At 39.1% G+C, this 230,686-nt stretch carries 204 protein-coding genes, 18 tRNA genes, 3 rRNA genes, 2 other RNA genes and 3 riboswitches (2 of these 230 only partly in view); of the genes, 38 read left to right on the plus strand and 189 right to left on the minus strand.

Features of this window, described 5'->3' with window-relative positions; translation table 11 throughout:
- Together mnmA and CUU59_RS05195 are read left to right on the plus strand one after the other, a co-directional pair.
- A protein-coding gene (gene mnmA, locus CUU59_RS05190) for a tRNA 2-thiouridine(34) synthase MnmA (protein ID WP_099950942.1) crosses the window boundary here: on the plus strand, positions 1 to 145 show its final stretch. It extends 941 nt beyond the left edge of the window; only the last 145 of its 1,086 coding nucleotides appear in the window; the start codon falls outside the window, past its left edge; it ends in the stop codon at positions 143 to 145.
- Between the two features lie 124 nt (positions 146 to 269).
- The gene (locus CUU59_RS05195; RefSeq protein WP_099950943.1) at positions 270 to 638 is read left to right on the plus strand and encodes a hypothetical protein; all 369 of its coding nucleotides are present in this window, start codon (positions 270 to 272) and stop codon (positions 636 to 638) included.
- Positions 639 to 826: 188 nt separating this feature from the next.
- Here CUU59_RS05195 and CUU59_RS05200 read toward each other — a convergent pair whose 3' ends face one another.
- A complete protein-coding gene (locus tag CUU59_RS05200; RefSeq protein ID WP_099950944.1) occupies positions 827 to 1,147 on the minus strand; it encodes a heavy metal-binding domain-containing protein in 321 nt (106 codons plus the stop codon).
- A gap of 146 nt (positions 1,148 to 1,293) precedes the next feature.
- On the opposite strand from CUU59_RS05200, the gene CUU59_RS05205 reads away from it, so the two are divergent.
- Together CUU59_RS05205 and CUU59_RS05210 are read left to right on the plus strand one after the other, a co-directional pair.
- Complete coding sequence (locus CUU59_RS05205; protein WP_099950945.1) at positions 1,294 to 1,629, plus strand: hypothetical protein; 336 nt, start codon at positions 1,294 to 1,296, stop codon at positions 1,627 to 1,629.
- Between the two features lie 11 nt (positions 1,630 to 1,640).
- Positions 1,641 to 2,819, plus strand: coding sequence for a cation:proton antiporter (locus CUU59_RS05210; RefSeq protein WP_099950946.1), 1,179 nt, complete (start codon positions 1,641 to 1,643; stop codon positions 2,817 to 2,819).
- A 115-nt stretch (positions 2,820 to 2,934) separates the two neighbouring features.
- Here the strand turns inward: CUU59_RS05210 and CUU59_RS05215 are convergent, their stop codons facing one another.
- The 12 genes from CUU59_RS05215 to CUU59_RS05260 form a co-directional block, all read right to left on the minus strand.
- Positions 2,935 to 3,378 (minus strand): GNAT family N-acetyltransferase, encoded by a 444-nt coding sequence (locus tag CUU59_RS05215; RefSeq protein ID WP_099950947.1) that lies wholly within the window; start codon positions 3,376 to 3,378, stop codon positions 2,935 to 2,937.
- Between the two features lie 54 nt (positions 3,379 to 3,432).
- Positions 3,433 to 4,734 (minus strand): DUF2254 domain-containing protein, encoded by a 1,302-nt coding sequence (locus CUU59_RS05220; RefSeq protein ID WP_099950948.1) that lies wholly within the window; start codon positions 4,732 to 4,734, stop codon positions 3,433 to 3,435.
- Between the two features lie 147 nt (positions 4,735 to 4,881).
- Positions 4,882 to 6,117, minus strand: a complete 1,236-nt coding sequence (locus CUU59_RS05225) for a YkvI family membrane protein (protein ID WP_099950949.1) — start codon at positions 6,115 to 6,117, stop codon at positions 4,882 to 4,884.
- 95 nt (positions 6,118 to 6,212) lie between these two features.
- On the minus strand, positions 6,213 to 6,347 hold the full coding sequence (locus CUU59_RS08365) for a hypothetical protein (protein ID WP_146036079.1): 135 nt from the start codon (positions 6,345 to 6,347) through the stop codon (positions 6,213 to 6,215).
- Complete coding sequence (locus CUU59_RS08165) at positions 6,283 to 6,429, minus strand: hypothetical protein (protein WP_169922863.1); 147 nt, start codon at positions 6,427 to 6,429, stop codon at positions 6,283 to 6,285. Before CUU59_RS08165 ends, CUU59_RS08365 begins: the two co-directional genes overlap by 65 nt.
- A gap of 107 nt (positions 6,430 to 6,536) precedes the next feature.
- Positions 6,537 to 7,382: a nucleotidyl transferase AbiEii/AbiGii toxin family protein gene (locus tag CUU59_RS05230; protein ID WP_099950950.1), complete on the minus strand. Its 846-nt coding sequence runs from the start codon at positions 7,380 to 7,382 to the stop codon at positions 6,537 to 6,539.
- Positions 7,379 to 7,966: a type IV toxin-antitoxin system AbiEi family antitoxin domain-containing protein gene (locus tag CUU59_RS05235; RefSeq protein ID WP_099950951.1), complete on the minus strand. Its 588-nt coding sequence runs from the start codon at positions 7,964 to 7,966 to the stop codon at positions 7,379 to 7,381. The genes CUU59_RS05230 and CUU59_RS05235 overlap by 4 nt, the downstream gene beginning before the upstream one ends.
- A 145-nt stretch (positions 7,967 to 8,111) precedes the next feature.
- Positions 8,112 to 9,422, minus strand: coding sequence for a group II intron reverse transcriptase/maturase (gene ltrA, locus CUU59_RS05240; RefSeq protein WP_245870561.1), 1,311 nt, complete (start codon positions 9,420 to 9,422; stop codon positions 8,112 to 8,114).
- Between the two features lie 637 nt (positions 9,423 to 10,059).
- Positions 10,060 to 12,237: an AAA family ATPase gene (locus tag CUU59_RS05245; RefSeq protein WP_099950953.1), complete on the minus strand. Its 2,178-nt coding sequence runs from the start codon at positions 12,235 to 12,237 to the stop codon at positions 10,060 to 10,062.
- A 17-nt stretch (positions 12,238 to 12,254) separates the two neighbouring features.
- Positions 12,255 to 12,506 (minus strand): hypothetical protein, encoded by a 252-nt coding sequence (locus CUU59_RS05250; RefSeq protein ID WP_099950954.1) that lies wholly within the window; start codon positions 12,504 to 12,506, stop codon positions 12,255 to 12,257.
- A gap of 105 nt (positions 12,507 to 12,611) precedes the next feature.
- A complete protein-coding gene (locus tag CUU59_RS05255; protein ID WP_099950955.1) occupies positions 12,612 to 16,973 on the minus strand; it encodes an Eco57I restriction-modification methylase domain-containing protein in 4,362 nt (1,453 codons plus the stop codon).
- A 2-nt stretch (positions 16,974 to 16,975) separates the two neighbouring features.
- Complete coding sequence (locus CUU59_RS05260; RefSeq protein ID WP_099950956.1) at positions 16,976 to 17,683, minus strand: methylase; 708 nt, start codon at positions 17,681 to 17,683, stop codon at positions 16,976 to 16,978.
- 163 nt (positions 17,684 to 17,846) lie between these two features.
- Between CUU59_RS05260 and CUU59_RS05265 the strand changes: the two genes are divergently transcribed.
- The 3 genes from CUU59_RS05265 to CUU59_RS05275 are packed head-to-tail and all read left to right on the plus strand — an operon-like array spanning position 17,847 to position 20,178.
- Complete coding sequence (locus CUU59_RS05265; RefSeq protein WP_099950957.1) at positions 17,847 to 18,506, plus strand: uracil-DNA glycosylase; 660 nt, start codon at positions 17,847 to 17,849, stop codon at positions 18,504 to 18,506.
- A 3-nt stretch (positions 18,507 to 18,509) separates the two neighbouring features.
- Complete coding sequence (locus tag CUU59_RS05270) at positions 18,510 to 19,280, plus strand: alpha/beta hydrolase family protein (RefSeq protein ID WP_099950958.1); 771 nt, start codon at positions 18,510 to 18,512, stop codon at positions 19,278 to 19,280.
- Complete coding sequence (locus tag CUU59_RS05275) at positions 19,270 to 20,178, plus strand: YitT family protein (RefSeq protein WP_169922866.1); 909 nt, start codon at positions 19,270 to 19,272, stop codon at positions 20,176 to 20,178. The genes CUU59_RS05270 and CUU59_RS05275 overlap by 11 nt, the downstream gene beginning before the upstream one ends.
- A gap of 282 nt (positions 20,179 to 20,460) precedes the next feature.
- Here the strand turns inward: CUU59_RS05275 and arsS are convergent, their stop codons facing one another.
- The 11 genes from arsS to CUU59_RS05330 form a co-directional block, all read right to left on the minus strand.
- Complete coding sequence (gene arsS, locus CUU59_RS05280; RefSeq protein WP_099950960.1) at positions 20,461 to 21,420, minus strand: arsenosugar biosynthesis radical SAM (seleno)protein ArsS; 960 nt, start codon at positions 21,418 to 21,420, stop codon at positions 20,461 to 20,463.
- Entirely contained in the window at positions 21,420 to 21,758 is a 339-nt protein-coding gene (locus CUU59_RS05285) for an arsenosugar biosynthesis-associated peroxidase-like protein (RefSeq protein WP_099950961.1), read from the minus strand. Before CUU59_RS05285 ends, arsS begins: the two co-directional genes overlap by 1 nt.
- 48 nt (positions 21,759 to 21,806) lie before the next feature.
- Positions 21,807 to 22,244 (minus strand): C-GCAxxG-C-C family protein, encoded by a 438-nt coding sequence (locus tag CUU59_RS05290; protein ID WP_099950962.1) that lies wholly within the window; start codon positions 22,242 to 22,244, stop codon positions 21,807 to 21,809.
- Positions 22,245 to 22,269: 25 nt separating this feature from the next.
- Positions 22,270 to 23,226, minus strand: coding sequence for a heterodisulfide reductase-related iron-sulfur binding cluster (locus CUU59_RS05295; protein WP_099950963.1), 957 nt, complete (start codon positions 23,224 to 23,226; stop codon positions 22,270 to 22,272).
- Positions 23,213 to 23,887, minus strand: coding sequence for a TIGR04283 family arsenosugar biosynthesis glycosyltransferase (locus CUU59_RS05300; RefSeq protein ID WP_245870562.1), 675 nt, complete (start codon positions 23,885 to 23,887; stop codon positions 23,213 to 23,215). Before CUU59_RS05300 ends, CUU59_RS05295 begins: the two co-directional genes overlap by 14 nt.
- The gene (locus CUU59_RS05305) at positions 23,850 to 24,554 is read right to left on the minus strand and encodes a TVP38/TMEM64 family protein (RefSeq protein ID WP_099950964.1); all 705 of its coding nucleotides are present in this window, start codon (positions 24,552 to 24,554) and stop codon (positions 23,850 to 23,852) included. The genes CUU59_RS05300 and CUU59_RS05305 overlap by 38 nt, the downstream gene beginning before the upstream one ends.
- Positions 24,508 to 25,251, minus strand: a complete 744-nt coding sequence (locus CUU59_RS05310; protein WP_099950965.1) for a TVP38/TMEM64 family protein — start codon at positions 25,249 to 25,251, stop codon at positions 24,508 to 24,510. The genes CUU59_RS05305 and CUU59_RS05310 overlap by 47 nt, the downstream gene beginning before the upstream one ends.
- Positions 25,252 to 25,260: 9 nt before the next feature.
- A complete protein-coding gene (locus tag CUU59_RS05315) occupies positions 25,261 to 26,709 on the minus strand; it encodes a TIGR04282 family arsenosugar biosynthesis glycosyltransferase (protein WP_099950966.1) in 1,449 nt (482 codons plus the stop codon).
- 85 nt (positions 26,710 to 26,794) lie between these two features.
- Entirely contained in the window at positions 26,795 to 27,511 is a 717-nt protein-coding gene (locus CUU59_RS05320) for a rhodanese-like domain-containing protein (RefSeq protein ID WP_075574646.1), read from the minus strand.
- Between the two features lie 444 nt (positions 27,512 to 27,955).
- Positions 27,956 to 28,225, minus strand: an RNA gene (gene ffs, locus CUU59_RS05325) — signal recognition particle sRNA large type.
- Positions 28,226 to 28,315, minus strand: a tRNA-Ser gene (locus CUU59_RS05330).
- A gap of 216 nt (positions 28,316 to 28,531) precedes the next feature.
- Between CUU59_RS05330 and CUU59_RS05335 the strand changes: the two genes are divergently transcribed.
- Positions 28,532 to 30,016: an ATP-binding cassette domain-containing protein gene (locus CUU59_RS05335; protein ID WP_099950967.1), complete on the plus strand. Its 1,485-nt coding sequence runs from the start codon at positions 28,532 to 28,534 to the stop codon at positions 30,014 to 30,016.
- Positions 30,017 to 30,069: 53 nt separating this feature from the next.
- Here the strand turns inward: CUU59_RS05335 and CUU59_RS05340 are convergent, their stop codons facing one another.
- From CUU59_RS05340 to CUU59_RS05390, 11 genes are all read right to left on the minus strand, one after another.
- The gene (locus CUU59_RS05340; protein WP_099950968.1) at positions 30,070 to 30,549 is read right to left on the minus strand and encodes a hypothetical protein; all 480 of its coding nucleotides are present in this window, start codon (positions 30,547 to 30,549) and stop codon (positions 30,070 to 30,072) included.
- A gap of 61 nt (positions 30,550 to 30,610) precedes the next feature.
- Complete coding sequence (locus CUU59_RS05345; RefSeq protein WP_099950969.1) at positions 30,611 to 31,297, minus strand: CPBP family intramembrane glutamic endopeptidase; 687 nt, start codon at positions 31,295 to 31,297, stop codon at positions 30,611 to 30,613.
- Between the two features lie 58 nt (positions 31,298 to 31,355).
- Positions 31,356 to 32,546 carry an amidohydrolase gene (locus CUU59_RS05350; protein ID WP_099950970.1) on the minus strand — a complete coding sequence of 397 codons (1,191 nt, stop codon included), beginning with the start codon at positions 32,544 to 32,546 and terminating at the stop codon, positions 31,356 to 31,358.
- Positions 32,547 to 32,646: 100 nt separating this feature from the next.
- On the minus strand, positions 32,647 to 33,648 hold the full coding sequence (locus CUU59_RS05355; RefSeq protein WP_099950971.1) for a uroporphyrinogen decarboxylase family protein: 1,002 nt from the start codon (positions 33,646 to 33,648) through the stop codon (positions 32,647 to 32,649).
- Complete coding sequence (locus tag CUU59_RS05360) at positions 33,638 to 34,267, minus strand: cobalamin B12-binding domain-containing protein (RefSeq protein WP_099950972.1); 630 nt, start codon at positions 34,265 to 34,267, stop codon at positions 33,638 to 33,640. Before CUU59_RS05360 ends, CUU59_RS05355 begins: the two co-directional genes overlap by 11 nt.
- Positions 34,260 to 34,856: a hypothetical protein gene (locus tag CUU59_RS05365; RefSeq protein ID WP_099950973.1), complete on the minus strand. Its 597-nt coding sequence runs from the start codon at positions 34,854 to 34,856 to the stop codon at positions 34,260 to 34,262. Before CUU59_RS05365 ends, CUU59_RS05360 begins: the two co-directional genes overlap by 8 nt.
- Positions 34,857 to 34,939: 83 nt before the next feature.
- Entirely contained in the window at positions 34,940 to 35,974 is a 1,035-nt protein-coding gene (gene mreB / locus CUU59_RS05370; RefSeq protein WP_099950974.1) for a rod shape-determining protein, read from the minus strand.
- Between the two features lies 1 nt (position 35,975).
- The gene (gene murA / locus CUU59_RS05375) at positions 35,976 to 37,229 is read right to left on the minus strand and encodes a UDP-N-acetylglucosamine 1-carboxyvinyltransferase (RefSeq protein ID WP_099950975.1); all 1,254 of its coding nucleotides are present in this window, start codon (positions 37,227 to 37,229) and stop codon (positions 35,976 to 35,978) included.
- A gap of 127 nt (positions 37,230 to 37,356) precedes the next feature.
- Positions 37,357 to 38,781, minus strand: a complete 1,425-nt coding sequence (locus CUU59_RS05380) for an aspartate ammonia-lyase (protein WP_099950976.1) — start codon at positions 38,779 to 38,781, stop codon at positions 37,357 to 37,359.
- A gap of 125 nt (positions 38,782 to 38,906) precedes the next feature.
- On the minus strand, positions 38,907 to 39,425 hold the full coding sequence (locus CUU59_RS05385) for a copper amine oxidase N-terminal domain-containing protein (RefSeq protein ID WP_169922867.1): 519 nt from the start codon (positions 39,423 to 39,425) through the stop codon (positions 38,907 to 38,909).
- Between the two features lie 124 nt (positions 39,426 to 39,549).
- Positions 39,550 to 40,935, minus strand: coding sequence for an alanine/glycine:cation symporter family protein (locus tag CUU59_RS05390; RefSeq protein ID WP_099950978.1), 1,386 nt, complete (start codon positions 40,933 to 40,935; stop codon positions 39,550 to 39,552).
- A 352-nt stretch (positions 40,936 to 41,287) separates the two neighbouring features.
- On the opposite strand from CUU59_RS05390, the gene CUU59_RS05395 reads away from it, so the two are divergent.
- Positions 41,288 to 42,607, plus strand: a complete 1,320-nt coding sequence (locus CUU59_RS05395; RefSeq protein WP_099950979.1) for a C1 family peptidase — start codon at positions 41,288 to 41,290, stop codon at positions 42,605 to 42,607.
- 9 nt (positions 42,608 to 42,616) lie between these two features.
- Entirely contained in the window at positions 42,617 to 43,951 is a 1,335-nt protein-coding gene (locus CUU59_RS05400) for a C1 family peptidase (protein WP_099950980.1), read from the plus strand.
- 127 nt (positions 43,952 to 44,078) lie between these two features.
- Here the strand turns inward: CUU59_RS05400 and CUU59_RS05405 are convergent, their stop codons facing one another.
- The 10 genes from CUU59_RS05405 to CUU59_RS05450 form a co-directional block, all read right to left on the minus strand.
- Complete coding sequence (locus tag CUU59_RS05405) at positions 44,079 to 45,062, minus strand: hypothetical protein (protein ID WP_099950981.1); 984 nt, start codon at positions 45,060 to 45,062, stop codon at positions 44,079 to 44,081.
- A gap of 234 nt (positions 45,063 to 45,296) precedes the next feature.
- The gene (locus CUU59_RS05410) at positions 45,297 to 45,956 is read right to left on the minus strand and encodes a hypothetical protein (RefSeq protein WP_146036075.1); all 660 of its coding nucleotides are present in this window, start codon (positions 45,954 to 45,956) and stop codon (positions 45,297 to 45,299) included.
- Between the two features lie 37 nt (positions 45,957 to 45,993).
- Positions 45,994 to 47,790 (minus strand): sulfatase-like hydrolase/transferase, encoded by a 1,797-nt coding sequence (locus tag CUU59_RS05415; RefSeq protein WP_099950983.1) that lies wholly within the window; start codon positions 47,788 to 47,790, stop codon positions 45,994 to 45,996.
- A 305-nt stretch (positions 47,791 to 48,095) separates the two neighbouring features.
- The gene (gene pta / locus CUU59_RS05420; protein WP_099950984.1) at positions 48,096 to 49,034 is read right to left on the minus strand and encodes a phosphate acetyltransferase; all 939 of its coding nucleotides are present in this window, start codon (positions 49,032 to 49,034) and stop codon (positions 48,096 to 48,098) included.
- A 2-nt stretch (positions 49,035 to 49,036) separates the two neighbouring features.
- Positions 49,037 to 50,368, minus strand: coding sequence for an aminotransferase class I/II-fold pyridoxal phosphate-dependent enzyme (locus tag CUU59_RS05425; protein WP_099950985.1), 1,332 nt, complete (start codon positions 50,366 to 50,368; stop codon positions 49,037 to 49,039).
- A complete protein-coding gene (locus tag CUU59_RS05430) occupies positions 50,368 to 51,051 on the minus strand; it encodes a hypothetical protein (protein ID WP_099950986.1) in 684 nt (227 codons plus the stop codon). Before CUU59_RS05430 ends, CUU59_RS05425 begins: the two co-directional genes overlap by 1 nt.
- Positions 51,041 to 51,820 (minus strand): 4-(cytidine 5'-diphospho)-2-C-methyl-D-erythritol kinase, encoded by a 780-nt coding sequence (locus tag CUU59_RS05435; protein ID WP_099950987.1) that lies wholly within the window; start codon positions 51,818 to 51,820, stop codon positions 51,041 to 51,043. Before CUU59_RS05435 ends, CUU59_RS05430 begins: the two co-directional genes overlap by 11 nt.
- A 119-nt stretch (positions 51,821 to 51,939) precedes the next feature.
- Entirely contained in the window at positions 51,940 to 52,176 is a 237-nt protein-coding gene (locus CUU59_RS05440; protein WP_075574625.1) for a Veg family protein, read from the minus strand.
- Positions 52,177 to 52,398: 222 nt separating this feature from the next.
- Positions 52,399 to 52,905 carry a zinc ribbon domain-containing protein gene (locus CUU59_RS05445; RefSeq protein ID WP_099950988.1) on the minus strand — a complete coding sequence of 169 codons (507 nt, stop codon included), beginning with the start codon at positions 52,903 to 52,905 and terminating at the stop codon, positions 52,399 to 52,401.
- A gap of 8 nt (positions 52,906 to 52,913) precedes the next feature.
- Positions 52,914 to 54,170, minus strand: a complete 1,257-nt coding sequence (locus CUU59_RS05450) for a S1C family serine protease (RefSeq protein WP_099950989.1) — start codon at positions 54,168 to 54,170, stop codon at positions 52,914 to 52,916.
- A 278-nt stretch (positions 54,171 to 54,448) separates the two neighbouring features.
- On the opposite strand from CUU59_RS05450, the gene CUU59_RS05455 reads away from it, so the two are divergent.
- From CUU59_RS05455 to CUU59_RS05495, 9 genes are all read left to right on the plus strand, one after another.
- Positions 54,449 to 54,832 (plus strand): Fur family transcriptional regulator, encoded by a 384-nt coding sequence (locus CUU59_RS05455; RefSeq protein ID WP_169922868.1) that lies wholly within the window; start codon positions 54,449 to 54,451, stop codon positions 54,830 to 54,832.
- The gene (locus tag CUU59_RS05460) at positions 54,832 to 55,917 is read left to right on the plus strand and encodes a metal ABC transporter substrate-binding protein (protein WP_099950991.1); all 1,086 of its coding nucleotides are present in this window, start codon (positions 54,832 to 54,834) and stop codon (positions 55,915 to 55,917) included. Before CUU59_RS05455 ends, CUU59_RS05460 begins: the two co-directional genes overlap by 1 nt.
- Positions 55,917 to 56,600: a metal ABC transporter ATP-binding protein gene (locus CUU59_RS05465; RefSeq protein ID WP_099950992.1), complete on the plus strand. Its 684-nt coding sequence runs from the start codon at positions 55,917 to 55,919 to the stop codon at positions 56,598 to 56,600. The genes CUU59_RS05460 and CUU59_RS05465 overlap by 1 nt, the downstream gene beginning before the upstream one ends.
- Complete coding sequence (locus CUU59_RS05470; protein WP_342747449.1) at positions 56,587 to 57,399, plus strand: metal ABC transporter permease; 813 nt, start codon at positions 56,587 to 56,589, stop codon at positions 57,397 to 57,399. The genes CUU59_RS05465 and CUU59_RS05470 overlap by 14 nt, the downstream gene beginning before the upstream one ends.
- A gap of 84 nt (positions 57,400 to 57,483) precedes the next feature.
- On the plus strand, positions 57,484 to 57,894 hold the full coding sequence (locus tag CUU59_RS05475; RefSeq protein WP_075574620.1) for a hypothetical protein: 411 nt from the start codon (positions 57,484 to 57,486) through the stop codon (positions 57,892 to 57,894).
- 4 nt (positions 57,895 to 57,898) lie between these two features.
- Complete coding sequence (locus tag CUU59_RS05480; protein ID WP_075574619.1) at positions 57,899 to 58,186, plus strand: hypothetical protein; 288 nt, start codon at positions 57,899 to 57,901, stop codon at positions 58,184 to 58,186.
- Positions 58,187 to 58,284: 98 nt separating this feature from the next.
- Entirely contained in the window at positions 58,285 to 59,541 is a 1,257-nt protein-coding gene (locus tag CUU59_RS05485; RefSeq protein WP_169922869.1) for a peptidoglycan DD-metalloendopeptidase family protein, read from the plus strand.
- Positions 59,538 to 60,302 (plus strand): tRNA 2-thiocytidine biosynthesis TtcA family protein, encoded by a 765-nt coding sequence (locus tag CUU59_RS05490; protein WP_099950994.1) that lies wholly within the window; start codon positions 59,538 to 59,540, stop codon positions 60,300 to 60,302. The genes CUU59_RS05485 and CUU59_RS05490 overlap by 4 nt, the downstream gene beginning before the upstream one ends.
- A gap of 36 nt (positions 60,303 to 60,338) precedes the next feature.
- Positions 60,339 to 61,688: an MBOAT family O-acyltransferase gene (locus CUU59_RS05495; RefSeq protein WP_099950995.1), complete on the plus strand. Its 1,350-nt coding sequence runs from the start codon at positions 60,339 to 60,341 to the stop codon at positions 61,686 to 61,688.
- A 75-nt stretch (positions 61,689 to 61,763) separates the two neighbouring features.
- Here CUU59_RS05495 and CUU59_RS05500 read toward each other — a convergent pair whose 3' ends face one another.
- The 3 genes from CUU59_RS05500 to hpf all read right to left on the minus strand — a co-directional run bounded on the left by CUU59_RS05500 (position 61,764) and on the right by hpf (position 64,174).
- Positions 61,764 to 62,894, minus strand: a complete 1,131-nt coding sequence (locus tag CUU59_RS05500) for an aldo/keto reductase (protein ID WP_099950996.1) — start codon at positions 62,892 to 62,894, stop codon at positions 61,764 to 61,766.
- Between the two features lie 91 nt (positions 62,895 to 62,985).
- Positions 62,986 to 63,603, minus strand: a complete 618-nt coding sequence (locus CUU59_RS05505) for an HAD family hydrolase (RefSeq protein WP_099950997.1) — start codon at positions 63,601 to 63,603, stop codon at positions 62,986 to 62,988.
- A 40-nt stretch (positions 63,604 to 63,643) separates the two neighbouring features.
- A complete protein-coding gene (gene hpf, locus CUU59_RS05510; RefSeq protein ID WP_099950998.1) occupies positions 63,644 to 64,174 on the minus strand; it encodes a ribosome hibernation-promoting factor, HPF/YfiA family in 531 nt (176 codons plus the stop codon).
- Between the two features lie 128 nt (positions 64,175 to 64,302).
- Between hpf and CUU59_RS05515 the strand changes: the two genes are divergently transcribed.
- The 4 genes from CUU59_RS05515 (at position 64,303) to CUU59_RS05530 (ending at position 70,829) form a co-directional block, all read left to right on the plus strand.
- Positions 64,303 to 65,133 carry an exodeoxyribonuclease III gene (locus CUU59_RS05515; protein ID WP_099950999.1) on the plus strand — a complete coding sequence of 277 codons (831 nt, stop codon included), beginning with the start codon at positions 64,303 to 64,305 and terminating at the stop codon, positions 65,131 to 65,133.
- A 15-nt stretch (positions 65,134 to 65,148) separates the two neighbouring features.
- Positions 65,149 to 67,107: a S9 family peptidase gene (locus CUU59_RS05520; RefSeq protein WP_099951000.1), complete on the plus strand. Its 1,959-nt coding sequence runs from the start codon at positions 65,149 to 65,151 to the stop codon at positions 67,105 to 67,107.
- A 295-nt stretch (positions 67,108 to 67,402) separates the two neighbouring features.
- On the plus strand, positions 67,403 to 69,121 hold the full coding sequence (locus CUU59_RS05525; RefSeq protein WP_099951001.1) for an ABC transporter ATP-binding protein: 1,719 nt from the start codon (positions 67,403 to 67,405) through the stop codon (positions 69,119 to 69,121).
- Complete coding sequence (locus CUU59_RS05530; RefSeq protein ID WP_099951002.1) at positions 69,114 to 70,829, plus strand: ATP-binding cassette domain-containing protein; 1,716 nt, start codon at positions 69,114 to 69,116, stop codon at positions 70,827 to 70,829. The genes CUU59_RS05525 and CUU59_RS05530 overlap by 8 nt, the downstream gene beginning before the upstream one ends.
- 80 nt (positions 70,830 to 70,909) lie before the next feature.
- Here CUU59_RS05530 and CUU59_RS05535 read toward each other — a convergent pair whose 3' ends face one another.
- From CUU59_RS05535 to CUU59_RS05685, 31 genes are all read right to left on the minus strand, one after another.
- Complete coding sequence (locus CUU59_RS05535) at positions 70,910 to 71,434, minus strand: hypothetical protein (RefSeq protein WP_099951003.1); 525 nt, start codon at positions 71,432 to 71,434, stop codon at positions 70,910 to 70,912.
- Positions 71,431 to 71,958, minus strand: a complete 528-nt coding sequence (locus tag CUU59_RS05540; protein WP_169922870.1) for an ECF transporter S component — start codon at positions 71,956 to 71,958, stop codon at positions 71,431 to 71,433. Before CUU59_RS05540 ends, CUU59_RS05535 begins: the two co-directional genes overlap by 4 nt.
- Positions 71,959 to 72,083: 125 nt before the next feature.
- Positions 72,084 to 73,301, minus strand: a complete 1,218-nt coding sequence (locus tag CUU59_RS05545) for an MFS transporter (protein WP_099951005.1) — start codon at positions 73,299 to 73,301, stop codon at positions 72,084 to 72,086.
- Between the two features lie 40 nt (positions 73,302 to 73,341).
- A complete protein-coding gene (locus tag CUU59_RS05550) occupies positions 73,342 to 74,514 on the minus strand; it encodes a homoserine dehydrogenase (RefSeq protein ID WP_099951006.1) in 1,173 nt (390 codons plus the stop codon).
- 63 nt (positions 74,515 to 74,577) lie between these two features.
- On the minus strand, positions 74,578 to 75,207 hold the full coding sequence (locus CUU59_RS05555; RefSeq protein WP_099951007.1) for a phosphatase PAP2 family protein: 630 nt from the start codon (positions 75,205 to 75,207) through the stop codon (positions 74,578 to 74,580).
- A gap of 5 nt (positions 75,208 to 75,212) precedes the next feature.
- The gene (locus tag CUU59_RS05560; protein ID WP_169922871.1) at positions 75,213 to 75,962 is read right to left on the minus strand and encodes an HAD family hydrolase; all 750 of its coding nucleotides are present in this window, start codon (positions 75,960 to 75,962) and stop codon (positions 75,213 to 75,215) included.
- A gap of 287 nt (positions 75,963 to 76,249) precedes the next feature.
- Entirely contained in the window at positions 76,250 to 76,441 is a 192-nt protein-coding gene (locus CUU59_RS05565) for a helix-turn-helix domain-containing protein (protein WP_099951009.1), read from the minus strand.
- A gap of 296 nt (positions 76,442 to 76,737) precedes the next feature.
- Positions 76,738 to 77,071: RNase P RNA component class A (gene rnpB, locus CUU59_RS05570), an RNA gene on the minus strand.
- Positions 77,072 to 77,104: 33 nt separating this feature from the next.
- Entirely contained in the window at positions 77,105 to 77,866 is a 762-nt protein-coding gene (locus CUU59_RS05575; protein ID WP_099951010.1) for a Nif3-like dinuclear metal center hexameric protein, read from the minus strand.
- Positions 77,856 to 78,515: a tRNA (adenine(22)-N(1))-methyltransferase gene (locus CUU59_RS05580; RefSeq protein ID WP_099951011.1), complete on the minus strand. Its 660-nt coding sequence runs from the start codon at positions 78,513 to 78,515 to the stop codon at positions 77,856 to 77,858. Before CUU59_RS05580 ends, CUU59_RS05575 begins: the two co-directional genes overlap by 11 nt.
- Complete coding sequence (gene rpoD, locus CUU59_RS05585) at positions 78,515 to 79,630, minus strand: RNA polymerase sigma factor RpoD (protein ID WP_281254435.1); 1,116 nt, start codon at positions 79,628 to 79,630, stop codon at positions 78,515 to 78,517. The genes CUU59_RS05580 and rpoD overlap by 1 nt, the downstream gene beginning before the upstream one ends.
- A gap of 4 nt (positions 79,631 to 79,634) precedes the next feature.
- Positions 79,635 to 81,359, minus strand: coding sequence for a DNA primase (gene dnaG / locus CUU59_RS05590; protein ID WP_099951013.1), 1,725 nt, complete (start codon positions 81,357 to 81,359; stop codon positions 79,635 to 79,637).
- A gap of 3 nt (positions 81,360 to 81,362) precedes the next feature.
- Complete coding sequence (locus CUU59_RS05595) at positions 81,363 to 82,373, minus strand: deoxyguanosinetriphosphate triphosphohydrolase (RefSeq protein ID WP_099951209.1); 1,011 nt, start codon at positions 82,371 to 82,373, stop codon at positions 81,363 to 81,365.
- Positions 82,366 to 83,184: a pyruvate, water dikinase regulatory protein gene (locus CUU59_RS05600; protein ID WP_099951014.1), complete on the minus strand. Its 819-nt coding sequence runs from the start codon at positions 83,182 to 83,184 to the stop codon at positions 82,366 to 82,368. The genes CUU59_RS05595 and CUU59_RS05600 overlap by 8 nt, the downstream gene beginning before the upstream one ends.
- On the minus strand, positions 83,185 to 84,966 hold the full coding sequence (locus tag CUU59_RS05605) for a glycine--tRNA ligase subunit beta (RefSeq protein ID WP_099951015.1): 1,782 nt from the start codon (positions 84,964 to 84,966) through the stop codon (positions 83,185 to 83,187).
- Entirely contained in the window at positions 84,966 to 85,763 is a 798-nt protein-coding gene (locus CUU59_RS05610; RefSeq protein ID WP_099951016.1) for a hypothetical protein, read from the minus strand. Before CUU59_RS05610 ends, CUU59_RS05605 begins: the two co-directional genes overlap by 1 nt.
- Positions 85,756 to 86,454, minus strand: a complete 699-nt coding sequence (recO, locus tag CUU59_RS05615) for a DNA repair protein RecO (RefSeq protein ID WP_075574594.1) — start codon at positions 86,452 to 86,454, stop codon at positions 85,756 to 85,758. The genes CUU59_RS05610 and recO overlap by 8 nt, the downstream gene beginning before the upstream one ends.
- Positions 86,455 to 87,324, minus strand: a complete 870-nt coding sequence (gene era / locus CUU59_RS05620; protein WP_099951017.1) for a GTPase Era — start codon at positions 87,322 to 87,324, stop codon at positions 86,455 to 86,457.
- The gene (gene cdd, locus CUU59_RS05625; protein ID WP_245870563.1) at positions 87,321 to 87,722 is read right to left on the minus strand and encodes a cytidine deaminase; all 402 of its coding nucleotides are present in this window, start codon (positions 87,720 to 87,722) and stop codon (positions 87,321 to 87,323) included. The genes era and cdd overlap by 4 nt, the downstream gene beginning before the upstream one ends.
- 2 nt (positions 87,723 to 87,724) lie before the next feature.
- Complete coding sequence (locus CUU59_RS05630) at positions 87,725 to 88,429, minus strand: diacylglycerol kinase (RefSeq protein WP_099951018.1); 705 nt, start codon at positions 88,427 to 88,429, stop codon at positions 87,725 to 87,727.
- Positions 88,419 to 88,871: an rRNA maturation RNase YbeY gene (ybeY, locus tag CUU59_RS05635; protein ID WP_245870564.1), complete on the minus strand. Its 453-nt coding sequence runs from the start codon at positions 88,869 to 88,871 to the stop codon at positions 88,419 to 88,421. Before ybeY ends, CUU59_RS05630 begins: the two co-directional genes overlap by 11 nt.
- Positions 88,855 to 89,871 (minus strand): PhoH family protein, encoded by a 1,017-nt coding sequence (locus tag CUU59_RS05640; RefSeq protein ID WP_099951019.1) that lies wholly within the window; start codon positions 89,869 to 89,871, stop codon positions 88,855 to 88,857. The genes ybeY and CUU59_RS05640 overlap by 17 nt, the downstream gene beginning before the upstream one ends.
- 10 nt (positions 89,872 to 89,881) lie before the next feature.
- Positions 89,882 to 90,466: a hypothetical protein gene (locus CUU59_RS05645; protein ID WP_099951020.1), complete on the minus strand. Its 585-nt coding sequence runs from the start codon at positions 90,464 to 90,466 to the stop codon at positions 89,882 to 89,884.
- A gap of 8 nt (positions 90,467 to 90,474) precedes the next feature.
- Entirely contained in the window at positions 90,475 to 91,467 is a 993-nt protein-coding gene (gene floA / locus CUU59_RS05650) for a flotillin-like protein FloA (RefSeq protein ID WP_099951021.1), read from the minus strand.
- Positions 91,464 to 92,141, minus strand: coding sequence for an NfeD family protein (locus CUU59_RS05655; RefSeq protein WP_169922872.1), 678 nt, complete (start codon positions 92,139 to 92,141; stop codon positions 91,464 to 91,466). Before CUU59_RS05655 ends, floA begins: the two co-directional genes overlap by 4 nt.
- A 380-nt stretch (positions 92,142 to 92,521) precedes the next feature.
- Complete coding sequence (locus CUU59_RS05660; protein WP_099951023.1) at positions 92,522 to 92,899, minus strand: IS3 family transposase; 378 nt, start codon at positions 92,897 to 92,899, stop codon at positions 92,522 to 92,524.
- A 157-nt stretch (positions 92,900 to 93,056) separates the two neighbouring features.
- Positions 93,057 to 93,509, minus strand: a complete 453-nt coding sequence (locus CUU59_RS05665) for a GatB/YqeY domain-containing protein (protein ID WP_099951024.1) — start codon at positions 93,507 to 93,509, stop codon at positions 93,057 to 93,059.
- Between the two features lie 2 nt (positions 93,510 to 93,511).
- Positions 93,512 to 93,694 carry a 30S ribosomal protein S21 gene (gene rpsU, locus CUU59_RS05670; protein WP_075574584.1) on the minus strand — a complete coding sequence of 61 codons (183 nt, stop codon included), beginning with the start codon at positions 93,692 to 93,694 and terminating at the stop codon, positions 93,512 to 93,514.
- Between the two features lie 368 nt (positions 93,695 to 94,062).
- A complete protein-coding gene (locus CUU59_RS05675) occupies positions 94,063 to 96,300 on the minus strand; it encodes an S-layer homology domain-containing protein (protein WP_169922873.1) in 2,238 nt (745 codons plus the stop codon).
- Positions 96,301 to 96,456: 156 nt separating this feature from the next.
- The gene (locus tag CUU59_RS05680; RefSeq protein ID WP_099951026.1) at positions 96,457 to 96,984 is read right to left on the minus strand and encodes a DUF948 domain-containing protein; all 528 of its coding nucleotides are present in this window, start codon (positions 96,982 to 96,984) and stop codon (positions 96,457 to 96,459) included.
- 11 nt (positions 96,985 to 96,995) lie between these two features.
- A complete protein-coding gene (locus CUU59_RS05685) occupies positions 96,996 to 97,409 on the minus strand; it encodes a YtxH domain-containing protein (protein ID WP_099951027.1) in 414 nt (137 codons plus the stop codon).
- A gap of 187 nt (positions 97,410 to 97,596) precedes the next feature.
- Here CUU59_RS05685 and CUU59_RS05690 point away from each other — a divergent pair, with 187 nt between their 5' ends.
- Entirely contained in the window at positions 97,597 to 99,348 is a 1,752-nt protein-coding gene (locus CUU59_RS05690) for an ABC transporter ATP-binding protein (RefSeq protein ID WP_099951028.1), read from the plus strand.
- Entirely contained in the window at positions 99,341 to 101,329 is a 1,989-nt protein-coding gene (locus CUU59_RS05695) for an ABC transporter ATP-binding protein (RefSeq protein ID WP_099951029.1), read from the plus strand. Before CUU59_RS05690 ends, CUU59_RS05695 begins: the two co-directional genes overlap by 8 nt.
- Positions 101,330 to 102,051: 722 nt before the next feature.
- Here CUU59_RS05695 and CUU59_RS05700 read toward each other — a convergent pair.
- The 33 genes from CUU59_RS05700 to CUU59_RS05860 all read right to left on the minus strand — a co-directional run bounded on the left by CUU59_RS05700 (position 102,052) and on the right by CUU59_RS05860 (position 129,193).
- Positions 102,052 to 103,668, minus strand: a complete 1,617-nt coding sequence (locus CUU59_RS05700) for an ABC transporter ATP-binding protein (protein ID WP_099951030.1) — start codon at positions 103,666 to 103,668, stop codon at positions 102,052 to 102,054.
- A 277-nt stretch (positions 103,669 to 103,945) separates the two neighbouring features.
- Positions 103,946 to 104,377: a hypothetical protein gene (locus CUU59_RS05705; RefSeq protein WP_099951031.1), complete on the minus strand. Its 432-nt coding sequence runs from the start codon at positions 104,375 to 104,377 to the stop codon at positions 103,946 to 103,948.
- Positions 104,362 to 104,715 carry a hypothetical protein gene (locus tag CUU59_RS05710; protein ID WP_099951032.1) on the minus strand — a complete coding sequence of 118 codons (354 nt, stop codon included), beginning with the start codon at positions 104,713 to 104,715 and terminating at the stop codon, positions 104,362 to 104,364. The genes CUU59_RS05705 and CUU59_RS05710 overlap by 16 nt, the downstream gene beginning before the upstream one ends.
- 73 nt (positions 104,716 to 104,788) lie before the next feature.
- The gene (locus CUU59_RS05715; RefSeq protein WP_099951033.1) at positions 104,789 to 105,244 is read right to left on the minus strand and encodes a 23S rRNA (pseudouridine(1915)-N(3))-methyltransferase RlmH; all 456 of its coding nucleotides are present in this window, start codon (positions 105,242 to 105,244) and stop codon (positions 104,789 to 104,791) included.
- Positions 105,241 to 106,008 carry an MBL fold metallo-hydrolase gene (locus tag CUU59_RS05720; RefSeq protein WP_075574574.1) on the minus strand — a complete coding sequence of 256 codons (768 nt, stop codon included), beginning with the start codon at positions 106,006 to 106,008 and terminating at the stop codon, positions 105,241 to 105,243. The genes CUU59_RS05715 and CUU59_RS05720 overlap by 4 nt, the downstream gene beginning before the upstream one ends.
- A gap of 13 nt (positions 106,009 to 106,021) precedes the next feature.
- On the minus strand, positions 106,022 to 106,837 hold the full coding sequence (locus CUU59_RS05725; RefSeq protein WP_099951034.1) for a two-component system regulatory protein YycI: 816 nt from the start codon (positions 106,835 to 106,837) through the stop codon (positions 106,022 to 106,024).
- A 2-nt stretch (positions 106,838 to 106,839) separates the two neighbouring features.
- On the minus strand, positions 106,840 to 107,943 hold the full coding sequence (locus CUU59_RS05730) for a hypothetical protein (RefSeq protein WP_099951035.1): 1,104 nt from the start codon (positions 107,941 to 107,943) through the stop codon (positions 106,840 to 106,842).
- A complete protein-coding gene (locus CUU59_RS05735; RefSeq protein ID WP_099951036.1) occupies positions 107,930 to 109,723 on the minus strand; it encodes an ATP-binding protein in 1,794 nt (597 codons plus the stop codon). The genes CUU59_RS05730 and CUU59_RS05735 overlap by 14 nt, the downstream gene beginning before the upstream one ends.
- A gap of 1 nt (position 109,724) precedes the next feature.
- On the minus strand, positions 109,725 to 110,414 hold the full coding sequence (locus tag CUU59_RS05740; RefSeq protein ID WP_075574570.1) for a response regulator: 690 nt from the start codon (positions 110,412 to 110,414) through the stop codon (positions 109,725 to 109,727).
- Positions 110,415 to 110,474: 60 nt separating this feature from the next.
- Positions 110,475 to 110,551, minus strand: a tRNA-Arg gene (locus CUU59_RS05745).
- A 20-nt stretch (positions 110,552 to 110,571) separates the two neighbouring features.
- A tRNA-Arg gene (locus CUU59_RS05750) sits at positions 110,572 to 110,648 on the minus strand.
- Positions 110,649 to 110,918: 270 nt separating this feature from the next.
- On the minus strand, positions 110,919 to 111,725 hold the full coding sequence (locus CUU59_RS05755; protein WP_099951037.1) for an SDR family NAD(P)-dependent oxidoreductase: 807 nt from the start codon (positions 111,723 to 111,725) through the stop codon (positions 110,919 to 110,921).
- A 78-nt stretch (positions 111,726 to 111,803) separates the two neighbouring features.
- Positions 111,804 to 112,430 carry a transporter associated domain-containing protein gene (locus CUU59_RS05760; RefSeq protein ID WP_099951038.1) on the minus strand — a complete coding sequence of 209 codons (627 nt, stop codon included), beginning with the start codon at positions 112,428 to 112,430 and terminating at the stop codon, positions 111,804 to 111,806.
- 48 nt (positions 112,431 to 112,478) lie between these two features.
- Entirely contained in the window at positions 112,479 to 113,204 is a 726-nt protein-coding gene (locus CUU59_RS05765) for an adenosylcobinamide-GDP ribazoletransferase (RefSeq protein ID WP_099951039.1), read from the minus strand.
- Positions 113,201 to 113,737 carry a bifunctional adenosylcobinamide kinase/adenosylcobinamide-phosphate guanylyltransferase gene (gene cobU, locus CUU59_RS05770; protein ID WP_099951040.1) on the minus strand — a complete coding sequence of 179 codons (537 nt, stop codon included), beginning with the start codon at positions 113,735 to 113,737 and terminating at the stop codon, positions 113,201 to 113,203. The genes CUU59_RS05765 and cobU overlap by 4 nt, the downstream gene beginning before the upstream one ends.
- Positions 113,734 to 114,810, minus strand: a complete 1,077-nt coding sequence (cobT, locus tag CUU59_RS05775; protein WP_169922874.1) for a nicotinate-nucleotide--dimethylbenzimidazole phosphoribosyltransferase — start codon at positions 114,808 to 114,810, stop codon at positions 113,734 to 113,736. The genes cobU and cobT overlap by 4 nt, the downstream gene beginning before the upstream one ends.
- Positions 114,807 to 115,541 carry a precorrin-6A reductase gene (gene cobK, locus CUU59_RS05780; RefSeq protein ID WP_099951042.1) on the minus strand — a complete coding sequence of 245 codons (735 nt, stop codon included), beginning with the start codon at positions 115,539 to 115,541 and terminating at the stop codon, positions 114,807 to 114,809. The genes cobT and cobK overlap by 4 nt, the downstream gene beginning before the upstream one ends.
- A complete protein-coding gene (cobJ, locus tag CUU59_RS05785) occupies positions 115,538 to 116,269 on the minus strand; it encodes a precorrin-3B C(17)-methyltransferase (RefSeq protein ID WP_099951043.1) in 732 nt (243 codons plus the stop codon). Before cobJ ends, cobK begins: the two co-directional genes overlap by 4 nt.
- Positions 116,270 to 116,277: 8 nt before the next feature.
- Positions 116,278 to 117,249: a cobalt-precorrin 5A hydrolase gene (locus CUU59_RS05790; protein ID WP_099951044.1), complete on the minus strand. Its 972-nt coding sequence runs from the start codon at positions 117,247 to 117,249 to the stop codon at positions 116,278 to 116,280.
- The gene (cobM, locus tag CUU59_RS05795) at positions 117,236 to 117,988 is read right to left on the minus strand and encodes a precorrin-4 C(11)-methyltransferase (protein WP_099951045.1); all 753 of its coding nucleotides are present in this window, start codon (positions 117,986 to 117,988) and stop codon (positions 117,236 to 117,238) included. The genes CUU59_RS05790 and cobM overlap by 14 nt, the downstream gene beginning before the upstream one ends.
- Positions 117,985 to 118,527, minus strand: coding sequence for a precorrin-6Y C5,15-methyltransferase (decarboxylating) subunit CbiT (gene cbiT / locus CUU59_RS05800; RefSeq protein WP_099951046.1), 543 nt, complete (start codon positions 118,525 to 118,527; stop codon positions 117,985 to 117,987). The genes cobM and cbiT overlap by 4 nt, the downstream gene beginning before the upstream one ends.
- The gene (gene cbiE, locus CUU59_RS05805; protein WP_169922875.1) at positions 118,515 to 119,096 is read right to left on the minus strand and encodes a precorrin-6y C5,15-methyltransferase (decarboxylating) subunit CbiE; all 582 of its coding nucleotides are present in this window, start codon (positions 119,094 to 119,096) and stop codon (positions 118,515 to 118,517) included. Before cbiE ends, cbiT begins: the two co-directional genes overlap by 13 nt.
- A complete protein-coding gene (gene cbiD, locus CUU59_RS05810; RefSeq protein WP_099951048.1) occupies positions 119,089 to 120,141 on the minus strand; it encodes a cobalt-precorrin-5B (C(1))-methyltransferase CbiD in 1,053 nt (350 codons plus the stop codon). Before cbiD ends, cbiE begins: the two co-directional genes overlap by 8 nt.
- Positions 120,141 to 120,779 carry a precorrin-8X methylmutase gene (locus tag CUU59_RS05815; protein WP_099951049.1) on the minus strand — a complete coding sequence of 213 codons (639 nt, stop codon included), beginning with the start codon at positions 120,777 to 120,779 and terminating at the stop codon, positions 120,141 to 120,143. The genes cbiD and CUU59_RS05815 overlap by 1 nt, the downstream gene beginning before the upstream one ends.
- Before the next feature lie 33 nt (positions 120,780 to 120,812).
- Entirely contained in the window at positions 120,813 to 122,102 is a 1,290-nt protein-coding gene (locus CUU59_RS05820; protein WP_099951050.1) for a cobyrinic acid a,c-diamide synthase CobB, read from the minus strand.
- Positions 122,095 to 123,138: a pyridoxal phosphate-dependent aminotransferase gene (locus tag CUU59_RS05825; protein WP_099951051.1), complete on the minus strand. Its 1,044-nt coding sequence runs from the start codon at positions 123,136 to 123,138 to the stop codon at positions 122,095 to 122,097. Before CUU59_RS05825 ends, CUU59_RS05820 begins: the two co-directional genes overlap by 8 nt.
- Entirely contained in the window at positions 123,128 to 123,793 is a 666-nt protein-coding gene (locus CUU59_RS05830; protein ID WP_169922876.1) for a precorrin-2 C(20)-methyltransferase, read from the minus strand. Before CUU59_RS05830 ends, CUU59_RS05825 begins: the two co-directional genes overlap by 11 nt.
- Complete coding sequence (locus tag CUU59_RS05835; protein ID WP_099951053.1) at positions 123,790 to 124,515, minus strand: sirohydrochlorin cobaltochelatase; 726 nt, start codon at positions 124,513 to 124,515, stop codon at positions 123,790 to 123,792. Before CUU59_RS05835 ends, CUU59_RS05830 begins: the two co-directional genes overlap by 4 nt.
- A gap of 3 nt (positions 124,516 to 124,518) precedes the next feature.
- Positions 124,519 to 125,445, minus strand: a complete 927-nt coding sequence (gene cbiB / locus CUU59_RS05840) for an adenosylcobinamide-phosphate synthase CbiB (protein WP_099951054.1) — start codon at positions 125,443 to 125,445, stop codon at positions 124,519 to 124,521.
- Positions 125,442 to 126,284, minus strand: coding sequence for a cobyric acid synthase (locus tag CUU59_RS05845; protein ID WP_099951055.1), 843 nt, complete (start codon positions 126,282 to 126,284; stop codon positions 125,442 to 125,444). Before CUU59_RS05845 ends, cbiB begins: the two co-directional genes overlap by 4 nt.
- Positions 126,284 to 127,435 carry an ABC transporter substrate-binding protein gene (locus tag CUU59_RS05850; protein WP_099951056.1) on the minus strand — a complete coding sequence of 384 codons (1,152 nt, stop codon included), beginning with the start codon at positions 127,433 to 127,435 and terminating at the stop codon, positions 126,284 to 126,286. The genes CUU59_RS05845 and CUU59_RS05850 overlap by 1 nt, the downstream gene beginning before the upstream one ends.
- Positions 127,432 to 128,208, minus strand: a complete 777-nt coding sequence (locus tag CUU59_RS05855; protein ID WP_099951057.1) for an ABC transporter ATP-binding protein — start codon at positions 128,206 to 128,208, stop codon at positions 127,432 to 127,434. Before CUU59_RS05855 ends, CUU59_RS05850 begins: the two co-directional genes overlap by 4 nt.
- Before the next feature lies 1 nt (position 128,209).
- Positions 128,210 to 129,193 carry a FecCD family ABC transporter permease gene (locus CUU59_RS05860; protein ID WP_099951058.1) on the minus strand — a complete coding sequence of 328 codons (984 nt, stop codon included), beginning with the start codon at positions 129,191 to 129,193 and terminating at the stop codon, positions 128,210 to 128,212.
- Positions 129,194 to 129,281: 88 nt separating this feature from the next.
- Positions 129,282 to 129,393: riboswitch (cobalamin riboswitch) on the minus strand.
- 103 nt (positions 129,394 to 129,496) lie between these two features.
- Here CUU59_RS05860 and CUU59_RS05865 point away from each other — a divergent pair.
- On the plus strand, positions 129,497 to 129,976 hold the full coding sequence (locus tag CUU59_RS05865) for a hypothetical protein (RefSeq protein ID WP_099951059.1): 480 nt from the start codon (positions 129,497 to 129,499) through the stop codon (positions 129,974 to 129,976).
- A gap of 38 nt (positions 129,977 to 130,014) precedes the next feature.
- Here the strand turns inward: CUU59_RS05865 and CUU59_RS05870 are convergent, their stop codons facing one another.
- The gene (locus CUU59_RS05870) at positions 130,015 to 130,497 is read right to left on the minus strand and encodes a GNAT family N-acetyltransferase (RefSeq protein ID WP_169922877.1); all 483 of its coding nucleotides are present in this window, start codon (positions 130,495 to 130,497) and stop codon (positions 130,015 to 130,017) included.
- 88 nt (positions 130,498 to 130,585) lie between these two features.
- On the opposite strand from CUU59_RS05870, the gene CUU59_RS05875 reads away from it, so the two are divergent.
- Positions 130,586 to 131,332, plus strand: coding sequence for a formate/nitrite transporter family protein (locus tag CUU59_RS05875; protein ID WP_099951061.1), 747 nt, complete (start codon positions 130,586 to 130,588; stop codon positions 131,330 to 131,332).
- A gap of 655 nt (positions 131,333 to 131,987) precedes the next feature.
- On the opposite strand, the gene CUU59_RS05880 is transcribed toward CUU59_RS05875, so the two are convergent.
- From CUU59_RS05880 to CUU59_RS05890, 3 genes are all read right to left on the minus strand, one after another.
- On the minus strand, positions 131,988 to 132,383 hold the full coding sequence (locus tag CUU59_RS05880; RefSeq protein ID WP_099951062.1) for a hypothetical protein: 396 nt from the start codon (positions 132,381 to 132,383) through the stop codon (positions 131,988 to 131,990).
- A gap of 366 nt (positions 132,384 to 132,749) precedes the next feature.
- Entirely contained in the window at positions 132,750 to 133,376 is a 627-nt protein-coding gene (locus tag CUU59_RS05885) for a DUF1847 domain-containing protein (RefSeq protein WP_099951063.1), read from the minus strand.
- A gap of 9 nt (positions 133,377 to 133,385) precedes the next feature.
- Positions 133,386 to 135,035, minus strand: coding sequence for a hypothetical protein (locus CUU59_RS05890; RefSeq protein ID WP_245870565.1), 1,650 nt, complete (start codon positions 135,033 to 135,035; stop codon positions 133,386 to 133,388).
- Positions 135,036 to 136,371: 1,336 nt separating this feature from the next.
- Between CUU59_RS05890 and CUU59_RS05895 the strand changes: the two genes are divergently transcribed.
- From CUU59_RS05895 to CUU59_RS05910, 4 genes are read left to right on the plus strand one after another with little or no spacing between them, the layout of a single operon-like run.
- On the plus strand, positions 136,372 to 136,596 hold the full coding sequence (locus CUU59_RS05895) for a FeoA family protein (protein WP_245870566.1): 225 nt from the start codon (positions 136,372 to 136,374) through the stop codon (positions 136,594 to 136,596).
- 25 nt (positions 136,597 to 136,621) lie between these two features.
- Entirely contained in the window at positions 136,622 to 136,870 is a 249-nt protein-coding gene (locus CUU59_RS05900; protein ID WP_099951064.1) for a FeoA family protein, read from the plus strand.
- Positions 136,860 to 138,977, plus strand: coding sequence for a ferrous iron transport protein B (feoB, locus tag CUU59_RS05905; RefSeq protein WP_099951065.1), 2,118 nt, complete (start codon positions 136,860 to 136,862; stop codon positions 138,975 to 138,977). The genes CUU59_RS05900 and feoB overlap by 11 nt, the downstream gene beginning before the upstream one ends.
- A gap of 9 nt (positions 138,978 to 138,986) precedes the next feature.
- Complete coding sequence (locus CUU59_RS05910; RefSeq protein ID WP_099951066.1) at positions 138,987 to 139,142, plus strand: FeoB-associated Cys-rich membrane protein; 156 nt, start codon at positions 138,987 to 138,989, stop codon at positions 139,140 to 139,142.
- A 184-nt stretch (positions 139,143 to 139,326) separates the two neighbouring features.
- Here the strand turns inward: CUU59_RS05910 and CUU59_RS05915 are convergent, their stop codons facing one another.
- The 50 genes from CUU59_RS05915 to CUU59_RS08370 form a co-directional block, all read right to left on the minus strand.
- Complete coding sequence (locus CUU59_RS05915) at positions 139,327 to 141,039, minus strand: ATP-binding cassette domain-containing protein (RefSeq protein ID WP_099951067.1); 1,713 nt, start codon at positions 141,037 to 141,039, stop codon at positions 139,327 to 139,329.
- Positions 141,036 to 142,706, minus strand: a complete 1,671-nt coding sequence (locus CUU59_RS05920; protein WP_099951068.1) for an ATP-binding cassette domain-containing protein — start codon at positions 142,704 to 142,706, stop codon at positions 141,036 to 141,038. Before CUU59_RS05920 ends, CUU59_RS05915 begins: the two co-directional genes overlap by 4 nt.
- A 407-nt stretch (positions 142,707 to 143,113) precedes the next feature.
- Complete coding sequence (locus tag CUU59_RS05925; protein ID WP_099951069.1) at positions 143,114 to 143,671, minus strand: GNAT family N-acetyltransferase; 558 nt, start codon at positions 143,669 to 143,671, stop codon at positions 143,114 to 143,116.
- 141 nt (positions 143,672 to 143,812) lie between these two features.
- Positions 143,813 to 143,888: transfer RNA gene (locus CUU59_RS05930), tRNA-Ile, on the minus strand.
- Between the two features lie 10 nt (positions 143,889 to 143,898).
- Positions 143,899 to 143,974: transfer RNA gene (locus CUU59_RS05935), tRNA-Trp, on the minus strand.
- Between the two features lie 656 nt (positions 143,975 to 144,630).
- Positions 144,631 to 144,706, minus strand: a tRNA-Phe gene (locus CUU59_RS05940).
- Between the two features lie 29 nt (positions 144,707 to 144,735).
- A tRNA-Ser gene (locus CUU59_RS05945) sits at positions 144,736 to 144,830 on the minus strand.
- Positions 144,831 to 145,031: 201 nt separating this feature from the next.
- Positions 145,032 to 145,120, minus strand: a tRNA-Ser gene (locus CUU59_RS05950).
- A gap of 5 nt (positions 145,121 to 145,125) precedes the next feature.
- Positions 145,126 to 145,202: transfer RNA gene (locus CUU59_RS05955), tRNA-Gln, on the minus strand.
- 4 nt (positions 145,203 to 145,206) lie between these two features.
- Positions 145,207 to 145,292 (minus strand) — tRNA-Tyr (locus tag CUU59_RS05960).
- Positions 145,293 to 145,330: 38 nt separating this feature from the next.
- Positions 145,331 to 145,406: transfer RNA gene (locus tag CUU59_RS05965), tRNA-Thr, on the minus strand.
- A 14-nt stretch (positions 145,407 to 145,420) separates the two neighbouring features.
- Positions 145,421 to 145,497 (minus strand) — tRNA-Asp (locus CUU59_RS05970).
- A 68-nt stretch (positions 145,498 to 145,565) separates the two neighbouring features.
- Positions 145,566 to 145,641, minus strand: a tRNA-Val gene (locus CUU59_RS05975).
- 29 nt (positions 145,642 to 145,670) lie between these two features.
- Positions 145,671 to 145,745: transfer RNA gene (locus CUU59_RS05980), tRNA-Glu, on the minus strand.
- A gap of 31 nt (positions 145,746 to 145,776) precedes the next feature.
- A tRNA-Met gene (locus tag CUU59_RS05985) sits at positions 145,777 to 145,853 on the minus strand.
- Positions 145,854 to 145,895: 42 nt separating this feature from the next.
- Positions 145,896 to 145,983, minus strand: a tRNA-Leu gene (locus tag CUU59_RS05990).
- Between the two features lie 5 nt (positions 145,984 to 145,988).
- A tRNA-Asn gene (locus CUU59_RS05995) sits at positions 145,989 to 146,063 on the minus strand.
- A gap of 68 nt (positions 146,064 to 146,131) precedes the next feature.
- Positions 146,132 to 146,248, minus strand: a 5S ribosomal RNA gene (rrf, locus tag CUU59_RS06000).
- 38 nt (positions 146,249 to 146,286) lie between these two features.
- A 23S ribosomal RNA gene (locus CUU59_RS06005) occupies positions 146,287 to 149,164 on the minus strand.
- 221 nt (positions 149,165 to 149,385) lie between these two features.
- Positions 149,386 to 149,462: transfer RNA gene (locus CUU59_RS06010), tRNA-Ile, on the minus strand.
- Between the two features lie 167 nt (positions 149,463 to 149,629).
- A 16S ribosomal RNA gene (locus CUU59_RS06015) occupies positions 149,630 to 151,172 on the minus strand.
- Together the 16S, 23S and 5S rRNA genes with 13 tRNA genes alongside form the textbook arrangement of a ribosomal RNA operon.
- Before the next feature lie 332 nt (positions 151,173 to 151,504).
- Positions 151,505 to 152,239 (minus strand): hypothetical protein, encoded by a 735-nt coding sequence (locus tag CUU59_RS06020; RefSeq protein WP_099951070.1) that lies wholly within the window; start codon positions 152,237 to 152,239, stop codon positions 151,505 to 151,507.
- Entirely contained in the window at positions 152,239 to 153,930 is a 1,692-nt protein-coding gene (gene argS / locus CUU59_RS06025; RefSeq protein ID WP_099951071.1) for an arginine--tRNA ligase, read from the minus strand. Before argS ends, CUU59_RS06020 begins: the two co-directional genes overlap by 1 nt.
- Before the next feature lie 9 nt (positions 153,931 to 153,939).
- Positions 153,940 to 156,282, minus strand: coding sequence for an endonuclease MutS2 (locus CUU59_RS06030; protein ID WP_099951072.1), 2,343 nt, complete (start codon positions 156,280 to 156,282; stop codon positions 153,940 to 153,942).
- Positions 156,282 to 158,498 (minus strand): U32 family peptidase, encoded by a 2,217-nt coding sequence (locus tag CUU59_RS06035; protein WP_099951073.1) that lies wholly within the window; start codon positions 158,496 to 158,498, stop codon positions 156,282 to 156,284. Before CUU59_RS06035 ends, CUU59_RS06030 begins: the two co-directional genes overlap by 1 nt.
- Entirely contained in the window at positions 158,485 to 158,907 is a 423-nt protein-coding gene (locus CUU59_RS06040; protein ID WP_099951074.1) for a cell division protein ZapA, read from the minus strand. Before CUU59_RS06040 ends, CUU59_RS06035 begins: the two co-directional genes overlap by 14 nt.
- The gene (gene pheT / locus CUU59_RS06045; protein ID WP_099951075.1) at positions 158,907 to 161,267 is read right to left on the minus strand and encodes a phenylalanine--tRNA ligase subunit beta; all 2,361 of its coding nucleotides are present in this window, start codon (positions 161,265 to 161,267) and stop codon (positions 158,907 to 158,909) included. The genes CUU59_RS06040 and pheT overlap by 1 nt, the downstream gene beginning before the upstream one ends.
- Before the next feature lie 9 nt (positions 161,268 to 161,276).
- Positions 161,277 to 162,299 (minus strand): phenylalanine--tRNA ligase subunit alpha, encoded by a 1,023-nt coding sequence (gene pheS, locus CUU59_RS06050; RefSeq protein ID WP_099951076.1) that lies wholly within the window; start codon positions 162,297 to 162,299, stop codon positions 161,277 to 161,279.
- Positions 162,300 to 163,031, minus strand: coding sequence for a TrmH family RNA methyltransferase (locus CUU59_RS06055; RefSeq protein ID WP_099951077.1), 732 nt, complete (start codon positions 163,029 to 163,031; stop codon positions 162,300 to 162,302).
- A 205-nt stretch (positions 163,032 to 163,236) separates the two neighbouring features.
- A complete protein-coding gene (locus CUU59_RS06060) occupies positions 163,237 to 164,862 on the minus strand; it encodes an ATP-binding cassette domain-containing protein (RefSeq protein WP_099951078.1) in 1,626 nt (541 codons plus the stop codon).
- A gap of 93 nt (positions 164,863 to 164,955) precedes the next feature.
- Positions 164,956 to 165,399: an SsrA-binding protein SmpB gene (gene smpB / locus CUU59_RS06065; protein ID WP_099951079.1), complete on the minus strand. Its 444-nt coding sequence runs from the start codon at positions 165,397 to 165,399 to the stop codon at positions 164,956 to 164,958.
- Positions 165,368 to 167,458 carry a ribonuclease R gene (rnr, locus tag CUU59_RS06070; protein WP_099951080.1) on the minus strand — a complete coding sequence of 697 codons (2,091 nt, stop codon included), beginning with the start codon at positions 167,456 to 167,458 and terminating at the stop codon, positions 165,368 to 165,370. The genes smpB and rnr overlap by 32 nt, the downstream gene beginning before the upstream one ends.
- 46 nt (positions 167,459 to 167,504) lie before the next feature.
- Positions 167,505 to 168,647, minus strand: a complete 1,143-nt coding sequence (locus CUU59_RS06075; protein ID WP_099951081.1) for a D-alanine--D-alanine ligase — start codon at positions 168,645 to 168,647, stop codon at positions 167,505 to 167,507.
- A 9-nt stretch (positions 168,648 to 168,656) separates the two neighbouring features.
- Positions 168,657 to 170,177 carry a UDP-N-acetylmuramoyl-tripeptide--D-alanyl-D-alanine ligase gene (locus CUU59_RS06080; RefSeq protein ID WP_099951082.1) on the minus strand — a complete coding sequence of 507 codons (1,521 nt, stop codon included), beginning with the start codon at positions 170,175 to 170,177 and terminating at the stop codon, positions 168,657 to 168,659.
- A complete protein-coding gene (locus CUU59_RS06085; RefSeq protein ID WP_099951083.1) occupies positions 170,178 to 170,930 on the minus strand; it encodes an alpha/beta fold hydrolase in 753 nt (250 codons plus the stop codon).
- A 61-nt stretch (positions 170,931 to 170,991) separates the two neighbouring features.
- Positions 170,992 to 173,007, minus strand: coding sequence for a sodium-translocating pyrophosphatase (locus CUU59_RS06090; RefSeq protein ID WP_099951084.1), 2,016 nt, complete (start codon positions 173,005 to 173,007; stop codon positions 170,992 to 170,994).
- Positions 173,008 to 173,036: 29 nt separating this feature from the next.
- Positions 173,037 to 173,261 (minus strand): preprotein translocase subunit SecG, encoded by a 225-nt coding sequence (gene secG, locus CUU59_RS06095; protein ID WP_075574803.1) that lies wholly within the window; start codon positions 173,259 to 173,261, stop codon positions 173,037 to 173,039.
- A gap of 117 nt (positions 173,262 to 173,378) precedes the next feature.
- Positions 173,379 to 174,050: a zinc ribbon domain-containing protein gene (locus tag CUU59_RS06100; protein WP_099951085.1), complete on the minus strand. Its 672-nt coding sequence runs from the start codon at positions 174,048 to 174,050 to the stop codon at positions 173,379 to 173,381.
- 104 nt (positions 174,051 to 174,154) lie between these two features.
- A complete protein-coding gene (rpoC, locus tag CUU59_RS06105) occupies positions 174,155 to 177,760 on the minus strand; it encodes a DNA-directed RNA polymerase subunit beta' (protein WP_099951086.1) in 3,606 nt (1,201 codons plus the stop codon).
- An 11-nt stretch (positions 177,761 to 177,771) separates the two neighbouring features.
- A complete protein-coding gene (gene rpoB / locus CUU59_RS06110) occupies positions 177,772 to 181,461 on the minus strand; it encodes a DNA-directed RNA polymerase subunit beta (protein WP_099951087.1) in 3,690 nt (1,229 codons plus the stop codon).
- Between the two features lie 192 nt (positions 181,462 to 181,653).
- Positions 181,654 to 182,787 carry a hypothetical protein gene (locus CUU59_RS06115; protein WP_099951088.1) on the minus strand — a complete coding sequence of 378 codons (1,134 nt, stop codon included), beginning with the start codon at positions 182,785 to 182,787 and terminating at the stop codon, positions 181,654 to 181,656.
- Positions 182,784 to 183,722 carry a [citrate (pro-3S)-lyase] ligase gene (locus tag CUU59_RS06120; RefSeq protein WP_099951089.1) on the minus strand — a complete coding sequence of 313 codons (939 nt, stop codon included), beginning with the start codon at positions 183,720 to 183,722 and terminating at the stop codon, positions 182,784 to 182,786. Before CUU59_RS06120 ends, CUU59_RS06115 begins: the two co-directional genes overlap by 4 nt.
- A 20-nt stretch (positions 183,723 to 183,742) precedes the next feature.
- Positions 183,743 to 184,570, minus strand: a complete 828-nt coding sequence (locus tag CUU59_RS06125; RefSeq protein WP_099951090.1) for a DegV family protein — start codon at positions 184,568 to 184,570, stop codon at positions 183,743 to 183,745.
- Between the two features lies 1 nt (position 184,571).
- Positions 184,572 to 187,202, minus strand: a complete 2,631-nt coding sequence (gene glmM / locus CUU59_RS06130) for a phosphoglucosamine mutase (protein WP_099951091.1) — start codon at positions 187,200 to 187,202, stop codon at positions 184,572 to 184,574.
- A 70-nt stretch (positions 187,203 to 187,272) separates the two neighbouring features.
- Positions 187,273 to 187,911, minus strand: coding sequence for an ECF transporter S component (locus CUU59_RS06135; RefSeq protein ID WP_169922878.1), 639 nt, complete (start codon positions 187,909 to 187,911; stop codon positions 187,273 to 187,275).
- A 58-nt stretch (positions 187,912 to 187,969) separates the two neighbouring features.
- Positions 187,970 to 188,089, minus strand: a riboswitch (FMN riboswitch).
- An 85-nt stretch (positions 188,090 to 188,174) separates the two neighbouring features.
- Positions 188,175 to 189,554 (minus strand): CdaR family protein, encoded by a 1,380-nt coding sequence (locus CUU59_RS06140; RefSeq protein ID WP_099951092.1) that lies wholly within the window; start codon positions 189,552 to 189,554, stop codon positions 188,175 to 188,177.
- On the minus strand, positions 189,493 to 190,395 hold the full coding sequence (cdaA, locus tag CUU59_RS06145) for a diadenylate cyclase CdaA (RefSeq protein WP_099951093.1): 903 nt from the start codon (positions 190,393 to 190,395) through the stop codon (positions 189,493 to 189,495). Before cdaA ends, CUU59_RS06140 begins: the two co-directional genes overlap by 62 nt.
- A gap of 9 nt (positions 190,396 to 190,404) precedes the next feature.
- Entirely contained in the window at positions 190,405 to 192,198 is a 1,794-nt protein-coding gene (gene pepF / locus CUU59_RS06150; RefSeq protein ID WP_099951094.1) for an oligoendopeptidase F, read from the minus strand.
- An 8-nt stretch (positions 192,199 to 192,206) separates the two neighbouring features.
- The gene (gene nth, locus CUU59_RS06155; protein ID WP_099951095.1) at positions 192,207 to 192,863 is read right to left on the minus strand and encodes an endonuclease III; all 657 of its coding nucleotides are present in this window, start codon (positions 192,861 to 192,863) and stop codon (positions 192,207 to 192,209) included.
- Positions 192,860 to 193,141, minus strand: coding sequence for a DUF503 domain-containing protein (locus CUU59_RS08370; RefSeq protein ID WP_099951096.1), 282 nt, complete (start codon positions 193,139 to 193,141; stop codon positions 192,860 to 192,862). The genes nth and CUU59_RS08370 overlap by 4 nt, the downstream gene beginning before the upstream one ends.
- 378 nt (positions 193,142 to 193,519) lie before the next feature.
- On the opposite strand from CUU59_RS08370, the gene thyX reads away from it, so the two are divergent.
- Complete coding sequence (gene thyX, locus CUU59_RS06165) at positions 193,520 to 194,224, plus strand: FAD-dependent thymidylate synthase (RefSeq protein ID WP_099951097.1); 705 nt, start codon at positions 193,520 to 193,522, stop codon at positions 194,222 to 194,224.
- A gap of 790 nt (positions 194,225 to 195,014) precedes the next feature.
- On the opposite strand, the gene srtB is transcribed toward thyX, so the two are convergent.
- The 6 genes from srtB to CUU59_RS06200 all read right to left on the minus strand — a co-directional run bounded on the left by srtB (position 195,015) and on the right by CUU59_RS06200 (position 209,487).
- A complete protein-coding gene (srtB, locus tag CUU59_RS06170; RefSeq protein WP_099951098.1) occupies positions 195,015 to 195,806 on the minus strand; it encodes a class B sortase in 792 nt (263 codons plus the stop codon).
- A 12-nt stretch (positions 195,807 to 195,818) separates the two neighbouring features.
- Positions 195,819 to 203,036 carry a hypothetical protein gene (locus CUU59_RS06175; protein WP_099951099.1) on the minus strand — a complete coding sequence of 2,406 codons (7,218 nt, stop codon included), beginning with the start codon at positions 203,034 to 203,036 and terminating at the stop codon, positions 195,819 to 195,821.
- A 565-nt stretch (positions 203,037 to 203,601) separates the two neighbouring features.
- A complete protein-coding gene (locus CUU59_RS06180) occupies positions 203,602 to 205,686 on the minus strand; it encodes a Cna B-type domain-containing protein (RefSeq protein WP_425432819.1) in 2,085 nt (694 codons plus the stop codon).
- A gap of 1,152 nt (positions 205,687 to 206,838) precedes the next feature.
- Complete coding sequence (locus tag CUU59_RS06190) at positions 206,839 to 207,642, minus strand: MetQ/NlpA family ABC transporter substrate-binding protein (protein ID WP_099951102.1); 804 nt, start codon at positions 207,640 to 207,642, stop codon at positions 206,839 to 206,841.
- Positions 207,643 to 207,848: 206 nt separating this feature from the next.
- Positions 207,849 to 208,487: a methionine ABC transporter permease gene (locus CUU59_RS06195; protein WP_099951103.1), complete on the minus strand. Its 639-nt coding sequence runs from the start codon at positions 208,485 to 208,487 to the stop codon at positions 207,849 to 207,851.
- Positions 208,480 to 209,487 carry a methionine ABC transporter ATP-binding protein gene (locus CUU59_RS06200; protein ID WP_099951215.1) on the minus strand — a complete coding sequence of 336 codons (1,008 nt, stop codon included), beginning with the start codon at positions 209,485 to 209,487 and terminating at the stop codon, positions 208,480 to 208,482. Before CUU59_RS06200 ends, CUU59_RS06195 begins: the two co-directional genes overlap by 8 nt.
- A gap of 65 nt (positions 209,488 to 209,552) precedes the next feature.
- Positions 209,553 to 209,645, minus strand: a riboswitch (SAM riboswitch).
- Positions 209,646 to 209,932: 287 nt separating this feature from the next.
- Between CUU59_RS06200 and CUU59_RS06205 the strand changes: the two genes are divergently transcribed.
- Positions 209,933 to 211,273 carry an MATE family efflux transporter gene (locus CUU59_RS06205; RefSeq protein ID WP_099951104.1) on the plus strand — a complete coding sequence of 447 codons (1,341 nt, stop codon included), beginning with the start codon at positions 209,933 to 209,935 and terminating at the stop codon, positions 211,271 to 211,273.
- Positions 211,274 to 211,377: 104 nt separating this feature from the next.
- On the opposite strand, the gene CUU59_RS06210 is transcribed toward CUU59_RS06205, so the two are convergent.
- Genes CUU59_RS06210 through CUU59_RS06220 form a run of 3 tightly spaced genes read right to left on the minus strand, consistent with a single transcriptional unit; the run spans position 211,378 to position 213,909 of the window.
- Complete coding sequence (locus CUU59_RS06210; RefSeq protein ID WP_099951105.1) at positions 211,378 to 211,824, minus strand: MarR family winged helix-turn-helix transcriptional regulator; 447 nt, start codon at positions 211,822 to 211,824, stop codon at positions 211,378 to 211,380.
- 8 nt (positions 211,825 to 211,832) lie between these two features.
- Complete coding sequence (locus CUU59_RS06215) at positions 211,833 to 212,714, minus strand: diacylglycerol/lipid kinase family protein (protein WP_169922879.1); 882 nt, start codon at positions 212,712 to 212,714, stop codon at positions 211,833 to 211,835.
- Positions 212,704 to 213,909 (minus strand): hypothetical protein, encoded by a 1,206-nt coding sequence (locus CUU59_RS06220; RefSeq protein WP_099951107.1) that lies wholly within the window; start codon positions 213,907 to 213,909, stop codon positions 212,704 to 212,706. The genes CUU59_RS06215 and CUU59_RS06220 overlap by 11 nt, the downstream gene beginning before the upstream one ends.
- Before the next feature lie 110 nt (positions 213,910 to 214,019).
- On the opposite strand from CUU59_RS06220, the gene CUU59_RS08170 reads away from it, so the two are divergent.
- Positions 214,020 to 214,160 (plus strand): hypothetical protein, encoded by a 141-nt coding sequence (locus tag CUU59_RS08170; protein WP_169922880.1) that lies wholly within the window; start codon positions 214,020 to 214,022, stop codon positions 214,158 to 214,160.
- A 40-nt stretch (positions 214,161 to 214,200) separates the two neighbouring features.
- Here CUU59_RS08170 and CUU59_RS06225 read toward each other — a convergent pair whose 3' ends face one another.
- The 3 genes from CUU59_RS06225 to CUU59_RS06235 form a co-directional block, all read right to left on the minus strand.
- The gene (locus CUU59_RS06225; protein ID WP_099951108.1) at positions 214,201 to 214,494 is read right to left on the minus strand and encodes a type II toxin-antitoxin system RelE/ParE family toxin; all 294 of its coding nucleotides are present in this window, start codon (positions 214,492 to 214,494) and stop codon (positions 214,201 to 214,203) included.
- A complete protein-coding gene (locus tag CUU59_RS06230; protein WP_099951109.1) occupies positions 214,487 to 214,825 on the minus strand; it encodes an AbrB/MazE/SpoVT family DNA-binding domain-containing protein in 339 nt (112 codons plus the stop codon). The genes CUU59_RS06225 and CUU59_RS06230 overlap by 8 nt, the downstream gene beginning before the upstream one ends.
- 70 nt (positions 214,826 to 214,895) lie before the next feature.
- Positions 214,896 to 215,486 (minus strand): ribonuclease H1 domain-containing protein, encoded by a 591-nt coding sequence (locus tag CUU59_RS06235; RefSeq protein ID WP_099951110.1) that lies wholly within the window; start codon positions 215,484 to 215,486, stop codon positions 214,896 to 214,898.
- 87 nt (positions 215,487 to 215,573) lie between these two features.
- Between CUU59_RS06235 and mscL the strand changes: the two genes are divergently transcribed.
- Both mscL and CUU59_RS06245 read left to right on the plus strand, forming a co-directional pair.
- Positions 215,574 to 216,008, plus strand: a complete 435-nt coding sequence (gene mscL, locus CUU59_RS06240) for a large conductance mechanosensitive channel protein MscL (RefSeq protein ID WP_099951111.1) — start codon at positions 215,574 to 215,576, stop codon at positions 216,006 to 216,008.
- A gap of 92 nt (positions 216,009 to 216,100) precedes the next feature.
- Complete coding sequence (locus tag CUU59_RS06245; protein ID WP_099951112.1) at positions 216,101 to 216,511, plus strand: flavodoxin; 411 nt, start codon at positions 216,101 to 216,103, stop codon at positions 216,509 to 216,511.
- A gap of 272 nt (positions 216,512 to 216,783) precedes the next feature.
- Here the strand turns inward: CUU59_RS06245 and CUU59_RS06250 are convergent, their stop codons facing one another.
- Positions 216,784 to 218,823 carry an S-layer homology domain-containing protein gene (locus tag CUU59_RS06250; RefSeq protein ID WP_099951113.1) on the minus strand — a complete coding sequence of 680 codons (2,040 nt, stop codon included), beginning with the start codon at positions 218,821 to 218,823 and terminating at the stop codon, positions 216,784 to 216,786.
- Positions 218,824 to 219,037: 214 nt separating this feature from the next.
- Between CUU59_RS06250 and CUU59_RS06255 the strand changes: the two genes are divergently transcribed.
- Positions 219,038 to 219,655: an S-layer homology domain-containing protein gene (locus CUU59_RS06255; protein WP_099951114.1), complete on the plus strand. Its 618-nt coding sequence runs from the start codon at positions 219,038 to 219,040 to the stop codon at positions 219,653 to 219,655.
- A gap of 541 nt (positions 219,656 to 220,196) precedes the next feature.
- On the opposite strand, the gene CUU59_RS06260 is transcribed toward CUU59_RS06255, so the two are convergent.
- Together CUU59_RS06260 and CUU59_RS06265 are read right to left on the minus strand one after the other, a co-directional pair.
- On the minus strand, positions 220,197 to 221,303 hold the full coding sequence (locus CUU59_RS06260; RefSeq protein ID WP_099951115.1) for an ATP-NAD kinase family protein: 1,107 nt from the start codon (positions 221,301 to 221,303) through the stop codon (positions 220,197 to 220,199).
- A gap of 1 nt (position 221,304) precedes the next feature.
- Positions 221,305 to 222,552, minus strand: a complete 1,248-nt coding sequence (locus tag CUU59_RS06265) for a dihydroorotase (protein WP_169922881.1) — start codon at positions 222,550 to 222,552, stop codon at positions 221,305 to 221,307.
- 78 nt (positions 222,553 to 222,630) lie between these two features.
- Here CUU59_RS06265 and CUU59_RS06270 point away from each other — a divergent pair, with 78 nt between their 5' ends.
- Entirely contained in the window at positions 222,631 to 223,998 is a 1,368-nt protein-coding gene (locus CUU59_RS06270) for an aminopeptidase (protein WP_099951117.1), read from the plus strand.
- A gap of 154 nt (positions 223,999 to 224,152) precedes the next feature.
- On the opposite strand, the gene CUU59_RS06275 is transcribed toward CUU59_RS06270, so the two are convergent.
- From CUU59_RS06275 to CUU59_RS06310, 8 genes are all read right to left on the minus strand, one after another.
- On the minus strand, positions 224,153 to 224,995 hold the full coding sequence (locus tag CUU59_RS06275) for a metallophosphoesterase (RefSeq protein WP_099951118.1): 843 nt from the start codon (positions 224,993 to 224,995) through the stop codon (positions 224,153 to 224,155).
- Between the two features lie 36 nt (positions 224,996 to 225,031).
- Positions 225,032 to 226,162, minus strand: a complete 1,131-nt coding sequence (locus tag CUU59_RS06280) for a class I SAM-dependent RNA methyltransferase (RefSeq protein ID WP_099951119.1) — start codon at positions 226,160 to 226,162, stop codon at positions 225,032 to 225,034.
- Entirely contained in the window at positions 226,162 to 226,554 is a 393-nt protein-coding gene (locus tag CUU59_RS06285) for a GrdX family protein (protein WP_099951120.1), read from the minus strand. Before CUU59_RS06285 ends, CUU59_RS06280 begins: the two co-directional genes overlap by 1 nt.
- Before the next feature lie 9 nt (positions 226,555 to 226,563).
- A complete protein-coding gene (gene whiA, locus CUU59_RS06290; protein ID WP_099951121.1) occupies positions 226,564 to 227,394 on the minus strand; it encodes a DNA-binding protein WhiA in 831 nt (276 codons plus the stop codon).
- Entirely contained in the window at positions 227,387 to 227,794 is a 408-nt protein-coding gene (locus tag CUU59_RS06295; protein ID WP_075574770.1) for an NUDIX hydrolase, read from the minus strand. The genes whiA and CUU59_RS06295 overlap by 8 nt, the downstream gene beginning before the upstream one ends.
- An 8-nt stretch (positions 227,795 to 227,802) precedes the next feature.
- Entirely contained in the window at positions 227,803 to 228,951 is a 1,149-nt protein-coding gene (locus CUU59_RS06300) for a CD0519/CD1768 family membrane protein (protein WP_099951122.1), read from the minus strand.
- Positions 228,952 to 229,231: 280 nt separating this feature from the next.
- Positions 229,232 to 230,590 carry a DNA repair protein RadA gene (locus CUU59_RS06305; RefSeq protein WP_099951123.1) on the minus strand — a complete coding sequence of 453 codons (1,359 nt, stop codon included), beginning with the start codon at positions 230,588 to 230,590 and terminating at the stop codon, positions 229,232 to 229,234.
- A protein-coding gene (locus tag CUU59_RS06310; RefSeq protein ID WP_099951124.1) for an ATP-dependent Clp protease ATP-binding subunit crosses the window boundary here: on the minus strand, positions 230,562 to 230,686 show its final stretch. Its footprint extends 2,272 nt past the window's final position; the window shows 125 of its 2,397 coding nt (coding positions 2,273–2,397); the start codon falls outside the window, past its right edge — the gene reads right to left on this strand; the stop codon is at positions 230,562 to 230,564. Before CUU59_RS06310 ends, CUU59_RS06305 begins: the two co-directional genes overlap by 29 nt.

Consider the following 230,686-nt stretch of genomic DNA (forward strand, 5'->3'; position numbering starts at 1 on the left):
GGACGACAATAAAGTTGAAATCACTTACGACCATGTAAAGAGCGTGACCCCCGGCCAACAAGCCGTCCTCTACGAGGGAGATATATGTATAGGCAGCGCCGTCATCGACGAAGTCTACAGGGACGATTTGAGATTGCAATTATAAAAATTTATTAATCTCTTGCAAATTTGCAGGAGATTTTTTATTTGCAAGACTTTTGGGTATATTTAAAATGTAAGACAAGAGGCTAAAGAAATTAAAAATCTTTCACAAAACAAAGGAGAAAAAAATGACCGATAAAGATTTAAAAAAATTAGACCAAGAAAAAGACACAAAAGAAATTGAAAAATCGAAAAAAATTAAAGCAGATGACTTAAAAGAACATGAACTAAATAAAAGCGAAGCTTTAACTACCCCAGAAGGTGCTTCTTCATTTATCGATAACGAAGTAAATGCAAATGCTGCAAACGTAAATGTTAACCAACCAAATGTTGTGACAGGCGAAGAAGCAGAAAAGCTAGAAAAAGAAATGAAGGAAGGCAAAAAAGATGCAAAAGACCACTTAGCAGATGCTCACGACAAAGCCTTTAGAGAAATCGACAAGGCTCAAGCAGATGCTGAGCTAGCAAAGAAAATAGCAGAAAAAAATAATATCTAAAAAAATTAAGTGGCCCAGAGCCACTTTTTTTGTGCAATTATTTGTCATATAAAGGAAAAATTCTTGTTGTCCAAGAAAACAAAATTTCTGTAGAAAAATTCGGTCCACATAAAGTGGACCCTACACGCTTCGCTGGATTTTTATATGCACAAAAAAGACGAGCAAACGCTCGCCTCATCATTTAAATTTTATCTTAGTCTTACTGCTGTTCCAGAAACTGTGACCATTAGCATGGACCCGTTTTGTCCCAAGACTTCATAGTCCATCTTGCAGCCGACGACTGCGTCTGCTCCCATCCTCCTGGCTCTTTCTTCAATTTCTTCTAAGGCTTCCTCTCTGGCCCGCATGAGTTCGTTTTCATAGCCCGAGCTGCGGCCACCAAAAAAGTCTCTTAAGCCTGCACCGAAGTCCTTTAAAAAGTTGACCCCAGTTACGACTTCGCCAAATACAATTCCCATGTATTCAGATATTTCTCTGCCTTCTATACTTTGTGTTGTTGTAATAATCATAATTGTCACCTCTTAATTCATATATACCACAATTTCGCAAATTTTAATTTTACAAAAATATAAGCTGGTCAAAACAATTTCCCATGGTCAAAAACTTGCAAAAATCAAACAATAGGAGTATATTATTATCCAGGAGGAAATGAACAGTGAAAGCATTATTTATAGTTATTAATCACGAAGATCACTTTAACGAACTTTTAAAAGAATTTGCCTCGGCAGGTATAACTGGAGGAACTATTCTGGAAAGCGAAGGACTTGCAGCCTCTCAAGCTGAACAAGCACCTGAACTTGGCATGAATTATTTCAGACTCTTTTTAAACCAAGGCAGGCCTTACAACAAGACCATCTTTTTGATTGCAGAAGGCGAACAACTTGAAAAAGCCAAAAACTGCGTCAGAAAAGTCGTTGGCAGCCTAGGCAAGGAAAATGTCGGCATCATGTTTACCGTGGATGTAGACTCCTTTGAAGGCTTGACTAAGTAGGTGTGAAATAAATGGAACCAATACTTTATTTATCAATCCTGCTCCTATCAGGATTAATTGTAGCGCGTCTATTAGGCAAATTAAAATTCCCAGATGTAACTGGTTACTTAATCGCAGGCATACTTATAGGCCCGTCTGTTATTGGACTCATTCCAGCTGATGGGGTCAAGCAAATGGAAATCGTTAGCCAAGTCGCCCTTAGCTTTATTGCATTTTCAGTCGGCAGCGAAATGAATCTAAGGCAGATCAAAAAAATCGGATCTAAAATTATCCTGGTAACTTTTTGTGAAGCCCTTGGCGGCATGCTGGTAGTAACACTGGCCATGCGCTTAATCTTTAAAATGGATGTGCCCTTTGCCATCACCCTTGGCAGTATCGCTTCAGCAACAGCGCCTGCAGCAACCCTAATGGTCATCAGACAGTACCAAGCCAGAGGTGATTTGGTAGATGTTTTGATCCCGGTTGTAGCCCTAGACGACGCAGTTTGCATTATGGCCTTTGGCGTTGCATCATCAATCGCAACAGCCATGCTATCTGGCAGTGCTCTTAGCATGAACACCATGCTCTTAAAACCGCTCAGTGAAATTGCATTAGCAATTATAATCGGCATTGCAGGAGGCCTTGTCTATATACTACTCAGCAAAAAAGTTAGAAACAACGAAGAAAATCTAACCTTTACACTCGCCATGATCTTTGGTGTAACAGCAGCGGCCTTTGCCCTAAACCTATCGTCGCTTTTAACTCTGCTCACAATGGGTATTGTGATTGCAAATTTCGGCAGGGTCAACAGAAAATATTTGGAACTTATAAACACAGTTACCCCACCAATCTTTGTCGCCTTTTTCGTTTTGAGCGGGGCCGATCTTAATCTGGCCGACCTCAAGACAGTTGGCGTCCTCGGAATCGCCTATGTAATTGCAAGGCTTGTCGGTAAGATTTCAGGTGCATATTTTTCCACCAAGGCCACAGGCTTCCCAGACCACGTATCCAAATACCTTGGACTCACACTTGCTCCACAAGCTGGTGTTGCAATCGGTCTTAGCCTGATCGCCTCGCAAATAATTCCAGATCCACACGGTGCACAAATCCGGACTGTGGTTCTAGGTGCCACAATTATTTACGAGCTCACAGGACCACTCGTTGCAAAATACGCCCTCAAAAAATCCGGCTGCATTGCAAGTGACAAATAAAATTTGTTTTGTAATAAAATTTGCAAAAGCACTTGAAATATCAATTGCAAAAGCATTTTAAAAATAAACTATACAAGAAAAGCGTGAGAAAAATTCTCACGCTTATTTTTTGCCGTCAATTAAATTTATAAATATAGTCTTCCTCGCCAATTTTTTCAAAGCCCACAAGAGTAAAAACCCTCTGGCTCTGCTTGTTAAAAGGATAAATGCTGGCCTTTACCTCTGCCATTCCCTTGTCCTTGGCCAGGCCCAAAATATTTTTAATAACCCGCCTGCCAATGCCCTTGTTCTGGTTTTCCTTTGAGATTACAATTGCAATCTCCCCGTCATCTTTCAAGGACACATCGCCCACCAAAGCCGACCTGAATTCTATATAATAGACGTCCCCGTGGCTGGACAAATAATCATACATACGATTTAGCCGGTCAAGGTCATAGACAAAATCAATATCGTCAACCTGCTTGCAGACGTCCTTATCCTGGTACCATTTAATGGCCAGATCATTATTCTTATAATATGGAATCAGCCTAATATCCTCATCCACAATACGAATCTCCATAGACCCTCCTTAAAAGTAAAAGGCTTCACAAAACTGAAGCCTTACAAAAATAAATCAATCCAAATTATCAGTTAGCTGGTAAAAATTATCCTTCAAAGATTTCAAGTGATTTTTATCCATATCGCTCGCCATGGAAGCCATAAAAATTTCATAGGCTTCGTCGTAAAACTTCTTGACCTCTTGGGCTGAGTTTTGACTTGAGTGCATAAAAATCAGGTCTAGACCATTTAAAATATTTCTGGCAACACTGGGGTCCTCCTTGCCATAATGAATGAGCTGGTAAAAATTAAAGTAAAGCTCATCATGAACGGTAAATTCCTTGTAGATAATCTTGGACGAATCATCCAAGACCTTGACCTTGTAATTGGACTTGTGGGAAAAAAGAACCGACAGGAGCATAGAAATTTTTCTAATACATATAATAGCAGTGTTGGGATCATTGATGCCAGGACTAATAGCCCTCAGAGCAATTTCAACAAGGTTTTTAACCTCGTGCCTGTAATCGTCGGTGTCATTTGGCGACTCACTGTAGATAAAGCAAGATGAAATCTTCTCTGCAATATCGTCCGCCTTGTCGTACTCGGCCTCCCTGATATCAATATTTAAATTGGCCACATTCATACCACGAACCAGATAATCCCCCACCTTGTAGTTGATCATCAGCGACAGCTGACCGTCCTTTAAAATCTTGGCAAGCTTGTCATCATCAATTGCATACAAGTAGCCAGAGTCCTTGGCGTAAATCCTGGTAATGTCCTGGTTATATTCCTCCAGAGAAAAATCTGTTGAAACAGTCTCATCCAAAGACGCATCATCCTTAACACACTTTAAAGCCCGGTCATAAATATCCTCTATAACATCCCTGGCCTTGATCGATTTTAAAACCGTCTTTACAAACAAAATAAAATAAATCATCGAAGCCATGGCGTACAAAATTCCAATACTGCCCGATATAACCTTGACCTTATCCGGCACATTTTGAATCATCAAGAGAGAAAAAATCGAATAGAAAAATCCTCCAATGAAAATCCCAAAGAGGCTGAGCACATAGGGCTTGTCGATGAACTTTTGCATGGCCCTGGGCGTAAAAGAATTGGCATATTGATTTAAAATACTCAATATCGTCGTCAAAGTAAAGGTCGTAACCGTCAAAAATACACCAGCCAAAGTCGTCAGAAAAGTAGTCGACACGTCCTTGGATAGCATGAGCTGGTCGGGCACAAACTGTCTAAATTCAAAACCCCGGTAGTCAATAAAATACGACACAATCAAAAGTAAAATCGATATAAAAGTGAAGCTAGTAATATTTAGCATATTCCTATTCTTTGCAATCTTCATCTTAATCTTTGTAAACATAACAAATCCCTCTTTAAAAATATTTCTATAAAGTAATTATACCTCAAAAAATAATAATTGGCAAAAATTCACCCCTGTCCTGAAATCTTCAAAAAATAAAGCCCCTTAACTTTTAAGGGGCGATAAATTTACATATAATTTTTTAAATCAAACTTCCTCATCCATTTCTTCTTCGATTTTCTCTGCAATCTCTTCTTTGATTTTTTCATTATCTATAATGGATGATTCAGCTAATCTTTCTAGTCTCTCCTTGTCTTTTTTGTTAAAGACTAGGTCGTCATCTAACTTTTTCCTGGTCAGCTTGCTCATCTTTTCTCTTTTTCTGTGCTCAAATTTAATTTCTTCCTTTTCTTTTAGCCAGGCCACAACCAGTATTATTACCAAGGTCAAGCCAATAAAACCAAGTATAGGATAGAGGATCGACATGAGCTTTTTAAAGCCAAGAAAAGATAGGCCAAAGCCTGCAAAGGTAAAGATAATCAAATTTCCTTTAAATCTTCTCTCATTTGATGACAGCCTTTTGGCAGCCGAATAAAATAGAGAAATGGCCGTGTTAAAAATCATACCAAATATTATTACAGACATAATTAGTCCCAAGATTGGGCTTATGTCTTTTAAAATTATTTGCATGGGGATATCTGAATCCTTTACCCTTTCAAGGGCAATAAAGGTCGTCAGACCTATTAGCCCAGTTAATAGAGCTACCAAAAATCCCCCGATCAATCCAGTATTCCCAGCCTCTGATGAGTCGGTGTTCCTGCCACCTAGGACAAAGGCCATGGATATGCAAGACATCATGCACATACCAAAATAATTTAAACTGGATAAAACTACATTTGGCAGGGCCGGTCTTAAAGTTTTGCCCAGGGCATCAAGAGCAACAAAATCCGGGCTCTCAACCGCAATAGTATAGGCCGCACCTATCAAGGTAAAAATTAATACAAGAGGCGTAAAGGCGCCTATAACCTTGGTGACTTTATCAAAGTCAAGCATGCCAACCCCTATAATTAAAATCGTACAAATTAAAGAACCCATCCAAGTGGCCAGACCAAATTGCTGGTTCAAAATTGATCCCGCCCCGGCTATCATTACAAAGCCCATCAAAAAACAATTTAAAATCAGGGCAAAGTCCATAAATTTCGTTAAATATTTTTGGGAAAGTTCTTCCAAAACATCAATATGACTCTCCGCTATAAAATGGCTGCCCATCTGCAAAATAATTCCACCAAGTAAAATATGCAAAAGGCCAACCCCGGCCAGGCCGATTAGGCCCTTAATCCCAAAGGGCGCAAAATACTGAATAGCCTCCTGCCCACTTGCAAGGCCCGCTCCTGTAAGCACGCCAACATAGGCAAGGACTATATTAAATTTCTTTTTCTTCATTAAATCTCCTTCATTCATTTAATTTTTATTTGTGTTTTCAGTTTCTAGCACAAAGTAAATATTATAACGATTTTAAAAACATTTTTCAAATTTTTCTAAAAATTCACATCCGGCTTGCATTTGTTTTTGATGCATGTACTGATATTTATAAATTGATCCAGACTCCTAAAGACCTGGAAAATCGCAGACCGAATGGCAAAGTCCTCGTGACTTTGTGGCAGGTCCATCATATGAAAGCTGCTCAACCACAATAATCGATAAAATTGCAGCAAAAGCCGTCTTAACAGTCCTAATTAAAAGCGATTTACTCATCAAGCCCTCCTTTAACTAAAACAATTATACCTAAAACCCCAAGTATATACAAGCAAAAGCAAATAAAAAGTCCCTCACAATGAGGGACTAAAATTCAGATTTTAAATTTACTCATCTTTATTAATTATTTTATAAATATCATACACAGCATCAACAGCATCGTTAAAACTCAAATTCCCAATGTATTCATTCTCTCTGATATATACATCCCACAAGTTTAATAGATAAGTATCTTCTCTGATTTCTCCTATAATTTCTTCAGAATCTTTCAGAATATCTATACTTTCTCTCTTAACTGCCGTCCTTTCGATTGCAGCTTTCAAAGCATCTGTGTCAATCTCATCTTTTTTTAGATTGTATAAAGTATATATGTCATAGAAATCTCTCATTCTCGTGTTAGATATATTTCTTTTAATTATGCTCTCATATTTTTCTGCTAAAATCGTCTCCAATGGATACGCAAGCACTTTTATTTTTCCTTCATTAAAGATACACGGATAATGGTAATCTATTTCTCTTGGCGTAATAACGTCTCCAGTTGTTATATCTAATTTAATTGGATTTCTTGTTTTTCCAACCTTCGCTATTAATGACACCCTAAAATTTTCATAATCATCATCTTCTCTAATATATTCAAGATTACAAATTTCAAAATCTATTCCATCTCCAACTTCAATATCGATAATTTTCTCAATAATTTCCCTTATCTTATCTTCCTTAAGCGGTATGCCTTTAACTGTTGCATCCAAATCCATAGTAGTCCTATTCTCTACACCTATTAAAGACGAAATCAAAAAACCACCCTTAATAACAAAATTTGCCTGGTAATCTGATCTCGATAAACGATCCAAAAATCTTTCGAAAAAATACATTTGAAGAACTTCTTGAGAACTTAATTTTTTATTTTTTGATAAATATCTTATTTTCCCCTTGATGCTCTCAATATTAATCATGACAATACCTCCATATATTTTCTTACATCTTCTTCGATTCCAAAGACTCTACTGTATTTTATTAGCTGCCTCAGATCTTTTTTGTCAGATTTAAAATACCGAGTAATTCCATCTATGAAAATTTGCTTATCAATCTTTTCCCGATCAACAATCAAGTCACATATAGTTCTTTCTAAATTATAAACCTGAACTTTATTTTCCAGAGGAGTATTAATTTCTGTTAATCCAAGCTCATGAATATCTTTTTTTATATAATGAACTTGAATATTATCATTACGTTTTTTTATGTGACTTGCGTTATAGCCTTGGGGAACTGAAATATGAAAAACATTTGGAGTTCTATCAGATAAGTCGTGAAGGTATAGGGCAGTTTGATAAGAAAAAATAATTCTCTTGCTCTTGGAAGCAATCATTACAAAATCATCTACAAGTTCATCTTTAACTTGATAAAGCCCTGGCCTTAGCCTTTTTAACTTGCCAGAATTTGTCAATACCTGCAAATTATACCTGCTATATCCAAGATCTTCAGCTTCTTTATTTGTTATCGTAGAATTTTCTTTTATATATTGATTTAACAAATCCATAATCAAACCTCCTTTCACTTTCGCTTTAATTATACAATTTTAAAGCGAATTTGTAAAGCCTTTTATGAATTAACAATCGAATAGGGGCTAAAATCTAGCCCCTTTCACACCACCGTACGTGCCGTTCGGCATACGGCGGTTCAATTTAATTTACACATGACCTGCTTGTATAGTAATCGTATGGGTCGACTAAACCTGTTTTGGTTAGTCTTTCCTTTGTAATTGCTCTTACTAAGTAGGTTTTTGTTGCTACAAAATAATACCTATCTCCGCAATAGGCTGTTAGTCTTGCTATGTCTTTTCCTACTCCCATCTTCATTAATGCCCATTGTCTTTTCTTTGGTACTTTCCACATTTTCCAACATATTATTCTGAGTCTGGTCCTCAGTTGTTCGCTAAATCTTTTTAGTTTATTTTTCATATCTGCAATCCTAAAGTAATTTATCCATCCTCTTGTTACTTCATTTATCTTTTTGATTCTGTATTCTAGAGATACTGACCATTTTCTTGTGGTTAGAGTCTTTATTTTGTCTTTGAATCGGCTAAATGATGTTTCGTGGACTCGTGCTTTCCATTTATTTGCTTTGTTGTCTTTCCAGTAGCCAAATCCTAGATATTTTATTTTACTTGGTTTTGTTATCTTACTTTTTTCTGCGTTTACTTTTAAGCCAAGTTTCTTTTCTATGAATCTTGTTACTGAGTGCATTACTCTTGTTGCGGCTGCTTTACTCCCTACAAATATTAAGCAGTCGTCTGCGTATCTAGTAAATCTAAGTCTTCTTGCCTCTAATTCTTTGTCTAATTTATCCAGCATGATGTTGCTTAGTAGGGGTGATAGGTTTCCGCCTTGGGGAGTGCCTATTTCACTTTTTTCGTATACGCCTTTGTTCATTATTCCCGCTTTTAAATATTTTCTGATTAGTGATTCTGTGTCAGGTGCTTGGATGTGTTCATGAACTATGCTCATTAATTTATCTTGTGGGACTTTGTCAAAGAATTTTTCCAGGTCTATGTCCACCACCCATTCAAATCCATCGTTTAGGTATTCCAGGCTTTTTGTTATTGCCATTTGGCAGTTTCTTCCTGGTCTAAATCCATAACTTGTTTCTGAAAATTTTTGGTCTATTATTGGTGTTAAGACTTGTACGATTGCTTGTTGGATTATTCTGTCCATTACTGTCGGTATTCCGAGTTTTCTTTTTCCTCCGTTTGGTTTTGGTATTTCTACTCGAAGTACTGGCTGTGGTTTGTAGCGTCTTTCGATGATTTCTTGTCTTATCCGTGCCCAGTTGTCTTTGATGTATTCATCTATTTCTTCTACACTTATGCCATCTATTCCTGATGCTCCTTTGTTGGAGATAACTTTTAATTTAGCTTGGTGCATGTTTTTCGGGTTTAGGATTTGATTTATTAATTTATCTTCCATGTGTGTGCACTTGCTCCTTTCCGCTTGCATAACTTATTTCTTAAGTGTGAGATTTCGCTTTCATTTACGTTTCTTCTACTTTCTCTGTCAGATTTGTTATGCAACATACATTTTACTCGTGCTGTTAAATTGTTTAGTCCTTCGGTGTTTCCACCTACTATGACTTCTGCTGACTTCTCATAGTTCGTTGTTACTACTGTTTCGTCTACAAGACCTCACGGGATAAGTCCTAATACTTTCATCGTTTACTTGCAGAATTTACGCCTTGGGTTTACGGTTACCTTTTGAGTCTTTGCTATCTATGGCTAGCTTGCCCACCTGTTACGCCTTGTATTCTGTTCCTGTTCGTCAAGCCACGATTTCGCTATTGCTTCTTCTCTCCTAGATGTCACCATCTAAAACTTGCAAGTCGCTATTAGATTCGTCGGTAACTACGCTCTGTAGGGATTTTCACCCCAGCATTAGGACATGCCCGTCATACAATAAAAAGCCCCTCGCAATGAGGGACTAAAAATCATATTTTAAATTTTTAAGTAAATTATTCTTCAACTTTAAAAATAATTGTGTAAGCTAATAGAACAAAAAACATTCTTCCACTTACGCTTTAATATTTCGTTTTTAAAGCGTAAGTGGAAAATAAAAACTCTATTCGTTAAAAGGTTATATCCTAAGTTTCTTTTAAAATATCTTGAATATTAATATTACAATGATCATGAAAATGCTTCGAACTATTATTATTTTCAAAGCATTCATAGAGGACTTTAATAATTGTATTTTTATCTACTCCAGCCACATCAGCATCTAGGTCTTCTATTTCATGAGAATTTACATCAAATAATTTTTTAGCTCCCGCTACATCCTTATAAAAACTTGTCTTTGTTATAGAATTAAAATTAATAAATGTATCAACTATTCTCCTAGCTATATTACATAATAGACCAGCTCTACCCTTATCGGAATTATATACAAATTCAAGATCTTGCCATAAAGCTGCATAATTAGATTTAAAGTCCTCACTTTCATTACTTATATTAATAATATTTGTTTTTATACCATTTGAAATAAACCTTATAAACTGATAATTTTTATACCTGGCTTTTCCAAGATATCCAGTTAAGTTCAAATAAAAATGGTGGTTATGAGTCATGATAATCAAATGTTCTATGTTATCATCTTTAGCTGAAGAATTTATTAGTTTTATTAATTCTTCTATCATAATATATTGCATATTGTTATCATTTGAACTCATTGGATCATCAAAAACAATAACTTTATTAGTAGTCCGTCTTTGCTCATTAACTTCCTCTAGCTTCTTTAAAAAATATAAAAATGCAATTATATTTTTCTCTCCCTTTGATAATTGCTTAACATCTCGAATTTCATTTGTATATTTACTTTGTATCTTATAGTACCCCACTTGATCTTGTTCATAATGCACAAGCTTAAAATTAACATATACTCCTAGAAGCTTATTTATTTCTGACGCTAATTTTTCTTCGTTCTTACTTTGTAGCTTTAATTCCAGTTTCTTATCTTCAAGTGATTCTATTCTCAACTTTATTTTATTAACTTCTTCTTCTTTATTTTCAAAGTGTTGTTTTGAAGTGTTATAAACTGACTCTAACTCATATGAATTTTCTAATTTTTCTAAATATTTATATTTTAATAGGCTCTCTTTAATCTCATGATATCTTAATTGATCCTTAGCATCCATTTTTCTTTGGCCCAAATCACTTTCATTATTTCTTTTAGATAATGTATTATACTTAGATTCTACTACACTAAAACTATTAGGTGGCAAAATATTCAGCTTATTTACCTTTTCAAATAACTGTTTTTGCTTATTAGAAATCGCTTCTATTAAAGTATCAAAAAATTTAATATTCGCTGACTTTGTATCATTAAAAATTAATTCTAACTCTCTGAATTCATTATGAAGTACTTCGTAAAAATTATTTATACTTAGATAAAGATTTTCAACTTCTTCTTTTGTTGACTTTAATGAATCTAACTCATTTTGCAATTGTTTCTCAAAATTCTTTATATCTTCACCTGAAAAATACTTATCTAATTGTTCGAAGCAATCGTCTGAAATAATATTTCCGCAAAAACTACATCTATCTCCTTTTTTATGAATTTGCAATCCTCGTTTAGCAAACTCTCTCTTTTCTATATTATTATCTAGCCTATCTAATTTAAAAGTCTCATCAACAGTCTTATATAATAAATCATTTACTTCCATTAATTTTTCATGCGGATCTACTTTCGGAAAATATATTAATGGTGCAACTTTTTCTTCAGAAACTATAAGTTTTTTTAGATGCTCTATTTCTTGATCTGTTAAGGTATTAGCTTTCTCTATTTCTTTCTTAAAATCATTTTTATTGTAATTTGTTTTTGAAATTTTAGGCTCTATATTCTTGATTCTAGAGGCTTCGCGAGAGTAGAAATTTTCAATTTCACTATTACAATTATCCAATTGCTCCTTATCATTAATCATCTTATAATATAGATTCCCATCATGATTATTATTCTCATCAATTAATCTCTCTACTTCTGATTTTTCTAACTCAAGTTTGTTTATCTGATTATCGATATCATTAAGTTTTTTATCAATTTCTACATTCTGCTCCCCTAAAACAACTGCGTTCAATTCTTCATTACCATTAACAACACTATCGAATCCTTGAAAAACTCTAACATCAAAATTCGTCAAAGAGTCATCTATATAATTTGTGAATGTACTTTTACCTGTTCCATTATTACCAAAAATAAAACAGGTCTTCTTATTAATCTCGATACTACTTTCATCAAAAACATCTACTCCACTTAAATCTATTCTCATACATACTTCTCCAATATTTATACTTCATAACCATTACTATCTTCTGCCACCATAATTATTCTTTCCATATTATCTAAATATATAGAATTTCGATCTAATTTATTTCCATTTATCAAGTTATAGTATTTGTTATTTCTTATATTATCCATATAGTAATAATCAATCTTATCAATGATGCTTGCAAAGTCCAATGCTTCTGTGTATACTTCTTTATTTTTATCCAAGACTTCTGGAGTTAAAGAATAAAATTTACCTGTATGTTCGTTCAAGTTTTTAGCTCCTTCCTATAATATAAATAGTAACTTTAGTAATTTATGTAAAGTGCCCATTAAATCCAAAAGCGGAAGTAAGAGGTCACCTTTGTTTTTGCAATTTTATTCCATTGGGGCAACTTTTTCTTCTATAAAATCAATCTCTTCTTGAGATAAGCCATATTTTTTATAAAGTTGCTGATCAATTTCTGGTATAGATTTAGTCCAGTTGATATCTGAATTTTCTGTGAAATCTTGGAGTGGAACTTTTGACCAAGTTTCAGGTGTTTTATTATTTTGTGTTATCTTTCGAATTCCTAGCATTGTTCTTGCAAATTTTGATTTTATATACTTAAGCAATGCTTTAGCCTGATATTTGTCAGCAAAGCTTCCCAAGCTTATAAATGTTTGTGTATGCCCGATTAGGGGTTCCCCGATTAGGGGTTCCCCGATTAGGGGTGTGCTTAAAACCTCACCAATTGCCCCAGAACCGTTCGCAGCAGGCAAAATGACTTTAAAGGTCTCGAGGTTACCATTGTCCTGTATATACCTTCTATTTATAAATTTATACACTCTTTGATTATTTTGTCTTCCTAGTACACAGATGTCTCCATCCTTTTTTGTATCACGAAATACTTCTGGAAATCTATCAAACGATGAGGATACTAGCCGCCTTTCCCTGTTGTTGCCAACTCTATCTTCATATTCTGGATAATCTGAAAGCAATACATCTAAATTAAATTTTAGCTGTACATACATAATTTGTCCAAATACATCCAATTCAGATGTTTCTGAAACTTTTTCTAATATAGAATCTAATTCTTTAAATGATGTAAACTCGCCTATTGGCCCTAGAATTTTATTTCTATCCCTTAATGTTATTGCTAAACCACCTTTTATATCAGCTCCAGGAAAAATTTGTTCGGAATTTTTCTCGTAGAATTTTACACATAAATGCTCGTCTTCCAACATTTTTTTATTCCATTCTTTATTAGTTGATCCTATGTTAAACAAAAATCTTGCAGGAGTAATATAAGTCACTGTATCTGCTAGGCTAAAAGCTGCATCATAAAAATAGTGATAAATAGCATCGTCTCTATTTCTATCTGAGTTATTTTCTTGATAAGGCGGATTTCCAATTATTATATCAAATTTCATTCCTTCTCCCCATAACTTTTCTATTTCTTCTTTGGCCTTTCCTTGCTTTGCAGCTGGAACAAGGTCACAAAGTTTTATATTCTTGTCATCTATATCTTTAAAGTCACTCATAATATAATTTTTGCTTATATTATAAATGGTCCTTGTTGGTGCAAGAGCATAGACTTGATTTTCTATAATCCATTTTAATCTTTCTTTTTGATCTGGTATTTCTGTTTCCAATCCTTTGTTTAGTCTCTTGATAATCTCAACTACAAACATTCCACTCTTTGAATATATGTCTGCAAATTTTAGATTTTTGTCAGAGAAAACATTAGGATATTCTTTTTCCAATATGTCCAACATAAATTCTACAACCCACCTAGGGGTAAACTTTTGATTGGTTTTTTGTGATGGGATAAAGTCAAAGATATCTTCTTTTTGCTCTTCCTTATAATAATCTGAAAGCCTATCTCTAGTATCATAAAATTCTTGGATACTTGAATTAAAGACTGGCTCGTTAAAGAACCCAGGAATCCTTTCTTCCTTGCCCCTTACTTTTTCTGTAAAACCATCACGTAGAGTCTTAAAATCATCTACTGTTATACCTGTTACATCCAAGAAATCATCAGGATCAACAATTCGATCGTAATTTTGGAGAGTAACGTCTCGATTGCCATACGACATTAAGAAAGACGGTATGGTCCTTGAGAATCCTCTCAATTTTTCCCTTACTTCATCTTCACTAGACTTTTTAATCTTTTCTTTGGCCTTTATTTCAGTTTTTATTACATGTTCTTCAGTGCTACCTTTAATAACTTCAGCGACCTTTTCATAAAGATTATTTTCAATTTCTTTCTTTTTAGCTTGATGGTCTTCAATTTCTTTCTTTAACTCTTCTATTACTTTCTCATCTTTAGTGTTACCAAGTTCTTTTTCTTTGTTCTCTATTTGTTTGTTCTCTATTTCAATATCATAACTTGCAGATTCATATTCTTTTTTCAAGTTTCCTTTTATGGTATCTTTTAAGTCTTTTTTATTTTTGTTTAGGTCTCTATCTGTAAAATTGTATGTTTTCTGGGTCTCGGAGAAATCCATTTTATTATCCACATACTCATCAACAAGCTTAGAAGTATCTTCAATGAATTTATCTGGCTTATCCTCTTTTCTAATAGAGTCTACTTGATCTTGAGCGTCTTTATAGATTTTTGGCCCAAAGAGACTATTGGTTTGGTTAATAACAATTGCTGAATCCGGAATAATATCCCCGTTTTCATCAAGATTTATATTATCTGGAATTTTTGTTTCTGTCTTTTTTCTATTTTCTTCAAAAGGTTTTTTTAGTTTATTAATAATATCTTCCAAAGCTTTTGGCACTCTAAATATAGCAGATATATTTTCAAACAAGAAGTTACTCATAAATCCACTTCTAACAACTTCTGTTGCCTTAAGAGCTGATGGAATTTTAAGAACTTCCTCAGCATTCAGTTCATACATTCTGCCGTTTTTATCTTCAGCTACAACTGGGAAGAAGTTTATTAGCTCTTTTATATTTTCTTTGCGATCATTTCTAGTTTCAGCTTTATCTGATCTTAAATTGTTTGCAAACTCATCAAATTGTATTAATGTGCGTTCAGGTGCAAAGTCGAAAACATATGCGTTTTCCTTTATATATAATTTACCATTATCTTCGTCTGTAAATGAATATGGATTTTGTGCACGAAAGGCTGCTTGAAAATATAGGGCGGGAGATTGAATATTTGATAAAATCATCACTCCTGTCCATTCTGGTACGGTCACACCTGTTGTTAGTTGGCCAACAGATAAAGTGATCGTCTTTTCATTTTCTTTAATTGCCCGGCGAACTTTGTCTAGAGATTTTTTAGCCTCATTGTTATCTACAATTTCTTCTGTACCATCATCTTTTAAAACTTCACCGTCTCCAGCCGCCAGAACTACTTTGTAATCTTTGAAGAATTCATCTTCTCTAAGGAGTTTTTCTAGAGCCTTGGCCGAGTCAACTCTATTTAATAGCCAAAGTGTATGGTTAAGTTTATGCCTGTACTCAGATGGTGCAAAAGGATACTTGCCTTGGCAAATGTTTTTTAAAAACAGTTTTACGCTACTCTCGTATACAAAAGTCCCATTTTCTTTAGTAGAAAAAAACTCATTTAAATCAAAGGTATAATCCAAGTTTTTATCATCTATATCTACTCCCTCTTCGAGATATTGTTCCATAATCCTACTCATTTGATAAGTAAATAGGTGAAGAGTTGGTAAATTTTCATATGGATTTGTATCTAATTCAGCAGGCCACTCTTTTTTTGCTCTCTGTTCATCAGCATATGACCAGTTATATATTTGTTCTTCATTAAACTTATTGGATGCTAGAGCCTTGAATGGGGTTCCCGAAAGATGCAATGTAAATTTTCTTTGAATTTTCTCAAGGAGTTTATCAGTTTTAAAAGTATCTACTCCTTCATGGGATTCGTCAATAACAACTAAGTCAAATTCTTGCTTAGTTATCCAATCGTTCTTAGCATAATCTCCTCCAGCCCAGTCTGATCCTTTTAGGTCTTGGAGAGAATAAAATGATATAAAGCCATCTACAGAGCCTAAATTCTCTTTAGCCACTGTGATGTATTCTTCACGGCTAATCGGGCCTTTTTTGGTAATAGAGTCAGACTCCGATATAAATAAGTATTTGGGGTCCTGCCACCTAATAAATTTTATAAAATCATCGTACCAGGAATTTGCAATAGCAGGCCTGTTAGTGATTATAAGTACCGAGGTTAGTTCAAGCCTTCTTATCATATCATAAGTAGTTAGTGTTTTTCCAAACCGTGGTTTTGCATTCCAAAGAAATTTCTTACTTAAAAGAGGATTTGTAAGTGTTCTCTTATAGTATTCAATAGTTTTACAAACCGCGTCCTCTTGTTCTTTTCTTAATGTGTAAGCAGAGGTGGATTCTATTTTCTGCACACTTGAATAGTCCATATTAATGAACTTGTCTGTAAGTATTTCTGCTTGTTCAGGATGGTCACCAAAATAAAACCATTCATTAGCACTGGTTCCAAAATCTTCTCTTTTTATGTCATTTTTTTCAAAGAACTGGTGAAGATCGTAGTCTGTAAAATATTCGCCATTAGAATGTTTAGCGACACGATCAAAATAAATTTTTGGAATCAATCCTGCTTGACTTAATTGCTCATTTATTCTTGTGGCAACATCACGGGTAGTTTGTCCAACTTTTACATACTTAATTCTATCAGGTATTACTGGTAAGGTATATCCATAGACTTTTCGCTCTGTCTCTATTATTGGATTAATTTCAATAATATTTGCCATGTCTAACTCCTTTCTATTTCTTCCTTCCAAAGTTTATCTATAGCTACTGGAACATATATTTCCTCTATTTCTTTTTTATCATCTTGAAAAAAACTTATTTGATCATACACAATTCTACTTTTTGATTTTCCACTCGATACATTTGCCTGTTCTCTTATTTCATCCAAAGTATATTCTGTTCTTTGTATGATATTGTAACCTTTTTTATTTTTGTTAACTACCTGCCATTCAGAAAAGATAAGGTCATTGCCATAGGGATCTTTTTCTGTAAGAAAATTTCCTAATAAGTTATTAGCACTTATAATAGTAATTGCAGATTTTTTTATATTTTCATTTATATTCACTTTTAGTTTTTGAGCATACTTTCTATAATATTCCATATATGTTTCAGTAATATTTGCAACACATTTCTGTGAGTTGTCTTTTAATAGTTCAACTCCATATAAGGTTGTCAATGCCATAATGGATTCATTTTCATAAGTAATCAAATCATCTGGGCTTTTTTTGAATAAATAATCAAGACGCATTTTTAAAAGTTCGACTAAAAATATTCCCTCGCCAGCCGATGGCTCAAGAACTGTTTTTGTAAAATCCGTCTTAGCCTCTTTGATTCCAGGCAAGGCAAGCATTTTATGTACTATAAATTTAGGGGTAAAAACTTCCCCATGATTTTTTACTCTTTCTCGACTTTTAATTAATTTTTCTTCCACAATGACTCCTCAAAAACAAACTAAGTGTGCTTCCTTTTATTACATTATAACATAAGTAGCAAAAAAATCCCACAATATTATATACATAAAAATATTATATTAAATTTCTCCCCTCACCCTTCCCCTCCTTGATAAGGGGCGGGGCTTGTGGTATTATTGGTTTATGGAATTATTTACGAATGATTGGGGGGAGGTTCTCTCTCCCATTATTAATAGCGAGTATTTTGTGGACTTGATGGAGAAGCTTGACGAAGAACGAAAATCATACGATATTTTTCCTGGGGAGGAGGATATTTTTCGGGCCTTTAATCTGACTGCTTACAAGGATGTACGTGTGGTTATTGTGGGTCAAGATCCTTATCACACGCCGGGGGTTGCAGATGGTTTGGCTTTTTCGACTAGGGCCGACAAGTTGCCGCCTTCCTTAAGAAATATTTTTAAGGAATTGGAATCTGATCTGGGGATTAAAAATACATCAGGTGATTTGTCATCCTGGGCTCAGCAGGGAGTCCTCCTTTTAAACAGGACTTTTTCTGTTCGGTCGGGTCAGCCTTTGAGCCATGATTTTTTAAATTGGAAGGTCTTTACTGATTATGTTTTTCAGAAGTTAAACGACCATCCTTCCCCTCTGGTTTTTGTTTTATGGGGCAAGGAGGCCCAGGCTTTGGAGAAAAATATCGACGATCGTCACGCTATTATAAAATCTGCCCATCCGTCTCCGCTTTCAGCCTATCGCGGTTTTTTTGGATCGGGTGTTTTTTCAAAAATAAATGAGGCTTTGATAAATTTTGGCTACCAGCCGATTGATTTTAAAACGAGGTGAATTATGAGTTTTAATGGTTATTTGGAAATGGACATCAACATTAATGGGATTGATGTTACAGAGATTACGCCCATGAGCTACAAGCCTCTTGGGGCAATTATTTATTATCACGGCTACACTTCTTCAAGGGCCCGGTCCATGTTTAGGTGCCAGATTTTGGCAAGCATGGGCTATGATGTTTTTGTGGTCGAACAGTTGGGCCACGGGTCCAGGAAGAGCGAATTTAATATTAATGCTGTGTCAGATGCGGAGGCTTTGCCAAAGGTTTTGATAAATACAATTACCGAGAGCCCCAGCATTGTAAATTATGTGGCTGAAAAGAAGGGCTACAATCCAAACGATATTATTTTTGCTGGCCACTCTATGGGGGCCATGGCGGCTGCAGGTGCCTTTGTGAAAAATCCTGTGGGCAAACTCATTTGCTACAACGGCGTCCTCGATTACCTGGCCTTTGCGGACTGGATTGCAAGGGAAGAAAATATTAGCGAAGAGGTTTACAAGCCAATCAAAAATGAGCTCCGCTATTACAGTCCGGCGGAAAATTTATCCCGCCTGGAAAATCGTCCTATCATCTTGGTAGACGGTGCACTCGACGAAATCGTGCCACCCAAGTTTAATATTGAAACGGCCTCAGCATTAAAGCCTTTTTATAAAAAGAAAAGCCTCTTTAAACACATTGTACTGGACGATGCCAAGCACCAAATGACGGTTAAGGCCATGGAATTTACAGAGATGTTTTTAGAGTCAGATGGAGTTAAAGATTATGGAAAATAAGGTAAAAATTTACTGCCCAAATCCAAAAATGCTGGAGCTTTTTGGATCTAGGTACGAGATTAAGTCCAAGCTTATGGCCATTATCATCGGCAACTTGATTTTTGCCTTTGGGGTCAACGCTTTTTATACACCTCATATGTTTTTGAGCGGGGGCATCGGCGGTATTTCCATTATGATTCAGTACCTGACCGATATTTCCGCAGGTATTACTGTCTTTGTTTTGAACCTGCCACTCTTTTTGTTCGGTTTGAGGACTCTTAGCAAAAAGTTTTTGGTCTACACTTTTATAAGTACAATCGTCCAATCTTTTACCATGATTATCTTTAGAGGCGTGTCCCAATATGTATCCTTTACTGATCCGCTTTTGTCGGCGATCGTAGGGGGCGTGGTCAACGGGACTGCCATGGGGATTTTGTTTAAAAACGGTTGTTGCCAAGGCGGTTTTGACATAGTGGCTGCCGTTATGAAAAAGAAATACAATATGCAAATCGGCTCTGCCCTATTATTGCTAAATGCCGTCGTAATTGGCACAGGCGCTTATCTATTCGGCATTCAGCCAGCAGCCTACACCATTATTGCCATGTACGTTTCCTACACAATGCTCGACAAGATTCAAACGGGCAAGGGCGACCTCAAGGCCGTCAATGTTATAACTGCTAAGCCAAACGAAATTGCAAATGCCATCAACCAGCAAATGAGTCGGGGCGTTACATTTTTGAAGGCCGAGGGCGGTTGGTCCAAGCAGGACACCAAGGTCATTTACCTGGTTATCTCCAATCGTGAGATCACAATCCTCAAGGACATTGTAAACAAAATTGACGAAGGCGCCTTCATAGGCATCAGCGAACTCACAGAAGTCCGCGGCCGCGGCTTTAGGATGGACAGCCTGGACGCTTAAATAAAAAAATTAACTTGCACAAGAGTGCAAGTTTTTTATTGGAATGATTGTATATTTTTTGTTGAAAGTTTTTTTATTTGCAAAATTTTGTAGTGTCCGATTGCAGCCACGCCCAAGAAGGAAAAATCCAGCGAAGCGTGTAGGGTCCACTTTATGTGAACCGAATTTTTCCTGATTGAGGACAAGAGTTTCAAGGAGAATTTCGGACAAAAAATTTTGCTAAAAAGAATTTATTGCAAGCAAAAAGCACCCGGTTTCCTCCGAGTGCTTAAATCTACATATTTATTCTAAGGCGCCGCCGCAGGAGCTTCCAGATCCGGCTGTACATCCGTAGCAGTGGTTGGCTGTGGCAATTTTTCTTTTCCCTAAGCCCATTTCCAGTGCTTGGTCAAGGGTCTTTGGCTCATCAACCATTTGTAGGTCAGTGGCCAAATTAAAATCGCAGTCATAAAGTGTCCCGTCGTCGTTAACGCTTATCATATCCCTACACATGACATCGTTAATGGTTGCCGGGTTAAAGGCTGCCAAAAGTTTATCCATGTAGCGTTCCAGGTTGCCTGATCTTTCCAGCCAATTGTAAAATCTGCCGGATGGATTGTTGGTGATGGTAAAAAGTTGGTTGAATTTAATGCCATATTCATCCAGCTTGTCCCTGTAAATATTTTCCAGTTCCACTTGGTCGCCAGGCAAAATTGCCCCGTTTGGATTATATACAAGATCCAAAATCAAATCGTCTTCAATCCCATAGCCCATCTTGGTTAATTTTTGCAAGACTTGAATTGATTCATCGTAAACGCCCATGCCGCGTTGGCGGTCGGTCTTGTCCTTTTCATAAAAAGGAAGGGAGGCGACGATTTCAACCTTGTGGTCTTTCATAAATTCCAAGTAACCCTCGTATTCTGGTTCAAGGTGAATGGTCAGGTTGGTCCTGGTCATAATTTTTTTGGCGTATGGAGCTAGGTTTTCGATTAAATATTTATATTGGCTGGACATTTCTGGAGCCCCGCCAGTGATGTCTAGGATTTGAAATCCTTCTTTTTTAAATAATTCAATTACCTTGTCCGCAGTTTCCCTGTTCATATCTTCTGTCCGCGAAGGGCTTGACTCAACGTGACAATGCTTGCAAGCCAGGTTGCAAGTCTTGGTAATGTTTACTTGCATGGTTGCCAGCTTGTCTTTGGACCAGAGGATGCCGTCTTCTAAATGGCTTTCAAAATCTGGAATATTTAATTTCTTTTCCATTAGAATTCCAACTCGTCAATTAATTTTTTCATTTGTGTGCCATGGGCCAATACTGCACCGCCTGTAATTGCAGTTGCAACATGGACTGCTTCCATGAGCTCCTTGTTGTCGCAGCCTGATTGGAGGCTGGCTTCTGTGTAAGCTTCAATGCAGTATGGGCAGTGAACAGCGTGGGCCACAGCAATGGCGATCAGATTTTTTTCTCTGGTTGTAAGAGCGCCTTCTGCAAAAACGTCTGCATAGTAGGCCATAAATTTATTCCAAAGTTCTTTGTCTAATTCTCCAAGTTCTCCCTTACCAAAAGCTTGTAGGTCTTTTCTTTCATAGTATTCACTCATAATATTCCTCCCTAAAATTTTATTTTTATTTTTAATCCCTTGCGAATTTTATCCGCAAATTTCTTCCACCAGTTCAATAGCTGTAAATATTGCCTGAGGACAAACTCTTTCGATGGTCCCATCTTCAAAGGCCTTGGATAGGTTATCGCCTTCATTTACATTAGTAGCTAATAAATCCTTGCACATATTTGATCCCATTTTTTCTTTAAAGGCTGTCACAAACTTATGTGAAGCTTTGATGAGTTCAACCTTTCCCTCATCGTCCATGGCTCCCTTAATAAGGCCGATTACCATGAGTCCTCCGCTTAAAGCCCCACAGGTCTCCCCTGTGTAGTGGCCAAGCTCAAAGGGCTGAGCAATTTTTTTGGCTGTTTCTAGACCTAAATCAATGGCTTTTTTATTTGCAAAGTGCATGAGTACAACTTGTGAGCAATTGTAGCCTTCGCCCATCCAGGCTAGGATTTGCTCTCTTTCATTATCTTTCATGTGTTTCTCCTTATCAATTTATAATTTACATCTTATGATTTCTAAATTTTATTTTCAAAACATTTTTCCCGTAAGACTGGCTTGGTCTTTCGTCAACTCCCAAGACTTCGGTCAAAAAGTTTCTTACATTATTTATGCCGCTTGCCTCGAAAACCCCAGCACAAGTTGAGCAGTAAGTGTAAATATTGTCTGCGTCAATATCCTTAATGTCTTGGTGCCAGTCGGTCTTGATTTGACCTTCGGTCTTGGATGCGCCGCCGCCCATGCCGCAGCAATTTATTTTTTTGTAAGTCCTTGTCTTGACATTTGGAGCAAATTTTTTAATGTGTTCAAAGATAGGCGAATCAAAACGCTCTGAGCAAGGGAAAAATACATGAGCCTCTTCCTCTATGGTCTTACCCTCTCCGATTTCCAATAAATATTCGTATGGGTCAATGATTTCTATGTCATCGTAGCGATTTTTCAAAAAGTGATAGCAGTTGGGGCAGCAGCAAATGAGTCGCTTGACGCCCTTGTCCCTAAAGACCTTATCTATATATTTCATCTTGGGGTCGCCACCCATTTCTGCTACTGGCTTCTTGCAGCAGTCAACGGAAAAATCCACTCCATGCTCAGCGCAGATTTCGATCATGCGTTCAGATGTCTTGGGCAAAAATCCTGGATAATTGCAGCCCAAAAATAAAAGTGTCTCCGATGGCTTTTTGCTATTGTTTCTCAGCTTGTAATTGTTTTTCATAAATTCCACAGAGCCCAGGCCCTTTGGATTCTTTTGCCTGAGTTCGAGGGCGATTTGCCTACCCGACAAATCTTTGGGGCAGACTTCCTTGCACCTGTCACACATAAAACATGAATAGCGGAGGTCTTCGCGGTCGCAAAAGTCCAGCAGATTCATAGAGTATTTTTCTAAAAATTTACAGTTTTTTGTGCAAGCCCCACACTTGATACAGTCTTGTCTAGTTCTTTCGATTTCACTTACCGTCATAGCTTTCGTACTCCTTATGTATATCAAATATATCCCTGCCGTGCCTGTACTTCCATTGGAGCTTTTGCATTTTAAAATAGGTCCTAAAGGCTCCCTTTTCAAAGCGTCTGGCCGATGTAATTATAGGCAGGTCAATGAGTTCAATCTTCTTGCCCATTTTATTTATATCCACAGACAATTGATAGTCTTCCATCAGCGGAATTTCCTTGTAACCCCCTATGGATTCAAAGAGGTCCCTCCTTATAAAAATTCCCTGGTCACCAAAGGCAAGTTTTTGTAGCCTTAGCCTAAAGGCAGTTGTAAAATATGAATTTAATCTGAGAGCAAAAGTGTCCTTGTCAAATTTTAGCCTAAAGCACCCAATCTCGTAACCCGATTCCTCAATGGCGAGGACTGACTTTGGATGCAAAATCGAATCCACGTGGACAAACCACAGGTATTCGGTCTTGGCATACTTGGCCGCAGCGTTCATCTGGAAGGCCCGATACTTGGCCTCTTGAATTTTTGGATAAGTAATTAGCTCATAGGTTTTATCCGTGCTAAAGCCATCGGAGAAGATGACATCAAAGTCACCCTCCAATTTCCTTAGCTGATTTTCAATTTTTGCTATATTTCCTTCCTCATTATAAGTCGGAAGAATTATCGTCACTTTTTTTGACAACTAAATCACCAAAATACTTTCTTGTAAAAAATATTGGCACAATAACTATTAGAGCAAGGAGGACTGCAGCAATTATAAATGAAGCAGAACCCGGCTCCAACATCTTATCGCCAAAGTTTAAAAATATTAACGTGCCCGGAATAATCCCAATAACCGACGAGAGCATGTGAACCCAGAACTTGACATTTGTAATCCCCGCCAGATAATTTGAAAGGCTAAAGGATACAATGGGCATGATCCTCATTACAGTTAAAACTACAAAGAGGGATTTTTGATCTTCGGTCAAAAGTTTTTCCCTGAGTTTGCCGCTGACTCTGTTTAAAATAATTTTTTCTACAAAGTCCTTGGCTACATACCTGGATAAAAAATAAACCACAATTACATTTAGCATGGCTCCAAGCATGGTGAGGAGGCTGCCCTTGCCAATCCCGTACATTACTCCGCCTGCAAAGGCGATGACAGGAACCGGAAACATAAATATGGGCAGGACCACCCAGCATAGCACGTAAATTACCTCGCCCCAAACACCGTAGCTTTGAACAAAGTCGCGGATGTGCTCAAACTTTGCATACCTGGCCAAATAAATTGACCCGGCCACGATGATTATAGCGATTAATATTTTAATTATTTCCTGGATCTTTTGTTTCTTCGTCTTTGTATTTTTCATCGTACATCTTCTTAGCCATCGTTACAATAGCTGAACCGCCAAATAAGATTAAGAGGCCAATAAACATCTTTTGTGCGCCGCCTGTTAGTTGAGCACCTCCGTATGAATAGATAACTGTAGCTGGTAATTGGCCAATACCTGTTGCCCAGAAAAAGCTCCAGAAACTCATAGATGTAAGTCCTGCAACATATGAAACTGGGTCAAAAGGAACAAATGGTAAAAGTCTGGCAATGATAATGGTATTTGTGCCATATCTTTCAAAAAATTGTTCAATCTTTGCTATACCTGATTTTGCATTTAATTTCTCAACAACGTCACGGCCTAAAACGCGAGCAATGTAGAAGCAGAGACCTGCTGCAACCATGGATGAGGTCCATGAAAGGATGGCTCCCCTCCACCAGCCCCAGATAACTGCGTTTGATAGGGTTATAACAAAGGCTGGGACAGGTGCGATAATTGCTTGCAGGATCATCAATAAAAATGAAACTGCAACTGCATATCCGCCGAAACCTCTGATGTATTCAACCACTTTATGAATGTCAGTTGTAAATACTGTTGAAACTGCTGTGTTAATCTTTGTGTTTACACTTGGTACAAAGAAATATACCAAGAGGCAGATACCAATAACGGCTAAAAGAATTATCCGTCTGGTGTTGGCCTTTTTTTGTTCTTGTGGAGTTAAATCGTGTTTTGTCATAATTCACCTCTAATAAAATCTTTCCCTTAACATTTTTAAGAAATCTAAGCTTAAAAATTTATCTATCTTATTCTCTGTATCTTCATTTTTTATGGCCCGGTCGCTGGAGTACTCCCGCTTAGCCATGGAGCACCAGGTAACCCCCCTTAGGGTGTTGAAGGTCATAAATTGTTTTAATAATACGCGGTTTACTGGTCGGTACTTTTCGTATTCACTTAAAAAGTTTTCGATTTCTGCGTCCGACAAAATTTTATCGGTCTTCCAATTGGTCGTAGTCGGTACCAAAAAGTGGGCCAAGTCCTGTTCGCAGTCGCCAATAATGGGCTTCTCCCAATCTATAATATAAGAATTATTATTGATAATAAAATTGCGATTGTTAAGTTCTGTATTTATTATAGACGGTCGATCCATTTGGGCATCCAAGTCATAAGAGCCTGCAATTTCCATAAGCTGGTCGATAAACTTTTCGACTTCCCTGTCCCGGTCCTCCCAAGATTTGTAGTGGGAGTACATGGACAAGCATTCCTCGTACATCATCTTGAAGGGCTTATCTGCGCGAATGAGTTTTGAATGGCTGGCGTCCATATTGTGAACGGTTGACAAAAGTCTGGCAGCTGTCGCCATGTCTTTGTCGTAATCGAGGGGCCGGCCTGTCAAATATTCCATGGTCAAAAAGCCATAGGGAATATATTCGCCAACTTTTTTGCACTCATAGGCCTTGGGCGTTACACCTGATTTTTCTAGCTCTTTTAAGGCTCCATACTCATAGGCAATTTGGTCTTTGCCAAGTCCCATTTGACTGGCAAAGTTAATGCGAAAAACCCTATCGCCAACCTTGTAGTTGACATTATATTCGCCCCTGCCGATCAGGTCAATATCAAAAATTCCCGTCTCTGCTCGGACCAGGTCGTCAAACTCATCTATGTCCAAGATTTCTTTTAAGACCTTGACCTTAAATCCTTTTTCTTCTGCCAGGTCAAGTGTATCTGTGAGTACGTGGGGCGTAGAATATTCTATGCCAGTAAAAATATCGCATTCCCTATTCATTCCCACCAGTCCGTAGCCGCCGTCAGCTACGGGAGCAATGACTATATCATAATCGTCAAGAGCCTCATAAGCAGACTTAATCAAGGCATCATCTATGCCAACCAAGTCCGAGCCAATTAAAATCACCTTGTCATTTGACTTGAGCTCATTATAAATGGCCTCCTTCATCCGCCTGCCCAAGCTGCCTTTGACCTGGGGCTTATGGGGAACTTTTGTAAGGTCGACATTTAAAAAATCCAATTTTTCATAAGCTCCAGTAAAATAAATCGTGCAGGGAAAGTGGTTTATGGATACAAAGGTATCTTTTATTAGCTTTCGGCAAATTGCCAAAACTTTTTCGTCATCTATAAATTCCCTTAAACGTGATTTACAAAAACCAGGCTCAGGTGCTTTTGTGAAAAATATAATCATATGCTCTTCCTTAAAAAAACAAGGGAGATTCACCTACACTTGTTTTTAAATTGTAGAAAATCTCCCTTTCATATTTTTATTTAAATTATTTTACTAGTTCGTATTCGTATTCCTTAGTTCCGTCGATAGCGTTTGTAACGTCATATCCTTCTTCAGCAAGCTTGTGAGCTCCGCCAAATGATCTGTTTCCTGAATAGCAGTATGTTAGAACTGGCTTATCCTTTGGAATTTGATCTAGGATATTTAAAACGTCATCAGCTGTTGTGTTGATAGCGCCTGCAATGTGGCCTTCGTTGAAGTCTTTTTCTTCTCTGAAGTCAAGAATTGTAACGTCGCCCTTAATAAGTTCAGCAAATTCTGGTCCAAGAACTGATTTAGCCTTGGTCATAGTTGTGTATGCGAAGTCTTTTACGCCTTCAGCATTTAAAACCTTTGTAAAGCCATTGTCTTGAAGAATTTTTTGAGCTTCTCCACTCTTCTTACCTGTGTTGCAAACTGTGATAACATTCTTATCTTTGAAAGATTCGATTTCTGAAAGTCTGCTTTCAAGTGTATCAAGTGGAATGTTGATAGCGTGTTTTACGTGTCCTTCGTTATATTGTTCAGGACCTCTAACGTCGATTACAAGGTAGTTTTCTTTTTCCTTGTTGTCTTCTTCAATCTTGTCTAAGTCTGCACCTGAGATTGTACCATCAGCGCTTGCTGTTGAATCAGTCTTTGCTGGTGCATCATTTGATTTACATCCAGCAAAAGCTAATAATAAAGCAAGGATGCAAACTAAAAAAATATTTTGTTTTTTCATAATTTCCTCCTAAATGAAAATATCTAGTGGCAATAGCCACTTTCGATATTATAGCAGATAATGATAAAAATATCCAATAAATTCCATCTATAAGAAAAGCCGACCTATAGATGAAACTTATAATGCAAAGTGCTAAATTTTTTCCAAAATGAAAGGCCTTACATATATATTTGCAAATTACATTTTAAAAATACAATACTCTGCCCTCAAAAGTTTAAAGACCTGGAGAAACTTAAATAAAATTTGCAAATGCAAATAAAAAATAAATTAAAATCAAGAAATTTTTTCCAAAATGAAAGGCCTTTGATATCCTAAGGTAAATTGCATTTTATAAAAATAATTCTCTGCCCTTTGAAGATTGAAGGCCTGAAGATTTTAAATAAAAATTGAGAAGCGAAAATAAAAAAATGCAATAAAAAAAGAGCTTTCGCTCTTAAATATGTAAGGTGCGGACTTAGAATCGAACATTTGCAACCGTGCCCACCATGGCACTTGGCTCCTCACGGATGGCTATATGTCACACGAAAGAAACGCGTATCGCTGCTTCGTTCCCGACCTGACGAGGTTCGGCGCACTTTACGTTGCATATAGGTCCAATGTATCAACACCAAGATGCCACAATAGCATCCGACCACAAAAAGCCCTCAAAAAAGTCAGACTCTGCTACAGCGGATTGCAGATTACAAGGAACCGCTAGCCCCCCGTCTTGCACCATGGCGGAGAGAGAGGGATTCGAACCCTCGATACGTTTAAGCGTATACTCGCTTTCCAGGCGGGCGCCTTCAACCGCTCGGCCATCTCTCCATGAGCTATTATTATAAATGATTTTTAATAATTTGTCAAATAGAATTTGTATTTGTAAAAGGTCTTTTAGAGTGCTATAATAAAGTTATCATTTACAGAAAGGAAGTGTCAAGATGACAATTATGGCTTAAGAGCCTTCAAATGAGGGCACAGATCAAAACAGACGCGGAATTTGTGTCCAACAAATCCGCCTTATAAAAATAATAAGGAGGAAATATGTTACAAGTTAATAATTTATCTATAAGAAACCTAAGGGACTTAAAAGTCTTGGTAAAAGACTTGTCCTTTGTGGTAAACCCTGGCGACAAAATCGCCATTATCGGCGAAGAAGGAGCCGGCAAGTCTTCGATTTTAAAATGCATTTTAAAGGACCCCGCCATACAAGATTACTTGGAAGTGGAAGGATCAATTAAAAATTCTTTTGCGACTGGATACTTGCCACAAAATCTGGACGCCTATTATGATTTATCTGTTAGCGAATATTTGGGCGAAATCAACCACTCCATTATTTATGGAATTTTGGATGACCTTGGTCTTGATTATGATTTTATAAGTCGCGATACACAAATTAAAAAGCTATCTGGCGGTGAGAAAATCAAACTGGCTTTGGTGAAAATCCTAATGGCTGAACCTGATCTATTGCTTTTAGACGAGCCGTCCAATGACTTGGATCTGGCAACCGTCTATTGGCTGGAGGATTTTATAAGGCATTCGGACTTAGCGATTTTATTTATCTCCCACGACACGGAACTTTTAAAGGCTACAGCTGAAGGCATTATCCATCTGGGAAAAACTTCGACCTTTGTCCCCATAGCCTACGAAGACTTTATAGACAGGAAAAATCGCAAGTACGCATCAGACCTTATGATCGCCAACAAACAAAGAGCCGATTATAAAAAGCGGATGGAGAGGCTCCAGCAAATCTACCAAAGAGTTGACCACGAGCAAAAGGTCATCAGCCGGGCTGACCCAGCTGGCGGCAGATTACTGGCCAAGAAGATGCACGCAGTCAAGTCTACCAGGAGGCGTTTTGAAAGGGAAGCGGAAAATTTTTTAGAAATTCCAGAAGCTGAGGACAAGATTTTAATTAAGTTTTCCAATTACCAGCCCCTGCCAGCAGCCAAACCCATAATAAATCTGGTAGACTATGAGCTAAAAATCGGCGAAAATATTTTGTCGAAAAATATTAATTTAGATTTTTACGGCCAAGATAAGATTGGCATAGTTGGTAAAAACGGGGTTGGCAAGACTACACTCTTTCGAAAGCTGACCGAAGAATTAAAAAATCGGAATGATATAAAGCTTGGCGCCATGCCCCAGGACTACAGGGAAATTTTGGATTACAATCAGACCGCCTACGAATTTTTATCAGTGGACGGGACCAAGGACGAGCGGACGAAGATTATGACCTACCTATCCAGCGTGAAATTTTCCAAGGAAGAAATCAATCGCAAGATGGGCGATTTAAGTCCAGGACAAAGGGCAAAAATAATTTTGACCAAACTGGATTTGGACGGTGCAAATGTCTTGCTCTTAGACGAGCCAACGCGAAATTTTTCGCCCCTCTCGATCGACGAGCTCAACTCCGTCTTCGCAGACTTCAAAGGAGCAATATTTGCAATCTCCCACGACAGGTCCTTCCTGACCCAAGCCTGCGACAAAATCTACGAGTTAAATCCCAACGGCCTTAAAGAAATATAATATAAAAATAGCGAGAGCAGAACTCTCGCTTTTTGTGTGGGATAAACAGATTCTTAATCCCTTTCATAAATCCTATCCAGACAATTTATATCTGTATTAATTATATACACTACTTTTAAATCTTTAGAAATATAATACTTATAAGGTCTAAATGGATTTCTTACAAATAAATCTTTTATAAATAGGTCATCTATATTATCGTTGTTATTTATTATAAATAGTTCAGTCATGCTTTTAATTGCTTCTAAATCTATATTCTTATCAATACTTTCAGTTTTTCTATGAAAACTAAAGCTGTCATCATTTATAAGATTCCATACATACACTGCTTGACACTTGTTGCACTTCCAAAAATAATAATTACTTAATTCATAATCGCTATAATATGTTATATCCAAGAGTTTTGGATTTTCTAATTTTAGGTATTTGCTATTATATTCATTTAATATATCTTTGGTAAAAACATCATATACAACACTTCCGTCATGATCAACGATTATACTCTTACATATACTACAAACCATCCCGCCCATTTATATCTCCTTTTTTCTATTTAAAAACATAAAAGACTCTATATCTTATATTTTTTTATATCTATAGCACTTTGAAAAATATTGATGCCCAGACAGAAATCATGGCATTGTAAACCCCGTGAGCAAATATTAATGACAAAGTTGTAATTCCTGAAATTTTTAATCTAATCAAACAAAATATAAGTCCCAGTATGCTTGTTGCAATTACTTGAATCAAATTTCCAGAAAAAATATGAAAAAAGCCAAAAAGTATTGAGGATAAAATAATTGCTGGCCATTCTCCACTAAAAATATTCCTTATCTTGCCATAGATAAGCCCTCGAAAAACAAATTCTTCGACCGCTCCTACAGCAAATATACAATAGAGAAACTCATACATAAACTGCCAAAAATATTTATAGCGGCGACCATTATCCACATATTTCCCCAAACCCATTAAATGTGGAAGCAAGGTTAAAGCAAAAGACATAATAAGCCCTGCAAATATTCCTAAAAGCACCTGTTTGCTTATAAAAGTTTTCGTAAATCCATATGCAGAGAGTTTGTCATCTGTCCGAGCCATGATAAGTATGGGTACCAAAGCGATAATCCAATAGGAGGCTATTACTCCAAGCATCCTATATATTAGAGGCCATTTCAAAACTATATTTTGATTTAGATATAAAACAATATATACTCCTGTCATTGCACCCCAGTAAATTAATATCAAATCTATTATATTTTTTCTAGTAACTAAATTTCTATCCATAAAAATTCATCACTCCTTAAAAAAACTAATAATGTATCCCTTTTAATATTTCAAAATCTTAATTAATTTCTACCTCTTCCAGCATTTCTTTGGCCACAATCTTTAAAGACTCAAAATAAAATTCTAAATTGCTATCGTCGAAGTCAAATTTGTCGGAGTGGTGGGGGCCGGCGAGTTTGGCTCCCAGTAGCAAATGCAGAGCCTTGTGGCCATTTGATTTAGCGTAATTTAAATACCTGGTAACGTCTTCGCTGGCACCAAAATCAGGAAGCTTGGTCGTCCTTATATTGTTTTCTTCTAAGGCATTTGAAATCTTATCAACCAAATCAAAATCTTCTTCATGATAGCTTTCGGACCTGCCTTTAAAAATTATTTCATAGGACCCCTCTCTGGCCTGGCTGATTCCAGCTGCTATTTTTTCAATATTAACCAGCATTTCATCCACCAGATAGCTTTCGACTGCCCGTGAGTCAATGCCTAGTTTGCAAGTTTTCATTACAATATTATCGGCCTGGCCTCCGTGGACCTGGCCAATATTTAAAACCTTGCGGCCGCGGCTGTCGTTTATAAGTTCTGCCGCCATCTGTGCAAAGGCTGCCGCCATTGTAAAAGCAGACGCTCCGTCTTGTGGACTGTTGCAGGCGTGGGCTGGGCGACCATGAAAAATTAAATCGAGTTTTTGGGCAGCCACAAAATTTGTACTGCCAACTCCGATTGTCCCTTGGGGCTGACCCAGGCCAATATGAAAGCCAAGTGCACAAGTGGTCTCTGCCATTATAAAATCCAAATCCATCTTAACTGATCCCAAAACGCCTTCCTCTGCTGGTTGGAAAAGAATCTTTGCAGAGATATTGTTGTCAGCAAAATATTCTGCCATGGCAAGCCCCAGCGTTATATGACCATCGTGGCCGCAGGCGTGCATATTTTTCTCCGCTCTAAAACCCTCCTTGGCCGGCAGGTGGTCGTCATCTTCTGATTCACTAACAGGGAGTCCATCTATGTCCACCCGCATGAAGATATATGGGCCCTTGCCAATTACTGCCATGGCACCAGTCATTCCATTTTGTAAGTCTTTGGATAAAAGGTCTTTATCATCTGTAAAGCCCTGGTCCTTGTAGAGATTTCGCCCGTAAAAAATCTTGCAGTCGAATGTTTTTAATATATTTATAATTTCTTTTGTCGTTCTCACTTCTTCAAAGTCAATTTCTGGAAAAGTGTGAAAGAACCTACGAGTTTGTATTAAATCCATATTATCACCTTGCCTTCATTATAGCAGAAAAGTTTAAAAACTTATAGGCAGAAATTTTTCAAATAAAAAATGCAGGCGGATCTCTCCAACCTGCATGTAATTAAAATTTTGTCATGTATGATTTTGTTATTTCAATGGCCCTCTTGATATTTTCATCTGGTGCATCATTTGGCGCATTGCAACCAAAAGCGACCATGTAGTTTGGATAGGCTTCCAGGTCTTCAAGGAGCTTATAAGTCACCCTCTCCACATCTTCAATCTTTCCACGGCCAATTATATCAATGGGATCAATGTTACCAACCAAGACCATGTCGTCTGGGAAAATTTTTACAGCTGATTTTAGATCCATAATTTGGTCCAGGCTAATAGCATCTGGGCCCGACTCAATCATAATGGGCAAAAATTTTCTGGTGTCTCCGCAAATGTGGAGCTGCTTCCAACAGTCGACGGATTCATAGACCGATTTTAATCGCGGCAAAACGAGCTCGCGGAAGTTCTCTGGACTCAAGGTAACTGACGCCGGCTCAGCAATTGACATGTATTTTACACCAGCCTCTACAACGGCCTTGGCGTAAGTGCAAACGCATTGGCAAGTAAAATCCAAGAGCTCAACCACAAAGTCTTTGTTTTTTATTAGCTCTCTCAAAAGATGGGTTGCACCTGCCAGTTGAACTGCCAATGTAAAGGGCCCAAAAATCGATACATAAAGGGGCTTGTCAATCCCAGTCGCAATTAGATTTTGTGATTTTAAATTTGTCGGCATCCGCCCATCTTTTTTGGGGTCGGGAACTTTTAGGGCCCGAACATCTTCGATTGTTAAAACCTTGTGCTCAAGTGGGCTTGGAAAATCGTAATCGGGTTTTAAGAGCTTGACGCCCAGGGTCTCGCTAATAATATTTCCATCGCTTAAGGGATAGACAAAGTCGCCTGGAAATTCTTGGTCCAAAATTTTTGCCATTTCAAATTGGACTTCAGGGTTTTCGTAGACCTCGTAGACTTTTTTATTTACAAATTTTAATCCGTTGGTTCCCAGGTCTGTCAAAAAAAATCGCCTGGGCTCCGATGTGATGTATTCCATAAGTGTCATATTTCTAAAGTCCATTGGTCAGCCTCCTAACGAGTTCTACAGCCTCAACAGCATTTTTGGAGTAACCGTCTGCACCAATTTCATCGGCAAAGCTTTGGCTGATGGGTCCACCTCCGATTATTATGAGCGGGGTCTTGCCCTGATTTAATTTTACCACCTTTTCCATATTGTGCATTGTGGTGGTCATCATTGTCGATAAGCCAATGAAATCTGCCCCAACCTCCTCAGCTTTTTTGACAAAGTCTTCGGCCTTTACATTGAGGCCCAAATCGTAAACATCAAAATTGGCAGCTTGAAACATAATCTTTACGATGTTTTTGCCAATTTCGTGTAGGTCACCTTCCACAACGCCAATTACAATTTTGGGTCCGTCTTTTTTCATTTCGTGGTTAAACTTTTTTTGCAAGTATTTAACGCCCTTGTTCAAAGTATCAGCGCAAACTATAACCTCTGATACATAATATTTTTCGTCTTCAAAAAGCTTGGTAACAGCAAGCATGCCTCCGGATAAGCCTTCGTTGTAAATCTCTTCATCGCTAACGCCATTTGCCAGGGCCTGGTCGATCAGGTCTATAATGTTATCCTCATCCATGTCCACCACGGCGTTTTTGATATTCTCTAAATATTTATTCATCCATTGCTCCTCTCATATCGCATTTAAAATCGCAGGCGTCACAAGGAGATCCCTCTTTCTCCATGTCATCTGCTTCCGCATCTTTTAGCTTGGCCCTAAGGGCAACTGACTTTACGGGATAGAGCTGATGATAATCGTTTATCTTTATGTAGCCCGTATCCATCATCTGGTGGATGTCAGCTTGCAAATCAATCCCATAGTCCTTGCCGCCAGGATAAAAATACTTATATGGGGTCTTCTGATATTTGGCCTTTACTTCTTTTACTATAAAAGACCTGATCACATCCAGGCAAATTACCCCGATCTTATCCACAATCATGGCGTTCATGGCCTGGCCGTCCTCAACCAGGAGATCTATCCGCTCTTCAAACTTAGGACCAACAGAATAAATCATATTGATCTCATCGCCAACGATCTTGTAATTATAAAATACATCCAGAAGATCTGGTACATTTTCCATTTCTTGATCAATTTTTTTCTGGATAACTTTTGGAGCCGGCCTATCGGTAAAGCCCAAAAACCTCTCGACAACCCTCTTTTTACTGTTAACTTTTTTAATTAATTCAGCTTGGTAAATAAATTCCCTCATAAAATAATAATAACAAAGCTTAAGCTTTTATTCCAATAAAAAAAATCTATAAGGTGAGCCCACCTTATAGATAAATTTTATAACTATTTCTTGTATCTGCCAACTTGTGACTTGGTAGCGTTGGACTTGTCCAAAATTTCCATCCATTCCAAGCTCTTGCCCGTACCGATAGCAACGCATTCAACTGCATTTTCGGCCACACGAGTTTGGATGCCTGTCCTTTCTTCGATAATATTTGGCAGTCCGCGAAGTAGGGCTCCGCCCCCTGTCATAATAATACCTTGGTTAGAAATATCCGCTGCCAATTCTGGTGGTGTCCTTTCAAGGACATAGTGAACTGCTTCTAGGATTTCTTGGACAGGTTCTTTAAGGGCTTCAAGCATATCGTTTGAAGATACAACCACGTTCATTGGCAGGCCTGAAACCATATTTCTGCCCTTGATTTCCAAGAATTCTTCTTCCTCAAGTGGATAAGCGCAACCGATCTTTACTTTGAGTTCTTCGGCTGTGCGTTCACCAATCATCATATTGTGTTTTTTCTTTACAAATCTGGTGATGGCCTCGTCAAAATTATCGCCAGCAACTTTTATACTCCTGGAGACAACGATGCCGCCCAAAGAAATTACAGCTACGTCAGTTGTGCCGCCGCCGATATCTACGACCATATTGCCTGTTGGAGCGGTGATGTCTAAGCCCGCACCGATAGCTGCTGCAACTGGTTCTTCAATTAAGTAGGTCTTAACAGCGCCTGCTTCATTGGCCGCTTCAATAACAGCTCTCTTTTCAACTTCTGTACAACCAGATGGGACACAGACGATTAGTCTTGGCTTGAGCAAGGTCCTTCCCAAAGATTTTCCAATAAAATATTTGAGCATGCGCTCGGTTACATTGTAGTCGGAAATTACGCCTTCCTTCAAAGGACGGATCGCTACAATATTGCCTGGGGTCCTGCCCAGCATCTTCCTGGCTTCTTCGCCAACTGCTAAAAATTTATTTGTATATTGGTCAATTGCAACAACCGATGGTTCTTGCAAGACTATGCCTTTTCCCTTTACATAGACCAAGACACTAGCTGTACCCAAGTCTATACCCACATCATTTCTAAGAAAAAACGCCATCTTATCCCTCTCTCCTTATATCTGCGCCAATGCCTTTAAACTTTTCTACCAAGTGTTCATAGCCCCTATCAATATGATAAATATCGGAAATTTCTGTCTCGCCATCAACGGTCAGGCCCGCTATAATAAGTGCTGCCCCACATCTGAGGTCAGTGGCCTTTACCTTGGCTGGACGGAGCTTCTTGACACCTTGGACGATGGCATTTTTGCCATCAATGCGAATATTCGCTCCCATACGGTTTAGCTCGTCAACGTGCATAAACCTATTTTCAAAAACTGTTTCTATAATAACACTCGTGCCTTCTGATATTGCAGCCAGTGCCATAAACTGAGCCTGCATGTCTGTTGGCATACCAGGATATGGCAAAGTCTTTATATCAAAGGCAGATATTTTTTTATCTGCTATAACATTTATGGAATCTCCATTTTCATGGATGATAACTCCAGCTTCTCTGAGCTTTGCAATTACAGGACGCATGTGGCTGGTAATTACATTTTCTACAACGATATTGCCACCTGCAGCTGCTGCCGCAATCATAAAGGTTCCCGCTTCAATCCTGTCGGGAATAATTTGGTGCCTACACCCATGGAGTTTGTCAACACCCTTAATCTTTACAATGGATGTGCCCGCCCCTCTGACATCAGCCCCCATTTTATTTAAAAAGTTTGCCAAGTCTACAATTTCAGGTTCGCAAGCAGCGTTATCTATAATGGTTTCGCCTTCTGCTAAAGTCGCCGCCATCATTATATTTTGTGTGGCGCCAACGCTTGGGAAGTCCAGATAAACTTCAGTCCCAACCAGCTTTTCGCATTCGGCTGTAACCATGCCGTGTTCGGTTACCACATCTGCTCCCAGGGCTTTGAAGCCCTTTAAATGAAGATCGATTGGTCTGGTTCCGATTGCACAACCACCTGGAAGTGCATTTGCGGTGTGACCCATCCTTGAAAGAAGAGGTCCCATGACACAAAAACTCGCCCTCATCTTGCTCATAAGCTCAGGGCCAGTAGTTGTATTTGTAATATTTCTTGCATCAAATTTATAGGTATGCTCATCAAGCCTGTCTATAACTAGACCAAGGCCTCTTAGCACCTCTGATAAAATCTCAACGTCTTTTAAGTTTGGCATGTCTTCTAAGATGACTTCGCCATCACATAAAATTGTGGCACACATGATAGGAAGGGCTGCATTTTTTGCTCCGCTCACCCTAACTTGGCCACTCAAAGGGCCTGTGCCTTTTACAATATATTTTTCCAAAATCTTCACCTTTCTACTCACTAATTTTACCATAGAAGAAATAAAAATACAAGAATGCAAGGTGTCTTGGCCAAAGAATTATTACCACAAAAAAATTGCCCCCAGAGGAGGCAATTAAATTTATAAATTAATTTTTCTTTTCATCCAGCAAGTGCTTGCCAGCAATGCCTGGTTTTGTAAGTTCCATAGCATCTAAAATTTCATCTAGATTTTCATTTGTCATAATCTTATCTCTTAGGATAATTTCACGAACTGGAACACCGGTCTTCAGTGATTCCTTAGCGATAGCTGCAGATGGTTTGTAGCCGATGTGTGGTACAAGGGCTGTGATCATACCGACTGATCTGCCAAGAAGTTCTTCGATACGGTCTTCGTTAGCTGTAATTCCGTCTACGCAATTTACTCTTAGAGTATTCATAGCACCTGTGAGGGCTTCGATTGATTCGTAGAGGGATTTAAATAAAACTGGTTCAAAGGCATTTAATTCAAATTGACCAGCCTCTACACACATGGAAACGGTTGTGTCATTACCTGCAACCAAATATGCAGCTTGGCTAACAACTTCTGGAATAACAGGATTTACTTTGCCTGGCATAATGGATGAACCATTTTGCTTTGGTGGTAAATTAATTTCTCCAATACCTGTGCGTGGTCCCGAGCTCATAAGTCTTAAATCGTTTGAAATCTTTGATAGACTTAGGCCCAAAGTTTTAAGAGCACTTGATAAGGCTGAGAGCACGTCTAAGTTTTGTGTACCATCAACCAAGTCTTCAGCTTGGTGAAGTTCGTAGCCTGTGATCTTTGATAGGTTTGGAACGATTCTTTCTAGGTAATCTGTGTCAACATTAATTCCTGTGCCGATTGCAGAAGCGCCCATATTTACAGTTTTAATTGCTTCGATAGCATCTGAAATTCTAACGACATCGCGTTTTAAGGCATCCCTGTAGGCTGCAAATTCTTGGCCCAATCTAATTGGAACTGCGTCTTGAAGTTGGGTCCTGCCCATCTTTACAATGTGATCAAATTCTTTGGCCTTGTGGTCAAAACTTTCAATTAAAAGTCCAAGTTCATTAATCATGCTATCAGCAAGAGCAATTGCCCCTAGCTTACCAGCTGTTGGGTAAACGTCGTTGGTTGATTGGCCCATATTTACATGGTCGTTTGGATGTACGAACTCATACTTGCCTGGCTCATTGCCAAATTCACGTTCAGCAAGGTTTGCGATGACTTCATTTGCATTCATGTTGGCAGTTGTACCTGCACCACCTTGAACAGGGTCAACAATAAACTCTTCGTCAAATTTTCCTTCTATAACTTGGTCAGAAGCCTTTACAATTGCATCCTTAACCTTTTCTTCCATAACGCCTGCTTCAAAGTTTGAGATAGCACAAGCCTTTTTAACTTGGCCAAGAGCCTTGATCATTGCTGGGTGCAAAGATGAATGTGTAATTCTAAAGTTTTCATAACCTCTTAATGTTTGAACGCCGTACAGAGCATCAGCTGGAACTTGCTTTTCTCCAACTGAGTCAGATTCTAAACGAAATTTTTCCATGGATACCTCCTAAAATATTATAAATTAACTATAGCACAAGTCAGGTTTAAATTCAAATGATAATTAGAAAACCCTTTATCAAATAAAAATCCGCAGGCCTCTAAGCTGCGGATAAAAATTAATTTTTATTTTTTTAGGATTAGACTAATGGTCTTTGCTTCTTCGTCCCACAGAATTTCTTTATTTTTAGATAATTCTAGGAGGTCTCTAATATTTGAAATAGATACATAAGTTCTGCCGTCCCTTACTTCAAAGTTAGGCTCAGTATCTATCTTTTGCTTGTTAACTCTAAGGATTTTGCTATCTACATAAAATTCAATTATATTGTCATTGTCAGAAAGTATAATGGTCCTTGTCTTTGCATTCCACTGAACATCATAGCCAATAACTTTGGCGATATATCTGATTGGGAGCATTAATTCTTCACCTTTCATGTAGGCTGCAGCATCCATCATGTCATTTACTTCATTGTTTTTATAATCCCTTTCTCCAATTGTAAAAACCCCTATAATAGGTTTTCCTACAAATTCTTTCTTATCTTCATTTTTTTCTGCTGACTTATCGCCCTCAGCGTAAACTGTAAAAGCTGGTAAAACTAAAAGAGCTGCCAGCAGGATTGCTAGAACTTTTCTTAAATTTTTCATCATAGCCTCCTTTAAAAGATATATTTTAAAAAGATTTTCTATCTTTTCATAACATTTATACCCAATTTTATATATAGAAAATCGGACCCTTATACATGGTCCGATTTAAGAAAATTATGAAAAATTATTTTTTATCTAACAAATCAAATTCTTTTTTGGATTTGACAACTACATTTGAGAGTATCAAAACTGCAATTACGTTTGGCAGAACCATTAGGGCGTTAAAGAAGTCCGATAAATCCCAAACTGTAGCCACTGGAATTAAGGTCCCTACAAATACTGCAAGGCCAACCAAAATTCTAAATGGTGTCAGAGCTTTTTTTCCGAACAGATACATAATGTTGGATTCACCAAAATAATACCAGCCAATAATGGTTGTAAAGGCGAAGAACAAGAGCGAAACTGCTAAAAATATTTCTCCTGCCCTTCCATAAGCTATAGTAAAACCGAGTTGTGTAACTGCTGGCCCGTGGATAGATCCATCGGCTGCTGCAGCCATGTGGGCTTCTGGTAGCAAGATTATAAGAGCTGTCATGGTGCAAATAATAAGTGTATCTACAACAACTCCAGCTATAGCTACTAAACCTTGATTGCCTGGGTGAGGTACGTCTGCAACTGCGTGAGCGTGTGGGGTTGAACCCATACCTGCCTCATTGGAAAATAATCCACGAGCAATACCCAGTCTCATGGCCTGCTTCATGGTTGCACCAATCATACCGCCAGCCACCGCATTAACTCCAAAGGCTCCGTCAAAAATTTGCTTAAAAGTGTTGCCAAGATTTGCCCTAAACTTAAAGATAATTGCAAAACCTGCAATAATAAATACTAGGGCCATAATAGGTACGACAGTTTCTGCAACTTTTGAAATTCTTTCGATGCCGCCGGCCACAATCAAAAGTACAAGTACTCCAAGTACGGCACCCACCACGACAGGTGGAATGTTAAAGGCGGTTTCCAGTGAAGTTGAAATTGAATTGGACTGAACCATATTGCCTGCTAGTGGCAGGGCCAAAATTATAAACACTGAGAACAAAGTCGCCAAGACCTTACCAAGTTTTTTATTTTTGATTCCCTTGGACATATAATATGAAGGTCCACCGTAAATGGACCCATTTTTTTCTTCCCTGTAGATTTGAGCGAGTACCGCTTCTGCAAAAATCGTACCCATGCCTAGAATTCCCGACATCCACATCCAAAATACTGCTCCTGGTCCGCCTGCCATAATTGCTGTAGCAACACCGGCTACGTTACCGGTTCCAACTTGGGCGGCTATTGCAGTTGCAAGTGCTGCAAAGGATGTAACTTCACCTGCTTCATCAGGTTTTTTCTTGTCAGCCTTCTTGGTAAAAACTCCTCCAAAAGCTTCTTTCATTGCTCTTCCAAATTTTACTATCTGTGGAAAGCCAAGTCTAATTGTAAAATATAGACCTGTTCCCAGCAGGGCGTAGACTAAAATATTGTCCCATAGAAAATTTGAAATAGCTTTTACAATACTAAAAATATTGTTCATTGTATCCTCTCCTTTTTTAAAAATCTCCTTCTATATCTTTATCATAACACAGCGACAAACATAAAACAAGAAAATTTATAAAAAAATTATAAAATTTTATGAAATATTTTTATGATTTTAATTAGCTTTGTTAATCTTTTGTATTTTATAAGTTCAGCCCTTTATGTTTCTCTATAGAAAGAAAATTTATTTTTGTCTTTATGACTTGTGTTTTTGTGCTTAAAAGAAATTTTATTTTTCATTTGTATTTCGAATGTCGAAACACTTGTATTATAAAATTCATAGTGCTATAATTAACTTGTTGATGAAATTTATCAATTAATTTATCAATTATACTAAAAAGGAGGAACTTATGGAAAAAGAAATTACCAAATCCAGGATCAAAAAATTTCAAGAATCTTACGACGAAAATTTTAGCCTGGCCGCACAAAATATGGTAGCTACTGTTGGAATAATGGATGCGTCCGTGGACAGTCAATTGCTCCAAAAAAATCCGAATGTATTCTCAAAAGAGCTTAAGATCGGTAAAATGACAAACCAAAGGCAATCCGGCCGCTGCTGGATGTACGCAGGTTTAAATACAATTAGGGTGGAAATGATGAAGGAATTAAAGCTTGCTGACATTCAATTTTCACACAAGTACTTGTACTTTTATGACAAACTTGAAAGGGCCAACCAATTCTTAGAAGATGTCATCAGACTCAAAGACAAGGATTTAGATGACAGACTAAATCAAGCCGTCCTTCAATGGGCAGCAAGCGATGGAGCTTGGTGGACAACATTTTCAAGGCTGATAAATAAGTACGGGATCGTACCTGAATACGTTTATCCTGATACAAAAAATGTCGAATGCACCAACTTTATTATAAATAACCTTGACAAGCGTCTAAAAATTGCTGCCAAAGATATTAGAAATGCATATAAAGATGGCAAGGAAGAAAAAATCGATCAGATTAAAGACGAGGCCCTAAAAGACGTCTACAAAATCACAGCCATTTCCCTTGGCCTACCACCAAAGAGATTTGACCTCATTTTAAAGGACAAGGACGGAGAATTAATCGAACGCAGAAATATTTCTCCAAAGGAATTTTTCAACGAATTCGTAGCCCAAGACATCAACAAATACGTTGAACTTGGCAACTACCCTGGCAAAAATAAAGAAGAAAACGTTCTTTATGAACGCGACTTCATCCAACAAAGACTTGGGGGCAGCCTCCAATATGTAAACGTTTCTACAGATAGGATGAAGGAAATCATCATTGCTATGATCGATGCTGACGAGCCAGTTTGGTTTGCTTGCGACGTTGGCAAGGACTCCCTAATCTCACGCGATGGACTTGGCACAGGCCACATGGTCTACAATTTATTAAATAGAGATGCTCTCTTTGGTATAGATACCGAATGCACCAAGGTCGAAAGACTTGAAACCATAGAATCATACGGCACTCACGCCATGGTAATCGTCGGCTACGATAAATCAGCTGATGGCCTTAAGTTTAAAGTTGAAAACTCATGGGGCACAAAGGCTGGCATAGGCGGCTATTTGATTATGGATGAAGCATGGTTTGACAATTTCGCTTATGAAATAATTCCTAAGAAAGAATTTTTAAATGAAGAAGAACTAAAGGCCTTTACAAAAGACCCAGTCAAACTGATGCCTTGGGAATCGTAGGAGGTTTATATGAAACAATTAAGCATAGATAAAATAAATGAATATGAAGCAGAGTTTTTAAAAGACAAGTCCAATCTTGTCCGCATGAACGCCGGCTCATACAATCCACTAAACAAAGTTGTAGTGGACATAAACAGACTAAAAGACGAGCCCTTTAACTTTAACAACGACATCAAAAATGGAGAAATCACCAACCAAAAGGCTAGCGGCCGCTGCTGGATGTTTGCTTCCATGAATGTTATGAGAAATATCGTTATGAAGAAGTTGAATCTAGAAAATTTTGAATTTTCACAGTCCTACACCTTATTCTGCGACAAACTCGAAAGGGCCAACTACTATTTGGAAGCCATGACCCAAAAAGCCAAGGACCCAATCGACGATAGAGAAGTCCAATACCTCATGGGTGAAGTCCTAGGTGACGGCGGCCAATGGGATATGTTTGTAAACCTGGTTAAAAAGTACGGACTCGTTCCAAAATACGCTTATCCAGAAAGCACAAGCTCATCCAATACAAGAGAGCTCAACAAATACCTGGTAAAGGTCCTTCACAAATACACAGTTGATATAAGAAAAGCTGTGGGCGAAGGCAAGAGTAAAAAAGAAATCTCTGCCATTAAAGAAGAAGCCCTCCAAGGCGTTTACAATGTCTTGACTGCAACACTCGGCAGATTGCCAGAAAAATTTGACTTCATAGCTTACGATAAAGACAACAAGCTAATCGAAGACAAAAATCTCAACCCACAAAAATTCTTTGAAAAATATGTGGAAATGGAAATCGACGATTATGTATCCCTCATCAACGCTCCAACTGAAGACAAACCATTTGGCAAGACCTACACCATAAAATACCTGGGCAATGTCATCGAAGGCAAGGAAGTAAAGCACTTGAACCTAGCCATCGAAGATTTAAAGGCAGCAGTCCTCGCCCAATTAAAAGATGGCATGCCAGTTTGGTTTGGTTGCGACGTTGGCAAAGATTCATTTAGCGAAGACGGCAGAGCCATGCTCGACACAAAGATTTCCAACTATGACGAACTCTTTGGTATAGACTTACAACTATCAAAGGCCGACGCCCTTGACTACTATCAATCACAAATGACCCACGCCATGACCTTCACAGGTGTTGAAGTCAAAGACGGCAAGTCATTAAGATTTAAAGTTGAAAACTCATGGGGAGATAAATTTGGCTACAAGGGCCACTACACCATGACAGATGACTGGTTTGACAAATACGTCTACCAAGCAGTCGTCAACAAAAAATACCTGTCAAAGGACATGCAAAAAGCCTATGACAAAGATCCAGTAGTCCTAAAACCATGGGACCCAATGGGATCACTCGCATAAAAACAAAACATTTTTCAGTTTTCCTTTCTTGCCAGAGTCCAGATTTGGACTCTGGTTTTTTGTACATAAAATTTCCCCATAAAAAAACAGGCCCCAAGGGACCTGCCTTAAAAGTCAAAATTAAAAACTATTTTCCGTCTTTATTTTCTACTTTATTGTCGTCTTTGTCATCGTCGATTTTGTCTTCGATTTTATCTTTGATTTCTTCAATCTTATCTTCAGCTTTTTCTACAGCTTCTTCAGCTTTTTCTTTTACTTCTTCAGCTTTTTCTTCTACTTTCTCTTTGATTTCTTCAATTTTTTCAGATAATTCTGAAAATTCAATTGCAAATTTGTCATTAACTAATTCAGCTTCAAACTTTGCTGTCTTTTCAGCTGTTGTGATTGTTCCATCGTATTCGTAAACAACCTTGTCATCATCTTTTTCTTGTTTGATTTTGTTAACAGTGATGTTTTTAATTTCGCCTAGTTCTTTTGCTGCAGCTTCTGCTTCAATAGCTTTTACTAGAGCTTCTTTAGCTTTTTCATTAAGTTCAACACCTGTTTCGTTAACGAATGGTTCTAGAACTTCTTCTTTCTTTTCTTCAGCATTTTCTTCTTCAGCTTTTTCATCTTTTTCTTCTACCTTTGATGAAAGTTCGATAGCCCTTGTTTCTTCGTTGAAATGAACGCCAAAGCCGATTAATTCGCCAAGTTCTCTTAGTTGTAGGTAGTTGTTTTGGTTGATAACAGCTGTTTTTACCATTTTTTCTTCACCATTGAAAACGAAAGCTTGTTCGCCCATAAGAGCTTCAACTTTACCTTCTGGGAATTCAACTAGGTCTGAGTCTAGCTTTTCGTAGGCTTCGCCTGTTGTGATAACAACTTTGTGGTCTTCATATCCTACGTTAAACTTTGCATCTGTTGCTGTTAAGATTGCTGCAACGTCACGTAGTTTTACATAGTTTCTTTGGTTGATTAAGTATGCACCTAGGTCAACTTTTCCACCGTCTAGGTATACTTCTTGGAAGGTTTTTTCGCCTTCAGCTTTTACTGGTTCTGCTTCTGCTGCAAAAGCAAAACTGCTAGCAAGTAGTACAAATACTAATGCTAATGAAATAAATCTTTTCATAATTCCTCCTAAAATTTTTCTTGCATGAAATCATGCTTTATATAGTTTAGCACAATCTAAATATTTTATCAAGATAAGCCTTGTGCCATACTAGCTTCGATAATCCATGTTGTTTTAACAACATGGATTAATTATTTTTTAAGCATGAATAAAATTAAAAATAACTCATACACCAAAGGTGCAAACAATATCCCAAAGAAAAAAGCCTATCCAAGATAGGCTCTTTGTTGTGGGTTATTTGTTTTTAACAACTTCATGAATATTTGCTATGAAATTATAACCATCTTTATAGTCCATAATAGACATGGTCGTATAAGTTTTATTTGCATATCTATATACTATTGTATACTTTACCCCATCAACAGATTGTTCAATATATCTTACTTTCTTTACAACATTTTTTGGATCTACCTTAACTTCCTTATATCTTTTTTGGCCACTAGCAAGTAATTCGGCTGTTCTCCCTTCTTCTAATGTCATTGCTTTACTTATAATGCTCTCGAATTTTTTAACATCGTTATTAATGTATGGTTCATATAGGTCATCAATTAGCTTAAAGTGTGCACTATCCTTTTCATTAAGGCTTTCAAAAGATTTATCAGTGAGTCTTTTTATTGCAGTGTTTCTAATTCCTGCATTAGTACCTCTAATATTATATTCAATTCTAACTAAGGAGTTGTTGCCATAGTCATATTCTCTGGAAATTTCAATGCGGTTTCCAAAATTAATGGCCATTCCCCTAGCCTTAAAATCCTTTTTGAAAATGTCGGCACCAATTTTTGAAGCAAAGCCTTCAAGTTGGTTTATATCATTTTGTATAACTTTATCATCAAGTCTGTTATTTAAGAGTGTAAATAATGCATCAGAAGCAAGTTTGTATTCAGAATTATTCATTCCATTATAAAAATATATCAAGGAGGACAAATATATTTTACTTGTCCTCCTTGTACATAAAGTGTGTATTGGTATAGTAGTCAACTGAAAGTAGTTTGTGCATGGTTGACTTTATTGGATCAGTTGCGGTTGGGATTAGATCAGAGCCTTTTTTTGTATAAGATGTATTAAATACACTTATATCAGGAAATTCATTCCTTTTAATTTGCATGGTCTTGGTCCCCTCAAGTCCCATCTGGTCAAAGGCATAACCCATAAGATATTGGGGAGACAATGTTGGTCCCTCGCCTACAAATTCATTTCCAGTCACTTCCTTGGCCTTGTCGTTGGCCCAAATAACATATGGGGTCCTGTATCTATTTACATAACCCCGCCAGGTCTTTGGATCTACGTCTACTCCCATGGCCTCAAAACCGACGTCGTCTTGGCCCAGGAATGGATTGTGGTCGCCAAAGGCAATTACCATTACGGGCTCGTCATCGTCTTTTAGCTTGTCTAGCAAGTCCCTAAAGGCTTCTGAAGAACTTTTAATTCCGTCAAAGTAAACATTGGTTTCCTTTAAGGCCTTTTCATCTACAGAAAAATCTGGCTTTATATATGCAGGCACATTGTAGTCTACGTGATAAGGTCCATGGTTTTGCATGGTGATCGTCATATTAAAATAGGGTTTGCCAGTTTTTTTATTGTCCCTATAGTCTTTTAGGACATACTTGAAAAGCTCTTTATCTGGCATATAATAATTTTTCCCCCAGACTTCATCAAAGTAATTCTCATCATAGAGAAAGCTATCAAATCCCAGATATCTGTTGGCGTTTTTGCGGTTGTAAAAAACGCCCAAATGTGGATGCATGGACACAGTGTTGTAGCCTTGAGATTTAAGATACCAAGCATATGAATTTACCTTGCGATTGTATCTTGGCTGATCGTAGACACCCGTTAAAAAAGTTCTCTCGGTATTTATAGTGCCGCCGCCAAAGACGTGGACGATGAGGCTGCCGCTAATGCTGGCGTCCTTTATTTCATCATAGGCTTCGTAAGGATATTTATTAAAGTCCACACCAAGCTTGGAAAAATCGTTGTAGGACTCAAACATAATGGCAATAATGTTCACCTTTTTATCAGCAGGAATGTCGGCATCTTCATACTTTTCCCAGGCCGTTTTTGCAAAGTCCTCGTCATATCCATCTGGTTTGCTAATGCTAATAGCGTTATATGAATGCATAAAAGAATAGACCATGCCCCTGGCCTTCTCATTTTCTACATCAACCCATGGACTAAAGCCTTCGACCTTGGTCTGGGCATAAATTGTATTGTCCGTAGTAACTTTAAAGACAAAAAAGGCAAAGGCAAGCGAAAGTGCCAAGCCAGTCCACCTCATCCAGCCCCTCACTTTGAAATTGCGGGCTAGCAGATAACAAATCGAAATAAATAAGATTAAACCGGATGCAAACCAGATCCAATTCGGCCACTGGATTGCAAAATCGTGGTCAACCATATTCATAGCCTCATATATGAGAGTCATGTCCAGCATATTAAAAGTCTCTTCCCTATAGAAAATCTTGGAAGCGTTGGTTACACCCATCAAGATAATGACAGTTGATCCAATAAAAAATGCCAGCCAAAAGCGCCCAGTCAAAAAATATAGCAGGTATAAAAAAGCCAAGATTGGCAAGAAATTATATTTAAAAATAGCCTTGTTGTTAATGAATTTTATAAATAATTCTCGGTCCATGTCCGGCTCTACAAACAAAAAGCTTATCAGAGTAAGGGCAAAGGCCAAGATTGTAAGTAGAAATAAATCTAAAATTAAATTTTTAAACTTATCCTTTTGCATTACTATTGCCTCCTCAATTATCCATAATTATACTCTTTAAAGCTAGCCTTGTCAAACGCAAATGGCTAAATACTCAAATATACAAGCTTTGTCCGTCAACTTTTTTCTCCAAAGATTTTTTGAATTTTAACCCGCATTTATAAAAATTTTCTCATGATTTTTAATAAGAAAAATCCTACAAGCAGTCATTTTTTTCACTCTTGAATAATAAATTTGATCTTAAAGATCAAAAAAATTAAAAAATCAAAAGGCTTTTTGCCCACAAAAAAAGTTGTGGCTTTTAACCACAACTTTAAAATTTCTTTTTATAAGGCTTGAGCAGCTGTTAGGTAAACTAGGTTTACAATATCTGTTACGCTGCAACCTCTTGATAGGTCGTTTACAGGTGATTTTAATCCTTGGAGGATTGGGCCTAAGGCTTCGTAACCGCCCATGCGTTGGGCAATCTTGTAACCGATATTACCAGCTTCAAGTGATGGGAAGATAAATACATTGGCCTTTCCTGCAACTTCTGAACCAGGAGCTTTTTTCTTACCAACTGATTCTACAAAAGCTGCGTCGAATTGCATTTCCCCATCCACTACTATGTCTTCGCCTGATTCTTTTATCAGCTCTAGAGCTTTTTCAACTCTTTCAGTCTCTTCGCTCTTGGCACTGCCCTTGGTTGAGAATGAAAGGAGGGCTACTTTTGGATCGCTAATGCCAAAAGTCTTTGCAGTCTTATTTGAAAGAATAGCATTTTCTGCAATGTCTTCAGCAGTTGGAGCGATATTAATAGCGCAGTCTGAGAAAATATATCTTTCATTACCCTTCATCATTACAAAAACGCCTGAAGTTTTTTTGTAAGGTTCTTTCATCTTGATAATTTGAAGTGCTGGGCGAACGGTGTTTCCTGTTGAGTGGTTGGCACCACTTACTAATCCGTCAGCCTCTTTCATGTAGACCATCATTGTGCCAAAATAGTTGGCGTCTTCATGAACGAGTTTTTTAGCGCCTTCTTCGTCGATCTTGCCCTTTCTGCGTTCAACAAAAGCTTCGACCATCTTGGTGGTGTCAACTTGGTCGGTCTTGATGACTTCCAATCCTTCGATATCTTCATTTTTGGTAAGTACGATTGGACGAACGATGCCTTCCTTGGTCAAAATTTTTGCCGCTTCAACAACTCTTTCGTCTTCACCTTCTGGGAGAACAATTGAAATGTCCTTGCCCTTTAAAGTTTCCTTTACTTCTTGAATTAAATCCATCCTTAACTCCTTTCATCAATTACATAAATCTTCTTGCCTATATATTTTAAAAGTCCATCCTCTACCTGCTCTCCCGGCACGAGTACCGGTATGCCTGGAGGATATGGAGCAATAAAATCTGCGCTAATCCTGCCCACAGCCTGGTCTGAGCCAACTTCCACTCGCTTGCAAGCGTAGGCCTCATAGGGCTCCATAATTTTTTTAGGGATATTAAAAAAATTCTCCTTAACATTAAATTCCCCGCCTGCATTTTTTGCAAGATCTTTAATTGCATCCAAGGCTTTGGCGTAATCCGCTTCCTCATTCATCAAAGTCACGAGTAATAAAACATTTACCCCGTCATTCATCTCAGCCTCTATATTATAGTCCTCGTAAAGCTTTTTGTGAAGGCTTTCTCCATCCATGCCTCTAACATTAAAGACAATTTTTAAGGGATCGCGATTTTCGTAAGCTAAAACTCTGACATTATCTATTTGATTAAGGTCGTCTGTCAATTTTTTTGCCCAGGCGATATTATCTGCCAGTCTCTTTCGACCTTGGGACTGCATAAAAGCAGCCGCTCCTTCACATGAGGCGATAATAGGATATGAGGGACTGGTGGTTTGAAAAGTCCTGATGGCCCTAAAAAGGTCATCGACATCAACTCTGTCGCTCGCCACATGGACATAAGCGCTTTGGTTGAGTCCTGTTAGCATCTTGTGGGCTGACTGGATAATTATATCTGCCCCTGCATCTATTGCCGACATGGGCAGGTCGCTAGAAAAACGTAAGTGACCACCGTGGGCCTCGTCAACTATGAGCGTGCACTCGTAATCCTTAGATATCTCCACGATTTTTTCTATATCTACCGGAAAGCCAAAATAATTTGGGTGTGTTACCACGATTGCCTTAGGTCTTATTTTTTTAACTTGGTCTTCAAAAGCTTGAGCAGAAATATTTTTATCAAAGCCTTCTGAAAAACAAGTCTCTATATAATGAACCTTGAGCCTATTTATAATGGCAGCCCTAATAACCGATATGTGGCAATTCCTTGCTATAAGTATATCGTCACCAGGCTTGGTCGCATAAAAAGTTGATGCAATTATCCCGCCCGAAGACCCGTTTACAGTGTAAAAACTCGCCTTGGTCCCGAAGATATTTGCACATCGCATCTGACTTCTCTTGATTACATTTTGAGGATCATTTAAATTGTCCGTACCAAAGGATTCCGTAAAATCAAAAGAAGGATCCAGGTCAATCACCTGGTCCAACCTATGCTTGTGGCCCGGCATCAAAAATTTAACCGACTCCCTCTTTATATTTGCCCTTAAAGACTCGTATAATTCTCTTTTCATTAGTACTTATCCAATTCATTTTTGCTGGATAATTCTCTGTAAAAAGAATAATTAATCAGCATAAAGATAAGACTTGCAAAAACTAATATGGTGTACTCATCCTTGGCCCTAACCTTAAATACGTAGACATACAATATTTGAACTATTTGCATGAGGGCCAAATATAAACCGAAGCGTTGGAAGATCCCACTCCTCTTGTAATAGCCGTCCAGGGTCAAGACAAAGCTTACATAAAAACCCAAGACAAGGGATGGGATTGTCCGTATTTGTGGTAGAAGACGGCCAGGATTTTCCTTGAAGTATTCATTTTGTGGCAAGACTGCCAAAACAATTGAAATCAAAGCCAGTATCCAAATAAAATTTTGCTGGCGTTGGTATCTCTTCTTTTTAAATCTAACTATATAAAGATAATATGAAAAAACTGATAGGAGGGTAAAAAATAAGGCAAAGAGCAATCTGCTAACACCCAAAACCCTGGGCACAGATGCGGAATTTACTTCAAAATAAGCATAGGCCCTCACTATATAGGCCTGGCCAATCATAATTATGCCAAAAATACAGTAGATTCCAAGGAGCTTGTAAAAATTGCTCCACGAACTTTTTTTGAAAATATAATTAGCCATATATCCCATTGTGGATAAGAAAATTATGGCAAAAATTGTCTTCATAATATTAATAATCATAAGCGTCTCCCGTTGGAACAAGTAGGCTACCGATTTGTTTATAGCTGGCTTCAATTTTATCTGAAATCTCCCTTAAGGCTTCGACCTCGTCGATTAGATAAAAAGCCCCGCCTGCTCCTGTCATTTTAAAATTGCCAAATTGCAAAATATATTCATAAAAATTTTTCAAATCTTGGTTGTCCCTCAAAACTGGGGCCAATAGGTCATTATAAGAATTCGAATTAAAATCATCCGGCCTCATCAGCTGGTAAACATTTTTGGAATAGCTGGGCACATTAAAAACCACCAGGGCATCTCTTTTAATCCCTGCGATTTTTTTAAGTACATCTCCCCGTTCGCTGGCAACTTGCAAACCGCCGTCAATAAAAAAGCTAACGTCCATGCCTATTTGCCTGCAAATATCAAAAATATCTGCCCTGGACATGGGAAGGTCAAAGAGTTTTTTTGCAGCCATAATAAAAGATGCAGCGTCAGATGAACCCCCACCCATACCGCTTGCTATAGGTAAGTTTTTGATAAGCTCAATCTCCATGGGAGGCAGCCTATAGGAATCTCTGAGGAGGCTGAGGGCTTTTAAAACTAAATTGTCCCTTGATAGGTTCTTGATATTGCAAGTAAAGCTATCGCAGCAAGAGGATTCCTTGATACACAAAGTATCCCCAAAATCCAGCTGGCTCATCACAGATTTTATATTGTGGTAGCCGTCTGGTCTTTTTGAAAGGACCTTTAAATTTAAATTAATTTTTCCCTTGGCTAAAAACTCATTCATATAATCACCTGTTTCCTATATTATAACAAATGATATATGATTTTACAATTAAAATATATAATATCCAATAAAAAAGATCCCGTCATAAAACAGGATCTTTAGATTCAAATTAATCTATCTTAACCTACAAGTGGTGTTATAACAACTCGGTCGCACAAGACATCCGAATAGGAAAAGGAAACCGTCCCCGTAACATCGAGATTATAGTTTACCTCCACAGTAAAAACTCCTGGATATGTATTTGTAACCACACCCTCTGTTTCTAAAGTTTTATTTCTGCCTAGGTCGGATTTGATCATGACAGGCTTGCCAACCAATCCTTTTAAGTTGCCCTTAATGATTTCAACTTTGCTCATAACACCCTCGCTTTCTTAAATTGTATAAATGTATTTGCTCGTGTACATTTATTCTAGCATATTTCTACGATAAAGTCAACTTTTCCTATGACTTTCAACACTTCAAATCCTGTTGTCCAATATATTTTTTATTTTTTTATAGAAGTTTTTTATAAAAAATTATTAAATAACATTTTTATGACAATAAAAATCCCAGGTCAGTAAAAAACCTGGGAATAAATTTTAGTTTATTTTTGCTCCGCAAGATCCACAGAATTTTGCACCTTCAGCATTTTTTGCTCCGCAATTTGGGCAGAAAGTTACAGGACCGTTTTGAGCTGCTTGGCCAGCTGGGTCATTAACATTTTGGTTAACTTCTTCTTGAGCTGGTACAAAAGACTCCAATCTCTTTGAAAGAATGTCGATTTCTTGTGCGTATCTCTTTACAATGTCGTCTTTCTTTTCGGCTATGTCCTTGAGCTCGCCTTCGCTTGCTTTAACAAGATCATAGCTTTCCTTGCAAGCGTCTGCCAAGCCGTTTTCCTTTAGGTGTTCGTAATTGTTAAATACGTATTCACCAATCTTTTTAAATTCTTCCGCGTTTTTGCCTAGAATCCTATTTTCTTCTTCTACAAGAGCTTGAATCAAAGCTTCTCTCTTGCTTTCGCTTTCAGCAATCATCTTTCTGATTTCTTGAACTTCCTTTGGCTCTTTTGAAAAATTAATGCCTAGATCATTTAAAAAATTCATACTACCTCCTAATACCCTAATTCAATTTCAATTAGCTTTTCCATGTTGTTTTGATTTACCTTAACCTTTAGCACATCACCCTCTTTGTGTTTAAAGAGGCTTGTCCTAATTTGAGAAGCATTGGTTATCTCTTCTCCATCGATGTCAATTATAATATCACCTCTAGTAAGTCCTGACTTTTCAGCTAGGCTTCCTTCTTCGATTTCAAGAATAATTGCACCGTTCTTGATATTATCTTCTATACCCATTCTGGCCTTAAAATATTGATAGTCTACAACTCTAACCCCAAGTACCAATGGGCTCTTGTCTCCACGAGAAATAATTGCGTCTACAATTTCCTTGGCAGTGTTGATTGGAATTGCAAAACCAAGTCCTTCTGTGGCTGTACCACCAATCTTGATGGTGTTGATACCAATTACTTGGCCCTTTTTATTTAAGAGCGGCCCACCTGAGTTGCCGTTGTTGATGGCAGCATCAGTTTGAATAAGACCCGATATAATCTTGCCGTCTTGGGTTTCAATGGTCCTGTCTACCCCTGAAACATAGCCAGCTGTAACCGACCTATTGAAATCAAGTCCCAATGGATTTCCAATTGCAATTGCTTGCTCACCAATATTTACCTTGTCCGAATCGCCCAGCTCAGCTGCTGGCAAATTGCTTTCATTAACTTTGATAACGGCCAAATCCATATAAGGATCGTTCCACAAAAGCTTTGCATCCACAGTCTTGTCATCTTCGAGCATAACTTGAATCCTAGATGTGTTGCCGTCGCTAACCACGTGTGAGTTGGTAAGTATATAGCCGTTTGAATTTATAATTACGCCACTGCCAACACCTTGGACTTCTCTCTCGCCAAAAAATGTATTCACCTTACCAGTTGTCGTGATGCCCACAACGGACGGTAGAGCTTTTTTGGCAACAGCTTCAACCGTGCCCATCTCATCGGTGGTATTTATCGAAACATTTTGAGTCTCCACAGTTTTTTGAATGGGATTATTCTCATAAAACAAAGATGCACCTGCATAGCCGCCTCCCAAACCAAGAAGAAGAGATAAAAGGCCAGATAAAATTACCCTGCCAACTTTCTTTTTCTTCTTAGGCTTAGCCTCTACATATACATAGGGCTCGTCATCATCCGTCGTATAATTGTATCCACCGTAGTCATCCCTGCCGAGATTTCTATTGTTTAACCTATATTCATAACGCTCATCGCGTTCGCGCCTGCGAGCTTCCCTCCAGGCGTCAAAATCTTGTTTATCATCCATAATAACACCTCTTTCTAAAATAAAGATGATTATTAGTATTAAAATTTTTTAAAATCAAAAAATTTTAAAGATTAATCTTAATATTAATATAGACTTCTCCATATATTTACCCTGATAAAATGAAATATAAACAAGGGCAAAAGCTGTTTGATATTATTTATTGAACTTTCACAATGAATTTTATTTTATTTTTTGTTTTTCTATTGACAAAAGTTTTTTTCTTGCCTATAATTAAGAAAGTTGATATTGATTATCAATTTAAGATTTGGAGGTTAAAAATGGCAAATGGTTATAGAACTGAACAAAAACAATTGATAGACGAAATTTTATCCACCGACAAGGATTTTTCCTGCGATGAAATCGTGGACTATTTAAGGTCCAAGGGAACGCCCGTTAGCGTACCCACTGTTTATAGACGGCTGGCAAAATTAAAGGAAGCCGGCAAGGTCAACAGCTTTTATGTTGACGGCAAGCTAAGATACAGGAGGACAAAAGCTGATACTGGCTTTGCGATTTTAAAATGCAATTCATGCGGCAAGAGCTTTAAGCTGGACTGCGATGACCTCCATGACTTTTCCGACCACCTCATGAGCCACCACAACTTTTTGGTCGATACCAATTCAATTATACTTTATGGATTATGTAAGGAGTGCATGAAATAATGAACAAGCTTAAAAAAATATTTGTATTAATAATAGTAAGTGCATTGGTCTTTACAGCTTGTGCAAAGCCGCAAGAGCAAACAAAAAGCAATAATAATTTAAAAGAAGAAAAGAAAGAAGAAGTTAAAAACGAAGAACAATCATCAGATTTCTCTATCGTAACAACTCTTTTCCCAACTTATTCCTTTGCCAAGGCTATAGCACCTCAAGCAAATGTTTCCCTCTTGCTCCCACCAGGGGCAGACTCACACGCCTTTGAGCCAAGCCCAGACGATATTTTGTCCTTGCAAAAGGCAGACGTGGTTGTCTACACATCAGAATATATGGAAGAGTGGTTTGACAGAACTGCCAAGGCAATCGACCTCGATATTGACAGGGTTGTCAAGGCAGCAGAAGGAATCGGCCTGATGAAGGGTGATGATCACGACCACGATCACGATCATGACCATGACCACGATGAAGATGAAGACCACGACCATGACGATGACCACGATGAAGACCATGATCACGATGACCATGACGAGCACGATGATCATGACCACGAAGGCCACCACCATCTTTATGATCCACACATCTGGACCAGCCCAGTTCTCGCAAAAAAAATGGCAGAAAATATTTACAATAAAATTATCGAAATCGATCCTGCCAACAAAGACGACTACAAAGCAAATTACGACAAGCTAATCGCTGACCTAGACGATCTTGACAAAGAATTTAAAGACATCAAAGCAAGCGCAAAGAGGGACACAATTTTCTTTGGCAGCCGCTTTGCCCTTTCCTACTTTGCCCACCAATACGACTTTGACGTTGAATCCGTTTACGACAACTGCGCTGCAAATGCTGAGCCAAATCCACGCGAGATGGCAGAAGTCATAAATGAAATGAAAGAAGAAAAAGCACCAGTTATTTTTTATGAAGAATTGGTTAACCCAAAACTTGCAAATCAAATTGCAGATGAAGTTGGAGCCAAGGCCATGCTCTTCCACTCTTGCCACAACTTATCCAAAGAAGACTTTGAATCCGGCAAGACCTATGTGGGCATTATGAAGGCCAATGCTGAGGCTCTTAGAGAGGCCCTTAACTAATGCTTGCTGTTAAAAATTTAACAATTAAATATAAAAACAATGTAATCTTAGATAATGTAAGCTTTAATATTAAAAAAGGCGACTACCTGGCAATTGTCGGTGAAAACGGGTCGGGCAAGTCGACTTTGGTCAAGGCCATGCTGGGCCTCAAGGACTACACGGGCACAATCGATTTGTCGGCCTTTAAAAGCGTGGGCTACCTGCCCCAAGTCGATGAATCTTTGGAAAATTTTCCCGCAACGGTCTATGAAATCGTTTCCTTAGGATTGGTAAATCAAATTCGTTTTTTCTTTAAGAAATCCGACCGGCAAAAGATAGATGAAACTTTAAAAAGATTGGATATTTACGATATAAAAGACGCCTATTTCGGTGCCCTATCTGGTGGCCAAAGGCAAAGAGTCCTTTTGGCCCGGGCCCTGGTATCCGGTTCTGATATTTTATTTTTGGACGAGCCTACAACTGGCCTGGACCCAATTGCAACCGAAGAGCTCTACAATATTATCGACCGCCTAAACGAAGAAGGCGTGACAATTGTAATGGTCACCCACGATATAAACACCTGCATCAAATGCGCCAAGTCTGTACTTCATTTAAATCGGGGAATTTTATTTTACGGGTCCAAAGACGAATATCTTTCTACGGATCTTTACAAACTTATAAGCGGGGTCCATGACCATGATTAATACTTTCATCGAAATGCTGCGCCACGGTTTTATCCAAAGGGCCCTTATAGTTGGACTTATCACAGGAATTATCTCTGCCATTATGGGAGTGAGTTTGGTTTTAAAAAACTTTTCCATGATTGGTGACGGCCTTAGCCACGTAGGCTTTGGCGCCTTCGCCCTCGCGGTTGTATTGGGCTTTACTCCCCTCTACTTCGCCCTGCCCATTGTAATTATCGCTGCCTTCTTGATGCTGGGCCTTAGCAAAAAGTCCTCCATCAATTCTGACGCCATGATTGCCCTCTTGTCCAGTTCATCTCTGGCCCTGGGCGTGGTTGCGACCAGTTTATCAAAGGGCATGACAATTGACATTTACCAATTTATGTTTGGGTCTATCCTAACCATTGGCAAAACCGATTTGTATGCAACTTTAATTATAAGTACTATCGTCTTTATAATTTATATTTTAAATTACAACAAGATCTTTGCCATCACCTTTGATGAAAATTTTTCCAAGGCCATCGGCGTAAACGTTGACGCCTACAGGATGATGCTTGCCATCATCACAGCCCTGGTAATTGTAATTGGCATGAGGGTAATGGGAGCCATGTTAATCTCATCGCTCTTACTATTTCCCGCCCTATCAAGTCTCAGGCTCTTTAGATCTTTTAAGACCTGCCTGATAGCGGCCTGCATTATATCTGCCATCTCAATTGTCCTCGGCATATCCATATCCTTTATGGCCTCACTGCCAACTGGATCTGTAATTGTCCTGGTCAATCTGGCGATATTTATACTTGCAAGTTTTATAAAAAAGTAAATAAATAGTATTTTATTTGACATCTTTTGTTTAATATGCTATAATTAAATTGGGCATATGCATATATAAGAAGGATGGTAAAAAATGGTTAAAACTTTAAAAAAAGTTCTGTTTCTATCACTAGTTATGATATTGCTGATATCTAATATAGCTTTTGCCACCCAAAATAGGGATGAAATCGCAAAAATGTATAAAGATTCTTATAAAAAAATCAGCAAGGACCATGACTTAAAGATTTATAAGGATAAAGATGGAACATGGTATGATACCTTAGTTGTTATGACTACCATACCACAATCAAAATTTGAAGGTGGACTAAACCACGGAAAGACATATGACATGGACAACGGAGAGGCAAAGGGTGTACTTACATTAATTGCAACTGACGTTGTAAAAGCTGATGGAATAAACCTGACTCTTTATTATTATAAAGGTAGACTATATAAATATAAAGGAACAGGCAAAACCCCATCTATGACTTTAAAACAGAGGTGATGAAATGAAAAAACTATTATCTATTTCATTAGTAGTAATTTTTCTACTAACAATTGTAGCCCCAGTAACTGCTGAATCTTACAAACCACAATGGAAAGGTCCAGCAGATGGAAGAGAAGCCAAATTTTTTACAAAAGTTGTTGTACAATCAATTGATATACCAGTGCAGCCAACATACTTTCACAGAGAAGGCAGGTTTTCTGGATATCTTGAGTATTCACACATGGATGATTATAGTGAATACAAAGGAGAAATGGTTCTAGTCTACTGGGGATATTTATTCGCTGATTAGCTCTAATTAAATGCATGTGTCCCCTAAAAGCCGCGAGTTCGCTCGTGGCTTTTCTTGTTTTTTGCCCGTCTTTTTAGTATAATTAGGGGATGATGAATATGAAAAAAGAAAATTTTAATAAAAAATATTTAATAGGAATTTTGTTTGGCCTTTTGCTTTTGACTTCAATAGTAACTGGCCTTTATGAAAAACAAGTTCAAAGCCTGGCCCTTAATTTAAATGGCGAGGACCTAGGCCTAGTTAAAAATGAAAAGATAATTGAAGACGCAATTGATCGGGCCAACAAGGCCGTTCAAATAGACAAGGCAAATGTCTATTACAAACCGAATTTTTCCGCCACAAAAAGTTATGGGGCTTACAAAAATCTCTTGAGCGAAAAAGATTTGGCAGATCTCATTATGGAAAAAGCCGATCTTTATACCAACGCTTGGATAGTGACCATTGACGGAGAATCCGTGGCCGCCCTCTATGACAGGGACGAGCTTTTGGATACCATTAGCTCCTTCAAGCAATCTTTTATCGGCGAGAGCAAACGGATAATCAAATCCATCGACTTTATGAGTAATGTAAGTATTAGTTTTGGCGAAATTGACACAAGTCTTTTGATGGACCAAAACAAGTTTTACGAATTTTTATTAGACAGCATTTCTGGAACAAAAGTTTCCCATTACAAGGCCGATAATCTAACCCCCTACAAGGACTACGAAGACTTATATGTAAAACGCGACCCAAAGTCCTTTGACGTCTTTATAAAGGACCAGGTTGAGGAAAAGATCAGCCTGCCTGCATCTACAATTTTTATTTACGATGAGACCTTAAACATGGGCGAAACTTTCGTTGAACGCGAGGGCGAGGACGGTGTTCTACTTAGAAAATCTGAGAACGAATATATTAACAATAATATTATTAAATCCAATGTCCTAAATGAAAAGCTCATTTCCTACCCAACATCTACAATCGTCCACGTAGGAGACAGGGCCCTGACCTTGAAACCTGAATTTCAAATGCCAACTTACGGCGTAATTACAAGCGGTTACGGTCCGCGCTTCGATGGCTTCCACCGCGGAATTGACATCGCCGGCCCCTTTGGTTCAGACATCAAGTCAGCCGCTCCTGGCAAAGTAACCTTTGCTGGCTACATGGGCTCTTATGGCTACGTGGTCTTTGTCGAGCACGCCAACGGCTACGAGACTCGTTATGCCCACATGCTGCGGATAAATGCCTACAAGGGACAATCTGTAAATACAGGAGATGTACTTGGCGAGATGGGTTCATCTGGTAATTCCACAGGCGCCCACTTGCATTTTGAAATATTAAAAGATGGAGATCTTTTAGATCCGGAGACACAATTATGAAGACACAAGTTGAAATTAGAAGAAGCCTTATAAAAAAATATCGGAAGGAGCTTTACAGGCCCTTTATCGAGGCTATCAAAAAATATAATTTAATAGAATCGGGCGACAAGATCATGTCCTGCGTAAGTGGGGGCAAGGATTCAATCCTCCTTTCACTTCTCCTTCAAGAGCTCTTTGACCACGGCATACAAAACTTTGAGCTCAGGCATGTCATGATGAATCCTGGCTTTACCGATGAATATGTTTCAGGCATTAGGGAAATTTATAATCACCTGGGCATTGAGCTTGAAATTTTTAAGACGGATATCTTTGAAGTGACAGAAAAGATTGCCAACGAAAATCCCTGCTTTATGTGTGCCCGCATGCGCAGAGGAGCCCTCTACAGCCACGCTCAGGAAATCGGCTTTAACAAGATCGCCCTGGGCCATCACATGGATGACGTGGTTGAGACAACCCTTATGAATATGATCATGCAGGGGTCTTTTAGGAATATGCTTCCGATTTTGGATTCGGACAATTTCCCCGGCATCAAACTCATCCGTCCGCTTTACTTAGTAAAGGAATATGATATAATTAGATTTAGAGACTACGCAGAGTTAAAAACTTTGGATTGCGCTTGCATGCTTACAAAAAAGAATGCTCTTTCCACCAGAGACAGGATCAAGACCCTGCTTGGTCAAATTGAAAAAGATTTTCCAGGTGCCAAGAAAAATATTCAAAACTCAATTGAAAATGTTTCTCTGGACACCATTATAAAATAAGGCAAGAAAAGCTTACTACTATAAGGAGTTGACGACTTGGTTTTTACATCGACAGTATTTTTATTTTACTTTTTGCCCCTGGCACTTTTATATCACCTACTGCCCAAGAATTTAAGAATAAGAAATTTTTATCTATTGATCCTTAGCCTCTTGTTTTACGCTTACGGCGAAGGGAAAAATATTATTTTGATGCTTATAGCAATTGCCACGTCCCACTTGGCGGCTATAATTATCCACAAGTATCCCAAATACAAAAAGCCAGCTCTGGTCGGCTCTCTTATAATTATGCTGGGCCAGCTTATGATTTTTAAATACCTGGGATTTTTTACCGGCATTTTAAATCGCTTTGCAGATACCCCTGTAATTCAAATCGCCTTGCCAATTGGCATTAGCTTTTTTACCTTTCAGGCCATCTCTTATGTAGTTGACGTTTACCGGGGCCACCATCCGGCCAGAAATGTTTTCGACGCGGCCCTCTATGTAAGTCTCTTTCCACAGTTGGTCGCAGGTCCCATCGTCCGCTATGACACAATTGAAAAGGAACTGCAAAATCGAACTGTGACCTTGGATTCATTTACCGAGGGCCTGGACAGGTTTTTATTAGGCTTTTCAATGAAAATGCTTCTGTCCAATCAATTCGGCAAAATTGCTGACGCGGCCTTTACCCTTAACACTTACAATTCACTTTATTTTATGATGGCCCTACTTGGCGCTGTCGCTTATACACTTCATATATATTACGACTTTGCAGCCTACTCCCACATGGCCATCGGCCTGGGGAAAATGTTCGGCTTTAATTTCTTGGAAAACTTCAACTATCCATATATATCCAAGTCCATCAAGGAATTTTGGTCCCGCTGGCACATATCTCTGTCCACTTACTTTAGGGACTACGTTTACATTCCACTTGGTGGCAGCAGGTGCTCGACCGGTCGCAATATCTTTAACCTGCTCTTTGTCTGGTTCTTAACCGGACTCTGGCACGGAGCTGGCTTCAACTTTATAGCTTGGGGTATGTACTATGCGGTTCTATTATTGATCGAACGCTATGTATTTAAAAATAAATTTCAGTCCCATATCATTACCATGATTCTGGTTATAATCGGCTGGATATTCTTTAGGGCCGACGGCCTAAGAGCAGCCCTGGCCTATTTGAAATCCTTTACCGTTTTTCAAATGCCCTTTGCAGGCAGGACATGGGTCTACTACATCTTAAATTTCAAATTGGAATGGATCTTCGGCCTCTTGTTTATCTCTCCATATATTGGCAAAAAGATTTCTAAGCGGCCAGTCTTGAAGCGAGTCCTTCTAATCCTCCTCTTTATGCTTTCAATTGTAAGGCTGATGACGGACGGCTTCAACCCCTTTATATATTTCAGATTCTAAAAAAACAAACCCTCGATGGATTTTTTCTCCACGAGGGTTTTTTATTATAAAATCTTATTTATTTCTTAAAAAAATTTATTTTTCCAAAAATTCTTGAGCCTGTCTTAATCCTTCGATGATTTCCAGATTTTGTGGGCATTCACCTTCGCACTTGCCGCATTCTATGCAGGCGTCTGGTGCTACCTTGCCTTCTTCGATGTACTTTTTGTATGCTTCTTTTGATTTGTCCACTTCGTCATAAAGGAAAGCGTTATTCCACATGGAGAAAATCCTTGGGATATTTATCTCAACTGTGCAAGGCATGCAGTATTCGCAGGCCGTACAACCGATTTGCTCCCTGGATTTAAAAATATCCCTGGCTTTTTTATAAAAAGCCTTGTCTGCTTCTGTGATTGATGATGAATCAACAGTTGCTGCCATTTCAATATTTTCATCTATTTGCTTGATGTCATTCATGCCAGATAAAACTGTCATTACATTGTCCAAGGACAAAGGGAATTTCAAAGCCTGTTGAGAAGGGCTGAGGGGTTTAAACTCATCATTTAAATCCAGCACTTCCTTAGGCGGATTTGATAGGCGGCCACCCTTGAGTGGTTCCATAATAACAACTGGAATGCCCAGGCTGGTTGCCAGCTCATAACCCTTGAGTCCTGCTTGGTAATCGGTGTCCAAATAATTTAATTGAATTTGACAGAAGTCCCAATCGTAAGATTTTACCATTTCTTCAAAGGCTGGGAATTCGTCGTGGAAGGAAAAGCCCATGTGCTTAACCTTGCCTTCTTTTTTGATTTTGTCCATAAAATCAAAGACGCCCAAGTCCTTGACCTTTCTAAAGGTCTTGATATCTAGTGAGTGCAAGAGGTAAAAGTCAATTACATCTGTGCGCAGATTTGCCATTTGCTCATTCATAAATTTTTCAAAGTCTTCATATGTTTCAACCTTCCAGCATGGGAGCTTGGTTACCAAGTGTAGTTTGTCCCTGAGCCCGTGTTCTTGAACAAATTTCCCCACAAAGGCCTCACTGGTGCCACCGTGGTAAACGTAGGCTGTGTCTATGTAATTAACTCCATTTTCAATTGCATGCAAGAGTTGCTTGGTCGCTTCCTCTTCATTTATCTTTGCATTGTCTCCATCTATAATGGGAAAACGCATGCAGCCGTAACCTAAGCGGCTAACCTTGTCCTCCCCAATATTAAAATATTTCATAAAGTCTCCTCCTCAGAATAATTATAACGAAATTCGAATTAAATTGCAAACAAAAAGACTAAAAATTAAAAAATTTTAGTCTTTCAAATTATTATTCTTTTTTTCTGTGTCCCTCAATATTTATAAACCCCTGGTGACTTGCCTGATCATTGACTACAAACTTGGACTTGCAGGGCGAGCACATCCACTTGTCGTTTTTAACCGAATCCGTATAGGCCTTGGAGTTTTCATAGTCAACCTCAATATTTTCTCTGGCGAATAATTCATTCAGTCGAACTAACTTTTCTTCCTTGGCATTGTTAACGCCCAAAACTTTTTTCTCATCATGATGAGTAGCTATACAGTAATCAAAGCCCAGATCTCTTGCGATAATTTTTACATATCTTTCCAGCGAAGCCGAACATAGAATCATAGTGTAGCCGTCTTCATGAATTTCGTCGATCAGGTTTTGAAATCCATAGATCTCCAAGTGCCAGGTCACATATTTTTCTAAGTCTTCATCGGAAAATTTATTTACCAGCCAGGCTGCGAAGGATTTAAATCTCTCGATTTTAAAACCCAGCAGAAAATTTAGAGATGCCAAAAATAATCGCCAGTAAATTGCAGGTTTCGATGCAATCTTGTGGGCTTTTGCGTATTCAATTAGGGACATAATCGAGTCGCCCTGGGCCAGGGTCTTGTCGAAGTCGTATATTTTTACCTTTGTCATCTAAAATAAAACCCCGATTGCTCGGGGTCCCTTTCTTTAATTATTGTTCGCTGATGATGCCGTAGTTGCCGTCGCCGCGTTTATATAATACGCTGACCTTACCAGTTTCGGCATCCAAGAAGAGATAGAAATCGTGAACAACGAGTTCCATTTGAAGGATTGCTTCTTCCCTGGACATTGGGATTAGCTCGAAGCTCTTTTCACGGACGATCTTGCCTTCTTCATGGGTTTCTTCCTTTAGAGGTTCAATGGTTTCAAATCTAATTGAGTCATTGTTTTTATATCTCTTTTGGAGTTTGGTCTTGTGTTTTCTAACTTGTCTTTCAAGTTGAGCCAAAGCCTTGTCCATGCAGTTTTGCATGTCGTCTGATTTTTGTTCGGACCTTAGGACTGCCCCATCAGGCAAGTAAACTGTGACCTCTAGGATCTTATCAGACTTTTGTTCCTTAAAAACAACGTCCGCCTTTATATCTTCTGCGAAGAATTTATCTAGTTTGCTGAGCTTCTTTTCAGCAAGTTCTTTTAAATCGTTAGTAACTTCCATGTTTTTTCCAATGTAATTAAGTTTCATAATAATTCTCCCTTCGTCTTTTGATATATTCTATTTACCCGAAATTCTATCGCTTTACTCATCAAAAATATTTTGAATTTACTACCTATAATGTTATAATAAAGATAAGAAAATTTTTAGGAGGTATTATGAAAAAATTTGTTTCATGGAATATAGATTCACTTAATGCGGCTCTCACGAGCGATTCCAATAGGGCGCAAATGTCCAGAGAGGTTTTAAAATCCATCATCGCCTATGATCCGGACTTTATTTCATTGCAAGAGACCAAGCTCCCTGCAACTGGTCCGACCAAAAAACATTTGGAAATTATGGAAGACCTCTTCCCTGATTACGACCACGTGTGGACATCGTCCAGAGATGGCGCCAGAAAATCTTACGCTGGCACAATGATTTTATACAAAAAAGATTACAAGCCAGTCGTAACTGTCCCCCACATCTGTGCACCAGACCCCATGGACTTGGAAGGCAGGATGCTGACACTTGAGTTTGACGATTTTTTCTTTACAACCGTTTACACGCCAAACGCTGGCGACGGATTAAATAGACTTAGTGAGAGACAGGACTGGGACAAGTGCTATGCCAATTATCTGTCAAACCTTGACCACAACAAGCCGGTAATAGCAACTGGCGACTTCAACGTTGCCCACAAGGAGATCGACCTTAAAAATCCTGAGTCCAACCACATGTCAGCAGGTTTTACCGACGAAGAGAGAGAAGGATTTACAAATATTTTAAACAAGGGCTTCACAGATACCTTTAGGCACGTCCACGGAGATGTCGAAGGCGTTTACACTTGGTGGGCCCAAAGGGTCAAGACCAGCAAGATCAATAACTCTGGCTGGAGAATCGACTACTTCCTGGTAAGTGATAGGATCAAAGACAAGGTTTCCAAATCTGAGATGATGGATTCTGGTGACCGCCAAGACCACACGCCAATTATTTTAGAAATAAATATTTAATTTTAAGGAGGCAATATGGAAAAAATTCAAATCAATGATTTTTTTAACTACAAATTTTTGTCAAATCTGACAAAGGTAAATGATGAACTATATTTTAATATAGCCCAAGTTTCAACTGACGGGAAAAAATACCAAACATCAATCGCTAAGTTAGACGGCAAGGATGCCAAGCTTATGGCGACTAATTCTGGGGCCGGCTTTATAACAGACGGAAAATGCCTTTATTTTACAGACAGTCGTACTGACGAAGAAAAAGAAAAGTCCAAGGACGGCGGCCCACACACATCCATCTACAAGCTGGATCCTACAGGCGGCGAAGCCATCAAGTTTTTGGAGTTTGATTATAACTTTTCACTCAAAAAAATCACAAGCGACTATCTCATTATGAGTGAAGCTTATAATCCAATCTTTGATGGCTATGAAGAGGCAAATGAAGAGGACCGCAAGAAAATCCTCGATAACAAAAAAGAAGAGGACGACTACCATGTCTTTGATGAAATTCCATTTTGGTCCAACGGCGGTGGAGTTACAAATAAAAATCGCACCCGCCTAGCCATCTATGACCTAAAAACAGAAAAATTAAATATAATATCTGACGAGCTTACAAACTGCTACTATTCCGATTATAAGGACGGAAAAATCTTGGCTGTCACAGAGAGACATAAAGACAAAGAGCCTCTGACAAATGAAATTAATATCTACGACATAAAGCAAAATTCCTGGACCACAATTAGTCCACGTGAAGATTATTCCTACGCCTTCGCCAAGTTCATGGGCGATAAGATTATATGCGGGGGAACTGATATGAAAAAGCACGGGGTCAACGAAAACCCTATCGTATTTTTGATTGACGGTTCGGGCAAAATTATCAAGGAATCCTTCCCCGACCTGTCCTTCTGGGATAGCGTTGGCTCTGATGTCCGCTATGGCGGCGGCAAGACTATGCTTGCAGACGGGGAAAATTTATTCTTCACAACGACTTATCATTACAATGGACCATTATTTAAAATGGACATGGATTTAAATCTAGAAAAAATTACAGACTTTGAAGGATCTATCGACTGCATAGAAATTATTAATGGAAAAATTTACGCAGTCGCCCTCAAGGACCAAAACTTACAAGAAATTTATGAAGTTAATAAGGACCTCAAAGCCCTTTCAAAAGTAAATACAGACCTGGACAATAAATATGTAGCCAAGCCAGAAAAAATTACTTGGGCTGCAAACGGCTACGACTACACAGGCTTTGTACTCTTGCCTCAAGGCTTTGACGAAAAGAAAAAATATCCTGCCATCCTTGACATCCACGGTGGACCAAAGACCGTTTACGGGCCAGTTTTTTATCATGAGATGCAATACTGGACCAATCTGGGCTATGTAGTTTTCTTCACCAACCCACGCGGATCAGACGGCTACGGCAATGACTTTATGGATATCTTTGGCAGCTACGGCGACGTTGACTACAAGGACATCATGGACTTTACCGACAGGGTCCTCGATAAATACAAAAATATCTACAAGGATAATGTCTTTGTAACTGGCGGATCCTACGGAGGCTTTATGACCAACTGGATCGTTGGCCACACCGACCGCTTCAAGGCAGCCGCCACCCAGCGTTCAATTTCAAATTGGGTTTCCATGTGGGGAACAACAGACATCGGATATTATTTTGCATCCGACCAAACTCGGGCAGACATTTGGGATTCACACGACAAAATGTGGGACCAATCGCCCCTTAAATACGCAGACAAGGTCACAACACCGACCCTCTTCATCCACTCAGACGAAGACTATCGGTGCTATCATGTAGAAGGCCTGCAATTCTACACCGCCCTTAAATACCACGGAGTAGACGCAAGATTTGTATGGTTCAAGGGAGAAAACCACGAACTCTCCAGGTCCGGTAAACCCCACCACAGGGTCAGAAGACTCAAAGAAATCACCGAATGGTTTGAAAAATACAAGGACAAATAAAATTTGAAAGCAAAAAGCTTTTTAAGATGATTTTTAAAAGGCAAATTAATTTGTAATTCAAAATGCTTTTTAAGATGATTTTTAAAAGCAAATTAATTTATGAACCAAAAGGCTTTTTAAGATGATTTTTAAAAGACAAATTGCTTTAAAAAACAAAAAGCTTTTCAAAAACAAAAATATGCCCTTAGACTAATTCAAAGTCTAAGGGCTTTTGCTTTACTTTTTTACTTATTTGTAGTAAAGTTAAAATATATTATATTATTATGATTAAGTTCGATAATAAGGAGGGTGAGAAATGAAAGCTATAATTAATACTTATAAAATTGTCAAAGACAATGCCAAAAATATTTCTCTACTTATCTTGGTCCAAGCACTCTTGTCCGCCCTTGCCAGTCCCCTGATTATCTACTATACAAAAAATGTGGTGGATTCAATCGCTGGATTTGCGAGCGGCCAAGGCGATCTCAAGCCAATTGTTATCCTCATGGTCCTCTTCGCCTGGAGAGAGCTGGCCAAGTTTATTAGAAATATTTTGGATATCAAACTTGAGCAAAGGCTAGAGGAAAATTTGACGACCAAAGTTATGAAAAAACTAAACAATATTAGCATGGAAGACTTAGAAAATCCGGACTTGCAAGACAAATTAAACAAGATCAAGTCCCGACCTCACATGGATATTATTGAGCTCTTTAACTCGTCCATTGCAATTGTTTCAATCATCGTTCAAGTAATCGGTATAGCCCTTGTGTTTTTTTCTATCTCGGTTTATCTGGGAATTACTTACCTGGTCTTTGCCAGCCTAGATTCCTTTATGACTTTCAAGGCTGTGAGCAAAATGGATGCCATGTTTGAAAATACTTCCCACAATGAGCGGGAGATGGACAATATCCTAAGGATTTTAAAAGACAAGGACGCCCTATACGAGATCAAAGTTTTTCAAATGAAAAATTTGTTTTTATCAAAGTACAAAAAATATTCGGATGCAGTTTTTGATGAGCGTTTAAAGACGACCATCAGCAGCCAAAAATTCCTTTTATATTCCTCAGCTATTACTATCATCTGGTTTATCCTTGCCATTGCCTTTGTAATTTTAAAACTCTTGGCCCATACCATTAGCATAGGTTCTGTGACAGCTGTTATTACATCTGCAGCAAACTCCATAGATATAGCTGAAGAGCTGGTCTATGAGGCTAGCACCATTGCAAACAGCGGATACATGGCAAATACCCTTGCCCTTATACTCATCTCTAGGGAAAAAAAAGAGACTAACCAAGATATATCTGGTTCAAATATCGACTTTGTCAATGTTTCCTTTTCCTATCCAGGTTCAAGCGATTTGGTTTTTGACAATCTAAACCTTTCCATAAACAAGGATAAAATCACAGCCATAGTTGGAGATAACGGAGCTGGAAAGACGACCTTGGTAAAATTGGCAGCTGGCTTGTACAGGCCAGAATCAGGAAAAGTTCTCCTTGCAGGTGCAGATCCAAATCTCCTCAGCTACCAGGACTTATCTAAAGAAATGGCCATAGTCTTTCAAGACTTCCAAAATTTTCAGCTAACTATAAATGACAATATAAATTTGGGCAAGGACTATGAAATAAACAATGCCTTAGAGTTAATGGGCCTAGACAAGTATGATGGCGAAATTAATATAGGAAAACTAGAAGAAGACGGCGTCTACTTATCTGGCGGAGAAAATCAAAAACTTGCAATTTGCAGGGCCCTGGCAAAAAATTCAGATTTTCTAATCTTTGATGAGCCAACCGCCTCCATGGATCCGCTAATAGAAGCTAGGATGTACGAGGACATTATAAAAATCCTGAAAGACCGCGGTGCAATTATCATTACCCACCGCCTGGTATTGTCACGTCTTGCAGATGAAATTATCGTCCTCGACAAGGGCAGAGTTATAGAGAGAGGAAATCACGAGACCCTAATGCAAGCCAAGAGCAAGTATTACCGTATGTATCAAGAACAGGCCTCGTGGTATAAGGAGGATAGCCATGCTTAAAATATTAAAAAAAGTTTTTAAAATATGTCCCCTGGCCCTGACCTATGTTATTTTAAATCATATTATAAATGGATTTTTGATAGCTGGCAATTTGTATGTGACCATGAACATTATCGAGTCGGCCTTTGATTTTATCAACAATGAAGCTGGTATTCAGCCGATTATAACTTACAGCCTTTATTTTTTAGGCCTCATATTAATAAGCAGGATTTTGGAATATTTTTATGCCATAACAATGAACGGCTATCTGTATGAAAAAACTGGCAAAGAACTTAAATACGAAATGGGTCAAAAACTGATAAATCTGGATTTATTAAAGTTTGAGGACAGGGATTTTTTAACCAATATTCAGAGGGCCCACAAGGCTTTGGACGATGAGATTATTAGCACCTGTGCCCACACATTTGCAAGAATTTTGGGCCATGTCTTCTCCATTGTCCTTATAATTATCAGCCTGGGATCCTATTCAACTAAGCTTATATATCTGGCTGTTTTAACCACGGTCCCCTATCTAATAACCCGCCTTATCCGTGGCAAGGCTTTTTACGATTTAAAATCTATCCAAGCCTTTGACCAAAGAAAACTAGAATATTTTTACTCTCTATTTACAGATACAAAAACCAATCGGGAAATAAAAATAAACGACAGTGCAGACTTTTTCTTAAATAAATATAGAAATGTTTTTCATAGTATGTCAGCAGACTATTATAAAGAAAAAACTAAGGACGCCCGTCAGCTCCTCTTCTGCGATATATTAAATGTAATCTCCTACTCCCTGGCCCTCTTTATAACAGTAAATCTCGCTCGCAAGGGGCAAATTCAAATAGGAATGATGGGAGCGGCATTAATTGCTTACAAAGAAATGCAGGATGCAAGCAAGTATATTATTAGCTCCCTTGGAAATCTGCCAAGCAAGCTGGCCTTTGCCAATGACTATATGAGTTTCATCAGCCAAGACCTGGACGACAAAGATTATTGTCTGGCCTTTGATGGGATAAGCTTAGAGGATGTTAGCTTTTCTTATCCGCATTCAGAAAACGGAATTAAAAATCTTGATATTAAAATCAACAAGGGCGAATCGCTGGCAGTTGTCGGAGAAAATGGGTCTGGTAAAACCACCTTTAGCAAGGTGTTAACAGGCATTTATACATCAAGCGGAAATATTTATGCGGGCCATAACAAATATGGGGAAGATGCCCTTAGCCTTGACGATTTTTCTATCGTCCCACAGACTAGGACTGTCAGCAACCTCACTGTGGGCGAACACGTTGGCGCCAGCCAAGATTACGATCCGGCCAGAGTCAAAGACTGCCTAACCTATGTGGGCCTCACGAAACTCGCCAATGACCAAATGCTAACCACCAGGCTGGGCAAAGATTTTGCTGGCATAGAATTATCTGGTGGCGAGCGCGAAAGATTGGATATCGCAAGGAGCCTTTACAAAAATGCCGACCTGATAATCTTGGACGAACCAACTTCCGCCTTGGATCCAATGGAAGAAAGTCGAATTTTAAAACAGTTCCTCCAAGTTTCTAAAAATAAAACTTCAATAATCATCAGCCACAGGATTGGCATCTGTAGGTTTGTAGACAGGGTTGCAGTCTTTAAAGACGGCAGACTTATAGGACTCGACAACCACGATTCCCTAATGGAGACCTGCCCATATTACAAAGATATGTACCTGGCTCAAAGCAAATTTTATAATTAATTCTATACAATTATATATTTATACGCAAAAATCCTCCGCTGCTCGTGATATACACCCACAAAGCACGGAGGATTTATTTTTTAAATATATTTTTTTATGGCTGCCTCTATGTCTGCAGAATTCCTGATTATTGTCGCAGATTTGTGGGGCTTATATTTTTTCAAATATTTTCTCTCGTCCACAAACCAGCGGGATTCAAAATTTTTGTAGGCTTCAGGGCCCACCCGCCTCCTCACTCTTTTTTTGCAAAGATTTTTGTCGGCCTTTAAATAAAGGGACAAGTCCCTATATGAATCAAGGAGTTTGGTCGAAGAATATGACCCTTCCAGCAAAGTGATTTTTGCCGGTGGCGCGTACTTGATAGAATATTTTTGCTTTTTGCAATCAAAGGCTGGATAATAAAAGTCGTCTTCCTTTAAGGCCTTTGGCAGGATATTTTTAATAAAAAAAGGGGCGTTAAAGTTGCCCGCCAGCGGATGTTTCTTTTCGTTTGCAGGATAAAAGAAATCGTCCGCATGGAGAACTCTAAGGCCGTCAATTTTTAGGCCCTCAGACAAATGGCTTTTGCCAGAGCCCGAGGGTCCATCTAAAGTAACAAAAATCAATCGAAATCCCTTACATACTTTCTCAATAGTAAAATTACAATTGGAACTAAAATTATATGAAGGATAATGGCTGGTAAACCCTTAACAAACATTGATGTTACCCATGCACTAACTGAATACGGCTTGCTTATTGTAAGCATAAAAACATATTGGGCAAAACCGTAAACAATCCTACCTGCTACCATAGCCAAGGCTGTTGAAACAAAGGTGCCAATAGCATCTTTGGTTAGCATTTTTTGGAATAGACCTGAAAACAAACCGTATGAACCACATTCAACCATCATAACAAAGGCGTATGGGAATTGTGGCATGCTTGTGATAAGACTTGAAGTGAGAACTGTGAGTACTCCTACCAAAAGTCCATGGATTGGTCCCATAAGAGCTCCAGCAATTAAGGCTGGGATATGGATTGGTGAAAACATCCTTGACATATTTTCTCCAAGTTGGTGGAAAACCATTGGGAGAATAAGTCCAAGAGCGATAAAAAGTCCAATAAGAACAATGTCTTTTGTTTTAATTTTCATAAAAACCTCCTCTGACATAAGTCATTTTTTTATATATAAATCAGGGCGCGCCCTAAATTATATACTTTGTGTTAAATAATTTTATTTAAAAATATCACCAATCAACTCTATAATACTAAATATTACTATGATCTAATAAATATATAATAAAGCCCAAACACAATCAAAGCGATTGCAAAGGTATACTGGGTTGTTATAACCCCAAGTTCTTTTAATATCCATGCCCCAACAAAGTTTCCTATTGGTATTATGGATGACAATATACTCTCATTTATTGTAGCAACCCGGCCCAAGGTATCCTCAGATACACGCGATTGAACCAAGCTTATAAAGATTATATTCATATAGCTAATAAATATGCCGTTTAAAAATATTCCAATATAGCTGGCGTAGATAAATCTCTCCGCTAATGTCGGTATTAAGAGCCATGATATCCCCGCCATCATAAGGCAAAATGATACCATTTTCTTCATGGATATTTTTTCAATATTTTTTATTTGGCTAAGGCTTGCTCCTAATATTGATCCAATTGCACTAAAGGTCAGGAGTATTCCATAGCCTGTAGCTTCATCGCTGATCAATTCTGTCGAAAATCTGGGTAGGCCTACCATTGCTATTGCGTAAAAGAAATTTACAAATATCAATGGGACAATGAGTTTTAAAAGCTCTCCCTGATTTTTTAATTCAACAAATCCTTCTTTTAAATCCTCAAGATATTCTGAAATTGTTCCCTCTTCTTCGTAATCTTCACATTCCTCAAAATTAAAATTTTGATCGTAAGTAATTAGCGAATACAATTTGACTGCTACAAAGAATACGACCAGTGTGATAATTAAGTTAATCGGTATCAAGAGTTTTGCAATTAAAATTGTGGCTATTGCATTAAATAATATATCAAAAACTTTTTCCGATACATGGAACAAGCCATTTACTTTTACCAATGGTACGTCCTTGGCAACCATGGGTATCATCTTCATTTGCAAGGGATATAATATCGTGCTTGCAAGCGTTGTGATCGACATGCTTATTACCATTATTATAGCCCAAAATTTATTGGCTTCTATTCCAATTGTAAAGCTTAAAACAGTTAATACCATTACGTTTATTATTTGTACCAGAGAACAATTTACTAGCAATTTTTTGCTGTTTGAGTTGTCTATTAGTGGTCCAAACAAGAAGGATAAAACATCCGCTCCTGATTCAACTGCAAATATCAATCCCAATAAAAATGGGGATTGGAATCGCTCGTTAAAAAACCACATTATAATCATATATTGCAGGGAGTCAGCAATATTTGTGCTTATTCTCCCCCATAAAAGTGCTTTTGTGTCTCTGTTATACATAATTATCTGTTCCTATTTCAGTCTTACGGCCAAAGTCTACCTAGATTACATCCAGATCATCATATATTGCGAAAAAGAATCTTTCGTCTGTTTGTTCTATCTTCCACAACAATTCCAAACAGGTATCCAAGCCGATTGTCCTGGTTGTTAGAATAAAAGAATCTGCTGTTTCGTAAATGGAATGCACGTATGGGAGCAGGATTCTTTCGATCTTGTAACTGGTTTGATCGAAGGAAAAATAAAATTTATAGGAAACTATGGTTTCATCCACTGTTGCGTCGCCAACTTCAAAATGTGGCGATTGTTTTTTATTTAAAACCCTATACAGATCAAGGACTATGCCGTTTGCAGCGGAAAATTTGCCCGCACCCTCGCCTATGATTTGAATGTTGCCAACCACGTCTCCGGTAAAGCCTAAGAGGTTGTTGTTGCCGCCAACATTAGATCTTATCCTTTCATTTTTGTAAAGAACAGGGGCGACGATAGCCGCTATACGATTGTTGTCTATGCAAGCATAGGACATTAGTTTTGGTGTTAGCTTGTGCCTTTCAAAAAATCCAAAATCCAGATTTCTAATATTCTGTATGCCGTAAGTCGGTATGTCGTCTGGATTTAGTTTGATGTTAAAGGCCAGCATGGACGAAATGGCCAGTTTGTTTCTGGAGTCCACGCCCGATATATCGTCGAAATAATCTGGCTCCTGGTATCTGAGCATCCTGGATTTTAATAGGGCCTCTTCAAAATCTATTCCATCTTTTTTCATCAGGTCCAAGATAAAGTTTGTCGTCCCATTCATGCAACCAAAAACTTCGTCGATCTTATTTATTTGCTTGTACTCGTTCATCATATCAATCCAAGGAATGCCGGCGCCGACCGTGGATTCAAACAAAAATATTACTCCATTTTCCTCAGCCAGATCCAAAAGTTCTTTTAAATACCTGCTCACTAGCTCCTTATTTGAAGTGACCACATTTTTTCCAGCCTTCATGGCCGCTGTCACATATTCATAAGACGCCTGGTCGTCGCTCATTGTATCGACAATTGTCTCGATAGATTCATCCGATAAAATCTCATCAAAATTCCTGGTAAAGAGCCCACCAGTCCGGTCGTGTTTTACCAGGATTTTTTTTATTTCAAAATTGTCAGTATGGTTTTGAAGGACTGCGTAAACACCAGAACCAATATTCCCATAGCCGAGCAAAGCAATTTTCATAGTCCACCTCTGCAAATAATTATACCATTTATTATAACTTTAGTAAAGAAAAACAAGGGCCTTTTAGCTTTTTGCCTGGGTCCTATTTTTAAATTTATAAATACAAATATAAAGAGCTAGAGCGCTCGCTGCACCCAGGCTAAGGCCGCCCAAGATGTCCGATAAGAAGTGCACACCCACCATAATCCGGCTCATGGCCATGGCAAACATAAAAAGGCCTAAGAGGAATTTTAAAATGCGTTTGGTCCTGGCGTCTATTTTAGAATTTTCTACTACGAGCATTAGAGCCACAGAAATCGCCGCGGCCGCATTTGAGTGGCCACTGGGAAAACTAAAGCCAGACTCATCTATGAGCTTGTAGGCTGGCCTCTCCATCCTAATTAAATTTTTAAAAAGGAAATTTACCAAGGCACCGACACCTAAAGACAGGCCAACAAGGCCCCCTTTCCAAAACTTTTTGCAGGCAAAAAATATAAGGGCAATGGCAATTCCAATCCCAGTCGCCATAAGTGGATTAAATAGTGATGTAAAGGCCTTTACGATTTTAAAAGCTTCGGGACTTTTTAACAAAAAAGCCTGGCCAAAATCGTGGTCCAAGTCAGCCGTTAAATCAAAGACAACTAGGATTGACATTAGAGAAAAAAATATTAAAAGGCCAACTAGGACTTTTGTATAAGCTTTGTAGTTTTTCATGAATCTTATTCCTTGGAAAACAAAACTGGCTTAACTATGTCTAAAATTTCCTCAGCGGTCGTCGCCCTAGTTACATCGTAATTAACCTTTTGCTTGGAGAAGAAAATTGGATTTAAACCCACAGCAAGCGAACCAAAATAATCCGATTGGATATTGTCGCCCACCATAAAGGAATTTTCCACGTCGCATCCAGTTTCTTCTATAATTTTTTTATAAAATCTAGGGTCAGGCTTGCCGACCTCGTACTCGCCTGAAACAAATATATTATCAAAGTATTTTTCAGCCCCGCATGCTTTTATTTTTTTCCTTTGAGCAGCCTTGGTCCCGTTGGTAATAATTCCGGTCTTGGCATATTGCCTGATATAAGACACCGCCTCCAAAATTCCAGGCTTGGTCTCAGTGTACATGTCGCCGCCCTTATGAAAGGCTTCTTCAAAAGCCGCGCGGTCAAAGTCCACTCCCAAGTGATCAGCAAAGTCCCTGTAGACGCTGTCCTTAAAGCCTTGCAGGTCGCCGTAGTCGTAAGTGTCACCGTCCTCAAAATAAAAATCAATAGGATCAATGCCCACGGATTCGTTCACCACAAAATCCATGTGCCTTAGCATATTTTTCCTCAAAATCGTCCTCAGTTCTTTTTTAAAATTCACTTCAGACATTTGAATGCCAATAGCCCGTCTAACATTTCTAAATATATTATCATTAGTCTTGATAGTTTCAATTAAAGTCTCATCAAGGTCAAAAAATACGTAAATCATAAATTTCCTCCTTAAAAAATATTCTATCATAAAGCGATATCATATACAAGAAAAGATTTGAGAAAAAATTTGGTGGGGTGTTCCCAAAAAGTTGGACAAATAATTTGTTCATCTAAAAGAATGCTTTCTACTTGCTAACTAAATTTTTGAATGCGATTGTCAAGGGTTGCGAAGCAACTTGCATAGCCCTTGACATAAAGCTTATTCAAAAATTTATCATATAGCAAGAAAGCTTCTTTATGCTCTTTCTTTTTCTTCGTAATACTTGGCCCTTTTTTCATTTGGACTTAGGGTAAAGTTAAGGTGTTTCTTTTGTTTGAGTCCATAAAGGCATCTGGTCCGTATTCGTTGTATGTTTGGATCCAACCTTGAAGGGTTGTTTTGGGTATGTTGTTAATTTTTACAAATTTTCTAAGTGATAGTTTTGAGTTTAGATATTCTTCTACTTTTTTCTTTTTGTAGTCTTTGGTGTAGTCCATGTTCTCCTCCTTTTGTGTCCAATTTTCGGGGAACAGGACAGTCCACATAAAGTGGACCCTACACGCTTCGCGTATTTTTTAGTTTTATTATATTTAATTTTTCAATTCTCTCTACCTATATACATATATTTCGTAGGAAAATTCGATGAGAAAGGCGATGTACAGAAATTTTGCGAATGAGGTGGGCTTAGTACCCTCCGCAGTGAGCAAACATTTCGAAACAAGCCTTTATCGCGAATTTAACACGAAATTAACCGCAAATTTTTTCCTAAAGCAAAAAAGGACCCTACGGGTCCTCTCCTGGTAAATCTATAAGCCGTGTTCTGTATTAGACAGTTATCTGTCTTGGATATTAGTTACCTAATACCTCTAGCAACCTACCATTCTCGACTTGCCACGAGCAGCGGCAATTTTGTGTCGCTTCAGTTTTGCTCCGGATGGGGTTTGCATAGCCGATTAGTCGCCTAATCGCTGGTGAGCTCTTACCTCGCCTTTCCACCCTTACCGCATAAGCGGCGGTATCTCTCTGTTGCACTTTCCTTAGTGTCGCCACCACCGGGGGTTACCCGGCACCCTTGCTCTGTGGAGCACGGACTTTCCTCTATAAATAGCAACTGTCTGATTTACATTTTTTATTATAGCATTTTTATCTTTATTTTTCAATTAGCGAAAGGTTTTGTAAGTCTTGTGGATATTGGAAAAATCTTTTAAATACTCAGCCATTATATCCACAAAATGCATTTCGCTTTGGTCGTGGCCCAGGTCGATTAAATTTAGGTCTAATCTTTTTGCCAGCTGGGCGTCGTGGTATTTGACATCTCCAGTTATATAAAGATCAGCTCCCTTGGCTGCGGCAGCTCCAATATATGAAGCGCCTGATCCTCCCATATAGGCAATGTGATTTATGGGTTTATCATTTGCCTGATAAATCCTAGTGATATCAGCCAGCTTGTATTTGGCTAGGGCGACTTTGATTACATCTTCAATTTCTTCCATGCTTTGATTATCGGTCTCCATCATTACGCCAAAGTTCTGGTCTTCATCATTGACAAAATCGTAGTCAACGCTCTTTGCCATCTTTAAAAGCGGAGTTGCCTTCATGCCATCTTTGCTGGCGTCAAAAGGCGTATGGCAGGCGTAAATGGTGAGATCATTTTTAATAGCCAGGTCAATAATCTCGTAGGGAAAATCTCCCTTGACCAAGGACTTTATCCCAGAAAATATAAAGGGATGGTGGGCAAGTATTAAATTCGCCCCCAAGTCTATAGCCTCTTTGACATTGGCCACTTCTGCGTCCATGCAGATATAAATGCCCTTGAGGTCTGCGTCTAAATCGCCCACTTGAACTCCGCTGTTGTCCCAAGATGATTGGGTGAACAATGGAAATTTCTCTTCGATTTTATTAATGGCATCTTTAATTTTCAAAACGCTCCAACTCCTTTATCTCATTTTCTTTTTCTATAATAGCAGCGTTGTCCTTGCCGCTCTTGGTTTTTATTTCATTTATAATATTTTTTCTTTTTCTTATCTCATGATTTATATAATCTTTAAAAAGGGGATGGGCCTGCAACAATTTTGTGTAAGTATAATCTTCTTCGGCCTGGTCCTCTGTGTCCAGTAATTCAAAGACCATTACAAAATAATAGTGCTTTTTCTCCTTGACAATTAAATCTTGTGTCCGGGTAAAGCCCAGGTCGTAAAAAGTTTTTCTAACCTTTTCTGGCTCGGTCATGGGTTGAATTATAAATTTCTTTAGAGATTTGGTTTTCTCCTCGTCCGCGCAGACGATCTTTGCAATCAAATCTCCGCCCATACCTGCAATTACAAGGGCGTCTGCCTCTGCCTTTTCAATTGGCTTTAGGCCATCGCCCACCCTGCCCTCGTAGTCATAGGGCTTGTCTGCAAATAAAAGATTGGATTTTTCCAAGCAGTCGGCAGAAATATCCGTCGCTATTAATTTTTTTATCTTGCCTTTTTTAAAAAGTTCGAGGCCCACATAGCCGTGGTCGCAACCGACATCGGCTAGGCATTCCTCGAACTCAATCAGGTCAACTATCTGTTCTAGTCTATCCATTATTCTAAAAAGTCTTTCAATTTTTCGCTGCGTTTTGGATGGCGGAGCTTGCGCAGGGCCTTGGCTTCGATTTGTCTGATACGCTCTCTGGTAACATCAAAGACCTTGCCAACTTCTTCCAGCGTTCTCACCTTGCCATCATCCAGGCCAAAGCGTAAACGAATAACCTTTTGCTCACGCTCAGTTAAAAGTGAGAGCGTAGAGAAAAGTTCCTCGCGAAGCATGGTGTTGGTTGCAGATTCCTGTGGACTTGGGATGTCTTCATCAGGAATAAAATCGCCTAAGTGCGAGTCTTCTTCTTCGCCAATTGGAGTTTCAAGGCTGACAGGTTCTTGGGCAATTTTTTGAATTTCCCTGACCCTTTCAACATCTATATTCATTTCCTTGGCGACTTCCTCTGGGGTTGGTTCGCGGCCCAATTCTTGGACCAGTGACCTCTCAACTCTGAGGAGCCTATTGATGGTTTCAACCATGTGGACAGGGATTCTGATGGTCCTGGCTTGGTCGGCAATGGCACGAGTGATGGCCTGCCTAATCCACCAGGTCGCATAAGTTGAAAATTTAAAGCCCTTTTGGTATTCAAACTTTTCAACAGCCCTCATGAGGCCTAGATTGCCCTCTTGAATCAAATCCAAAAACGGCATGCCACGATTGATATATCTTTTGGCTATACTTACAACCAAGCGGAGATTGGCCTCTGCCAATTCAGCCTTGGCCGATTCGTCACCATCTTCAATACGCTTGGCAAGTTCAATTTCCTCGTCCATGGTGAGGAGGTCAACCTTGCCAATTTCCTTTAAGTACATCCTAACAGGGTCGTCAACCTTGGCTCCCTTTTGAACTTCGGATTCCTTGATTGCTTTTTTGCTATGGGCTTTTTTATCATCGGCCTTTTCCTTTGGAACTATGCCGACCGAATAAGACTCTTCGTCTGTTATTTCAATCTTGAGAGCTGCCATCTGATTGTAAATTTTTTCAATCTGCCAGACTTCCAGCTCAAAAGACGAGAGGTTTTCGTTGATGTCATTGTAGGTGACATGGCCCGTCTTTGTTCCAGCCTCAAACAAAAATAGCAGAGATTCCATTAAAGATTTTTGTTTTTGTATATTTTGCACTATATCATTTCCTTTCATGCATCTTATCAAGCTCTTCCAAAAGCTTCATCGCATCATCTATATTAGCCGCCGAATCGATCTCGTCTACCAACTTACCGGTACATTTGTACTCGCTGGCAGCCTTGACCTGGCGGTAAATATCACTTAACATTTTTTCAGTTTCCTTGGCAGTTAAATCCAACTTTTGCAGCCAGAATAATTGCTTTGTATTTATCCTGCCCTCTTGGTCCAGAATATTTTTAAGTTCATCAATATCAATTACATCTTCAGTCTCATAGATTTTTAAAATCAAATCGTAAAGGTATTTGACATTGTTCTCTGCAAGCATATCGCCTAGGCCCATATTGTCAAGATAAAGGGCGTTGGCCTTTTCAGTTACCATTACATTTATCAAAAGACGCGGCCACTTGTTCTCAGCCCGTGGAATTGTAAAATCGCTTTCGCTGTCCTCCTCGACCTTGGTGAGGGATGTAAATTCTTCCCTGATGGCGTCCATGCTTATATCGTAAGTCTTGGACAGGTGTTTTATATAAACGTCTCTTGAGATCGGATCGGGAACTTTTTTTATAAAATCCAAAACCGATCGCACAAAAGATATAAAGTCATCATGCCTATCCAGGTCCTTGCCCTCCAGACTATAGTCGATTACAAATTCAAAAGGCGACTTGGCAGCTAACAAAAGCGCTTTAAAACCGTCAACCCCGTAAGTATTTACATAGTCGTCTGGGTCCAGGCCGCCTGGTATAGAAATTATTTTTGGACTTACTCCTTGGTTTTGCAAAATTTCTATGTCCCGTAGGGTTGCAGATTTCCCAGCCCTGTCTCCGTCTAGGCACAGGTAAACTTCATTGCCAAAGCGCTTCAAGAGTTGGGCCTGTCTTTCAGTAAAGGCCGTACCAAGTGCTGCTACTACGTAATTAATACCCATTTGGTGGAGTTTTACTACATCGATATTGCCTTCGACCAACATAATCTTGTCGCGTTTTGTATTTTGCTGAACCAGATTTAAACCAAAAAGCATGTTGCCCTTGGTAAATTCCAGGCTATCTCTGGAGTTGTAGTATTTGGGTTCACCTTCACCAATAATCCGACCGCTAAAACCGCAGACACGTTTTTTTAAATCTATAATCGGAAAAACCAAGCGTGACCTAAAGAGATCATAGGTGTTTCCAGTTTTTTCGCTCTTGCCAATTAAATTTGCCTTCAAAAGCTCGTCTTCCCTGTAGCCCTTGGCAATGAGATAATCTTTGAGTGCCGACCATGAGTCGGGTGCGTAGCCCAAGCCAAAACGTTTAGCTGTGGCTGGCGTAATATTTCTATTTTTCAAATAGGCCATGGCCACTGGAGATTTAAAGAGCTGGTCTAAGTAAAAGTAAGCCGCCTCCCTGTGGATTTCGTAATACTTATCATCGGTCTTATGGCTTGGCGCCGCTGATGATTCTTCCAAAGGAATACGCGCTCGGTCTGCCAAAACTCTAATGGCTTCATTGAAGTCCAAATTTTCATACTTCATCAAAAATCCAATCACATCACCCGATTCTCCGCAGCCAAAGCACTTAAAAATTCCCAGTGATGGAGTGACCGTAAAGGACGGGGTCTTTTCTCCATGAAATGGGCAGAGGCCGACATAGGATTGGCCGCGTTTCTTGAGTGAAACATAAGAGCCAATAAAGTCGACAATATCGTTTGCATCTTTAATTTTTGCGATTGTATCTTCTGAAATATACATTTTTTAAACCCTTCTAAAACTTGTTGGTAAAAATAATTCCTTAAACTTCTCAATGGCAAATTGGTCTGTCATTCCTGCCACGTAGTCTGTGACAATTCTATCTATATCTTCGTCTTTATCATAAATTTTCAAATGGTCGCCCATGTCTTCTGGATGGGACTTGTAATGCTTATAGAGAGCTTCCAGGAGATTAAATATTTTTTCTCCTTGGACTGATGATCTCTCGTCTTGGTAAACGTTTTTAAACATAAAAGCTCGAAGGCTAAGCATGGCCTCTAATGTTGGGTCGGACATCAAAATATCGTCCTTGCCGTAGGAATTTTTTATAATATCCTTGACCAGGTAATCGATCCTGTCGCTGGGATTGTTGCCCAAAACCTCAGAAATTTCCTTAGGTATGTCTTCGTTTTTTAAAAATCCAGCTCGAATTGAGTCGTCTATATCGTGGTTGATATAGGCAATCCTATCTGCAAATTTAATTATCTTGCCCTCCAAAGTCGCCGCTTTGCCATCGCCCGAATGGTTCTTGATGCCGTCACGGACTTCCTTGGTAAGATTTAGCCCACGAAAATTTTTGTGAGGCTCGATAAATTCAACCACGCGAAGTGAATGCAAATTGTGTTTGAATTCATACTTGCTAATGGTGTTTAATGCATTTTCTCCGCTGTGGCCAAAGGGCGTGTGGCCCAAATCGTGGCCCAAAGCAATGGCCTCTGTCAGGTCCTCGTTTAGTCCAAGGGCCCTGGCAATAGTCCGGCCGATTTGTGCAACCTCAAGGGTGTGAGTAAGCCTGGTCCTAAAATGGTCACCAGCTGGAGCAATATAGACTTGCGTCTTGTGTTTTAATCTCCTAAAAGATTTTGAATGCAAAATCCTATCCCTGTCCCTTTGAAAATCTGTCCTAATGGAACACTTTTCCTCTTCCCTGTCCCGGCTTGCAGAATCTGAGAAACAGGCGTAGGGCGAGAGAATTTTGTGTTCGTTTGCCTCTAGGGTCTGTCTAATATTAGTCACGAATACCAAACCTCGCTTCCATGGTTTCAAGAATAATTTCGGCTGTCTCTTCTATGGCCTTGTTGGACACGTCAATAACTGTGCAGCCCAGCTCATCCATAACTTTTTTGGAATATTCAATTTCTTTTTCAATTCTGTCGGTCTCTGAGTACATGGAGTTTGCTGGAAGTCCAAGGGCAAGTAGCCTCTCGGCCCTGATTTTCATCATGGATTCCACATTTGTCTCCAAGCCAAAGACTCGTCTCTTATCTTTTTCGTAAAGCTCGCGAGCAAGGGGAACTTCAGGAACCAGGGGCACGTTTGCCACATAATAACCCTTGTTGGCCAAGTACATGCTAAGGGGTGTCTTACTGGTCCGGCTGATGCCGACCAAACAAATATCCGCCTTTAACACACCTCTTGGGTCCTTGCCGTCGTCATATTTAACTGCAAACTCAACTGCATTTACTGTTTGGAAATATTTTTCATCCATTCTCCTCAAAATTCCAGATTCCCTTATCGGGTTGTCGTGGAGGATATTAGAAATTGCAGTCAGAGGTTTTTTCATTATATCGATGGTCGGTATGCCAAGTTTCTTGGCCTGGTTCTCGATAAAATCCTGGTGGTCGGTCATAACCGTACTGTAAATTATAACCGAAGGGATGTCCCTAGCCTCGTCAATTGCCTCTAGGATTTGGTCCTTGGATAAAATATATGGGTATCTCTTGATTTCGTAATTGCAATTGGGAAATTGGGCCAGACAAGCGCGAGCAAGTTTGGTTCCCGTTTCTCCAACCGAGTCGCTTAGGACAAAAACTGTAATATCATACATCTATATCCACCTCCCTTCTAAATTATCTGCAAGGACCAGACTGGATTTACTGATTTCAGCCTCCTTATAAGAGTCCTTTAGCTTGTAAAATCTATCCTTGTATTCGTAAAGATGGTTAAAAAATTCCAGAGCATCATTGGACTTGTCACCTGCGTATTTTATTAAATCTGAAAAATCTGATTCAGATTCTGTAAAGTCGCCCTCTACTGGATCACTTGCTCCACCAATCATCTTCTTGTAAGCAATGAGGTCTTTTAAAAATTTCAGCTGGTCTTCGTCCTCAATGTTGGACAGGTCTTTTAAATCCATAAATAATTTATTGATGGGCTTGTCCTCTGTTATTAAAATATCCTCGTAGAAAATATTATTAATATTATTTTTGTAAAGGGTGTATTTAAATTGCCCTTTAAAAATTTCAAAGAGAGATTTAAAAACCTTGTCAAAGTCAAAAGCGCCCACAGAATTTTCTGCAAAAGCGTAAAGGCTGCTCTCAATCAAGTCCCTCAGGCTAAGCTCTGGCTTGATGCTTATCATTAGCTTCAAAATCTCATAGGCTTCTTTGAAGGCCCAGGAAGATTTTATATTGAGCTCACCCAAAATTTCCAGGCCTGCCAAGTCGTGCATCCTGTCGGCTATGGCCAAAACCGCACCGCCAATGGTCTCCGGCTCCCGACCAGTAAAATCTGGCAGGTATTGCTCTTTGATTGCATTTGCTGCAGAGGAATTATCCCTGTTTGCCTCAAAAATTTCCCCGCCCACTATGCCGCGGAGATTTTCGTAACATTTAACAGTTTGGGTCGCCAAGTCTGCCTTCATAAATTTGCTGGCCAGTCTTATGTTTTCCTCCATCTCATCAGCCAGCGACAGCTCGTCAACCAGGGAGCCAATAATGGACTCCAGGCGTTTGGTCTTGTCACTCATTGAGCCCAGGCTCTCTATATCTGAAATCCAAGATAGTTTCGGCAAATAAGCATCCAAAGTTTCCTCTGTATCTTTTTTAAAGAGCCTAGAAATGTTTTTGAGCTCTTCATTTATCATTTCACTTAAGCTGTTTTTGACTGGTCCAGGATCTGTACCCTCACGGTAAACTATGAGATAGAAATTTGAAATGGCCCCGTCCAAATAATACATGGCAAAAATTACATTGTGCTTGTGAAGGACACTTTCGATAATTGGCTCAGGCAGTTCCAAATAGGCCGCATCAAATTCGACTTCAGCAATGGATAGCTTGGAGTCAATCACAGATAAGGCTTCCACCCGTTCGTCCTCGTGCATGAGCTTTTTGCCGTTGGCCATGGCCCGTTTTTTAAGGGCTGTGGACATTTTTTCGTAGCCTTCTTTTTTGTCAGTGTAAAGGTAGGCCTTCATCTTTTCAAAATAATCTTCAGCAGAATCAATATTAATATAGTCTCTAAAATTTATCAGGTTTTGGTCTGAAGATTTTTTGCCGCCGATTTCTATGTCAAGCTTTTGATCGCCAAAAAAGGCGACTATATTTAAAATTGGCCTATAAAAAGCCTGGTATTCATTGAAGGTGTCAATGTCGCTTTGCCTAATGGCCTCAAAGACCTGGCCCAAATTTTCATTTAAAAATTCCGCCGAAGTATCCAAACTTGCTGTAACTACGACCCGATTTTTAAAAACCCTGACGTGGAGGGCGTTTTGTTTAATTTTTTCACTGAGGAGCCAGATGCGAAATTTTTCTAAAATTTCATACTCAACCAAGTCCACAGACTCAGTTCGAATGGGCTCCATGCTAACGTCTAAAACAAATTTCTCCATTAATTTCCCCTGTAATTTTCAATCAAACTTCCAATTATATCCTTGTAGTTGGAATTTATGCTTTCAATGTTTTCCTTGTACTTGTCTGAAAAAGTTCCCGTCTTAATCCGGATATATTCGTTCTGAATAATGGCCTTTAGAAGGGTGTTGTAAGCCAAGATGTACCTGGCCTTTTCCTTGTGCATCTCAATATCCAAAAAATATCTTTCTATTATCAAATAAAGATTTTCCAAGGTCCCGTCGTCTTCCATATAGTTTTCGTACTCGGCGTGCAGGGAATTTTCATAGTGCTTTTCTTCATTAGTTTCTCCCAAAATTTCCCTGATGGCGTCAATATTATACTCAGCTATCTGATTAATATTCAGAGTTTGCTCGCCCTTGATGGCCTTGGAATAATTAATAGTGGCAACTTCCTTGCAGTTGACAATAAGTATGGTGGAAACAATCAGGGAGTTTGAAAACCTGGCCTGATATTCCCTGGTCTCATAGGAAATATAATATTTTTCATCATCCAAACCCAATTCATTTAGGCTTGCAATCAGGTCCTTGACATTTAAATCTCCTTCCTTGGCATAAATTTTTAGTTTATGGGAAAAATATTTTCCGTTTGTATTGGAATTGTTGTAAAGGTCAGCGTAAGTCCCTTCGGTTGCAATGACATGGCTATCGCCAAAAGCGTACTCAAAAATCTCCTCAGCCGACAAAATATCGCTAGGAATAATTTCTGGCACGGAAATGTATTTAATTTGCCCGTAAGCTTTGTAGTAGTCAACAATTTTTGAAATGATATTATTCATAATACCTCCAATTTTTAAGTAATTCATAAGAATTAATTTTATTTAAATCCAAATTCAAGAGGGCATAAAAAACTGCCTTGTCCAAGAGGTCATAAGCCGTGTCTTTTATGTCTGCAAAACGCGAATTCATGGCCCTTACCACCATGTCTCTGTCTAGGCTCGTGACTGGTAAAATCATCCCCGACGAATCCATTTCATCCAGGCTGACAATACCGCTTTGGCTCAAGTAAAGAGAGCCCTCGCCCATATTTATATAGGGCTTGTAACCAAGTAGGCTCAGGTATTTAAAAATCCAAGCCGCCGTTAGATAATATGCGTTTTCCTCTGTCAGATTTTCCAAATAGGTTTTAGTTAGGGGATAAATGTTAGTCACTTGATATTCATTTTCCAGAGACTTTAAAAGGATTTCAGCCACTATATGGCCGGCAAAAAACACTTTATGGTCCCTGGCCATGGCCTCCATGCGGACAGTGGATTCAATCTCATCCAAATAATAAATAGTCCGACCCTCTCTTAAAACAAAATTGGTAATGCTCATCGTCTCAAGAGCCGGTGGGTCCACCCAGTTTTTGTTCCTGTAAATCCTTTGGCAGTTTATGGAAATCTTGCCCAGGTCGTCTGTAAGGACTGTCGCAATAGCGGATGATTCCTTGTATTTTATTAGCCTCAGAACAATTCCTTCAACCTTCATCTAAAACCATCTCGAGACAAGTCTGTCTTCCTTTCGCCAATTTTTTCTAGTCTTTATATCGATTTTAATTTTAACATTTTTGCCGCAAAAGTGAGTCATATCCTTTTCGGCATCTTTAATAATTTTATTAATCATAAACCCGTTTTTGCCAATTACAATGGCCTTGTGGCTGTCCCTTTCTATATACATAATGAAGCGGACTCGTATTTTGTCTTCGGTCTCTTCGTAATCGTCAATATCGATATAAATCCCGTGGGGAATTTCCTCGTCCAAGTGGATTAGGCATTTTTCCCTCAAAATCTCCCGCATAATATCGCGGACAGGTAGGTCTGTAATAAATTCGTCGTCGAAATATTTTGGGCCTTCGTCTAAAGTCTCATAAACATAATCCAAGAGCTCGTCAAAGCCATCTCCCCTCAAGGCAGAAATAAAAATCACCCGGTCAAAAATCCCCATATCTTGGTATTTTTCATCCAAGAGAACTTTTTCTTCTGGGGAAAGTTCATCAGACTTGTTTACTAAAAGCGCCTTGGGAGTTTTGTCCTCAGCCGCCAATTCAAAGACATCTGAATCCAAGCGACCAGTCTCCAAGGAGTTGTCGACCACATAAAGATTTATATCCCCATCTTTTAAATTGGCCAGGATTTCTTCGTTCATAACCCGATTTAATTTATTCTTTGGCCTTTGATAGCCGGGGTTGTCAAAAAACACCACCTGCATCCTCTCATCAGTGTAGATGAATTTCATGGGAACCCTGGTCGTCTGTGGCTTATTTGTAACGATTGCCAGTTTCTCGCCAATTAATCTATTTAAAATCGAACTCTTGCCAACATTGGGTCGGCCGATTAAATTTGCAAATCCGCTTTTCATTCTTCCTCCAATCTGAAGCCGTGTGGCAACAAATATTTTATCTTGTAAACTTCAACTTGACTCTCTGATTTCACGACAAAAACAGTGGCCTCAGGGCTGAGTTCGTAGATAACTTGCCTGCAAACTCCACAGGGAAAAGTAAAATCGTAGTCTCCGCAAACGGCAATCTTGGAAAATTTCCTTACACCCCTTGCCATGGCCCCGTAAATCGCATTTCTCTCAGCGCAGATGCTGGGAGCCAAAGTCATAGTCTCTATATTTGTGCCGGTGTAAATTTCTCCGTCGTCAGCCAAAATCGCTGCCCCAACTTTAAACTTAGTAATGGGCACATAGGCGTTTGATTTTACGTTCAAGCAAGCCTTTATTAATTTTTTATCAATTTCGCTAAAATTATACATAATCACCCAAAAATTAAAAATATAAAAATTCCAATAATAATTCCAAGCATGGCCCCGTAGATGGTGTCCATAGGCTTATGAATCTTGCCCTCAATCCTGGATTCAGCTACCAGCATAGCTAGGATAAAACCAAGGGTTATCACAAGAGCGCTGTTGGCATTAAATAAAATAATAGTTGCCATCAAAAAAGAAATCGCCGAGTGTCCAGAGACAACTCCCCCTTGGAAGTAGCTGCCGCGTTCCTTGGAGTACCTGGACTTGAGAGCAATAATAAGTAAAACTGTAAGTCCGACAGCAATTACAGTTAGGTGGACGGGATTTTGGTGGATGCCGCCCAAAAATCTTCGGCCGGCTGGGACCAGCTTGTCGTAAAAAATCAAATAACCTACAATGCATGCATAAAAAGCACTGAGTAAAACAGCTCCTGCTGCCACATCCTTGACCACCTTTACGATTGGATTAAAATCTTTGACCGTTGCATCGACCAGGTATTCGATGGACGTGTTTATCATCTCTGCAAAGAGTACAAAGACGATGGCCGTTATGAGCTGGACAAATTCCTGCTTGTTTAAATTAAACATGAGGCCGGCTAGCATGACAAGACCAGCGACCAGAAAATGAAATTTCATGTTGCGCTCGGTCTTAAAAACCTGCACCAGGCCGTTTGCTGCATTATTAAAAGATTTTAAAAACTTACTATCCTTCAAGGTCCTTCATAATCTCCTTTTCCATCTTTCGCATCAGCTGTTTATCGCGTTTTTCCATATGATCATAGCCCAGCAAATGCAAGACGCTGTGGACAGTCAAATAGCTAAGCTCCCTCAGATAAGAATTGCCGTAGGCCTTGGCCTGTCTTGTGAGTCGTTTCTTGCAAACCACAATATCGCCCAGCATTTGGTCATCAATGGGAAAGCTCAGCACATCGGTCACCCGGTCAATATTTCTAAAGTCGCGGTTAAGGCGTTTAATCTCAGATGGGTCGACCATGGTAAAGCTAAGCTCTGTGTTTTTTATATGGTGGACAGCCAAAGTTTTTTCTATGGCCAATTTAATGGCCGCGATTTCCTCTTTTGTCATTATAAATCTTGTGAAATTTAAAATCAAAGAAAAATTCTCAAAGTCAAAGGCCTTTTCATTTGTCGCTTGCATTTTTATCCTCGTTTTCTTTAGCCTTGCGTTTTTCTATTCTATCTTCAATGGCACGAACTTTTTTATCGTCGTTTTCGTAGGCCTCGATTACTCGTCTAACCAGAGGGTGTCTGACTATGTCGACCTTTTGCAATTCGACCATGCCAATGCCCCTTGTGTTTTTTAAAATATTTATGGCGTGCATGAGGCCAGACTTTTTGCCCCGTGGCAGGTCAGTCTGAGTCAAGTCGCCAGTTATAACCATCTTGGACGAATAGCCCAGACGAGTTAAAAACATTTTCATTTGCTCAGGCGTGGTGTTTTGCGCCTCGTCCAGAACTATGAAGCTCCTGTCCAAGGTCCGTCCACGCATGTATGCCAGGGGAGCGATTTCAATAATCCCCTTTTCAATGTATTTAGTATATTTTTCTGCACCCAAAATTTCGAAGAGGGCGTCATAGATTGGTCGCAAATATGGATCGACCTTTTCTTGGAGGTCGCCCGGCAAAAATCCAAGGCTCTCGCCAGCTTCAACAGCAGGACGAGTGAGTATTATCCGCTCAAATTGCTTGTTGCGCAGAGAATGTGCAGCCAAGGCAACGGCCAGATAAGTCTTGCCCGTTCCTGCAGGCCCGGTCCCAAAGACAATATCGTTTTCCATAATGGAATCAATATAGAGTTTTTGCCCCAAAGTTTTTGGATAAAGGGACTTGCCGTCGGCAGTATAGGCGATTTGTTTGGCATGCAAGTCCAAAACCTCGGCCTCCCTGTGGTCCCTGGCCAAATTAATTATATAATCAATTTCATTTATGCTGACTTCTTTTTTGGAAGCCTCGATAAACTTGGCCATGGTCTTAAGCACTCTGGCTGCCAGGTCCTCGTTTTCTCCGCTGACCTCAATAGAATTGTCTACAATCTTTATCTTGGTTCCCAATCTTTCCATCAGGTGGTTTATGTTTTTATCCAAATCACCGACCACCATATTTAAAATATCTACATCCGAAATTTCGCTTTTAATCATCTAACCTCCGCTATCTCATGGATACTGGTTTGTTTAATATCTCGCTAAAAATAATACCCTTTACCAGGTCATCATTTGTAATATTCTCTAGATCCAAACCCTTTTCTCCAGGTACAATGGCCTTGGGATCAGGATTTTTCTTGTGAGTCTTTTTTCTTCTTGATTTTTTGTTCTCTTCTATCAGGCAGACATCAGCTGCATCATTTTGATTAAGGCTTATCCCCTCTAGGCTCCTGCCTTCCATGCTGCTTCTGCCTTCCATGCTGTTGCCTGCACCACGCATCTTGATATTTTTATCAGAGCTGACCTTAGGCTTGTCTTTGTCTTTTGACTTCTTAATCTCCTTGATTTTTTCTTTTTTTAAGCCAGATACATCATCAATCTTCTCAAAGCCTTCTTTGCTATAAGCAGAGTCAACCTCTTTGACAAAGTCATCCAATTTTTTGGACAGGTCTGCAAAAATTCCGCCCGACCCCCGTGGATTTTTCTTGGGGGCGTAGGGTCTCTCCTTTTCATTTGGCCTAGGACCTGCAAGTTCGCTGAACCTGGAGATTATAGACGAAATCAAAAGGAAAATCAACAACATCCTAAACATAAGACCACCTATTTATCTTGGTTCTTGCCAATAGAATTTCTCATATCTGTATCCGCTTTTACATTTTGCAATTTATAATAATCAACTACTCCAAGATTACCGTTCTTCAAAGCTTCAGCCATAGCAAGTGGGACTTGAGCTTCATTTTCAATAACAAGAGCACGTTTTTCTTGAACAGCAGCCTTCATTTCTTGTTCCTTGGCCACAGCCATAGCACGTCTTTCTTCGGCTTTGGCTTGGGCGATTCTCATGTCGGCTTCAGCTTGGTCAGTCATGAGGTGAGCACCAATGTTTCTGCCAACGTCAACGTCAGCTATATCGATGGACAAAATTTCATAGGCTGTGCCTGAATCCAAACCCTTTTCCAAAACGGTTTGTGAAATGCTGTCTGGATTTTCCAAAACAGCTTCGTGGGTCATGCTGGAACCAACAGTAGTAACAATACCTTCACCAACACGGGCGATGATGGTCTCTTCACCAGCACCACCGACTAATCTTTCGATATTGGCGCGAACTGTAACTCTGGCCTTAACTATAACTTCGATACCGTTTTTACTTACGGCAGAAATATTTGGAGTTTCAATAACCTTTGGGTTAACACTAACTCTAACAGCTTCCAGCACATCACGGCCTGCCAGATCAATGGCAGCAGCTCTTTCAAATTCCAAATCAATATTTGCCCTTTGAGCAGCGATTAATGCGTCAACAAGTGTGTCAACATTACCACCAGCAAGATAGTGAGCTTCAAGCTCGTCAATCTTAATATCAATCCCAGCCTTGGTAGCCTTGATCAAAGGATTAATAATCTTGCCAGGTCTAACCCTTCTAAGCTTCATACCGATTAATGAACCAATGCTAACCTTAACATTTGAGAAAAATGCTGTGATCCATAGGCCAACTGGAACCATAGAGAAGAATATTACTAAAAATATTACAATCAGTCCTATGATAATAGGAGTTCCAAAACCAGCGCCTAAAGCCAACAAGTTAATTAAATTCATAATGTCTTCCTCCTTACAATAATCTTGTTATTACTTTCTCCTACAACTACAACCTCAGTTTGAGCTGGAATAAAATCCGCCTCTGAGTAGAGGTCGTAAACTTTATCTTCAATCACACCCTTGCCAGTAGGCCTTAGGGCAGAAGTGGTAATTCCTTCCTTTCCGACCAAGGATTCCCGGTCAGGAGTGGCCTTGGATTCTATATCGTCCTTAAGTACAAACTTTTGAAGCGACTTCACCCTGTAACCCTTTTTAGTAAAAATATAAATAGTTATTATGGAGAGCAAAATCAAGAGGCCAACAGTAAATATAGCCAGCTCAATCGAGCCAAGCATATTGGAAAGGCCCAAGGCAATTAGTCCCGCTCCCACAAAACCAAAAACCTGAACGCCCGGGACCATGATTTCCATGGCCAGCATCAAGACGCCCATCAGGCTTACAAAGAGCCAGACAATTTCAAAATCTGAGTGCACATAGCACAAATAAAAACAGCCAATAAAACTTGCAAAAGACAAGGTATAAAATAATTTTTTATACACAAACATACCAATGACAAAGGCTAAACTTGCGAAGATAAATAAAAATAAAGCAAGCTTGAGCTCGTTCATCATCTGGCTATGGTCAGTTGCAAAATTTGCTTGGCCTAAAATAAAATTAAAAAGTAAATTTTTCATAATCCACCCCATTTATCTTATACCCAAAAGGCGTCTAACATAACAAGATTGCGGACAAATTCGATTGATCAATCATTCATTAGCCATTGTATAGCATGGAGTCAATTTATTAGTGAGTCAATTATTAAAAATATCTCACGCATACAAGATGCGATCGATATTTTTCGGGCCACATTCTCCTCAGATTGTTGTACCCAATTAGGAAAAACTCGGTCCACATAAAGTGGACCCTACACGCTTCGCTGGATTTTTCCTTCGTAAACAACAAACTCAAGTGAGTCAATGCATACCAATCGGTCAATTTTTATACGAGGCGGTGGCTACCATAAAGTGAACTGCCCCTTGTCAAGTAGACACAACAATTAATTAAAAACACATATTTAAACTGCATACTCTCTGTACTCCAACGGAGCCATGCAGTTTAATCTTTTCTGGAACCTCTCGTTGTTGTAAAACTCAATGTAATTCATAATTCTTTCTTTTAATTCTTCTAAAGAATTAAACTCTTTACCATAAAACATCTCTGCCTTTAATGTACCAAAAAACCCTTCCATTGTAAATTCTTTTGAAAAACTTCCGTTTGAAGTTCTTGACTTTAGAGCCTCTTCTCCTTTTTCCTTGTACTTTACATACCATGAGGCGACAGTTGTATCTCCTGCATTTATTTCCTTGGCTATTTCTATGAATGATTTGTTTCCTTTTTCGTATTCTTTACATGCTTGTATTTTTGTTTCTAAGTCAAATTTAATTTTCCCCATTTTTTCTCCTTTTTATGTGTTTTTAATTAATTAGACTGTCTACTTTGCATGTATCATACCAAAAGGTAGCCGCTACAATTTTCCGCCTCGTTTTTTAATTGACCTCTTGGGCAGGGTTGCAAAAAATCCCTCCACAAAAAAAGCTCCAAGCTTTTTATTAATTCTTGGAACTTAATTTTTCTTTTATTATTTCCGACATTCTCTTAGGGGTCGCGCGAGAGCCGATTTGTTCTTTAGCACTTGCCATAACCTTGCCCATATCCTTGATGGATTCGGCCTTGGTTTCAGCTATTATCTTTTCGATAATTTCTGCCAGCTCGTCGTCAGACAATTGCTTAGGAAGATATTTTTCCAAGATTGCAATCTCAGCCTTGGTATCTTCGATTAGGTCATCGCGGTTGGAATCTTTAAGAGATTCAAGCGTGTCGGAACGCTCTTTCAATTCTTTTTGAATCATTTGCATAATGAGATCATCATTAGCATCTTCTCGATTATCAACTTCATATTGCTTAATGCGAGACCTGAGCATGGTGATTGTGTTTTTTCTTAGATTATCTTTTTCTTTCATGGAAGTCTTGAGATCTTCCATCAATATATCTTTAAGTGACATTATTAAAATCCTCTACGTTTTTTCTTCTTAGCAGCTATAGCCTTGTTTTTTCTTTTAACGCTAGGTTTTTCGTAGTGTTCTCTTTTTCTAATTTCTCCCAATACACCTGCACGTGCACATTGTCTTTTAAAACGTTTTAAGGCACTGTCTAGAGATTCGTTTTCTCCTACTCTGATTTCTGACATACTCTTCCCCCCTCTCATCGGTTGCTTCACCATGTCTTGTACATTATACAACTACGGCTCAAAAAAATCAAGCCACAGGAAATCTGAAGGGGAAAAGGGGAAAAATAAATTTATTTTATGGGTTTTAATGAATAATTTATTATCAAAAATCAAAAATTATATAGCCTCAATCCTTATATTAATTGTGAAATTTATCAGAAGGAAAGTAGGGTCCATCTTTATGTGGACCGCCACAGCCACGATTCCCTTTAGGGTGAGTGGTTGTGGGAAAAATCGCCTCAATTTTTATTATTTTCATCCAACAAAAAAGAGCCCCGGCTATCTGCCGGGGCTCTTGTGATTTAAAATTTATTTGCTAATCAAGAGGATTAGTTTAAAGGATTGACAGCAACTCCACCTGCTGAGTATTGAGGCATAGCCCAAATACCGTTAGGTTGCATGTGAGTTAACCAAACTCTGTTTCCGTTTAATTTTACCTTGTAGGAAATTGAGTTTGTAGCTGTAATAATATCAAAGTAATAATCCATACCGCGTGTTACGTCGTTGAATTTATTCATTTGATTTGCATACTTGATAATATAATCTTGGTCTGGACCATAGCCTAGAGCACCGTTAAAGATGTGAACTGTTTCAGCTCTGGTGATTGGAGCGTTTGGTACAAAACCATTCTTGGTATCGAGCCAGCCGTTTACATAAGCTGTTTGGATATAACCTTGAGCCCAGTAGTGGCTTGTTAGACCAAATACATTACCTGGAGTTGTTTGATAGTTTTTAAGTCTAGCTGCTGTAACAACAAGTTCAGCCTTTGTAACCAATCTGTTTGGTTCAAAGTTGCCTGCAGGAGTACCTTCCATAATGCCGTATGATGTTACTAAATCAACAGCTCCCTTGTACCATCTGTAGTCTTCAACATCCTTGTATTGTTTTGGATTGTAAACTGTTGTCTTGCCAGATTGTCTTAGAAGATTTGCAACGATTTGTGCAACTTGAGCCCTGGTTAATTGTTCGTTAGGACCAAAGTTTCCGTTAGAAGTACCTTGCATATAAGCACTTCTAATATAAATTGTATTATCTACTAAATCTGCAGCGTTAATAGCAGCTTCCAAATTGTTGTAAGCTGTTGAATATGATGATCTGCCTCTAAGAGCACGGTAGCCATCATCAATAGCTGCTTGTAAATTGTTTACGATTTGCTTGTCAACATTGCCCTTGACTTCGCCTCTAACTTTTTCAGCCTTTGAAATAAGATCTCTCATATTTTTAACTTGGCTTGATGTTAGACCATTGTATCCATAGTAATCATAACCATAGTAATAGTCACTTGAGTATGATGGATAAGCAAGTCCTGAGTAGTTGATATAGATTGATGAATTTGTAGGATATTCTCTAGCAATAGCTCTGATAGCATCGATCAATCTTTCAAGTCTTGCACGATAGTTTGATCCGTAGTAATCATAGTAGCCATTATAGTATCCATCGTATGTCCAACCATAGTATGGATCCCAGTAGCCATAGCCATCTCTATATTTTAATCTTTCAGATTCGTATGGGTATCTACCAAAAGTTCTGTAGTAATCGCTGTATGAATAAACTTTTCCATTTCTTTCATAAAGGTCTTCATAGTAACCATCATAGTAGTCACCATAGTAACCATATCTTCTGTAGTTTTCCATATCATATGTGCCATAGCGACTTACATATTCATCAAAAGTATACCAATTGCCATTTCTGTAGTAAACTCTGTCACCATAGTAATAACCATCGTTGTATCTGCCATCATAATATCCCCAGTACTTATTGTTATACATATCAGCTACATCGCTGTAAGCTGAATTAAATTCTGTTCTTGCAGCATAGCTTGCGTTTGCAATTTGTGTTGGGTAAGAATTTTTGAAAGCCTTGGCCTTATCCATTGTGTATTCCAATGAAGCTGGTCTGTAATAACCATAATTGCGATATCTTGGTGTAGATGGATAGCCAACATAAGTCCATTGAGCAAATAAAGCGCTTACTACATCTTCTACTTTTGTGCTAGAAGAAAGTAGACTTCCACTGCTGCTATATGAAAAACCATTTAATCTATAGCCATCCCTTGAAAGATCAACATCAGCCAAAGTTGATCCATTTAATAGAGTCTTACTTGTAGTTGATGAATCGCTTGTGCTGTAGTTTAAATAAATTGTGAGTGTAGTGGTTTTATTTTCCGGCTTTGGTTCAGGTTTTGGTTCTGGTTTAACTTCTTCCTTTGTGCCCGTCTTAATTTTCGCCCTAAAAGTGCTTGTAGCATTAATAAGATTAAATGTTTCAGAATTTAATTCATCCGCAGTCTTACCTTCAGCATCTTTTACAGCTTCTGCATCTGAAATTTCATCTGTCAAAGCCTTCATTTCAGCTGATGTTACAAATTTAATTCCTTTTTCAACTTCAGCTTCAGTCTTATCATCTATTACTTTTGCCTCATCTTTAGCCTTTTTTGCGTCATTAATTGCAAATTCTAAATTTTCTTTTGCTTTTTCTTCTTCTGTAGGCTCTTCAGCATATATTCCTGCTGGTAGTAGAGCTAAGACCATTAGAAGTGCAATAGCAATACATAAAAATTTTTTCATATTATCCTCCTTTTGTTTATAAAAACTTGGGTCTTTCCCAAGCATTATAAATATTTCTTACCTATATTATACACTAATATATAAATATTTCAATTAAAAACACACGCCTTTTGAATAAATTTAACACAATTGTAACATTATCCAGGCGTGTGTGTATTAATTGAAGAATCTTCTAATAGATGTTAGAAAGTCTGCTATTTTATTTAATCCGCTTTCTTTAGTTTTTAGAAATCCTAATTTTGTGTTGGCTCCCAAGAGTTTCAAATTGTCAATTGCATGATCAACTGAGTCTACTGTCTTGTTGCCCAGATTTGCAATGCCGTTTACAACTCCAACTACTCCTGTTGTTACAGAGTCCACAGCTTGTTCAGCTGAGTTTGTAATACCAACAGCCTTATCGGATACACTTGATACATTTGCTAAAATCTTTTTTATTTCTGGTTCGGAATCTTCCAATAGATTTGCAACGCTTATCGTGATGTCATCAACATTCGCAATTACTTGTGGCAATTGGTTTAGACTATCGTCTATGTTTCTCTTGTTGTCTTCCGCAATTTTGTTGACCTGTGAAAGGGTCTTTGACAGCTTTACAAACATAATGCCTAGGGCTACAAGTGCAAAGGCACCTGCCAAAATTAAAATCCAAAGGAGTACGTCCGTTACCATTACAGCTCCTAAAATCATTGTATCACTCCTTACTTAGTATTTTTCTTTTCTTCTTGGACTTTTTCCTTTGCTTTTTCTGTTTTTTCTTTAGCATCTGCTACTTTTTCATCAGCCTTATCTACTACATCTTCAGCAGCGTCTAGGGCCTTGCTAGCTACTTCGTCCATTTTTTCCTTGGCGCCTTCAGCTAATTTTGCTTTTTCTTCGTTAATCTTTGTAACAGTTTTGTTGTAACCGTCTTTTACTTTTTCTTTTTGTTCGCCATAGAATTCTTTGATGTCTTCTCTGGTTTCTTCACCTGATTTTGGTGCAAACAAAACACCAGCAGCTCCTCCGATTGCTAGACCTGTTGTTAAACCAAGTACAACCTTTCCTGCGTTTTCCAATAATTTCTTTCTTCTATCTTCTCTAACTTTTGCTTCAATCATGTCAATTATTTTCATAATTTTCCTCCTTGTGTTTTGAAATATTTTCGGCAGTTTCCCTGTCGTTATTTCTTATTTACCCCATTAAAATTTAATTTAAACAAGTAAAATTATCAAGCGTATTGATAAAAAAATATTTATTTCGATATTCGAACTTGATTTTTTCTTACATTTATATTATTATTACTTGAGAGGAGGAAGAGAAATGAAATTTTTAAAATCGGTTTCACGATATATGAAACCTTATTGGAATAAATATATTATCGGTATTTTGTGGCTGATAGTTATAGATACAACCGTTATTTATGTGCCACAAATTATGAGAAATTTCGCCAACGATTATCAAAACGGTATGCTCACCAAAGATAGGCTAGTAACTTACGCCCTATTAACTTTGGGTGCAGCAGTATTAATGTCAATCGGCAGATATTTTTGGAGGGTTTGCCTCTTTGGTTCAGCCAGGCGGATTGAATACGATATTCGAAAAGAGCTTTTTGAGCACTGGCTGGGTATGGACAGGGACTTTTACAATCACAACAAGGTTGGAGACCTCATGGCCTATGCCACCAACGATATAAATGCAATTCGCAACTTTACAGGCCAAGGCATTATGATGAGCGTGGACTCTTCATTTATGCTGATTTTTACTCTTGTAATGATGATTAGGACTTCTGGCCTCAAGTTAACTCTACTTACTTTAATTCCTGTGCCTTTTTCTGCTGCCCTAATTATTTCTTACGGAGGAATGTTTTTTAAAATTTTTAAGGACAGGCAGGTCGCCTATGCAAAATTATCCGACACAACCACTGAAGCTTTTTCGGGCATCCAAGTTATCAAGGCCTTTGTCGAAGAGGACCACGCCAACGATAGATTTGAAGAAGCCAATCAAAATTATTACAAAAAGAATGTCACTGTTATAAAAAAGACAACCTTTTTATTTCCTCTGATGGTTTTGATGTCGGGCCTTAGCTACATGCTGGTAATTTATCTGGGCGCACGTTATGTTATAAACGGGACTATCAGTCTGGGTGACTTTATCGCCCACTATTCATACGTTGGCATTATCATGTGGCCAGCCAGGAGCTTGGGCATGATTATAAATATGATCCAACAAGGCAGCGTTGGTATGGAAAGAATTAAATCTATGCTCAAGGTCGAGCCCAAAATCAAAGAACCTGAAAATCCAATCGCCCTTCCAATGAATAAGGCCAGCGTGGAATTTAAAAATGTTTCCTTTAAATATCCAACGTCTAACAGATATGCTCTAAGAAATGTTTCCTTTAAACTGGAAGACGGCAAGTCACTTGCTCTTGTAGGCAAAACTGGTTCATCCAAGTCGACAATTTTAAAATTAATTTTTAGAGAATACTTGCCTGATGAGGGGGAAATTTTAATCGACGGCGTAAATGTGGCAGACTTGGATTTAAATATGCTGACAGAAAAAGCCGGCTATGTACCCCAAGATAACTTCCTCTTTAGCGAATCCATAGCTGAAAATATCGCCTTCGCCTTTGACGAAGAGATTGATCAAAAATATATAGAAGACGCAGCCAAGATGAGTGGAGTCTACAATGACATCACTAGCTTTAAAAAAGGCTTCGATACCATCTTGGGTGAAAGGGGCGTCACCTTATCAGGCGGCCAAAAGCAAAGGGTTTCCATTGCTCGGGCCCTGATTAAAAATCCAAAACTCTTGGTCCTTGACGACAGCTTGTCAGCTGTTGATACGGATACAGAAAAAGTAATTCTAGAACAAATTGCAAAATTGCAATCGACCATGATTATTGTGGCCCACAGAATTTCTACAATCAAAAACGCTGACGAGATTTTATTCTTAGAAGACGGGGCTATCAAAGAGCGCGGTAACCACGACCAGTTGGTTGAGCTGGACGGCGAATACAACGAGATGTATCAAAACCAACTCTTGGAAAGCGAAATGGAGGCATGGGATGAGTAAAACAGAAAATAAAAATAAAAAATCCTTGATGAAGCACCTCTTGAGCTTTGCAAGGCCATATGTAAAACCACTTATCTTGGCCCTTATCTTGGTAGCATTTTCAACAGTCCTCGAACTAATAAATCCATATTTGGTCAAAGTCGCCATCGACGATTATATCTCAGGCGATATTGTATCAATGGTTGAGGTTGAAAAGGCAAACGAAGATACAATTCCAATTAACGGGAAAAATTATCTACGCGTCCACCCCAAAGAAAAATCCGCTTACAGCGAGGACACGGTTTATTATACAATAGAGACCAAGGGCCAAGAACACACGCTTCTTAAAAACGGTGAGGCCTATGAGGACATTAACCACGACGATTATCTAGACATCAGAAAGAGGGACAACGAAGCAATTATAAAAATCACTCTATTATTTATCCTGGTAATCCTCTTTAACTTTATCTTTACCTGGTGGTTTAACTTCCTCTTAGGGCAAACTGGATCCAAGATTATTTACGATATTAGAAAGCAAGTCTTTGACCATATCATTCGTCAATCTTCAGCTTTCTTCAACAAAAAACCAGTCGGCAGCTTGCTTACAAGAGTTACTTCCGATACGCAAAACCTATCTGAATTTTATTCCAACGTAATGGTAAGCTTTGTCGCAGACCTTGGTATCGTAATCGGCATTATGATCCTTATGCTGAGGCTCAATTACAAGCTGGCCCTCATGTGCTTCTTGCTCTTGCCAGTTATTGTGGCCATTTCAATTTTCTTTAGAAACATTCAGTTCAAGGTCTTCCAAGTCGCCAGAGCTAAACTCTCACGAATTAATTCGACTCTTAACGAATACCTAAGCGGTATGTCTGTTATTAGCATCTTTGGCAAGGAAGAAAAAATGGCCAGAAAGTTTGACGACCAAAACTCCGGCTACCTAAATACGGTCCTAAAAAACGTTCGAAACCACGCCCTCTTTAGGCCAGCAATCGAAATCATTCGGTCACTGGGCGAGGCATTTTTGATCTACTACGGAGGCGGCCAAGTTATCCAAGACAATATCGAGTTTGGTACCCTCTTCCTCTTTATAACTTATCTAAAAAGGTTTTTCATGCCAATTATGGACATGGCAGAAAAATATAATATCCTGCAAATGGCCATGGCCTCTGTTGAAAAGATTGTAGATATCTTGGACACAGACACAGGCATCAAGGCCCTGCCTGAATACGAAAAAAATAATATTCCTGCAGACCTGGGCGACATTGAATTTAGAAATGTAAACTTCTCTTATATACCAGGCGAGCAAGTCTTAAACGACATTTCCTTCAAGATTAAAAAAGGCGAATCAGTCGCCTTCGTTGGAGCAACAGGCGCTGGCAAGTCTTCGATTTTATCACTACTTGCAAGATTTTGGGATATAGATTCGGGCTCAATTACAATTGATGGCGTGGACATCAGGACCATGGACCCAGCAGTTTTGAGAAAGCGTTTGGGCTTCGTCCTCCAAGATGTATTTTTATTCTCGGGCGATATCAAATACAATATCACCCTAGGCAAGGACTACTCCATGGACGAAATCAAAGACGCAGCCAAGCGCGTGCGTGCGGACGACTTTATCCAAAAACTCTCAAACACTTACGACACACGGGTCGAAGAACGTGGATCTACACTATCAACTGGTGAACGCCAACTCCTCAGCTTTGCGCGGACCATCCTCAGAGATCCGGAAATCCTAATCCTCGACGAGGCAACCGCCAGCATCGATACGGAAACAGAGCTCCTCATCCAAGAGGGTCTCCAAGAGCTCATGAAAAATAGGACCACGATTGCAATCGCCCACAGACTATCAACCGTATCCGACATGGATAGGATCATAGTAATGAACAAGGGCCGCATAGTCGAAGTCGGCAACCACCATGAACTCATGGAAAAGCACGGCTACTACTACAGGCTCTACCAATTGCAATTAGACCAAGCCCAAGAAAAAGCCAAAGCTTAAGATTAATTAAAAAACCGTTGTACTTTTAACAGTAAAGCGGTTTTATTTTTTTAAAATGAATTACTTTTTGTCTCCCATAAAAAATTGACCTCTGCTAAGAGTTGTGGAAATAAAACCACAAATTTTTATTGTTCACTTTAGTGGGTTGAGCAAGCGAACGTGGGTCAAATAAAAACCCTTTTACTTTTAATAAATTAAATGGATTTTATTTTTTAAGATAAATAACTCTATTTTTATAAACAATTCTATTCTTTATAAATAAGTGTATTTTTATAAACAAGCTAAATTCAAAAAATAAAAAAGTAAAAGATAAACAAAAGCATTCTACTCGGCAATTGATAAAAGTTATCACTCTCCCATTAGATGTATCTGTTTTTAAAATTTGTCTTTTTAAGTATGAATATTAATAGTATGTTATGAATAAAATTGAGAATTAAATTTATAAAGAAATTTAGAAATAAGTTAGCAAAGAGATAATAGTATATTTTCAAGAATAGCAATTTTTTGTTTATAAAAAGCAAATCAAATGCGGAAATCGCAAAAAAGAGTTACAAAATCAGATGTATGTTTGACGGCGACAAAATAGTCGACGCATTTGGAGAAATATTTCCTCCAACTGAAATCTCGCAAAATAAATAGAGTTGATCTAAAATATTGAATTTAAAAAAGCTGCCCCTTTGGACAGCTTTATTTTTTTGTATTTAGTTGTGTGAAGCACAAGGTTAAAACTTTTCCAAATCGATTATCTTGTTCGTTATTGAAAGCGGGCTTTTTCTGTGCGTTATGATAATTACAATCTTTCCTTCGTCGCCAAGCTTTTTTATGTTTTGCACAATTTTATCCTCAGTTTCATTGTCAAGAGCCGACGTAAACTCGTCAAGTATGATTAAGTCCTTGTCGCTGTAAAGAGCGCGTGCAAGTGCGATTCTTTGTTTTTCTCCACCACTTAAATTTGCTCCCTTCGTTGCAAGCTCGTGGTTGAGCTTCTCGTCTTTTTTCTCTACAAGATTTGAAAGTTCGCTCTCCCTCAAAACATTTTCGTCGACAACTTCATTGTCAAATTGAATATTTCGAAGAATTGTATCTCTGAAAATAAATGGCTCCTGCTCAACAAGCGAAAGATTGTCATAGTAGCTCGAACGATTGATTTTTCTGAGCTCAGTGTCATTTACAATGACCTCTCCGCTATATGTGTCCCAAATTTTTAAGATAATGTCTATAATCGTCGACTTGCCGGAGCCCGACGGTCCAATGATGCCGACGATGTCTCCCTTTTCAAATTTGAAGTTCACGTTTTTAAGAACCGGCTTTTGGGAATCATACGAAAAAGAAACGTCTTTGAACTCGATCGAATCTATACTCTGAATCTTCTCTCCACTCTCTTCTTCCATATCGTCCTCAAGAAAACTCAAAACTCTGTCGCTCATCCCGAGACTGACGTTTATACCCGTGTACCAATCCGAAAGATTTGTCATAGGCTCGTACAAAAAGTCGAGATATGAATAAAAAGCAAAGAGATAGCCAAGTGTAAGTTGTCCCTTTATAATTAAAATCGCACCCGAAATAAGCACTACTATCGGAAGGAGCGCCTTTGTAAATCCGCCCACGCCGTAACTTACTGCGGTGTATTTTTTTATATCCTTTGCCGAATCCGTGTATTCATTTATTGTGTTTTTAAAATTGTCGAGGAAAAATTTTTCCTTGCCATTGATTTTTATCTGCAAAACTCCGTTCAAATATTCCTGTACGGTTTCGGAAACTCTTGTAAAAAGTCGTCTCTCTTTGTTCGATGCCGTTCTTATTTTTTTGTCTATTCTATGGAATGTGAACGTGTATATAGGAACAATCAAAAGAGGTAAAATCGTGAGAATCGGACTCATATAAAACATCAAAACCACGACAATTCCAATTCTCAGCACGTTTAAAATGAGCATGGGAAAACCGATTGAAATGTCGTACGAAAGAATTGACGTGTCGTGCAGAATTCTGTTGGTAAAATCCTCGTCATTCTCTTTGAAAAATTTTACATTCTTTTTGAGCGCAGCTTGGAGCATAATCGTTCTGAAATAGTTCAAATACTCCGTGCTGTACATATGCCATATGTAGTTTTGCATCGAGTTTAAAGTCGCATCTAAAAGTCCGATTATGATTAAAAGTGCTCCGAATTTTAAAATTTCGGCAATAGGCGCACTCACAGTTACCATATTGACAAGCTTTCCGATGAAAAATGGCATTATAGAGCCGATTAGTATCGAAGCTGCGCAAAGTACTACCAGCCAAAATCGCCTTTTTCTAAAGGGTCCTATGTAGCCCAAAAGCTTTCTATATTTTTTAACCATCTTGTCCTCCTTGTATATAAATATTATAGCACATATCGCTCTCGTTTTCTCACATTTCTAACAAAAACCCCTTTTACTCCTAATAAATTAAAAGAATTTTATTTTTTAAGATAAATAATTCTATTTTAAACTTACACAACTAAGGACTTGAACCCAACAATAATAAAAAGAGAAAATAAAAATAGATTGTATATTTTTGCTCATGTTGTGCTTCCCAACACATATTACACAGACAAAAAAAGATGGATATGATCCATCTTTTAATTTTACATATTCTTTATTCAAAGGCGAAGGGGATTTTTACTTCCACGCCCCGGTATCTTATCTTGAGGGTCTTTACCAAAGTGATTTCATCTGCCCTATTGTCGATGGCTGTTACCAATGAGTTCATCAGGCTTCTTAAGTATCTTCTGTTCGCTTCGTTGTGTTTAAAATCCTTATCAAAAGTTGCCTTGTCTCTTAAGTTTTCTGAAAACAAGTTTTCGTCTTTAAATTCTGGACACTTGAGGTCTCCATTATGGGAAGTCGAATTGGCCAAGGCATTGGCGTCTGCCCTTATTATTCTTAGCTCATCTTCTGAGATCTGGTAGTCAAACTCTTCTGCTACTAGTTCTTGAATCATATTTCTCTCTTTGATGGTCCTAAAAAGTCCAAGCAAAAATATGACTAGGACTATATAAATTAAAGTTTTTACTAGTGGTTTGGCCATATGAACATCCCATCTAAGGCAATTATAGCCTCTCTATCCCCGAGTTCTGTCCGCAAAAAGTTATGATATTTTGTAGGATTTTCAGAGTGTTTCTGTCTATAAGGTGTAATTGGATTTGTCGCCATATTAAAATCGGTCAGCGATTTTGGATTGACAAAATTTTTCAGCTGAATTCCGTGCATGTCCGCATAGACTTGGCTTTTTTCATTTTTATCCACCAAGAGCTCTACTTCTAAAAACCTTCTAGACTTGAAGAATACTGTGAAGTTTAAAGCCAAGAGGATAATAATTATTGGTAGGAAAAAAGCATCTACTCTTGTAAATTTTTTATTTTCCATAAGTCCCTCCCAAATATTTCCTGCCTATAGCTTATCATATATGATCGTACTTTTTCAAGAATATGTGCTAAAGCTACTTGTCGTACTTGGCCCCCCGCATGGTTTTTTCTGCCCGATAAATGGCTTCTACTAGGACCAGGCTGGCCATGTGGTGGAGCATTGTCATCTTGCTTAGGGAAATCTTTTTGTATGACTTTATCATATCGTGGTCAAAGCCGTAAGAGCCTCCTATAATAAAGGTGAGCGTCTGTCCGATATTTTCGTTTTTTTCTATAAGATCCGTAAATTCATCTGTCGTAAACATTTTACCGTCTGCGTCCAGAATATAAATTTCCCCCTTGGTTCGACTTAATGCGGCCTCGGTTTCCTTGGTCAGTTTTTCTGGCAGATTGCTCTCGTCGGATTTTAAGCTGACTTCCTTGAGCTCAATCAAGTCTATTTTTTGGTAGACTGAAGATCTTTTTATTAAATCATTTATAATTACTCGATATTCTTTGGGGATTTTTCCCGTGGCAATTATCTGTATCATAATTCTATCAGCTCTCCTATAGCATCCCTATGGGAAATGCAAATTGGCAGGTCGATGCCCGCATCTGTCAACATGTTTTTAACCGTCATCAGGGCCAAGACTTCGTTGTTGTTGTCGTGTGACAAGTGACAAAGGACGATTTGCTTGGTCTTTTTGTCTATATTTTTTATTAAAAATTCTGCGCAGGCTACATTTGATAAATGGCCCTCGGTACTTGCAATCCTTCTCTTCAAATGCAGTGGATAAGGCCCATACTCCAACATATTTAAATCATGGTTGGCTTCTATAAAAAACAAGGTCGACCCCTTGGTGGCTTCCATCGCCTCCTCGCTTACAAAACCCGTATCCGTTATAATGGAAATTTTTTTGTTGCCGTAAATTGCAAAACCAATCGGGTCGATGGCATCGTGGCTGGTGGCGAAGGGTTTTATAAATAAATCCTTAATGGTAAATTCGCCTTCAATAAATCTTCTATTGTGCTTGCCAATGTCCTTGATAGTCGTGGCTGCCGCCCCGTGGGTCTTGGCCGTGGCGTAGATGGGTATGTCGTGCCGCCTGCTGATTACGCCAGCTCCGCAGATGTGGTCGGCGTGTTCGTGGGTTATTAAAATAGCGTCAATATCGTCGATATTAACGCCTATCATAGCCAAGCGACTGGCGGTCTGCTTGCCATTAAGGCCGCAGTCGACTAAAATTTTTGTATCCTTGTATTCAATATATTGCACGTTACCAGTGGACCCACTTTGTAATGAACAAAATTTCATAAGATCTCCTATTCTATTCTATAATTATGATTCGCCCATTGTCCAAACTTACACGGAGGGCAAGTTTGGCATCGCCGCTTAAAACCTTGTCTGGGTTGTTGATATAAGGGATTTCGCTGGGGTCAAATGAATAGCAGTATTCAACGCCCGTCACCGTTCGTCCAGCCACACCCGTCATGTCAATTAGTTTTAAGAGCTTTCTCTTGGGATATTTAATTTCTAAATTATTTTTTACGCTGTCAACTCTAGCAAAGGACCGCCTGTCCATGCTGACGACCCCATTTTCATTTAAAACCAAATTTATATAAGCAAATTCCAAAATGAGATTGGTCTTGGGATCGACTTGTTCAAATTCCAAGTTAAATCTATCATACTTGTTGTCGGAATTGGTCAGGCGCAGATTTTCTTCGCCGAATTTTTCTTTTAAAAAAGCCTTGCCGGCTTCCTCGGCTTCCTCAACAGTTTTTATCAGCTTGCCCTCTGGCTTTGGCGTATTTGTATAGCGGATATTTTTCCCCTGCATAAGATCGACCCTCATGTCCCCTTGGCTAAAAGTTTTCAGCTCTTCTGTCCCACTAATAGTCGGCTTGTCGAAAAAAATCTCCTTGATTTCATCGTCTGTGTAGACCTTGTAAACCAAACTCTTGCCTTCAAAAGTAGCTGGCTTTGGCACTTCTGCATCCAAATAAATGTCGTGGCTCTTTAAAATTTCAGCCAAGTCAAAGTCTTCATAGGCTGAGTGCTGGCGCTTGTACAGCATAGCCCCAAGAAAAATATTTAAAACAATAAATACATATATCAGTTGTGTTTTAGCTCTTGCCCAGTCCATATCTACCTCGTACTCATTGTGGATAAGATGGCCCTGGTCTTGTCAGACTCGGCCTCTGTGTAAATCAAAAAGGGATCGCTGTTGTCCTTGAAGGCATTCCTATAGTCACTCGCATCTGCCCCCACGAAAAGTGAATCCGCTTTCTTCAAATACTTTGAGCTGTAATAAAAGCTCGTGACCTTGCCGCCAGAAATATTAACTGTAATCGGCAGACTATTTGAAACGAAAAAAGGCAGGCTGGAGTTGGCCAGATAAATCAGGGTGTTGTCCTCTGATTCATAAAGGCTTAGAATCCTGTAGTTTGAAAAATTTGCTGGAACTTTTTTTATAAAAGCCCTCAGCACTTTTAAGGTCTCGTGCAAGTTGGGTTTGATATCCACTTGTGGGTCGACGGACAAATAATGTATGTCCCCGTTTTCAAAAATTCTTAAGGATTCATCGTTACTTGCGTACAAATATGAATCGTCTTCACGAATCTCTGCAACTTCTTTCTTTAAAAAGCCGTTTGCAATTTGCTGCCTATCGTCTGCAATATATGAGTCTACTGGATTTACAATATCAGCGTAGGAATCTAGGCCCACGATTTTTGTAGGCATAAATCTCTCGTCGACCTCTACATATTTTTCGTCATTGGTTATAGGCATGGCCAAGCTGTATTTGGATGCAAATTCAAAGACGCCCTTGTCCGTTTGCAAGAGAATTTTTCCTTCATTTGATATAAAGGCCCTGTCAAAATTTTCAAAGTCAAGCTTGGGGAGTTTTTCTTTAAAGCAAGCAAAGAGCATGCCCACAGGCACGTCAAAGGCAGAAATAATTAAAAAGCCCTGGTCTTTTAAATCAGTCGAGACCAATTCATCGCCAATCCTTGTCGGATTTGCTCCGACCAAAGACGAAACGATAAGGGAGTTTATCTCCTTGTTTGGAATTTCCGTGAGAAGTTCGCGGTTTGGATTTACCATGTACATGCGTTTATAACAAATGATTTCCGTTTCGTCCACGTCGATGGTCTCAAGGGTCAACTCTGGTTTGTCGAAAATCAATTTGTAAGACAAAAACAAGGAGAGGATGACCAAGAAAACTAAAAATAAAGTCTTATGCCTCTCCATCCTTATCCTCCCTTGCAAAAGAAATCGTAAAGATAGAGCCCTTGGCAACTTCACTTTCCAAGCTGATATCGCCCTTCATGGCGTCGACCATTTCCTTGGCTATAGCAAGGCCGAGGCCTGTGCCGCCCATGGCCCGCGACCTGGATTTTTCGACCCGGTAAAATCTTTCAAAAATTCTGGCCTGGTCTTTTTTGGCAATACCCATGCCGTTGTCCTTGACAGAAATATAATTCTTTCTACCGTCAGTCCAAGTTCCTACATTTATAATTCCACCCGATGGAGTGTACTTAACTGCATTTGAAATTAAATTTATAACCACTTGCAGCAAATCTTCTTCGTTGGCATAGGAATAAAGGCCCTCAGAAAAATCAGTGTAAAGGGCTTGGTTTTTATCAGCAATTGACATCTTCATCCGCTCTGCCGCAGACTTGGCAATGTCTGTTAGATTAACCAGCTTGAGCTCTTTTTCCTCTGAAGAATATTCCAGAGTTGTCAGAGTTAATAAATCCGAAACAATATGAGCCATCCGGTCTGATTCTTGGTCGATGACCTCCAAGAAATTCATCTTGGTCTCCTCGTCGACGGGATATTTCATGAGGGTTTCCGCATAAGATTTGATAGATGTGATTGGCGTTTTTAATTCGTGGCTAACATTGGCCACAAATTCCCTTCTCATTTCTTCCAGCTTACGCTCCTTGGTCATATCTTGGTAGACAACAATAACGCCGCCAACATTTAAGTTACGGTCTTCAAAAGGCGCATAAATAAATCTATAACTCTTGTTGTGGAGTTTAATGTCGCCTTCGCCTTCCAGGGAAAATGGATTTGCAAAGTTAATTGAGCTAAGGCCCATATCAGCGAGTCTGAGATCCAAATTTTTAGGTTCTACATCCAGCGGCTGGTCAAAAAGTTCGCGGGCCCGGTCGTTTAAGTGAATTATTTTTCTGTTGGAGTCAATAGCCACAACCCCTTCGATCATTTGGTTAAAGATGGTATCCAACTTGGCCCTTTCAATCTCCGTCCGCTCAATATTGCGTTTGAGTTCGGCCGCCAAATAGTTAAACATATCTGCGAAACGACCCATCTCGTCGTTTGATTTTACCTTTATACGCTCGTCAAAATTGCCCTCACTCATGCTCTTGGCAACCTCTGTCGCCTTTACAATGGGGCTGGTAATTCCGTTTGAAATAATAAAGGAAAGTACAATTGTGATCCCTAAGGCAATTAAACCTGAGTCAAGCATAATCCTGTTAGCCCGGGTGATGGTGTTTGAAATATTTGAAAGGTCCATAACAGAATAGACCAGGCCCTTGACGTTTGAGCTTTCGTTTACAATAGGAATGACCAAGTGGGCCTCCCTGTGGGTATCCGTTTCTATAACATCAAAAACCTTCTCACCCAAATAACCCCTCTTTATTAAAGCGGGGTTAAGTTTCTCAATAGTATATACATTTGTGCCCTGCAGGTCGATTGCATCTGCAGTTTTTGACGCAAGGATATTTTCAAAATCCTCGCTGCCTATGATGTAAATATCTTCATCATTTTGAAAACCCCGATCGCTAAGGACGGTTTGCAACCACCTTTGATTGGGATCTAATATGTCATCTTGAAAGGAAAATCCAGTAGTAATTAAAGAATTAATTTGATTTGTGACGTTGTCCTTCTTCTCTTCTATCAAAGAAGCTTCCAGCCTGCCGGTGATTGACGAGGCAACCACCAAAAGCACAGCCAAAACCAAGAGAAAATAAACGGCAACAAACCTCCACTTGATCGATTTCATCCTAGCCTCCGAAGTAGTAGCCGGCCCCTCTTTTTGTAATTATATACTTGTAGGAACCTTCATCTGCTTCGTCTTCAATTTTTTGACGGAGACGCCTAATAGTAACGTCAACTGTCCTGATGTCACCATAGTATTCGTAGCCCCAAACATCTTGCAAAAGTTGCTCGCGGGTGAAAACTTGGTTGGGACTTTCAGATAAATATTTTAAGAGCTCGTACTCACGCATGGTGAGATTTACTGGCTGGCCATTTTTTCTGACCTCATACTTGCCAGTGTCGATTACAAGTTCGCCAAAGACGCGCTCGTCATCCATAACCTCTTCGGTCACAGAAAGCCTACGCAAATTGGCCTTGACCCTAGCAATAAGCTCTCTCATTGAATAAGGTTTTACAATGTAGTCATCAGCTCCAAGCTCCAGGCCCAGAACCTTGTCCACTTCCTCTTCCTTAGCTGTAAGCATAATAATAGGGAAGAAATATTTTTTTCTAAGTTCCTTTAGAACTTCAAAACCGTCGATACCTGGCATCATAACATCCAAGAGCATTAGATCGCAAGCTTTCTTATCCACTTCCTTGAGGGCTTCATAGCCATCTGCAAGTGCGACTACCTCATAGCCCTCTTTTTCTAAATTGAATTTCACTATATCGGTAATAACTTTCTCGTCGTCAACGCAGTAAATTAAATTAGCCATTGATCCTCCTTTGTAAAATCTGTTTACGTCTTCAAATAGCTTATAAGTAAAAATATCTATTGGCGCGAATGAGAGGGATCGAACCCCCAACCTTTCCCGTCGGAGGGGAACGCTCTATCCAATTGAGCTACATTCGCTTGCCAGGCTAATAAAAATATGGCGTGCTTGAGAGGAATCGAACCCCCGACCTACGCCTTAGGAGGGCGCCGCTCTATCCAACTGAGCTACAAGCACATACATATCTACAGGATATTATACCATTTACCCTGCAAAAAATCAAATACAGAAAAAAGTTTTAGACCACGCCTTTTGAAAAAATAAAAAAATTTGTGTTATTTTATATATATAAAAGATATATGTAAATATTAGTTTCAGCGCAAAAAGAGAGACTTAAATCAATAAGTCTGCTAAATATTTTACATAGAGCCTATTAAGTCCAAGGGCTTAGCTGAATACAAAGAAGAAGGAGCAGACAATTTGTCTGCTCCTTTCGTATGCATATTGTTATTGATACATAGACTTTAGTGCTAGTGAAAGTCCTCCATCAACAAGTAGGTCAGTACCTGTTATGAAGCTTGCATCGTCACTTGCTAGGAACTTCACTGCATTTGCAATGTCTTCTGGCTTGCCAGTTCTTTGTGCTGGAGTATTTTCTACCATCTTCTCCATGATTTCAGCGTTTTCCTCTTGTGCTTGCTTAGCCATCTCTGTCATTATGATGCCTGGGGATACTGTTACGATACGAAGTCCTTTTTTACCAAACTTCATTGCGTTTGCTTTAACCATCTCAATAACGCCAAGCTTTGCAAAGTTATATGCGGTGTCGCTGTTACTATCAACAATGCCAGATAGTTTTTCTATAGCGCCTTCTTTATCAGGTTCTACTAGCTCGTTGATGTAGGTATCGCTTACTGGAACAATGTGACCCATCATGGAAGCGATTTGAATTAAAACGCCACCTTTGTGCATGTACTCACAAGCTGCATCTGTGACGAATTTTGCTCCCTTTAAATCGACGTTTAATACGGCATCTACGCTTGCGCCCACTCCTGAGACACCTGCTGAGTTTACTACAGTCTTAAGTTCGCCTTTTGATGCTGCAAACTTGAATAGCTCCCTAACACTGTCTTTGTCAGATACGTCGCATGTCTTGTAGCTGTACTCGGCTTTACCGTCCTTGTTTAAGACATCACATGCCTTTTTAAGCTTATCCTCAGTTCTTCCTGTTATAATAACAAGACCATCTTCAAAAACTTTGGCACTCTTATAGCCTATACCGCTACCGCCGCCAGTAATTACATGAACTTTCATAAATTATCATCTCCTTTTGAATGTATATACCCAATTTATGATCAATACATGCCCCTGGCTAGGACCTATTATCTCCTATTATTTATTTTCTTTTTCAATTTTTACTCTTTCGATTAGGCCGGCTCGCATTTCTACAATAGTTATATCATAGCCTTGGAATTCAAAGTGTTCGCCTTCTTTAATTTCCTTGTCAGTCCTCTTGCTGAGCTCATAGATTAAACCGCCAAGTGTATTTTGCTTGGTGTCCAAGTCGATGCCATAGAGTTCTTTGAGGTCAAAGAAATTTATGCCAGCGGAAATTGTTCCGTCCTTGTCAGATTTTTTGTAAGACTTAACCGTAAAGAATTTCAAAACTACAAAGACCAAGACAATCGAAAGAGTTCCCAATAGGATTTCCGTCATATTGTCAGCATAAACCAACATCTTTCGAGCGATAACGTAGAGCACAAGGGTCAGGATGGATTCGTTTTGGTGGTTTATAATCATGGCTACCAATTCCAATCCGACTACCAACATAAGAGTATGCTTGATAAATTCTGAAAATATTGCGTATGAATATGCACTGTCCGTGGACTTTACATAAAGGACTATATACCTGAGGACATCTGGTATCCCGCCGATAACAGCCACCAGTACTATAAGGCTGATGACGATTTCCACAGCGTGGGCTGCCTTTCTGGTAAATGAATTTATATCTGGCTTCATAATTCCCTCCAATGTCTGTTCTTGAATTTATTATAACATAAAACTCCTTTAAATTATACAAAGGGTCATAAAAATTATTTCAAAAACTTCAACTATCGTCCCATAGACATCGCCAGTTAGGCCGCCAAGTTTTTTATAAATCGGTATTAGCAAAATAGAAATGATCCCTGTCGTATAAAGAACTCGGATGGCTATCCAAGAATTAAAATAAAAGGCAAGGGCAAGGGTCAACAAAAATCCAAGAGTAGCCGGCCACTTCTTCGTGCAAGAATGAAAGTAGGCGGCGAGGCCCGTGTCCTTGGCTGTCTTTATATAGGTCAAAAAAATTCCTGCCAGAGCCCGGGCAAAAACTGGGGCCAAATAAATGCCCCAAGGATTTGGTCCGATTAGATTTGCGATTGCGTAGTACTTAAAGGCCAAAGCCAATACGATGGCCATTACACCAAAGGCGCCTATGTGGGAATCGTCCATGATCTTTAAGGTCTCTTCTCGATTTTTCCGCGCAGAAAATCCATCGACTGTGTCGGACAGGCCGTCAAAGTGCATGCCTCCAGTTATAAGTATCCAGGCCAGTAAAATCATGAGGCCGACATTTATATTTGTCTGGGCAAAAATCCTTGCCACTAGGTAAAGGACTCCGCCAATGGCCCCGCCAACAATTGGAAAAAACAAAAGCGAAAATTTAATATTTTTCTCGTCCCATTCTATATTTATGGGTAAGTAAAATCTGGATAAAAATTGAAAGGCAACCATAATCCCCTGGAGAAATTTCATTTGAGTCTCACCTCATAACCCATTACGATTAGATAGGCCCGGTCGCAAATCTCCGCTACCCGGCGGTTGACTCGGCCGACTATGTCCCGGTAGGAACGGGCGACCTTGTTTTCAGGCACAATGGCCGATCCCACTTCGTTGGTGACCAGGACCAGGTTTTTATTTTTTTCTCGAATTTCGTAAATCAAATTTGCAATTTCCAAATAGGCCTTGTCTTCGATTTTTTTAATCAAATCTGCCGTCAAGTCCTCCTCGTCCTTGGACAAGTCGTACATGATATTGCTAATTAAAATGGTCATGCAATCCAAAAGATAATTGGCCTCAGTCCCCATAGCCTGGTGGAGGTCGGTGTAGCCCTCATAGGTCCGCCAGTTTTGATTACGGCTTTCCTTGTGGAGCTTGACCCGGTTTTCCATTTCATCATCGGCCACTATTGATGTGGCAATATAGCAAACATCATCTGTATTGGCGTAAAGGCTTTCGGCAAAATCGCTTTTGCCCGACCGCGCGCCCCCTGTTACAATCGTAATCATTGGTCCTCCCTTATATCGTAAAGCACGTCGTCAATGTAAACGTCGTCCCACCTGCCCATATTTTCCAGGGCGTAAATGCCAGAGTCAATCATCTTTATCATGAGTGGACAGCCTGTGCCCTCTCCCAGACGCATGCCCATCATAAGTGGCGGATTGACTCCCAGAAAATCCGTTAAGATTTTCATTTGCCTTTCGGCGGACATGTGGGATGGAATGAGATAATCTTTTACATTTTCATTTAATTTGACGGCTGCGGCTGCGGCAACAGCGGAAATAAATCCGTCGATTATAATTGGTTTTTGTTCGTAAGCTGCCTTTAAAAACACGCCCACAAGTCCACCAATGTCGTAACCGCCAACCGTCCTAAGTATTTCAAAAACATCTTTATTATATAAGTCGTATTTTTCAATTGCCTGATCAATGACCTTTATTTTTTTCCTGTAGCCCTCTTCGTCCAAGCCACCGCCCAGGCCCACAGTCATATTTGCTGGCAGGTCAAAAAGTGCGGCCATTACTGCAGAAGAAGTTGTGGTGTTGCCTATGCCCAGCTCTCCAGTCCCGTAAATATCTGCAGGATACTTGTCGACCATTTCAAAACCACTTGTCATCGCTTGAAATAATTCCTCCATGGTCATGGCAGGTTCAATTGCAAAGTTTTTAGTCTCAGGATTTATTCGCCTCTTCTCAACCACGACTTCGGATAATTTTTTAATTTCGTTTTCTTTTCTAGTTCCCAAGTCTACTACAATGAGTTGCATGTTGGCGTCCCTGCAAAGAGAGGCACAACCGGTCTTCCCCCTCATCATGGACATGACGAGTTGAGATGTTAAATCGCTGTAGCCAGACGAAATTCCTTCATCGATGACCCCGTTGTCGCTAGCCATGCAAATAAGTACGCGTTTTTTGATGGATGGGATGGCTCTTCCTTGAATGTTTGCTATTTTTATTGTGGTCTTTTCTAATTCTCCCAAACTCCCTAGCGGATGGGCAATTGAATCCCATTCTTTATTTGCCAAACCTGATTTTTCAAGTGGCCTAATGCCCTCAATTATTTTTTTTACTTTGTCTTTCACGATGTTCCTCCAATTTTTTTTGCGACTTCCTCTAGGCTATAGCCGTCTTCTATATTTCTCTTAATCACTATGGGGAGTGCCCCAAAGTCCAGAGCCGCCTGAATTTTTTCGTCGATCCCAGACCCGTCTCCACTGTCCTTGGTGACCAGGTAATCGGCCCCCACCATATCCAGCATGGCCATATTCATATCATAAGTAAAGGGTCCGACCATGGCGATGATGTCGTTGATTTTTACTCCCATATCTGTCAAAGCTTTCACAGAGCTAACAGTCGGCAAAATCCTAAAGACAAAGCGATTGTTTCCTTGTATGGCAAAAAATTCGTCCGCCCTCTTGGACCCAGTTGTAAATAAAAAATTTCCTTTTAATTTTTTTATAATCTCAAAGGCGTCCTCGTAGGACTTTGCGTATATAATCCGCTCGTCCTCGACCCTTCTGCCAGCTCGGACAAATCTCAAAAGGGGGATGCCCAAAGACTCGCTCATCATGGCTAGGGACTCGGAAATTCTCGTCGCAAAGGGATGGGTCAGGTCGACAATTAAACTTATGTCGTGAGCTTTGACAAAATCTGGAATTGTTTCACGCAAAACCGGGCCCACCAAAACTCTGGCGTCCTCCGGCAAAAATTCCCTGCCCTCATCCGTGGCAACAGTTATTAAAATGTCCTCGTAAGTCCCCAAGAGGTCTAAGAGCTCTCGCGTTTCGTGGGTTCCCCCTGCTATCCAAATCATAAGTTCCTGTAACCCCTTGGCGTAATCATCTTACCATTTGCAACAAAGGTTTCTGAGTTGCCGACGATTACGATTGTCTTCATATCCACGCTTTCGTAGTCGATGTCATCCAAAGTCGTAATCGTTGTTTCAGTTCCCAGTCTACCAGAATCTTTGACAATGCCAACTGGCGTTGATCCCTTTTGATATTTTTTTATCAAATCAAAGGCGTTTTTCAAATGGTCCTTCCTGGTCTTTGAACGCGGATTGTAAAGGGCGATTACAAAATCACCTTGGGCAGCCAGGTCCACCCTCTTCATAATTAAATCGTAGGGGGTCAGCAAATCTGATAGAGAAATTGTCGCAATGTCGTGCATGATTGGTGCACCCAAATCTGCGGCTGCAGAAAATTGTGCGCTAACACCTGGCACAACAACTACTTCAACGTCTGCCTTTCTCTCTTCGACCAGCTCAAAAATCGGTCCAGCCATGCCGTAGAGTCCTGCATCGCCAGTTGAAATAATAGAAACATTTTTGCCTTCAAGAGCCAAGTCAATGGCCTGATTGCAGCGTTCGATTTCACCTGTCATTCCAGTTGAAAAAGTTTCCCTGTCGCCAATCAAGTCTTCGATGTATTCCAAATATGGTTTGTAGCCAACTAGGGCCTGGGAATCTTCAATTGCGTGGACAGCCTCTGGCGTCATCCGCTCACGGCCGCCTGGGCCAATGCCTATTACATATAATTTCATCTTTCACCTCAAATATATTTTCTCGCCAGCGAAACGGTAACCCCGTTTTCACTGTACTTATCTAGAATCAATTCGTCTGCGCCAAGCATTGCTGCCCTGGACGAAACAGCGTCAACCCCTGTGGTCTGGGCCACAAAGTCACTGGTCTTAAAGTCGCCTTGGACTTTTAAAAGGGTCTCTGCATCATAAGTTATAAATTTTCTGTTAAAAAAATTCGCCAGCTCTCTTATGCCAGTCTCATCTTTTTTTAAATCGATAGACCTAAACTCTGCAATGGACTTCATTGAAATTTTAGAAATATCAAAAGCATTTTTAATGGCCATGTAAATTTCCTCAAAAGTCTTTCCACGTTTACAGCCAAGGCCCACGTAAATATCCAGAGGCCTGAGATAGGTGACTGGCAGGTCGGTCTCTATAAAATAATCGCCAACGACCAGAGCCGCCTGGGCTTTTTCCATATCTCTCGTAATAAACTCGTAGGGATATTTCAAAGACGTATTGGTCGAATAAAAAATATCCTTGCCCTCGACAACCCGACCCATAACAGCGGCAATTGTCGACAAGTCTTCTATAATCAAATTATTTTCCTTGGCAAAGATATCTATGGCCGGAACATTTAATACATCGGATGCCGTCGTGATGACGGGAGTCGCCCCAATGCGGTCGGCAATTCTCTTGGCGACTTCATTTGCCCCGCCCAAGTGGCCCGACAATAATGAAATTACAAAATTTCCTCCCTCGTCAATGACGATCACAGCCGGGTCCAGGTCCTTGGACTTAATATAAGGGGCAATGTAGCGAACTGCAATTCCAGTCGCAGAAATAAAGACAATATTTTGATAGTCCCTCATGATTTGCGCCATCATGGGCTTTATTTTTTTGTCTTTGTTGTAAAAATAATCTCCAGCCAAGCGAATTTTGTTGGCCAGGTTTTTTCCACCCTCTGTAAAAAATATGACGGCTAAATTATTTTTTGCCATCTCTGTATCCAGTTGTAAATGACGGGTCGTAGAGCTTGGAGTATTCGAAATCAGTGTCGAGGAAATCTCCAACTAGAATTTGCGCCTGACGATTTATGTCCGCGTCCTTAACTTTTTCTGCAATGTCAGCCAGGGTCCCCTTGACGATTTTTTCATCCGGCCAAGAAGCCCTGTACACTACTGCAATCGGCGTGTCCTTGTCGTAGGCGGTCAATAACTCGTCGACGACCTCTGAAATTTTTTGGACCGATAAAAATATGGCCATAGATGCCCTGTGAGAGGCAAGTTTTTTTAACTCTTCCTTTTCAGGCACAGGTGTGCGACCGGAAATCCTAGTTAAAATAATCGTTTGACTTACGCCTGGCAGGGTCATTTCTTTTTTGACCGCAGCATTTGCCGCCACAAAAGATGAAACGCCAGGGACCACTTCATAGGAAATATTTTCCCTGTCCAGCTCTCTCATCTGCTCGCCAATGGCCCCGTAGATGCTTGGGTCTCCTGTGTGCAGACGGACAACGACTTTGCCTGCCTTGTGGGCGGCCAGCATTACTTCCATGACTTCGCCCAGATGCATGGTGGCTGAATCGTAAAACTCGCATGTCTCTTTGCAAAATTTCAAATGGTCTGGCGTAACCAAACTGCCAGCGTAGATGACCACGTCGGCCCTTTCAAGTAAGTCCCGGCCCCTGATTGTAATCAAATCAACAGCGCCCGGGCCTGCTCCTACAAAATAAATCATTTTACACCTCTTAATATAAAAATGGGGTTGTTGCCCCTCATCATTCCAATTTTATCGACCTTAGAAGATTGGATTAAATTAATCTCCACGTCTTTAAACAAGTCCTTCATGGCCGCTTGGGCTTGGCCAACATTTTTTAAAAGAATAAAGCTCATGGCCAAAACTCCGCCCGGCCTTAGTCTGTCGTGAGAAATTTTTATTAATTCCTCCAGCTTGCCACGGGACCCGCCAATAAAAATCCTATCGAAATCTTGATGAGGAATTCCCTCAGGCGCCATGGCTTGGATGACGTCTACCTTCACGCCAAATTTTTCTGCATTTTCTTTTATGAGGCGTACGCCCTCGTCCACGCACTCAATAGCAGTGGCCTTGGCACCCCGCATGGCCGCCTCAATGGTGACCGACCCCGTACCTGCGCCTATGTCCAAAAAGTCCTGGCCCTCCTCGATATCAAGGGCGTCCATAATGAAGACGCGGACCTCGCGTTTAGTCATGGGGACTTCGCCCCTTATAAATAATTCGTCATCTATTGCTCGCATAAAACCACCACACATACTGCCAGAGGACTTGGCTCTTGGCCAGTCTCCCCTAGGTCAAATTCTTCTATCAACTCGTCATCATAGGACAGATTATAGCCTGCGAAAACTCTTCCCCTCTTGCCCAATTTAAATAATTCTTGGGAAATTCTGTTTGGAGTCATGACCTTGTCAGTCAAAAAAATCGTGTCCCGATTTATATTTTTTAAATCAAAATCGCGTCCGTGAAGGCTGACCAAATCCATGTCATGCCAGGATTTTTTAATGGCCGCCGCCATGCACTGGATGGATGAAATACCCGGATAAATTTTCCCCAGGACTCCCATTTTTTTTATATATTCACTAATCCCGTAAAACATTGGGTCGCCAGATGCCAGTACAAGAGCATTGGCCTCCTTGTAAGCGTCGACTTCTTTTAGAGTTTTAATTTCTATTATATCGGGCCTAATGTCACTTAGGCTTTCCTTGACCCGCTTAAAGGCCAAAACTTTTTCATAAGTCTTGATGGCCTCCAAGACCTGACCGGTAATTAAATTTATATTACCAGGTCCAACTCCTGCCACATCAATCATCGACAAGGCCTCCTTCCATAGAATATATATAGACCCGGACATTTAAGTCTGGATCCTTTAAATATCTTTTAATCCGCGCCTCGGCCCCCCTTTGCATGTCGATAATGGCTTCCTTGTAGCCCGATTCAACGCAAAGGTTCATGGCCTCCTCGGCTGTGTTTAAAGATAAAACTTTCATAATAAAATCTCTGGGAGCTCCCAGCAAAAATAAATAAAAGGCAAAGGCCTCCATGCGGGTGTCACAATTTTTGCTGTGGGTGTTAAAAATTCCCAGGGACAACTTGGAAAACTTTCCAATATGGCCAAGTAGAGTAATATTTCTAAAGCCAGCCTCGTAGGCATATTTCAAAGCGTCGCCAATATAATTGGACATCTGCACATGAGGAAGGTCCAACTTGTAGGCCTCCCGCATCTTCTCCCCGTAATTGCCGGGTACCAGGAGAATATTGTCAGTCCCATGTTCTTCCTTGACCACATTTACTTCCAGCTCAATGGTCTTTAACAAGGCATCTTCGCTCATGGGATGTACGATTCCAGTTGAACCGATAATGGAAATCCCTCCCACAATGCCCAGATTGGAATTGTAAGTCCTCTTGCCGACCGTTTCTCCGTCTGGAACGAAAATAATAATTTCATAATTATCATCTGATACAGATTGAACAGCTTGCAAAATCATTTTTTTCGGAACGGGATTGATGGCCTTTTCGCCAATTTCTCCGTACAAGCCTTTTTTTGTAATGGTCCCAATGCCCACTCCGCCGTCAATGGTCGTAGGGTTTTGAGTTTTGCGGATTTTTGCGTAGATTAAAATCTTGTCCGTCACATCTGGATCGTCGCCCGAATCTTTTCTGATGGCAGCGACCGCCCATTCGCCATCCATGTGGAGGTCCAAGACGTTCAGGTCCACGTCAATTCCCGCCGGCGTTAAAATATTTATTTTTTCTCGATTTTCGCCTTCCAGCAAAAGGGCTCCTGCATAGGCCGCACCAGCTGCGCAAGTCCCAGTAGTATAGCCCAAGCGAAGGCCGTTTTCATAAAGTTCCATTACTTGGTCGCGTAAATATCTTGGCGGTTGTTCTCGTAAAGGATGGCGTTAATAATCGAAGCCGCAACATTTGAACCGCCCTTGGTTCCCACGGTTGTAATTTGTGGAACGTCAACAGTCCTCAGCTCTTCTTTGGATTCAGCCGCCCCGACAAAACCAACTGGGACGCCGATTACAAATAGCGGATCGCACTTGCCCTCTCTGATGAGCTCGATCAAACGGAAGAGGGCTGTGGGCGCATTGCCAATGGCAAACATGCGGATGCCCCTTGCAACTGCCTCTTCAATGGCAATGAGGCTCCGGGTTGTGCCCTGTTCTTTGGCCTTGGCGGCTATGTCCTTGTCGCTAACCAAGGTTATTATGTCGCAAGACGCTGCAGCCAGAGCCGGCTTGTTGACCCCAGCGATTATCATATTGGTATCAGAATAAATGGTCCCGCCATTTTTGATGGCCTCCAGGGCTTTAGCTGAAAAATTATTTTTAAAAGAAATTATATGCCTGTAGTCCACATCGCCTGTCGTGTGAATCATCCGCCTGGCAATCTGTAGGTCCAGGCCTTCGAAGTCGACATCCTTCAAGGATTCGTCAATTATATCCATCGATTTATTTTCAATTTCCATTGGTTTTTGTATATACATATAGTCTCCTTTTATTTTTATTATTTATTTTTATTATTTATCTTTGGCAAAATCAATCAGTCTGTCCATCCAAGTCAGCGGATGGAAGTGGGCGAAAAATCCGTAAGCGTTTTTATATTTGTAGCCGTCCTCCCAAATTTTATCAGTTCCTGGCTTGGAAATTTCAAAAATAGTCTTCTCATCGCTCTCAAAAATTCCCCGGTGAAATTCCCTGGCCCTTAAAATCTCGCCTGCCTTAGCAAAGCCCAAATCTTCTTTTGCTTTGAGTTCGCAGTAGCCAAAATTTTGTAGACGGTCGGTCATCTGAGCAGACCCTTTAAAAATTCCCGCCATATTGTGGCCCTGGGATTTTTCCGCCAAGTACATGAGGCCGCCACCGTAGGCAATCAGCTTGCCGCCTGCTTCCACATAAGATTTTATGGACTCCTTCATGTCAATATTCATCTCTAAGTCGGCGATAAAATCTTCTGGGTAGCCGCCACCAATCAAAATCAAATCAGCTTCTGGCAATTTTTTATCCTTGAGAGGTGAAAAGGGAATGAAGTTTTCTCTTCCCTCAAAATTATAAAAAAATGGAAAGGCCTGGTCGTGGGCGTAGGCGATTTTTATGTCCTTTAAATCATTGACATAATTTTTATTATCATCGTCAACTTTTATTTCCTGGCACTGGGCAATCCTATAGAGCTCGTCCATGTCCAAGTGGTGGGCGACAAGTTCGCTTGCCACCTCCAGAAGGTCCATAAAATTTCTCTGCTCATGAGGCAAAAGTAAGCCTTGGTTTTTGGATTTTATATTTAGCCTATCGTCATAAGGCAGGTAGCCCAGGACTGAAATGCCAATATATTTTTCCACCTGGGTCTTCAAGAGCTCGTACATTTTTTGCGAGGTCTTGTTAAAGATTATCCCCTTGATTTGCCCGCCAGAAAAATCCATCATGCCCTTAATCTTAGGTATGGCCGTGAAGGATTCACCCTTGGGTTCATAGACGATGACGACCGGCGTCTGAGTACGCTTTGAAAGATCGTAGCAGGAATACTCATAAGTATTTTGCAGGCCGTCAAAATATCCCATGACTCCTTCGATAATTTTAAAACCATCCTTGGCCAGGGCCCTATTTATATTTTTTTCATCCATCAAAAACAAGTCTAGATTTTCCGCTGGCCGACTAGCCGCCTGTGACAAATAGTCTGCGTCAATGTAGTCAGGCCCCACCTTGTAGCCGCGGACTTTTTCCTCCCTGCCAATGGCCCGCAAAAGAGCCAGGGATATAAAGGTCTTGCCCGTGTTTGAAGATGGGGCTGCAATCATAAGTCTCCTATCCATTTATAATCTCCTTAAAAGCTTGAATGAGTTTTGCGTTTTTTTCATGGTCTTTAACGGCAACCCGGATAAAATTGCCCTCTAAGTTTCTATATGAAGAACACTTGCGAACCAAGATCTTCCTATTTAAAAATTCTTGGAAGACATCTTCTTCCTCGCGGTCGCCCAAATTTATTAGTAAAAAGTCTGCAGATGACTCATAGGTCTTTAAGCTTAATTTCTCAAGCTCGTCTATTAAAAATTCCCTCTCCTTTTTTATATAGGCCTTGGATTTTTCCCTGAAGTCTTGGTCCATGAAAATCTTTCCCATATTTTCCAAGAGGGCTCCCACCGACCAAGATGGGACGAGGCTTCTAAGTCTTTTGATATTTTTCTTTGAGGAAAATGCCATGCCAAGTCTGAGTCCAGGCAGGGAATAAAATTTTGTCGCCGCCTTTATCAAATAAATATCGTCCCCAATATAATCCATGGCCCTATAGTCCAGGTCTGCAAAATCGTCAAAGGCCTGGTCCAGCATGAGATGGGCAGGAGATCCTTTAATTATTGAAATTAATTTTTCAAATTCATTTTTTCTTAAAGCCCGGCCGTTGGGGTTATTGGGATTTGTAAGAATAATAAGATCACCCTTTTTAAAGGCAAACTTTTCTAAATTTTCAAAGTCAAGAGTAAAATCGCTTTTTAAGTCCACTCTTAAAAATTCTTTGCCGTAGACCCTTGCACGAATTTCGTATTCAGAAAAAGACGGATCAAAGACGATTGTCCGCTCGTGTTCAAAGATAATCCGGTCAATAAGCTCAATGGCCCCGTTGCCCAGAGCGATTTTATTTTGGTCCACACCAAAGGCCTTGGAGATATCGGCCATCAAAGACCTGTATTCTATGTCCGGATAGCGCTCGATGGATTTTAAATGATCCTCGATAATATCGTAGACATAGGCCGGCGGACCAAGTGGATTTATATTGGAAGAAAAATCCAGAATGTCCCCGTCCTTGGCATATTTAAAAATATTTGCCCCGTGGATCATGGTCTTATCTGTCATTTTTTTCTCTTCTTCCGATTATTAGTGACAAATAATTCTCCTCTGCCAAGATTTCCTGGTCAGTCTCTGCGACTCTTTCGTTGGCAGCGGAAATATTGGAAATATATTTATAATCAAAGCCATGGGCCTTTAATTTTTTTATAATCTCTTCCTTAGAAGGGTTTTTAAAGGTCTTTAAAATCGCGACCGCATCAGCCGCTGATAAAATATTTTCATTTACATCTTCGCAGAGGACAAAGGCTTCGCCCTTTTTAACCAGTGGCACAGACAGCCTGTTGGCCGCAGCCAAAAAGCTGGGCACGCCTGGGACAAATTCGATTTCCATGTCCCTGGCATAATTAATTGTATTTACCAAAGTCGAATAAACAGTTGCATCGCCAATTGTTACAAAAGCGCCCGATTTGCCATCTGGAATTTCCTTTTGGATAATTTCAAAAGCCTTTTTATAATGGTCTTCAGTCACAAAGCCCATGGGAAAATCCAAGTAGACGATGCGTTTGCCATCTATAAAATCTCTGACCGTGTCCAGGGCCATGTTCTTGCCCTTGTTGTCGGGAGCAAAAATCACATGGGCCTCTTTGAGGGCCTCCACAGCCCAAAGGGTCAGATATTTTTTATCTCCTGGTCCGGTCCCAATTGCATAAAGTTTTTTCAATTCATAATCTCCTTTAGATTTGCATAATACATATCGCGGACGAATTCCTCTTCGCCTAGGCCAATGAGCTGGGCGTCAACTTTTATACCCTCTCTTTCAAGTATTGACTTCCATGAATCTTCGTCGTCTCCTGCCATATCGTTTTTGGCGTGGTCACCTGCCACCAGCATGAGCGGACGGAGAATGACTTCTGTTATGCCAGCTTCTTTTACCCTTGGCAAAATATCTTCGATAGACCTTGAGCCTTCAACTGTGCCTACAAAAACCTTATCGTAGCCCAGCTTTTTAAAGGCCTCTTCAACTTCGCCGTAAACCCAGTCGACTTGGTGTTCAGTTCCGTGGCCCATAAAAATTATGGCCTTGTCCTTGGGTAAATTAATATTTTTTGCAAAAAATTCTATGTCTTCCTTGGTCTCTAAAAGTGGCTTGGCAACTTTGCCAAGGCCGATCCTCTCAATTTTTTCGTATTCAAAACCCCTTAGGATGTGGAGGGGCAAAATATATATTTCATCGCAAGTCTCTTGGAGCTTGGCGATAACTTCCTTTTCATTAAAAACAAATTCTCCGCGTTTTTCTAAAATCCTCTTGATAATTCGGCTGGTAAAGGCCAATTCAGTTTGTCCGTCAAAATTTTCCTTTAAGTGGTCGTAAATTGGTCTAATGTTTTTTTCATAAGTGTCCTTGTGGCTGGTGCCAAAAGCTATTACAGCGAGTCCTTTCATCTCTTACCTCCAAATAATTAATAAAACCATGATAATCACAAAAATTATCTCACTAGTGATGGCCGCCCTGTTGGCCCTTGTAATGTCATTGCGGTTAATGGGCCTGCGGTCATTGCCTATATAGGGCTTGTTGTCCATGTGGCCAAAATATTGGCTGGGTCCTCCCAGGCGCACGCCCAGCATACCAGCCATGGCTGCCTCAGGATATCCTGCATTTGGCGACTTGTGCTTGCCGTGGTCTCTAATCATAATTTCATAGGAACCCCTGGCGTCGTAGCCCAAGAGATAAGCCGCACCTACAAAGAGCAGGCCGGTAATTCTGGCTGGGATATAGTTAACCCAGTCGTCAAAAATTGCGGCCGCCTTGCCCAGGTATTCGTATTTTTCATTCCTATAACCAATGGTCGAGTCCATGGTGTTTACAAATTTGTAGGCCATACCGCCCACGGGTCCAAAAAACAATATATAAAAAAGTGGTGCGATTATTCCGTCGCTGGTATTTTCGGCAACGGTTTCCACTGTGGCTCTGACGATTTTTTCTTCAGATAGATTTGCAGTGTCCCTGCCCACGATCATGGACAGCTGGTATCTGGCTTCTTCAAGGGATTTAAAGAGGGCAAGCCTAACTGCATTGGCGCATTTTATAAGTTCTCTGCCGGCTATAGCCGAATAAATTAAATACAGAGAAAAAAGTTTGGCACCTGTGTCATTAAGTAAGGAAAAAATTCCAATTAAGACCAAGATTGTCGCTAGCAAATTAAAAACGAGCATACAAAGTCCGGCCCAGAATAATCCTCTGTCCCCGCTTACATGTGCTCGTACAAATTTCTCTTCCCTCCTAATAGTTCGCCCCATAATCCTGATGGGATGGTAGTAATAGTTGGGATCACCTATTAAAAAATCCAATAAAACTGCAAAAACTAAAATCATTTTAAACCACTAATCCTCTTAATAAATTCCATATCCATATTTTCTTGCAAAAGCTTTTCAAGTTTGTCCAGTTCTAAATTGAGTTCGTCATCACTTTGGTCCTCGTGGTTGGCGTGCTTGTCGTAATCAATCAGGCTATCCTCATCCACCAGTTCAAAGTGCTCATAGGGAATGAGACCTATAACGGGAATGCCCGTCAGGTCTTCGATTTTTTCTATGCCAGACTCCAAGAGAGTCGGATCTCCCCTAAATTTATTTATAACCAGGCCCTTGATCCTTGCTCTTTCTTCTTTCTCAAGGAGCATAACCGTTCCATAAAGGGATGCGAAAACTCCGCCCCTGTCGATGTCGGCCACCAAAATTACTGGCGCGTCAACCATTTCAGCCAGGCCCATGTTCACTATGTCGTTGTCCCGCAAATTAATTTCCGCCGGACTGCCCGCCCCTTCAATTACTATTATATCATTTTCTCCTTCAATTTGCTCGAAAACTTCCATAATATGGTCGCGAAGTTTGGGCTTGAAATCAAAATATTCCCGGGCCTGCATGGCCTTGTACTTTTCCCCGTCGATTACAACCATGGACCCAGTGTTGGACTGGGGCATGAGTAGGACAGGATTCATCCTAACGTCGGGCTTTAATCCTGCAGAAAAAGCTTGCAAGGCTTGGGCAGTTGAAATTAGCCTACCGTCTTCAAGCGTGTGGGCCTTTGATGACATATTTTGTGATTTAAAGGGATAGGACTTATATCCACATTTTTTAAAATATCGGACCAGACCAGTCACCAGCAAGCTCTTGCCTGCTGATGAGGTCGTCCCCATTACCATTAACTTAGCCATTATTTGTAAAGATAATCAAAAATCATTTGATAGGCATCAACGTATTTTGAATTTGGCTTGTTGTGGAAAAGTCCACGTGGCAAATAATAAACGTGATTGTTAGAAACAGCGTCAATTTTAGCCCAAGCATCGGTTGATGACAAATATTTTTCTACTGATTCTTTGGCGTAGTCTTCTGAATACATGCATTGGATGAAAATATATTCTGGATCCATCATTACAATGTCTTCAATGCTGATGTCAACCCTTGGGCTAGCACCCTTTTCAACTTCGCCGCCCAATTGGTTTTGACAACCCAAATCCTGGAGAATTGTGCCCAAGTCAGATTGGGTGTAGTTGCCCTTAACACCCTTGGCAACTGGCATGATTGAAAGGACATGAGGCTTGTGGTCTCTAATTGGAACCTCTTCAATAATTTTTGACACGCCTTCGATGGTCTTTAGGGCCACATTGTCAAATGCCTCTTGATTGTCGTTAAGTGAAGTGTAAATATAAGCCCACTTTGCGTAGTCGCGAACGCCGTTAAAGGAAATGCCAATTACGTCGATGCCAGCAGCCTTGGCTGGACCTTCGATGGTCTTGTAGGCGTCAGAAGTGATGGCGCAGATAATTAAATCAGGTTTTTCTGCAATAATTTTTTCCACATCCCAGTTTTTGCCGCTTGGTGATGTTACGATGACATTTTTGCCCTCGGTAATATCCTTGCCGCGTTGGAATTTATAAACTTCAACTGCGTTGTCGCCGCCAATAATTAAATCGATTTTACCGCCCAATTCGTCATACATGGATGCGTATGAAGAATAAAATACTGCAACTTTTTGCTGACGCTTTTTAACTGTTACTGATTCCCTGCCGGTATCATCTGTAAAAGTCATGGTGTCTGCATCTTCTTGGATTTTTTCTAGTTCTGCAATGGCATCCTTGGCCAGTGTTGATTTTTTGTAAGTCTCAGCAATTTTTTCTAATTCTGAGATAGCGTGGGCCTTGAAACCAGCTTCTGTATTTGTATTTGTTTCTGCACTCTCAGTCGCATCTGTCTTTTCACTAGTCTCTGAAGCCTTCTTATCTTCTCCTGCCTTTTCGTCCTTTGGACTTGTGCAGCCTACCGCCAAAAGTCCTGCCATTAACAAAATAAGTAATTTCTTTTTCATAATTTCCTCCTGCCGGGAACCATAATCATCTGCCCATCGTGGTGGATAATTTCGGCATCAAGGGCAAAAATATCCCGGATATTTTCGCTTGTGATGACCTCTTCCCGTCTTCCTTCAAATAAAATTTTTTTGTCTTTCAAGGCAAAGAGATAATCTGAATACCTAATTGCCAAGTTTATATCGTGAAGGACAAGCAAGATGGTCGTACCGTATTCTTCCTTCATCCTCTCGATCAAATCCATAAGCTCAATCTGGTAGCTTATATCCAAGTAAGTCGTGGGCTCGTCCAAGACCAATATCTCGGCCTGAGTTGCCATGGTCATGGCTATCCACGCCCGCTGGCGTTCGCCTCCCGACAAAGTCCTAAGGGCCCTATGTTCTAAGACACTAAGGCCAGTAAATTTCAAAACCTCATCAATAATTTCCTCGTCTTTTGCAGATAAGCCCCCCAGCATTGACCTGTAGGGAAACCTACCATTGGCCACCAGGGTTCGCACGGTCGCATCTGTCGGCGACTTGTGGATCTGCGGCAAAAAGGCAATCTTTTTTGCTAGTTCTTTGGTGTCATAATCGTAAATGGACTTGTCCTTGTAAATAACTTGACCATAAGCCGGCGGATTTTTCCTGGAAATCAACCTGAGTAGTGACGACTTGCCAGACCCGTTGGGCCCGATAATGGTCGAAATTTTTCCCTTGGGCACGTCCATGGACAAATTTTCTATAATGGTCTTGGTCCCGTAATTAATTTTTATATCTTTAAAGCCAAAATACATCTTAATACCCCTTTCTATACCTTTCTCTTAAGAGATAGAGGAAGAATGGTGCGCCCAAAAATGCCACGATAACGCTAACTGCAATCTCGCCTATTGGCAAAATTATCCGGCCGACCGCGTCTGATAGAATTACAAAGGAATATCCCAAGAGCATTGAGGCCAGGGATAGTTTACGATAGTCATTGCCCACAAAAATCCTGGCAATATGCGGTACAATTAAGCCGACAAAGGAAATTAAACCCGCAATTGCAATGGCCGCCCCAGATAATAAAGATGAAACGATTATAATTAAAAATCTAAAGCGCTCTGTCTTTAAGCCAAGTGAGCTGGAAAGCTCATCGCCTAACATCAAAACATTCATGTTATTTGACATCATAAGGGCAATTATAATACTTATAATTATATAAGGCGTAGCAAAGAAAACCTCTCCCCAGCCCAAGCCGTTTAAAGATCCAATGGTAAAGCCAAGTGTAGATGCAAGTCTTTCTGGAAACATGGACCTTAGCATATTGTTAAAGGCCGTAAACATGGCGCCCACCGCCACACCCGAAAGGACTAAGCGATTTGGATTTATCCCGTCGCTGTAGGCCAAGCGGTAAATAAAAATCGTGGTCAAAAGTGCGCCGACAATGGTCCCCACCGGCAAAAGATATGCGTAGGCAGGAAAGGCCATTAAAGTCAAGTGGCCCACAAAGCTTGCCCCATTGGTAACGCCGATTACAGATGGCGATGCTAAATTGTTTCTCATGACCCCCTGCAAGAGAGCGCCCGAAAGTGCCAAGGCCATGCCGACTAATCCACCACCAATAACCCTTGGCAATCTAATTTTAAAAATTATCAAGTGCTCCATGGTCTCGTCGTGGACAAAGAGGCCCTTTAAAACTTGGCCAAAAGAATATTTCATTGAGCCCAGGGACAAACCGATTACGGTCGATGCCAGGGCGATTAATATAAAAATAAAAATGTATGAGTCTTTTTTCTTCAAGGCTCCTCCTAAAAATTCCAATAAAAAAACATGCTCTTACAGCATGCCAAAAGAACGCATAATCCCTAACCCAGATTATGCACTCATAGGGTATCCTGACTCTTTCTTCATCCTTTAGGCCGCCTTCCCACGATTGCGCAGTGGCCTTGGCCCTCGTCCAAAATACAGTAGAGGTAGCTGTAAGGTTTTTCCTTTTCCCCACAACTATTTTACCATTAACGGCCCTACTTTTCAAGATAAAAGACGCCTTGCCATGAATAATAATAATAATAATAATGGGTATAAGACAAGTGAGGTGATTAGATGAAAAGGAAAAACATAATAATAATTTTAACCTTAGTCGTCCTTGCAATGACCTTATCTGCATGCGCGACCAAAGAAGAAGCCCTGATAGAAAACTTTATCAAGGACTACTACGCCTACATAGGCCGGGTAAAATCCGATGAATGCCATGAATTGGCAGCCAAAGAATTGGCCTACGGGGACGAATCGGTCCTCAAAAAATACTTGGACGAAAAAACTGTAAAAATTTTAGTCGCAGATGTTGACTACCTAAATCCAGTTTATGAAAAACTAGGTGCAGGCCTCGCCACAGTCAAAATGGAGGAGATCAAAAAAGACGAGGCTGGTGATTACAGAGTAAAATACCACCTGCACTTCTCCGACAACCATGAGTTAAAGGAGAGCCACGAATTAAGATTGGCCGTTGACGGCGACAAAATAATTATTAAATCAGGGTCCATGGGACCAACCAAAGAGCTCATGGAAAATTTAATCAAATAAAAAACAGACGCAAGGAAATTTATTTTTCCCTGCGTCTTTTATATTATAAGTTCATAATAACATTCGTAAGCATTTGAAGACATAAGCTTAAAACCCAAACGCATCAAAAGTTTTCTGGACCTGACATTATTAGTATAAGACCGGGCGCAAAAATTTTTGGCCCCGTACTCATCAATCATGTAATCCATAATGGCGACCAGGGCCTCGGTCATGAGCCCCTGGCCCCAGCAGTCCTGGCTCATGGCATAGCCTATGGAAATAAAATCCTTCTTGTACTTGTCCCAGTCAAAATCAATGCAGCCAATGGCATGGCCGTCGTACTCCATACAGTAGACGGTCTTAAACTCGTGAAACATTTTTAGAAATTGCCTGGAATCATCCAGACTTTTGTGGTGGTTCCAGCCAGCCATCTCGCCAACCCCTGGCACAGAGGCAAAGGCGTAGAGGTCCTCCAGATCATCCGGCCTCCAGTCCCTCAAGACCAGCCTTTCAGTTTTTATTTCCTTAAGCTTAATGCACACGTCCGCCTCCTCAAATGTGGAAATTTTTCCTCTTTTCGTGTATAATTATAACATAATTGTTTAAACATTAACAATACAAGGAGGAACAATGGATAATTTATTTTTAAGCTCACCCGAAGTTACAGAGCGTTCAAGACAAATCGGGATAAAAAAAGCCAACAACAAGGCTAGAACAACCAGGTCACTCGCCTTTATGGCAGGCATGTTTATAGCCCTGGGTGGAATTACAAATACAGTTGCAAACATAGTCCTGTCCCCTGGCATTGGCCCATTCCTAGGAGCCTTTATGTTCGCCCTGGGACTCATGCTAGTCCTAGTTGCAGGCGCAGAACTCTTTACCGGAAATATTCTCCTCTACGGAGCCTATCTATCAAAAGACATCAGCTTAAAGCAAATGGCCACCAACTGGGGCAGAGTCTACCTGTGGAACTTTATCGGTGCTTTATGCTTTTCAGCTGTAACTCATCTTACAAAATTAAACCCAGCTATTATCGAATCCATTACAGCCACCTCAGCTGGCAAATTGGAACTAACTGTTATTCAGTGCCTAGCAGGAGGATTTTTATGTAACATCCTCGTCTGCCTAGGAGTTTGGGTATCATTCTCAGCCAACGACGGTGCCTCAAAATTTATACTAATGGCCATGCCAATCATCGCCTTTATACTGTTAAAATACGAACATAGCGTGGCAAATATGTTCTACTTCTCATTCACAGCCATTGAATCAGGCATCGATTTTGTAGGAGTCCTTAAGAATATGATCCCAGTTACAATTGGAAACATTTTGGGCGGGATGTTTATTGCCAGCATCTACCACCACGCTTATAAGAAGTAAAATATTTACAGTTAAAATCGCGGCTTTTCGCAGTGTTCGAAATTTTTCTCATTCCGACGTACACCCAAGTACGCCTCATTCGAAAAATTTCTCAAGCTACGAAAATCCATCGATTTTTCCTTGTAAATATAGGTTAAGAGGTTGTTATTTTTACAATCTCTTTTTTATTTATTAAATTATAGGTCTACTGCATCTCATTCGCAAAATTTCTGCACTTCGCGAAATATTCCCGTTTTTCCTCGCATATTTATACAAAAGAGTTTTATATAGGTATTTATATTGACCGATTGACTTGCAGGTCTCGTGTCAGAGATTCCCAAGAGTCCAAAAATTTTCATGTAGGGGCGACTTTATGTGGCCCAAAAATTTTTGGACTCTTGGTGAATCTTACGGCCCTCATCAAATTATCCTAGCAAATTTAAAGATAAGAATTTTGTATGAGTATTCATATGAATGTTGCACTTGATTTGACAAATTATCCCACAAAAAAGCAGCCGCCAACGACTGCTTTATCCCATAACATATTTATACACTTATATAATACCACAAGTTCCGCGGACATTAAAGGACATCTTTTTTATCCAATAAAGTACCCCTGTCTTGAATTCATATCAAAACAGGGGTATTTTATACAGATTCTTGCTTTATTTTGTGCTTACTTTGTCAAATCAATAAATTGATTTTGGCTGGGCACCTTAGGTGCTAGTGGATTATCATGCACAACAATAACCCCTCTGTCTCCTTCAACTTTTACTTCAAATGATCTATTGGTATCCATGATATAATATACCCATCCATAATAAGTTGCAATTACTTCAGAACCTTTTTCAACAGTACTTTTCAAGTGAAGTCTCCCATTCCACTCCCTACTAATATAGTCATAGTATGTTGGTATTTCAATGCCTGCAGGATAGGAAACAACAAGACTATCAATAAACTTCCTGCTAGCAGGTGTGGGTCCTTTTACCTCTTCTCTATTTGCCATAATTGCTGGTACCAATAATGTTGACAACATTAATACCGCCAATAAAATCGATAGTGTTTTTTTCATAAAAAGTACCTCCTAAATAAATTTGAATACATTTCTCAATTTCTTAATTAGTGAGTCCTGTTTCCGTACTTAAATGGTATCATACAAGCGTACGCTTTGTCAAATATATGCACTAAAGTCAGTTTATAATCTTTAAATTTCTTTCATTTCGTTTCTTTTTATGTCTGTTTGCATGTGCTTTTACATTTCTTGCATTTAGGAATTGGATTTTTTGCCTATAAATGCTTTCTCCTTATATTTATACCAATAAACGTTGATTTTATGCAGTTTTTAGTATTAAAAGAGCTAGGTGTAATTATTTTTAAACCTAGCTTTTTCAACAATCTGAGAGATTGCCCTCTGCAATCTCTTCTTTCATTCTTTATTCTAAAATCTGTTTTTGAAATATTTATCTGCCTGATAGAGGGCGCCGACTGGGTTGTGGGCGAGGACCCGGTCTTTGGCGACGAGGGTTGTGACCAGGGCGTCTGAATACTTGGTAAAGAGCGAATCGTGGCCCACACACAGGCCGACTATAACATTGAAGTCAGTCTTTTTGTCGTTGAAATATTCCGCCTGGCCTATTGGATTGCACATGACTTCCTCAGTGCCTGGGCGAATTTTTTCCTCGTCCTTGATATCCAAAAATTCCTTAGGCACTCCTCCAGACTTGCACATCATGGAGTGAACCTCAAAGCCATTTTTGCGGAGGATGTCTGCAAAGACCCTGGCCTCGTACTTGAGGCCAATGCAAAAGGCGATTCCGATTTTCTTAAAATCATTTTTTCTGCAAAAGCGCATTATCTCCTCGACTCTGGTGTCTTTTAGATAGCCTTCCTTTTCCGTTTGGCAAGCGGCCCTGGCAATCTTGTAATTCTCTTCGGTCTTATAAAGTTTTTTAATCTCATCCATCCTCTCTTCGTCAACAGTTGGGCAGCCTTTTGGGAAGACTCCTTCCTTGGAATAACATTTTTTAGATGGACACAAATCACAAATTAATTTATCTTCACTCATAAAATCCTCCTAATCTTCGATGGCAGAAATGTTGAACTGACTGCCATCGCCAATGGCCTCTCCTTCAATCGCGATTTTGTCACCGGCCTTTAAAAATGGCAGGCGGTTGGACTTGGCAATTCCAGCAATGTAAATCGTATCCTCGCCCTTGGCCTTGATGAAGTAATTGGTGTTGCCTTCAACGGTAACTGGCACAATTTCTTCTATTATAATATTTCGCTTTTCAGTCTCTGCTGGCTCTTGGTCACTCGTCACATAGGATTCGTTAAAGGCCTTGAGGGCTTCCTTGACCGTTTGGCCAGTGCGAACTGTTTGGTAATTTTGCGCATCTATAAAGGCAAAGGTCTTGATGAGCCCTGCGTTATCCTTAAGCGATAGGAAATAAGTTGGACGATTGTAAAGGTTGATGAGGATTGGGAAAGTCGCTGTGTAGCCCTTTTCTTGGACAGCGCCCTCCGCAGAATCCATGGCCGAGTGTTCGTCAGCCGATGAAAGCGGATAGAATTTGGCTTCCTTGGTCCTCATATTGATAAGGGCAAAGCCAATATTAGACTCGTCTTGCAAAACGGAAGTAATCCCCGTGTACATATAAATATCGTTGTCAATTGACAGGTAATTGTAACCGTCGGTCGGCTGGGTAACGCCCTTTTGCCCAATGAATTGGTTAATAAATCCGCGTTTCATCCTCCCGTTCCAATTGAGCTGCCTCATAACTAAATTTGCAGAGTAAACCCTGTCCACCCAATCGGGCACTTGGCCAACTTCATAGCGGTTGGCCTCACCAGTTACAGCGTCCACAACTATGACCGAATTGGAATCAAAAGCCCCAATGAGGCCTACAGTCGGCTTCAAGGTCGAAGCCACCCAATAAGGATGATTGTTGTCGTCAACTTCAAAATTTATTTCATCAATAATCGCAGTCGGATACTTAAACCTTATTAGCCGCCTAATATTTCTTTGGAACTTGTCCGAAAAAGAATACTTAATTGGCTCAGGCAATTTCACCATCATAACATCTTGATCGGCCATGTCAACGGCAATATAATAAGGAATACCCGATGATTTATTTTGCAGCCACTTAATAAATCCCGAATAAACCAAAGGCGTATTTCTCATAGGCTTGCCATTAACAGTAACCTGCGAATAAGCAGGATCTATGCTATACTGGGAAACCAAGTCCCCCATCTCGCCCATCTTTCTAGACCCAAGTTTAACAGCCGTGTCCCTATCGACCACTGGGATTTTTTCGAAGTCAACTTCAGCCACGTCATCCTTAAAAACGCCCTCTTGGAGCTCAAGCACCTTTGAATAAGACTTGGCGTGGAAAATCGGTGCCGACACAATTACCATAATGAAATATAGGGCCCAGATGCCGAGCAGAAATTTAAAAGTAAACTTCCCCGTCCTAAAGGACCTCCTAAAGCCCCGCCTGCAGTAAATATTTATAAAAGTAGTAGTCACCGGGGCAATAATAGTTAGGGCTATATAAAACTCGCTGGCAAAAATATTTATAGGCGGCAAAACAAAATAATAATACAAAAAAGCAAAGACCAGGCTGCAGATGATAGCCTTGGCCCAACCAGACTTGGGAGCCTTGACCGGCTCAGCCCCCTCCTTGTACTTATGTATTAAATCTTTCAAATTAACATTAATCTTCATATCATACCTCCAAATAACTCTTACCCATTAATAACAATAATTAAAGTTTCCCATTATATAAGCAAAAAATTTTACAAAACAAAAACCCTTTATATTAATGCGATTAATATTTTTCTAGTACTCAAACATAAGACTCATTTCACCCTGAAATAAAAATAGCTCCTAATCTCGTTAATCCTCCTATAAATCTAAACCAGATAAATTAACCCATCGAATTTAATCACAAAAAACATCCAGTCAGGCAATTGATAATTCCTTTCAATGAATGTGCGGGTGCTCGATCTAAATTTATATAGCCCGTTTTAAAAAAGTAATTCTACTATAATAAAGACTCAAGCGAATCACATATTAATTTAATAATCTTCATTATATTAATTTAAATTACATTAATTTTTTATAAAGATCACAAAATGAAAGAGGCATCTAAAAAGGCAATTGATAATTCTTTTCAACGAACGCGTGGATACTCCATCTTGAGTCATAACCTTCATTTTCATAATAAAATTATCCATTCGCTCACTTTGAAAATACAAAAGTCTTTTAATAAATAAAATATCACAGATTTTAAACTAAGAGAAAAACTTTAAACATAATGCATCTCTTTTAAATATAAATTTCTTAAATTAAGGCATTCAATATGATAAAAACATCCAGACAGGCAATTGATAATTCCTTTCAATGAACTTGTGTAAACTCATCTTTAAAAAATTCTTAATATTAATAAAATGAAAATATCTATGCTGAGAGTTACAGAGATTCTATATAAATTATTGTCGATCAAAAAATATCGCTTAGTTTCCATCAGCTTTTAACTTTTTCCACTCAAGAAAAAGATGTTGACTTGTTTTCAATTGCTTCCGTCTTTTTTTATCTTAAATCAAAAAGTTAGCACACTCTAAATACGCAAAGTTTTTTCAATTAAAAATCATCCAGCCCCTAATTTTCAAAAATAAATTTTTTTAAAATTTGCGATTGTGTCAAGCTTTATCTTAAATTTAAAAATACATTTTAAAATTAAAAATACAAGCCCAGTCATTTTGAAAATATAATATTTTTTCAAAATCAAAATGCCAGCCCTTGGATTTTAAAATTAAAAAAGCTCTTTATAATTAAAGATTTAAGGGCTCAGGATTCTAAAATGAAAATTGCTCTTAAGCCTTTATAATTCGTAGTCTATCCATTATTTTTTTCTCGTTTTTAATCGATTGAAATTTCAAAAGTAAAAAATAATTGATAATTTTTTTCAAATTTTCGCTAAAAGTTGTTGATATCTAACTTTTTTTGTTGTATAATAAGCAGTACGGTATTGAGAATTATTTTTAATGAGGAGGCTTAATTGATAAACTTATTACTTGCGCCCCGGGGCGAGTCTTTAAATATTGTTAAGATTAACTACAAGAAGATTGGCAACGAAAAAGAAATTCGCCACCTTACAAATCTAGGTTTTGTGACGGGTGCCAAAATTGATGTACTTACTGAGGCGTCTGGAAATCTTATCGTCAAGATTAAGGATTCCAAGATGGCCATTGATGAAAAAATTGCTCGAAATATTTTCGTTTAAATATGTTTAAATATAAGGAGGAAATATGAAAACACTTAGACAAGCAGAGGTCGGCAAGTCCTACAGGGTTTTAAAGATCCATGGGGCCGGGCCTGTCAGAAAGCGGATAATGGACATGGGTTTAACCAAAAATTCTGAACTTTTTGTCAGAAAAGTTGCCCCACTGGGCGATCCCATTCAAATTAACTTGAGAAATTACGAGCTAAGTCTGAGAAAAGACGAGGCGGAGATAATTGAAGTTGAAGAAATCCAAGGAGGCGCACATGTCAATTAATATCGCCCTAGCTGGCAATCCAAACAGTGGTAAGACCACTTTGTTTAATGCCCTAACCGGCAGTCACCAATACGTCGGCAACTGGCCAGGCGTTACTGTTGAGAAAAAAACTGGTAAATACAGAAAAGACACAGAGGTCAACTTTACTGACTTGCCTGGTATTTACTCCCTGTCCCCCTACACTATGGAGGAGGTTGTATCCAGGGACTTTTTGGTAAATGGAAAGCCTGACGCTATTATAAATGTAGTGGACGCTTCAAATATCGAAAGAAATTTGTATTTATCTACCCAACTCTTTGAACTTGGAATTCCCCTGGTCATCGCCCTCAACATGATGGACGTGGTTAGGAAAAACAAGGACAAGATTGATATTAAAAAAATTGAATCCGAACTCAACTGTAGGGTTGTTGAAATTTCCGCCCTCAAGAACGAAAATCTGGATAAGCTGATTGCTGTTGCCAAGGAAGAAGCAGGCAAAAGCCAACACCAAGTCAATAAAAAGATTTTCTCTTCCGATTTGGAAGCCTATATTAGTCGCTTGGAAAAAGAAATTCCTAGCCTAGAAAAATCTGCTTACCAAAGATGGATGGCAGTTAAGGTCTTTGAAAACGACGAAAAAATTATAGAAGAATTAGGTCTGAGCCCAGACGAAATAAAAACTGCAGATGCAATCAGAGCTGAGGCAGAAAAGTTTTTCGACGACGATGCTGAAGGCATTGTAACTGACGAAAGATACAATTATGTAACTGCCCTAACTGAAAAAGCGGTAAAAAAAGGTCGTTCAGGCCTGTCCACATCTGACAAGGTCGACAAGGTCATCACCAACAGGTGGCTATCTATTCCGATTTTTGTCCTCATTATGATGGGCGTTTATTATGTAGCTATTTCAATTGTAGGCGGAGAAGTAACCGACTGGACTAACGATGTTTTCTTTGGCGAATACATTGGCGGATTTTTAGATAATATTCTTACCAAGCTCGGCACTTCTGAAATCGTCCACTCGCTTGTTATGGACGGTATCTTTGCCGGTGTATCAGCAGTACTTGGGTTTTTACCAGTTATTGCAACCCTGTTTTTATTTATAGCTATTCTTGAAGACATCGGCTACATGGCAAGAATTGCCTTTATCTTGGACAGGGTTTTTAGAAAATTCGGCCTATCAGGCAAGTCCTTTATCCCAATTTTAGTTGGTACTGGTTGCTCAGTTCCAGGAATTATTGCCACTAGGACCATTGAAAACGACAACGACAGACGTATGACTATCACCGTTGCATCCATGATGCCTTGCGGAGCCAAGACAGATATTATTGCAATGTTTGCAGCTATCTGGGGCGGCGCATGGTGGTTTGGACCTATCTGGTATTTTGCAGGAATTTTAGCAGTAATTGTTACAGGTTTAATTCTAAAGAAAACCAAGATCTTCCACGGAGACCCAGCCCCCTTTATTATGGAGCTACCTGAATACCACTTGCCAAGTCCTTCCAACGTTTTGCGCTCAACCTGGGAAAGGGTCAAAGCCTTTATAGTAAAAGCTGGTACCATTATCCTACTATCAGCTATCTTTATCTGGCTAACTACAAATATCACAGTTAACTTTGAATTCGTTCCATTTGGAGAAGGCGACGTCGACTCAATCTTGGCATTTATCGGTAAGAAAATCGAATGGATCTTTAAGCCACTTGGCTTTGGCGACTGGATAGCCGCTGTTGCTTCTGTAATGGGACTTGTGGCCAAGGAAATGGTTGTATCAACCTTTGGTGTCCTGGCAAAATTGGGCGAAGTTGATCCAGACTCAGCCAGCCTATCAAAATTTGTTGCTGGTTACTTCACAACTGCAAGCATGCTCTCATACATGCTCTTCAACCAATTCACCATCCCTTGCTTCGCAGCAGTTGGTGCCCTCAAGCAAGAAATGAACAGCAAAAAATGGACCTGGTTCGCCGTATCCTATATCCTGCTCTTCTCCTACACAATATCCTTTATGGTCTACCAATTCGGCAGAGTTTTGATAGACGGAGCACCAGCCAATATCGGCACAGCCATCGCTGGAGTCGTGCTCGCTATCTACCTCTACCTGATCTTTAGACCATCAAAATACAAAAACTAGGAGGAAGACATGGGAGATTTAATAGTATTAGGAGCAGTTGCCATAATTGCAGGCCTTGCAATATGGAAGATAATCAAAAATAAAAAAGCCCACAAAACTCCTTGTGGGTGTGGGTCTTGTCCCATGCATGATCAGTGCGAAAAGAGCAAAAAAGGAAAATGTTAATTTCATAGTATTTAAAAGGGACTTGTGCTAATGGTAAGCATAAGTCCCTTGTTTTTTGCCTTATTTAGTTTTGAAATACTTATATAAAAAACTTCCTTAGTTATAATTTGTCAAGCAAATATTCTTGCAAGGACTTGCTAAGATAAAATCAATTCAAAAAAATTCTTAATTACTCCTCGCATTTTTATTCAGCAAACATTTCAACCTGCGACCCGTAGATCTCGGCAAAATCGCCATTGCTTTTAATTAGACTTTCAAAATCTCCGTCTTCAACGATTTCCCCATCCCGCATAACTATAATCCTATCCACATATTTGATTGCCCCCAGCCTGTGGGTGACTATAACTTCTGTCTTATCCTGGGAGTTTTCGTAGAAAAAATCATAAATTTCTTTTTCATTTAAGGGGTCAATAGCCGATGTGGGTTCGTCCAAGGTTATTAGGTCAGCAGGCTTGTTAAATCCACGTAAGATCGCCACTCTCTGCCACTGGCCGCCGGACATTTCTCGGCCGCCGAAATCTCTGGTCATCTGGCCATCCATGGATAGATTGTCATCTTTTAAAAATTCTTTCACCTGGTCCTCGCTATATATAATCTCTGTATCAAAGGCTATGTTCTCCCTTAAAGTCATGGCATAGGAAGCGAAGAACTGATTGACTTGGCTAGTCCAATCATACATATCTTTTTCTCTGATATCCCTAGTAGACCTTCCACCATAGGTCACCTGGCCCTCAGTAGGCAGGAGTTCACCTGTCAAAAGGCGGACCAAGGTTGTCTTGCCCGACCCATTTATACCGACAATGGCAATTTTTTCGCCAGGCTTTATTCTAAGATTAATATTTTTTAAAGCATAGTCCTTGGCATTGGGATATTTAAAGGACATATTTTTAAATTCGATATCTCCATCTGGCTTTTCTAAACTTCCAAGCCTCTCACCCATATTCATAAATTCAAAATAGGGTTGGACCATGGCGTCAAACTGCCTGCCATAATTTACCAGGGATAAAATAGCCAGGACTTGACCTTTTAAGTTATTAAAAGCCGCCAATGATCCACCAAAGCCTGCAAAAGTAATTTTCCTAATGGCCAGCAAATAAGCATTTATAGCCAGAGCCGAGGCATCGGCATATAGATTTAATGGAAATAGCCCTAAGGACATTTTAAATATACCTGCCTCCTCATCCTTGACCATATCCTTATAGGCCTGACCTTGGTCTCGGTATTTATCCAAGAAAAATTCATCGGCATAGTTGGTCCTGGACTCAATAAATTGTGGGTTGCCACTTATAGCCTCCTGGTCAAGTTTTTTTATACGAGAAATTTCTAGCTTTCTATCCCGATTTTTTACCTTAAGCTTGGTCTCGTAGACCTGGGAAATTACAGTTGGCACAAGGGCAATCACAAGCCCGATGCCTATATAAACATTTATAGAGGTCAAGATAAATACAAGAGACAGGCCAGATAAACATGTGAAAATAAGCTCCATGGTGGTTTGTGCCAGGCGGAATAGGTTGGTTCCAGCAAAAATCGCCCTGTGGGCCCTCATGTCAGACATGGGATTTAAAAGATTTTCACTGGAAATCCTGGCGACTTTTTCATGAATTAAAATCTTTAATTTTCTCTCCAACCTTGGCATGCTGACAAAGGTTGAGTAAAAGCGCATATAAAAAATATTGTGCCAGCTGCCTATAAATAAGGCAAGGGCAAAGATTAATATGCGTTTAATATCGACCGCTTGACCGTTTATAATATTTGGAAAGACCTTAAAAAGCTCCATCATGGAATAAGTGTATAGAATGGGTCCCGTAAATTTTATTAGCAAGGAGATTACCATCATAAAAAAGTCATAGGGCGAAGCTTTTAAAATTATTTTAATAGATTTGCCTGCGTTTTTCATAAGTACATCTCCTTTTGAGTATTGTATAAATCTCTATAATAAGGCGTTTGCATCAAATCCTCATGGCTGCCCTTGGCGTAAATTTTACCATCCTTCAAGACTATAATATCATCCATAAGCTTGGTCGCCCCCAGCCTGTGAGATATAAGGAGGGAGATTTTTCCATGCAAAATTTCCAGGTACTTGCCATACATTTTCGCTTCAGAAATTGGATCCAAAAGAGCATTTGGCTCATCCAATATATAGAGGCTGGTGTCCTTGTTTAGAGCCCTCATAATGCCTAGCCTCTGCCACTGGCCTCCAGACATGCTGACGGCGTCTTTTGAAATTGCAGACAAGTCCGTGTCCTTGCCCTTTGGCAAAGAAGAAATTATTTCGTCTATGCCCAAAGCTTTCGCCAAGCCCTCATCGTATTTTAGCCCTCCCTTGAAGTCTAAGTTTTCTTTAAGACTGGCCGGATAATGGTGAGAGCTTTGAAAGACAAGGGCCATGGCATCTTTTAAATCGGATTTTTTGTAAGCAGAAATATCCAGATTATTAATTAAAATCTGACCAGAAGTGACCTCATATAAGCCCATCATAAGCTTGGTTATAGTTGACTTACCAGACCCATTTTCGCCTACAAGTCCATAGGATCCCTGGTCCATCTTAAAGGAAAGGCCTGACAAAATCTCTTTGTCTGAATGAGGATAGGTGAAGTGGACGTCCTTAAATTCTATGGACTTTATAATGTCCAAAGGCTTGTACCCAGTCTTTTCTTCTGATAAGTCAAAAAATTTCTTGTAATTATTTTCTACAAGGGCCGCTGACTTATGGTTAAAAAAATTTAAGACCAAATCGCTTACAGTGAGTTTAACCTCAATCAGCTGATAAAAAAGCGATGTGAATAATCCTAAGCTAAAGCCAGATACATCTGGTTTAGCAAAAGTCAATATATACAAGATAATTAGACCAATAAAGCCCAAATCATAGGCCATATCGCGTATAAAGCGGCCCCTGCCCAGAGCCTTGTTAGTTTTGGATGCTGAGGAAAATTCATCAGAAAATTTATGGTTGAAAAACTCGCTAGTGGCAAAAACTTTTCTCTCGCTTAAATACTTGCTGTTGATAAGGACATTGGAAAAATAATTCGCCCTCCTCATATTAGACCTATAAGAAATCCAGATATCCCCAGCTTTTTTAAGGCTAAAGGCTTCAATGCTTATTAAAAGGCCAACTAGGGATAAAAGCAGGATAGCAAAAAGTTTATTATAGGCAAATAAAATAAATAGGGTTCCAAGTATAATTATTAGATTTTTTATCATCAAAGCCTGACTGTCTATCAGCTTTTCCTTGTAATTTGACTCCGACAAACACCCTTCATATAAATTTCTATTGTCTGGATTTTCCAAATCGGCTATAGAAATTTTTGTCCATTTATCTATCAAGTCCTCTTCGTTTTTTACCTGGAGGAGGCTATAATTTACCTTTGACTTGGCTCTATCAATCATCATTAAAATCCGCCTAAGGGCGATTACAATTATAAAGGGAATAAAATATTTAAAAAATGCGCCTTGGCCAATGCCAACATTGATCAAATCCCTGCGAAAACCAATCATCAAAATCGACGATAGACCTAGCAAGACATAAATTATGTATTTGTAAAGCCTAAATCTTTTCTCCTTCATAAATCCCCCTGTTTTTTAATTGTGTTTTAATTTAAATCTCTTTGTATTTGTTTATCAAATATTTTCTGTTTTTGCTTTTCAATAATTTTCTTTTTTGCTTATAGATGATTTTACTGGCAAGCTTCAAAGCTAATTTCCAATAAAATAAAGCCTGCTTCTAATTTTATACTTAATAATTTTAACAATATCAAATTAAATTATATAAAAAATATCATATACACTTATAATAGCATATAATAATGCTTTAGTCAAAAAAAGGACTGCCTACCGGCAATCCTTAAATAGATATATTCTCAAAATAAATTTTTGTTTTAATAATTCAATTAAATTATTTGTAGAAAAATTTTACAATTGTAATTTAATAAATAAACTCACATAGAAAACTGCGACTTTTATAAGTAAACAAATTACTCTCTTGACCTCAGCCATTCTTCCTTGGAAATTTTATTTACAATTAAATGTTCGATTTTTCCAGTTGCGGTTTTTTTGTCAATTTCCCCAACTTTTTTAAAGCCAAGTTTTTCTTGCAGGCGTTTGGATTGAAGGTTATGATCAAAGTAGCCTGCATAGATGTTATCAACCAGGTCATTTTCAAATACAAAGTCAAATAAAATTTTGGCAGCTTCTGGCATTAACCCTTGGCCCCAATAATCCTTGGATAAAACGCAGCCCATATTTGCATTTCTCTTGCCCTTATCGGATTCAATCGGATTAGCTTCATCCCTTAGATCAATTGAGCCAATAACTTTGTTATTCTCTTTATAAACAATGGCCAAGCAAGTGCCTGCCTTTATAAACATTTGTAAAACTGCCTTGGTCTGATCAATTGTCTCGTGATGTGGCCAGCCAGCCATCTCGCCAACTCCTTCAACCCTAGCGTATGCAAAAAAATCTTCTGCATCATCCATAGTCCATGGCCTTAAAATTAATCTCTCAGATTCAAAATTTTTATTTGCAAATTTCATAAAAGCATCCTCCTTATCAAAATTAAATCGCTCTTAATAATCAAAAATTATTCTTAAAAATCAAATTAATTATCATAATCAAATTACTTTTCAAAATCAAATTACTTATTAAAAAAACACCTCACTAGGTGTTTTAATAAATGGTGGGCCTTCGGGGATTTGAACCCAGGACCGACCGGTTATGAGCCGGGCGCTCTAACCGCTGAGCTAAAGGCCCCAATATATTATGGCAGGGGTAGCAGGACTCGAACCCACGACATTCGGTTTTGGAGACCGACGTTCTACCAACTGAACTATACCCCTACATGTTTAAAAAAATATTTATTTGTTTTTATATTTAATTTCTTGGCTTTTATATTCTAGTATTAGCCGAATGTTTTTAGAATCATGTAGCGTCCACTTTATCGTGGACATCTCGCCCACGCAGGCTCGATGCCAAGTGGCGAGGTAAGTTTTCTGATCATAATCTATTCAAAAAGTTTTTTCACTAAATTTGTGAGGGAAATTTGATGAGATTCGAAGCAGATAAATTTTTCACCGACGCAGGTGTGCTCAGTGTACATCGAGGAGAGGAATAAATTTAAGCTGCGTGAATGTCGCAAATTTAACCACAAATTTACGGGGTTTTCACACATACCTCACTTCGTTCGGCGTTCAAACCCGAGCTGCGCGTTGCTTGCTCCAAACCATGACAAACGCGATCGCTTCACTGCAAATACGGATCTAGTTATATATGATTTTACTTCACCCATTTTTATAAGCTTCTAAAGGATTATCTATACCTTACCAGAGCCTATCCTCTCAAGACTTCGTCTTTCGAGGCAGCCCTCTCGCTCCTCCCTCACATTGTTCGGCGCTCTAGGGCGAGCTGCGCGTTGCTTGCTCCAAACCACGACACTACGTGTCGCTTCCCAGCAAATACGAATCTAGTTATATATAAAAATTTTGATAAAAATAAATGGTGCCCAGAGCCGGAATCGAACCAGCGACACGTAGATTTTCAGTCTACTGCTCTACCGACTGAGCTATCTGGGCAAGTGTTAAATTATATATTAAATTGTAAATGGCGGAGAAGGAGGGATTCGAACCCTCGCGCCGCTAAAATCACGACCTATACCCTTAGCAGGGGCACCTCTTCAACCGACTTGAGTACTTCTCCAAGGTTTAAATTATTTTGTGAATCTTGCGACACAATTGTCTGAAATGAATTATATAAAATACACAATTCTTAAAGGATAAATAACTAATAAAATCGATGGATAAGGCGAAGTTGAGATAATCGCCGAATGAGTCGTAGTCGACCTACGTCGCAGTGAGACGATTATTGAAACAAGCCTTAGGCGCGATTTTAACGTTAATTTGGCGGAGAGGGTGGGATTCGAACCCACGCGGGCTTACACCCAAACGGTTTTCAAGACCGCCCCGTTATGACCGCTTCGGTACCTCTCCAAAATTGGCTGGGGTAGCAGGACTCGAACCTACGAAATGCCAGAGTCAAAGTCTGGTGCCTTACCGACTTGGCTATACCCCAATATTGGTGGAGGAGAGTGGATTTGAACCACTGAAAGCTAAGCTAACGGATTTACAGTCCGTCCCCTTTGGCCAACTTGGGTACTCCTCCTAAAATAAGAGCTCTACCGATGATAGAGCTATTTAAAATGGAGCTGATGAGAGGACTTGAACCCCCAACCTACTGATTACAAGTCAGTTGCTCTACCGATTGAGCTACATCAGCATATATGATTAAATTGGCGACCCGGAACGGACTCGAACCGTCGACCTCCAGCGTGACAGGCTGGCATTCTAACCAACTGAACTACCGGGCCTTTGGTCAAAATCTACATCTACTTTATGATATCATTATTTAATCTTTTTGTCAAGTTTGAATCAACTATGGTGGGCGGTATAGGGCTCGAACCTATGACCCCCTGCTTGTAAGGCAGRTGCTCTCCCAACTGAGCTAACCGCCCATAGTATAGTATTTATTTTATAAATAAATTGGTGACCCTACCGGGATTCGAACCCGGGATACCGCCGTGAAAGGGCGATGTCTTAACCGCTTGACCATAGGGCCTCAAAATCCTTTCGGGATAAGATTAAAAAATTGGTAGCGGCGAAGAGATTTGAACTCCTGACACTTCGGGTATGAACCGAATGCTCTAGCCAACTGAGCTACGCCGCCATAATGGATGATCTCACAAGGCTTATTATAGAAGATAAGCATTGGTGCCGAGGACCGGAATCGAACCGGTACGGTGTTAACCACCGCAGGATTTTAAGTCCTGTGCGTCTGCCTGTTCCGCCACCCCGGCATTATTGGCGCTTGTGGTAGGGCTCGAACCTACAGCCTACCGGTTAACAGCCGGTTGCTCTACCGTTGAGCTACACAAGCTGGGTGAAATACTTATCTTTAGAATACATTAAAGAGGGGCATTCAAATGTCCCTCTTTAATTTCTTCTGTGCGGCTTTGACCTATTCTCCCGTGACGCTGCCGTCAGAGTACCTTCGGCGCTGTGAGGCTTAACTTCTGTGTTCGGCATGGGAACAGGTGGGGCCCTCACGCTAGTAAAACCGCGCTCCTATAAAACTATACCATAGCTACTYTAACCTTTATTTGGTCAAGTCTTCGGCWCATTAGTACAACTTAGCTTAAAGTATTACTACTCTTACACCAATTGCCTATCAAACTCGTTTTCTTCAAGTTGCCTTATTCTTTACGATGGGAAATCTTATCTTAAGGGGGGCTTCGTGCTTAGATGCCTTCAGCTCTTATCCTGTCCAAACTTAGCTTCCGAGCTATGCCACTGGCGTGACAACTCGTGCACCATTGGTTTGTCCATCCCGGTCCTCTCGTACTAAGGACAGCTCCTTTCAAATTTCCTACGCCCACGACGGATAGGGACCGAACTGTCTCACGACGTTCTGAACCCAGCTCGCGTGCCTCTTTAATGGGCGAACAGCCCAACCCTTGGGACCTACTTCAGCCCCAGGATGAGACGAGCCGACATCGAGGTGCCAAACACCCCCGTCGATGTGAACTCTTGGGGGGTATAAGCCTGTTATCCCCAGGGTAGCTTTTATCCGTTGAGCGATGGCCCTTCCACTCGGTACCACCGGATCACTAAGTCCTAGTTTCCTATCTGCTCGACCTGTATGTCTCGCAGTTAAGCTCCCTTATGCCTTTGCACTCTTTGCACGATTTCCGTCCGTGCTGAGGGAACCTTTGAGCGCCTCCGTTACTGTTTAGGAGGCGACCGCCCCAGTCAAACTGCCCAACTGACAGTGTCCCTGAACCGGATTACGGTTCTAGGTTAGAATTCCAGTAAAACAAGAGTGGTATCCCACCGGTGACTCCACAAAGACTGACGCCCTTGTTTCTTAGTCTCCCACTTATCCTGTACATGTTTTACCGAAATCCAATGCCAGCCTACAGTAAAGCTCCATGGGGTCTTTCCGTCCTGTCGCGGGTAATGCGCATCTTCACGCATACTACAATTTCACCGGATCCTTTGTTGAGACAGTGCCCAAATCGTTACACCTTTCGTGCGGGTCGGAACTTACCCGACGAGGAATTTCGCTACCTTAGGACCGTTATAGTTACGGCCGCCGTTTACTGGGGCTTAAGTTCTAGCCTTCGCTTGCGCTAAGCCTTTCCCTTAACCTTCCAGCACCGGGCAGGTGTCAGCTCCTATACTTCGAATTGCTTCTTAGCAGAAACTTGTGTTTTTGGTAAACAGTCGCTTGGGCCTATTCACTGCGGCCAATAGTTAGCCTATTGGCTCCCCTTCTCCCGAAGTTACGGGGTCATTTTGCCGAGTTCCTTAACAAAGGTTCTTCCGCTCATCTTAGGATTCTCTCCTCTCCTACCTGTGTCGGTTTGCGGTACGGGTATCTTTAGTCTCGATAGTGGGTTTTCTTGGCAGTGTGAATTAGTCTTCTTCTCTACTTGTTTTTCGATCCCCATCATACCTTACTTTAAATAAGAATGCGGATTTGCCTACATTCTCTGGCTTGGTATTTGGCCGCACTTTTCCTTGCCGTGCGGTTAAGTTAATCCTCCTGCGTCACCACTTCTCTAATAGCGACTATTGATAGTACTGGAATCTCAACCAGTTGTCCATCGACTACGCTTTTCAGCCTGATCTTAGGTCCCGACTTACCCTGGGGGGACGAGCCTTGCCCAGGAATCCTTAGGTTTTCGATGGGTGAGATTCTCACTCACCTCTCGCTACTCATGCCAGCATTCTCTCTTGTATGCAGTCCACAGTTCCTTACGATACTGCTTCTGCCCRCATACAATGCTCCTCTACCACTTGATTTAATCAAGTCCACGACTTCGGTGTTAGATTTAGCCCCGGAAATCTTTGGCGCAAAATCACTTGACCAGTGAGCTATTACGCACTCTTTAAATGTATGGCTGCTTCTAAGCCAACATCCTGGTTGTCTAAGTAACTTCACATCCTTTGCCACTTAATCTACACTTTGGGACCTTAGTCGGTGGTCTGGGCTCTTTCCCTTTTGACATGGGAGCTTATCCCTCCATGTCTGACTCCTTGAGTTGTTTTCTTGGCATTCGGAGTTTGATAGGTGTTGGTAACATATACATGCCCCGCGACCATTCAGTGCTCTACCTCCATTAAACTTTCTCAAAGGCTAGCCCTAAAGCTATTTCGAGGAGAACCAGCTATCTCCGAGTTCGTTTGGCTTTTCACCCCTATCCACACGTCATCCGATAAGTTTTAAACCTTACCCGGTTCGAGCCTCCATATCGTTTTACCGATACTTCACTCTGCACATGGATAGATCACCCGGTTTCGGGTCTATTATATATAACTTTCCGCCCTATTAAGACTCGGTTTCCCTCCGACTACGGCACTTAATGCCTTAATCTCGCTATATACAATAACTCGCTGGCCCGTTCTACAAAAAGTACACGATCGCACTCTTAACGTGCTTTCGCTGCTTGTAAACATAGGGTTTCAGATTCTATTTCACTCCCCTTCCGGGGTTCTTTTCACCTTTCCCTCACGGTACTTGTCCTCTATCGGTCACCTAGTAGTATTTAGCCTTAGGAGGTGGGCCTCCCATATTCACACAAGATTTCTCGTGTCTCATGCTACTTGTTAAGCGAGTTTGCTTCCATTCGATTTCGTCTACGGGATTTTTACCCTCTTTGATTCTCTTTCCAGTCGATTCGACTATCTCTTTTCTTGCGCCCTCGCAGGCTGGTCCTCGTTCGCTCGCCGCTACTTAAGGAATCGTTGTTACTTTCTTTTCCTCCGGGTACTTAGATGTTTCAGTTCTCCGGGTTCCCTTCTCACTAGCTATGTATTCACTAGTGGATAGTTTAGGTTTGCTAAACTGGGTTTCCCCATTCGGATATCTACGGGTCGTAGCTTATTTGCAGCTCTCCGTAGCTTTTCGCAGCTTATCACGTCCTTCTTCGGCTCTAGGTGCCAAGGCATCCGCCCTACGCTCTTAGTAACTTGACCTAAATTTATTTCGTCCTTTGTTTAATTCGTTGAAATTGTCTATTAAAAATTTGTTCGCAACTAAAATTGCTTCTTGGATTTCTAATGTCTGTTATTTCGTCTATGGTATTTAGTTTTAAAGGTTCTAATCTGGCTCACATTGAGGTCTTACCTCCAACCAATATCGGTTTGTGAGCATAACTATTATAACTTATTTGTACGTTTTTGTCAAATATATTTAATGGTGGACCTGGGTGGACTCGAACCACCGACCTCACGCTTATCAGGCGTGCGCTCTAACCAGCTGAGCTACAGGTCCATATTATAGGAAAACTATTTTAAATAGCAAATTTATTATTTAGTAGCCTCGCATTTATGCTTCTTACTTTAGTCATAATGAATAAGATTGTAAGATATTCATAAAGAAGCTTTTTGGTTATTAAATTAAGACCTAAATGTATAAGTGAAAAGAAGTATACTCCTTAGAAAGGAGGTGATCCAGCCGCACCTTCCGATACGGCTACCTTGTTACGACTTCACCCCAGTCATTGACCCTACCTTCGACGACTCCTCCCTTAAAGGTTAGGCCATCGGCTTCGGGTATTGCCAACTTCCATGGTGTGACGGGCGGTGTGTACAAGACCCGGGAACGCATTCACCGTAGCATTCTGATCTACGATTACTAGCAACTCCGACTTCATGTACTCGAGTTGCAGAGTACAATCCGAACTGGGATCGGCTTTTTGAGATTCGCTTGATGTCACCATTTCGCTGCTCTTTGTACCGACCATTGTAGCACGTGTGTAGCCCAGGACATAAAGGGCATGATGATTTGACGTCATCCCCACCTTCCTCCGATTTATCATCGGCAGTCCATATAGAGTCCTCAGCATGATCTGTTAGTAACTATATGCAAGGGTTGCGCTCGTTGCGGGACTTAACCCAACATCTCACGACACGAGCTGACGACAACCATGCACCACCTGTATATATGTTAAGAGCAAGCTCTTACTGGTTTCATATCTCTATGTCCCCTCATATATATGTCAAGCCCTGGTAAGGTTCTTCGCGTAGCCACGAATTAAACCACATGCTCCGCTGCTTGTGCGGGTCCCCGTCAATTCCTTTGAGTTTCATGCTTGCGCACGTACTCCCCAGGCGGAGTGCTTAATGTGTTAACGTCGGCACCGAGGTTTGACCCCCGACACCTAGCACTCATCGTTTACGGCGTGGACTACCAGGGTATCTAATCCTGTTTGCTCCCCACGCTTTCGTACCTCAGCGTCAGTATAAGTCCAGTAAGTCGCCTTCGCCACCGGTATTCCTCCTGATATCTACGCATTCCACCGCTACACCAGGAATTCCACTTACCTCTCCTTAACTCAAGTTAGCCAGTTTTGGATGCACGTTTGTAGTTGAGCTACAAGATTTCACATCCAACTTGGTAAACCGCCTGCGTACCCTTTACGCCCAATAATTCCGGACAACGCTCGCCCCATACGTATTACCGCGGCTGCTGGCACGTATTTAGCCGGGGCTTTCTCCTATGGTACAGTCCTTTTCTTCCCATAGAACAGAGCTTTACGAAACGAATTCCTTCATCGCTCACGCGGCGTCGCTGCATCAGAGTTCCCTCCATTGTGCAATATTCCCCACTGCTGCCTCCCGTAGGAGTTTGGACCGTGTCTCAGTTCCAATGTGACCGTTCACCCTCTCAGGCCGGTTACCCATCGTTGCCTTGGTGGGCCGTTACCTCACCAACTAGCTAATGGGACGCGAGCCCATCTCTTACCGCCGTAGCTTTAACATTCTTAAGATGCCTTATGAATGTGTCATATGGTATTAATCACGGTTTCCCGAGGCTATCCCTTTGTAAGAGGTAGGTTGCTCACGCGTTACTCACCCGTCTGCCACTAATCCGAAGTGAAATTTGAACCGAAGTTCGCGTTTCTCTTCTTCATCGTTCGACTTGCATGTGTTAAGCACGCCGCCAGCGTTCGTCCTGAGCCAGGATCAAACTCTCAAGTAAAGTCTTGAGCTTTTAATCTGGCTCTAAATTATTTACAGTTTTATTAAGTGTTCTGTTTCACTTTGTTTAGAATTTACGGGTTGTAAATTCATGACTTCTTTTCACTTATATTCCTTTGTTTAGGTTCTTGTCGGTGCTCTCTTGAGCTGACTTGTATAGTATACCATCGTTTTTTGTCTTTGTCAAGGGTTTTTTACAATTTATTTTATTTTATTTTTATTCCCTGCATCTCCCTTGCTTCCTTGCCTCTAGCGTTTTTGTATTATTCTTTTGATAAATTATTTTAAAAATATTTTTATTTTTTATAAAAAAAGATGCCTCTTAAGCACCTTTTAATTTTCATATTCCATCATGAACTTTCTCTTTCGTTTTGTCGACCTGCTAAGCAGTAGATAGGTCTTACCTCTTAAGAGCATAAAGACTGGCATCAGTATTGAGGTCAGTACTCTCGCCCACATAGGGATAGTTAAGAATCCATTTAGATATCCGCCGCTTAACGTCTTCAATAATAAATACGGCACGGATATAAGTGTCCACGGTATGAAGTTATCTTTTATAAAGTTAAGAGCCCTTTTTATTGCTGCAAGCCCTCCAATGTCATCTACATACACTGCCTCAAACCATGATCCTAGTATCATTTCTTCTATTATAAATAATAAAGTCACCGAAAGAATCCTGGATTTAGTTAGGTCTAATTTTGATACCCCATATATTATATAATAAGAAGCAAATTGATAAATAAGTTCTATTATATATATTACGAAGAAGGTGTTCATAATATTTATAAAGTAGTGTTCCAAATAGTATTTGAAGTCCCTGTTTGGAATTCTATTTGCAACCACCATATTATTCATTATCTTGGCTAGTACTGATAAGAGTAAGATTTGAATAAAGTAATTGATTATATAACCTAGGTTTGCTATTAATCCACTTGCAAAAAATACAGAAGCAAGCGAGCTTAAAAAACTTACTAATCCACACAAAAGAATAAAGGTTAGACCATTATTCTTTAAAGCCTGGGCCGTATCCTTGATAGTTTTTGAAAATACGTATTTTAAATCCCGCATTACATCTTCTCCGGTGTTTCCATGCCAAGCAAACTTACTCCAGATTTAATGGCAGTTTTTGCCATGAGTGAAATTCCCAATCTGTGCTTGGTTAGCCCTTCATCATCGGTGTTAATTTGATTGTTGTAATAGTAGCGATTGTATTCTTTGACAATTTCCATTATTTGTCTGGAAACTAAATATGGCTCGAACTTTCCAAAGGCATCCATAATTACATTTGGCAATTTATAAATTTCTTTCATCAAAACGACTTCATCGTCATTTAGATATTCACTCTTAATATCATCAAAAGAAGCCTTGGATCCAGATTTTTCTATTACACTATTTGCTCTGGCGTAAGTGTATTGAACATAGGGTCCAGTCTCACCGTCGAATGATAAAGTCCTATCCCAATCGAAGACATAGTCTTTAATCCTTTGGTTGTAAAGCTCTTGGAATTTAATTGCGCCAATGCCAACTTGTCTGGCCACATCTTCTTTATTTTCAAGTTCAGGATTTCTTTCGTTTATAATTTCTAAAGTCTTTTCTTCAGCCTTATCAATAACATCCTTCAAATATAAGACCTTGCCTTTTCTTGTTGAAAGAGCTCCGTCTTTAACACTGACCATACCAAATGAAACGTGTTCGCAGTCCTTGGCCCATTCATAACCCATTAAACCCAGCATTTTAAAGAGCTGTTTAAAGTGTAGGTTTTGTTCAGTCGCAACCACGTAGAGGTTTTTGTAGAATTCATAATTTCTGTACCTGTATTCAGCAGTAGCTATGTCCCTGGTCGCATAAGTTGTCGTTCCATTTGACTTGGTGATGATGAGCGGTGTTGTGCCGTCGTCGAATTCTACAATTTCACAGCCGTCTGATTCGGTCAAGAGATTTTTGCTCCTGAGTTCTTCCACAACTTCTGGCAGGAAGTCCTGATAAAAGGCTTCGCCATTATAGGAATCAAATTCAATTCCCAGTCTGTCGTAAACTGCGTTAAATTCTTCCAGACTCAAGTCTCTCATCCACTTCCAAAGGCTGACCGCCTCTGGATCTTTTTCTTCCAACTTTTTAAACCATTCGTGAGCAACTTCTCTCTTTTCAGGATTCTCTTCGATTTCTTTATTCATCCTTACATATAATTTTAAGAATTCATCAATAGGATTCTTTTCAATTTTATCCTTGTCGCCCCATTCCTTGTAGGCAGCGATAAGCATGCCAAATTGAGTTCCGTAATCGCCCAAGTGGTTTACTCCCACTGGATCAAAACCAATTCTCTTTGCAATCCTGTAAATGGCATTTCCAATTAGCGTACTCCTAATGTGACCAATGTGAAATGGCTTGGCAATGTTAGGAGATGAATAATCGATAACTACATGTCTGCCTTGGCCAAAGTCACTTTTGCCGTATTCTTCGCCATCAGCCTTAAAGCTTTCAACCAAAGAATCCTTGAGCTGGTCTTTGCTAATAAAAAAGTTTAGATAAGGTCCAACAGCTTGAACTTTTTCAAAATCTGGTTCAAAGTCGATTGAAGTTTTGATTTCTTCGGCTATGGCTTGGGGGGCTTTTCTCATAGTCTTTGCAAGGGCAAAACAAGGAAGAGCCAAATCTCCCATGGTCCTATCTTGCGGAACTTCTATAATTTTATCAAGCTCTTCTACACTTAAATTAATTTTATCTTTTAACTTATCTATCAATATCTTTTTAAAATCCATATTTCCTCCCTATTTTAAAGTGACTACTGTCACGCCTGTATCGCCTTCTCCAACTTCTCCCAACCTGTATGATTTAACGTGTGGATGATTTTTGAGTAGCTCATGGGTTGCCTTTCTGAGAGCTCCCGTTCCCTTGCCGTGAACGATAGTCGCCTCCTTGAGTCCACTCATAACGCAATCGTCTAAATACTTATCAACCCTGTCGTAGAGTTCTTCAGTGTCGACTCCGCGCAAGTCTATCTCTGTCTTAATGTCCATGGCCTTGGTATTTCTAAAGGAAGATTTTTTTCTTTCCTTCTGTGGCTTGGCATCCATGAGATAAATATCCTTTAAGTTTGAATTTACCTTTAAGATTCCAACCTGAACGATCAAGTCTCCATTTTCGTTTGGCAGGTCCACAATCTGACCGACCTTATCTATGGAAATAATCTTGACTGTACTTCCAATTTTAACATCTTCAGCGCTGACATTTGACTTTGGCAGGCGTTTTTTATTATCGCTCTGCAACTTGTCAATATTTTTTCTAATATGAGTCCGAGTTTCTTGGATTTCTCTGGCGCTATTGTTATCAATGCTATGGACAAGCTTGTTGGCGTCTTTGATTATCTCTTCGTAATCTCTCTTGGCCTTTTGATATATTTCCCTGGCCTCTTCATTGGCCTTGTCAAGTTCTTTTCTGGCTTTTTCTTTTAACTTTTCAATTTCTTCTTTATTTTTTCTTTCTCGGTCTTCAAATTCTTTTAGCTTGCTTTCGTATTCAGCTTTTTGAGTTTCAGCGTAGACTTTGTTTTTTTCTATTTCCGCCAAAACATTCTCAAATTCTAGATTGTTTTCGCTAATATATTCTTCAGCCTTTATGATATATTCATCCGCTAATCCAAGTTTCTTTGAAATCTCAAAGGCATTGGACCGACCAGGGAGGCCAATATTTAACCTGTAAGTCGGCTTCAAACTTCCAACATCAAATTCCATACTTCCATTTACAACCCCGTCTGTGCTTAAGGCATAGAGTTTGAGCTCAGCGTAGTGGGTTGTGGCGAGGACTTTTACATCCTTTTCCCTTAGCGAATCTATGATGCTCATAGCCAGGGCTGCCCCTTCGGTTGGGTCTGTACCAGCACCCAGCTCATCAAATAAATACAGAGAATTTTCTTCCTTGGAAGATAAAATATTTACAATATTCACCATATGAGATGAGAAAGTCGATAAACTTTGCTCAATGGATTGCTCATCGCCAATATCAGTATAAATGTTTTTATAAATCGGTATCTTGGACCCTTCCAAAGCCGGTATAAAGCAACCGCTTTGGGCCAGGAGAGAAATGATTCCAACCGTTTTTAACACAACAGTCTTACCACCTGTGTTCGGTCCAGTGATAACCAAAACCTTTAAGTCTGAATCCATCTCTATGTCAGTTTTGACTACAAGTTCTGGATCTATTAACGGGTGAAACATTTGTCTGATATCCACGGATCCATCGTCTGTAAAAATCGGTTTTGTGTGCCCGTGTTCTATTGCGTACTGGGCCTTGGCATGGAGGATATCGAGTTCAGTCATTAGTTCAAAATTATAGGTGAGCTCGTCCTTGGCCCTGCCAATTCGATTTGAAAAATCTTTAAGTATTCTGTTTATTTCTTCATCAATTTGAATTTCGATTTCACGAATTTCATTATTTATATTTACAATGCTTTGAGGTTCAATAAAATAAGTGCCACCGCTGGAGCTAACATCGTGGGTAATACCAGAAATCATCCCCTTGTACTCGCGTTTAACAGGAACAACGTACCTACCTTCACGGACAGTTATCAGGGCGTCTTGCAAATACTTTTCATTGGCCTTTGAATTTACAAAAGACTTGAGCTTTTCGTTAGCCTCTTCAGTTTTTTGAATCTTCTTCCTGTTGAGAGACCTCAAAAGCGGACTGGCATTATTGGAAAGATTTTCTCTATCAACAATGGCCTTGTCCAGGTCTTTTAAAAGATTTTGGTCAATGGTAATTAGCTTTATTAGCTCTCCGGCCTTGTTAGCTTCGATACTAATATTTTTTAGGTCGCTGGCCAATTTCAAAGCGTGGAGGATATCATACAGAGATGAAATTCCCAGGATTCCACCAATGCTTGCCCGTTTGACGTAATCCGTGTAATCAACCAGGCCACCGAAATATAAGTTTCCGACCTGGCCAATTAATTTCATCGTGTCATCAAGCTTATCCAAAGCAAGCTTAATCTCCAGCTGGCTATCAAAGGGCTGGGCAGTTTTTATGCAGGTCTTGCCGTATTCGCTACCAGCAAAGTCTGAAATGATATTCATAATCTTATCGAATTCTAATGTCTTTAAAGATTTGCCTTCCATTAAACTCCCCTTCTGTAATGTCCCCTTGTGTATTCAAAGCTTATATCTTTATTGTCAAAGAGATATGATTTTACCTGGTCAAGATTTTCATCAACCTCAATCATAATCATATCCGCATTTATGTTTTCTATTCTTTCCCCCATAAAGAGTGGTTTGGAATTGTATATCCTATAAACTTCTCCATGCTTTTTCACTGGAAAAATCTCATTTTTTATATCCATAATCTCGACCCTTTTATTTTGATCAAGTTCAGTTTTTATGTCTGGATGGACCGCCTTGTTTGTCATGGACACAGTCCTGGTATAATATTTCAAAATAAATTTCGAATCGGTTTTTGTCTTCAGCTTTTCGATTTCCTTCAAACTTATTTCCCTGGACGGAATTATATTTGTTATCCCTTTTGACCTTAAATAATTAATGGCATAGGAATTAGTAATGTTTAATCCATCGCCAGCCAGAATATCAATTTCATCAGCCAAGTCAATTAGCCCATAGTTATTAATTTCAAGAGCGTCGACCAAGCCGTTTTTTATAAAGTCCCTAACTTGATCAATATAATCCTTGGTCGCCACAGACGGTGTGATTAAGATTGTCTTGTAAGACTTATCCTTGTAAAATTTAAAAACTTTCTCATCCATGGATTCAGTGGCCACATATTCAAAATCTTTATCCAAATCAACCTTACCTTTAACTATAGCGCATAGGATCGGTTTGGATTTTTTATTATTAATTACTTTATTTGCCTCAAAGTCTTTAGCTTTTTTAATAGGCTGAATTTCAATTAATTTTTCTATAGCCGACCGCCTGAGGTCATTTAAAACTGACTTAGGCACAAAAGCATCAGCCGCCAGGTTTATATTAACCGCCGGTGTTTCCAAAAATGTATCCCCAACTCTTGAAAGTTGGTCTATAATTATATCTTTATCAAGCGGCTTCCTGGCCTCTTGCAAAATATAATCGCTAGTGTATTCTATATATTTAAAATTTGAATTTGCAATTATTTTTAAGGACTCGCCAACATTTCCAGAAACCGTAAACTCCAAGGGTAATCTCCTTGGCTCGTTTACTCTTGCTAAGCCATCGTATAATCTAGCTGAATAATTCCTGTAAACCTTGGCTCCCTCTTGGCTCTTTTCATCCAATTTAATCTGCTGGCCAGATTTATAAATCTTATCGACTTTTATCCCAGTTGATTTTCCATTTTCATCTGGAAATGTTAAGCCATCGCCTGGATTTAAATCTTCATCTAAGCTGATGTAAAAATCCTTACCTTTTTTTATAATTTTACCAACCAGGCTGCCTATATGCTTGGGAGAATTTTTATTGATTAAATCATCCTTGTCCCCAGCAAACAAAAAGCCCTTGGTAAAGCCTCGGCTAAAGGCATCAGTCACATTCATTTCCTGGTCGTGAGAAATATTTTCGCCGTCCAAGATATCCCTGTAAAATTTCGTAATAGTATAGACGTACTCCTTGGACTTCATCCTGCCCTCAATTTTAAAGGAGTCAGCTATACCGACTAGCTTAGGCAAATCAAAAGAAGAATTCAGATCCTTCATGGACAGATAAAAACCTTCCTTATTAGTTGGTCTTCCATCCACAAGTAGCCTGTATCTTTTCCTGCAGGGCTGGGCACAGTCGCCCCTGTTGGCTGACCTGGTCCCTATGGCCGATGAAAAATAACAATCGCCAGAGTAGCAAACGCAAAGAGCCCCGTGGATAAAAACTTCTAAGTCAACACTTAAATCTTCCTTAATGTCCCTTATCTCATCAGTGGATAACTCCCTAGCGACAACAACTCTTTCAAAACCCAAATCCTTTAAGTTTTTTACAGCGTAATAATTATCGGCAGTCATCTGTGTAGACGCGTGCATTTCCAAGTCTGGATAAGCCTCTTTTAACAGGCTAAAAAGACCCAGGTCCTGTATAATAATGGCATCTGGCCCCTTGGAGATTATCTGGTCGATAGTCTCCATCAAATCCTCCAGCTCACCATCGTACATAATGGTGTTTATTGCCAAGAAAATCTTTTTATCCATCATATGGGCGTATTTTATTACATAATCTAGCTCATCTAGGCTTAAATTTTTTGCAAGTTTTCTGGCACTATAGGATTTAAGGCCAGTATAAACTGCGTCGGCCCCAGCATTAAAAGCAGCTATGACCTCGTCAAAGCCACCACCTGGAGCCAGCAGTTCTCCCTTATTTTTTGTCAATATTTTTCTCCGCCTTGTTTTGGTAATCTTTTTCCAATTGCATTTTCAGTTTAATAATTTCGTTGTCTCTCTTTCTGACCAAATTTTCTAGCTCTTCATTTTTGCCTTCTAGGTTTTTAATTTGGTCTTCGAGCTTTTTAATCTCCAAGTCAGAATTGTCCTTGGTCCCTTGAATTTCCTCAAGCTTGGCATTGACAGAATTTAGTTTATCCTGGATGCTAGCTATATCGTCGGCAACATTCAAGAGGCAAAGGGCACATGCATCTGCATAGTCCAGCCTTGGGTTTTTGATAACCAATTCCTTAATCTTGGAGTTTACATATTGAGTCAAACGGTCTATATACCTGTCCTCATACTCACTAGTGACATTGTATTTTCTACCGTAAATGTCAATTTGTGTGCGTTTCATTATCTTAATTTACCTCCAAATTTTTCGCTTACATCGCTGATTAGTTCGTCAGTGATTTCTTTTATTTCCTCTTCTGACAGAGTGTGATCTTTGGAACCAATGACAGCTTGGATAGTCAAACTTCTAACCTTATCACCCAGCTTATCATCCTTGTATTCATCATAGTATAGGATGTCCTTCAAATAGTCAAAGCCCTTGGAAATAATTTGTTCTTTAATTTCGCCAAAGGAAACCTTGTCTTCAAGTTCAAATGAAAACTCACGTCTGACAACTGGGAATTTACCAGGAGCTACATACTTGTTAACCTCTACAATCTTTTCAATAATCTTATCCAAATAAAGATCTGCTATATAGGTCTTCTTTAGGCCGAAATTTTCCAAAACATCTGGATGAATTTCCCCAAAGATTCCAATAACTTCGCCGTCCAATTCTAACTTAGCTGCCCTGCCTGGGTGGAAGGTCTTGGAGTCAAGTCTAGAAATCTTGTAGTCTTCTACTTTCAAGAATTTCAAAATTGCTCTTAAAGTTTCGGACAAATCATAGAAGTCCCCATAATGTGAGTGCATAATAGTAAGGTTTGTGCTTTGCTTATAATCTTCTCCGTCCTTAGCAAAGACTGGAGAAATTTCAAAACATCTTAGCTCGCCATTAAATCTGCGCGAGTTTTTGGATGCGATTTCCATAAAGTGTGGAATAGCACTTGGGCGCATAATAGAAAATTCTTCTCCAAGTGGATTGATAACCTTAACCATGTCATCTTCAACTGCCATGCCGCAATCTTCTAATAATTTCTTGCCGACAAATGAATAGGTCAGAGTTTCCATATATCCATAACCTTGCATAAATCGACGGATTTTGTTGGTCCAAGTCTTCATCTTGGATTCATAGCCAACAGTTAAGTCTGACTTTATTGGTTGGTCTTCGATATTTCCATAGCCGTAAAGCCTGCCGACTTCTTCAATCAAGTCAGCTTCTATTGATAGGTCATCCCTAAAGGATGGAACGCTTGAAATGATCTTGCCATTTTTTTCTTCAGATGGAATTTCAAGAGCATTTAATTTTTCTAGCATATAAGCCGTAGACAAGTCTGTGCCCAAAAGTTTATTTAACCTTTCAGGTCTTAGTTCAATTGTCTTTGGTTCGTATTCTTCAATTTTATATTCCTCATAAGCCGCGCTTAAATCGTACAAGCTTTGAGCTAAATAGAGGGCCCTCTTGATAGCCTGCCTTGGCATAGTCTTATCAAGTGGCTTAGAGAACCTGCTTGCAGCTTCTGATGAAAGGCCCAGTCTCTTTGATGTCTTTCTAATTTGTGCCTTGTCAAAATGAGCTCCTTCAAAGACTACGCGCTTGGTGGTCTCATCAATTTCTGAATTGGCAGCCCCCATTACTCCTCCTAGAGCAATTATTTCACCGTTAGCTTTTATTAAAATATCGCCTTCTTCAACCTCGCGCTTGCTATCGTCGAGTAGGAGAACTTCTTCCTTGGCCTTGGCTGTAGTGACTTCAATGTCAGCCCTGCCGTCTTTGGAAATCTTGTCAAAGTCAAAAGCGTGTAATGGTACGCCTGTTTCTAGCATTACATAATTTGTAATGTCTACAATGTTGTTCACTGGGCGAACGCCTGATTCCATAAGTCTGGTCTTGATCCACAAGGGGCTTGGCTTAATTTGAACTCCGTCGACCATACCGCAAATATAAGTTGCGACCTTATCTGTATCCACTTTTACATCTAAGACTTTCTCATCAATTTTATCTGGATTTTCAAGAATCTTAATTGGCTCTCTCTTGATTCCAAAAGTTGCTTGAGCTTCAATGGCCATTGAAAATACGCTTAGGCAGTCAGCCCTATTAGGTGTGATTTCCAGTTCCAATGAATCGTCTTTTAAGGCTAAAACTTCAAATATATCCTTGCCAAGCTCTGTATCCCCTGGCATAATTAAAAGTCCGTCCAAGCTTTCCTTTGGAATTACGTCCTTGGTAAAGCCAAGCTCTTGGAAGCTTACAAACATTCCGTTGGAAACAATTCCGCGGAAGTCGTGTGGACCAATTTCTGTTCCATCAGCTAAGACTGCTCCAGGAGTGGCAACTCCAACTACGTCTCCAACCTTCATATTGGTAGCTGCAGTTACAATTACGTCCTTCCTGTCGCCAAAATCTACATCGCAAACTGTAAGTTTATCAGCGTTTTCGTGCTTTCTCATGTCTGTTATCTTGGCAGTCACCACGCCCTTTACATGGCTGGATAGGCTGATGATTGATTCAACATGAGTACCTGAGTCGCTTAGTTTTGATGCGATTTCAATTGTTGGCTCATCTATATTTACATATTCCTTTAACCAGTTTAATGATAATAACATTTCTACCCCCTAAAATTGATCCAAAAATCTCTTGTCGTTGTCAAAGAGGAGTCTTAGATTATTTATATCGTGCTTAACCATAACAAGTCTATCCAAGCCCATGCCAAAGGCAAAACCCGTATAGACTTCAGGATCAATGCCACAGTTTCTCAAAACATTTGGGTGGACCATACCGCAGCCCAAAAGTTCCATGGACCAACCTGTGCCGTTGCATTTTTCACAGCCCTTGCCTCCGCAATTTGTGCAAGTTACGTCAACTTCGAAGCTTGGCTCTGTAAATGGAAAATAGTGGGGCCTAAATCTGGTGTCCAGTTCTTGGCCAAAGAGTTCAATGAGAACAGTTTTTATTGTGCTCTTAAGATTTGCAATTGAAATATCTTTGTCAACTACCAGGCCTTCAATTTGGTGGAACATTGGTGAGTGGGTATCGTCCACTTCGTCATTCCTAAAGGTCCTGCCTGCTGAAATCATCTTTAGCGGAGCACCATATTCTTTCATAGCCCTAATTTGAACCGGTGATGTGTGACTCCTTAAAACATGGTCCTTATCCATATAAAAGGTATCGCTCATATCACGGCTTGGGTGATCAAGAGGAGAATTGAGGAGGTCAAAGTTATTTTCTACAGTTTCAATTTCTGGACCGTCCAAAACCTTAAAGCCCATTGAGAGGAATAAATCTTCCAGCTGCCTCTTGGTTTCAGCTAATGGATGAAGATGGCCAATGTCCTTTTGCTTTTTAGGAATTGTAACGTCCAAGTATTCTTTTTCAATAGTAGCTTGTTTTTCTGCTTCCTTTAGCTCGGCCATCTTTTCTTCGATGGATTCTTCCAGATAGTCTCTGATTTCATTTGCAACCTTGCCCATCTTTGGACGCTCTTCTTTGGATAGCTTGCCCATTTCCTTTAAAATATCGGTTAGCTTCCCCTTCTTGCCAAGGTATTCCACCTTGGTGTCAATTATACTTTGAATTGAATCAGCAGAATCAAGTCTTCCTTTTACCTCTTCTCTTAAATTCATTAACTTGTCTAACATTTATACCTCCGTAAATATATACATCAAAATTCCAGCAGCCACGCCCAGATTCAAACTCTCGGCATCGCCCCTCATTGGTATTGTAAATTTATCATCGCACATTGCAACCAGCTCATCGCTAAGGCCTTTGGACTCATTGCCAAAGGCGACTATGGTCTTGCCAGTAATAATCTTTTTGCTCTTGCCATGAGGCAGGGTCCCCACAATCTTGTAGCCATCTGTCTTTAGTGACATCAAACCTTCCTGGTCCATGGACCTTAAGTTTACTCTGAAAATTGACCCCATAGAACTCCTTACGACCTTGTCATTATAAAAATCAACCGACTGGTGACTAGTGATTACGTCCTTGATGCCAAAGGCATCTGCAGTCCTAATAATAGTCCCCAGATTACCCGGATCAGAAATATCCTCCAGGTAAATAATTAAATCCGACAAAGGCTCTTTTGAAAATCGCTTTTTAACCAAGGCTATGGACTCTCGTCCACTCACAGTTTGCGAAAGCTTTTTTATTATTTCTTCCGACACGACCATGCCCCTTATATTAAAATTTTCAAGCAAGTCCTCCGCGTAAGCCTCGCTAACCAAGACCTCCTCTATATCAGCCCCGGTCCTCAAAGCCTCCTCCAGCATGGTAAAACCCTCCACCATAAAGTGGTCGGACTTCCTTGCATAAGAAGCGTTTGAAAGCTTGCGAATTTCCTTTACTATTTTATTGTTCAAAGAACTTATCATAAGCCCCCCAATCAACCATTATAAATATACTTATATAGGCTATATTATACTACTAACGGCCAATAAATTCAATCATTGACTTGATTTTCAAGGATAATTAACTTTTAAAAATAAAAATGAAATTTAAAAATACAATGATTTTGAAAATCAAGATAAATTTAATTTTAAACAATAAAATTTTTATCAAATAAAAATGAGAGGCATACTACCTCTCACTTACATAGACTGTTTTATTTTTAATTTCAACCACATGGCTGCAGTAATCCATGATGTCCTTGTTGTGGCTTATAATAAATATTATCTTGTCGTCAACATTTTTCAAGACTTCTGTCAAAATTTCTGTCTCAGTTGCCTTGTCCAAAGATGATGTTGGCTCGTCAAGGATTACAATCTTGGCATCTTCTGTAAAATATCTGGATAAGGCAATTCTTTGCTTATCCCCGCCAGACAAGTTTGCTCCATTTTCTACGATCATCTCATCTAAATTTTTGAACTTTGATAAAAACGGCATAGACTCATAAATTTTTCTTGCAAGTGGCTTTCTACCAAAGTTTAAATTGTTATAAATAGTATCCGTAATAATCGGAGTATTTTGTGAATAATAAGACACGGCCTTTAAATATTCCGAGTTTTTTATATCCTCGATAGGAATGTCATTAACATAAATCCCCTCAGCCTCTCTGAACTTGGCTATTAATTTTACTAGCGTGCTCTTGCCTGTTCCGCTTTCACCCATAATGCCCACAATATCGCCTTTATTAAATTCCATCTTGATATCTTTAAGCAAATTTTTCCCCATTACATCAACTGATTTAATGTCAAAGGAAATCTTGTCCAAATGCTCAGGCATATCTTGGCTGCCATCATGGTCTTCAAAATTAATCAAGGTCATTAAAAACTCATCCGCTGCCCTGACTTCTGCAAGGCCAAGATTAGTATATGTTAGACCACGGATGGCATTTGAAAAATATGGGAAAACTAATATTACGTAGACGACTCCGCCGAATGACTCCTGATTATTAAGCGCAAGGGCAGCCAGGAAAATTATGGTCAGATTTTGTATAATTTGATTTAAACCTATCAGTAAACCCGAAGCCCCATTGGCTACATAATTCACCTTTTTGCGGACGCCTTCTGATTTTAATATATTATCAGAAAGTATAGGCAAAAGCCTTTCGTTCTCTGCATTTTGCTTAATAAAATCTACTTGTGACACGACTGAATTGATATTCCTATTGGATTCTGTGCTCGCCTTCATAAGGCCAACAGATAGTTTTCCAAGTTTTCTGTTAAGAGCTCTAAATCCAAAGTAGTGTATAGGTATGATTATAAACATTAAAATAGCTGCAATATGGTTTAAATTCCAAGCAATTATTATAGTTACTACAATCGTGACAACATTTACTAAGAGGGCTGGGATCAGGTCAAAATAAAAACTAGCATAAGCCTCTGCTGCATTATAAGTAAGCTCTCTGATTGCAGTTGGTCCTTCCTCTATGTACTTGTCGTATTTTAGTTTGAAAACGTCTGTATAAAGTAAATCGCTAGCCCTGCCATGATACTCTTGGACCAATTGGTTTTTTGTAAATACAGAAACAAAGTCGACCAAATATCCTACTGCCAAGAGCAAGATAACCTTTGCAATGTCCTTGGCCCCAATAGTCCCAACATTTTCAATTGTATTATTAAGAGTAATTGGCGCAATTACAAATAAAATTGCAGATAGTAAGGACAAGGCCAATAGTAAAATAAAGCCAGACTTATTTACAATCTTGAACATATTTTTCTTTTTTATTTTTAAATCATTCTTCATCTTTAAATCATTCTGCATTTTCAACCTCCTTAATAAATATATAATCCCACAAAAAACATTCCTACTTTTAATTATATACCCCCCCAATTTTTTGTCAAATAAAAAGAGAGGTTAAATATACCTCTCCAAAGATCTCTTTATATCTCTTTCTTTGATTGATTCACGTTTGTCGTAGAGTTTTTTACCGCGGGCGATGGCTATTTCCATCTTTATAAGACCGTTTTTTAAATAAAGGCTAAGGGGAATTACCGCCATACCCTTTTGCATGACTTCTTGGTTAATTCTCAAGATTTCTCTCTTGTTTAAAAGTAGCCTGCGGTCTCTTAAAGGGTCGACATTAAAAATATTGCCTTCCTTGTAAGGGCTTATGTGCATGCCCACCACAAAGGCCTCGTTATTTCTAATCACACAATAAGATTCTTTTAAATTGGCCTTTCCAGCGCGTATGCTTTTTACTTCCGTTCCCTTTAAGGCAATGCCTGCCTCATAAGTTTTCTCTATAAAATAATCGTGCCTAGCTTTTCTATTGGTCGCTAGAGTTTTTTCCATACTCATCCTCCCCCACGAATTCAAAATCTATCTGCATCCTAGAAACGCTAACGTTAACTACCTTTACATAAACTCTCTTGCCCACTTCAAGGTCTCCGTCAAAGTTTTTCGCCCTAGCCGTCATGGTCTTCTCGTCAAATCTATAATTTTCAATATAATCTGCGTGTACCAAGCCTTCAACTGTGTTGTCCAGCATGGCAAAAATTCCAAACTCGACCACGCCACTGATCTTGGCCGGATAAACTTCGCCAATCTTTTCTTTCATGTATTCACATTTTTTAAGCTGAATGGCATCTCTTTCAAGTTCTAATACGACTCTTTCAACTGAGGTTGCTCGTTCGCCAATCTCCTTGGCTTGGTCTTCAAAGATTGAAATGTTTTTCTTTGATAATTTGCCCTCCATATCCATGGACATAATTCTGTGAATAAATAAGTCTGGATACCGCCTGATAGGCGCGGTAAAATGCGAATAATTTTCCAAAGCAAGAGCAAAGTGGCCTTCGTTTTCATCTCGATAGTCCGCCTTGGTCATGGACCTTAAAACCAAATCATTTATCCTTTCAAAGGCGTCCATGTTCTTGGCCCTTTCCAAAAGCTCTTGGAATTTCTTAGCATCCATGTCGTCTTCGACCTTTAATCCATAAGGTCTAAGGAGAGTCCTAAGAGTTGCAATCTTTTCATCAGTCGGTGCCTCATGGACCCTGTACAAAAATGGAAACATCTTTACAAAATACTTGGTCGCCACCATTTTGTTTGTGATAATCATAAATTCTTCTATAATTCTTTCGCTAAGTCCACGGTCTCTGACCTTAATATCAGTGACCTTGCCCTTGTCATCAGTTGCAATCTCAGGCTCTATGGACCTAAACTCAATCGTGCCCCTTTGAACAGAGGCTTTTTTTAATATTTCATACAGATCCTTGCAAGCATTTAAAAAATCTGCAATAAAATTATAGGGTTCAATGGACTCGCCATCGTAAAATTTATTTAAATCCTCGTAATTTAACCTGTAATCGGATTTTATAATTGATTTGTCATTTGATATAAGCTCAGCCTTTCCTATTTTGTCAACCTTCATCCTAACAGACATAGCATAGCGGTCTTCATTTGGATTTAATGAGCAAACACCATTTGAAATCACCTCTGGCAGCATTGGAATTACCAAACCTGGCAGGTAAATACTCATCTGCCTATTATAGCATTCTCGGTCAAGCTTGGAATAAGATTTTACATAGTGGCTGACATCTGCAATGTGGACCGTGAGTATATAAGAATCTCCGTCTGTCTCAATTGAAATTGCGTCGTCAAAGTCCTTGGCATCCTTGCCGTCTATAGTTACAGTGAGCATATCCCTATAATCTTTTCTGCCCTTAGGTAGGATCGCTTCCTTAGAAACTTCATCGGCTTCTCTTAAAACTTCGTCTGTAAAAGTCGCAGGTACACTTGCATCAACAACCAGAGACATGAGGTCAACATGCTTTTCGCCCTTGAAGCCTATAAATTCTTTTATTTTGGCCCGATAAACTCCCCTGCCTTCGTCAAAGGAAATTATTTCAACCCTATAAAGTCCGCCTTCCCTTAAGGAATATTCATCATAGTTTAAAATCTTAAGTGGATAAGAGAGTTCTCTTTCAGCTTGTATAATTAATTTTTTCCGCCTTTTAATGGCCATGCCAACCAAGGACTTGTTTGTAAAATCAACAGCCCTTACAAAAGCAATCTCCCTGCCTCTTTCCTTACCAACGATTTCATACTCGACTAAGTCCCTATCCATTGCTCCCATGGTTTTGCCAGCTGGCACAAAGTAATCGTCGCCGTCCTTGTTTTCTATAAAGCCATAGTTTTGCCTAGTGGCCATAAAGGTCCCCTTGTAAACTTTGGCAGGACCAATCTTTACATTGCCCCTTTGATCCATATGAATAGTCCCCTCGGAAACCATTTGGTCAAGGGTCTTGTTAAATTTTCTCTTGTCCTTTTTGCTGATGCCGAGGATTTTTTGCAGCTTGTCCTTGTCAACAGACTTTAGCTCAGATACGACCATTTTAATTTTTTCTTTTATCTTCATATGAACCTCCTAAAAAAACTCTAAACAAAGTCTAGAGTTTTTCATCTTACAGTTTGGATCCAAAACTTGTCTTATTAAATAAGTCTGCATCAAACCTATAATTAGTTTCTTTTTCTTCTTCGTTAGCCTTAATGGCTATGTCAATCATCTTGTCAAGGACGGCCTTGAAGGTATAGCCCATGTCCTCCCACAGATAAAATCCGTAGGAACCCGGGAGTGTATTAATTTCATTTACAAAAAGTTCCTTGTCCTTGTTGCAAAGAATATCTATGCGAGCGTTGCCCCTGGTGTCCAAGCAAATAAAAGCTTCCTTGGCCAACCTTTGAGCTTGGGCTGCCAATTCTTCGTCTTCCAAAAATTTATGCTTGCCGCCAGTTATCTTTGATTTTGAACCGGCTTCATATTTTTTCTCGAAGGAAAAAAATTCGCCAACGCCCTCAGGCACTTCGACTCTGGATACTTCAACGTCACTCTTCATTCCCATTACGCCGACATTAAATTCGACTGCGTCCACAACTGATTCTTCAACGATTATTTTTCTGTCAAATTCCTTGGCAATGGCAATTGCATCTCTTAGGCTGACCTCATCAGTCGCTTCCTTTATGCCAATGCTTGAGCCCAGGCTAGCTGGCTTAACATACATTGGGAATTGGAGCTTAGCCATGAGGCCTTGGATAATATCGCTTTCATGCTTTTCATAGTCTGACCTATAGAACCACATGTGCTTAACAACAGGAATATCATTTGCCTTAAAGACATCCTTCATAATAATCTTGTCCATTCCTAGGGATGAAGACATAAGAGATGGACCTGTAAAAGGAATCCCATTGGTTTCAAAAATTCCTTGGATGGCCCCGTCTTCTCCGTGCGAACCGTGGAGGCCGTTTAAGACACAGTAAATTTCGATTTTTTCCTCCTTGGCAAAGAGGCCGCCTTTTTCAATATATAAATTGTGGTCGCCATAATTTGTTGCAAATCTAACTGGCTTTTTGTCCTTAAACTCATTAGTCTTAAAGGACCTAAAGTCCTTGTAGCATTCGCCAGTAAACATTTGCCCGTCCTTGTTTATAAAAACAGGAATGACATTGTATTTATTTTTGTCTAAATTTTCTATGGCTTGGATGCCTGTAATAACACTTACTTCGTGTTCAACGGCCCTGCCCCCATAGATAACAGCAATATTTTTCATCTTTCACCTCTAATAAATATCTGTAAGATCATTTTCAAATAAAACTACATCGCCAGGCGATAAAATTTCACCCAAGAGCTTTGTCGCATCGTCCAAAGTATCCACCCTATAATTCTTGTGGTCGATATTATCGGTCGCTTCAACTCCCCTGTTGACATCGTCTGCAATTTTTTTGCCAACCAAAATCGAAATGTCGGTCATCTTGGCAATTTCCTCGCCCAATTTAAAGTTCTCGGTCTCTTGCAAGTCTCCGAGCTCAACCATACCAGGTGTAACAATGATTTTTTTGCCGCCTTCAAAAAGATTTAAAACCTCTAATGCGGCCCTGGCTCCATCTGGATTTGAATTAAATGCATCATCGATTACAATGGCTCCGCCTGGATTTTTGATAATATTTAGCCTGTGCTCAACTTGTTCTAAGTTTGCAATGGCCCTTATAATGTCTTCCTTTTGCATGCCAACTTCGATAGCAGCTTGGGTTGCCATTATAATATTTAAAATATTGTGCCTGCCCAAAAGCTTTGTATGAGCTTCCATAGGTCCATCGACAAAGTTTATATCAAAAACTGTACCATTTTCATTTATAGTTTTAATTGTAGCTGTCAGATCACCATTATCAATGCCAACCTTGTAGCAGTCCAGATTTCTCCTATTAGCTTCATCTAAGACCAGCTCGCTATCTGCATTTACAATTATAGCCTTATTTTTAAGTCCATCTGCAAGTTCAAACTTCGTTTTAATAATATTTTCAATAGAACCAAAAGTTTCCAAATGACATGGACCGATATTTGTAATAATACCAATATCTGGGAAAACAAGGTCAACTAACTCTTTAATTTCTCCAGTATACCTGGCCCCCATTTCAGCAATGAAAATTTGGTGGCTTTCGTTTAATTCGTTATTTATAATCTTGGACAAACCCATAGGAGTATTAAAACTCGATGGCGAGCTGTAAACCCTCTTATAATTAGACAAGATTTGTGCCAAGATCGTCTTTGTTGAAGTCTTGCCGTAAGAACCAGTAATAGCAATAACTGTTAGGCCATTTATTTTCTGATCTTTAATCTTATCTTGGGCCATCTTGTAAAACTTATTATTAACCCTTTTTTCATGGGGATTAATAATATAAAGGGCCAGCATCATTATCCTTGATTGATAAAAATAAAGTAAAATTGCCACAAATATTATCAGTGAAACATAGAGCACATAGGCCATCGAATCCAGCTTTACAAAGAATGAAATCGATAGCAAGGCCAGCAAGATAACTGCATTTATAATAGTATTTGTTATTAGAAGTCTCTTGGCCCTATCAGTGTAGACCAAAGGCTTTTTGGAATCGCTCATTTTGGTCTTGTCCTTAGAAAAGGAATAGGCCTTGTCCCTATTACTTGCTATCCACTCCTTGTATTCAGCAGGAATATATCCAAGCTGTTGGACCATTTGCAAAAAATATGTGCTTCTAATATACAAAAGAATATTAAAAAGTCCAACCAATAATATTATCAAAATTACTTGTAAAGTTTCAAACATCTAATCCTCCAAAAATGGTTCTACCACATTTCTAAATCCTATTATATCATCTAAGTAAGAGTAATGTCCACCGTCAAGGACCTCCAGCTTACAGGAAGGAATCTTCTCTTCCATCATCTGGCCCATCCAAAGTGGTGTATCCATATCATTCTTACCCCATACAGCAAGGGTTGGAACATCAATTTTTTCTAATTTTTCCGTTAAGTCTTCGTTTACAACTCTTACCAAAATCTTTCTCATAACGCCGTCTGCACTCTTATAATCAGCTGATCCATGTTTTTTGTAAAACTTTTCTAGATTTTTTTCGCCTCTAAATAAAACATAAAGCTTTTTCATAAACTTAAAATATATAATTTTAAATTTGCTTTTAAAATCCAAAGGCGCCTTGATGCCAGATGCGTCAATCAAAACTAGTTTTTCAATTGGATGAGATGGCCTAGATGCGATTTCAATTCCACATTTGCCCCCGTAAGAATGGCCCAGATAATAGACATTGGTCAAATTTAACTGGTCCATAAACTTTAAAATTATGTCCGCATAATCGCTTGTACCAATGACATCTTTAGGCTTATCGCTCTTGTCATGTCCAGGCAGAGCCATGGCTATAACCCTATATTTATGTTTGAGGGAATTTATAACGGGTTTCATGGCGGCAATTGAAGCCCCCCAACCATGGACGACAAAGGCAACTTGGTCGCAATTTGCATTCTCCTCTTCATAATAAATTTTTATACCATCAATATCTATATACATAGTCACCTCATCTTAAATATGTAAGTATAATTTAAAAGGGGTGGCTGCCCACCCCTTCAAATTATTTTAAAATTAATCCGCCGATTTTCACAAATAATGGTGCAAATACAAGGCTGACGATTGTCATAAGTTTGATTAGAATGTTTAGTGAAGGTCCTGATGTGTCTTTGAATGGGTCACCTACTGTGTCTCCAGTAACAGCAGCTTTGTGAGCTGGGCTACCTTTTCCACCGTGAACGCCTGATTCAATATATTTTTTAGCATTATCCCATGCGCCACCAGCATTTGACATGAAGATAGCCATGAGTACACCTGTTACAAGTCCACCAGCAAGTAGACCGCCAAGTGCTTCTGTGCCAAGTAGAACACCTACTAGAATTGGTGTAAGAACTGCCATTAGGCCAGGAATAATCATTTCCTTTAGAGCAGCGCCTGTTGAAATTTCAACGCACTTACCATATTCTGGTTTGCCTGTTCCTTCCATAATTCCAGGAATTTCTCTAAATTGACGTCTTACTTCTTCAATCATTTGGTTAGCAGCCTTACCAACAGCTTCCATAGTCATAGCACTGAATAGGAATGGTAGCATACCACCGATGAATAAACCAGCAATTGTTGATGGTTTTGTAAGGTCAATTGATTCTAGAGCAACAGCTTGAGTATAGCTTGAGAAAAGTGCAAGTGCAGTTAGAGCAGCACTTCCGATAGCAAAACCCTTACCAACAGCTGCAGTTGTGTTACCAACAGCGTCAAGTGTATCTGTAATTTCTCTAACACTTTCTGGGAGTTCAGCCATTTCAGCAATACCACCAGCATTATCAGCGATTGGACCATAAGCGTCAACAGCAATTGTCATAGCTGAGTTTGCTAGCATACCAACAGCTGCAAGAGAAATACCAAATAATCCTAGCTTTGGATCTGTCATTCCACCAGCAAGGTAGAAAGCAACAATAATACCAATAGCAATTGTAATAATTGGAACAGCAGTAGACATCATACCTACTGATAAACCAGAGATAATATTTGTAGATTCACCTGTTTCTGATTCTTCAGCAATCTTTTGAACAGGAGCATATTTTTCTGAAGTGAAGTATTCTGTAATCTTAGCGATGATGAGACCAACTGCTAAACCTGCTACAGTAGCGATAAATGGTTTTGTGCTACCAATAATATTTGCTGATAGGAAATATGAAGCAATAACAGTTATGATTGATCCAACAAGTGTACCAGAGTTTAGTGCTTTTTGTGGATCATTGTCACCCTTAACAAATAGGGTACCAAGAATACTTGCAATTAAACCAACTGACGCAAGAGCAGCTACAAATAGAACGCCCTTGTCTGCGTATGCAAAATATCCAAGTGTAAATGCTGAAATAATAGCACCAACATATGATTCAAATAAGTCAGCTCCCATACCTGCAACGTCACCAACGTTATCTCCTACGTTATCAGCGATAACAGCAGGGTTTCTTGGGTCGTCTTCTGGGATACCAGCTTCAACCTTACCAACAAGGTCTGCGCCAACGTCTGCAGCTTTGGTATAGATACCGCCACCAACTCTAGCAAATAGAGCGATTGATGAAGCACCAAAACCAAAACCTGTAATGATATTAAATACATCTGCGTGGTCTTTAAAAATTAAATAAAATACTGTTGTTCCTAATAAACCAAGACCAACAACACACATACCCATTACAGTTCCGCCTGAGAAAGCTACGCTAAGAGCCTTGCTCATGCCATCTGTGTTGGCTGCATTTGCAGTTCTAACATTAGCCTTTGTTGCAACCTTCATACCGATAAGTCCAGCTAATACTGAGAAAATTGCACCAACTATAAAGCAAATAGCTGTTAGCCAGTCAATTGCAAGACCAAGTATTACAAAAACTGCAACAACAAATATCGCCATTGAACGATATTCCCTTCTTAAAAATGCCATAGCACCTTCGGAAATATAGGTTGATAATTCTTCCATTCTAGCATTTCCAACTGGTTGCTTTTTAATAAAAGTAGCTTTTATTAAAGCATATACCAGTCCTAGCACCGCTACTATCGGTGCACAATACAAAATATAATCCACTTTGTCCTCCTAAAAAATATTATTTTCGACTAAAAAACTGATAGCAAAAATGCAGTTACAAAAAATACTGCAGCTGCTATAATAGTCATTCTCTTTAATGTTGCATCACGAGATACTCCGCGATCTTTACCCCATAATGCTTCTGGTGCTACCCCCATAATTACTGAGCTTTGGTCGCTACCTTCTTGTACCATCATGAGTGTTATTAGAGCAATTGAACTAATAAGTACAAGTGCATAAAGTACATACATCATATTACACCTCCATCTAATCTATAACAGATTAATTCTAACATAAAAGAATGTTTTTTTCAAGCATTAAAGGCCCTATTTGCACAAAAAAATGCCCCTAAAAAGGGGCATAAATTTATTTTAGAAAAAACTCATTATTGCAGATGATATCATTGATTCGACAAATTTTCCAATGAGTGCTGCAACCAGTACAAAATAAATCATCGCAATATAAACTTTAATTCTCTTTCCAAACCTATCGTTAAACATTATATCTAATAAAGATACATTGTATTGGAGAACTGAAAATCCATATAATAACAAAGGCAGATCAGGATTTCTATCAAAGTAAGGAATTAGAGAAAGCAAAATCGCAAGCAAAAGTAATGGAGCAGAAATGACTGTTTTGTTTGCAAGTCCATTTATAAACTTTTTAATGTCTCTGTTTCCCAAGTAATTCATGAGAAGCACAAGGCCTGTTGAGATGATAAACACAAATAATCCAAGTGATAAAGCACTAGAATTACCAAGCAAGGTTAAGAAAAAAACACCAAGAATTATTCCCAAATTAATTAGCGAATATTTAAAATTATCATCTTCTTGTTCGAAGTTTTGATTTGTTAATCTCTTCTTAAACCAAGCAAAGTAATTGCTAAAGTCAATGTTCACTTTATTTTGGCCTTGATAGTTATTTGCATATTGACGGTTATCTGCACCGTTTCCTCCACCAGTTTCTTCAAAAGCAGACCCGCATTTGTTGCAGAACTTTGCACTATCATCAACTATGTTGTTGCAGTTTTTACATACTTTCATAATATCCTCCTCAAATATAACATAATTGTTACTATTATTTTATTTAATAATAACACATAAGAATATAAAATTCAACAAAAAAGAGAGGGCGTACCCTCTCTAATTTAAAAGTTTTCGTTTTCTTGTCTTTGAAGTTCTTTTAGAATTTCATTCATTGGCAAGTCACCAAGGATTTGTGGTTCTTCTTTTTCAACGACAGGTTTTTCCTCAAGTTTTTTCTTTAGAGGATCGTCATCTGATAGAGGAACGTCTATGTTTAGATATCTCTTGACGCCTGTACCTGCAGGAATTGTCATACCGATAATTACATTTTCTTTAAGTCCTAGCAAGTAATCTTCCTTGCCCTTGATTGCTGCATCTGCCAAGATTCTTGTTGTTTCTTGGAAGGATGCTGCCGACAAGAATGAATCAGTAGCCAGAGCTGCCTTTGTAATTCCCAGTAAAACTCTCTTTGCACTTGCAGGAATTTTTCCTGCAGCTTCCAATTCAGCATTTGCTGCTTTGAAGTCTGTAATTCCGACCAAAGTGCCAGGTATAAAGTCTGAGTCGCCTGCGTTTTCAATTCTAACCTTTGAAAGCATTTGTCTCATGATAATTTCAACGTGCTTGTCGTTAATGTCAACACCTGACATCCTATAAGCCCTTTGAACTTCTTTTACTATATAAGATTCAACCCCTTGAACACCCTTAACCTTAAAGATTTCGTGTGGGTTAATTGAACCTTCTGTTAAAGGATCACCGGCCTTGATTTCTTGACCGTCCTTAACTTTAATCCTTGAACCAAATACGATTGGATAGATTTCAGTTGCGTCTTTGTTTTCAACAACAACTTCCCTCTTCTTGTCTGATTCAACGATAGTAACTTTACCGTCGATTTCAGATATAACTGCAACCCCTTTTGGCTTCCTAGCTTCAAATAGTTCTTCAACACGTGGCAAACCTTGAGTAATATCTTCTGCCTTAGCAACACCACCTGTGTGGAAGGTTCTCATTGTAAGCTGTGTACCCGGTTCACCGATGGATTGAGCAGCGATAATACCAACTGCTTCACCGATGTCCACCTTCCTACCATTTGCCAAGTTCTTGCCGTAGCATTTTCTGCATACGCCGTGTCTTGCATTACAGTGGAGGACAGATCTAACCTTTACGCTTTCAAAACCAAGGTTTTGAATCTTTGCTGCTATATCTTCTGAAATCAATTCGTCTTTTGAACAAATCAATTCGCCTGTATTAGGATCAACTATATCTTCAAATGGATATCTGCCTTCGAGTCTGTCTTTAAGTTCTTCGATAACTTCATTGCCATCTTTAAAGGCCGAAATTTCAAGATAATCTGTTGTGCCACAATCTTCTTCACGAACGATAACATCTTGGCTGACGTCAACGAGTCTCCTGGTCAAGTAACCTGAGTCTGCAGTCTTAAGAGCAGTGTCTGATAGACCCTTTCTGGATCCGTGACTTGATAAGAAGAATTCGAGAACACTGAGGCCTTCACGGAAATTTGACTTAATAGGAATTTCTACAGTCTTACCTGTTGATGAAGCCATCAGACCACGCATACCACCCAGCTGACGAATTTGGTTCTTGGAACCACGAGCACCTGATGTAGCCATGATATAAATGTTGTTGTCATGATCAAGTGATTCCATAAGTGCATCTGTAACCTCGTCTGTTGAGTCGTTCCAAATGTTAATTACGTGTTCGTATCTTTCCTCTTCACTAATCAGACCCTTTCTAAAGGCCTTTTCGTACTTATCAACTTCTTTTTGTGACTTATCCAAAATATCTTGCTTGTTATCTGGAACAACAACGTCCTGCATGGAGATTGAAATTGCACCAATAGTTGAGTAATAGTAACCCATGGATTTAATATTATCCAAGAGTTCTGCTGTTATATTGTTACCGTATTTATCATAGCATCTTTCGATAATCCGACCTAAGGTCTTCTTGTCGACTGTTTTATCTATTTCTAGTGAGAACTTATCCTCTTCCCTATCTACAAAACCAAGATTTTGTGGAATCTTTTGGTTAAAGATAAATCTGCCAGCAGTTGATTCTACAATCTTATGTGAACCATCTTCTAGAGTAACTCTTACCTTAACCCTGTCTTGAAGTTTGATTTGCTTTGTATCAAAAGCCAGCATCATTTCATCATAGTCTTTGAAGGTGTGGATATTTTCTTGTTCATAAGTTGCATCCATGGTTAAATAGTAGCAACCCAAAACCATATCTTGAGATGGAACTGTAATTGGTTTACCATCTTTTGGAGCCAAGATATTGTTTGTTGATAGCATGAGTAGTCTTGCTTCAGCTTGAGCTTCCACTGATAATGGAAGGTGAACAGCCATTTGGTCCCCGTCGAAGTCAGCGTTATATGGCGGACATACTAGAGGGTGAAGCTTAATAGCCTTACCTTCAACTAGGATCGGTTCAAATGCTTGGATACCCAACCTGTGAAGGGTCGGTGCACGGTTTAGTAGAACTGGGTGGTCTTTGATAACCTTTTCAAGTTCATCCCAAACTTCTGGTTCCATCCTATCTATCATGCGTTTTGCATTTTTAATATTGTGAGCCTTGCCATTTGCAACTAGCTCGTGCATAACATGTGGCTTGAAAAGTTCAAGAGCCATATTTTTTGGCAGACCGCATTGGTAGAATTTCAAATCTGGACCAACAACAATTACAGAACGGCCTGAATAGTCAACACGCTTACCAAGTAGGTTTTGACGGAACCTACCTTGCTTACCCTTTAAGAGGTCGTTCAAGCTCTTTAACGGTCTGTTGCCTGCGCCTGTAACAGCTCTGCCACGTCTACCGKTATCAATAAGAGCGTCTACTGATTCTTGGAGCATCCTCTTTTCATTTCTAACGATAATTTCAGGAGCGCCTAATTCAAGTAATCTCTTTAAACGGTTGTTTCTATTGATAACCCTGCGATATAAATCGTTCAAGTCAGAAGTTGCAAATCTACCACCATCTAGCTCAACCATAGGTCTAAGATCTGGTGGAATAACTGGGAGTGCATCCAAAATCATCCATTCTGGACGGTTGCCACTGAGTCTAAATGCTTCTACAACTTCCAGTCTTCTGATAAGTCTAACGCGTTTTTGTCCTGTGGCATCTTCCAATTCTTTTTTAATTTCCTTTGAAATTGCTTCAGGATCAACTTCTTGTAATAGTTCTTTGATAGCTTCGGCACCCATGCCTGCTCTAAATTCATTTGGATACTCACTTTGCATTTGTTGATATTCAGCTTCGGTGAGCAAATCCTTCTTGAGAAGCGGTGTCTTGCCCGGATCTATTACTATATAGTTGGCGAAATATAAAACTTTTTCCAGGGCTCTAGGACTAATATCAAGTATAAGTCCCATCCTTGATGGAATTCCCTTGAAATACCAAATATGTGAGCAAGGACAAGCGAGTTCAATGTGGCCCATTCTTTCACGACGGACTTTAGCCTTTGTGACTTCAACGCCGCAGCGATCACAAACTACACCCTTGTATCTGATTCTTTTGTATTTTCCACAATGACATTCCCAGTCCTTTGTAGGTCCGAAGATTCTTTCACAGAAAAGTCCTTCCTTTTCTGGCTTTAAGGTACGGTAGTTGATGGTTTCAGGTTTTTTAACCTCACCATAAGACCACGACCTAATCATCTCGGGAGATGCTAAACCAATTTTAATTGATTCAAAATTTTCATTTTCGTACATATAAAATCCCCCTATTCTTCATTAAACTCTATGTCGTCGTATTCTTCGTCTTCTAAGCTCTCAGTCTCTCTCAAATTGTCGAGGCTGTATTCCCCTTCTTCGTTGACATCGTCTTCATCATAGTCAACGCCAAGAGTGCTCATTTCTTTTGTAATTGAATTTAAGTCTGATGGCTCATCTTCCAAATCATCCTTAAGTTCAACTTCATTTTTATTTTCATCCAAGACTTTGACATCAAGTGCCAAAGATTGTAGTTCCTTAATCAAAACTTTGAAGGATTCAGGTACGCCTGGCTTAGGAATATTTTCACCCTTAACAATTGCTTCATAAGTCTTTACACGACCGACAATGTCGTCTGACTTAACTGTGAGCATTTCTTGAAGAACATGGCTGGCGCCGTAACCTTCGAGGGCCCAAACTTCCATTTCACCAAATCTTTGTCCACCAAACTGTGCCTTACCTCCAAGAGGTTGCTGAGTGACCAGTGAGTATGGACCAGTTGAACGAGCGTGAATCTTTTCATCGACCATGTGGTGGAGTTTAAGCATATACATGTAACCGACTGTTGCAGGGTTGTCAAACTCTTCTCCAGTCCTACCATCTCTTAGCTTAATCATACCACTTCTTGGATAACCAGCTTCATCCAAAGCCTTCATAATGTCTTCTTCATTAGCCCCGTCAAAAACAGGTGTTGCTATATGAAGACCAAGCTTTTTAGCTGCAAGTCCCAAGTGAACTTCCAATACTTGTCCCAGGTTCATACGTGAAGGAATACCTTGAGGGTTTAATACGATTTGAATAGGTGTACCGTCTGGTAGAAATGGCATATCTTCTTCAGGTAAAATCCTGGAGATAACACCCTTGTTACCGTGGCGACCGCACATCTTGTCCCCAACCATAATCTTTCTCTTGGTTGCAACATAAACCCTAACAGTTCTGTTTACTCCTGGTGGCAGTTCGTCTCCAGCAGCCCTTGTGTAGCTGCGAACGTCAACTACAATACCAGTTTCACCATGAGGAACCTTTAGAGATGTATCTCTAACTTCCCTAGCTTTTTCACCGAAGATTGCTCTCAGGAGCCTTTCTTCAGGAACGAGTTCAGTTTCACCCTTTGGTGTAACCTTACCAACCAAAATATCTCCACTTGTAACTTCAGCACCGACTCTGATAATACCTTCTTCGTCAAGGTCTTTTAGCATGTCGTCGCCAACGTTTGGAATATCTCTGGTGATTTCTTCTGGTCCTAATTTTGTATCACGTGAGTCGATTTCGTATTCTTCAATGTGAACTGAAGTAAATACGTCATCAACTACCAATTTTTCATTTATTAGAATAGCGTCTTCGTAGTTATAGCCTTCCCAGGTCATAAAGGCAATCAAAATATTTTTACCAATAGCCATTTCACCCATATCAGTAGATGGACCATCAGCTATAACATCGCCCTTCTTAATCTTTTCTCCTTCTGCTACAATCGGTCTTTGGTTGATTGTAGTTCCAGAGTTAGACCTTCTGAATTTATCTAATTCATAGGTATCTGTTTTCTTATTTTTATTCTTAATAACAATTGTCTTTGCATCCACAGATTCAACAACACCGTCTTCCTTGGCTACAACTACAACGCCTGAATCAACAGCAGCCTTGTATTCAATGCCTGTGCCAATTACAGGAGCTTCAGTTGTAATTAGTGGAACTGCTTGACGTTGCATGTTTGCACCCATCAAAGCACGGTTAGCGTCGTCGTTTTCGAGGAAAGGAATAGAAGCCGTACCAACAGCTACAATTTGCCTTGGTGAAACGTCCATGTAATCGATATCTTCACGTTTAAATACGTCGATTGCACCCTTGATTCCCCTTGCAACAATCCTATCATTTACAAATCTATTGTCCTTATCAAGCTCTTCATTTGATTGAGCTATAATCATTTTATCTTCAACATCTGCCATCAAGTAATCGATTTCATCTGTTACAATTCCTTCAGGTTTCTTAACCTTTCTATAAGGAGCTTCGATAAAACCATATTCATTGATGCGAGCAAAAGTTGTAAGCGATGTCATAAGACCAATGTTTGGTCCTTCAGGTGTTTCGATCGGACACATCCTACCATAGTGGGAGTTGTGAACGTCACGAACTTCAAAACCTGCCCTGTCTCTGGATAAACCGCCAGGTCCTAGAGCCGACATCTTTCTCTTGTGAGTGAGTTCTGATAGAGGGTTGGTTTGGTCCATGAATTGTGAGAGCTGTGAAGAACCAAAGAATTCTTTCATAGCTGCTACAACAGGTCTGATATTGATAAGAGCTTGTGGTGTGGCATAATCCATATCTTGGATAGTCATACGCTCTCTGACAACTCTTTCCATCCTGGCAAGACCAATTCTAAATTGGTTTTGCAAAAGCTCACCAACTGATCTAATGCGTCTATTGCCAAGGTGGTCAATATCATCTACAAAACCGAAATCATCAAAAAGCAAACAGGCATAGTTTACAGCTGCTATAACGTCTTGAACTTCGATGTGTTTTGGATAGAGCATTCTGATGTTTTTTCTAACAGCATCTTCCAAATCTTCCTTGGTCTTGATTGATTCATCAGCAAGTAGGGCTTCCATCACAGGATAGTTTACCTTTTCCTTTACGCCCAAGGCTTCCAGGTCAACCCTGTCTTTATATACATTAACATCGACAAAGTGGTTGCCAACAACCTTTAGCTCTTTGCCATTGTGCATAACATAGCAGAAATTAATTCCTGCATCTTCTATTTGTTTAGCTTTTTCGAAGTCAAGAGCCTCTCCTGCTTCGAATAAAATTTCTCCAGTGTTTAAATCCACGACATCTCTGGCGAGATTGCATCCTTTAATCCTATTGGCAATTCCCAGCTTTTTGTTGAAAGTGTATCTTCCAACCTTAGCTAGGTCATATCTCTTGTAATCAAAGAACATATTGTACAAGAGACTGGTTGCAGATTCCTCTGTAGCTGGTTCACCAGGTCTCAATTTTTTATAAATTTCAAGGACAGCGTCAGACTTGTTTTCAGCAACATCTTTTTCCAAGGTCTTCCTGAGCACTTCAAAATCGCCGACAGCTTCAATGATATCCTCATCGGTCTCGACTTCAAAAGCTCTTAATAAAGTTGTAATAGGAACCTTCCTTGTCCTATCGACCCTTACGCTAAGTGTCCCAGTTGTATCAGTTTCAAATTCCAGCCATGCACCCCTGTTAGGAATCATTTGGCCTGAAATTAAAACATTACCATTCTTGTCAAATTCGCTGGAAAAATAAGCACCAGGGCTCCTTACCAATTGACTGACGATAACGCGTTCAGCCCCGTTAATGATAAATGAACCGGTGTCTGTCATTATAGGAATGTCTCCCATAAAGACCTCTTGTTCTTTTACTTCTCCAGTTTCTTTGTTAATTAGCCTAACCTTTGCTCTTAGACCTGCAGAGTAGCTGGCATCTCTAAGCCTAGCTTCAGTTTGTGAATACTTAAACTCATCATCAATCTTGTAATCCACAAACTCCAAAATAAGATTTCCTGCATAGTCTTCGATTGGACTAATATCTTGAAAAACTTCTCTAATTCCTTCTTCTAAAAACCATTTAAAAGAAGAAGTTTGAACCTCTAGTAAATCAGGTAAGTCTAAAGCTTCCTGAATTCTAGAATAACTCATCCTTGTTCTCTTGCCGTATTTAACAGGATGTACCATATGAACCTCACCTCTCAACAAAAACATATCAAAAAGAAAAATCTTTAAGATTAACTCGTCGCGGACATCTAAAAATGGCGATACGAATCCACTTTTAATGTATCATCTATTCATGATAACATATTCAAAAAAAAATTGCAATAGTTATTTTATAAACTCTTGCAATTTTTTAATTTATTTCTATTAAAAATTTTAAATTTCTTTTTGATAGACCCTATAGGTCTTTGATATCTTTGCGCCAGCCTTTAGGATATCATTTAGCATTGGCATATTGTAATCCCAAATTGTGCTGCCTTCTATTTTTTTATAGCCTTTTTTTATGGCGTTATCCATAATTTTGAAATATATAGCTTGAGTGACTCCCTTGTTTCTGTATTCTGGAACTACGAATAGAACAAAAACCCTCATCTGATTAATTTTTCTCTTATTATATAAAAATTTTAAAATTGCAAAAGGATTTTTCTTTCCATTCATCTTTTTGAGCACTTGATTGTAATCCGGAACAGCGATATTAAAAGCAATCGGTTCGTCTTTTTCATTCCTTGCTATATAAATAAAATCCGCGTCGGCTAGTGGTGCAGCTGCTGCAACAATATTGTCTATCTCTTCGCGACTCGGCGGCATCAGATCTACCCAGTCTTTGTTGTTGGGCATACCTTTTTTAATAACTTCTGATACATCCAGCGCATCTTTTTTAATGCCATCTTTGTCTAGTCTAAATTTATCCAATCTAAACTTATATTTTTTCATGGCGTAGGGAATAATTTTTGCATATCTGTCAACAACTTTTTTGTCAGGGCTTCCATCAAAGGCATAGCAATCATGGTATTTGCTAAAGCCCGCATCCAAGACTTGGTCATTGTAGTATTTAAAATTGTAGACATTTTGTATCATTGGTGGCTCATCAAAGTTATCCAATAAAAATCCTCGATTGTCGTCTCCACCTGGAAGTGACATAGGCCCTTTCAATAAATTTGACCCGTGGTCTTTGGCCCATTTGGAAGCTTGATCAAACAAGGCCTTGGAAACTTCTGGGTCATCTATGCATTCGTATTGTGAAAAATATGAATCCTTAACCCCATGATATTCATTTAACTCTTCGTTTAAGCCAACCAAAATTCTACCAGCGAGTTTATCATCTTTTTTGGCTAGATACATGATGCTTTCGCCAACTTCATTTACCGAGCTGGTCTTTCCTGTAATATATTTTTTGTAGTCACTAATTAAAGGCGGTACCCAATTATCCTCGGCCTTGTAAAGGTCAAAAGGCAACATGGTAAAGTCATCAATATCCTTCTTGGTCTTTACCTCATATATCTCTATCATTTTATTTTCTCCATAATCTCTTTGGTAGTTTCAGGGACATATTTGGAATAATCCTTGCCCTCAGCCTCCAGCTCTCTAACCTTTGAAGCCGAAACTATCTCTCCATCAATTGCATAGCGATCGATTTCCACAAGTTCAAAAAGTGGATGTTGACGCTTCTTTAACTCTTCATTATATATTGCAGTCATATTGTCAAAGGGCTCCTTAGCAACATATCTTTGTCTTATACCTAAGTCCTTAGCAATCCTGGATACAAAAATTTCTGCATCTAAGCTTGCATGAGCGCGAGCAATATCAGTGTCGTCTTTTAAGAAATAGCTTGGGAAGGTCATATCCGAAATAATAAACTTACCCCCAGGCATAACCTCGCACCAAATATCTGTGAGCCCATCTTCAACCATCTTAAACCTATCTTCAAAAGAATACTTACTCTTGTTTTCTTCAACCACAAATATAATTACATTTGAAATGCTTCTGGCTGCATACTCAACAAGCTTCCTGTGCCCCCAAGTAAATGGGTTAGCATTCATAACAATGCAAGCATTAAACTTGCCCGAATCGTTAACTCTTTGAATAAAGTCGTCGTACTCGTGAAAATTATCCAAGAGTAAAACAATCTGGTCAGTTTTTGCAAAAACTTCATAGCCCAGAGACTTAAACATTGATTCGTATTCAGGCTTGGTGAAAATATAAGTGGTCTCTACCCCGTTTCTATAAAGTTCATCCTTTATATGACTTATCATCTTTGGCAGATAACCTTCCTCCTGGTATTTGTTATCCACGGCCAGCAGTTTTATAACATTTCCCTTGTAGGCACCACTTGCAATAATCTTGCCCCGGTCTCTCATAACAAAAAATTCATCTGCATCTTCAAAATGGATTCCTTGGCTTTCCAAAAATTCCTCAAAAGCCTTTTTCTCAAAGTCTAAATCCATACTTATTTTATCAATAGCTATTATAGAAATACTACCACCCCTCCTTCTTCAGCGTAGGTCGACGAAAGTCCATTCATACTAGTGATTTCAATTGGTCTTGATGGGAACAATTCAATCAGCCTATTTTTTAACTCTAAAGCAACTTCAGCTGCATTTGCCTGAGAAATTACTATCGCGTATTCACAAACCTTATTGCCGTATTCCTCGCATTTTTTTATAAGACCATTTATGGTCCTCTTTAATCCTCTTTCAATTGAGAGCGGAGAAATTTCTCCATCCTTGTTTCTGGCTATAAGCCTAATGTTTAAAACCTTGGAAAGCTTGCCCACGATTCTTGGCAGCCTGCCGTTTCTAGCTAAATTGTTTAGCGAGGACAGAGCAATCAGAGTGATGGACTCATCAATTTTCTTTTCAGTCTCTGCAACAACCTCTTCAAAGCTCTTGCCCATGCCCACAAGTTCGTCCACTATCAAAGCCACTCCAGTTTCACCTGCAGTCGCAGACTTGGAATCAAAGACGTGAACCTTTGCCTCAGTATGCTTTTCCAAATACATTTGCTTTGCAATCATAGCGGATTGATAAGCTCCGCTTAGCTTGCTAGTAATGGTAATAACATATATCTCGTCCCCCTTCATCCTCTTTAAAAATTCATCAGGTGAAGGACAAGCCGTTCTAATAACATCTGAAGAATTATCCATGGTCTCAAAAAAAGTTTCCATATTTAAATTCTCATCGTCTATAAAATCTTTACCATCCATCGTAATTATAAAAGGCACCACAGAACATTCCATTGACTTGATCATGTCATCAGTCAGTTCGCATGATGAATCAACTATCAATTGTTTCATACTAGTTCTCCTCTTCAATAATAGCCTTTAAATTATTGGCTTCTACAATTATTTCTCCAATCGGACTGCCTTCTATCATAATTCTCACAAACTTTTCAGTTCCAGAAGGCCTAATTATAATCCTGTAGTCAGGGTGCCTTTCAAGTAAATCGTCAATGGCCTTGCTAATATTTTTATTTTCCTTGTAAGTTTTTTTAATCTCATCACTTGCATCTGCGTTGACGAGCACTTGTGGATAATCTTGGTATAGCTTACCAATAGTCGAAGCCTTCTCACCACGTTTTTTAAGCATATTTAAAATAATAATAGCGGTTTGCAAGCCATCGCCCATGGTTAAATGGTCTAAAAATATAATGTGGCCAGACTTTTCTCCGCCCAAGACCATGCCATTTTTTCTCATGGCCTCCATTACATACTTGTCGCCAACATCTGCTCTGATGAGTTCAATATCGTGGTCTTTTAAATATTTTTCAAAAGCCCCGTTGCTCATACTAGTGGTAACAACACCATTGTTTGAGAGCCTGACCTCTTCTTTGAGGCAAAGGGCCCCGTAGCAAATGATGTGGTCTCCATCAAGGACATTGCCATCTTCATCCGCAAAAATAACTCTGTCGGCATCTCCGTCAAAAGCAATACCAATATCACAGCCCTCATCTTTGGTTAACTTAGCAATCTTTTCAGGTGCAGTTGATCCAGTATTGTCATTTATATATCTGCCATTGGAATCACAATTTATTTTTATAAGCTCTGCGCCCAGTTCCCTAAAAACTTTTGGCGCAATCTCACTCATAACTCCATTGCCTGCATCGATCGCAATCTTCATGCCCTTAAAGCCATCTCCTGCCAGGCCTTCCAAGTGGATTAAATAATCGTTAAATAAGTCCTTGGCAATTGAAACTTTGCCGAGCTTATCGCCATCAGCGGTCTCGGCTTCCAGGTTGTCAATCATATTTTCAATTACGATTTCTTCATCGTCAGTCAACTTATAGCCATCAGCACCAATTAATTTTATTCCATTATACATATATGGGTTGTGGGATGCGGAAATCATAATCCCCATGCCATAGCCATGTGTCTTTGTTATATAAGCGACACCCGGTGTGGAGATAACTCCCACCTGGTCGACGTCTACACCCTCAGCCATAAGCCCTGCGGTAATAGAAGCCATAAACATAGGAGACGAAAGCCTCGTATCCATACCAAGCACAACTCTCTTGTTCCCTTCTATAAACTTACCCACAGCCCTAGCTAGTTTGTATGCAAATTCATTTGTAAGTTCAGTATTTGCTATTCCTCTAACTCCATCTGTGCCAAAATATTTTTTCATATTCCCTCCACTTTGGAATTCCTTTGCAATACTCAGAAGGCTTTCCCGGTCGTTTTTTAAACCCAGCTCAACAAGGTCTTTGAGTTTGCCCAAAGCCTTGCCAATTTTAACGCCCTCTTTGTATCCAATATTTATTAAATCATTGCCGTTAATGCAAATTTCATTCCCTTTATTAAAATCTTCTTCTTGGCTAATATTATCTAACATTTTGTACAATTTGTCAATTTTTTCAAGGTCCTCGCCACTCGCCGACAAGGAATCGGCATAGAGCAAGGACAAAAAATTATAAATATCGTCGCCAAATTTATTTCTCACCCGTCTAACGCCGCGTAGGCCAATATTGGGATCAGCATTCATATGGTTTTCAATATACTTGCTAGCCTTGTGAGTGGTCGCCTTTGGATATTTTAAATCCTTTAAAATCCTCCTGGCAGTTTGTGCGGATTTTTTATCGTGCCCATAATAATGAGCACTTCCATCCGCAAATACCTCTTGGCAAGAGGGCTTTTCAATATCGTGCAAGAGGGCCGCCAACCTGGTCGGCAAATCCTTATTAGAAAACTTTACCACCCTTATCATGTGATTGTAGAGGTCATATTTGTGGTGATGATTGAGCTGGTCATAATCGTAAGTAAATTTATACTCAGGTATAATCCTCTCCAAGAGTCCAGTTGACCTCAAAAGATCCAAACCCAAAATAACATTGTCGGACAGCAAAATTTTATTAAACTCATCCCTAATCCTCTCCGTCGACAATTTATAAATCAAATCTGCATTTCGACGAATTGACCTCAGAGTTTGGCCCTCAATCCTAAAGTCCAGTTGGCAGGCGAAGCGAATGGCCCTTAGCATCCTCAGTGCATCTTCCCTGAAACGCCTGTCGGGATTTCCCACACAGCGAATAACTTTTTTATTGAGGTCATCTCTGCCAGAAAATTTATCTATAATATTCCCATCCTTGTCCATGGCAAGAGCGTTAATAGTAAAGTCCCTCCTAATCAAGTCATCATCAATAGACTTTGAAAATCGGACTTTGCTTGGCCGCCTGCCATCTTCGTAGGCCGACTCAATCCTATAAGGGGTAATCTCAACTCCCTTTACAGTTACAGTTCCCATTTTTTTATTTACCATAATGGAATTTGGAAAAAGTTTTTTGAGCTCCTTGGGATTTAAAGAGGTGGTAATATCGTAGTCGTGAATTTTTCTTTTTAAAAGATAATCACGGACTGCCCCGCCAACCACGTAAGCAGAATTATTAGTATCTTCAATTTTATTTAAAATTTTATATACATATTCATCCATCATAATAAATTTATACCCATCTGCACAAAAAAAGACCCGCTTAAATCTAAGCGAGTCTTTCGATTGGTATATATTATTTTCCCATAGGGCTGTTTAGAGCATAATAAATTATCAGAGCTGATACAAGTAGTAGGGATGAAATCCAAGCGACTTGACCAATGCCAATGTGATCTACCTCTTCGTCTTGCAAGTCCAAGGCCTTTTTTAATCTTGGAACTATTGGCAAGGCCACAAATGTTAGTGCAGAGTTTAAAAGTCCTTTAAAAATATTAAATGGAAGTATAGCTGGTAGCAACAACTTTTTAACTTCTGCAAATGGAACCTTCATATAAATTGGTGTGATAACAATATTCCATGCTATCATTATAAAGGTCATAACAAGTGTACTTACAAGTAGGGCTACAGCTGTCCACTTGGTGTCGTCCTTGCGGTTAACCATAGTTGCAAGTGGGACGATAAAGGCCGCTGAACCTACAAAGTTCATCAGTAAACCCCAAAAACCTGTGTCCGAAACTGTAAAAAATTCTACCAAACACACAACAGCGGTCACCAAAAGTGATGGGACCAATCCAAAAATTAATGTCGTGATGGCAAGGACAGCGTCCTTAGGATCGAACTTTAAAAAAAGTACAATTGGAATCCTACCAAAAACCATTACAAGATAACTGATGGCTGCACACATGGCAAGTGCAGTCATTTTTTTCGTTGACATTTTCATCTTCATTTCCTCCTTTTGATTGAGGGCATAAAAAAAGCCCCAAAATACAAGGGGACCTCTTCTCACATCCGGACTATAACCGTCGGTACAGGAATCTAACCTGTTCTGCGTCTCTTGACGCTCGTGGACTTTACCACCGGTAAAGGAATTGCACCTCCCCCTGAAGATGATTAGAGTATAGCACTCACGAGTCCATATGTCAAGAGGAAAAGGTGGTTTTTAAAAAATAAATTTAAAAGGGCCCTTCGGCCCTTATATTATTGTTTTTCATCTGGTTTTTCATCAGGTTTTTCATTTTCTTTATTTTCATTATTTTCCTCTGTACCCTCACCATTTTCTTCGCCCGGTTTTTCATCTGGCTTTTCTTCTGGCGTTTCTTCAGAGTTTTCTTTGCCTATGATATTTAATTTTATCTTTGGCGCTCCGGTTAAACTGAGCGATGGTTTATCTTTGATTTGCAATTTAAGATTGTAGGATTCCTCGCCAAGTTCTGCGTTTTCCAAGTTAACCGCCAAGACCACGTCGCCAGTGTTTAGAGCCTTGAGTTCTTTTTCGTAACCGCGGACAGTTATATCCACAATTGTTGGCAGTGAACTGAGGTCTATGCTTAAATGCTCTGGAAGATTTTCAAATTTTATTTGAGACTTGTCCACAGCAAAACGCTTGGTAGTATATTTTTGAATTTGATAAGTCAAAGAATAAGAAATGCTTGGATCAATTGCCTCCATACCCTCAGGAATAATTGGTGTGAGCATCTTTTCATCGCTTGAAACCAATTCTTCCATATTAATTGGCTCGGTCTTAATGGTCTTTGGCACAATAGCATTTTCATCTATAATCTTAACCGCAATTGTTGGTGGGTTGACGTGCATAAGTGTCGTTTCAAAATCCACTGGCAAATTACCAACAGTGCTCGGCTCAATAACAAGCACCGCCGTCTTATAAATTGGCACACTAATTGTAACTACATCTGGCTTGATGCTGACATTGGATAAGCGGTTGCCATTTGCATCCACTGCGTAGAGAGGATTTGTAACTGTAAAGCCCTTTTCCTTGCCATCTACATCTATATTTGTCCTAATGCTATCAATAATACCAATTTGACTTGCAGGTCCTGTAACCTGAACCTTAGGCGATGATAATTGATTGTCGCCCTTCATATAATTTTCCATAGGATTGCCCTTGGTATCAACTTGGACTTCAAAATCCCTTGAGACAACTTTATCAATATTTACAATTATAGATGGCGGACTAATAGTATCCACACTAACCAAGCTGCTGACCCCTTCCAAATTAACATCAATTGGAATTCTGGTGTTGCCAGCTCCGTAGCCTTCCAAGTCTACACTTGCATTTATCATATCAGCACGAACTTTTTCCAGCTCATTTTTCTTACCCCGCAAGGTAATATTTACAAATTGATCTTCCTGAGTCATGAGTTGGTTGTCGCTGTCCCTCAGCAAGTCTGCATTTAAAAACTTAACGCGAACATTTCTAATAATCTTTCTTTCATCTGGATTTTCGATTGTCATTACATATGACCAAAGCAAAACTGCAATGACAAGGGACATTATTTTAGCGACCAGATTCTGATTCTTGCGATTCTTTTGATTGTTCTTCTTTTTCTTTAGCTTCATTAAATTCACCCTTTATCTTTGCAATAAAGCCTAGCTTTTCTTCCTTTGGATCATAGACCTCACGCAATTTTTTGCGCAGAGTTTCTTCGTCCAAATATCTTGCAATCTCTCCATTTTCGCAGCAAGAAATGCCGCCTGTCTCTTCACTGACAACTATAACCATGCAGTCGGACCTCTCCGATATACCCAGAGCCGCCCTATGCCTGGTGCCCAGTTCTTTTGAGAGCCTATTGTTATCAGTAATTGGCAAGAAACACGCCGCTGCCTTTACAATATCCCTATCCACAATAACAGCCCCGTCATGAAGGGGTGTATTTGGAATAAAAATATTTATCAAAAGACCCATTGAAACAAGTCCGTCAATCTTGGTTCCCGTTTCAATTATATCTTCAAAACCCGTTTGCCTTTGAAATACAATCAGGGCTCCAATCTTTTGCCTGGACAGTGAATTGCAAGCTTGGACAATCTCTTCGATAACTCCATCGTACTGGTTGTCGTTATTTGTCCCAAAGCGTTTGCCTATAATCTTGCTCCTACCGATGGACTCGAAAGCCCGTCTGATTTCCGGCTGAAATATAACAACAATAGCTATCAAACCAGCACCCAAGAGCCAGTTTAAAAGCCAACGTAAAGTATAAAGTTTAAACCACTCTGATAGCTTGGTCACCACCAAGAGAATTACAAGGCCCTTGGCCAGCTGTTCGGCACGCGTTTGCTTGACGAGCTCGTACAGCTGATAGACGATAAAAGCTATTATCAAAATGTCAATAACATTGTTGAATCTAAAATTTCTAATAGATTCTCTCATTGACAAGAGTGTATTTTCTAATGAAAAACCCATAGTAATCTCCTAAATTAGTTTCTTAAATTCATCCTTAAATTCTTTGAATAGTTCAATAGCGTCTTCTATTGGTTGAGGTGAATTCATATCGACTCCTGCGCGTTTTAAAACGTCGATTGGATCCAAGGATGAGCCTGATCTCAAGAATTCAAGATACATATCTCTTTCCTTTTCTCCACCATTTAAAACCCTCTTTGCAAATGAAAGAGCTGCAGAAATTCCTGTTGCGTATTGGTAAACATAGAAATTGTAATAGAAATGTGGAATCCTTGCCCATTCGTATTTGATGAAGTCATCCTTTTCCATGCTTGGTCCGTAGTATTTTTGGTTGATCTCTTCGTATTTGTTTGACAAGAAATCTGGTGTCAGGGCTTGTCCGCTTTCATAAGCCTTGTAGATTTCCATTTCAAATTCAGCAAATTGTGTTTGCCTAAAGAGCGTTCCCTTGATTGAATCCATAAAGTGGTTCAAGATAAATTTCTTTTTCTTTGGATCGTCCTTCCACTTGTCTAATAGATAGAAAGTGAGGAGAGATTCATTCATGGTTGACGCAACTTCAGCTACAAAAATCGAATAGCCAGAGTAAATATATGGTTGGTTGCCCCTGGAATAAAATGAGTGCATGGAGTGGCCCATTTCGTGAGCAACTGTAAAGACATCATCAAGGGTTCCGTGATAATTGAGGAGCACATAAGGATCTGTCATGTAAGATCCGCTTGAGTAAGCGCCCCCGCGTTTGCCCGGTGTTTCAAATACGTCGCACCATCTGTCTTCAAAACCCTTAGTTAAATCTGCAATGTACTTGTCGCCAAGTGGCTTAAGTGCATCCAAAATTATTTCCTTGGCTTCTTCAAAGGTAAATTTCACATCCATATCTTCGACTAGGTTTTTGTAAACGTCGTACATGTGAATTTTATCTAAGCCCAAAACTTTTTTACGAACGTCAACATAATCGTGGAGTTCTACCAAGCCTTCGTTTACAGTTTCGATCAATTTATCATAAACTGAAACAGGAATTGTGTTGTCATATAAAGCTGCTTCCCTGGCTGACTTGTATTTTCTTAAAGATGCTTCAATAGCAATAGCCTTGGTATTGGCATCCAATGTGCTGGCCAAGGTATTTATGTGGTCCTTGTAAACATTATAGTAAGCTTCGTAAACATTCTTACGGTCTTCCAAATTTGCTTCTGTTAGTAACGGAACAAAGTTGCCGCTGGTGAGTTCCACATCCTTGCCATCAACGCTTACCACAGGGAATTTCATATCTGCAACTGTAAGCATTGAGAACGACTTGGAACCTGCATCGATAACAGGGGTAAAGCTTGCGATAATTCTCTCTTCAGCTTCACTTAAGGTGTGGTCTTTAAATCTTAAAATATTGTCCAACCAACGCTTGTAAATCTTAAGTTCATCGTTTTCAACAAAGCCCCTTAGCTTATCCACATCTGAGGATAAAATTTCTGGTACTAGGAATGATAAGCTAGCCCCATAGTTAGCGTAGAGAGCTGATAGCCTATCGCTTAGAGCCTGATACTTGGCATCGCGGTTGTCCTCGTTAAATCTATTTGAAATATAAGTTGATACAAGGCCAAAATTTGTCCCAATATCTTCGTATAGCTTAAGCATTTCCAAAAATGTATCTGCGGATTCAGCTACTCGGCCCTTGAACTTTTTAAAATCTTCTATCTTGCCTTCGATTTCCTTTAGTTTTTTGTCCAAGTCCTCGTCATTTGTAAATAATTTTTCCAAACTCCACTTATACTTTTGATCAATCTCATCTCTTGATTTAAAATTGTAATCCATACTTCCTCCTACTTCCTTTTGTTAATATTATTCTGATTATAAAGGCACAAGTGACTAATGGGGCACTCGTGACACATGGGCTTTCTGGCCTTGCAAATATAACGACCATGAAAAATTAAAACATGGTGCATCTTGGTCCAAATTTCTTTTGGCAGAGCTTTCATCAGAGCCTCTTCAGTCTTTTCCACATCCTTCTCATGGACCAGACCAATCCGATTTGAAACGCGAAAGACGTGCGTATCCACTGCAATGGCCGGCAAACCAAAACAGTTTGACAAAACAACATTGGCCGTCTTCCTCCCAACACCCGGCAGCTTGGTCAGCTCTTCCATGGTGTCTGGCACTTTAGAATCATAATCGTCAACCAAAATATGACAGGTCTCCATAATATTTTTGGATTTTGAATTAAAAAATCCTGCCGTCTTGATATAATCTTTGAGCTTGTCCATGCCCATGTCGATAATAGCCTGAGGCGTGTTCGCCTCCTTAAAAAGCTCCTGGGTAATCATATTCACCCGGACATCCGTGCACTGGGCCGACAAAATCGTCGCAATCAAAAGTTCAAATGGCGACTCATGGACCAGCTCGCACTCGGCGTCAGCGTGGAAGTCCATCAAAATATCTGTGACCTCTTGGATCTCAGCCTTTTTTAATTTTCTCCTCATAACCAATAAGTCTCCTTTGATACAATATCCAGACCGAAATTCGTCTCAATAAAATGGATAACATTTTCATTCACAGAGTTCAAATGCGTGTTCGAATTCGACACAGCCGCAAAACCAATAGTCAAAAAATTCAAATCATCCTGACTATCGCACTCGGCAATTGAAATCTTAAATTTGTTTTGAACCTTCCTTATAAGAGACTCGCGAATACTCCTCTTCTCTTTCAAAGAATGCACATCCACCAGCCTAATAATAATTTCGCTTGCAAGAACCTTCATAATTATCCCTATAATAAGTATAACATCAAGGCCCAAAAAAATCTAGCAAGAGACCAAGTTTTTTAAAAAAATTCTGCCTTGATTTTTAAATATATACAATGTGTTTGACATTCTATAATATATGGTGTATTATAATAGTAACAGTACTCGACACGCCTCTTTACAATGCGGACCAAGTCGGGTCTTTTGATTATAAGGAGCAAATATGAAAAAAATCTTACCAACTTTTGAGCATATCAAATAGATATGCTTTTTTTATAGTTTAACTAACTTTGTAAATCTATCAAGAGACCAAGTTTTTTAAAAAAATTTTTGCCTTGATTTTTAAATATATATATAATACAATTAAGGTAGAAAATAAAAGACTTGGAGGTTAATATGATTAATGTTTTAGATAAAGGCTATGTGCGTTTAGTTGACACAATGGGCTCAGACCTAACAGTTGTAAACGCAGCCAGAGCCAGCTTCGCCAAAGAAAGCAAAGAACTAGACGAAAAGGACGAAAGACTGATTGCCTACTTGGCCAAACACGACCACACATCACCATTTAGACACGCCATCTTGCAATTTGAAGTCTACGCTCCACTAATGGTGGCCCGTCAATGGTGGAAATATATTATTGGCAGCTCACATTTGGAAGGCATCGGCGACACCATGAATGCTTGGAACGAATCCTCCAGACGCTATGTAACCATGGAGCCAACCTTCTATGTACCGACCAAGAACGAATGGAGGGGCAAACCCGACAACAACAAACAAGGGTCGCTCGGCCCAGTCGATGATGAACTCGGAGCAGAATTCACAGAAAAATTAAACAAATACATCAAAGAAGGCGTTGACCTCTACGAAGAAGCCATGGAACGCGGCATCTGCGCTGAAGAAGCCAGACTATTTTTGCCAGCCTATGGCATGTACGTCTCATGGTATTGGACAGCAAGTCTCCAATCAGTTGCACATTTTATCAAGCAACGCACAGACTCCCACAGCCAATACGAAATCAGACAATACGCACAAGCGGTCAAAGAACTCGCCATGGAAAAATTCCCCCTCGGCATCCAAGCCTTCTTGGACATGGACAAATAAAATAAAATGAAAGAAAAAGAAAGAGGCAGTACATTATGTGCTGCCTCTTTTTGTGTGGAAATATTTTTGATTACATTATTAATACCAATGGTACTTATTTTAAAATAATTTCGTATCTATATAAATAAAAACATCTCAATCCCACAAGGGAATTTCGATGTTTTTCGGTCCACATAAAGATGGACCCTACCGCCGCAAAGCGATTTTTGGATGTTTCCTATGGTATTAAATATATTGTTTGTAAAAATTTATATTCTGAAAATATTTTATGGCTCAATACATATATTACAATCACGATTTTTCAGAACGTTTGTAGGGGCTACTTTATGTAGCCCGAAAAGTCCCGCCCAAAAGAATTTTTCCTAATTGGATGCAACAATCTGAGGAGAATGTAGCCCGAAAAGTCGCGCCCCAAAAGTCCAAAAGTCTCGTCAAAATTTACACACGATATTAATAATATTTAGGAGGATAAATTGATGAGGGCCGTAAGATTCACCAATCTAGCATCGTTATCACTCGCTCTCTTGGGAATCTCTGACACGAGACCTGCTAGCCAATCAACTTCGCCTTTTCGAAATTTCTTGGCGACCATAAAGGATCGCCCCTACAGGGAAATTTTAAGGCTCGTTTCTTGGGCTAGGGCTTCGAAGTGAAATATAATTTTCAGCGACGCAGGTGTACTCAAACGTACATCGAGGAGGGGAAAATTGTTTTCACAAGAATGTCGCAATTTACACCCTAAATATCCCTAAATATTAAAAAAGAGGGGTTCTCTTTCTCCCCCCTCTCTCTACATATCATCTTCGACTTGGATTTCTTTCGATTTACCGTCCTCGTTCTTTTCTTTATAAACCGTGAGCACAACCAACCTTACATTTTTCCTTTCGTATGTGCAGGTTATGAGGGCGATTATCTTATCGTCCTCCTCTAATTCATAACCAGAATCGTAAACTGCATTGTCCTTGATCAGCTTATAAAATCTTTGCATTTTTTCAAAGGAATCATAATCCTTTGGATTAATATATGTTTCGCCCGAGATAATCCCCGCTACAACAGCCTTGGTCTCAAACTCGCCCTCCTCTGTTGTAAAGGTAAAATCCAAATGCTCAGGCTCTCTCTTAAATTCATGGAGAGTCCCAAACATAGTCTTGTTATCCATCTCGTGCCCGTAAATAAGTACAAGCGGATCGGCAATATTTTGGTTTCTGTAATCCATAAATATTGCCCCCGCTACATTTCTCTTACCCGTTGCAGCAGTGTAAAGATATTTATAATTATCTTTTGCCTGCACAATCGGATAATCAATACTGCCGCCGTCAGATATCCACGCAATTATATCTTCGTTGACAGATTTGAGTTGGCCAAAGTCGATTTCATAATCGTCTTCCTCATCCTCCTCAATATCCTCGTCCACCTTGACGGCGGCCTCCTCTTTGACAGGTTTTAAATCCTTCAAATCAGAATAAATTTGTATTGATTCCTTTTGATCGGCCTTGGTATGAAGAAAGTCGTAAAGCTTGTAGGCAAAAAATATTGCAACTACGATTATTAAAATATTTAATAAAAGCTTACCCTTCTTCATAACTACCTCTCATTAGTTTTTAAAAAATTTTCTTTTGAAAAAGAAAAGTGCTAGTAACAAAATACCGCTAAAGAAAATTGATCCAAGATCAGTTCTTACACCAGTCTTTGGAATTGTATTTCTTCCGCCACCTTCATCTTCAGGTTCTTCTGGAGTTTCAGGTTCGTCTGGCTTACCAGGTTCATCTTCTTCAGGTTCTTCTGGTTCCTTAGGTTCATCTTCCTCAGGTTCTTCTGGTTCCTTAGGTTCATCTTCCTCAGGTTCTTCTGGTTCTTCTGGTTTATCTGGTTTTTCAGGCTTCTTATAGTTTTCAGCCTTTAAAACAAAACCAAGAGCATCTTTTTCATCAAACTTGAATACTTTTCCAGTATAACCTTCGATAGCTTGTTCTTGGACTTCATAAGTGTATGAAAGAGTCTTAACACTTACATTGCCTTCTTCATCCATTTCTTCAATTCTCTTGAATAATGGTAGATGGTTTACTTGGTCAACAAAATCATTAGCTTCGTTTAAGGTAAGTCCTTTGTCAAGTTTGATTCTGTCAATAATCTTGCCATTTTCATCTGTTACGATTTGATAGATATCAAATTTAACTTCTGGTCTATCCTTCTTGATTTCAGTTTTACCATCTGCTTCAAAGAATTCTTTAAAGAGTTTGATAAATCTTTCTTTTTCAAGATATACAGTAACTGTGTTTGAACCTTCAGCTGTATTTTCAAAGTACATTTTTGCATCTTTTTTTGTCAAGTCACCAAGGTTAAAGAATTCGTCAGCTTTTCCTAAGATTTTCTTTTCGCCATCTTTACCAACATAAACAACGTTTCCATCTTCAATCTTTGCATCCAGTTCTGGAATCATCATTGGAAGAATGAATTCTTTTTCTTCATTGTATGGGAAACCTGCTTCTGGTGGATTGATTTTAATCCCTTCCACTTTTGCAAGGTCAGCTTCAGTTATTTGAGAAGCTTCTTTGTATTCTCCATTTACCTTATAAAGAACTGTAAATCCATCTGGTACTTTGACAAAATCTCTTAGTACAGGACGTAATCCCTTGTTGCCATTAAACAAGTCTTCCAGTTTCCATTCTTTATCCTTTTGGACAAAGCCTGTATCAACCAAGCCCTTGTTATCAAGATAGTATTTGATCTTGTAGTTGAACTTGTCACCAAATTTCAATGTAGCTGAACCCTTAAACCATTCGCCAGCTTCACCTTGTGGAATGACTTTTCCGTCTTTATCCAACAATTGCAAGTACTTGTTGACATTGGCGTTATGACCATCTGTTACAGTAATTGTCTTAGTTCCAAAGAAGAATTCTCCCTTGTCGCCAAAACCGGCCTTATTTGTGTAAGGTTGACCTTGATTCTTATATTCTTCGCTTTCCTTGTACTTTTCTTTGTTTACAAGTAAGTTTTTAAGAGTCATTGTAAATTGATTCTTAGCACCGTGAGGCCCTTCAAATTCAGGTAACCATGCAAGAATAGCTCTTTGACCATCCTTAATCTTGCTTTCGTCTCCGCCAAGTGCCTTTAAAAGAACATTGTATTTCTTTTTGTCTTTGGCTTTAAGTTCAGCTAGATAAGCTTTCACATCTTCTGTATAGAAATATTTGATTCCATTCTTAAATGTCACAAAATCAAGATCTGCATTAGCGCCATTGGCCCTCATAGCATCTTTATCTACTTCAATAGAAATTTCTGTGTCTTTAGTAAATTCAAAGATGTCTGGAAGGATGTCGATGATTAAACCATCTCTATAAATATAGTAGCCATTATCATTGTAGTTAGCATCATTAATATCTTCTGAATCTTCCTTAACAGCTTCAGAAAGTTTTTTATCATCTTTCTTCAACTTATCAACAGTTACATCAATTGTAAAGTCAACTTTCTTTTCTGGTTCTTCAGTGACATCAACTTTATCTGTTTCAGACTTCTTGTCTACCTCTGGATGTTCTTCATCTTGAGTTTTTGGAGTTGGCTCATAGGTCAATTCAAATTCAGATCCTGTTTCTCCTTCAGAACCATATTTGTTTCCGCCTTCAGTCTTATCTGTTTCAGAATCACTGCCTGCATCTTCAATACATGATCCTAGTCCTGGATAGCAAATCTTCTTGTGCCAATCGTCATCTTTTCCAAAGATTCCTGGTGCTTGGTCTTTGCCGCCAATAAGTTTGTAGTTTGCAAAGTTTGCATACATTGCTCCATTGTAGCCAAGCTTGCTCATATAGTAGCCAGCAATGTCTATAGGACGATTGATCAATTCCTTATAAGCATCTGTATCCTTTAATTCAGATTTAGGATCTTTAATTTTTTCTTCTATTGTAGTGGCCTTACCATCTTTTTTATCACCTACATAGTAAGGATTTAGAGGTTGACCCTTTGAATCCTTAAGAGCCTTATCGCCATTTGCTAAGTCGTCAAAAGATAACTCTTTGCCAGGAATTACAGTGTACTTGCCTTGACCGTATTTTTCTTTGTCGTTTACGGTTACAAGAGTCTTAAATGTATTTTCATCCATTTTATTGACTCTTCTGTAGGCTTCTTCCATAACTTTTCTAAAGCTATCTTCATCTTTGTTCCAAATTGGATTTCCTTGTTCATCAAAGAATTTGAAATTATTATCTTCCTTATCATTAAATTTGTGATCTTTAATAATATTTCCAATTTCTTCTTGGACGTACTTGTCCTTATTAGTTAAAGGTTTTCCAAATTCATCAGTATAAGGAATGTCCACTTCTGGAATAATCACAGATGTGATGCCAATCTTCTTGGTTTTCACTGGGTCTGTTGGACCACCAATACGAAGACCAGATGTTAGGCCAATACGGATTGCGTTAAAGCGCATATCGTCGTATTTGTAGTCGCCTTTCTTTTCATCAAAGTAGCCTAGTTTTAACTTTTCAACTTCTGCAATGAGTTTTGTTTTAAAAGCTTGAAGCTTTTTAGCATCAGTTTTTATTTTCACAAACTCATCTTTAAGCATCTTAGTTATGGTTTTGTAGCAGTCTGTTTCTTTAGCGTGAAGTGATTCTACAATACCATTGATAAAATCGTCAGATGAATTTTTGTCAAGTTTTTTAACTTTTTCTAATACACCATTGATTTTTCCTTGATAATCTTTTTGTACAGGACTTTCGAATTTGTGTGTCGGATCATTATCTACTTTCTTATAGAAAGCGTTCATAACTTTAATTCTTACTTGTCCATTGGCTTTATCCCGAGTGATTTTAAATTCAATACCATTCTTAGTAGTAATAGTAGCTGAATCTTTATCACCAAGTTTGTCAATAATTTCTTGACCTGTAATCTTGAAGTTTTCTCCCAATGGAACGAAACGACCATCGATATAAGTTGGACTTACACCAAAACGAATATCCTTAATTTGGTCTAAGAAGAAATATTGGTCATTACCAAATTTCTTACCTTTATTTTCTTCTTTATCTTCAAATTCTTCCTTAAGAGTATTCCACTTGTCTTGTGTATCATTCACGATGATTTCATCATAGATTAAACGATTATCCATGTTGTGGTCTTCGATAATGATTTCAGAGTCTTTATTTTCTGGGAACAAGGCTCCGTCTGGATTGTTAAATCCAACTTCCCATAGTAGGGAACGGTCGAGTGTTGTTACGTCGCCATTTTTATCAAGAATAACTAATTTGTTATCTTTGATAGCAAATTTTGCTCCATTATAAAGTCTTCCAAGCTCAGATTGAATCTTCTTTAGAATATCCATATCAGCCTTATTTTTAGGATCTACTCTCTTTTCATCATCAGCTTCAATTCCTAATAGATGTTTAATATAATCATCTCTATCTCTATCTGTTTCATCACGATAGAAAACATTAAAGAAATTGTAGTCTGGTTTTGCTAGAAGTTCCTTTGGTGGATTCTTGAAGAATGAGGCTGGTTGGCCTTCCTTGATCTTTAAGGTAAAGTACTTGTCGATAGGTTTCTTGTAATCAGATTTTTGATCCTTAAAGATAGATGTTTCAACAAACTTTTTATTTGGATCACTTTCTTCTTTGTTAGGATTTGGTGCCATATATGTTGCAGCTATATCCGCATGGATATTGTAAACAACATCTTTTCCAGCTAAGAATCCTGGGAATTTGATTTGGAATTTTGCATTCTTTACAGCTTCAGCGATGTCTGTTTCATCTGTAAGCTTTTCATATTCCTTACCATTTTCGTCTTTTAGAATTTGGACAATTTTTGAAATTTGATCGACAGATAAAACTTCAGCTTGATTCCCTTCGTCAACGCCTACATAGTAAACAAGACTTCCTGCTTGTTTTTTCACGTAAGTTTTGTTATTAACAGTTACATAATCATCTGGATTTGTACTGCCATGGTATTCCTCAACATTATGAAGTTCCACGGTTGTATTTGCATCTTTTTTATAGGTATCCACTTTTTTGTGGTCCATAGCGGAAGACTTGTAGTCTTTGAAATACTTGTCGCCTTTAATGCCCTTGTCATTATCTTTAACTGGAACAAATTTTTTTCCATCGTAGTAGTACTTACCAACAATAGGATCATCATAACCTTTTGGATCAACGATATAGTTGTCATTGCCAACAAACTTTGTGCCAGTTTCAACGGTTATTCCATCTGAACCAGATGTTTTTGATTCTTTACCTTCTTTTGCGAAAGTATAGTTACCGTCATCTCCTTTAGTAACAGTAATGCCATCCATAATCTTACCGAACTTGTCAATAAGTGTATAGTTTTCCTTGTGAGTTAAACCTGAGATTAAATAACCATCAGCATTAAATACACCTTTGTCAACTTTGGTTAAATTTTCTTTTTCTGCATCTGTTGGATTATCAACTTTTTTACCACTTTCATCTACATAAACATCTTTTAAGCCTTGATATCCTTCAGCAGAACTTGTCTTGCCAGTATATTTACCGTCTTTATCAAAGATACCATTTTCAATAATGGTTCCGCCATAGGCTTGCTTATTATCTCCAGTCTTAATGATAACTTGGCCGCCATCATAAGTTGGTGTAACGTCTAAATCTGCTTCACCATTTTTGTTAGAAACATTTCCTTCAAAGAGATCTTTTTCATCGGTGTAGGAAATTAATTTTCCGTTATTAAAGACATAGGTTGTGTTCTTGTCTTTAAATTTACCATTTTTGAATTCACCAACTAATTCATCTTTTCCCTCAGAATTCTTTTTATAAAGTTTGCCGTCTTGAACTTTGAATGTATTTCCTTCATCATCTGTAACTTCATAGTATTCTTCGGTAGTGATTTCGTGCTTTTCGCCTTTTTCATCAACATAAACTTTCTTTCCAGCTTCTTCTAAGATTTTATCTCTTAATTTAGCCGGAGTAATTTCTTTGTCATCCAAATAAAGTTTTCCGTCTTTTTCTTTAAGGTTTCCACCGAAGTTCTTCATTTTAAGTTTTAAGGTGTAAGTTCCATCCTTGTTGTCTTGATATTCAAGTCCTGACTTGTAAAGATAATCTGCAAATTTTCCATTGTATTCTGGTAATTTGATGGTAATATCCACTGAAGAAAGAGGTAATGATTCACCATTACCGGAATTTACAATTACATCGTCAATGTATCCATCTGTTTCCTTGATCATAGCGAAAATATCATAGACTTTCTTGGTGTCTTCATCTACAATGCCGTCTTTTGTATCGCCACCATCAATTTCTTGTGGATCTTTTGGATTTTCTTTTCCAATGGTTCCGATATCTGCATCGTCGTAACCTTTTTTGGTAATCAAGAATTTCTTGGTAACTGCTTTTTCACTACCAGCTTGCATTGTAATTTTAAAACCTTCATGGAAGGCTGCCCTAAAGGCTGGCAAGTTCATTTGAATTTGAGCAATTTCAAATTGATTGCTTGTTGTAAATGAGTAATTGCCATCTTCATCTTTTGTAAGCTTTATAGCCTTACCATCTTTGGTTCTGACAAGATCTTCAAGAACTGCATCTGGAATATTTTTATCCGTTTTGTTTGGCTTGATAGTAAAAGTAAAGTCTCCACCATCATCCTTTCTGACTTCAATCAAGAGCTTTGCGCTTGTATTGTCTGGAATGTAGTAGGTTTCGTCTTTATCTTTAAGCTCAGGACCTGCAGTGCTGCCATCCAATGGATAGACCCTTACTTCTGGAGTACCGTCAGTATATTTAGGATCAATATCTCCTTTTTCAATGGCTGCATCCAAAGCATCTTTTGCATCCTTGTAAGCCTTTTTGAGTCGCTCGAGTTCCTCTTTACTTACAGGATTTTCGTTAGGATTAAGTGCTTTTTCTAAAGCTTCTTTTGCATCTTGATATTTTTCAAAAACTTTATCTTTAGTGTCTTCTCCTTTAATACCTGGAATTTCAAAGTCCTTATTCAGATCTTCTTGGGCTTTCTTTTCTTCATCTGTCAATTTTCTAGGTGGTTTGAATTCTCCAAGAAGTGTATTGAGTCTTTCAATATCTGCTTGATTCAATTTACCATCATTTTTGTCAGCTTGAATTTTATCGTAAAGCTCTTGAATATCCTTGTATTGTTTGATTTTTTCTGGATCAGTAATGCCATTGATTACATCTTTGTCAAGCTTATCAGCTCCTGATTCTTCAATGCTCTTAAGAAGCTTGTCATTGTATTTTTTTTGAAGCTCTGCTACTTCTTCTTCATCTTCGGCTTCTTTAGCAGCAGCGATTTGCTTTTGCAATTCATTTAGCTCATCAGTATTTGGATCTACTTGTGGCTTAGCTGGCTCAGAAGTTTCTTTAGGCTTATCAGCATCTGCTTCTGGTTCTTCTGTTCCTGGTTCCTCTGTTCCTGGTTCTTCTGTTCCTGGTTCTTCTGTTCCTGGTTCTTCTGTTCCTGGTTCTTCTGTTCCTGGTTCTTCTGTTCCTGGTTCCTCTGTTCCTGGTTCATCAGGTGTCCCTGGTTCTTCTGTTCCTGGTTCTTCTGTCCCTGGTTCTTCTGTCCCTGGTTCTTCTGTTCCTGGTTCTTCTGTTCCTGGTTCTTCGTTTTCACCATTAGCTGCACCAGCTTGCACTGCCTCATTTACTAAATCTTTTGATGCATCAAAGAGTACTTCTACGCTTTTGTCACCTTCATCAATAATTGCTTCTTTCGAAGTTTCTTCTAATATACTTTCGGGAGTATTTGTAGACATAGTTTCATCTTGTGCGTGAACTATAACTCCACTAAGTACAAATAAGATCAACAGCACTGCCCATGCAGCTGCTTTAAATTTTCTGTTCATCTTTTTCTCCCCTCCTTTCGTTATTATATTTATACAACCATAAAGCAATGGTTATACATACTTATATTATATCTGTTTATATTTAAATTTCAAGCTAATATCTACTATTTATTTTACAATGCTTTATATCGGCCAACAATATGTAGTATAGTTTCTACCCCCCCCCCCCCGCATTTTTTCTCAGTATATAGTATTTTTATGAATCATTTTATTTTTTTATATTATTTTCAATTTTTTAATAATTTTAATATTAATTATTTTAATTATAATTTTTTCAATAAAACAAAATTAATTCTGATTTTTATAAAACAATGTTAACAATATTCTATTTATAATTTCTATGTTAAATATTGAATCGCATAAAATTTTTTAAACTAATTTATCCTTGTGTTTTAACAATAAAATATTTTTTCATTTAGAGGCCGATTATCAATTTTTCTTTCTTTACAAATAAAAATAACCCCCAGGCATTCGCACTTGCTCGGAGGTCATTTCATAAAAACAGTTTTAAGCTAATCAAATTTAAAACATTCGCACACTTTTATTTTAAATTTGATTTAGGTCTTTAACTATATTTCTTTTTTCTCAAAATTACCAAAGCTATTAAGGCAATCAAGCTCAAGTAAATTGATTTTAAATCTGTCTTTACTCCAGTCTTTGGAATAATATTCTTTCCGCCACCTTCGTCTTCAGGTGTTTCTGTTTCTTCAGGTTCTTCTGGTTCTGGAGTTTCTGGTTCTTCTGGTTCTTCTGGTTCTTCTGGTGGGATTTCCTTGTTTGTAATTGTAAATCCCTTGTCCATGTTACCTGCGTAGGNTTTGTAGATTCCATTTGCATCTCCAACTTCTCTTACTGTGTAAACGTATCTGTTGCCAAGTTGATCGTATTCATCAAGGTCATAGAAGGTCGCAGTCCATCCATTTGATTCACTTAATGTTAGATATCTGCCTGTGGCTTCTCCGTTTACATAGAGTTCGACGCGAATTGAAGCTGTTTCACCAAGAGCTTCCCAAACCTTATTAACACTGATATGAGTTTTTGGTTCTTCTGGTGGAGTTTCTGGTGGAATAATCTTGTTTGTAATGATAAATCCATCTTTTGGATTGCCAGTTATTTCAGAATTATAACCGCCTACAGCTTTTTCTTTGATAGTGTAGCTTACACTTGCACCTTCAAATAGTGTAGGAAGATCTTTAAAATAAGCTTTCCAGTCTTCTTTAGCTTTTACTTCTTTAGTTTCTACAAGATATTCTTCTTCGCCAATTTTAGCTAAAAGTTGAATTTCGATTGTATCTGGACGTTTATTGTAGACATTGTCGTTATCATCCCATCTTTTTTCGACATCTATTTCAGTCTTATCATCGTCAGTTCCTATAACAATAGTTCCGTTACTACCAATGCCGCCACCGCGTGTTGCAGAAACGTTGCCAGAGATAATAACCTTGGCTAAAGCCTTTGCAAGTTTAATGTCCTCTGGATTGGAATTAACAGCAAATTTTGCATCTTTTGATCCTTCAGGTATTAATAATGTACCTTGGTGTTTATCATCTGCTAAGGCTTTGCCATCTGGTGTAGTCCAATTAAATAGACCACCGCCAAGCATACGCTTGGATAATTTATATTCTGCATTTCCACTATGAGCACCATAGTCTTTATTGGAATAAATAAACACATCATTTCCTGGCTTTCCAGCTTGGTTATTATTAAAAGCTACTCCATTGTTAACATGAATGGTAGTTTTAGAGATTGGGCAGCTGGCTAGTCCAGCTCCTTCCCATTCGGATTCATTGTCGGTGATTAAAACATTTTTAATGTATAATTCACCATTGGCACCATATTCTTCTGTGGCACCATTAACATAAATTCCAGCGCCGCCAAAAGCCATATTTGTTTTTCCAGTGCCGTCCATTTTATTATTAGTAATCTTTCCAGCTGTAATAATGGCTCTTCCTTGACTGCCGGAAAAATATTTGGCCTGAATAAAAATACCACCGCCGGAAGATCCTGCAGTATTGCCGTCGACTATGCCACCATCCATATATAAAGTACTTCCTTTTTCAGGGTTGTTGGAGCCAATGGATATACCGCCGCCAATTTCTGCCGCAAAGTTATTTAATACTTTGGCATTACCAGACATATGCAATTCGGATCCTTCTCTGAGGATAATGCCAGCACCAGCAGAATAGTATTGATTGTATGGTTTATCATATACTCGGTCTGATCTATTTTTTTGAACTGTACCACCTGTGAAAAACATGGTTGAATTATAGAGTTGAATTCCACCACCATAAGTTGCTTGGTTGTTTTCAATGATTCCTCCAGTCATATTGACTGTGGAATCTTTAGCTCTAATGGCACCACCATGAGTTGGATTCAGTCTAGGATCAGGTCTGATATCATTATTTCTTAAAATAGCTCCGTCTTTGATATTTAAAGTGCCGCCCTCAACATAAACCAATGAACTCTCGATATTTTTATTTTTTGAATTTCCGTCAATGATAATGTTTTTAAGAGTAGCTGTCTTACCATTTTCTACTTTTAGCAAATAACCATTAAAGTCTTTAGAGCGAATCAGCTTAACATTCTTACCATCAAGACTGACTTCACCTTCTACAGAAATAGTACCAGTTACAACAATATTTTTAATCATATCGGTAATACGGCTTTTTGCCTTATCGAAAGTCTTAAATGCATTTTCAGGGCTGGATCCATCGTTGTCATCGCTACCATCTACTCCATTAATATATAGGGTGTCAGGTGCTCCGCCTTCTGATAATTGTTCAAAGCTTTTCTCTTCACTAATATCTAAGTCAGTTTTTTCTTCGACTTCTTCATCAGCTTTTTCTTCATTTTCTGAATCCTTAGCCTCTTCTGAATCTTCAGGTGTTTCTTCGTCTTCGTTTTCGGTTTTTTCTTCAACTTCCACTTTTTCTTCAGTTTCTGTTTCAACTTCAGTTTTTTCTTCGGAATTTTCTTCAAGATTTTCTTGGTCTTTTGTAATTTCTTCTTCTTTGCTTTCTTGACCAACAGTGCTTTCTTTTGCATCAGAAACTGTTTGTTGATCTTGAGATTTTTCTTTTACTTGATCTTCAGTTTCATTTCCAGCTTCATTTTCAGTTTCGTTTTCAGTTTTATCTTCAACTTTTTCTTCTCTTTGAGGCACTTCCTCTTTATTTGTTTGTTCTTTATTTTCTTCTACTTCTTCTTTTATTTCTTCTTGAGGTGCTTCCTCTAGCTCTTCATTTGTTTCTGATGCTGGATCGCTTAGAGCACTTTCCTCCAAGTTTGTTCCTTCATCTGTTGTTTCTGCGTATAGGTCAACTTTACCAAATGCTAGAATAGTAAAAAGCAAAGTTAAAAAAATTATTGTAACTCTTTTTTTCACTATTTTCACCTCCTTTCTTTTAAAAATTTCTAATATAGGTCATTAACATCTATATTGACCATATTATACATCTATTATGTTTATTGTCAAGTTTAAAATCGCAAGTTGCCCTGCACTAATTTTTATATACCAACAATATATAGTGGTTTGTAAAAAAAAAAAAAAAAAGACCCCTGATAAGCCACATAAAAAATTTTGTAAAAATTTTTTAATTATAATTTACATATAGTAGAAAACAAATTTTTTGGCCAAGATAAATCGGCCGCTACCCGTTGCACTTAAAATTTGTTTTTATAAATTTTTTATAAATTATACATTACACAATTTTTTCAGATTGATAATCGGTTTGGCCGAAATTTTCCTCGGATTATTTTAACAAAAAAGACGCCTTGCGGCGCCTTCGATTAATTCTTTATTTTATTCTACTGGGATTACTGATCCGTCGTATTTTTCATTTATAAATTCTTTGGCCTTATCTGATTTTAAGACTTGGACGAATTTTTTGTAAGCTTCATTGTCTTTGTCAGCAGTTCTCGCTGCAATGATATTTGCATTTGGATTGCCTTCAGTTGTTTCAACAAAGATTGGGTCGGTCTTTGGGTTTAGGCCAACGCCAAGTGCGTAGTTGGAGTTAATAACTCCGCCTGCAACGTCTTCGTAAGCCTTGGCAACTGTGGCTGCATCAACTGCTGTTATTTTTAAATTCTTTGGATTTTCAACTATATCTTTTTCTGTAATGCTTTCTGAATTATAGTCAGATAGTTTGATAAGTCCTGCGTCTTCCAAGAGTCTCAAGGCACGTGCTCCGTTTGATGGGTCGTTTGGAATTACAATTTCGTCTCCGTCCTTAAATTCATCAACTGATTTATAATTTTTTGCATAGAATCCCATTGGTTCTAGGTGGATGGCGCCGATATTTGCAAGGTCAAGATTTCTGGATGCACAGAATTCTTTTAGATATGGTTCGTGTTGGAAGTAGTTTAGGTCTAGGTCGCCTTCTGCTAGAGCGATGTTTGGTTGTACATAGTCTGTGAATGTTACTACTTTTACATCTAGGCCTTGGGCTTTGAATTCGTCTTTGAGTGCTTCTACGATTTCTGCGTGTGGTACTGGAGATACTCCAACTTTAATTTTGGTTAGGTCTCCGCTTTCTTTTTTGCATCCTACGAATGTGAATGCGAGTGCGATTGCGATTATAAAAATAGTTAATGTTTTTTTCATTTTATTCCTCCTAATTTTTTTAATTGTTTTTAAATAACCGATTGTCATTTATTTCCGCGAGGCGGTGGCGACTATTCTCATCAGATTGTTGTACACAATCAGGAAAAATTCGGTCCACATAAAGTTGACCCTACACGCTTCGCTAGATTTTTCCTTCTTGGATAGCATATTACGTGAAAAATTACTTTAGCCTCGCTTTAGACAATTTATTTTTTGTTTGATTTTTCTGCTAGGTTGGTGCCTAGGCGTTGAACTATTTGTACTATTATTACTATTATTACTACTGCGGCCATAAGCATGTCGGTTTGGTTCATGTTCCAACCGTATCTGATGGCTATGTCTCCCAGGCCTCCACCGCCAAGGGCGCCTGCCATTGCAGAGTAGCCAATCAAATTTATAATGGTCATTGTTACGGCGTCGATTACGCCGGGTTTACTCTCCTTTAAAACAACTTTTAGTATTTGAAAATTGGTCGCCCCCATACTTTTGAGAGCTTCGATTATGCCCTTGTCGATTTCTGAAAATACATTTTCCATCATACGAGCTACAAAGGGTGCAGCTGCAACTGACAGTGGAACCATGGCTGCGACCATGCCGATTTTTTTACCAACAATTAGCTTTGCCAGCGGAAAGACCACGATCATCAAGATGACGAAGGGCATTGATCTAAAAATATTTATTATTATATCTAAAATTTTATAAAGTGCTTTGTTTTCTGCTATGGAATCTTTCTTTGTGGCAAAGAGGACTAGTCCGATTGGTAGGCCGATTAGAACTGCAAAAAACGATGATACTGTCACCATGGCGAGTGTTTCCCATGTGGCTTGTTTTAATATATCAAACATTTAGCACCTCCAAATTAATTCCTCCATCCTTACAATACTTAAGAGTCCTATCAATCTCTGCATCTTCGCCAATAAATTCTACTATCAAGTAGCCCACGCTGGTGTCCACAAGCTTGTTGATATTTCCAGATAAAATATTTATCTTGACATCAAAGTCCTTGGAAATTTGGGATATGATTGGTGTATCGGCAGTCGCTCCATCGTAAGTCAGCCTGACCAATCTGCCCTTGCTCTCATAGTCGTGGTACTTGGCCTCCTCAGAAATTGGAATTGCTTCAATGAATGCACGGGTAACTTTTTCCCGTGGATTCCTAAAGAGCTCTTCGGCTTCGTTTTCTTCTATGATTTTGCCGTTTTCCATTACAGCTATACGATTGCAAATATCCTTGGCCACTTCCATTTGGTGGGTGATAATTATTACTGTGGTTCCGTAGACTTTGGCTGAGCGTTTGATCAGGTCGCAAATGTCCTTGGTCGTACTTGGGTCAAGGGCTGAAGTTGCTTCGTCACTCAAGAGTATCTTGGGATTGGTGGCCAGGGCCCTGGCAATTGCAACTCTTTGCTTTTGTCCGCCGGATAATTCTGCTGGATAAGAATTTTTTCTATTTTTTAATTCTACAAAGTCCAGCATCTCGTCTACTCTTTTTTCTATATCCGCCTTGGTCCACTTGGCTAGCTTAAGTGGATAGGCCACGTTTTCAAAAACTGTCATTTGGTTAAATAAATTGAAATGTTGGAAGATCATGGCTATATCTTTTCTCTTGGACAAGAGTTCTTTTTGCTTAAGACCAGTCATCTCGACTCCATCGATTTCGATTTTGCCATCGGTCGGTTCGTCTAGTCTGTTGATACACCTAATAACAGTTGACTTGCCGGCTCCGCTTAGGCCAATTATTCCAAATATTTCTCCTCTGTCGACTTCAAAGCTCACATCATCCACGGCGTTAAAATTTTTACCGTCGATTTTATAAACTTTTTTTAAATTACTTACCTTAATCATTTTTCCCCTCATAAAACAAAAAACCCTCTCGAGAGGGTTTAAAAAAATAGCGATCGCACTAATCTGACTCATCTCTCGGTTATCCGCTGGAATTAGCACCTAATTAAATAGGTTGCCGGGTTTCATAGGGCCAGTCCCTCCACCTCTCTCGATGAATATTTGATTTGTACACTATCATATATTAAATTTTATCTTCTGTCAAGTGATTTTAATCACTAATAGAAAAAATTTTAAATTTTTTCAGAAAATATTTTTGATATTCCAATTATATTTAGTCTTGCCATTTAGATACCCAGCTTATGGGCATAGTTATAATAAAAAAATATTATCCAATTTATGTTTTATATATAAAAATCTTCTTTGCAAGTTTATTTTAATTATGATACAATAGTTCTTATACGAAATTCGAATGAAATTTTTAAATATATGGACTGGAGATGATTAATTGAATAAGAAAAGTTTTTATAAACAAGCTTTAAAGATGGCATGGCCTTCTGTACTGGAGAGTTTTTTCCTCTCACTGGCCGGGATGATTGATACGCTTATGGTTTCTGCCCTGGGCCCTGCGGCTATTGCAGCTGTTGGTCTAACAAACCAGCCAAAATTTATTGGCATGGCTGTATTTTTTTCTATTTCTATAGCCGTCTCTGCCCTAGTCGCCAGGCGAAAGGGACAAGAGAATAAAGAGGGTGCCAATCAGATTTTAGTAACTGCCTTTAAAGTTGTTATGATTTTGACGGTTATTATTACAACTGTTATGTGCGTATGGGCCGATCCAATTTTGAGAATCGCTGGATCAAATGCCGATACCCACCAGATTGCCCACGAATACTTTTTGATTATTATGGGCTTTTGTATTTTTAATACAATTAGCATTACAATAAACTCCGCCCAACGCGGGAGCGGCAATACAAAAATCGCTTTTACCACCAACTTTGTTTCGACCATAGTAAATATTACTTTTAACTTTTTGCTCATCAAAGGTCGTCTTGGTTTTCCAGCGCTCGGCATCAGAGGGGCGGCAATAGCTACAGTTATAGGTGCTTTTGTGGCAGCTTTAATGTCAATTCGCTCGCTCTTTAAGGAAAATAGTTATGTAAGTATTCCCTTTATTATTAATAACAAAATAAAGCCAAGCAAATACGCTCTTAAAAGTATTTCCCTTTTGGGCTCAAATCTACTGGTAGAAAACCTTGCCATGAGGGTTGGGTTTTTAACCACGGCAATGCTGGCCGCAAGTCTGGGCACAGAGCAATTCGCCGCCCACAATGTTGGCATGCAGTTTTTGAGTTTAGGCTTTGCCTTTGCTGACGGCATGCAGGTGGCTGCAGTTTCGCTTTCAGGACAAGCTCTGGGAGCCAAAAAACCTGACGAAGCAATTATGTATGGCCACGCCTGTCAAAAAATAGGCTTAGGCATTTCGATTTTGCTTTCAATATTATTATTCGCCTTTGGCGACAAGCTCTATGGGCTCTTCTTTGATGAACCGCATATCATTGAGTACGGACTCTTGATTATAAAATTCATCATAGTCATAGTCCTCTTGCAAATCTCACAAATTATTTACGGCGGGGTCCTGAGGGCGGCTGGTGACGTCAAGTACACGCTCTTAAGTTCCATTATCAGTGTCACCATTATTAGGACTGCAGTTACCTATGTACTAGTCCAGGTCTTTAATCTAGGCCTAACGGGAATTTGGATTGGCGTTTTCTCAGACCAATTCTCCAGATTTGTATTTAACTCTTTGAGATTTAAATCCAAACGCTGGATTAAAATTGAAATCTAAAATTATTATCCAAGGATATTAAATGTCCTTGGATTTTTGTTTACAAAAAATTATTTATTTTTACCAATAAAAAGCTCCCAGATTTTTCTGGGAGTTAAATCTTTCTATTGTTTTTTTAGAACTTCGTAGAGGTGCTTGAGGCCTTCCCTCATTTTTTCAATCTCTTGGTCATTTTCATCGGCCAAACACTTTTGCAAAAACTTGTGCCTCTCCTCAATAACATCATCTATGACCTTGTTACCCTTGTTTGTAACATCAATATAAAAAGAACGTTTGTCATATTCTGTAACTTCTTTTTTGATATAACCTGCAACCTCCATCTTTCTAATCATATCTGAAATGGTGGATGGGGCAATCTTTAAAAGATTGGTCAAATACTTTGGAGTAGCCTTGCCATTTTGGTACTTAATCATTTGCAGAGCATAAAACTGCAAGGAAGTTATGTCCTCATTAGCCAGAATGGTCCTACCTTTTAGTCTAATTTTCCAGTCTAAATACCTAATATATTCTTCTATTTCTATAATATCATCGTTGAATTTTTTGTCTTTCATAACTACTCCTATAATGTTACCCTAAGGGCTTCTTTGCAAACGGAAAAATGTGCTGGCAAGTCGCCAAAATATTCTCCGTCAACATCTAGTTCAACCTCCTGGTCGCATTGTAATTTTACATCTGAACTTTGGAAGTAAACAACGCCGTCGTGATTAATGTGCTCTCCCTCTCTTATCTTCATAAAACATGATATTAAATCAACTATTGGCATATCCTTAATAATAATACAATCCAGCTTGCCGTCCGAAACACTTGCAAGCGGTGCCATCTTATCAAAGCCACCAATGCTTTGTGAATTTGCTATCAAAAACAAATAGGCTTTGATTTCCTCAGAAAATTCTTCCGATTCAATGGTCATATTCATTGGCTTTAGATTTTCTGGGTTTATTTCTGATATGGCCTTTAAAACATAAGCGCTCCTGCCAAAAACTGATTTTAATGACTTTGGTGTCTTGTGGGCAACATCTGTTAAAATTCCCACAGCTCCCACATTAATAAAATATTTATTATTGCAGACGCCTACATCTATGTCCTTGAAATTATCGCCGACTATGGATTCGTAGGTGTCGTAATTGGACTTACAAAGATTCATATATTTTGCAAAGTCATTGGTCGTGCCGCAAGGTATTATAGTCAGTGGAATCTTGGACTGCTGGCTAACAATGCCAGCCACAACCTCATTTACAGTGCCGTCTCCGCCGATTACAACAATTCTGTCAACTTCGTCTCTCACCGCCTCGATTGCAAAAAGACAAGCGTCATCTTTTTTGCTGGTGTATCTGGCAGATATCTCATGGCCGTCCTCCAAAAGAAATTTGGAAACCGCAATCATGGTCTCCCGGCTTTTTTCTCGGCCGCTGGATGGGTTAATTATAAATCTAATTCTCATCCGTGCCACCATTTTCATCTTCTTTTGTATCTTCTTGCGCATCTTCTTGGACTTCAGATCCATCAAATATATCCACATTTATATCCTGGACCAGGAGAAGATTTTTGACAACGTTATCTATGACCACACCATCAAAATTTTTTATGGTTGACATTTCAAAATAATCATCAACTATATTGCCTGTTGGAAATTCTCCATACATATCCTTGTAGAAATAAACTGCAACCAAGGTATCCTTGTTATTCTTTTTTACAAATCTTAAGATAGGTTTTGGCAACCGCCTCATCTCAGCCATAAAATCTGACCTTTGATCAGACGATAGGCTGTAGAGTTTTCTGATGGAATCTTTTGGTGAATATGGAATTACATCTAGGAGATTCGACTTTCTAAGAAGCTCATACATCCAAATGTATTCACCATTTGAAAAATGCTCATACATTTTATCCATGTCGCCCATGCCATCTGCATCTTCATAATAGGCATCCTTTACAAGGTCGGTAATGTATTCTTGCTTGGGTCCCAATTTATCAAAAAGTCCAAACATTGCAAAGAACAATTCCCCGTCAATCATAGGCTTACCATCTACATATACAAAATTAAAAGCAGTATCGTTTTGATCAACAGCCTTGTAATTGTTATTGTAATCTTCGATATATTTAATCAAATCCTCCGCAATTGTCTTGGGTTCCTTGCTCTCGATGGAGAGGATATCATAAAAATACTTGTGGCTTACGCCAGTGTAGACAATGTTGGACATATTTTCATTTTTAAAACAATTTCCATTGCTGTCAATATTTATTTTTAAAAATACAGCTTCATTTATGCCATCAGCCTCAATAGTGGACTTGGCAAGCATCTTTGAGATTGCCCTCCTGCCGTCTTCGGTGTCCATCATGGCCTTTAGTGACTCCATCTTTTCTTCTGGCAGATAAATATAATTTGTAAAGCTCATATCGCCCAGAGTAATCCTTGACCAAAATTCGGCAACCAAATCTACAAGCTCATCACTATCTATAACAATAGCGTCGTTTACATACTTGCGTTCATACCTGTCCATGGTCTCATCGCCCATAAAAACTTCTTCTTGATTCTCAGGCTCCACGACCTCAACTTCTTGCTCTCTGGGCTTAACCAATTGACTGCAGCCAGTAAACAGCATGGCAAAAATAATTAATAAAATAAAGCGTTTTTTCACTATAATCAACCTCATCTCTATAGGACAATAATAACAAATAATTAACAAAAAATCAAACCAGCAACTTGCACTTAGGCGTCACTTGTGACATAATGAAATCGAGGTGAATTATGGGCACAAAATTAATAGGCATAATTTTAATTTTAAGCCTGGCAGGATATGCAATTAAATTTTTAAAAGCGACAATCGGCGCAGGCAAATCGAACGACGAAGGAGACGATGACGGCGGATATTATATGACCGGCAAATAAAATATTTGAGCACAAAAATAAGCCACAAATTCTCTGTGACTTATTTTTTAATGTATCTTTTTAATTCTTTATAAAAATTCTCTCTAGTCCCTATCATTACAATTAGAATAGTGGTATCCTCTTTTTGAATAACCTGATAACAAATTTCATAATTAGTTTTGTTATAAAACAAATCCAATGACCAAAGTCCTTTTAGGTCTCCTTTTTTTCTACTACCAACTGTATAATCATACATGATTTTATCTAAAGAGACCTTTATTCTATTTTTGAATTCCTTGTCATTTATTTTTTTAATAAATTTTTGACTAGCTTTTGATAGAACTAATTTAGTCATTAAAGAATTCCTCATAATCTATCATTTGTCCAGCTCTATATTCTTCCATAAGCTCAGCTTTCCACTCATCTAAAGCTGCTGGCATAGAAGATTTTATCATTCTAAACTCTTTTAGTAATCTTTCACCCTCGTAGCCATTTTTAATTAAATCCTCTAGAATCAAATCAGAAAAATCATCAAAGTTTGAGTCTATGTTTTTAGTCAAAACTATTTTATTATCTTCAACTTCTAGCTTTATAGCGTCATCTACTCTTAAACCCAAAGAATCTAAAACCATCTTTGGTAAAATTACCCCTTGCGAATTTCCCCATTTTTTAATTGTTATATTCATTTCATCACCTTCTTAATTATAGTATATACAATGTATAACTTAATGTCAATACTAACAACAAAAATTAATTTTAAATCTTTGCATCCTTGGCGAGTTTGTCGACCATCTCATTGTATTCTACGCCTGTATGGGCGTCGACCTTTACAAATACAACTTCAATTTTATCTTTTATTGTATCGAAATAATCTCTATATCTTTGAGTTAGGATGTTGTTAGCCTTCCACTCTTTGAGAGCCCAATGCCTAATACCTGTGTAGTCATAATGCAAATATATTTTCTCAAAGCCCATTTGAGTGGCCTTATCTATGGCCGCCATAGTCCCCAAAACTTCGCCCGCAACATTTCTGTAGTCCTGATAAATAGGATCATCAAATCTCTTGGAACCTTTGGTCTCTTCTTCTCCGTCTATAATTACATAACCATAAGAATAAGTTTTATCCTTGGAGTAACTGCCGTCTACATAAACAATAGCTTCTCCTTCCTCATGGGCTGAAATTATTTTATTCTTTGTGTTATTATCTATCATATAATTTTCGGCTTCTTCTTTCGTTTTAAAAGATTTATATACAGCGCCCTTATAACCGTGCACCTGAGCCTTGGCTTGATCCCACGATGTATAAATACCAGGAGTCCTGCCATTTTTTATTGCATAGTATTTCATAAAATCTCCTCCAAAATTTATTTTAACACAATTACTGTATAATTTGAAGTATTTGGGGTATATGTACCTAAAGGAGGATTTTTTATTATGATCAAAGAATTTAAGGAATTTATTGCAAAAGGCAATGTCATGGACATGGCCGTAGGTGTTATCATGGGTGGAGCCTTTGGCAAAATCGTTACATCACTTGTAAATGACTTACTAATGCCACTTATCGGCTTAATCTTGGGTGGAGTTGATTTCTCAAATCTATTTATTGCCCTTGATGGAGGCAACTACGCAAATCTTGCAGCTGCAGAAGAAGCAGGAGCAGCTCTATTTAAATACGGTGCTTTTATCCAAAACATCATCGACTTTTTGATAATTGCTTTCTGTATCTTCTTGATGGTTAAAGCATTTAACAAAAGCAAAAAAGAAGAACCAGCTCCAGCTCCAACTACAAAGGTATGCCCATTCTGCAAATGCGAAATTCCAATCGACGCTGTTAAATGTCCACATTGTACAGCTGACTTAAGCAAATAAGGGAACTTAAAGAACACAAGAAATTTCATGAAAAAATACCCATTAGTTTATTTCTATAACTAATGGGTATATGAATTTTAGGAGGTAAAATTATGTTATCAATTATTTATTACACAGAAACAGGCAATACAGAAGCTATGGCCGAAGCTATTAAAGACGGCGCAGAAGAAGCTGGCAAAGAAGTTAGATTACTAGCTGTTGACGACGCATCAGAAGCTGATGTAAAAGACGCAGACGCAGTTCTATTCGGATGCCCTGCAAAAGGCGACGAAGAAATCGAAGACCTAGAATTTAGACCTTTCCTTGAATCAGTTATGGATGATTTAAAGGATAAAAAGGTTGGAATCTTTGGTTCATACGCATGGAACGATGGCGAATGGATTGAAAACTGGCAAAAAGAAATGGAAGAAAATGGTGTTGAAATTGCAGAAGCACTAAAAGCTTTCGACTATCCAGATGCAGACGCCCTTGAAGAATGCAAGGAACTCGGCAAAAACTTCTAAGCTAATAAGTTTACAAAACTCGTTTTAATACGAGTTTTTTATTGGGAAAATTGGACCACATATTGTATTCTCTTACTGGTTTTTATATTGACATCAACAAAAAAGAGACTTAAATCAATAAGTCTCTTTTAATATGCAGTTTTCAATTATAATTAACAATATATGTCCATCTTAAATTTTAATATGGTTTAAAGCAAAGAAAACCCAGGAGCTTAAGCTCCTGGGTTTTACTAGCTAGCTATCACTAGCTCTTGTTTAATTATAACTTTTAATTATCTAACGTCAATGCTTTTGATGTAATACTTACTGTCTCTTGATCTTCTCTCAACTTCTAGTATTACTTCTTTGTCACGACCTTTCTCATCAGAATATCTGTTCTCAAATTCATACAGTGTAATCGAGGATCCCCTATCATAGAATTTTGTATTGCTATCATAGGTAAACTCTAAGTGGCTTGCATCAAAGTATTTTATATCACTGTCATCTCTGAAGTCAATATCTACATAGCTTCCTCTTGAATAAACTTTATATATTTTTCCATATACTGTAGATATATCAGTATATCTCTTATCACCCTTTGAATCCGCTTCAATGGAACTTACATAACCATCTTTCATGGTTACAGTAACCCAGTAGTCGCGTCTTAGGTCTGATATATCATAATAATAGCTTCTTCCGCTGCTTGGTTTTGAGTAGCCGTCAATCTTTACATCAACAGTATATCTACCAAGATTTAAATCAACAAGGTCTTTTCTAGAGCTGCTGCTATATTTATATGGTGATAGTGTAATTTTGCTATCACTTCTTGATGGGCTTTCATATAGATAACCTGAAACCTTACCATTTCTTACATCACCAAAAACAGTTGTAATTTCAGTTACTCTATTGTTCCTATCAAATTTTAATTTAACAGGTGCATCTTTAGCGATATACTTGTATTCATCTCCAGACCTTACTAAGTCCCTATTATCTACTGACTTGCCATTTATATAAATATAATTTGTAGCAAGTTTTGAAGATCTTCTATCCCTCTTGTTGTTTGGATAGATATCGACATAGTATTCTTTATCATATTCACTGTAACCGAATCTATAAAAGGTTCCATCTGAATAAGCGTCTCCGCGTTTTGCTTCAACCTTTGTTACCTTGTCTCCAAGTTTGGTAATTTTTACTTCGTAATTTACATCTAGGTCGGATAGATTTGCCTTTGAGCCATCTAAATAAATGTCAGCATCTCTTAAGTCTAGTTCAACTTTATTATTTAGAATTGATCCTCTTTGGTATTCAATTTCAAATCTATAAGTTGAAAAGATGGCTGAAATCTTACCTTCGATTATTTCTTCAGTCGATTTCAAAGTTGCCTTTGTAACCTTGGCAGTTTGTGTAGCGTATGTGAAAGTGCCCTTCATGCCCTTGGTAATTTTATCAAATAAAGCTGGTGAGCCATCAATCTTAAGTTCTGTTGCATAGCCAATTAAAAGTGATTGAGTCTTTGAACCCATGTTTATAAGAGCAATAACTTCATCACCATTTTCTGTAACATCTACAACAGTACCTTCAATAGTAGTGGTAGCTGGTTTTGGTGGTTCTGGTGGTGTAATTGGCTTAGCTGGATTCTTTTCAAGATAATCCATAGCAACTGTAATCATCTTTGCAATACTTGCCCTATCAATTGGATCGGTTGGCCTAAAATTGCCTGTGCCGTCCCCTTCTTTGCTCAAAACTCCAATGTCAATCAGAGCTTGGATACGTGAATGAACATCTACAGAGATTTTGCTTGTGTCCTTGTATGGTAAAGAAACTGCTTGCTTGCCATCTAATTTTAATGCATTGGCCATAAATCCTGCAACGCTAGTTCTGTCCATTGCCCTTCTTAGCTTTGGATTTGTATCCAAAAGCATCTTGCCATCAACTGCATTTTTTAAACCAGTAATTGAATAGACACCTGCATATAGGCATTTCAAAATAGCTGGTCTGGCCCAGTCAATGCCTGGGTTTCCTTGTGCTTTAACAACATTTAATAGAGCGTCAAGATCTTTACCGTAAGTTGCGTTAGCGACTTTTAGATCGGCCTCTGAAACGTTTACAAGATTTGCAAGTAAACTTGTAATTTCTGTAAAAGAAATATTTCCCTTTGGGTTGAATGTTCCGTCTCCGTAGCCCTTAATAACTCCGGCTGATGCTGCCTTGTTAACATAAGGTGCATACCATTCACTGTCTGGAACATCTTTAAATTTAGCTGCTTCAATGTTTACTGGTAAAAAAGATATGACCATCAAAGTAGCTAATACTATCGATAATAGCTTTCTCATAATTTCCTCCTTAATATACAATTATCAAAATCTAATGATTATTCGTAATTCTACTTTATATAAATATTTTACATCATTGCACTAAAAAAGGCAAGATATTCGTATTACATTTGCTTTACATTATGGGCTTTATGTTACATTTATATTAAATTTTTTGAAAATCCTTGAAAAGCTTGAACTTTACATATATTATATAAAGTAAGTGAAGGTATGTATGAAATTCAGAAAAATTTTTGCCCTAGTCTTGGTTGTTTTGATGTTTTTATTTCAAAACTCCTATGCAATAGGCAATTCAAAAGATACAAGTAAATATTTTGAAAAAGAAGCCCGAAGCCTAGAAAAAGTCGGCATTATAAAGGGGGACAATGAAAAAAATCTCCATCTGGAAGCTAATCTCAAACGCAAGGATTTGCCCATAATTATTTCCCGGCTCTACAGCGAAGAAGACAAGGCCAAGAAATCCACTTACAAGATTTCATTCAGGGATATAAAAAAAGATGACTACTTTTATTCCTATGTAGCTTGGGCTGTTGAAAAGAAACTGATTAAGGGAATTAGCGATGAAGAGTTTGGTGCCAATGAAAACGTAACCATAAAGGAAGTTGAGGTAATACTCCTCCGAATTTTGGGCTACGAAGAAGAAGCTAAGACTTGGAATTTGATTGAGCCCCTAAGCCTATCACTTGGCTTGCGTGACGGCCTAAATATTGAATCGGGCAAAAACCCAGAGCTAAATCGAGGCGAGCTTTCAAAACTTATCCTCAACGCACTTTCAATCGAGTGCAAGGGCTCAACTCTAAAATTAAAAGACATATTAAATATTGACATCTAAAAAGGACTTGCAAAGTTAAAATGGAGCAAGACCTTTTTTGTTTACATAATTTATTATTATATTTTTAGTCGGGCCCTGTAGAGGCGATCCTTGCAGCCCTGTCCAAGAGAGCGAGTGGCAACGATGCTCAATTGGTACGCAGGACTCACGCAACTTGTTGTTCAATCGTTGGACCAAAGGGAAAAACGATTGAGCACAACAATCTGAGGAGAATGGTCGCCAAGACCGATTAAAAAACCGACACGCATATGATGCCGATCTTAAAATTCTCTATTTCAAACACAGCACGAAATTTAGCAGGAAAATTTGATGAGATTTGGACGGGACAAATTTTTTGACGACGCATATTTTTAACAATAAAAAATCGACACTCATAAGATGTCGATTTTAATATTCTCAATTCTATACATTGCACGGATTTATTAAGAAAAATAGATGAATTTTTTTAGGTTGAGACTTTTTTACGACCGAGGTGTACAGATGGTACTCCGCAGGGAGAAAAAAGTCGAACACTGAAAAAATTCGCTATTTTAATAATAAATTATCCCACTTTTTTAAGCGTATAAAAATCATAATCCGTCACAACCCTATAATAACCCTTGAGCTCCTCATTTAATTCTACATCTCCGGTATCAACCAGGAGGGGTCCACCAACGGAATTTAATTTAGTCTTTGTGGCAAGTACTATTATGTTATCCTTGCCCACCCTCCTTAGAACTTCTGGTGAGAATTGTTGGTTGCCTCTGCCAAATAAATAGCCTTGGCCACCAATAACTGTAATAATAATTTTGGCCTTGTCGTATTTGTCCAGGAGTTTTAAAATTTCCTTTTCATCTATATCCTTGCCAATTTGTTCCCTATTGTAAACGGCGTCAACTCCGAGGAGGGACCCATTTAAATCCATGATATCCATAATTGGCTTTAAGGTTGAGCCAGTTCCCACCAAATACAGTGTATCCTCTTCCATAGTGTCAACTGCGTATTGACAGATGGATTCGATGTCTGATTGTTGGCCTTGAGACCTGGTGGATTTTAAAGCTTGGACAAGGGCGGTTACAAAGGGGACTTTTAAATAGCCATAAAGCTTTGTACTTAAAATTTCATTTCTAAAGGCCTCTTCGTCAATATCCATTACCTCTTGCAAGAGAAGTTCGTAGCCTTCTCCCTTTAAAAATCTCTCAATAACCAAGGCTGCAGATTCAGGTTTATTGGCAAAGACTGCCGAGTGCATCTTGGTCCCTGCTGGTATGCCAAGGGCCGGTATTTTGTCACCAATAGCATCGTAAATATTTCTTGCAGTCCCGTCGCCTCCAGCAAAAACTAATAGGTCAACGCCCTCATCCATAATTTCCTTGGCGATCCTAATGGTGTCATCAGCCGAAGTTTTGTCTCTTAAGCTTCCCACTTCCCTGTGGTCTATGCCGAGCTCTTTTAATATGTCTCCGCCCATTACTCCTGGTGCTGAAATTATTTCTGGCAATTTATTATCTCTTTTTAATATTTCAAAAACTGTTTTTGCCCTCTCGTTGGCCCTAGGCTTTGCCCCGCGTTCCAGGGCCAGCTCTACGATTTTGTCACCATCGCTGCCCTTTAAACCTGCGCTGCCACCAATTCCAGCCAAGGGATTTACAATTAATCCTATTTTCATTTTAATCTCCTTTTTTAACTTTAAAATCTATATATTTAACAGAACCGTCCTTGATTGTCATCATCACCTTGCCCTTTAGCTTTGTTCCTAAAAGTGGGGTGTTTTTTGATTTGGAAAAAGAATTTGAATAGCAATACTCGTAATCAGGGTCGATTAAAACCAAGTTTGCCCTCTGTCCTGCTTCTAACTTTGAAGATTTATTGTAAAGTTTACGAGGATTTGTGCTCAAAATCTTAATCAAATCCGTCATCTCAAAGCCAGATTCATCTACCAATTTCATATTGAGCATGGAAAAAGCAATCTCTAGTGAAGTCACTCCAGATTTTGATTTATACTTGCCCAGTTCTTTGTCAGCTTCTGTGTGTGGAGCGTGGTCAGTGCCAATCATGTCAATAGTTCCATCTCTAAGGCCTTCAATAAGTGCCAACCTGTCCGCCTCTTCACGAATAGGAGGATTGACCTTTAAAAGTGTTCCGTGTTTTTCCACATCTTCCTTGTTAAAGAAAATATGGTTTGGATTGACTTCAGTCGTAATATACAAGCCTTCTTTTTTAGCCTGCCTGATTAGTTCTACCCCTTCTTTTGAAGACAGATGTTGTACATGTAGATGTCCTCCAATCTCTCTTAATAAATCTATATCTCTTTTTATAATAGAAATCTCAGCTTCTCTTGGAGCCGTATCATCATAGCCCGGATGACTAATATAAGTTGGATCTTCTTCATGCAAGCTAATAATAAAATCGTGATTTTTGCTTGCCTCTAGAGCTTTACGCATAAAATCTACATCAGCCAGAGGGAAACCGTCGTCAGTAAAACCGATTACACCCATTTCCTTTAGGGCTTCAAAATCAACCAGATCTTTGCCCTTCATCCCCTTGGAAACATTAGCAGAAATATAGACATTTACTGGCAAATTTTTAACTTTCTCCATTGCCTCGGCCACCATTTCCTTAGAATCAATCGGCGGCACAGTGTTTGCCATTGCAACAAGGTCTGTAAAGCCGCCGCAAAGGGCAGCCATAGATCCGCTTTCAAAAGTTTCTTTTCTCTCCTCGCCAAAGTCTCTCAAGTGAGTGTGAGGGTCAAAAAAACTTGGGGCTAAAATCAGTCCATCAGCATCAAATATATTTTCATCTTTAACATCTAAATCCTTGGCCATGGCCTTGATGGTCTTTCCACAAATTTGTATATCTAAAACTTCATCAAGCCCTTGCAAGGGATCAATTACACGAGCATTTTTAATTAGCATTGCAAAACCTCCTATAGGACATATACCCATAGTGGATTATTTTTAAAATTATGTTATAATAACAAGTGGAGGTATCTTATGACAAAAAACGCATGGTTAAAATTAAATGAAACAGAAAGAAAAGAAGTTCACAGCTTTTGTGACGGCTACATTGATTTTTTAAATGTTGCAAGAACAGAAAGACTTGCCAACATCGAAATCATTCGTCAAGCAGAAGCCAAGGGCTTTAAAAACATTGAAGAAGTTGACAGCTTAAAGGCTGGCGACAAGGTTTATGTAGACCAAAAGGGCAAGGCTGTATTAATGTTTGTTATCGGTAAAGAGCAAATCGAAAACGGCCTGCACATAGTTGGATCACATATCGACAGCCCACGCTTAGACCTTAAGGCTAACCCACTTTATGAAGATTCAGACGGAATGGCAAAATTAAAAACTCACTATTATGGTGGAGTTAAAAAATACCAATACGGCACAATTCCTCTAGCAATTCACGGCGTCCTCTTTAATAAAGACGGCGACAGAATCGAAATCAACATTGGGGACGATGACAAGGATCCAGTTTTCTGTGTATCAGACCTTCTAATCCACCTATCCAAGGACCAAATGGCAAAGACAGCCAGAGAAGCTCTGACAGGTGAGCAAATGAATGTCATCATAGGCAACATTCCTGTTGAAGGCAAAGACGAAAAAGAAGCTGTTAAAGCAAATATTTTAAAATTAATCAAAGAAAAATACAATTTTGAAGAAGAAGATTTCAAAGTTGCAGAACTCGAAGTTGTACCAGCTGGCAAGGCTAGAGAAATGGGACTCGACCGCTCAATGATCCTTGGCTATGGCCACGACGACAGAATCTGTGCCTACACTTCCCTTCAAGCAATTCTAGAAGTTGAAAACCCAACCAAGACTGCCCTTTGCATCTTCGCCGACAAAGAAGAAATCGGCTCAATGGGCAACGCAGGTATGGCTTCATATATGTTTGAAAATGCAGTTGCAGAAGTTGTTGCAAGACTTGGCGACTACTGTGAGCTCAAGGTTAGACGTGCACTTAAAAATTCAAAAGTTTTATCTTCAGACGTAAGCGTTGCTTATGACGGAGACTTTGCAGAAACTTGTGAAAAAATGAACACAGCCTTCCTTGGAGGCGGTATCGCCCTTGTAAAATACACAGGATCAGGCGGAAAAGGCGGCTCAAATGACGCCAACGCAGAATTCCTCCAAGAAGTCAGAACAATCTTCAACGAAGGAAATATCGTATGGCAAACAGGCGAACTTGGCAAAGTTGACCAAGGCGGCGGCGGAACAATTGCCCTCTTGTTATCAAAATACGGCGCAGAAGTTGTAGACTGCGGACCAGGACTACTAAGCATGCACGCCCCACACGAAGTAGCCAGCAAGGTAGACACCTACATGTGCTACAAAGCCTACAAGGTATTTATGGATAGATAAAAATTTAAAAATAAAATTAAAATAGCTATAAGCGTCAAGCTTATAGCTATTTTTTATTTGCGTTCATTTTTACTAGAGTCTCAGCAAAATAAATTCCCCTTTATAATATTTTCCAAACAAAAAGACGGTGCAAAATTAACCTCACCGTCTAAATTTATTTTGTCTTTAATTCAATTATTACCAGCTCAGGTCGATTAAAAATCCTGGGCACGCGAGTGGACTCTCTGGCGAGTCCCCGACTGACGATCATCTGACTGTGGTCAAAATTATACGAGCCTCCAGCGTAAGATGGCAGCCAACCTTCATCAGGGGCGAAGACTCCGTTTAAGATATATGGAATCCTCCACTGGCCTCCATGGGCGTGGCCGCACAGAATTAGATCGAAATTATATTTTAAATACTCATCCACAAAGGCCGGTCTATGGGCAAGCAAAATCGTAAAGAGCTCATCGTCTTTATTGGCGCCAAGATCCTCCAACTGGTCATAGAAATCTTTCTCCTTGTCTGTAAATCTTCTCACATCAGGGTCATCGACACCAGACAAAGAAATTGATCGACCATTAATATTAATAGACATGGTCTTCCCATCCAAAACTTCTATATCATTCTCTCTTAGCCAATCCAGCATCCCATCTACCCGTCTAGACCAGTATTCGTGGTTGCCAGTTACATAATAAGTCGGATATTTATTTGAAATTGCCTGCAAAAATATCTTTGTATTATCATAGGGAATCTTGTCATCAAAAATATCCCCACCCAAAAGCATTATATCCGGCTCTGCCTTATTCACAGCATTTATCAAAGTCTTTTGACCTTCCCCATACTTGCAGGAATGCAAGTCCGTCACCAGAGCAAGCCTAATAGGCGAATGAATCTTGTCCGACTCAATCGTATAATGGCGAGTCTTTAAACGTACATCAAAAGCCGCAAACAAAAACACTATTAATACAATCAATCCCGCCAGTCGTAAATATTTTTTCTTGTTATTTTTCTTCATCAAATCTCCAAATGTATTTTTTACTCAACTTTACGACTATTTCCTCTTCATCTTACCTATGCATTCCACGCCACTTGTACCCTTGAACATATCGATTACATAAATTTCTTCGACCTTGAAGTGGTCTTTAAGGATTTTTAGGTCTCTAGTAAAGGTCCCCAGGTCACAGCTCATATAGACGAGTTCTTTTTTGCAGGATTTATTGATGCCTGCAATTACATCCTTGTGGAGGCCGGACCTTGGTGGGTCGATAATTATTGTGTCATATTCTTTTTTGTTTGCCCGCATATAATCGGCTGTATCTTTGCAAATAAATTTGGTATTTTTTATTTCATTTAGCTTGGCGTTGTCCTTGGCATGGTTGATGGCAGATGAATTTATTTCAACACCCGTTAAAGACTTAGCGTTTTTGCCCACGTAAAGGGAAATAAAGCCAACTCCACAGTACAAATCTAGGACTTCTCCTCTTGCCTGGTCGCCGATTATTTTTAAAGCGCGGGCTGCTCCTGACTTGGAGTTTTGAAAAAATCCATCTATGTCATGGGCGTATTTGATGCCTTCAATTTCTAATATAGGCAAGGTTCCCCTGTGGCCATTGATATCTTCAACCCCATCTATTTTCTCTCCAAAATACTCGCCGTCAGTCGCCAAAAATAATCCATTGTCCGCCTGCCTTAGGCTAACATAGGTCGCGTTTTTTAAAAATTTTGGCAGAGTTTCTATAAAGTCTTTGTGGCCAAACAATATTTCTAGGTCTGGCAGGTAAATATCGTTGGTCCCTCTGGAATGCAAACCGATTTTGTCTCCGTCAACATGGAGGCGGATTTTATTTAGCTTGTAATCATCGCTAGCCACAGCTTTTACATCTATGTCTAGACCAACTTTTCTCTTGATATTAAAATCCACCATATTCTTTTTTAATTCTAGCTGATAGTCTTCGTCAAGAGGATAAAGGGGATAAGCTGAGCCCAGTGGATTTTTAGTAAATTTTCTCCTATCAGAATACTGGATAAATTTTTTTACCTCAGCCTCGTCATAATTTTTCTTTTCATTAACTAAAAAATACTCCACCAAATCTCCTGGTAGAGCATCTTTTACAAAAACTGTTTTACCGTCTCTAATTACACCCCTGCCATCGGTTGAGATATCTACAATTTGTCCGCGCATTAAAAATGCCCCAATCTATAAACTGTATTTTCCATTAGCGATAGGTCGACAACTCTAAAGTCATCGTGGACACTCTCTGGCCAGTTAGGTGTTGCTTCGTTGTTTTGAAATTTTTTCATAGTTTGAATGGCCCCTTCAATTATCATCAGGCTATCCGAATCAAGCTTTGAGCCCTCTTCAAGCATAACTGACTTGTAGGGAGTTTCATTTGGCTTAACCGAACCGCTAAGTGGATGGGTTAAAAGCTTGTAGCCCTTGTGAACCATGTCTCTAATGGTTGTCAGGACCTCCATATAAGTTTTGTTATCATCAATATAAACAAGATTAAAATCATTTTCAAATTTGTCACGCACATAAGGGTTGTTGGTGACAATTATATTTTTACTTTTCATAAATCCTCCTTAAATTTTATCTGCAAGATCTATAATTTTTTTAAGTCTATGGTTGATACCCGACTTTGTCAGCCTACCGCCCATAAGTATAGAAAGTTCGTTCAAACTGGCATCAGGATTGGCCAGTCTCAAAAGCCCGACATCATACAAATTTTTATCCAGGTCTTCAAAGGCTCCCATTTCTTGGAGCTTCTCTATTGCCTCGATTTGCTTTAAGCCTGCGGCTATAGTTTTGGTCATGTTGGCCGATTCACAATTTACCCGACGATTCACATCATTTCTGGTAGCATTTAAAATCAGGCTGTCTTCAAATACCAAAGTACTTTGCACAGCTCCCATTAAAGTCAGCATATCCGAAATGGCATTTCTCTCTTTTATATAAAGAATTATATTGTTTCGTCTCAAGGTGAAACCACATTTTATACCCAGGCTCTCTATGAGCTCTTGGCCCAACTCTGCCTCATTTAAATATTTAAATTCAATTTCCAAGTGGTAGCTCTTATCTGGATCACTGACCGAACCATTGGCAATAAAAGCCCCCCTTACAAAGGCCCTTTTTAATTGATTGTCTGATTTTTTTATAAAATCTCCAAGCTTAAAGATTGAGTCAATATAAACATGGTTTTTTCTTGGTCCTCCAATCTTTATTTTAAAATCATCTGGCGAAGAAAAATTTTTTATACGATTCAAATACTCCTCGTCACATTTGCCCTCGATAGATTTTTGGGCCATGGCATTTTTGCTAGCCAAATAACCCATTAGCTCGCACAGGTCCTCGTCGCTTCTATTAGACTCATAAGTAAATAATTCATTTTTAACAATCTGTGTAAAGTTAGCCATTTTTCTCTAAAGTTTTAAAAGCCTTTCTAACAATATACCTTTCGTTTTCATAAGCCAAGAGCTTTTTGGCCTCATCCATTGAAATAAATTCCGTATGGACAAAGCCCTCTTTCCTTTGAGGTTTGGCATCAAAGCTGGTCGCCTCCATCAAATACCATTTGACCTTTTTGGGATAGGACTTGCCCTTGCCAACATTCATCTTGTAATAGACCGTATCTATATACTTGATAATCCTTGCATCAATGTTGGTCTCCTCTTTTACTTCTCGCAAAGCAGTCGTTTCCCAGGACTCGCCTTCCTCTACTCTACCCTTTGGCAGGCAATAGTAGCCGTTTTTCTTTTGTAAAATCAAGAGTTCATTATTTTTATTAATAACAACTCCTCCGCAAGAAATAACCATGACACTCCCTAAAATAACATAAATAATTTATACAACAAATTCGCAGCAATACCTGCGCAAATTCCTCCAATAGTGTGAGACATAATCGCCTTACCTGTAAGTTCTTTAGCTCCCAGTGAATCCATCATTGCAACGTGGGTTGATAAATATCCACTCCAACACATGCAAATTGCGGTGAAAACTGCTATTTCATTAGCAGTAATTGAACCGGATTCAATAAGGCCTGGCACAAGTCCCATAGCAGCACCAGCGCTTCCAAGAGCAGTAATAGGCACAGCAATACTGGATGGATTTTGGAAACCAAAGAGCGGATTCAAAATAAAGGATAGTTTTTCTCCCAACCATGGCAAAAATGCCACGCCTTCATTAGCCGCCCCAGTATAACCTTCTGGTCCAGGACCGTTTGTAAGCAGGAGTACCAATGAACAGATAACTACAACGCCTGGAATAATAGTTAGACCCATGTCTACACCATTTTTCCCTCCTTCTAAGAGAGAATTAATGGCCCTGCCTCCAACGCTGCCCTCTCTAACTACTCTTAGTTTCCTATTTTCAAGTTCTTTGAAGTCCAAGGATGAATCTTCAGTTCCATAATAGGCTTTAGTAAAACGCATCATAATGCGAACACTCACAATGGAGCCAATAATTGCACCCAAATTTCCAACCAAAGCCGCCTTGATAGAGCCATCAATCTTGAGCCCCATCATGGTCGATGTAATTATTAAACCCATACCAAAGGAAGTTCCTATATTTGTAAGGGCTGGTAGCTGGTAATTTTTAAAATATCTGACAAAGTTTTGGTCTTTGGCCAAAGACAATATTGCAGGATTGTCTGACATGTAGCAAGTAAGTACACCAAGACTGGCGGCTCCAGGCAAATCATAAAGTGGGCCCATCAATTTGGATAAGAGTTTATCAATAAGAGCGATTACCCCAAACTCTCCCAGTATCCCTGACAAGGCGCCTGCTATAACTGCAACGCCCATAATGTAAAAACATACGTCCATAATCATAGCATAAGACGATTGCATAATGGTGTTTATCATATTGATTACACCCATCTTGTGACCAATTAAACCAAATATAGTTGTAAAAATAACTATAAAAATAATAACTTCCCTGCCCACAGCAGGAACTAATTTATGTTTCTCATCCATAACTTCACCTCATGACATTATTTTATCATTAATATTAAAATAAGTAAACAATCAAATAAAAAAGAACCCTGCATCCGCAAAGTTCTCTTGGTTAAAATCTTTTATTTTTTTAAAGCCATCCATCTATAAAATACTTTTGCAATATATTTTAAAAAGCCTCCAGCCGCTCATTTACAAAAAATTTTAGCATTTTGTTTTTAAAAATTTCCAGCCATTCATTTGCAAAAAATATTAGCATTCTATTTTTAAAGATAATCGACCGGTCATCTGTAAATTTTTTTTAAGATAAATAATAATTTATAGCCTCATTTATATTTTTAAATTCTACAATCTTTGCATTCTTGGCCTTGATCTTGGCAGATGTTTTTGGAATTGCAATTTCGCTAAAGCCAAGTCTGTCCGCCTCGTTAATTTTTGTCTGTAAGCCTTCGGTCTTTCTAACCTCGCCTGTCAAAGATATGTCACCAATAAAGACCACGTCTTTTTTAATTGGCCTGTTGTAATAGCTGGATGCCAGACTCATTATAATGGCAAAGTTTATACCAGGATCAAAGGTTTTTAGTCCTCCGACCGCTTTTAAAACCACATTCATATCAAAAAGTTTTAGCTTCATCTTGTCTTCCAAAATCGAAATCATAATATTTAATGAATCTTTTTTGATAGAATCCGTTATCCGCGACGGATATGGAGTGAAAGTTTTATTCATAAGGCTTTCAACTTCCATTACAATGGCCCTGGTACCTTCTTTAATAACGCCTAGGCTCGATCCCTTAACTGGCTCTTCACGTGTAGTCATAAAGTATTCGCTTGGATTATCTATGGACTTCATGCCCGTTTCTTCCATATAGAAAAATCCTATTTCCCCTGTTGACCCGTAACGATTTTTGGTCGCCATCAAAGTCCTAAGTGGATCTCCAGCCTCACCCTCTATATATAAAACTGTATCCACCAAGTGCTCGATGCTCCGTAAGCCTTGGAGCTCATCGGCCTTATTCATCTGCCCAACCAAGAAAACCATCTTGGGTTTTTCTGTATTCTTGGCAAGCTCAACACACTTGTAAGCGCATTCCAAACTTTGAGTTGGACTGCCTGCCCGACTTGGCAGATATTCGTCCAAAACAAATGTCTGTATAGAGTCAACAATTAGAGCGTCCACATCTAGGTCTTCGGCCTTGGCCACAACAGCGTCCAAAGAATTGGTAGCCATTATATACAAGTCCTCGCCAATATTTTCTATAACGCGTTCAGCGCGTTTTTTAATTTGGCTGCCCGACTCTTCGCCACTGGCGTACAAAACTTTGTAACCCTCTTCAACCAAAGCATTGGAAAGTTGCAGAAGCAGAGTGGATTTACCGGCACCAGGTCTAGCTGTAACAATAGTCACGGAGTCCCTAACGATGCCGCCGCCCATTACCCTGTCCAGCTCCTTGATATTAGAGATCACGCGATCACTATTAACACTTTCAATTTCTTTTAGCTTTTGAACAGTGGCCTGGTGGGTGGTAGATTTTTCGTGAACGGGCTGGCTATTACCAACTTCCACCAAAGATCCCCAAGACCCACACTCAGGGCACTTGCCTAAATATCCTGCGGACTCATAGCCGCAGTTCTCACACTTGTACAGATTGTTTCTCTTCATCCTTTATCCTTTTTATTTTAACTTGGCCATCCTCATAATCTACAAGGACTTTATCGCCTTCCATAACATCGCCTTCGATTATTTTTTCGCTCAAAT

This window comes from Ezakiella peruensis (assembly GCF_900215725.1).
GTDB lineage: Bacteria > Bacillota > Clostridia > Tissierellales > Peptoniphilaceae > Ezakiella > Ezakiella peruensis.

Excerpts from the sequence above, each read along its gene's own strand:
- CUU59_RS05740 (WP_075574570.1), bottom strand. The coding sequence starts at position 110,414 with ATGGCTAATTTAATTTACTGCGTTGACGACGAGAAAGTTATTACCGAT.
- CUU59_RS05410 (WP_146036075.1), bottom strand. The coding sequence starts at position 45,956 with ATGAATAATTCTGAATACAAACTTGCTTCTGATGCATTATTTACACTC.
- hpf (WP_099950998.1), bottom strand. The coding sequence starts at position 64,174 with ATGAAACTTAATTACATTGGAAAAAACATGGAAGTTACTAACGATTTA.
- CUU59_RS06195 (WP_099951103.1), bottom strand. The coding sequence starts at position 208,487 with ATGTTTGATATATTAAAACAAGCCACATGGGAAACACTCGCCATGGTG.
- CUU59_RS05430 (WP_099950986.1), bottom strand. The coding sequence starts at position 51,051 with ATGATTATTAATATTATGAAGACAATTTTTGCCATAATTTTCTTATCC.
- CUU59_RS05385 (WP_169922867.1), bottom strand. The coding sequence starts at position 39,425 with ATGAAAAATTTAAGAAAAGTTCTAGCAATCCTGCTGGCAGCTCTTTTA.
- CUU59_RS06060 (WP_099951078.1), bottom strand. The coding sequence starts at position 164,862 with ATGCAGAATGATTTAAAGATGAAGAATGATTTAAAAATAAAAAAGAAA.
- ybeY (WP_245870564.1), bottom strand. The coding sequence starts at position 88,871 with ATGCAAGCGACAAATGAAAAGGCCTTTGACTTTGAGAATTTTTCTTTG.
- CUU59_RS05220 (WP_099950948.1), bottom strand. The coding sequence starts at position 4,734 with ATGTTTACAAAGATTAAGATGAAGATTGCAAAGAATAGGAATATGCTA.
- argS (WP_099951071.1), bottom strand. The coding sequence starts at position 153,930 with ATGGATTTTAAAAAGATATTGATAGATAAGTTAAAAGATAAAATTAAT.
- cbiD (WP_099951048.1), bottom strand. The coding sequence starts at position 120,141 with ATGGAACTTTATGAAAACGGCCTTCGCTTGGGCTATACTACTGGGACT.
- CUU59_RS05290 (WP_099950962.1), bottom strand. The coding sequence starts at position 22,244 with ATGAAAGATAATGAAAGAGAGCAAATCCTAGCCTGGATGGGCGAAGGC.
- CUU59_RS06250 (WP_099951113.1), bottom strand. The coding sequence starts at position 218,823 with ATGAGAAAGCTATTATCGATAGTATTAGCTACTTTGATGGTCATATCT.
- CUU59_RS05680 (WP_099951026.1), bottom strand. The coding sequence starts at position 96,984 with ATGATTTTAGGAGCTGTAATGGTAACGGACGTACTCCTTTGGATTTTA.
- pta (WP_099950984.1), bottom strand. The coding sequence starts at position 49,034 with ATGGATTTAATTCAAGAAGTAAAGGAAACTTTAAAGGGCAAGGACATT.
- CUU59_RS05520 (WP_099951000.1), top strand. The coding sequence starts at position 65,149 with ATGGAAAAAATTCAAATCAATGATTTTTTTAACTACAAATTTTTGTCA.
- CUU59_RS06235 (WP_099951110.1), bottom strand. The coding sequence starts at position 215,486 with ATGAAATACTATGCAATAAAAAATGGCAGGACTCCTGGTATTTATACA.
- mreB (WP_099950974.1), bottom strand. The coding sequence starts at position 35,974 with ATGGCGTTTTTTCTTAGAAATGATGTGGGTATAGACTTGGGTACAGCT.
- CUU59_RS05675 (WP_169922873.1), bottom strand. The coding sequence starts at position 96,300 with ATGAAAAAATTTTTATGTATTGCTATTGCACTTCTAATGGTCTTAGCT.
- CUU59_RS05350 (WP_099950970.1), bottom strand. The coding sequence starts at position 32,546 with ATGGATTTAATACAAACTCGTAGGTTCTTTCACACTTTTCCAGAAATT.
- CUU59_RS06115 (WP_099951088.1), bottom strand. The coding sequence starts at position 182,787 with ATGATAGAGATATATGAGGTAAAGACCAAGAAGGATATTGATGACTTT.
- cobJ (WP_099951043.1), bottom strand. The coding sequence starts at position 116,269 with ATGAAATTATATGTAATAGGCATTGGCCCAGGCGGCCGTGAGCGGATG.
- CUU59_RS06135 (WP_169922878.1), bottom strand. The coding sequence starts at position 187,911 with ATGTCAACGAAAAAAATGACTGCACTTGCCATGTGTGCAGCCATCAGT.
- CUU59_RS05285 (WP_099950961.1), bottom strand. The coding sequence starts at position 21,758 with ATGAGTGAATACTATGAAAGAAAAGACCTACAAGCTTTTGGTAAGGGA.
- CUU59_RS05235 (WP_099950951.1), bottom strand. The coding sequence starts at position 7,966 with ATGGATTTGTTAAATCAATATATAAAAGAAAATTCTACGATAACAAAT.
- CUU59_RS05320 (WP_075574646.1), bottom strand. The coding sequence starts at position 27,511 with ATGAAAAAACAAAATATTTTTTTAGTTTGCATCCTTGCTTTATTATTA.
- CUU59_RS05695 (WP_099951029.1), top strand. The coding sequence starts at position 99,341 with ATGAGTAAAACAGAAAATAAAAATAAAAAATCCTTGATGAAGCACCTC.
- CUU59_RS05730 (WP_099951035.1), bottom strand. The coding sequence starts at position 107,943 with ATGGAGAGGCATAAGACTTTATTTTTAGTTTTCTTGGTCATCCTCTCC.
- era (WP_099951017.1), bottom strand. The coding sequence starts at position 87,324 with ATGAAAAGCGGATTTGCAAATTTAATCGGCCGACCCAATGTTGGCAAG.
- CUU59_RS05920 (WP_099951068.1), bottom strand. The coding sequence starts at position 142,706 with ATGAAGGAGAAAAGATTTAGGCTTTACAAATACATAATTTATGTCTTG.
- CUU59_RS05210 (WP_099950946.1), top strand. The coding sequence starts at position 1,641 with ATGGAACCAATACTTTATTTATCAATCCTGCTCCTATCAGGATTAATT.
- CUU59_RS05380 (WP_099950976.1), bottom strand. The coding sequence starts at position 38,781 with ATGGAAAAATTTCGTTTAGAATCTGACTCAGTTGGAGAAAAGCAAGTT.
- CUU59_RS06225 (WP_099951108.1), bottom strand. The coding sequence starts at position 214,494 with ATGACTAAATTAGTTCTATCAAAAGCTAGTCAAAAATTTATTAAAAAA.
- CUU59_RS06030 (WP_099951072.1), bottom strand. The coding sequence starts at position 156,282 with ATGGAAGGCAAATCTTTAAAGACATTAGAATTCGATAAGATTATGAAT.
- CUU59_RS05700 (WP_099951030.1), bottom strand. The coding sequence starts at position 103,668 with ATGGTTAAAAAATATAGAAAGCTTTTGGGCTACATAGGACCCTTTAGA.
- rpoB (WP_099951087.1), bottom strand. The coding sequence starts at position 181,461 with ATGGTACATCCTGTTAAATACGGCAAGAGAACAAGGATGAGTTATTCT.
- recO (WP_075574594.1), bottom strand. The coding sequence starts at position 86,454 with ATGAAGGTTGAAGGAATTGTTCTGAGGCTAATAAAATACAAGGAATCA.
- CUU59_RS05295 (WP_099950963.1), bottom strand. The coding sequence starts at position 23,226 with ATGACGGTAAGTGAAATCGAAAGAACTAGACAAGACTGTATCAAGTGT.
- CUU59_RS05355 (WP_099950971.1), bottom strand. The coding sequence starts at position 33,648 with ATGGACTTTAGAAATATGACACTTATGGAATACATCACATCGGAGCCC.
- floA (WP_099951021.1), bottom strand. The coding sequence starts at position 91,467 with ATGAATTTAATTAACTTGTTGGCTTTAGGCGCTGGTTTTGGAACTCCT.
- CUU59_RS05850 (WP_099951056.1), bottom strand. The coding sequence starts at position 127,435 with ATGAAAAAGAAATTACTTATTTTGTTAATGGCAGGACTTTTGGCGGTA.
- CUU59_RS05550 (WP_099951006.1), bottom strand. The coding sequence starts at position 74,514 with ATGAAAATTGCTTTGCTCGGCTATGGGAATATTGGTTCTGGTGTTTAC.
- CUU59_RS06230 (WP_099951109.1), bottom strand. The coding sequence starts at position 214,825 with ATGAATATAACAATTAAAAAATGGGGAAATTCGCAAGGGGTAATTTTA.
- pepF (WP_099951094.1), bottom strand. The coding sequence starts at position 192,198 with ATGGATTACAATTTTAAATCAAGAGATGAGATTGATCAAAAGTATAAG.
- CUU59_RS05690 (WP_099951028.1), top strand. The coding sequence starts at position 97,597 with ATGAAATTTTTAAAATCGGTTTCACGATATATGAAACCTTATTGGAAT.
- CUU59_RS05435 (WP_099950987.1), bottom strand. The coding sequence starts at position 51,820 with ATGAATGAGTTTTTAGCCAAGGGAAAAATTAATTTAAATTTAAAGGTC.
- cobU (WP_099951040.1), bottom strand. The coding sequence starts at position 113,737 with ATGATTACGATTGTAACAGGGGGCGCGCGGTCGGGCAAAAGCGATTTT.
- feoB (WP_099951065.1), top strand. The coding sequence starts at position 136,860 with ATGTCAATTAATATCGCCCTAGCTGGCAATCCAAACAGTGGTAAGACC.
- CUU59_RS06215 (WP_169922879.1), bottom strand. The coding sequence starts at position 212,714 with ATGAGAATTAGATTTATAATTAACCCATCCAGCGGCCGAGAAAAAAGC.
- cdd (WP_245870563.1), bottom strand. The coding sequence starts at position 87,722 with ATGTATAATTTTAGCGAAATTGATAAAAAATTAATAAAGGCTTGCTTG.
- CUU59_RS05450 (WP_099950989.1), bottom strand. The coding sequence starts at position 54,170 with ATGGATGATAAACAAGATTTTGACGCCTGGAGGGAAGCTCGCAGGCGC.
- CUU59_RS06300 (WP_099951122.1), bottom strand. The coding sequence starts at position 228,951 with ATGGATGAGAAACATAAATTAGTTCCTGCTGTGGGCAGGGAAGTTATT.
- CUU59_RS05765 (WP_099951039.1), bottom strand. The coding sequence starts at position 113,204 with ATGAAATTTCTCCAGGGGATTATGGTTGCCTTTCAATTTTTATCCAGA.
- CUU59_RS05425 (WP_099950985.1), bottom strand. The coding sequence starts at position 50,368 with ATGAAAAGAGAATTATACGAGTCTTTAAGGGCAAATATAAAGAGGGAG.
- CUU59_RS05760 (WP_099951038.1), bottom strand. The coding sequence starts at position 112,430 with ATGAAGCCAGATATAAATTCATTTACCAGAAAGGCAGCCCACGCTGTG.
- CUU59_RS05655 (WP_169922872.1), bottom strand. The coding sequence starts at position 92,141 with ATGAAAAATTTACTTTTTAATTTTATTTTAGGCCAAGCAAATTTTGCA.
- CUU59_RS05560 (WP_169922871.1), bottom strand. The coding sequence starts at position 75,962 with ATGATTTACGTATTTTTTGACCTTGATGAGACTTTAATTGAAACTATC.
- CUU59_RS05685 (WP_099951027.1), bottom strand. The coding sequence starts at position 97,409 with ATGAAAATAATTGACATGATTGAAGCAAAAGTTAGAGAAGATAGAAGA.
- CUU59_RS05720 (WP_075574574.1), bottom strand. The coding sequence starts at position 106,008 with ATGAAATTTTGTTCATTACAAAGTGGGTCCACTGGTAACGTGCAATAT.
- CUU59_RS05915 (WP_099951067.1), bottom strand. The coding sequence starts at position 141,039 with ATGAAAAACGCAGGCAAATCTATTAAAATAATTTTAAAAGCTTCGCCC.
- CUU59_RS05865 (WP_099951059.1), top strand. The coding sequence starts at position 129,497 with ATGAAAAGGAAAAACATAATAATAATTTTAACCTTAGTCGTCCTTGCA.
- CUU59_RS06270 (WP_099951117.1), top strand. The coding sequence starts at position 222,631 with ATGACAAAAAACGCATGGTTAAAATTAAATGAAACAGAAAGAAAAGAA.
- CUU59_RS05755 (WP_099951037.1), bottom strand. The coding sequence starts at position 111,725 with ATGAAAGTTCATGTAATTACTGGCGGCGGTAGCGGTATAGGCTATAAG.
- CUU59_RS05515 (WP_099950999.1), top strand. The coding sequence starts at position 64,303 with ATGAAAAAATTTGTTTCATGGAATATAGATTCACTTAATGCGGCTCTC.
- arsS (WP_099950960.1), bottom strand. The coding sequence starts at position 21,420 with ATGGAAAAGAAATTAAATATTCCAGATTTTGAAAGCCATTTAGAAGAC.
- srtB (WP_099951098.1), bottom strand. The coding sequence starts at position 195,806 with ATGAAGAAGGGTAAGCTTTTATTAAATATTTTAATAATCGTAGTTGCA.
- CUU59_RS06285 (WP_099951120.1), bottom strand. The coding sequence starts at position 226,554 with ATGAAAAGTAAAAATATAATTGTCACCAACAACCCTTATGTGCGTGAC.
- CUU59_RS05500 (WP_099950996.1), bottom strand. The coding sequence starts at position 62,894 with ATGAAATATTTTAATATTGGGGAGGACAAGGTTAGCCGCTTAGGTTAC.
- CUU59_RS05305 (WP_099950964.1), bottom strand. The coding sequence starts at position 24,554 with ATGAAAAATACAAAGACGAAGAAACAAAAGATCCAGGAAATAATTAAA.
- CUU59_RS05405 (WP_099950981.1), bottom strand. The coding sequence starts at position 45,062 with ATGAAAAGATTTATTTCATTAGCATTAGTATTTGTACTACTTGCTAGC.
- cbiT (WP_099951046.1), bottom strand. The coding sequence starts at position 118,527 with ATGCGAGCAATAGATGACGAATTATTTATAAGGGGCGAAGTCCCCATG.
- dnaG (WP_099951013.1), bottom strand. The coding sequence starts at position 81,359 with ATGTATATTTCAGAAGATACAATCGCAAAAATTAAAGATGCAAACGAT.
- CUU59_RS05900 (WP_099951064.1), top strand. The coding sequence starts at position 136,622 with ATGAAAACACTTAGACAAGCAGAGGTCGGCAAGTCCTACAGGGTTTTA.
- CUU59_RS05710 (WP_099951032.1), bottom strand. The coding sequence starts at position 104,715 with ATGGAAAATAAAAAATTTACAAGAGTAGATGCTTTTTTCCTACCAATA.
- CUU59_RS06280 (WP_099951119.1), bottom strand. The coding sequence starts at position 226,162 with ATGCGCGGACAAATTGTAGATATCTCAACCGATGGCAGGGGTGTAATT.
- CUU59_RS06275 (WP_099951118.1), bottom strand. The coding sequence starts at position 224,995 with ATGAAGAAAAATAACAAGAAAAAATATTTACGACTGGCGGGATTGATT.
- CUU59_RS05820 (WP_099951050.1), bottom strand. The coding sequence starts at position 122,102 with ATGGATAGGAGACTTATGATTGCAGCCCCATCTTCAAACACGGGCAAG.
- CUU59_RS06080 (WP_099951082.1), bottom strand. The coding sequence starts at position 170,177 with ATGTTTGAAACTTTACAAGTAATTTTGATAATATTATTGGTTGGACTT.
- CUU59_RS06175 (WP_099951099.1), bottom strand. The coding sequence starts at position 203,036 with ATGAACAGAAAATTTAAAGCAGCTGCATGGGCAGTGCTGTTGATCTTA.
- CUU59_RS05925 (WP_099951069.1), bottom strand. The coding sequence starts at position 143,671 with ATGAAATTTGCAAATAAAAATTTTGAATCTGAGAGATTAATTTTAAGG.
- CUU59_RS05845 (WP_099951055.1), bottom strand. The coding sequence starts at position 126,284 with ATGGCTAAGTTAATGGTAATGGGGACGACCTCATCAGCAGGCAAGAGC.
- CUU59_RS05445 (WP_099950988.1), bottom strand. The coding sequence starts at position 52,905 with ATGAATTTTTTAAATGATCTAGGCATTAATTTTTCAAAAGAGCCAAAG.
- secG (WP_075574803.1), bottom strand. The coding sequence starts at position 173,261 with ATGATGTATGTACTTTATGCACTTGTACTTATTAGTTCAATTGCTCTA.
- CUU59_RS05525 (WP_099951001.1), top strand. The coding sequence starts at position 67,403 with ATGAAAGCTATAATTAATACTTATAAAATTGTCAAAGACAATGCCAAA.
- CUU59_RS06085 (WP_099951083.1), bottom strand. The coding sequence starts at position 170,930 with ATGTATATAGATATTGATGGTATAAAAATTTATTATGAAGAGGAGAAT.
- CUU59_RS05345 (WP_099950969.1), bottom strand. The coding sequence starts at position 31,297 with ATGGATAGAAATTTAGTTACTAGAAAAAATATAATAGATTTGATATTA.
- CUU59_RS05715 (WP_099951033.1), bottom strand. The coding sequence starts at position 105,244 with ATGATACAGATAATTGCCACGGGAAAAATCCCCAAAGAATATCGAGTA.
- CUU59_RS05215 (WP_099950947.1), bottom strand. The coding sequence starts at position 3,378 with ATGGAGATTCGTATTGTGGATGAGGATATTAGGCTGATTCCATATTAT.
- CUU59_RS05605 (WP_099951015.1), bottom strand. The coding sequence starts at position 84,966 with ATGGAGAAATTTGTTTTAGACGTTAGCATGGAGCCCATTCGAACTGAG.
- CUU59_RS05265 (WP_099950957.1), top strand. The coding sequence starts at position 17,847 with ATGGAATTATTTACGAATGATTGGGGGGAGGTTCTCTCTCCCATTATT.
- CUU59_RS05530 (WP_099951002.1), top strand. The coding sequence starts at position 69,114 with ATGCTTAAAATATTAAAAAAAGTTTTTAAAATATGTCCCCTGGCCCTG.
- CUU59_RS06245 (WP_099951112.1), top strand. The coding sequence starts at position 216,101 with ATGTTATCAATTATTTATTACACAGAAACAGGCAATACAGAAGCTATG.
- rpsU (WP_075574584.1), bottom strand. The coding sequence starts at position 93,694 with ATGTCAGAAATCAGAGTAGGAGAAAACGAATCTCTAGACAGTGCCTTA.
- CUU59_RS06305 (WP_099951123.1), bottom strand. The coding sequence starts at position 230,590 with ATGAAGAGAAACAATCTGTACAAGTGTGAGAACTGCGGCTATGAGTCC.
- CUU59_RS05890 (WP_245870565.1), bottom strand. The coding sequence starts at position 135,035 with ATGAAGATTAATGTTAATTTGAAAGATTTAATACATAAGTACAAGGAG.
- CUU59_RS06040 (WP_099951074.1), bottom strand. The coding sequence starts at position 158,907 with ATGAAACGCACACAAATTGACATTTACGGTAGAAAATACAATGTCACT.
- CUU59_RS05225 (WP_099950949.1), bottom strand. The coding sequence starts at position 6,117 with ATGAAGAAAAAGAAATTTAATATAGTCCTTGCCTATGTTGGCGTGCTT.
- CUU59_RS06200 (WP_099951215.1), bottom strand. The coding sequence starts at position 209,487 with ATGATTAAGGTAAGTAATTTAAAAAAAGTTTATAAAATCGACGGTAAA.
- cdaA (WP_099951093.1), bottom strand. The coding sequence starts at position 190,395 with ATGGGTTTTTCATTAGAAAATACACTCTTGTCAATGAGAGAATCTATT.
- CUU59_RS05610 (WP_099951016.1), bottom strand. The coding sequence starts at position 85,763 with ATGAATAATATCATTTCAAAAATTGTTGACTACTACAAAGCTTACGGG.
- cbiB (WP_099951054.1), bottom strand. The coding sequence starts at position 125,445 with ATGATTTTAGTTTTTGCAGTTTTATTGGATTTTTTAATAGGTGATCCC.
- CUU59_RS05545 (WP_099951005.1), bottom strand. The coding sequence starts at position 73,301 with ATGTATAACAGAGACACAAAAGCACTTTTATGGGGGAGAATAAGCACA.
- CUU59_RS06260 (WP_099951115.1), bottom strand. The coding sequence starts at position 221,303 with ATGAAAATAGGATTAATTGTAAATCCCTTGGCTGGAATTGGTGGCAGC.
- CUU59_RS05645 (WP_099951020.1), bottom strand. The coding sequence starts at position 90,466 with ATGTTTAGGATGTTGTTGATTTTCCTTTTGATTTCGTCTATAATCTCC.
- CUU59_RS05705 (WP_099951031.1), bottom strand. The coding sequence starts at position 104,377 with ATGGCCAAACCACTAGTAAAAACTTTAATTTATATAGTCCTAGTCATA.
- thyX (WP_099951097.1), top strand. The coding sequence starts at position 193,520 with ATGATTAATGTTTTAGATAAAGGCTATGTGCGTTTAGTTGACACAATG.
- CUU59_RS08370 (WP_099951096.1), bottom strand. The coding sequence starts at position 193,141 with ATGAAGGTTCTTGCAAGCGAAATTATTATTAGGCTGGTGGATGTGCAT.
- pheS (WP_099951076.1), bottom strand. The coding sequence starts at position 162,299 with ATGTTAGACAAGTTAATGAATTTAAGAGAAGAGGTAAAAGGAAGACTT.
- CUU59_RS05360 (WP_099950972.1), bottom strand. The coding sequence starts at position 34,267 with ATGAATAAATATTTAGAGAATATCAAAAACGCCGTGGTGGACATGGAT.
- CUU59_RS05310 (WP_099950965.1), bottom strand. The coding sequence starts at position 25,251 with ATGACAAAACACGATTTAACTCCACAAGAACAAAAAAAGGCCAACACC.
- CUU59_RS05440 (WP_075574625.1), bottom strand. The coding sequence starts at position 52,176 with ATGAGCAAAGTTGAAATCATTAAGGGCAACTTAAAAGGATTGGTTGGC.
- cbiE (WP_169922875.1), bottom strand. The coding sequence starts at position 119,096 with ATGATTGATGTGGCAGGAGTTGGACCTGGTAATATAAATTTAATTACC.
- whiA (WP_099951121.1), bottom strand. The coding sequence starts at position 227,394 with ATGGCTAACTTTACACAGATTGTTAAAAATGAATTATTTACTTATGAG.
- cobM (WP_099951045.1), bottom strand. The coding sequence starts at position 117,988 with ATGATTTATTTTGTAGGAGCAGGCCCGGGCGCTGTTGATTTGATTACA.
- CUU59_RS05790 (WP_099951044.1), bottom strand. The coding sequence starts at position 117,249 with ATGGCAAAAAATAATTTAGCCGTCATATTTTTTACAGAGGGTGGAAAA.
- CUU59_RS06075 (WP_099951081.1), bottom strand. The coding sequence starts at position 168,647 with ATGAAAAATATTGCTGTTATCTATGGGGGCAGGGCCGTTGAACACGAA.
- pheT (WP_099951075.1), bottom strand. The coding sequence starts at position 161,267 with ATGTTATTATCATTAAACTGGTTAAAGGAATATGTAAATATAGATGAG.
- CUU59_RS05395 (WP_099950979.1), top strand. The coding sequence starts at position 41,288 with ATGGAAAAAGAAATTACCAAATCCAGGATCAAAAAATTTCAAGAATCT.
- CUU59_RS05315 (WP_099950966.1), bottom strand. The coding sequence starts at position 26,709 with ATGATTATATTTTTCACAAAAGCACCTGAGCCTGGTTTTTGTAAATCA.
- CUU59_RS05400 (WP_099950980.1), top strand. The coding sequence starts at position 42,617 with ATGAAACAATTAAGCATAGATAAAATAAATGAATATGAAGCAGAGTTT.
- CUU59_RS05390 (WP_099950978.1), bottom strand. The coding sequence starts at position 40,935 with ATGAACAATATTTTTAGTATTGTAAAAGCTATTTCAAATTTTCTATGG.
- CUU59_RS06210 (WP_099951105.1), bottom strand. The coding sequence starts at position 211,824 with ATGAAAGACAAAAAATTCAACGATGATATTATAGAAATAGAAGAATAT.
- CUU59_RS05480 (WP_075574619.1), top strand. The coding sequence starts at position 57,899 with ATGAAAAAACTATTATCTATTTCATTAGTAGTAATTTTTCTACTAACA.
- CUU59_RS05505 (WP_099950997.1), bottom strand. The coding sequence starts at position 63,603 with ATGACAAAGGTAAAAATATACGACTTCGACAAGACCCTGGCCCAGGGC.
- CUU59_RS05555 (WP_099951007.1), bottom strand. The coding sequence starts at position 75,207 with ATGAAAAACTACAAAGCTTATACAAAAGTCCTAGTTGGCCTTTTAATA.
- CUU59_RS05735 (WP_099951036.1), bottom strand. The coding sequence starts at position 109,723 with ATGAAATCGATCAAGTGGAGGTTTGTTGCCGTTTATTTTCTCTTGGTT.
- CUU59_RS05335 (WP_099950967.1), top strand. The coding sequence starts at position 28,532 with ATGTTACAAGTTAATAATTTATCTATAAGAAACCTAAGGGACTTAAAA.
- glmM (WP_099951091.1), bottom strand. The coding sequence starts at position 187,202 with ATGATGGATGAATATGTATATAAAATTTTAAATAAAATTGAAGATACT.
- CUU59_RS05275 (WP_169922866.1), top strand. The coding sequence starts at position 19,270 with ATGGAAAATAAGGTAAAAATTTACTGCCCAAATCCAAAAATGCTGGAG.
- CUU59_RS05855 (WP_099951057.1), bottom strand. The coding sequence starts at position 128,208 with ATGTATTTTGGCTTTAAAGATATAAAAATTAATTACGGGACCAAGACC.
- CUU59_RS05490 (WP_099950994.1), top strand. The coding sequence starts at position 59,538 with ATGAAGACACAAGTTGAAATTAGAAGAAGCCTTATAAAAAAATATCGG.
- CUU59_RS05470 (WP_342747449.1), top strand. The coding sequence starts at position 56,587 with ATGACCATGATTAATACTTTCATCGAAATGCTGCGCCACGGTTTTATC.
- CUU59_RS05825 (WP_099951051.1), bottom strand. The coding sequence starts at position 123,138 with ATGACAGATAAGACCATGATCCACGGGGCAAATATTTTTAAATATGCC.
- ltrA (WP_245870561.1), bottom strand. The coding sequence starts at position 9,422 with ATGCAAGCGGAAAGGAGCAAGTGCACACACATGGAAGATAAATTAATA.
- CUU59_RS08365 (WP_146036079.1), bottom strand. The coding sequence starts at position 6,347 with ATGATGGACCTGCCACAAAGTCACGAGGACTTTGCCATTCGGTCTGCG.
- CUU59_RS08165 (WP_169922863.1), bottom strand. The coding sequence starts at position 6,429 with ATGAGTAAATCGCTTTTAATTAGGACTGTTAAGACGGCTTTTGCTGCA.
- CUU59_RS05660 (WP_099951023.1), bottom strand. The coding sequence starts at position 92,899 with ATGGGGAAAATTAAATTTGACTTAGAAACAAAAATACAAGCATGTAAA.
- CUU59_RS05725 (WP_099951034.1), bottom strand. The coding sequence starts at position 106,837 with ATGGACTGGGCAAGAGCTAAAACACAACTGATATATGTATTTATTGTT.
- rnr (WP_099951080.1), bottom strand. The coding sequence starts at position 167,458 with ATGAAGATAAAAGAAAAAATTAAAATGGTCGTATCTGAGCTAAAGTCT.
- CUU59_RS06190 (WP_099951102.1), bottom strand. The coding sequence starts at position 207,642 with ATGAAAAAAACATTAACTATTTTTATAATCGCAATCGCACTCGCATTC.
- CUU59_RS05195 (WP_099950943.1), top strand. The coding sequence starts at position 270 with ATGACCGATAAAGATTTAAAAAAATTAGACCAAGAAAAAGACACAAAA.
- smpB (WP_099951079.1), bottom strand. The coding sequence starts at position 165,399 with ATGAGTATGGAAAAAACTCTAGCGACCAATAGAAAAGCTAGGCACGAT.
- CUU59_RS06255 (WP_099951114.1), top strand. The coding sequence starts at position 219,038 with ATGAAATTCAGAAAAATTTTTGCCCTAGTCTTGGTTGTTTTGATGTTT.
- nth (WP_099951095.1), bottom strand. The coding sequence starts at position 192,863 with ATGAGGAGAAAATTAAAAAAGGCTGAGATCCAAGAGGTCACAGATATT.
- cobK (WP_099951042.1), bottom strand. The coding sequence starts at position 115,541 with ATGATTTGGATAGCAGGGGGAACCCACGAAACGCGAGAGCTCTTAGAC.
- CUU59_RS05565 (WP_099951009.1), bottom strand. The coding sequence starts at position 76,441 with ATGGACTACACCAAAGACTACAAAAAGAAAAAAGTAGAAGAATATCTA.
- CUU59_RS05340 (WP_099950968.1), bottom strand. The coding sequence starts at position 30,549 with ATGGGCGGGATGGTTTGTAGTATATGTAAGAGTATAATCGTTGATCAT.
- CUU59_RS06295 (WP_075574770.1), bottom strand. The coding sequence starts at position 227,794 with ATGGTTATTTCTTGCGGAGGAGTTGTTATTAATAAAAATAATGAACTC.
- CUU59_RS05365 (WP_099950973.1), bottom strand. The coding sequence starts at position 34,856 with ATGAGGGAATTTATTTACCAAGCTGAATTAATTAAAAAAGTTAACAGT.
- CUU59_RS06120 (WP_099951089.1), bottom strand. The coding sequence starts at position 183,722 with ATGGATTTAGACTTTGAGAAAAAGGCTTTTGAGGAATTTTTGGAAAGC.
- CUU59_RS05600 (WP_099951014.1), bottom strand. The coding sequence starts at position 83,184 with ATGTATGATATTACAGTTTTTGTCCTAAGCGACTCGGTTGGAGAAACG.
- CUU59_RS05835 (WP_099951053.1), bottom strand. The coding sequence starts at position 124,515 with ATGAAAGGACTCGCTGTAATAGCTTTTGGCACCAGCCACAAGGACACT.
- CUU59_RS05815 (WP_099951049.1), bottom strand. The coding sequence starts at position 120,779 with ATGTATATACAAAAACCAATGGAAATTGAAAATAAATCGATGGATATA.
- CUU59_RS05455 (WP_169922868.1), top strand. The coding sequence starts at position 54,449 with ATGGCAAATGGTTATAGAACTGAACAAAAACAATTGATAGACGAAATT.
- CUU59_RS05255 (WP_099950955.1), bottom strand. The coding sequence starts at position 16,973 with ATGGCAAATATTATTGAAATTAATCCAATAATAGAGACAGAGCGAAAA.
- CUU59_RS06140 (WP_099951092.1), bottom strand. The coding sequence starts at position 189,554 with ATGAAGCTAAAGAAAAAGAAGAACAATCAAAAGAATCGCAAGAATCAG.
- CUU59_RS06100 (WP_099951085.1), bottom strand. The coding sequence starts at position 174,050 with ATGAAAGTATGTAAAAACTGCAACAACATAGTTGATGATAGTGCAAAG.
- CUU59_RS06265 (WP_169922881.1), bottom strand. The coding sequence starts at position 222,552 with ATGCTAATTAAAAATGCTCGTGTAATTGATCCCTTGCAAGGGCTTGAT.
- mscL (WP_099951111.1), top strand. The coding sequence starts at position 215,574 with ATGATCAAAGAATTTAAGGAATTTATTGCAAAAGGCAATGTCATGGAC.
- CUU59_RS05465 (WP_099950992.1), top strand. The coding sequence starts at position 55,917 with ATGCTTGCTGTTAAAAATTTAACAATTAAATATAAAAACAATGTAATC.
- CUU59_RS05200 (WP_099950944.1), bottom strand. The coding sequence starts at position 1,147 with ATGATTATTACAACAACACAAAGTATAGAAGGCAGAGAAATATCTGAA.
- CUU59_RS06055 (WP_099951077.1), bottom strand. The coding sequence starts at position 163,031 with ATGATAAGTTCTTTGAACAATAAAATAGTAAAGGAAATTCGCAAGCTT.
- CUU59_RS05230 (WP_099950950.1), bottom strand. The coding sequence starts at position 7,382 with ATGATTAATATTGAGAGCATCAAGGGGAAAATAAGATATTTATCAAAA.
- CUU59_RS08170 (WP_169922880.1), top strand. The coding sequence starts at position 214,020 with ATGGGCACAAAATTAATAGGCATAATTTTAATTTTAAGCCTGGCAGGA.
- CUU59_RS05885 (WP_099951063.1), bottom strand. The coding sequence starts at position 133,376 with ATGAGTGAAGATAAATTAATTTGTGATTTGTGTCCATCTAAAAAATGT.
- CUU59_RS05875 (WP_099951061.1), top strand. The coding sequence starts at position 130,586 with ATGGATAATTTATTTTTAAGCTCACCCGAAGTTACAGAGCGTTCAAGA.
- CUU59_RS05475 (WP_075574620.1), top strand. The coding sequence starts at position 57,484 with ATGGTTAAAACTTTAAAAAAAGTTCTGTTTCTATCACTAGTTATGATA.
- CUU59_RS05665 (WP_099951024.1), bottom strand. The coding sequence starts at position 93,509 with ATGTCACTTAAAGATATATTGATGGAAGATCTCAAGACTTCCATGAAA.
- CUU59_RS05640 (WP_099951019.1), bottom strand. The coding sequence starts at position 89,871 with ATGATTAAAAGCGAAATTTCGGATGTAGATATTTTAAATATGGTGGTC.
- CUU59_RS05415 (WP_099950983.1), bottom strand. The coding sequence starts at position 47,790 with ATGCAAAAGGATAAGTTTAAAAATTTAATTTTAGATTTATTTCTACTT.
- CUU59_RS05580 (WP_099951011.1), bottom strand. The coding sequence starts at position 78,515 with ATGGATAGACTAGAACAGATAGTTGACCTGATTGAGTTCGAGGAATGC.
- CUU59_RS05485 (WP_169922869.1), top strand. The coding sequence starts at position 58,285 with ATGAAAAAAGAAAATTTTAATAAAAAATATTTAATAGGAATTTTGTTT.
- CUU59_RS05910 (WP_099951066.1), top strand. The coding sequence starts at position 138,987 with ATGGGAGATTTAATAGTATTAGGAGCAGTTGCCATAATTGCAGGCCTT.
- CUU59_RS05460 (WP_099950991.1), top strand. The coding sequence starts at position 54,832 with ATGAACAAGCTTAAAAAAATATTTGTATTAATAATAGTAAGTGCATTG.
- CUU59_RS05880 (WP_099951062.1), bottom strand. The coding sequence starts at position 132,383 with ATGAAAAAAACACTATCGATTTTATTGGCGGTATTAATGTTGTCAACA.
- CUU59_RS05270 (WP_099950958.1), top strand. The coding sequence starts at position 18,510 with ATGAGTTTTAATGGTTATTTGGAAATGGACATCAACATTAATGGGATT.
- CUU59_RS06125 (WP_099951090.1), bottom strand. The coding sequence starts at position 184,570 with ATGAAACAATTGATAGTTGATTCATCATGCGAACTGACTGATGACATG.
- CUU59_RS05245 (WP_099950953.1), bottom strand. The coding sequence starts at position 12,237 with ATGAGAATAGATTTAAGTGGAGTAGATGTTTTTGATGAAAGTAGTATC.
- CUU59_RS06020 (WP_099951070.1), bottom strand. The coding sequence starts at position 152,239 with ATGCGGGATTTAAAATACGTATTTTCAAAAACTATCAAGGATACGGCC.
- CUU59_RS05540 (WP_169922870.1), bottom strand. The coding sequence starts at position 71,958 with ATGAAAATTAAAACAAAAGACATTGTTCTTATTGGACTTTTTATCGCT.